233 protein-coding genes, 2 tRNA genes, 1 other RNA gene and 2 pseudogenes (2 of these 238 only partly in view) are annotated in these 220,065 nt (G+C 64.9%); 87 read left to right on the plus strand and 151 right to left on the minus strand.

Features of this window, described 5'->3' with window-relative positions; translation table 11 throughout:
- The 4 genes from BW970_RS03175 to BW970_RS03190 form a co-directional block, all read left to right on the plus strand.
- A protein-coding gene (locus tag BW970_RS03175; protein WP_076528567.1) for an enoyl-CoA hydratase/isomerase family protein crosses the window boundary here: on the plus strand, positions 1-944 show its 3' portion. The gene continues 103 nt to the left of window position 1, outside the view; only the last 944 of its 1,047 coding nucleotides appear in the window; its start codon lies beyond the left edge, outside the window; its stop codon occupies positions 942-944.
- A gap of 34 nt (positions 945-978) precedes the next feature.
- Positions 979-1,851, plus strand: coding sequence for a 3-hydroxyisobutyrate dehydrogenase (gene mmsB / locus BW970_RS03180; RefSeq protein WP_076528569.1), 873 nt, complete (start codon positions 979-981; stop codon positions 1,849-1,851).
- Entirely contained in the window at positions 1,852-2,496 is a 645-nt protein-coding gene (locus tag BW970_RS03185) for a Crp/Fnr family transcriptional regulator (protein ID WP_076528571.1), read from the plus strand. It abuts the gene before it with no gap.
- A gap of 82 nt (positions 2,497-2,578) precedes the next feature.
- Complete coding sequence (locus tag BW970_RS03190) at positions 2,579-2,785, plus strand: YgaP family membrane protein (protein WP_076528573.1); 207 nt, start codon at positions 2,579-2,581, stop codon at positions 2,783-2,785.
- A 120-nt stretch (positions 2,786-2,905) separates the two neighbouring features.
- Here the strand turns inward: BW970_RS03190 and BW970_RS03195 are convergent, their stop codons facing one another.
- The gene (locus BW970_RS03195; protein WP_076528574.1) at positions 2,906-4,099 is read right to left on the minus strand and encodes an NAD(P)/FAD-dependent oxidoreductase; all 1,194 of its coding nucleotides are present in this window, start codon (positions 4,097-4,099) and stop codon (positions 2,906-2,908) included.
- A gap of 167 nt (positions 4,100-4,266) precedes the next feature.
- Here BW970_RS03195 and BW970_RS03200 point away from each other — a divergent pair, with 167 nt between their 5' ends.
- Complete coding sequence (locus BW970_RS03200) at positions 4,267-5,076, plus strand: helix-turn-helix transcriptional regulator (RefSeq protein ID WP_229740430.1); 810 nt, start codon at positions 4,267-4,269, stop codon at positions 5,074-5,076.
- 496 nt (positions 5,077-5,572) lie between these two features.
- On the opposite strand, the gene tsf is transcribed toward BW970_RS03200, so the two are convergent.
- From tsf to BW970_RS03215, 3 genes are all read right to left on the minus strand, one after another.
- Positions 5,573-6,481: a translation elongation factor Ts gene (gene tsf / locus BW970_RS03205; protein ID WP_076528578.1), complete on the minus strand. Its 909-nt coding sequence runs from the start codon at positions 6,479-6,481 to the stop codon at positions 5,573-5,575.
- A gap of 81 nt (positions 6,482-6,562) precedes the next feature.
- Positions 6,563-7,318: a 30S ribosomal protein S2 gene (rpsB, locus tag BW970_RS03210; protein WP_076528580.1), complete on the minus strand. Its 756-nt coding sequence runs from the start codon at positions 7,316-7,318 to the stop codon at positions 6,563-6,565.
- Positions 7,319-7,513: 195 nt separating this feature from the next.
- Positions 7,514-8,758: a calcium-binding protein gene (locus BW970_RS03215; protein ID WP_076528582.1), complete on the minus strand. Its 1,245-nt coding sequence runs from the start codon at positions 8,756-8,758 to the stop codon at positions 7,514-7,516.
- A 141-nt stretch (positions 8,759-8,899) separates the two neighbouring features.
- Between BW970_RS03215 and BW970_RS03220 the strand changes: the two genes are divergently transcribed.
- Positions 8,900-9,505: a nucleotidyltransferase family protein gene (locus BW970_RS03220; RefSeq protein ID WP_076528584.1), complete on the plus strand. Its 606-nt coding sequence runs from the start codon at positions 8,900-8,902 to the stop codon at positions 9,503-9,505.
- A gap of 52 nt (positions 9,506-9,557) precedes the next feature.
- Here BW970_RS03220 and BW970_RS21285 read toward each other — a convergent pair whose 3' ends face one another.
- From BW970_RS21285 to BW970_RS03240, 4 genes are all read right to left on the minus strand, one after another.
- On the minus strand, positions 9,558-11,426 hold the full coding sequence (locus BW970_RS21285; RefSeq protein ID WP_076528586.1) for a Hint domain-containing protein: 1,869 nt from the start codon (positions 11,424-11,426) through the stop codon (positions 9,558-9,560).
- 719 nt (positions 11,427-12,145) lie between these two features.
- Positions 12,146-13,135 carry a quinone oxidoreductase family protein gene (locus tag BW970_RS03230; protein ID WP_083701104.1) on the minus strand — a complete coding sequence of 330 codons (990 nt, stop codon included), beginning with the start codon at positions 13,133-13,135 and terminating at the stop codon, positions 12,146-12,148.
- 12 nt (positions 13,136-13,147) lie between these two features.
- On the minus strand, positions 13,148-13,969 hold the full coding sequence (locus BW970_RS03235) for a 2-keto-4-pentenoate hydratase (RefSeq protein ID WP_200799267.1): 822 nt from the start codon (positions 13,967-13,969) through the stop codon (positions 13,148-13,150).
- Between the two features lie 61 nt (positions 13,970-14,030).
- Positions 14,031-14,711 (minus strand): NnrU family protein, encoded by a 681-nt coding sequence (locus BW970_RS03240; protein WP_076528592.1) that lies wholly within the window; start codon positions 14,709-14,711, stop codon positions 14,031-14,033.
- A 227-nt stretch (positions 14,712-14,938) separates the two neighbouring features.
- Here BW970_RS03240 and BW970_RS03245 point away from each other — a divergent pair, with 227 nt between their 5' ends.
- Together BW970_RS03245 and rpe are read left to right on the plus strand one after the other, a co-directional pair.
- Complete coding sequence (locus tag BW970_RS03245; protein ID WP_076528594.1) at positions 14,939-15,538, plus strand: superoxide dismutase; 600 nt, start codon at positions 14,939-14,941, stop codon at positions 15,536-15,538.
- Positions 15,539-15,647: 109 nt separating this feature from the next.
- A complete protein-coding gene (gene rpe / locus BW970_RS03250; RefSeq protein ID WP_076528596.1) occupies positions 15,648-16,337 on the plus strand; it encodes a ribulose-phosphate 3-epimerase in 690 nt (229 codons plus the stop codon).
- 50 nt (positions 16,338-16,387) lie between these two features.
- Here the strand turns inward: rpe and BW970_RS03255 are convergent, their stop codons facing one another.
- Positions 16,388-17,110, minus strand: coding sequence for a rhomboid family intramembrane serine protease (locus tag BW970_RS03255; RefSeq protein WP_076528598.1), 723 nt, complete (start codon positions 17,108-17,110; stop codon positions 16,388-16,390).
- A 76-nt stretch (positions 17,111-17,186) separates the two neighbouring features.
- On the opposite strand from BW970_RS03255, the gene trpS reads away from it, so the two are divergent.
- The 5 genes from trpS to BW970_RS03280 all read left to right on the plus strand — a co-directional run bounded on the left by trpS (position 17,187) and on the right by BW970_RS03280 (position 22,894).
- Positions 17,187-18,227 (plus strand): tryptophan--tRNA ligase, encoded by a 1,041-nt coding sequence (gene trpS, locus BW970_RS03260; RefSeq protein ID WP_076528601.1) that lies wholly within the window; start codon positions 17,187-17,189, stop codon positions 18,225-18,227.
- A 131-nt stretch (positions 18,228-18,358) separates the two neighbouring features.
- Positions 18,359-19,453, plus strand: coding sequence for an ABC transporter ATP-binding protein (locus tag BW970_RS03265; protein WP_076528603.1), 1,095 nt, complete (start codon positions 18,359-18,361; stop codon positions 19,451-19,453).
- 31 nt (positions 19,454-19,484) lie between these two features.
- Complete coding sequence (locus tag BW970_RS03270; RefSeq protein WP_076528605.1) at positions 19,485-20,564, plus strand: ABC transporter substrate-binding protein; 1,080 nt, start codon at positions 19,485-19,487, stop codon at positions 20,562-20,564.
- A gap of 45 nt (positions 20,565-20,609) precedes the next feature.
- Positions 20,610-21,857, plus strand: coding sequence for an ABC transporter permease (locus BW970_RS03275; RefSeq protein ID WP_076528607.1), 1,248 nt, complete (start codon positions 20,610-20,612; stop codon positions 21,855-21,857).
- A gap of 125 nt (positions 21,858-21,982) precedes the next feature.
- Complete coding sequence (locus BW970_RS03280) at positions 21,983-22,894, plus strand: ABC transporter permease (protein WP_076528609.1); 912 nt, start codon at positions 21,983-21,985, stop codon at positions 22,892-22,894.
- 76 nt (positions 22,895-22,970) lie between these two features.
- Here BW970_RS03280 and BW970_RS03285 read toward each other — a convergent pair whose 3' ends face one another.
- Both BW970_RS03285 and BW970_RS03290 read right to left on the minus strand, forming a co-directional pair.
- Complete coding sequence (locus tag BW970_RS03285) at positions 22,971-23,681, minus strand: response regulator (protein ID WP_076528611.1); 711 nt, start codon at positions 23,679-23,681, stop codon at positions 22,971-22,973.
- Positions 23,678-24,190: a MarR family winged helix-turn-helix transcriptional regulator gene (locus tag BW970_RS03290; RefSeq protein ID WP_076528614.1), complete on the minus strand. Its 513-nt coding sequence runs from the start codon at positions 24,188-24,190 to the stop codon at positions 23,678-23,680. Before BW970_RS03290 ends, BW970_RS03285 begins: the two co-directional genes overlap by 4 nt.
- A 154-nt stretch (positions 24,191-24,344) precedes the next feature.
- Between BW970_RS03290 and BW970_RS03295 the strand changes: the two genes are divergently transcribed.
- From BW970_RS03295 to BW970_RS03305, 3 genes are all read left to right on the plus strand, one after another.
- Positions 24,345-25,214, plus strand: coding sequence for a branched-chain amino acid aminotransferase (locus BW970_RS03295; RefSeq protein WP_076528617.1), 870 nt, complete (start codon positions 24,345-24,347; stop codon positions 25,212-25,214).
- A 541-nt stretch (positions 25,215-25,755) separates the two neighbouring features.
- Positions 25,756-26,013 (plus strand): YjhX family toxin, encoded by a 258-nt coding sequence (locus BW970_RS03300; protein WP_076529208.1) that lies wholly within the window; start codon positions 25,756-25,758, stop codon positions 26,011-26,013.
- 11 nt (positions 26,014-26,024) lie between these two features.
- Positions 26,025-26,519, plus strand: a complete 495-nt coding sequence (locus BW970_RS03305; protein ID WP_076528619.1) for a GNAT family N-acetyltransferase — start codon at positions 26,025-26,027, stop codon at positions 26,517-26,519.
- Between the two features lie 19 nt (positions 26,520-26,538).
- Here the strand turns inward: BW970_RS03305 and BW970_RS03310 are convergent, their stop codons facing one another.
- From BW970_RS03310 to BW970_RS03320, 3 genes are all read right to left on the minus strand, one after another.
- The gene (locus BW970_RS03310; protein ID WP_076528621.1) at positions 26,539-26,721 is read right to left on the minus strand and encodes a hypothetical protein; all 183 of its coding nucleotides are present in this window, start codon (positions 26,719-26,721) and stop codon (positions 26,539-26,541) included.
- A gap of 58 nt (positions 26,722-26,779) precedes the next feature.
- A complete protein-coding gene (locus tag BW970_RS03315) occupies positions 26,780-26,965 on the minus strand; it encodes a hypothetical protein (RefSeq protein WP_076528623.1) in 186 nt (61 codons plus the stop codon).
- A 100-nt stretch (positions 26,966-27,065) separates the two neighbouring features.
- Positions 27,066-27,494 carry an organic hydroperoxide resistance protein gene (locus BW970_RS03320; RefSeq protein ID WP_076528625.1) on the minus strand — a complete coding sequence of 143 codons (429 nt, stop codon included), beginning with the start codon at positions 27,492-27,494 and terminating at the stop codon, positions 27,066-27,068.
- A 103-nt stretch (positions 27,495-27,597) separates the two neighbouring features.
- On the opposite strand from BW970_RS03320, the gene BW970_RS03325 reads away from it, so the two are divergent.
- Positions 27,598-28,029: a MarR family winged helix-turn-helix transcriptional regulator gene (locus BW970_RS03325; protein ID WP_076528627.1), complete on the plus strand. Its 432-nt coding sequence runs from the start codon at positions 27,598-27,600 to the stop codon at positions 28,027-28,029.
- Here the strand turns inward: BW970_RS03325 and queG are convergent.
- The 4 genes from queG to BW970_RS03345 all read right to left on the minus strand — a co-directional run bounded on the left by queG (position 27,970) and on the right by BW970_RS03345 (position 32,465).
- Positions 27,970-29,040, minus strand: a complete 1,071-nt coding sequence (gene queG / locus BW970_RS03330; RefSeq protein ID WP_076528629.1) for a tRNA epoxyqueuosine(34) reductase QueG — start codon at positions 29,038-29,040, stop codon at positions 27,970-27,972. The genes BW970_RS03325 and queG overlap by 60 nt on opposite strands.
- Positions 29,041-29,128: 88 nt before the next feature.
- Positions 29,129-29,794, minus strand: coding sequence for an FtsZ-binding protein FzlA (fzlA, locus tag BW970_RS03335; RefSeq protein WP_076528631.1), 666 nt, complete (start codon positions 29,792-29,794; stop codon positions 29,129-29,131).
- Between the two features lie 53 nt (positions 29,795-29,847).
- Positions 29,848-30,600, minus strand: a complete 753-nt coding sequence (gene mtgA, locus BW970_RS03340; RefSeq protein WP_076528633.1) for a monofunctional biosynthetic peptidoglycan transglycosylase — start codon at positions 30,598-30,600, stop codon at positions 29,848-29,850.
- Positions 30,601-30,785: 185 nt separating this feature from the next.
- Positions 30,786-32,465: an acyl-CoA dehydrogenase family protein gene (locus BW970_RS03345; RefSeq protein ID WP_076528635.1), complete on the minus strand. Its 1,680-nt coding sequence runs from the start codon at positions 32,463-32,465 to the stop codon at positions 30,786-30,788.
- A gap of 166 nt (positions 32,466-32,631) precedes the next feature.
- Here BW970_RS03345 and BW970_RS03350 point away from each other — a divergent pair, with 166 nt between their 5' ends.
- Both BW970_RS03350 and BW970_RS03355 read left to right on the plus strand, forming a co-directional pair.
- Positions 32,632-33,402, plus strand: a complete 771-nt coding sequence (locus BW970_RS03350) for a sulfite exporter TauE/SafE family protein (RefSeq protein ID WP_076528637.1) — start codon at positions 32,632-32,634, stop codon at positions 33,400-33,402.
- A 10-nt stretch (positions 33,403-33,412) separates the two neighbouring features.
- Complete coding sequence (locus tag BW970_RS03355) at positions 33,413-34,186, plus strand: alpha/beta fold hydrolase (RefSeq protein ID WP_076528639.1); 774 nt, start codon at positions 33,413-33,415, stop codon at positions 34,184-34,186.
- A 21-nt stretch (positions 34,187-34,207) separates the two neighbouring features.
- Here BW970_RS03355 and BW970_RS03360 read toward each other — a convergent pair whose 3' ends face one another.
- On the minus strand, positions 34,208-35,008 hold the full coding sequence (locus tag BW970_RS03360; protein ID WP_076528641.1) for a ChaN family lipoprotein: 801 nt from the start codon (positions 35,006-35,008) through the stop codon (positions 34,208-34,210).
- Positions 35,009-35,078: 70 nt separating this feature from the next.
- On the opposite strand from BW970_RS03360, the gene cobU reads away from it, so the two are divergent.
- The gene (gene cobU, locus BW970_RS03365; protein ID WP_076528643.1) at positions 35,079-35,609 is read left to right on the plus strand and encodes a bifunctional adenosylcobinamide kinase/adenosylcobinamide-phosphate guanylyltransferase; all 531 of its coding nucleotides are present in this window, start codon (positions 35,079-35,081) and stop codon (positions 35,607-35,609) included.
- Positions 35,606-36,184, plus strand: coding sequence for a histidine phosphatase family protein (locus BW970_RS03370; protein ID WP_076528644.1), 579 nt, complete (start codon positions 35,606-35,608; stop codon positions 36,182-36,184). Before cobU ends, BW970_RS03370 begins: the two co-directional genes overlap by 4 nt.
- A gap of 21 nt (positions 36,185-36,205) precedes the next feature.
- On the opposite strand, the gene BW970_RS03375 is transcribed toward BW970_RS03370, so the two are convergent.
- The 11 genes from BW970_RS03375 to BW970_RS20700 all read right to left on the minus strand — a co-directional run bounded on the left by BW970_RS03375 (position 36,206) and on the right by BW970_RS20700 (position 46,936).
- Entirely contained in the window at positions 36,206-37,048 is an 843-nt protein-coding gene (locus BW970_RS03375) for an SDR family oxidoreductase (protein ID WP_076528646.1), read from the minus strand.
- A 122-nt stretch (positions 37,049-37,170) separates the two neighbouring features.
- The gene (locus tag BW970_RS03380; RefSeq protein WP_076528649.1) at positions 37,171-37,815 is read right to left on the minus strand and encodes a 5'-methylthioadenosine/S-adenosylhomocysteine nucleosidase; all 645 of its coding nucleotides are present in this window, start codon (positions 37,813-37,815) and stop codon (positions 37,171-37,173) included.
- Positions 37,812-39,725 carry a 1-deoxy-D-xylulose-5-phosphate synthase gene (dxs, locus tag BW970_RS03385; protein WP_076528652.1) on the minus strand — a complete coding sequence of 638 codons (1,914 nt, stop codon included), beginning with the start codon at positions 39,723-39,725 and terminating at the stop codon, positions 37,812-37,814. Before dxs ends, BW970_RS03380 begins: the two co-directional genes overlap by 4 nt.
- Positions 39,726-39,836: 111 nt before the next feature.
- The gene (locus BW970_RS03390) at positions 39,837-40,703 is read right to left on the minus strand and encodes a polyprenyl synthetase family protein (RefSeq protein WP_076528654.1); all 867 of its coding nucleotides are present in this window, start codon (positions 40,701-40,703) and stop codon (positions 39,837-39,839) included.
- Positions 40,703-40,936 (minus strand): exodeoxyribonuclease VII small subunit, encoded by a 234-nt coding sequence (locus BW970_RS03395; RefSeq protein WP_076528656.1) that lies wholly within the window; start codon positions 40,934-40,936, stop codon positions 40,703-40,705. The genes BW970_RS03390 and BW970_RS03395 overlap by 1 nt, the downstream gene beginning before the upstream one ends.
- Positions 40,933-41,868 (minus strand): histone deacetylase family protein, encoded by a 936-nt coding sequence (locus BW970_RS03400; RefSeq protein ID WP_076528658.1) that lies wholly within the window; start codon positions 41,866-41,868, stop codon positions 40,933-40,935. Before BW970_RS03400 ends, BW970_RS03395 begins: the two co-directional genes overlap by 4 nt.
- Positions 41,868-42,842 (minus strand): complex I NDUFA9 subunit family protein, encoded by a 975-nt coding sequence (locus tag BW970_RS03405; RefSeq protein WP_076528660.1) that lies wholly within the window; start codon positions 42,840-42,842, stop codon positions 41,868-41,870. The genes BW970_RS03400 and BW970_RS03405 overlap by 1 nt, the downstream gene beginning before the upstream one ends.
- A gap of 111 nt (positions 42,843-42,953) precedes the next feature.
- The gene (locus BW970_RS03410) at positions 42,954-44,255 is read right to left on the minus strand and encodes an HlyC/CorC family transporter (protein ID WP_076528662.1); all 1,302 of its coding nucleotides are present in this window, start codon (positions 44,253-44,255) and stop codon (positions 42,954-42,956) included.
- 67 nt (positions 44,256-44,322) lie between these two features.
- Entirely contained in the window at positions 44,323-45,234 is a 912-nt protein-coding gene (locus BW970_RS03415) for a tyrosine recombinase (protein ID WP_076528665.1), read from the minus strand.
- Positions 45,235-45,252: 18 nt separating this feature from the next.
- Entirely contained in the window at positions 45,253-46,803 is a 1,551-nt protein-coding gene (locus tag BW970_RS03420) for a hypothetical protein (protein WP_076528667.1), read from the minus strand.
- Positions 46,793-46,936: a hypothetical protein gene (locus BW970_RS20700; RefSeq protein ID WP_159441414.1), complete on the minus strand. Its 144-nt coding sequence runs from the start codon at positions 46,934-46,936 to the stop codon at positions 46,793-46,795. The genes BW970_RS03420 and BW970_RS20700 overlap by 11 nt, the downstream gene beginning before the upstream one ends.
- A 126-nt stretch (positions 46,937-47,062) precedes the next feature.
- Between BW970_RS20700 and BW970_RS03425 the strand changes: the two genes are divergently transcribed.
- From BW970_RS03425 to BW970_RS03440, 4 genes are all read left to right on the plus strand, one after another.
- Positions 47,063-47,608: a shikimate kinase gene (locus tag BW970_RS03425; protein WP_144038876.1), complete on the plus strand. Its 546-nt coding sequence runs from the start codon at positions 47,063-47,065 to the stop codon at positions 47,606-47,608.
- Position 47,609: 1 nt separating this feature from the next.
- Positions 47,610-48,725, plus strand: coding sequence for a 3-dehydroquinate synthase (gene aroB, locus BW970_RS03430; protein ID WP_076528669.1), 1,116 nt, complete (start codon positions 47,610-47,612; stop codon positions 48,723-48,725).
- Between the two features lie 19 nt (positions 48,726-48,744).
- Complete coding sequence (locus BW970_RS03435; RefSeq protein ID WP_076528671.1) at positions 48,745-49,848, plus strand: CaiB/BaiF CoA transferase family protein; 1,104 nt, start codon at positions 48,745-48,747, stop codon at positions 49,846-49,848.
- A 133-nt stretch (positions 49,849-49,981) separates the two neighbouring features.
- Positions 49,982-51,472 carry a DEAD/DEAH box helicase gene (locus BW970_RS03440; protein ID WP_076528673.1) on the plus strand — a complete coding sequence of 497 codons (1,491 nt, stop codon included), beginning with the start codon at positions 49,982-49,984 and terminating at the stop codon, positions 51,470-51,472.
- 120 nt (positions 51,473-51,592) lie between these two features.
- Here BW970_RS03440 and BW970_RS03445 read toward each other — a convergent pair whose 3' ends face one another.
- The 30 genes from BW970_RS03445 to BW970_RS03595 all read right to left on the minus strand — a co-directional run bounded on the left by BW970_RS03445 (position 51,593) and on the right by BW970_RS03595 (position 79,325).
- On the minus strand, positions 51,593-53,260 hold the full coding sequence (locus tag BW970_RS03445) for a ribonuclease J (protein ID WP_076528675.1): 1,668 nt from the start codon (positions 53,258-53,260) through the stop codon (positions 51,593-51,595).
- Entirely contained in the window at positions 53,257-54,036 is a 780-nt protein-coding gene (locus BW970_RS03450; RefSeq protein ID WP_076528677.1) for a type III pantothenate kinase, read from the minus strand. Before BW970_RS03450 ends, BW970_RS03445 begins: the two co-directional genes overlap by 4 nt.
- 81 nt (positions 54,037-54,117) lie before the next feature.
- Positions 54,118-54,873, minus strand: coding sequence for a biotin--[acetyl-CoA-carboxylase] ligase (locus tag BW970_RS03455; RefSeq protein WP_076528679.1), 756 nt, complete (start codon positions 54,871-54,873; stop codon positions 54,118-54,120).
- Positions 54,863-56,296: an NADH-quinone oxidoreductase subunit NuoN gene (nuoN, locus tag BW970_RS03460; protein WP_144038859.1), complete on the minus strand. Its 1,434-nt coding sequence runs from the start codon at positions 56,294-56,296 to the stop codon at positions 54,863-54,865. The genes BW970_RS03455 and nuoN overlap by 11 nt, the downstream gene beginning before the upstream one ends.
- A 10-nt stretch (positions 56,297-56,306) precedes the next feature.
- Entirely contained in the window at positions 56,307-57,845 is a 1,539-nt protein-coding gene (locus BW970_RS03465; RefSeq protein WP_076528682.1) for an NADH-quinone oxidoreductase subunit M, read from the minus strand.
- 13 nt (positions 57,846-57,858) lie between these two features.
- Positions 57,859-59,868: an NADH-quinone oxidoreductase subunit L gene (nuoL, locus tag BW970_RS03470; protein ID WP_076528684.1), complete on the minus strand. Its 2,010-nt coding sequence runs from the start codon at positions 59,866-59,868 to the stop codon at positions 57,859-57,861.
- Between the two features lie 4 nt (positions 59,869-59,872).
- Positions 59,873-60,184: an NADH-quinone oxidoreductase subunit NuoK gene (gene nuoK / locus BW970_RS03475; RefSeq protein ID WP_076528686.1), complete on the minus strand. Its 312-nt coding sequence runs from the start codon at positions 60,182-60,184 to the stop codon at positions 59,873-59,875.
- Positions 60,185-60,261: 77 nt separating this feature from the next.
- The gene (locus BW970_RS03480) at positions 60,262-60,876 is read right to left on the minus strand and encodes an NADH-quinone oxidoreductase subunit J (RefSeq protein ID WP_076528688.1); all 615 of its coding nucleotides are present in this window, start codon (positions 60,874-60,876) and stop codon (positions 60,262-60,264) included.
- Positions 60,876-61,283 (minus strand): carboxymuconolactone decarboxylase family protein, encoded by a 408-nt coding sequence (locus tag BW970_RS03485; RefSeq protein ID WP_076528690.1) that lies wholly within the window; start codon positions 61,281-61,283, stop codon positions 60,876-60,878. The genes BW970_RS03480 and BW970_RS03485 overlap by 1 nt, the downstream gene beginning before the upstream one ends.
- A gap of 181 nt (positions 61,284-61,464) precedes the next feature.
- Positions 61,465-61,956, minus strand: coding sequence for an NADH-quinone oxidoreductase subunit NuoI (gene nuoI, locus BW970_RS03495; RefSeq protein WP_076528692.1), 492 nt, complete (start codon positions 61,954-61,956; stop codon positions 61,465-61,467).
- 1 nt (position 61,957) lies between these two features.
- Positions 61,958-62,995 (minus strand): NADH-quinone oxidoreductase subunit NuoH, encoded by a 1,038-nt coding sequence (gene nuoH / locus BW970_RS03500; RefSeq protein WP_076528694.1) that lies wholly within the window; start codon positions 62,993-62,995, stop codon positions 61,958-61,960.
- A gap of 31 nt (positions 62,996-63,026) precedes the next feature.
- Entirely contained in the window at positions 63,027-63,422 is a 396-nt protein-coding gene (locus BW970_RS03505; protein WP_076528697.1) for a hypothetical protein, read from the minus strand.
- A gap of 4 nt (positions 63,423-63,426) precedes the next feature.
- Entirely contained in the window at positions 63,427-65,436 is a 2,010-nt protein-coding gene (gene nuoG / locus BW970_RS03510) for an NADH-quinone oxidoreductase subunit NuoG (RefSeq protein ID WP_076528699.1), read from the minus strand.
- 4 nt (positions 65,437-65,440) lie between these two features.
- A complete protein-coding gene (locus BW970_RS03515) occupies positions 65,441-65,935 on the minus strand; it encodes a DUF3291 domain-containing protein (protein WP_076528702.1) in 495 nt (164 codons plus the stop codon).
- A complete protein-coding gene (locus BW970_RS03520; protein ID WP_076528705.1) occupies positions 65,932-66,255 on the minus strand; it encodes a hypothetical protein in 324 nt (107 codons plus the stop codon). The genes BW970_RS03515 and BW970_RS03520 overlap by 4 nt, the downstream gene beginning before the upstream one ends.
- Positions 66,256-66,260: 5 nt before the next feature.
- Positions 66,261-67,556 (minus strand): NADH-quinone oxidoreductase subunit NuoF, encoded by a 1,296-nt coding sequence (nuoF, locus tag BW970_RS03525; RefSeq protein WP_076528707.1) that lies wholly within the window; start codon positions 67,554-67,556, stop codon positions 66,261-66,263.
- Between the two features lie 10 nt (positions 67,557-67,566).
- On the minus strand, positions 67,567-67,794 hold the full coding sequence (locus BW970_RS03530) for a DUF5337 family protein (protein WP_076528709.1): 228 nt from the start codon (positions 67,792-67,794) through the stop codon (positions 67,567-67,569).
- Between the two features lie 9 nt (positions 67,795-67,803).
- Entirely contained in the window at positions 67,804-68,970 is a 1,167-nt protein-coding gene (locus tag BW970_RS03535) for an NADH-quinone oxidoreductase subunit E (RefSeq protein ID WP_076528711.1), read from the minus strand.
- Positions 68,970-69,236 carry a hypothetical protein gene (locus tag BW970_RS03540; protein ID WP_076528713.1) on the minus strand — a complete coding sequence of 89 codons (267 nt, stop codon included), beginning with the start codon at positions 69,234-69,236 and terminating at the stop codon, positions 68,970-68,972. Before BW970_RS03540 ends, BW970_RS03535 begins: the two co-directional genes overlap by 1 nt.
- A gap of 82 nt (positions 69,237-69,318) precedes the next feature.
- The gene (locus tag BW970_RS03545) at positions 69,319-70,527 is read right to left on the minus strand and encodes an NADH-quinone oxidoreductase subunit D (RefSeq protein WP_076528715.1); all 1,209 of its coding nucleotides are present in this window, start codon (positions 70,525-70,527) and stop codon (positions 69,319-69,321) included.
- 47 nt (positions 70,528-70,574) lie between these two features.
- A complete protein-coding gene (locus BW970_RS03550; protein WP_076528717.1) occupies positions 70,575-71,180 on the minus strand; it encodes an NADH-quinone oxidoreductase subunit C in 606 nt (201 codons plus the stop codon).
- A 12-nt stretch (positions 71,181-71,192) separates the two neighbouring features.
- Entirely contained in the window at positions 71,193-71,726 is a 534-nt protein-coding gene (locus tag BW970_RS03555; RefSeq protein WP_188475518.1) for a NuoB/complex I 20 kDa subunit family protein, read from the minus strand.
- Positions 71,717-72,082 (minus strand): NADH-quinone oxidoreductase subunit A, encoded by a 366-nt coding sequence (locus BW970_RS03560; RefSeq protein WP_076528719.1) that lies wholly within the window; start codon positions 72,080-72,082, stop codon positions 71,717-71,719. The genes BW970_RS03555 and BW970_RS03560 overlap by 10 nt, the downstream gene beginning before the upstream one ends.
- A gap of 255 nt (positions 72,083-72,337) precedes the next feature.
- Positions 72,338-73,117: a crotonase/enoyl-CoA hydratase family protein gene (locus BW970_RS03565; RefSeq protein WP_076528721.1), complete on the minus strand. Its 780-nt coding sequence runs from the start codon at positions 73,115-73,117 to the stop codon at positions 72,338-72,340.
- A gap of 63 nt (positions 73,118-73,180) precedes the next feature.
- Positions 73,181-73,558 carry a DUF2237 family protein gene (locus BW970_RS03570; protein ID WP_076528723.1) on the minus strand — a complete coding sequence of 126 codons (378 nt, stop codon included), beginning with the start codon at positions 73,556-73,558 and terminating at the stop codon, positions 73,181-73,183.
- 57 nt (positions 73,559-73,615) lie between these two features.
- A complete protein-coding gene (locus tag BW970_RS03575) occupies positions 73,616-74,170 on the minus strand; it encodes a sarcosine oxidase subunit gamma (protein ID WP_076528725.1) in 555 nt (184 codons plus the stop codon).
- Positions 74,163-77,144: a sarcosine oxidase subunit alpha family protein gene (locus tag BW970_RS03580; RefSeq protein ID WP_076528727.1), complete on the minus strand. Its 2,982-nt coding sequence runs from the start codon at positions 77,142-77,144 to the stop codon at positions 74,163-74,165. Before BW970_RS03580 ends, BW970_RS03575 begins: the two co-directional genes overlap by 8 nt.
- Complete coding sequence (locus BW970_RS03585) at positions 77,141-77,461, minus strand: sarcosine oxidase subunit delta (protein WP_076528729.1); 321 nt, start codon at positions 77,459-77,461, stop codon at positions 77,141-77,143. Before BW970_RS03585 ends, BW970_RS03580 begins: the two co-directional genes overlap by 4 nt.
- Before the next feature lie 84 nt (positions 77,462-77,545).
- A complete protein-coding gene (locus BW970_RS03590) occupies positions 77,546-77,842 on the minus strand; it encodes a hypothetical protein (RefSeq protein WP_076528731.1) in 297 nt (98 codons plus the stop codon).
- A gap of 235 nt (positions 77,843-78,077) precedes the next feature.
- Positions 78,078-79,325 carry a sarcosine oxidase subunit beta family protein gene (locus BW970_RS03595; protein ID WP_076528733.1) on the minus strand — a complete coding sequence of 416 codons (1,248 nt, stop codon included), beginning with the start codon at positions 79,323-79,325 and terminating at the stop codon, positions 78,078-78,080.
- 163 nt (positions 79,326-79,488) lie between these two features.
- Here BW970_RS03595 and ccmI point away from each other — a divergent pair, with 163 nt between their 5' ends.
- From ccmI to trpB, 8 genes are all read left to right on the plus strand, one after another.
- A complete protein-coding gene (gene ccmI, locus BW970_RS03600; protein ID WP_076528735.1) occupies positions 79,489-80,739 on the plus strand; it encodes a c-type cytochrome biogenesis protein CcmI in 1,251 nt (416 codons plus the stop codon).
- Positions 80,736-81,221: a Holliday junction resolvase RuvX gene (gene ruvX / locus BW970_RS03605; protein WP_076528737.1), complete on the plus strand. Its 486-nt coding sequence runs from the start codon at positions 80,736-80,738 to the stop codon at positions 81,219-81,221. Before ccmI ends, ruvX begins: the two co-directional genes overlap by 4 nt.
- Positions 81,218-81,403, plus strand: a complete 186-nt coding sequence (locus BW970_RS03610; RefSeq protein ID WP_076528739.1) for a DUF1289 domain-containing protein — start codon at positions 81,218-81,220, stop codon at positions 81,401-81,403. Before ruvX ends, BW970_RS03610 begins: the two co-directional genes overlap by 4 nt.
- Before the next feature lie 75 nt (positions 81,404-81,478).
- Complete coding sequence (serS, locus tag BW970_RS03615) at positions 81,479-82,771, plus strand: serine--tRNA ligase (RefSeq protein ID WP_076528741.1); 1,293 nt, start codon at positions 81,479-81,481, stop codon at positions 82,769-82,771.
- 55 nt (positions 82,772-82,826) lie between these two features.
- On the plus strand, positions 82,827-84,065 hold the full coding sequence (locus tag BW970_RS03620) for an MFS transporter (RefSeq protein ID WP_076528743.1): 1,239 nt from the start codon (positions 82,827-82,829) through the stop codon (positions 84,063-84,065).
- Positions 84,066-84,075: 10 nt separating this feature from the next.
- A complete protein-coding gene (locus tag BW970_RS03625) occupies positions 84,076-84,750 on the plus strand; it encodes an orotate phosphoribosyltransferase (RefSeq protein WP_076528745.1) in 675 nt (224 codons plus the stop codon).
- A 228-nt stretch (positions 84,751-84,978) separates the two neighbouring features.
- Positions 84,979-86,472 (plus strand): replicative DNA helicase, encoded by a 1,494-nt coding sequence (locus BW970_RS03630; protein WP_076528747.1) that lies wholly within the window; start codon positions 84,979-84,981, stop codon positions 86,470-86,472.
- Positions 86,473-86,586: 114 nt separating this feature from the next.
- Positions 86,587-87,819 carry a tryptophan synthase subunit beta gene (trpB, locus tag BW970_RS03635; RefSeq protein ID WP_076528750.1) on the plus strand — a complete coding sequence of 411 codons (1,233 nt, stop codon included), beginning with the start codon at positions 86,587-86,589 and terminating at the stop codon, positions 87,817-87,819.
- A 136-nt stretch (positions 87,820-87,955) separates the two neighbouring features.
- On the opposite strand, the gene der is transcribed toward trpB, so the two are convergent.
- The 5 genes from der to BW970_RS03660 all read right to left on the minus strand — a co-directional run bounded on the left by der (position 87,956) and on the right by BW970_RS03660 (position 95,278).
- Positions 87,956-89,443 carry a ribosome biogenesis GTPase Der gene (gene der / locus BW970_RS03640; protein WP_076528752.1) on the minus strand — a complete coding sequence of 496 codons (1,488 nt, stop codon included), beginning with the start codon at positions 89,441-89,443 and terminating at the stop codon, positions 87,956-87,958.
- Positions 89,444-89,513: 70 nt separating this feature from the next.
- The gene (locus BW970_RS03645) at positions 89,514-90,860 is read right to left on the minus strand and encodes an outer membrane protein assembly factor BamB family protein (RefSeq protein ID WP_229740431.1); all 1,347 of its coding nucleotides are present in this window, start codon (positions 90,858-90,860) and stop codon (positions 89,514-89,516) included.
- Between the two features lie 59 nt (positions 90,861-90,919).
- Positions 90,920-91,588, minus strand: a complete 669-nt coding sequence (locus BW970_RS03650; protein ID WP_076528754.1) for a hypothetical protein — start codon at positions 91,586-91,588, stop codon at positions 90,920-90,922.
- Between the two features lie 160 nt (positions 91,589-91,748).
- Complete coding sequence (locus tag BW970_RS03655) at positions 91,749-93,599, minus strand: ABCB family ABC transporter ATP-binding protein/permease (RefSeq protein WP_076528756.1); 1,851 nt, start codon at positions 93,597-93,599, stop codon at positions 91,749-91,751.
- Positions 93,600-93,706: 107 nt separating this feature from the next.
- Positions 93,707-95,278, minus strand: a complete 1,572-nt coding sequence (locus tag BW970_RS03660; protein WP_076528758.1) for a LysM peptidoglycan-binding domain-containing protein — start codon at positions 95,276-95,278, stop codon at positions 93,707-93,709.
- A gap of 104 nt (positions 95,279-95,382) precedes the next feature.
- Between BW970_RS03660 and BW970_RS03665 the strand changes: the two genes are divergently transcribed.
- Entirely contained in the window at positions 95,383-95,934 is a 552-nt protein-coding gene (locus tag BW970_RS03665) for an LOG family protein (protein WP_076529218.1), read from the plus strand.
- A gap of 31 nt (positions 95,935-95,965) precedes the next feature.
- Here the strand turns inward: BW970_RS03665 and recG are convergent, their stop codons facing one another.
- From recG to sciP, 4 genes are all read right to left on the minus strand, one after another.
- Positions 95,966-98,053, minus strand: coding sequence for an ATP-dependent DNA helicase RecG (recG, locus tag BW970_RS03670; protein WP_076528760.1), 2,088 nt, complete (start codon positions 98,051-98,053; stop codon positions 95,966-95,968).
- Positions 98,050-100,455: an NAD-dependent DNA ligase LigA gene (gene ligA, locus BW970_RS03675; protein ID WP_076528762.1), complete on the minus strand. Its 2,406-nt coding sequence runs from the start codon at positions 100,453-100,455 to the stop codon at positions 98,050-98,052. Before ligA ends, recG begins: the two co-directional genes overlap by 4 nt.
- 57 nt (positions 100,456-100,512) lie before the next feature.
- A complete protein-coding gene (gene ctrA / locus BW970_RS03680) occupies positions 100,513-101,223 on the minus strand; it encodes a response regulator transcription factor CtrA (RefSeq protein WP_076528764.1) in 711 nt (236 codons plus the stop codon).
- 95 nt (positions 101,224-101,318) lie between these two features.
- Positions 101,319-101,597, minus strand: a complete 279-nt coding sequence (sciP, locus tag BW970_RS03685) for a CtrA inhibitor SciP (protein WP_076528766.1) — start codon at positions 101,595-101,597, stop codon at positions 101,319-101,321.
- Between the two features lie 120 nt (positions 101,598-101,717).
- Here sciP and mnmA point away from each other — a divergent pair, with 120 nt between their 5' ends.
- Together mnmA and BW970_RS03695 are read left to right on the plus strand one after the other, a co-directional pair.
- The gene (gene mnmA, locus BW970_RS03690; protein ID WP_076528768.1) at positions 101,718-102,857 is read left to right on the plus strand and encodes a tRNA 2-thiouridine(34) synthase MnmA; all 1,140 of its coding nucleotides are present in this window, start codon (positions 101,718-101,720) and stop codon (positions 102,855-102,857) included.
- Positions 102,858-102,897: 40 nt separating this feature from the next.
- Positions 102,898-104,082 (plus strand): cytochrome P450, encoded by a 1,185-nt coding sequence (locus BW970_RS03695; RefSeq protein WP_076528770.1) that lies wholly within the window; start codon positions 102,898-102,900, stop codon positions 104,080-104,082.
- 5 nt (positions 104,083-104,087) lie between these two features.
- On the opposite strand, the gene BW970_RS03700 is transcribed toward BW970_RS03695, so the two are convergent.
- From BW970_RS03700 to BW970_RS03735, 7 genes are all read right to left on the minus strand, one after another.
- Positions 104,088-105,155 (minus strand): ornithine cyclodeaminase, encoded by a 1,068-nt coding sequence (locus BW970_RS03700; protein ID WP_076528772.1) that lies wholly within the window; start codon positions 105,153-105,155, stop codon positions 104,088-104,090.
- A gap of 344 nt (positions 105,156-105,499) precedes the next feature.
- Positions 105,500-105,892: a F0F1 ATP synthase subunit epsilon gene (locus BW970_RS03705; protein ID WP_076528774.1), complete on the minus strand. Its 393-nt coding sequence runs from the start codon at positions 105,890-105,892 to the stop codon at positions 105,500-105,502.
- A 9-nt stretch (positions 105,893-105,901) separates the two neighbouring features.
- Positions 105,902-107,329 (minus strand): F0F1 ATP synthase subunit beta, encoded by a 1,428-nt coding sequence (gene atpD, locus BW970_RS03710; RefSeq protein ID WP_076528777.1) that lies wholly within the window; start codon positions 107,327-107,329, stop codon positions 105,902-105,904.
- Between the two features lie 21 nt (positions 107,330-107,350).
- Positions 107,351-108,220: a F0F1 ATP synthase subunit gamma gene (locus tag BW970_RS03715; RefSeq protein WP_076528779.1), complete on the minus strand. Its 870-nt coding sequence runs from the start codon at positions 108,218-108,220 to the stop codon at positions 107,351-107,353.
- Between the two features lie 21 nt (positions 108,221-108,241).
- The gene (atpA, locus tag BW970_RS03720) at positions 108,242-109,780 is read right to left on the minus strand and encodes a F0F1 ATP synthase subunit alpha (RefSeq protein ID WP_076528781.1); all 1,539 of its coding nucleotides are present in this window, start codon (positions 109,778-109,780) and stop codon (positions 108,242-108,244) included.
- The gene (locus BW970_RS03725) at positions 109,780-110,340 is read right to left on the minus strand and encodes a F0F1 ATP synthase subunit delta (RefSeq protein ID WP_076528784.1); all 561 of its coding nucleotides are present in this window, start codon (positions 110,338-110,340) and stop codon (positions 109,780-109,782) included. Before BW970_RS03725 ends, atpA begins: the two co-directional genes overlap by 1 nt.
- A 312-nt stretch (positions 110,341-110,652) precedes the next feature.
- Complete coding sequence (locus tag BW970_RS03735) at positions 110,653-111,414, minus strand: class I SAM-dependent methyltransferase (protein ID WP_076528788.1); 762 nt, start codon at positions 111,412-111,414, stop codon at positions 110,653-110,655.
- Positions 111,415-111,475: 61 nt separating this feature from the next.
- Between BW970_RS03735 and gloB the strand changes: the two genes are divergently transcribed.
- The 3 genes from gloB to BW970_RS03750 all read left to right on the plus strand — a co-directional run bounded on the left by gloB (position 111,476) and on the right by BW970_RS03750 (position 115,669).
- On the plus strand, positions 111,476-112,237 hold the full coding sequence (gloB, locus tag BW970_RS03740) for a hydroxyacylglutathione hydrolase (protein ID WP_076528790.1): 762 nt from the start codon (positions 111,476-111,478) through the stop codon (positions 112,235-112,237).
- A 157-nt stretch (positions 112,238-112,394) separates the two neighbouring features.
- Positions 112,395-114,713, plus strand: a complete 2,319-nt coding sequence (gene clpA / locus BW970_RS03745; RefSeq protein ID WP_076528792.1) for an ATP-dependent Clp protease ATP-binding subunit ClpA — start codon at positions 112,395-112,397, stop codon at positions 114,711-114,713.
- Between the two features lie 8 nt (positions 114,714-114,721).
- Entirely contained in the window at positions 114,722-115,669 is a 948-nt protein-coding gene (locus BW970_RS03750; protein WP_229740433.1) for a M23 family metallopeptidase, read from the plus strand.
- A 55-nt stretch (positions 115,670-115,724) separates the two neighbouring features.
- Here the strand turns inward: BW970_RS03750 and BW970_RS03755 are convergent, their stop codons facing one another.
- Complete coding sequence (locus tag BW970_RS03755) at positions 115,725-116,609, minus strand: sigma-70 family RNA polymerase sigma factor (protein WP_076528796.1); 885 nt, start codon at positions 116,607-116,609, stop codon at positions 115,725-115,727.
- Between the two features lie 83 nt (positions 116,610-116,692).
- Between BW970_RS03755 and BW970_RS03760 the strand changes: the two genes are divergently transcribed.
- From BW970_RS03760 to BW970_RS03770, 3 genes are read left to right on the plus strand one after another with little or no spacing between them, the layout of a single operon-like run.
- Positions 116,693-117,262, plus strand: a complete 570-nt coding sequence (locus BW970_RS03760; protein ID WP_076528798.1) for a MarR family winged helix-turn-helix transcriptional regulator — start codon at positions 116,693-116,695, stop codon at positions 117,260-117,262.
- Between the two features lie 54 nt (positions 117,263-117,316).
- Complete coding sequence (locus BW970_RS03765) at positions 117,317-117,697, plus strand: MbcA/ParS/Xre antitoxin family protein (RefSeq protein ID WP_076528800.1); 381 nt, start codon at positions 117,317-117,319, stop codon at positions 117,695-117,697.
- The gene (locus BW970_RS03770) at positions 117,657-118,430 is read left to right on the plus strand and encodes an RES family NAD+ phosphorylase (RefSeq protein ID WP_076528802.1); all 774 of its coding nucleotides are present in this window, start codon (positions 117,657-117,659) and stop codon (positions 118,428-118,430) included. The genes BW970_RS03765 and BW970_RS03770 overlap by 41 nt, the downstream gene beginning before the upstream one ends.
- On the opposite strand, the gene purS is transcribed toward BW970_RS03770, so the two are convergent.
- Both purS and BW970_RS03780 read right to left on the minus strand, forming a co-directional pair.
- Complete coding sequence (gene purS, locus BW970_RS03775) at positions 118,431-118,670, minus strand: phosphoribosylformylglycinamidine synthase subunit PurS (RefSeq protein ID WP_076529220.1); 240 nt, start codon at positions 118,668-118,670, stop codon at positions 118,431-118,433.
- 18 nt (positions 118,671-118,688) lie between these two features.
- Positions 118,689-119,450: a phosphoribosylaminoimidazolesuccinocarboxamide synthase gene (locus BW970_RS03780; RefSeq protein WP_076528804.1), complete on the minus strand. Its 762-nt coding sequence runs from the start codon at positions 119,448-119,450 to the stop codon at positions 118,689-118,691.
- A gap of 146 nt (positions 119,451-119,596) precedes the next feature.
- Here BW970_RS03780 and BW970_RS03785 point away from each other — a divergent pair, with 146 nt between their 5' ends.
- Positions 119,597-119,911: a DUF1476 domain-containing protein gene (locus BW970_RS03785; RefSeq protein WP_076528806.1), complete on the plus strand. Its 315-nt coding sequence runs from the start codon at positions 119,597-119,599 to the stop codon at positions 119,909-119,911.
- A gap of 252 nt (positions 119,912-120,163) precedes the next feature.
- Here BW970_RS03785 and BW970_RS03790 read toward each other — a convergent pair whose 3' ends face one another.
- Complete coding sequence (locus tag BW970_RS03790) at positions 120,164-120,622, minus strand: GatB/YqeY domain-containing protein (protein ID WP_076528808.1); 459 nt, start codon at positions 120,620-120,622, stop codon at positions 120,164-120,166.
- A gap of 168 nt (positions 120,623-120,790) precedes the next feature.
- On the opposite strand from BW970_RS03790, the gene carA reads away from it, so the two are divergent.
- Together carA and BW970_RS03800 are read left to right on the plus strand one after the other, a co-directional pair.
- Entirely contained in the window at positions 120,791-121,948 is a 1,158-nt protein-coding gene (carA, locus tag BW970_RS03795; protein ID WP_076528810.1) for a glutamine-hydrolyzing carbamoyl-phosphate synthase small subunit, read from the plus strand.
- 90 nt (positions 121,949-122,038) lie between these two features.
- A complete protein-coding gene (locus BW970_RS03800; protein ID WP_076528812.1) occupies positions 122,039-124,198 on the plus strand; it encodes a glycosyltransferase in 2,160 nt (719 codons plus the stop codon).
- Here the strand turns inward: BW970_RS03800 and BW970_RS03805 are convergent.
- Positions 124,102-124,782 carry a GntR family transcriptional regulator gene (locus BW970_RS03805; protein ID WP_076528814.1) on the minus strand — a complete coding sequence of 227 codons (681 nt, stop codon included), beginning with the start codon at positions 124,780-124,782 and terminating at the stop codon, positions 124,102-124,104. The two genes, BW970_RS03800 and BW970_RS03805, sit on opposite strands and share 97 nt — an antisense overlap.
- Positions 124,783-124,863: 81 nt before the next feature.
- On the opposite strand from BW970_RS03805, the gene BW970_RS03810 reads away from it, so the two are divergent.
- The 3 genes from BW970_RS03810 (at position 124,864) to BW970_RS03820 (ending at position 127,108) form a co-directional block, all read left to right on the plus strand.
- On the plus strand, positions 124,864-125,520 hold the full coding sequence (locus BW970_RS03810) for a pyrimidine 5'-nucleotidase (protein WP_076528816.1): 657 nt from the start codon (positions 124,864-124,866) through the stop codon (positions 125,518-125,520).
- Positions 125,521-125,600: 80 nt separating this feature from the next.
- The gene (locus tag BW970_RS03815) at positions 125,601-125,834 is read left to right on the plus strand and encodes a hypothetical protein (protein WP_083701106.1); all 234 of its coding nucleotides are present in this window, start codon (positions 125,601-125,603) and stop codon (positions 125,832-125,834) included.
- Positions 125,835-125,908: 74 nt separating this feature from the next.
- Positions 125,909-127,108 carry a UbiH/UbiF family hydroxylase gene (locus BW970_RS03820; RefSeq protein ID WP_076528820.1) on the plus strand — a complete coding sequence of 400 codons (1,200 nt, stop codon included), beginning with the start codon at positions 125,909-125,911 and terminating at the stop codon, positions 127,106-127,108.
- Here BW970_RS03820 and BW970_RS03825 read toward each other — a convergent pair.
- Both BW970_RS03825 and BW970_RS03830 read right to left on the minus strand, forming a co-directional pair.
- Positions 127,105-128,010 (minus strand): DMT family transporter, encoded by a 906-nt coding sequence (locus BW970_RS03825; RefSeq protein ID WP_076528821.1) that lies wholly within the window; start codon positions 128,008-128,010, stop codon positions 127,105-127,107. The two genes, BW970_RS03820 and BW970_RS03825, sit on opposite strands and share 4 nt — an antisense overlap.
- A 50-nt stretch (positions 128,011-128,060) precedes the next feature.
- Positions 128,061-129,053 carry an asparaginase gene (locus tag BW970_RS03830; RefSeq protein ID WP_076528823.1) on the minus strand — a complete coding sequence of 331 codons (993 nt, stop codon included), beginning with the start codon at positions 129,051-129,053 and terminating at the stop codon, positions 128,061-128,063.
- Between the two features lie 194 nt (positions 129,054-129,247).
- On the opposite strand from BW970_RS03830, the gene BW970_RS03835 reads away from it, so the two are divergent.
- Positions 129,248-129,778 (plus strand): invasion associated locus B family protein, encoded by a 531-nt coding sequence (locus BW970_RS03835; protein WP_144038860.1) that lies wholly within the window; start codon positions 129,248-129,250, stop codon positions 129,776-129,778.
- 133 nt (positions 129,779-129,911) lie between these two features.
- On the opposite strand, the gene BW970_RS21025 is transcribed toward BW970_RS03835, so the two are convergent.
- Genes BW970_RS21025 through exbB form a run of 3 tightly spaced genes read right to left on the minus strand, consistent with a single transcriptional unit; the run spans position 129,912 to position 132,349 of the window.
- Positions 129,912-130,871 (minus strand): TonB C-terminal domain-containing protein, encoded by a 960-nt coding sequence (locus tag BW970_RS21025; protein WP_076528825.1) that lies wholly within the window; start codon positions 130,869-130,871, stop codon positions 129,912-129,914.
- Entirely contained in the window at positions 130,868-131,293 is a 426-nt protein-coding gene (exbD, locus tag BW970_RS03845) for a TonB system transport protein ExbD (RefSeq protein ID WP_076528828.1), read from the minus strand. The genes BW970_RS21025 and exbD overlap by 4 nt, the downstream gene beginning before the upstream one ends.
- Positions 131,294-131,296: 3 nt before the next feature.
- Positions 131,297-132,349, minus strand: a complete 1,053-nt coding sequence (gene exbB / locus BW970_RS03850; RefSeq protein WP_144038861.1) for a tonB-system energizer ExbB — start codon at positions 132,347-132,349, stop codon at positions 131,297-131,299.
- Positions 132,350-132,501: 152 nt separating this feature from the next.
- On the opposite strand from exbB, the gene rlmN reads away from it, so the two are divergent.
- The gene (rlmN, locus tag BW970_RS03855; protein WP_076528831.1) at positions 132,502-133,683 is read left to right on the plus strand and encodes a dual-specificity RNA methyltransferase RlmN; all 1,182 of its coding nucleotides are present in this window, start codon (positions 132,502-132,504) and stop codon (positions 133,681-133,683) included.
- 66 nt (positions 133,684-133,749) lie between these two features.
- On the opposite strand, the gene htpX is transcribed toward rlmN, so the two are convergent.
- From htpX to ruvC, 3 genes are all read right to left on the minus strand, one after another.
- Positions 133,750-134,652, minus strand: coding sequence for a zinc metalloprotease HtpX (gene htpX, locus BW970_RS03860; protein ID WP_076528833.1), 903 nt, complete (start codon positions 134,650-134,652; stop codon positions 133,750-133,752).
- A gap of 98 nt (positions 134,653-134,750) precedes the next feature.
- A complete protein-coding gene (gene ruvA / locus BW970_RS03865) occupies positions 134,751-135,434 on the minus strand; it encodes a Holliday junction branch migration protein RuvA (RefSeq protein ID WP_076528835.1) in 684 nt (227 codons plus the stop codon).
- Positions 135,431-135,937, minus strand: a complete 507-nt coding sequence (gene ruvC, locus BW970_RS03870) for a crossover junction endodeoxyribonuclease RuvC (protein ID WP_076528837.1) — start codon at positions 135,935-135,937, stop codon at positions 135,431-135,433. The genes ruvA and ruvC overlap by 4 nt, the downstream gene beginning before the upstream one ends.
- Before the next feature lie 300 nt (positions 135,938-136,237).
- Between ruvC and BW970_RS03875 the strand changes: the two genes are divergently transcribed.
- Entirely contained in the window at positions 136,238-136,444 is a 207-nt protein-coding gene (locus BW970_RS03875; RefSeq protein ID WP_076528840.1) for a DUF1127 domain-containing protein, read from the plus strand.
- Between the two features lie 100 nt (positions 136,445-136,544).
- Here BW970_RS03875 and BW970_RS03880 read toward each other — a convergent pair whose 3' ends face one another.
- The 7 genes from BW970_RS03880 to BW970_RS03910 form a co-directional block, all read right to left on the minus strand.
- A complete protein-coding gene (locus BW970_RS03880; protein WP_076528842.1) occupies positions 136,545-136,883 on the minus strand; it encodes a hypothetical protein in 339 nt (112 codons plus the stop codon).
- Positions 136,884-137,027: 144 nt separating this feature from the next.
- Positions 137,028-137,900 carry a 50S ribosomal protein L11 methyltransferase gene (locus BW970_RS03885; RefSeq protein WP_076528844.1) on the minus strand — a complete coding sequence of 291 codons (873 nt, stop codon included), beginning with the start codon at positions 137,898-137,900 and terminating at the stop codon, positions 137,028-137,030.
- A 103-nt stretch (positions 137,901-138,003) separates the two neighbouring features.
- The gene (locus BW970_RS03890) at positions 138,004-139,173 is read right to left on the minus strand and encodes a geranylgeranyl reductase family protein (RefSeq protein WP_076528847.1); all 1,170 of its coding nucleotides are present in this window, start codon (positions 139,171-139,173) and stop codon (positions 138,004-138,006) included.
- 8 nt (positions 139,174-139,181) lie between these two features.
- A complete protein-coding gene (msrA, locus tag BW970_RS03895; protein ID WP_076528849.1) occupies positions 139,182-139,832 on the minus strand; it encodes a peptide-methionine (S)-S-oxide reductase MsrA in 651 nt (216 codons plus the stop codon).
- A 45-nt stretch (positions 139,833-139,877) separates the two neighbouring features.
- Positions 139,878-140,498: a dTMP kinase gene (tmk, locus tag BW970_RS03900; RefSeq protein ID WP_076528851.1), complete on the minus strand. Its 621-nt coding sequence runs from the start codon at positions 140,496-140,498 to the stop codon at positions 139,878-139,880.
- Positions 140,499-140,589: 91 nt separating this feature from the next.
- Complete coding sequence (locus BW970_RS03905; protein WP_076528854.1) at positions 140,590-141,750, minus strand: D-alanyl-D-alanine carboxypeptidase family protein; 1,161 nt, start codon at positions 141,748-141,750, stop codon at positions 140,590-140,592.
- A 37-nt stretch (positions 141,751-141,787) separates the two neighbouring features.
- Positions 141,788-142,639, minus strand: a complete 852-nt coding sequence (locus BW970_RS03910; protein WP_076528856.1) for an SPOR domain-containing protein — start codon at positions 142,637-142,639, stop codon at positions 141,788-141,790.
- A gap of 332 nt (positions 142,640-142,971) precedes the next feature.
- On the opposite strand from BW970_RS03910, the gene BW970_RS03915 reads away from it, so the two are divergent.
- Positions 142,972-143,409 (plus strand): cytochrome c, encoded by a 438-nt coding sequence (locus BW970_RS03915; protein WP_076528858.1) that lies wholly within the window; start codon positions 142,972-142,974, stop codon positions 143,407-143,409.
- Between the two features lie 3 nt (positions 143,410-143,412).
- Here BW970_RS03915 and BW970_RS03920 read toward each other — a convergent pair whose 3' ends face one another.
- Complete coding sequence (locus BW970_RS03920) at positions 143,413-144,588, minus strand: BaiN/RdsA family NAD(P)/FAD-dependent oxidoreductase (RefSeq protein ID WP_076528860.1); 1,176 nt, start codon at positions 144,586-144,588, stop codon at positions 143,413-143,415.
- 123 nt (positions 144,589-144,711) lie between these two features.
- Between BW970_RS03920 and BW970_RS03925 the strand changes: the two genes are divergently transcribed.
- Both BW970_RS03925 and ssrA read left to right on the plus strand, forming a co-directional pair.
- Positions 144,712-144,786, plus strand: a tRNA-Gln gene (locus BW970_RS03925).
- 215 nt (positions 144,787-145,001) lie between these two features.
- Positions 145,002-145,364, plus strand: a transfer-messenger RNA (tmRNA) gene (gene ssrA / locus BW970_RS03930).
- Positions 145,365-145,418: 54 nt separating this feature from the next.
- Here the strand turns inward: ssrA and BW970_RS20275 are convergent.
- The 10 genes from BW970_RS20275 to BW970_RS20500 form a co-directional block, all read right to left on the minus strand.
- Positions 145,419-146,504, minus strand: coding sequence for a tyrosine-type recombinase/integrase (locus BW970_RS20275; RefSeq protein ID WP_083701109.1), 1,086 nt, complete (start codon positions 146,502-146,504; stop codon positions 145,419-145,421).
- On the minus strand, positions 146,467-146,733 hold the full coding sequence (locus tag BW970_RS03940; protein WP_076528862.1) for a helix-turn-helix transcriptional regulator: 267 nt from the start codon (positions 146,731-146,733) through the stop codon (positions 146,467-146,469). Before BW970_RS03940 ends, BW970_RS20275 begins: the two co-directional genes overlap by 38 nt.
- A gap of 1 nt (position 146,734) precedes the next feature.
- On the minus strand, positions 146,735-146,950 hold the full coding sequence (locus BW970_RS03945) for a phage head-tail joining protein (protein WP_076528864.1): 216 nt from the start codon (positions 146,948-146,950) through the stop codon (positions 146,735-146,737).
- Positions 146,950-148,686: a prohead protease/major capsid protein fusion protein gene (locus tag BW970_RS03950; RefSeq protein WP_076528866.1), complete on the minus strand. Its 1,737-nt coding sequence runs from the start codon at positions 148,684-148,686 to the stop codon at positions 146,950-146,952. Before BW970_RS03950 ends, BW970_RS03945 begins: the two co-directional genes overlap by 1 nt.
- Positions 148,683-149,999 carry a phage portal protein gene (locus tag BW970_RS03955; protein ID WP_076528868.1) on the minus strand — a complete coding sequence of 439 codons (1,317 nt, stop codon included), beginning with the start codon at positions 149,997-149,999 and terminating at the stop codon, positions 148,683-148,685. Before BW970_RS03955 ends, BW970_RS03950 begins: the two co-directional genes overlap by 4 nt.
- Entirely contained in the window at positions 149,996-150,253 is a 258-nt protein-coding gene (locus tag BW970_RS03960; RefSeq protein ID WP_076528870.1) for a hypothetical protein, read from the minus strand. The genes BW970_RS03955 and BW970_RS03960 overlap by 4 nt, the downstream gene beginning before the upstream one ends.
- The gene (locus BW970_RS03965) at positions 150,250-150,744 is read right to left on the minus strand and encodes a MerR family transcriptional regulator (RefSeq protein WP_076528871.1); all 495 of its coding nucleotides are present in this window, start codon (positions 150,742-150,744) and stop codon (positions 150,250-150,252) included. Before BW970_RS03965 ends, BW970_RS03960 begins: the two co-directional genes overlap by 4 nt.
- Before the next feature lie 89 nt (positions 150,745-150,833).
- Positions 150,834-151,316, minus strand: a complete 483-nt coding sequence (locus tag BW970_RS03970) for a hypothetical protein (RefSeq protein WP_076528873.1) — start codon at positions 151,314-151,316, stop codon at positions 150,834-150,836.
- 66 nt (positions 151,317-151,382) lie between these two features.
- The gene (locus tag BW970_RS03975; RefSeq protein WP_076528875.1) at positions 151,383-151,595 is read right to left on the minus strand and encodes a hypothetical protein; all 213 of its coding nucleotides are present in this window, start codon (positions 151,593-151,595) and stop codon (positions 151,383-151,385) included.
- Between the two features lie 15 nt (positions 151,596-151,610).
- Positions 151,611-151,769, minus strand: coding sequence for an Arc domain-containing protein (locus BW970_RS20500; RefSeq protein WP_144038862.1), 159 nt, complete (start codon positions 151,767-151,769; stop codon positions 151,611-151,613).
- Between the two features lie 71 nt (positions 151,770-151,840).
- Between BW970_RS20500 and BW970_RS03980 the strand changes: the two genes are divergently transcribed.
- Positions 151,841-152,206 carry a hypothetical protein gene (locus BW970_RS03980; protein WP_144038863.1) on the plus strand — a complete coding sequence of 122 codons (366 nt, stop codon included), beginning with the start codon at positions 151,841-151,843 and terminating at the stop codon, positions 152,204-152,206.
- Here the strand turns inward: BW970_RS03980 and BW970_RS03985 are convergent.
- The 7 genes from BW970_RS03985 to BW970_RS04010 form a co-directional block, all read right to left on the minus strand.
- Positions 152,203-153,984, minus strand: a complete 1,782-nt coding sequence (locus BW970_RS03985; RefSeq protein WP_076528879.1) for a phage terminase large subunit family protein — start codon at positions 153,982-153,984, stop codon at positions 152,203-152,205. The two genes, BW970_RS03980 and BW970_RS03985, sit on opposite strands and share 4 nt — an antisense overlap.
- Positions 153,971-154,465, minus strand: coding sequence for a DNA packaging protein (locus BW970_RS03990; protein WP_076528882.1), 495 nt, complete (start codon positions 154,463-154,465; stop codon positions 153,971-153,973). The genes BW970_RS03985 and BW970_RS03990 overlap by 14 nt, the downstream gene beginning before the upstream one ends.
- Before the next feature lie 92 nt (positions 154,466-154,557).
- Positions 154,558-154,857 (minus strand): hypothetical protein, encoded by a 300-nt coding sequence (locus BW970_RS03995; protein WP_076528884.1) that lies wholly within the window; start codon positions 154,855-154,857, stop codon positions 154,558-154,560.
- Positions 154,854-155,027 carry a hypothetical protein gene (locus tag BW970_RS20705; protein WP_159441415.1) on the minus strand — a complete coding sequence of 58 codons (174 nt, stop codon included), beginning with the start codon at positions 155,025-155,027 and terminating at the stop codon, positions 154,854-154,856. The genes BW970_RS03995 and BW970_RS20705 overlap by 4 nt, the downstream gene beginning before the upstream one ends.
- Positions 155,028-155,170: 143 nt before the next feature.
- Entirely contained in the window at positions 155,171-156,346 is a 1,176-nt protein-coding gene (locus BW970_RS04000; protein ID WP_076528886.1) for an AAA family ATPase, read from the minus strand.
- Entirely contained in the window at positions 156,343-156,783 is a 441-nt protein-coding gene (locus tag BW970_RS21030) for a hypothetical protein (RefSeq protein ID WP_229740434.1), read from the minus strand. Before BW970_RS21030 ends, BW970_RS04000 begins: the two co-directional genes overlap by 4 nt.
- Before the next feature lie 326 nt (positions 156,784-157,109).
- A tRNA-Leu gene (locus BW970_RS04010) sits at positions 157,110-157,193 on the minus strand.
- Positions 157,194-157,438: 245 nt separating this feature from the next.
- On the opposite strand from BW970_RS04010, the gene BW970_RS04015 reads away from it, so the two are divergent.
- A complete protein-coding gene (locus BW970_RS04015; RefSeq protein ID WP_076528888.1) occupies positions 157,439-157,903 on the plus strand; it encodes a disulfide bond formation protein B in 465 nt (154 codons plus the stop codon).
- A gap of 107 nt (positions 157,904-158,010) precedes the next feature.
- On the opposite strand, the gene BW970_RS04020 is transcribed toward BW970_RS04015, so the two are convergent.
- Entirely contained in the window at positions 158,011-158,889 is an 879-nt protein-coding gene (locus BW970_RS04020) for an NAD(P)-dependent oxidoreductase (RefSeq protein WP_076528890.1), read from the minus strand.
- 75 nt (positions 158,890-158,964) lie between these two features.
- Between BW970_RS04020 and BW970_RS04025 the strand changes: the two genes are divergently transcribed.
- From BW970_RS04025 to BW970_RS04040, 4 genes are all read left to right on the plus strand, one after another.
- Positions 158,965-161,424 carry a penicillin acylase family protein gene (locus BW970_RS04025; RefSeq protein ID WP_076528893.1) on the plus strand — a complete coding sequence of 820 codons (2,460 nt, stop codon included), beginning with the start codon at positions 158,965-158,967 and terminating at the stop codon, positions 161,422-161,424.
- A gap of 269 nt (positions 161,425-161,693) precedes the next feature.
- The gene (locus BW970_RS04030; protein WP_076528895.1) at positions 161,694-162,146 is read left to right on the plus strand and encodes a DUF2852 domain-containing protein; all 453 of its coding nucleotides are present in this window, start codon (positions 161,694-161,696) and stop codon (positions 162,144-162,146) included.
- Between the two features lie 72 nt (positions 162,147-162,218).
- A complete protein-coding gene (locus tag BW970_RS04035; protein WP_229740435.1) occupies positions 162,219-162,677 on the plus strand; it encodes an RDD family protein in 459 nt (152 codons plus the stop codon).
- Between the two features lie 99 nt (positions 162,678-162,776).
- Positions 162,777-163,610: an arginyltransferase gene (locus BW970_RS04040; protein WP_076528898.1), complete on the plus strand. Its 834-nt coding sequence runs from the start codon at positions 162,777-162,779 to the stop codon at positions 163,608-163,610.
- Positions 163,611-163,801: 191 nt separating this feature from the next.
- On the opposite strand, the gene BW970_RS04045 is transcribed toward BW970_RS04040, so the two are convergent.
- Together BW970_RS04045 and BW970_RS04050 are read right to left on the minus strand one after the other, a co-directional pair.
- Entirely contained in the window at positions 163,802-164,227 is a 426-nt protein-coding gene (locus tag BW970_RS04045) for a cell division protein ZapA (RefSeq protein ID WP_076528902.1), read from the minus strand.
- Positions 164,220-164,771: a hypothetical protein gene (locus tag BW970_RS04050; RefSeq protein WP_076528904.1), complete on the minus strand. Its 552-nt coding sequence runs from the start codon at positions 164,769-164,771 to the stop codon at positions 164,220-164,222. Before BW970_RS04050 ends, BW970_RS04045 begins: the two co-directional genes overlap by 8 nt.
- Positions 164,772-164,959: 188 nt before the next feature.
- Between BW970_RS04050 and tkt the strand changes: the two genes are divergently transcribed.
- Positions 164,960-166,981, plus strand: a complete 2,022-nt coding sequence (tkt, locus tag BW970_RS04055) for a transketolase (RefSeq protein WP_076528906.1) — start codon at positions 164,960-164,962, stop codon at positions 166,979-166,981.
- 107 nt (positions 166,982-167,088) lie between these two features.
- Here tkt and BW970_RS04060 read toward each other — a convergent pair whose 3' ends face one another.
- From BW970_RS04060 to BW970_RS20710, 14 genes are all read right to left on the minus strand, one after another.
- Complete coding sequence (locus BW970_RS04060) at positions 167,089-167,547, minus strand: carboxymuconolactone decarboxylase family protein (protein WP_076528908.1); 459 nt, start codon at positions 167,545-167,547, stop codon at positions 167,089-167,091.
- 74 nt (positions 167,548-167,621) lie between these two features.
- Entirely contained in the window at positions 167,622-168,680 is a 1,059-nt protein-coding gene (locus BW970_RS04065; protein ID WP_076528910.1) for a dipeptidase, read from the minus strand.
- 64 nt (positions 168,681-168,744) lie between these two features.
- Positions 168,745-169,698, minus strand: a complete 954-nt coding sequence (locus BW970_RS04070) for a DUF808 domain-containing protein (protein ID WP_076528912.1) — start codon at positions 169,696-169,698, stop codon at positions 168,745-168,747.
- A 158-nt stretch (positions 169,699-169,856) separates the two neighbouring features.
- Complete coding sequence (locus tag BW970_RS04075; RefSeq protein ID WP_229740437.1) at positions 169,857-170,417, minus strand: DsbE family thiol:disulfide interchange protein; 561 nt, start codon at positions 170,415-170,417, stop codon at positions 169,857-169,859.
- Positions 170,410-170,574, minus strand: coding sequence for a heme exporter protein CcmD (ccmD, locus tag BW970_RS04080; protein ID WP_076528913.1), 165 nt, complete (start codon positions 170,572-170,574; stop codon positions 170,410-170,412). Before ccmD ends, BW970_RS04075 begins: the two co-directional genes overlap by 8 nt.
- Positions 170,571-171,302, minus strand: coding sequence for a heme ABC transporter permease (locus tag BW970_RS04085; RefSeq protein ID WP_076528916.1), 732 nt, complete (start codon positions 171,300-171,302; stop codon positions 170,571-170,573). The genes ccmD and BW970_RS04085 overlap by 4 nt, the downstream gene beginning before the upstream one ends.
- 52 nt (positions 171,303-171,354) lie before the next feature.
- A complete protein-coding gene (gene ccmB, locus BW970_RS04090; protein WP_076529234.1) occupies positions 171,355-172,011 on the minus strand; it encodes a heme exporter protein CcmB in 657 nt (218 codons plus the stop codon).
- Positions 172,012-172,117: 106 nt separating this feature from the next.
- Positions 172,118-172,750, minus strand: coding sequence for a heme ABC exporter ATP-binding protein CcmA (gene ccmA / locus BW970_RS04095; RefSeq protein WP_076528919.1), 633 nt, complete (start codon positions 172,748-172,750; stop codon positions 172,118-172,120).
- Between the two features lie 2 nt (positions 172,751-172,752).
- Positions 172,753-173,106, minus strand: coding sequence for an Mth938-like domain-containing protein (locus BW970_RS04100; protein WP_076528921.1), 354 nt, complete (start codon positions 173,104-173,106; stop codon positions 172,753-172,755).
- A gap of 4 nt (positions 173,107-173,110) precedes the next feature.
- Complete coding sequence (locus BW970_RS04105; RefSeq protein WP_083701111.1) at positions 173,111-173,875, minus strand: sulfite exporter TauE/SafE family protein; 765 nt, start codon at positions 173,873-173,875, stop codon at positions 173,111-173,113.
- Positions 173,876-173,879: 4 nt separating this feature from the next.
- Positions 173,880-174,206 (minus strand): preprotein translocase subunit YajC, encoded by a 327-nt coding sequence (gene yajC, locus BW970_RS04110; protein WP_076528924.1) that lies wholly within the window; start codon positions 174,204-174,206, stop codon positions 173,880-173,882.
- A gap of 400 nt (positions 174,207-174,606) precedes the next feature.
- Positions 174,607-175,806, minus strand: coding sequence for an RSP_2647 family RNA methyltransferase (locus tag BW970_RS04115; RefSeq protein WP_076528925.1), 1,200 nt, complete (start codon positions 175,804-175,806; stop codon positions 174,607-174,609).
- A 38-nt stretch (positions 175,807-175,844) separates the two neighbouring features.
- Positions 175,845-176,099: a hypothetical protein gene (locus BW970_RS04120; RefSeq protein WP_076528928.1), complete on the minus strand. Its 255-nt coding sequence runs from the start codon at positions 176,097-176,099 to the stop codon at positions 175,845-175,847.
- A 173-nt stretch (positions 176,100-176,272) separates the two neighbouring features.
- A complete protein-coding gene (locus BW970_RS20710) occupies positions 176,273-176,419 on the minus strand; it encodes an RSP_7527 family protein (RefSeq protein ID WP_159441416.1) in 147 nt (48 codons plus the stop codon).
- A gap of 232 nt (positions 176,420-176,651) precedes the next feature.
- Between BW970_RS20710 and edd the strand changes: the two genes are divergently transcribed.
- On the plus strand, positions 176,652-178,457 hold the full coding sequence (gene edd, locus BW970_RS04125) for a phosphogluconate dehydratase (RefSeq protein WP_076528931.1): 1,806 nt from the start codon (positions 176,652-176,654) through the stop codon (positions 178,455-178,457).
- A 164-nt stretch (positions 178,458-178,621) separates the two neighbouring features.
- Here edd and BW970_RS04130 read toward each other — a convergent pair whose 3' ends face one another.
- Complete coding sequence (locus BW970_RS04130; protein ID WP_076528933.1) at positions 178,622-179,008, minus strand: 5-carboxymethyl-2-hydroxymuconate Delta-isomerase; 387 nt, start codon at positions 179,006-179,008, stop codon at positions 178,622-178,624.
- A gap of 121 nt (positions 179,009-179,129) precedes the next feature.
- Here BW970_RS04130 and BW970_RS04135 point away from each other — a divergent pair, with 121 nt between their 5' ends.
- From BW970_RS04135 to BW970_RS04155, 5 genes are all read left to right on the plus strand, one after another.
- Positions 179,130-180,299 (plus strand): M20 aminoacylase family protein, encoded by a 1,170-nt coding sequence (locus BW970_RS04135; RefSeq protein ID WP_076528935.1) that lies wholly within the window; start codon positions 179,130-179,132, stop codon positions 180,297-180,299.
- Between the two features lie 11 nt (positions 180,300-180,310).
- Positions 180,311-181,477 (plus strand): M20 aminoacylase family protein, encoded by a 1,167-nt coding sequence (locus BW970_RS04140; RefSeq protein WP_076528937.1) that lies wholly within the window; start codon positions 180,311-180,313, stop codon positions 181,475-181,477.
- Positions 181,478-181,555: 78 nt separating this feature from the next.
- On the plus strand, positions 181,556-182,668 hold the full coding sequence (locus BW970_RS04145) for a UDP-3-O-(3-hydroxymyristoyl)glucosamine N-acyltransferase (protein ID WP_076528939.1): 1,113 nt from the start codon (positions 181,556-181,558) through the stop codon (positions 182,666-182,668).
- Positions 182,665-182,925, plus strand: a complete 261-nt coding sequence (locus BW970_RS04150) for an acyl carrier protein (protein WP_076528941.1) — start codon at positions 182,665-182,667, stop codon at positions 182,923-182,925. The genes BW970_RS04145 and BW970_RS04150 overlap by 4 nt, the downstream gene beginning before the upstream one ends.
- Positions 182,922-184,130 (plus strand): beta-ketoacyl-[acyl-carrier-protein] synthase family protein, encoded by a 1,209-nt coding sequence (locus BW970_RS04155; protein ID WP_076528943.1) that lies wholly within the window; start codon positions 182,922-182,924, stop codon positions 184,128-184,130. The genes BW970_RS04150 and BW970_RS04155 overlap by 4 nt, the downstream gene beginning before the upstream one ends.
- A gap of 48 nt (positions 184,131-184,178) precedes the next feature.
- Here BW970_RS04155 and BW970_RS04160 read toward each other — a convergent pair whose 3' ends face one another.
- Positions 184,179-185,201, minus strand: coding sequence for an LLM class flavin-dependent oxidoreductase (locus tag BW970_RS04160; protein ID WP_076528945.1), 1,023 nt, complete (start codon positions 185,199-185,201; stop codon positions 184,179-184,181).
- Positions 185,202-185,425: 224 nt separating this feature from the next.
- On the opposite strand from BW970_RS04160, the gene BW970_RS04165 reads away from it, so the two are divergent.
- Positions 185,426-185,788, plus strand: a complete 363-nt coding sequence (locus tag BW970_RS04165) for a hypothetical protein (RefSeq protein ID WP_076528947.1) — start codon at positions 185,426-185,428, stop codon at positions 185,786-185,788.
- Between the two features lie 58 nt (positions 185,789-185,846).
- Here BW970_RS04165 and BW970_RS04170 read toward each other — a convergent pair whose 3' ends face one another.
- The gene (locus tag BW970_RS04170) at positions 185,847-186,512 is read right to left on the minus strand and encodes an invasion associated locus B family protein (RefSeq protein WP_076528949.1); all 666 of its coding nucleotides are present in this window, start codon (positions 186,510-186,512) and stop codon (positions 185,847-185,849) included.
- Positions 186,513-186,948: 436 nt separating this feature from the next.
- On the opposite strand from BW970_RS04170, the gene BW970_RS04175 reads away from it, so the two are divergent.
- The gene (locus BW970_RS04175; RefSeq protein WP_076528951.1) at positions 186,949-188,508 is read left to right on the plus strand and encodes a helicase HerA-like domain-containing protein; all 1,560 of its coding nucleotides are present in this window, start codon (positions 186,949-186,951) and stop codon (positions 188,506-188,508) included.
- A 106-nt stretch (positions 188,509-188,614) separates the two neighbouring features.
- Here the strand turns inward: BW970_RS04175 and ribD are convergent, their stop codons facing one another.
- From ribD to BW970_RS04190, 3 genes are all read right to left on the minus strand, one after another.
- On the minus strand, positions 188,615-189,709 hold the full coding sequence (ribD, locus tag BW970_RS04180; protein WP_076528953.1) for a bifunctional diaminohydroxyphosphoribosylaminopyrimidine deaminase/5-amino-6-(5-phosphoribosylamino)uracil reductase RibD: 1,095 nt from the start codon (positions 189,707-189,709) through the stop codon (positions 188,615-188,617).
- Entirely contained in the window at positions 189,706-190,173 is a 468-nt protein-coding gene (gene nrdR / locus BW970_RS04185; RefSeq protein ID WP_076528955.1) for a transcriptional regulator NrdR, read from the minus strand. Before nrdR ends, ribD begins: the two co-directional genes overlap by 4 nt.
- 119 nt (positions 190,174-190,292) lie before the next feature.
- Positions 190,293-191,024: a GNAT family N-acetyltransferase gene (locus tag BW970_RS04190; RefSeq protein ID WP_076529236.1), complete on the minus strand. Its 732-nt coding sequence runs from the start codon at positions 191,022-191,024 to the stop codon at positions 190,293-190,295.
- Between the two features lie 93 nt (positions 191,025-191,117).
- Here BW970_RS04190 and msrB point away from each other — a divergent pair, with 93 nt between their 5' ends.
- The 5 genes from msrB (at position 191,118) to BW970_RS04215 (ending at position 194,496) form a co-directional block, all read left to right on the plus strand.
- On the plus strand, positions 191,118-191,510 hold the full coding sequence (msrB, locus tag BW970_RS04195) for a peptide-methionine (R)-S-oxide reductase MsrB (protein WP_076529237.1): 393 nt from the start codon (positions 191,118-191,120) through the stop codon (positions 191,508-191,510).
- 78 nt (positions 191,511-191,588) lie between these two features.
- Positions 191,589-192,143: a sigma-70 family RNA polymerase sigma factor gene (locus tag BW970_RS04200; RefSeq protein WP_076528957.1), complete on the plus strand. Its 555-nt coding sequence runs from the start codon at positions 191,589-191,591 to the stop codon at positions 192,141-192,143.
- Positions 192,140-192,856, plus strand: a complete 717-nt coding sequence (locus tag BW970_RS04205) for an anti-sigma factor (RefSeq protein WP_188475520.1) — start codon at positions 192,140-192,142, stop codon at positions 192,854-192,856. Before BW970_RS04200 ends, BW970_RS04205 begins: the two co-directional genes overlap by 4 nt.
- Positions 192,857-193,051: 195 nt before the next feature.
- A complete protein-coding gene (locus BW970_RS04210) occupies positions 193,052-193,645 on the plus strand; it encodes a fasciclin domain-containing protein (protein ID WP_144038864.1) in 594 nt (197 codons plus the stop codon).
- A gap of 89 nt (positions 193,646-193,734) precedes the next feature.
- Positions 193,735-194,496 carry a DUF4394 domain-containing protein gene (locus tag BW970_RS04215; protein ID WP_076528962.1) on the plus strand — a complete coding sequence of 254 codons (762 nt, stop codon included), beginning with the start codon at positions 193,735-193,737 and terminating at the stop codon, positions 194,494-194,496.
- 117 nt (positions 194,497-194,613) lie between these two features.
- On the opposite strand, the gene BW970_RS04220 is transcribed toward BW970_RS04215, so the two are convergent.
- The 4 genes from BW970_RS04220 to BW970_RS20510 all read right to left on the minus strand — a co-directional run bounded on the left by BW970_RS04220 (position 194,614) and on the right by BW970_RS20510 (position 199,132).
- Positions 194,614-195,645, minus strand: coding sequence for an ABC transporter ATP-binding protein (locus tag BW970_RS04220; RefSeq protein WP_083701130.1), 1,032 nt, complete (start codon positions 195,643-195,645; stop codon positions 194,614-194,616).
- Positions 195,646-195,796: 151 nt separating this feature from the next.
- Positions 195,797-197,587 (minus strand): calcium-binding protein, encoded by a 1,791-nt coding sequence (locus tag BW970_RS04225; RefSeq protein ID WP_076528967.1) that lies wholly within the window; start codon positions 197,585-197,587, stop codon positions 195,797-195,799.
- Positions 197,588-197,721: 134 nt separating this feature from the next.
- Positions 197,722-198,444 (minus strand): DUF1223 domain-containing protein, encoded by a 723-nt coding sequence (locus BW970_RS04230; protein ID WP_076528969.1) that lies wholly within the window; start codon positions 198,442-198,444, stop codon positions 197,722-197,724.
- A gap of 265 nt (positions 198,445-198,709) precedes the next feature.
- Positions 198,710-199,132 carry a hypothetical protein gene (locus BW970_RS20510; RefSeq protein WP_144038865.1) on the minus strand — a complete coding sequence of 141 codons (423 nt, stop codon included), beginning with the start codon at positions 199,130-199,132 and terminating at the stop codon, positions 198,710-198,712.
- Positions 199,133-200,117: 985 nt separating this feature from the next.
- Between BW970_RS20510 and BW970_RS04245 the strand changes: the two genes are divergently transcribed.
- From BW970_RS04245 to BW970_RS04255, 3 genes are all read left to right on the plus strand, one after another.
- The gene (locus tag BW970_RS04245) at positions 200,118-200,420 is read left to right on the plus strand and encodes a helix-turn-helix domain-containing protein (protein WP_076528975.1); all 303 of its coding nucleotides are present in this window, start codon (positions 200,118-200,120) and stop codon (positions 200,418-200,420) included.
- Complete coding sequence (locus BW970_RS04250; RefSeq protein WP_076528977.1) at positions 200,417-201,655, plus strand: type II toxin-antitoxin system HipA family toxin; 1,239 nt, start codon at positions 200,417-200,419, stop codon at positions 201,653-201,655. Before BW970_RS04245 ends, BW970_RS04250 begins: the two co-directional genes overlap by 4 nt.
- 327 nt (positions 201,656-201,982) lie before the next feature.
- Positions 201,983-204,415 carry an ATP-dependent nuclease gene (locus BW970_RS04255; RefSeq protein ID WP_159441417.1) on the plus strand — a complete coding sequence of 811 codons (2,433 nt, stop codon included), beginning with the start codon at positions 201,983-201,985 and terminating at the stop codon, positions 204,413-204,415.
- Between the two features lie 181 nt (positions 204,416-204,596).
- On the opposite strand, the pseudogene BW970_RS04260 reads toward BW970_RS04255, so the two are convergent.
- Positions 204,597-204,764, minus strand: a pseudogene (locus BW970_RS04260) (IS5/IS1182 family transposase); the annotation flags it as partial.
- Here BW970_RS04260 and BW970_RS21035 point away from each other — a divergent pair.
- Complete coding sequence (locus BW970_RS21035) at positions 204,760-205,332, plus strand: hypothetical protein (protein WP_234978501.1); 573 nt, start codon at positions 204,760-204,762, stop codon at positions 205,330-205,332. The pseudogene BW970_RS04260 and the gene BW970_RS21035 overlap by 5 nt on opposite strands.
- Before the next feature lie 255 nt (positions 205,333-205,587).
- Here BW970_RS21035 and BW970_RS04270 read toward each other — a convergent pair whose 3' ends face one another.
- Positions 205,588-206,400 carry an abortive infection family protein gene (locus BW970_RS04270; protein WP_229740438.1) on the minus strand — a complete coding sequence of 271 codons (813 nt, stop codon included), beginning with the start codon at positions 206,398-206,400 and terminating at the stop codon, positions 205,588-205,590.
- Positions 206,401-206,465: 65 nt separating this feature from the next.
- On the minus strand, positions 206,466-206,939 hold the full coding sequence (locus BW970_RS04275) for a hypothetical protein (RefSeq protein ID WP_076528983.1): 474 nt from the start codon (positions 206,937-206,939) through the stop codon (positions 206,466-206,468).
- 87 nt (positions 206,940-207,026) lie between these two features.
- Between BW970_RS04275 and BW970_RS04280 the strand changes: the two genes are divergently transcribed.
- The gene (locus BW970_RS04280) at positions 207,027-207,506 is read left to right on the plus strand and encodes a Pycsar system effector family protein (RefSeq protein ID WP_144038866.1); all 480 of its coding nucleotides are present in this window, start codon (positions 207,027-207,029) and stop codon (positions 207,504-207,506) included.
- A 4-nt stretch (positions 207,507-207,510) separates the two neighbouring features.
- Entirely contained in the window at positions 207,511-208,221 is a 711-nt protein-coding gene (locus BW970_RS04285; protein WP_076528987.1) for an adenylate/guanylate cyclase domain-containing protein, read from the plus strand.
- On the opposite strand, the gene BW970_RS21325 is transcribed toward BW970_RS04285, so the two are convergent.
- On the minus strand, positions 208,222-208,407 hold the full coding sequence (locus tag BW970_RS21325; protein ID WP_083701131.1) for an HNH endonuclease signature motif containing protein: 186 nt from the start codon (positions 208,405-208,407) through the stop codon (positions 208,222-208,224).
- A 34-nt stretch (positions 208,408-208,441) separates the two neighbouring features.
- Between BW970_RS21325 and BW970_RS20900 the strand changes: the two are divergent.
- Positions 208,442-209,235, plus strand: a pseudogene (locus BW970_RS20900) (IS5 family transposase); the annotation flags it as partial.
- Positions 209,215-209,925, plus strand: a complete 711-nt coding sequence (locus tag BW970_RS20905; protein WP_188475532.1) for a phage major capsid protein — start codon at positions 209,215-209,217, stop codon at positions 209,923-209,925. The pseudogene BW970_RS20900 and the gene BW970_RS20905, both read left to right, overlap by 21 nt.
- Positions 209,926-210,008: 83 nt before the next feature.
- Here BW970_RS20905 and BW970_RS04310 read toward each other — a convergent pair whose 3' ends face one another.
- Complete coding sequence (locus BW970_RS04310; protein WP_076528993.1) at positions 210,009-210,632, minus strand: hypothetical protein; 624 nt, start codon at positions 210,630-210,632, stop codon at positions 210,009-210,011.
- A gap of 337 nt (positions 210,633-210,969) precedes the next feature.
- Positions 210,970-211,416: a hypothetical protein gene (locus tag BW970_RS04315; protein WP_076528995.1), complete on the minus strand. Its 447-nt coding sequence runs from the start codon at positions 211,414-211,416 to the stop codon at positions 210,970-210,972.
- 115 nt (positions 211,417-211,531) lie between these two features.
- Between BW970_RS04315 and BW970_RS04320 the strand changes: the two genes are divergently transcribed.
- The 3 genes from BW970_RS04320 to BW970_RS04325 all read left to right on the plus strand — a co-directional run bounded on the left by BW970_RS04320 (position 211,532) and on the right by BW970_RS04325 (position 214,799).
- Positions 211,532-211,777, plus strand: a complete 246-nt coding sequence (locus tag BW970_RS04320; protein ID WP_076528997.1) for a helix-turn-helix transcriptional regulator — start codon at positions 211,532-211,534, stop codon at positions 211,775-211,777.
- Complete coding sequence (locus tag BW970_RS20520) at positions 211,774-212,316, plus strand: HEPN domain-containing protein (protein ID WP_144038867.1); 543 nt, start codon at positions 211,774-211,776, stop codon at positions 212,314-212,316. Before BW970_RS04320 ends, BW970_RS20520 begins: the two co-directional genes overlap by 4 nt.
- 554 nt (positions 212,317-212,870) lie before the next feature.
- Entirely contained in the window at positions 212,871-214,799 is a 1,929-nt protein-coding gene (locus BW970_RS04325) for a DUF262 domain-containing protein (RefSeq protein WP_076528999.1), read from the plus strand.
- A gap of 54 nt (positions 214,800-214,853) precedes the next feature.
- On the opposite strand, the gene BW970_RS04330 is transcribed toward BW970_RS04325, so the two are convergent.
- From BW970_RS04330 to BW970_RS04345, 4 genes are all read right to left on the minus strand, one after another.
- Positions 214,854-215,690, minus strand: a complete 837-nt coding sequence (locus BW970_RS04330; RefSeq protein WP_076529001.1) for a GIY-YIG nuclease family protein — start codon at positions 215,688-215,690, stop codon at positions 214,854-214,856.
- The gene (locus BW970_RS04335; protein ID WP_076529002.1) at positions 215,690-216,697 is read right to left on the minus strand and encodes an ADP-ribosylglycohydrolase family protein; all 1,008 of its coding nucleotides are present in this window, start codon (positions 216,695-216,697) and stop codon (positions 215,690-215,692) included. The genes BW970_RS04330 and BW970_RS04335 overlap by 1 nt, the downstream gene beginning before the upstream one ends.
- Positions 216,698-216,801: 104 nt before the next feature.
- Entirely contained in the window at positions 216,802-217,203 is a 402-nt protein-coding gene (locus tag BW970_RS04340) for a type II toxin-antitoxin system VapC family toxin (RefSeq protein WP_076529004.1), read from the minus strand.
- Positions 217,200-217,436 (minus strand): type II toxin-antitoxin system Phd/YefM family antitoxin, encoded by a 237-nt coding sequence (locus tag BW970_RS04345; protein ID WP_188475522.1) that lies wholly within the window; start codon positions 217,434-217,436, stop codon positions 217,200-217,202. Before BW970_RS04345 ends, BW970_RS04340 begins: the two co-directional genes overlap by 4 nt.
- Before the next feature lie 828 nt (positions 217,437-218,264).
- On the opposite strand from BW970_RS04345, the gene BW970_RS04350 reads away from it, so the two are divergent.
- On the plus strand, positions 218,265-219,818 hold the full coding sequence (locus BW970_RS04350; RefSeq protein ID WP_076529006.1) for a type I restriction-modification system subunit M: 1,554 nt from the start codon (positions 218,265-218,267) through the stop codon (positions 219,816-219,818).
- A protein-coding gene (locus BW970_RS04355; RefSeq protein ID WP_076529008.1) for a restriction endonuclease subunit S crosses the window boundary here: on the plus strand, positions 219,815-220,065 show its start. Its footprint extends 394 nt past the window's final position; 251 of the gene's 645 nt are visible here — the first part of the coding sequence; the start codon lies at positions 219,815-219,817; the stop codon falls past the right edge of the window. Before BW970_RS04350 ends, BW970_RS04355 begins: the two co-directional genes overlap by 4 nt.

Here is a 220,065-nt window from a genome sequence, read left to right on the forward strand (position 1 = left end):
TGGTGCTGGAGCGCGCGCTGGACGACTGGCGGGATGACCCGGCTGTCAAGCTGGTGATCATTGATGCCACGGGTGAGCGCGCCTTTTGCGCCGGTGGCGACATTGCCGCGATCTATCACGCGGGCCGCGCGGGCAATTTCAGCGCCGGGCCGGATTTCTGGCGTGACGAATACCGCATGAATGCCAAGATCAAGGAATACCCCAAGCCGATCGTCGCCTTCATGCAGGGCTTTGTCATGGGCGGCGGCGTGGGCGTCGGCGGGCTGACCAGCCACAGGGTGGTGGGTGACAGCACGCAGATCGCCATGCCCGAAACCGGGATCGGCCTGATCCCCGACGTGGGCGGCACGCTGCTGCTGTCGCAGGCGCCGGGGCGGCTGGGGGAATATCTCGGTGTGACCGGCACCCGCTTTGGCGCCGCCGATGCGCTGCTGACCCGCTTTGCCGATGCCTATGTCCCGGAGGCCGACTGGCCGGTGCTGAAGGACCGGCTGGCTGAAACCGGCGATGTCGGCGTGATCCCGCAGGGCCTTGTGCCGCAGGCGCCGTCGCGCCTTGCCCCGCTGCGGGCCGAGATCGACGCGGCCTTTTCCGGGGGCAGCGTGCAGGCGATTGCCGCCGCGCTGGAGGCCAGCGGCAGCGACTTTGCGGCCGAAACGCTCAAGGTGATCCGGCGCAATTCCGCGCTGTCCGAGGAATGCACCCTGCAACTGGTGCGCATGACGCGCGAGACGCCCGACATCCGCTCGGCCCTGTCGAACGAATTCCGCTTTACCGCGCGGGCGCTGGAACATGCCGAGTTTCTGGAAGGCGTGCGGGCGCAGATCATCGACAAGGATCGCACTCCGCAATGGCGCTATACGCTCGAGTCGCTGCCCAAGGCCGTGGTGGCGGCCCTTTTGGCCCCCCTGCCCGAGGGTCAGGGCCTGAACTTCGCGCAATAGATTATATTTGCACCTCAAGGTGCTGGGAGGAAACATGAAAATAGGATTCATCGGACTGGGAAACATGGGTGGGCCCATGGCGCTTAACCTGGTCAATGCCGGACATGAGGTGACAGGGTTCGACCTTGCGGCGCCAATGCCCGCAGGCGTGGCCAAGGCCGCGACAGCGGCGGCGGCGGCCACGGGCGCCGATGTCGTGATCACGATGCTGCCCAACGGCGCCATCCTGCGCGCGGTGGCCGCCGAAGTGATCCCGGCCATGGCAGTGGGGGCGGTGCTGTGTGATTGTTCGACGGTGGACGTGGACAGCGCCCGCGCGGTGGCCGATCAGGCCGCGGCCGCCGGCATCGGCGCGCTGGACGCCCCGGTCTCGGGCGGGGTCGGCGGGGCTGCGGCGGGTACGCTGACCTTCATGGTCGGCGGCACCGAGGATGCCTTTGCCAAGGTCAAGCCGCTGTTCGACATCATGGGCCAGAAGGCCGTGCATTGCGGCGCGGCCGGTGCCGGACAGGCCGCCAAGATCTGCAACAACATGATCCTTGGCGTCACCATGATCGCCACCTGCGAAGCCTTTGCGCTGGCCGACAAGCTGGGGCTGGACCGGCAGAAGATGTTCGATGTCGTCTCGACCTCGTCGGGCTACAGCTGGACAATGAATGCCTATTGCCCGGCACCGGGCGTCGGGCCGAAAAGCCCGGCGGACAATGGCTACAAGCCCGGCTTTGCGGCGGAACTGATGCTCAAGGATCTGCGCCTGTCGCAACAGGCCGCCGACTCGGCAGATGCCGACACGCCGATGGGCCAGTTGGCCGCAGACCTCTACCGCCGCTTTGTCGAGGACGAGGACGGCAAGGGCATGGACTTTTCCGCCATGCTGCCCCGTTTCGAAAAGCGCGGACGCGCCTGAATGGGCTGGACCGGCACGGCCCTTGCCGATCTGGACGCGGCCGACCGCGGCCGGCTCGACGCCCTGCCGGTCCTCGACATCCCGCGCGGCACGCGGCTGTTCGGCCCCGGAGACCATGCCCAGGGCTTTGCGGTCATTCTGGACGGGCGGGTGGATGTGCATCTGACCGGGCCTTCGGGGCGCGAGATCCTGCTCTATGCGGTGGAACCGGGGCAAAGCTGCGTGCAGACCACGCTGGGCCTGCTGGGCGACGCCCCCTATACGGCCGAAGCCCATGCCGCTACCGATTGCCGAGTGATCCACATTCCTGCCGCCCGGTTCCACGACCTGCTGGACCGCTCCCGCCCGTTTCGCCGCTATGTCTTTGCGGCCTTCGCGGCGCGCATGGCCGATATGACGGGTCTTTTGGAGCGTGTGGCCTTTACCAGGGTCGATGCGCGGTTGGCCACCGCCCTGCTGGGGCTGGCGCAGGATGGCATGGTGCAGATCACCCAGGCCGATCTGGCCATCCGCATCGGCACCGCGCGCGAGGTGGTGTCGCGCCAACTGGATGCGCTGGCCCGCAAGGGGCTGGTGGAAACCGACCGGGGCCGCATCCGCCTGACCGACCCCGACGGGCTGGCAAGGCTTGCGGCGCCGCTGTGACCAGATCACAGACAGGCGCCCCTGGCTGCGCTACTGTAGGTCCATCCCTGCCATCCTGGCAGCAAATGGGAAAGGACACTTCATGTTCAAGACCAATGTCGGCGGCCTCGACCGTATCCTGCGCATCGTCGTGGGACTTGCCCTGATCGCAGGATTTTTCCTGAACCCCGACGCCTCGCTGCGCTGGCTGTATCTGATCGGCATCGTGCCGCTGGCCACCGGGCTGATGTCCACCTGCCCGCTCTATTCGATCCTGGGCCTCAATACCTGCCCGATGAAACGGCCCTGATCCTGCCGCCCTGATCCGGGTATCCTCGGACGGACCAGAGGGCAGGCAGCCCTCTGGCAAGGCGCGGACCTGGCCCGCCGCAAACGCCGGCGCCTTGGATGAACCGGCGCTCGCGCCGGATCAGACGATGGCACGCTCCAGAAAGGGCCGCCCGTCCAGCACGCGCTCCACCCCCAGTTCCGACAGATCCAGCGCACGATAGGCCCCATGCACCACCAATTCGGCCATGCCACGGCCGATCGCGGGCGCCTGCTGCAACCCGTGGCCGGAAAAGCCGTTCAGCACATACAGGTTGTCGCGGCGCGGGTCGCGGCCAACGATCGCATTCTGGTCAAGCGTGTTGTAATCGTAATGACCAACCCACAACCGCTGAACCTTGCAGGCGTCGAACCCTTCGGAGCGTTGATACAGCATCGGCCATATCACATCCTCGAACAGATGGGCCTCGGGTTCGAAATCCTCCACATCGCAGGCAGCATCGCCGTCCGGCACGGTGGCGCAAATCCAGCCCTCGTGCTCGGGACGCATGTAATAGCCCAGATGGTCGATGATCAGCGGTGCCGTCGGGTGGCGCGCGTTCGGTGCGTCGATGACAAAGACCGTGCGCTTGCGCGGCTCGACCGGAATCGGGGCGCCTGCCCATTCCATCACCTGGGCGCCGCGTGTTCCGGCGGCGTTGATCACCGCGCCACAGGCCAGCACCTTGCCCGACGCCAGCTTGACGGCCGTGATCCGGCTGCCCGCCATTTCCAGCCCTATGGCCTCGTCATGCAGGAACTCTACCCCCTGCCGCCGCGCCGCCTGGCGAAAGCCGCCCAGCAGCCCCATGTTGTCGAACCACCCTTCATCCCGCGGCCCATAGCTGCCAGCGGTCAGATCCTCGACGTTCATCCACGGGAACAACCCGGCCAGCCCTTCGGGGCTCAGCACCTCGGTTGCGGCCCCCTTGGCGCGCTGCATCTCGGCGATTTCGGCCATGATCTGCGGCGCATCCGGCGTGCCGCCCAGAAACAGATAGCCGTTTTCCTTCAGCCCCAGATCGCCCTGGCCCGATTCCAGCCCCAGTTCCATGCCAAAGTTGCGGATGAATTCCACCCCGAATCGGGAGACCTCCACATTCACCGGATTGGAAAACTGGCTGCGAACCGATGCGACCGACAGGGCCGTCGCCGCCTTTGCGTAGGTGGGATCACGTTCAATCACGGTAATCCGCAACTCTGGCGCGAATTTCGTCAACCACCACGCGACCGACGCACCATGCGCGGCGCCTCCGATCACGATCACATCACGGCTGTTCTGCAAAGCTCTCTCCATCACGACGGTCCGGCCGCCAAACCTGACCGCCACGGCATGGACAGGGGCAGTCTGGCCCCTGTATTAGGGGAAATGGGATGAGAACGACAAGCCTTGTGCGCATCGAGCAAAGTCAGGACGGCTATGCCGACCTTTCGCGCGCCCTGGCGTCAAGGGGAGGTTCCGACTTGAGCAACGCCTTGGCCCATATGCAACGGATCGCCGCTGCCACCACCCCCGAAGACCTCTGGACCCATTTGCTGGATGCCTTGGCCGATTACGGCTTTGACCGCGTGAATTATGGCGCGACACGGCAAGGGCGGCCGGGGTCGCTGGGCAATATGCAGGATGCGATCTTTCTGTCCAATCACCCGCGCGGCGTGATGTCGGAGTACTTCGATATGGGGTTCTTCATGCGCACCCCGATGTTTCGTTGGGTGATGACCCATACCGGCGCCTGTTCCTGGCGGTGGGCCGAGGACGAGCGTCGCGCGGGCCGTCTGTCGGCAGAGGAACTGGCGGCCCAGGACATGGCGCGGCGTGCGGGCATGATCGCAGGCTATTCGATCAGCTTTGCAGACCCATCGCCGCGCAATCGCGCCGCCATGGGCCTGTCGGCGCGCGCCGGGCTGACGCAGGACAATGTCGATGCGCTTTGGGCCGAGCGCGGCAACGAGGTGCTGACCATTTGCCAGATGATGCATCTGAAAATGCAGGTCATGCCCTTTCCGGTCCAGCGTCGCCCACTGTCGCCCCGCCAACGCGAGGCGCTGGAATGGGTTGCCGAAGGCAAGACCACCCAGGACATTGCCACCATCATGGGCATATCGCCGGCGATGGTCGAAAAGCATCTGCGGCTGGCGCGGGAAGTGCTGGATGTGGACACCACGGCCCATGCCGTGGCCAAGGCGGCGCTGCTCAATCATCTGTTTGCCGGAGAGCATGTCCCGTTTCGCAACCTGTCCTTCGGGCCGGAAACTGACCAATTGGACAGGTAGGGATTCCCTGACTGTCTTGACCCAAGGTTAAGTGGCAAGGTCGGCACGTTCCAAGAGTGGTGGCGAAAGCCAGGAACAGCGCAAGGGCAGCATTTTTCAGGTTGTCTGATCGCAAACCGGGAAACCGGCGACCGGGTCGCCAAGTGCATTCACATTTGGTGGCCCGGTTTTCAAATTCAAATTACAATATATACTTCATATACTTGTGACGCCATCTTCATGTATTGGGTAAGGTTTTCCAGACTAGGCGACGCAGGCCCGTTCCGTCAAACTCTCCATATTGAAGCTGTGGTGGTGTTGACAGAAAACATAGTTCACCCCCCGCGCATATTTCAGGCGGGCTCCCCAGCCGGGCGACCGGTACCCGCACGCGCCCCGCTCATCCCCAGACAGGGGCGCAAACGGAAACGGAGCGGCCTTTGCGGGCCGCTCCGTTTTCTTTGGTCGCATAGGGTGCCGAAGGTGGCAGGGGCCTTGACCCCTGCCAGTCCGCACCTCAGCCCTGAACCATCTTCGCCACTTCGGCAGCGAAGTCTTCTTCCTTTTTCTCGACGCCTTCGCCGACAGCCACGCGGGCATAGCCGGTGATTTCAACGCCAGCCTCTTTGGCGGCCAGTTCGACCGTCAGATCGGGGTTGATCACGAACGCCTGACCCAGCAGGGTGTTTTCTGCCAGGAACTTCTTCATCCGGCCAGGGATGATGTTGTTATGAATCACCTGCTCGGGCTTGGGCTTGGCCGACGAGGCATTCTCTTCCAGCGCCTTGGCGGTCTGCACTTGCAGCTCGCGCTCGACCACGATCGGGTCCATCGTCGCCTCGGACAGCGACAGCGGCGCGGTTGCCGCGATGTGCATTGCGAACTGCTTGCCGATTTCGCGGGCCTTGTCTTCCGGCCCGTTCAGCGCCACCAGAACACCGATCTTGCCCATGCCATCGGACACCGAGTTGTGGACATAAGAGACCACGGTGGTGCCTTCCAGCACGTGCATACGGCGGAAGTTCAGGTTCTCGCCGATGCGGGCGATGGCTTCGGTCACAACGGTTTCCACCGTCTTGCCGTTCAGGTCGGCGGCCTTGACCACCTCGACCGAGTCGCCGGTTTCCAGCGCAACCTTGGCCACTTCACGCACCAGCGCCTGGAAGTCGGCGTTCTTGGCCACGAAGTCGGTTTCCGAGTTGATCTCGACCGCGACGCCCTTGCCATTCGACACCGCAACGCCGACCAGCCCCTCGGCCGCCACGCGATCTGCCTTCTTGGCAGCCTTGGCCAGGCCTTTGGTCCGCAGCCAGTCGATGGCCGCCTCGAAATCGCCTGCGACTTCGGTCAACGCCTTCTTGGCGTCCATCATGCCTGCGCCGGTGGCCTCGCGCAGTTCTTTCACCATCTGAGCCGTGATCGTCATTCGGCTTCTCCCTTGTATGTATGACGGAGTCGGGCGGGGATTAACCCCGCCCGGCAACAATCCGGTGACAGGCGAACCCGATCAGCCTTCGACGGCTTCTTCCACGGGCGCCTCGTCCAGCGCGCCAAGGTCGATCCCGGCGGCGCCCATCTGGGCGGTCATCCCGTCCAGCGCGGCACGGGCGACCAGATCGCAGTAGAGGCCGATCGCGCGGGCGGCGTCATCGTTGCCCGGAATGATGTGGCTCACGCCCTTGGGCGAGCAGTTGGTATCGACCACGGCCACGACCGGAATGCCCAGCTTGTTGGCTTCCAGAACGGCCAGGTCTTCCTTGCCGACATCGATCACGAACAGCAGGTCCGGCACGCCGCCCATGTCGCGGATCCCGCCCAGCGACGCGGTCAGCTTGGACTGCTCGCGTTCCATGTTCAGACGCTCTTTCTTGGTCAGGCCCTCGGCCCCCGAAGCGAGCTGCTCGTCAATGGCTTTCAGGCGCTGGATCGACAGCGACACCGTTTTCCAGTTGGTCAGCGTGCCACCCAGCCAGCGGTGGTTCATGTAATACTGCGCGCATTTCTCGGCGGCATCTGCGACGGGCTTTTGCGCCTGACGCTTGGTGCCGACGAACAGGATGCGGCCGCCGCGTGCCACGGTATCGCGCACGATTTTCAGCGCCTGGTCCAGCATCGGAACAGTCTGCGTCAGATCGAGGATGTGAATGCCGTTGCGGTCACCATAGATATACTCGGCCATGCGCGGGTTCCAGCGCTGGGTCTGGTGGCCGTAGTGCACGCCAGCTTCAAGCAGCTGACGCATGGAGAATTCGGGAAGCGCCATGTTCGTTCCTTTCCGGTTTACACCTCGGCAAGGGTTTCAGGGCACATGCCCCAACCGGTGGACCTGCAGGGATGTCTCCCCTGCAAGGCCCGCCCCTGCCTGCGAAGTGCCGCGCGAATAGCCCGGATACCGGCGCGATGCAAGCACGAAACGCCGGGCGCCCCACGGGGCGCCCGCAATCCGGCCATGGCGGAGTTAAAAGATGAAGTCGGCGGCGCGGAAATCGTCGATATGATAGTTCAGCACACGAATCTCGCTGTCGGGGTTCAACCGGATGACGGCGGTCGTGCCCTCTTGCGAGAAGCTCAGGTCGCTCATGCGGTTGGCGGCCTGCACCTCGATCCGGTCGCGGTCGATGCGCGAAAAATCCTCGATAATATCCGAGCCAAAGTTCGTGCCCACAAAGACGAACTGGTCGCGCCCTTCGCCTCCGCGCAGGGTGTCATTGCCCCCGGACGCCCGCAGCACGTCATTCCCGCCTTCGCCACGCAGGCGGTTGTTGCCGCTGTCGTCATAGATCTTGTCGCGCTGGTTGGTGCCCCGGATCGCCTCGATGTTGAGGATGCGGTCGGTATTGCCAAAGCCGTCGCGGACCTTGCCCTTGGCCATGTTCGCCTGGATGCCATCGAAGCCGAAGAAGCGGTCATCGCGGTCATAGCGCACTTCATCGAAACCGCCTCGACCGTCTATGCGGTCGTTTCCGCCCAGCCCCATGAACTGGTTGCTTCCGTCGTCGCCCAGCAAGGTATCATTCAGATGGGTGCCACGAATCGACTCGATGCCCGAGACGGTATCGGTCAGCTTGTCCGGCCCGCGCACGGTTCCTGCGGCCAGATCGGCGCGGATCCCGGTCAGCGCGCCTGCCGGATCGTCCCAGAACCAATAATCCGCATAGCTGAGCGCATCCCAGCCATCGCCACCGAAATAGGCGTCCCTCCCGCCGCCGTCCCGGATGAAGTCATCGCCCCCGTTGCCATTCACCGTGTCATTGCCCCTGGTGGTCACGATCTCGTCGCCCTGCCACGACACGCCGCTGGCATCCGAACCGTTGAACACATGGTTGCCTTGCATCATCACCGCCCAGGCATCCTTGCCGCGGTCGAGGTCGAACAGCGCCGCGATCATCGGGACCGATCCTTCCAGCCCTGCGCCACGCAACAGCAGATTGTCCTGATCGTCGTAATAGCGGATGCGCGTGATCGTGCCTGCGATGGGAACCCTTTCGCCCGCCATCGGCCCTTCGGTCACCTTGTGGGATTTCAGCCCCGACACATCCAGTTCGATCCGCCAGGGAGTCGCAAAGGGATCATAGCTGGACTGGCCATATTTGAACTGGAGCACCAGCAGCGAATTGCTGCTGGCCGCCTCATCTACTGCAAAGTCGCGGAAATCCACGCGATAGAAGGCACGGTTGCCATTGAAATATGTGAAAGTTGCCATGGACTCCTCCGGGATATGGCGGGAATGAACGCAGTATATCTGCTCAGATTGGTCAGAAGCGGCTGAGTCTGACAAGAAAAATGCTTGCCCCGCCCTTATGCCGCGCCCAGATTTCCCCAAGCCCCGCGACAGGATGCCAGCATGACAAAGCCGCCCGACATTGCCATCTTGCTGACCGCCGCAGGCAGCAGCCGGCGGATGCGCGGCGGTGACAAGTTGCTGGAACGGATCGGCGCCCAGAGCTGCCTGCGCCGCCAGGCCGTCATGTCGCTGGCGGTGCTGCCACGGGTGATCGTCACCTTGCCGCCCGACCGCCCTGCCCGGCTGGCGGAACTGGCGGGATTGCCGCTGGAAATCGCGATCCTGCCGGATGCTGCCGAGGGGATGGCCGCCTCGATCCGCCATGGCGCGCGGGCGGCAGAAACGGCCCCGGCGCTGATGGTTCTGCCCGCCGACATGCCAGACATCGACGCCGAGGATTTGCGGCGCCTGCTGGGCGCCCACGCCAAGGCACCGCAGGCCATCCTGCGCGGGGCTGCGGCAGATGGAACGCCGGGCCATCCGGTGGTGTTTCCCCGCGATCTGTTCGCGGACCTGGCGGATCTGCACGGAGACGAAGGGGCACGATCCGTGCTGGCCCGGCATTCCGCGCGGATCCGCCTTGTGCCGCTGCCCGACCGTCATGCCGTCACCGATCTGGACACCCCGGAAGACTGGGCGCGCTGGCGCGCAGCGCGCGGCATATAGAAACGGGGCCGGCCCCCAAGGACCGACCCCGCCTCCGCTGCATAACCTTGGCTCAGCGCGCCAGCAACACCGCCTCGTGGCGCTTCAGAGTGCGGCGGGCTGATGTATAGGCATCGACGCCTTCGGGTTGCTTCAACTCTGGGAACAACTCGAAGATCTCGTTGCGCTGCGCATTGCCCATGCCCTTGAGGGTCTGATCACCGGGCTGGAAGGTTTCCGTCCAGGCGCCATCCGACAGCACGACCTCGTGCCGGTCGCACATGAAGTGGATGTAGGACGTGCCCGACGACATGATCGACTTGATGCCATCCCCCACCAGATGCTTGGCCGCGACCAGCACCTCGTGTTCGTCGAAATAAAGCGCCGTGCGGTCATTGGCGACCAGAAGGCGGTGGTTCGGGCTGACCATCATGTCACGTTCGGGCAATCCGTTCCCCAGGCTGCCCTTGCGGATCAGCACCGGGCGCAGATGCGGCGCCACGGCGAAATCGCCCGCCGACATGTCGCGCCGCCCGGTCCAGCGGATCTGCTGGATGCCGTTGTCGCGGGTGATCACACGATCCCCTTCGCGCAGATCTTCCACCGGGATCTCGCCGCGCGGGGTGGCAATCAGCGTGCCGGGGGTAAAGCAGGGAATGACATGCTCGATGTTGACGAACCGCGACGTGCCGATGACATTGCGGTCGGCATCCAGAAAGGTGACGGTGCCGTTCTCGGGGTTGTCATCGTCATAGGTCACGCGCAACGGGCCCGCGCCGGACAGATCCAGCACGTCATAATCGTCGCCACCCTCGCCGCCGTCGATGTAGTCGCCTGGCGTCACGGTGACGAACGTATCCCGGTCATCGCCCCCCAGCAGGGTGTTCGACCCGGCGCCACCGCCCAGCGTGTCATTGCCCGCACCGCCGCTGAGCAGATCGTCGCCCTCGCCGCCATACAGCGCATCGTCGCCCGCACCGCCCAGCAAGGTGTCGTTGCCGGCATCGCCATGCAGGGCGTCGTCACCGTCATCACCGACCAGCAGATCGTCGCCCATGCCACCATAGACCAGATCGTCGCCGGTGCCGCCAAAGACAACATCGTCGCCCAGACCGGCAAAGACCGTATCGCTTCCGGCCCCTGCAATGACGAAATCGTCATTCGGCGCGGCACCTGCCAGCAGCGCATCTTCGGTGTCGATACGGTCGCCGTCATTGTCGCCGGTGTAGTTGATGTCGATCAGATCACCGCCATCGGTACCCCAGACAATCCCGTCACGTCCGCCGCCACCGCCACCGCCGTTGTCCACCGTATCGGAAAACGACAGGTATTCGGCATTGCCGCTGAAATGCTGGTCGATCCCGGCCAGCGTGCCATCGGCGGAATTCGCCTGTCCGGCGCCGACGATCCAGTTGGCATTCTGGCTGCCCATGTCCATGGTCAGCGTATTGGGAACATCGTCGATATGCCACGTGCCCTGGCTGTGGTTGATGATCACCAGCTTGCCCGGCTCTGCCCCGCCATGATCCCAGGAATAGGAGAGTTCGATCCGGTCTCCGGGCGACATGAATCCCGGCTCGGTGGTATAGGTCACGGTGTCGGTCGCGGTCTCGTGGCTGACCAGAATCGAACCGTCCGGCATCACCTCGACCCGGAATCCGCCGCCCTCGGCCAGACCTTCGCTGTCGCGCGACAAGACGGTGTTCGGCCCGGTCCCGAGATGCTCGGCCTGGGTGAACTTGATCGCCAGCGTGCCACGATCCATCTGGAAATCGTCGGAGCGGAAGATCTTTGCAATGTCGTTGATGCCGTCAAGCGTGACGATCCCGCCCGATGCCGTGGCACCATTCAGGTACACGCCATCCTGCGCGCCATTTCCAAGCGCGGAATCCCGGATGGTGGTGTCCGTGTCGTTGAAATCGTATCGCGCGAAAACCGGCATCGCTCGTCCCTCTGTTCCGGTTCCGGCCACATGCCGGGAACCGCCCGTTTCCCAAACGGATGCCCGAACGGACAACCGCGCGGGTGCATGGCTTCGCGGTGCGAAGACTGCGCCCAACAGGCTGACGTGAGGTATGGAGCGTCAGGGCAACAGAAAACCAAAGGGCCAAAAAGACCCCATGCGTTACAGAACTATGCCAACTCCGGCGGGGCGCAGACCTGCCCCAATTCACCACCACGACCGCCCCCACGGCCCACTCGTTCGCCCCAGCAAGGCTAACGAATTACTAAGCCGACCAGGGCAGGCGCAAAAGCAAAAAATGTCCGGATCCGGGCGGCAGTGCAGCGCAGACAAGGCATCGCACAACCCAGGCGCGCAAGATTCCGCCCGCCCTCTCGTCACCTGTTTCCCGTTTGGAAATTCTGCTGCCAGCAGCCTTTGCCAGGAATCCCACGGATTCACGCGGTTCTGTGCTGCATGCGCGCGCAGCACGGGTTGGTTAGGTCTGTTTTGTGAAACAATTCGGGCAGTCCGCGGCAAAGGGGGGAAATTCGCCGAATTTCCATCATTTTGCCACAGTCCGAGAAATGGCGTTTCCAGACTGGATTGAATCCGTGGAAATCTGATCGTTTGTTGCCATGCGGCGCGGGCGGCCAATCCGGCCCCTGCCGAATCAGCACCCCAAGGGGTCGCAGCCGGGGCATCCGCCCCGGACCCGCTCAGGGCAAGAGCACGACGCCGCCGGGGCTGCGCTGCGACTCCAGCACCTCGTGGGCTGCGGCGGCCTCTGCCAGTGGCAGGCGCAACGGCGCGATCGGGCGGATGACCCCCGCCGCAAACGCATCGAACACGCGAGAAGACAGATCGGCCAGCCGGTCCGCATCACGCAGGTAGTGGAACACGATGGGCCGCACGAGTGTCAGCGACCGCACCGCCAGATCTGCGGGCGTCAGCGCGGCGACCGGGCCCGACGCCTGACCGTAGTTCACCAGCGTGCCCTCGAACGCCAGCGAGGCGAGCGAACCGGCAAAGGTATCCTTGCCCACCGCATCATAGACCGCCGCCACACCGGCACCGCCGGTGATCTGCTGGACGCGTGCGACAAAATCCTCCTCGCGGTAGAGGATGATGTGATGCGCGCCCGCCGCCTCGGCCACCGCTGCCTTGGCGCGGGTGCCGACCGTGCCGATGACCGTTGCACCAAGATGGCGACACCAGTTGCACAGCAACTGCCCGACGCCCCCGGCCGCCGCATGAACAAGCACGGTTTGTCCCGGCTGCACGACATGGGCGCGCGAAACAAGGACGCTGACCGTCAGCGCCTTCATCAGCGTCGCCGCAAGATCCGCGTCGTCAAGGCTGTCGGGCAGACGGATTGCCTCTGCCGCAGGCATCACGCGGTGGGTTGCATACCCGCCGTAGCGCCCGCTGACCCAGCCGACGCGCTGCCCGACCGCCAGGCCAGCGACGCCGGACCCCAATGCCTCGACCACGCCCGTCGCCTCGATCCCCGGAATGCCGGGCAAAGGCAGGGTGCGATACAGGCCCGAGCGCACATAGCAGTCGTGGAAATTCACCCCGATGGCAGTATGACGTACCAGCACCTCGCCGGCACCGGGCGCGGGTCTGGGCGTTTCGCACAGCCGCAACACCTGCGGCCCGCCGAAGGTGTCAAGCACGATGGCCTGCATGGTGCGGTGTGATGGCATGATGGCCCCTTCTCAGATACAGCGCAGCGTCAGCCCCCGCAGCGGCACCCCGTCGATCTGGCTGGTCCAGATCTGGCCAGGCGCGACCGGAAAGGCCCGCGTCACAGTGCCGGTGGTAACGATGTCGCCCGGCGCGATCCCGCGCCCGTGCGGGCAATCGGCCAACCCTTGCACAAAGTGGCGCAGCGCAGACAGCGGCCCGCCCAGCACATTGGCAGCCGTGCCCTGATCGGCAATCCCGTGGTCCGAGTGCAGCGCCATGGTGAAGTGCTGCAACTCCGGCAGCCGCTGCGCGTGATCGGCCGCCGGAAGTGCCAGCCAAGGACCAAGCACGAAACCGCCATGCAAGGCGCCCGCCGCCATCGTATCGACCGGACGGAACCGCCAGCCGGGAAACGGCGACTGCACGATTTCGAACCCGTGCGCCATCGCATCGATGCAGCCCAGCAAGGCGGCCTCGGTCATCCCGGCATCCGGCGTCCGGCTGATGCGAAAGGCGATCTCGGGCTCGATCCTCGGTTCGTGCAGATGCGAGACGTGCATCTCGGCCTTGCCCGCCGCGTCGGCGCGGATCAGCCCGCTGTCGTACATGCAGCCCCAGATCGGGGCGTGCACATCATACTCGTCCCAGATCGTGCGGTTAGTAAACCCGATCTTCCAGCCCACAACCCGCTCGCCCCGCGCGGCACGGCGGCGCATCACCTCCGCCGCGATGGCATAGGCGCGCGGAACGCTCAAATCGGGCTCCGCATCCGTCAGCGGCGCAAGCGGCGCAACTGTGTCATAGGCGGCCAGCAATGCGGTGGCCCGGTCGTGGATGGTGTTGTTTGTCATCATGCCCCCCTGTCGTCCCCGCCCCGCGGTGATAGGCCCGCAGGGTCGGGGCGGCAAGGGCTCAGGGCAGTGCAGAAACCCCGATCACCGCCCCATGCAGATGCCAGACCGCTGCCCACACTGCCGCCGCCAGCACCAGCCGCGCGACAGGCGGGCGCCCGCCGGGGCGCCACCGGCCGGTGGCCAGCGCCGCGAACGGCACCAGCCCCGTATGCGCGGCCAGCCTGTCCCAGCCCCCTGCCATGGCCGTGCGGCGGCGACGCTCGACCAATGGCATACCCAGCAACGCCATCAGAAGGAACGGCCCGAACAGCAGGACATGCGCCAGATCGCCATTGGCCAGCAGATGCGCCCCCGACCACAGCGCCAACGCCCACAGCAAGGGCTGGCGCGTCAGCCCGGCGATACCGGGTCGATCAGGATCGAACCCGGCGGACCGCCCTTCAAAGGCAAAAGGATTTGGCGCCCCCGTCCCCAATACCGCCAGCACAATGGCGACCGGCATCGCGATATTCACCGCCCAGCGATGCCATGGCACCTGATCCCACAGCGGGACAAAGGGCGCCCGCCCCGCCGCAACGATCAACCAGACCAGCAGGCCAACGGATAGCGCCGAAAACAGCGCAACATAGCCGCGCAGCCCGATCCGCCGCACAAGCCCGCTCCGCAATCCCGGCACCGCGGGAATCCGGTGCGACAGCGCAAAGGCGGTCATGGCAAGGGCGAATTCGATCCAGTCCATACCCCGTTCCTGCGCCGGGAACCTTTCGACCGCAAGCGCGTTGTCCCCCCGAGTCCCCGATTTCGCGCCGTCATACGGGATGCCGCGCCCCGTCCGCATCTGGACGAGGCACAGCCCGTCCCGACGGGCCACTGCATCGGATCACAGCCGGTCCGGCGTCGCGCCCTTGACCTCGGGCGGCGGAAAGCCCTTATTCGGGGCAGCAGATCAACCGAAAGGAATGCGCCATGGCCTTCACCCTTCCCGACCTTCCCTACAAGTACAACGCGCTCGAACCGCTTGGCATGTCGATGGAAACGCTGGAGTTTCACCATGACCTGCACCACAAGGCCTATGTCGACAACGGCAACAAGCTGATTGCGGGCACCGAATGGGACTCGAAGTCGCTGGAAGAGATCGTCGTCGGCACCTATCAGGCCGGTGCCGTGGCCCAGAACGGCATCTTCAACAATGCCAGCCAGCACTGGAACCACAACCTGTTCTGGGAAATCATGGGGCCCGATCAGGTCGGTATTCCCGGATCGCTGGAAAAGGCGCTGGTCGAGTCGTTCGGTTCGGTCGCCAAGTTCAAGGAAGATTTCGCCGCCGCCGGTGCCGGACAGTTCGGTTCGGGCTGGGCCTGGCTGGTCAAGGACAAGGACGGATCGCTGAAGGTCACCAAGACCGAAAACGGCGTCAACCCGCTGTGCTTTGGCCAGACCGCGCTGCTGGGCTGCGATGTGTGGGAACATTCCTACTACATCGACTTCCGCAACAAGCGCCCGGCCTATCTGTCGAACTTCCTGGAAAAGCTGGTGAACTGGGAAGCGGTCGCCGCAAAGCTCTGATCCCCTGGTGGAGTCAGATGAAAGGCCCGCCGGACGGCGGGCCTTTTTGCTTTCCCACCGCCGCAAACCTTGGGAAAAGCGCCGCAGGGAATCATCCGGGGGTGCCGCCATGGCCTTTGACCGTTCCATCAAGATCGCGCCGTCGATCCTGTCTGCCGATTTCGCCGATTTCGGGCGCGAGATCCGCGCGATCGAGGATCAGGGGGCCGACTGGGTGCATGTGGATGTGATGGACGGGCATTTCGTGCCCAACCTGACCTTTGGCCCGCCGGCCGTGGCCGCATTCCGGCGGCATGTGAAGACGGTGATGGACGTGCATCTGATGATCGCGCCGGTCGATCCCTATATCGAGGCGTTCGCCACCGCTGGCGCCGATATCATCACCGCCCATGTCGAGGCAGGAGCGCACATTCACCGCACGCTGCAAGCCATTCGGGCAACAGGGAAAAAGGCCGGTGTCGCCTTGAACCCCGGCACCCCTGCCGATGCGGTGGCGCATCTGCTGGACCTGGCCGACCTGATCTGTGTGATGACGGTGAACCCCGGATTCGGCGGCCAGAAATACATCGACATGACCGGCAAGGTCCGCCAGTTGCGCGCCATGATCGGGGATCGTCCCGTGCATATCGAAATTGACGGCGGGGTCGATCCGGCCACCGCGCCGGGGCTGGTTGCGGCTGGCGCCGATGTGCTGGTCGCCGGATCGGCGGTGTTCAAGGGCGGTTCGGTGCACAAGCCCGAGGTCTACGGTGCCAATATCGCCGCGATCCGTGCGGCGGCAACAGCAGCGCAGATCTAGGCCCGCGCCGGCATCGGCGCCCGCTGCATGGGCGCCGATGCCGGTTGGTTCTAGCGTTCCCGCAAATGCGCCAACAACCGCGCAGGCCCGCCCGGCACCACCAGGAACGACAGCCCGAAGCCGACGCCAAAGCCCGCCAGATCCGCCACCCAATCCGGCCCGCCGCCGAACAGGATGCCAAACAGCAGCCGCACCGCCATCATCATCCCGATCAGCGTGAACGCCCGCCAGCTTGGCCCGCCCGTGCCCCCCAGCCGCAGCCACAGCACAAAGGTGAAGGCGCCGATCATGCCGAATGCCGCCGGATAGCCCCCCACCAGCGGCAACATCTGCCCGGTGTTCAGTCGCAGGGCCGGAACCAGCGCCAGCACCAGCGTATACAGCACCGCCGCGCCAATCGCAGAGCCCAGGAACAGCACGGCAACCGCCCAGGGCCGAAACACCTCGGACACGAACTTGCCAAGCGCCAGGACAAAGACCACGACAAAGGCCGCGTGCGTCAGGCTGACATGGGCAAAGGAATAGGCCAGCAGCCGCGACAGATCGGCCATCGGAAACTGCCGGGTTTCGATCATCCAGGCCAGTTGATCAGGCACAAAGGCCATGCGGCTGAGCACCGTCAACCGCCAGCCCACGCCGTTCTGCCCGCCGATCAGCCCGGCCTCGGCCAGTTGCAGCACCGCCTCGAGCACGATCATCGGCAAGGCAAGCGCCCAGACCACCGGAGGCAGCGGGTTCAGCGGGGGTTCCATATGGTCGGGCCGTTGGCTCATGTCATCCTCGTCGTTGACGCGCCGGAGCCTGAGCGATAAGCCCCCCGCGATGCCTTTTCCAGCCCCGGAGGCCAGAATGACCGAAACCAATGCCGCCAAATTCCCCACCCGTGTCTTTTCGGGCATCCAGCCTTCGGGCGGGTTGACGCTGGGCAACTACCTGGGCGCGCTGAAGCGGTTCGCCGAAAAACAGGACGAAGGGATCGAGACGATCTATTGCATCGTCGACATGCACGCGATCACGGTCTGGCAGGATCCCGACAAGCTGCGCAATGCCACGCGGGAACTGGCGGCGGCCTATATCGCCTGCGGAATCGATCCCGAACGCTCGATCCTGTTCAACCAGAGCCAGGTCAGCGCCCATGCGGAACTGGCCTGGGTGTTCAACTGCGTCGCGCGGATGGGCTGGATGGGCCGCATGACCCAGTGGAAGGACAAGACCGCCGGCAAGGATGCCGAAGCCGCCTCGCTGGGATTGTTTGCCTATCCGTCGCTGATGGCAGCCGACATTCTGGCCTACAAGGCCACGCATGTGCCGGTGGGCGAGGATCAGAAACAGCATCTGGAGCTGACGCGCGACATCGCCACCAAGTTCAACCATGATTACCGGGTGAACTTCTTCCCGATTACCGAGCCGGTGATCGAAGGGGCGGCCACACGGGTGATGAGCTTGCGCGACGGCAGCAAGAAGATGTCGAAATCCGACCCGTCGGATGCCAGCCGCATCAATCTGACGGACGATGCCGATACCATCGCCAAAAAGCTGAAGCGCGCCGTCACCGACCCCGCGCCGCTGCCGGAAACCGTCGAAGGGCTGGAAGGCCGCGCCGAGGCGCGCAATCTGGTCAACATCTATGCGGGGCTGTCCGGCAGGGCACAGGCGGACGTGCTGGGCGAATTCGGCGGCAAGGGCTTTGGCGTGTTCAAGCCTGCGCTGGCAGAGCTGGCGGTATCGGTCCTGTCGCCGATCTCGGGCGAAATGTCGCGCCTGATGCAGGATCCGGCCGAGATCGACCGCCTGCTGGGCCGCGGCGCCGATCGCGCCGATGCCATTGCCCAGCCGATCCTGGAACAGGTTTACGACATCGTGGGCATGGTCCGGTCGCGTCGGCGCTGAAAAGCCGGGCAGTTGCCCTGTCTGCGGCAGGGTGCGGCATCTGACGGGTTGCTTTGACGGCGCGACCGCCGTTTACTCGACCCTAACGAGTGCCGGAATCGGCCGCTGACAGGGAGACTTCCGTGGCAAGCATGAGCCGCGACGCCGCGTTCGTGGAATTCGAGCGCGTGCAGAAAAGCTATGATGGCGAAACGCTGGTGGTCAAGGATCTGAACCTTGCCATCGGCCAAGGCGAATTCCTGACCATGCTGGGGCCTTCGGGCAGCGGCAAGACCACCTGCCTGATGATGCTGGCCGGGTTCGAAACCGCGACCCATGGCGAAATCCGGCTGGGTGGTCGGCCGATCACCCAGGTGCCGCCCCACAAGCGCGGCATCGGGATGGTGTTCCAGAATTACGCGCTGTTTCCGCATATGACCGTGGGCGAGAACCTGGCCTTTCCGCTGGAAGTGCGCGGCATCGGCAAGTCCGAGCGCGAGGCCAAGGTCGCCCGCGCGCTGGACATGGTGCAGATGGGCGCCTTTGGCAACCGTCGTCCCGCGCAACTGTCAGGCGGTCAGCAGCAACGCATCGCGCTGGCCCGCGCGCTGGTCTTCGACCCCGAACTGGTGCTGATGGACGAACCGCTGGGCGCGCTGGACAAGCAGTTGCGCGAACACATGCAGTTCGAGATCAAGCATCTGCACCAGTCGCTGGGCATTACCGTGGTCTATGTCACCCATGATCAGGGCGAGGCGCTGACCATGTCCGACAGGGTGGCCGTGTTCAACGATGGCCGCATCCAGCAACTGGCGGCGCCCGACGATCTGTATGAACGGCCTGCCAACAGTTTTGTCGCAGGCTTCATCGGCGAGAACAACAAACTGCCCGGCATCATCGAGGATATCGGCGCCGATCATGTGCTTGTCCGGCTGTCCACGGGCGAGTTGATCGACGCGACCCCCGTCAATGTCACCCGGAAAGGGCAGAAAACCCTGGTGTCGATCCGCCCGGAGCGGGTCGAGTTCAAACCCGAGATGATGCCGGATGGCGCCCACAGCATTGACGCCGAAGTGCTGGAATTCATCTACATGGGCGATCTGTTCCGCACGCGGCTGCGCGTCGCCGGAACCGACGATTTCGTGATAAAGTCGCGCAACACCCAGGGCCAGCGGCGGCTGGAACCGGGCGAGCGTATCCGCATCGGCTGGGCCCCGCAGGATGCCCGCGCCCTCGACCCCGTTTGATCAAATGCCTACCAACAAGGGAGACTGACCAATGAAGAAACTTCTGGTCCTGACGACGGCCATGGCGGGCCTTGCCCTGCCCGGCCTTGCGCAGGAAGTCACCGTGATGGGCTGGGGCGGCGCCTATACCGCCAGCCAGATCGAGGCCTATCACAAACCCTTCACCGCCAAGACCGGCATCAAGGTCAATTCCGTCGATGCCGACAACCCCGCCACCCCGATCAAGGCGCAGGTCGAGGCCAGGAACGTCTCGATCGACGTCGCCTCGGTAGAGATCGCCGATGCGGTCCGGCTGTGTGACGAAGGGCTGGTGGAAATCATCGACGCCGCCTCGCTGCCCGCCGCGCCGGATGGCACACCGGCCATGGAGGATTTCATCGAAGGCACCTTGTCGGAATGCATGGTGCCGACCGATGTGTTCTCGACCGTCGTCGCCTATGATGCGTCCAAGTTCCCGAACGGCGGACCGACGACGATTGCCGACTTTTTCGACACAGCGAAGTTCCCCGGCAAGCGCGGCGTGAAAAAGGGCGCCAAGGTGATGCTGGAAATGGCCCTGATGGCCGACGGCGTGCCCGCAGCCGAGGTCTATGAGGTTCTGGGCACCGCCGAAGGCGTCGATCGCGCCTTTGCCAAACTAAGCAGCATCAAGAACGATGCCGTATTCTGGGAGGCCGGATCGCAGCCGCCGCAACTGCTGGCGGATGGCGAGGTCAGCATGACCATCGCGTGGAACGGCCGGATCTTCAATGCGGCCATGGCCGACAACAAGCCGTTCGAGATCATGTGGGACGGGCAGGTCTTTGAATGGGAGGGCTGGGTCATCCCCAAGGGTGCGCCGAACATGGAGGCGGCGCTGGAGTTCGTGAAATTCTCTACCTCGACCGAACCGCTGGCGGCTGCCGCAAACTGGATCAGCTATGGCCCGCCGCGCAAATCCTCGGCTCCGCTGGTCGGCACGTTCAAGAACGAAGGCAAGGTGCCGATGTCGCCGCATCTGCCGACCTCGCCGGAAAACCTGACCAACGCGCTGGCCTCGTCGCTGGAGTTCTGGGCGGATCACGATACCGAACTGAACGAACGCTTCAACGCCTGGCTGGCCGCGAACTGACCTCTGCGGGGCGGCGTCCTGCCGCCCCCTTCCACAGGACCGGGCATGAGCGCGACAGATCCCCTGACCACCGCCGATGGCTTGCCGCTGAAACGCGCGTTGATGCGCGCGCAGCGCAGCGCGCGCTGGCGGGCCTTTGTGCTGGTGGCGCCGCTGCTGCTGTTCGTGGTCGTGACATTTCTGGTGCCCATCGGCCAGATGTTGCACAGATCGGTCCACAACCCGGCGTTTCCGGCCAACATGCCTGCGCTGACCGAATGGTTCCGCGCGACGCCAGCCGGCACGAGCCCGGATGACAGGGCCTTTGCGGCGCTTGCCGCCGATCTCAAACAGGCGGCGGCCAACCGCACCGTGGCCATTGTCGGCACGCGCATCAACTATGACCTGCCAGGCACCCGATCCTTGTTCACCGCGACAGGCCGCCGCGCGGCCGCGCTGGCGCCGCCCTTTCGCACCGCCTTGCTGGAGGCAGATGCCCGATGGGGCGACCCGGCGCTGTGGGCGGCGATGCGCAACGCCTCGTCGGCCTATACGCCCGGCTTCTACCTGTCCGCGCTGGATCTGACCCGTGGCAACGACGGAACGATCGAACGGGTGCCAGAGCAGCGCCGGGTCTATGTTCCGCTGTTCCTGCGGACCTTCGGCTTGTCTGCGGCGATCACCGGCCTGTGCCTGCTGCTGGCCTTTCCCATTGCCCATATGCTGGCCACGCTGCCGCTGCGGTGGTCCAACCTGTTGATGATCCTGGTCCTGCTGCCGTTCTGGACCTCGCTTCTGGTGCGGACGACATCCTGGATCGTGCTGTTGCAACAGCAGGGCGTGATCAACAGCACACTGGTCGCCCTGGGGATATTGGGAGACGATGGCCGGCTGACGATGATCTACAACCAGACCGGCACCGTCATCGCCATGACACATGTCCTGCTGCCCTTCATGGTGCTGCCCCTGTATTCGGTGATGCGCACGATCAACCCGGCCTATGTGCGCGCCGCCCGCAGTCTGGGCGCAACATCCTGGACCGCCTTTCGCCGCATCTATCTGCCACAGACGGTTCCCGGCATTGGTGCGGGGGCGCTTCTCGTGTTCATCCTGGCGGTGGGCTATTACATCACCCCGGCGCTTGTCGGGGGGGCCAGCGGGCAGTTGATTTCCAACCTGATCGCCTTCCACATGCAGGATTCGCTGAACTGGTCGCTGGCCGCCGCGCTGTCGGCGCTTTTGCTGGGTGCCGTGGTGATCCTGTATTGGCTGTATGACCGGCTCATAGGCATCGACAACATGAAGCTGGGCTGAGGACCCGGCGCTCTGGCACCAGATCACGCCAGGAACCGCGGCGGGTTGCGCCGCAAGACTACGACCCGTCCGGCCCCAGGAGGCCCGCAGACCAGCCGCCCGCCCTGACCCCGAGGATCACGCCCATGCCCATTCCCAGCTATGCCACCCCACTCGAGCGGTTCTGGCAATATACCTATCGGGTGATCTGCGGGCTGGTGTTCCTGTTCCTGATCGCGCCGATCCTGATCGTCATCCCGCTGTCCTTCAACGTCGAGCCGTATTTCACCTTCACGGAACGGATGCTCGCGTTTGACCCCGAGGGCTACAGCCTGCGCTGGTACGACACCTTGCTGACCTTCGGAATGCAGGCGCCAGAGGCGCCGCGCGACGCCGCCTGGTGGGGGGATGCCTGGCGCAATGCGCACTGGATCAAGGCCACCAAGAACTCGATCATCATCGGAGCCTTCTCGACGCTTCTTGCCACGGTCCTCGGCACGCTTGCGGCACTTGGCCTGTCGCGGCCGGAAATGCCGTTCCGCAGCACGATCATGGCCATCCTGATCTCGCCCATGATCGTGCCGCTGATCATCACGGCAACGGGGTTGTTCTTTTTCTATTCGATGACGGGACTTGCGGGCAGCTATCTGGGGATCATCCTTGCCCATGCCACCTTGGGGATCCCCTTTGTCATCATCACCGTCACGGCGACGCTGGTCGGGTTCGACCATTCGCTTACACGCGCGGCGGCCAGCCTGGGGGCTGCGCCCTCGACCACGTTTTTCCGCATCACCATGCCGCTGATCCTGCCCGGCGTGATCTCGGGTGCGCTGTTCGCCTTTGTCACCTCGTTTGACGAGGTGGTGGTGGTGCTGTTCGTGGCCGGCCACGAACAACAGACGATCCCGCGGCAGATGTGGAACGGCATCCGTGAACAGATCAGCCCGGCCATTCTGGCCGTGGCGACGATTCTGGTGCTGGTCTCGATCGCGCTTCTGAGCACGGTCGAATTGCTGCGGCGGCGCTCTGAACGGCTGCGCGGGGTCACGCCCCGTTAAGCGAGATGCGCCAAGGCGCGGCACGCGCAACGCCAGCCGCATGGGGTGGATCTCGCGCCGCGCCGTTTACCGCACGTCAGTCGGGCGCAAGCCGATAGCCCTCGCCCCGGATGGTCTGGAGATAGCGGGGCTGCTTGGGATCGGGCTCGATCTTGCGGCGCAGGCGTGTGATCTGGACATCGACGGCGCGCTCACTGGCCTGCGCCTCGTCGCCACCCAGTTCGGCAACCAGCTTTTCCCGCCCCACAACCTCGCCCGCACGCGCCGCAAAGATGCGCATCAGGGCGATTTCCGTGGTGGTCAGGCGGATCGGCTGGTCGCCCAACCACAGTTCGGCGCGGTCCACGTCATAGCGCAACGGGCCAAGCGTCAGATTGCGCGCGGTGATGGCGGCAGGCTTCAGCGGTTGGGGAATGCGGCGCAGGATGGCGTTGATCCGCAACAGCAATTCGCGCGGCTCGAACGGCTTGACAAGGTAGTCGTCCGCCCCGGCCTCCAGCCCGTCGATCCGGCTTTCGGCCTCGCCCCGTGCCGTCAGCAAAAGAATGGGGATCATCACGCCCTGGTCGCGCAAGGCGCGGGTCAGGCTGACGCCATCCTCGCCGGGCATCATGACATCCATCACGATCAGATCGAAATCCAGCCCGCCCAGCAATCTGCGCGCCCGCGCCGCATCGGTGGCGACCGAGACGAGGTAGTTGTGCCGGATCAGAAATTTCTGCAAAAGCCCCCGGATACGGTCGTCATCATCGACCACCAGAAGATGCAGCGGTGCGCTATCGGTCATCCGTTCCCCCCGCCTTCCCGCAGCGAAAGATACTGGCTGCGCTGTTCGGGATCCATCATAGCCTCCAGCACCTGACGAAAGCCGGCCACCGCCGCCGGACCCGCCGCGCGATAGGCGGCGCGCATCCGTGCCCGCTGGGCATCCGACAGCGCGCGTTCCAGATCCTCGCCGCGCTGCGTCAGATACAGGTGACGCTCGCGCTTGTCCTCGCGCCCGATGCGGCTTTCAACAAGGCCATCCTCGATCAGCGCGCGCAGCACGCGGTTCAGGCTTTGCTTGGTCACGCCCAGGATCGACAGCAGGTTGTTCACCGTCGTCCCCGGTGCACGATGAATGAAATGCACCGCGCGGTGATGTGCCCGCCCATATCCCTTGGCCTCGAGAATGCGATCAGGATCGGCGGTAAAGCCGCGATAGGCGAAAAACACCGCCTCGATCCCCTGGCGCAACTGTTCGTCCGTCAGGAACAGCAGCGTTTCGCCCCCGCCAGCGCCTGCCCCCTTGTCCATCGGTTCCGCCTTTCGTTTCTTTCCGGCGTTTTATGTCAGCCTTGTTGACTTTCCAAGTCCGAATCGGTAACCCGGTTTCGATTTCGCGCAATTTCCTGTCTTGTGAACGTGGAAATTGCGCAACTTTCGAAATACTCAGGCGCAGGAGGAACCCATGGCCGGGGCTTATGATGACCGCGACGGCAAGATCTGGATGGATGGCACTCTGGTAGAGTGGCGCGATGCCAAGGTCCACATTCTGACCCATGCCATGCATTATGCGTCATCGGTATTCGAGGGCGAGCGCTGCTACAATGGCAAGATCTTCAAAAGCCGCGAACATTCGGAACGCCTGATCGAATCGGCGCGTCTGCTGGACATGGAACTGCCCTATACGGTCGATCAGATCGAAGAGGCGAAATACGCCACGCTTCACGCCAACGGCTTCAACGATGCCTATGTGCGCGTGCTGGCCTGGCGCGGGTCGGGCCCCGACATGGGCGTCGCGGCCAATCAGAACCCGGTGCGCATGGCCGTCACCACCTGGGAATGGGGTGCCTATTACGGCGATGCGAAATGGCAGGGCGCCAAGCTCGACATCGCCAAGTGGAAGCGTCCGTCGCCGGAAACCATCCCGACCGCGGCCAAGGCATCCGGCCTCTACATGATCTGCACCATGTCCAAGCACGCCGCGATGGCCAAGGGCTGTTCCGATGCGCTGTTCTATGACTATCGCGGCTATGTGGCCGAAGCGACCGGGGCGAACATCTTTTTCGTCAAGGATGGCGAGGTGCACACCCCCCTGCCCGATTGCATCCTGAACGGCATCACCCGCCAGACCGTCATCGCCATGATGAAGGACATGGGCATCACCGTGCACGAGCGTCACATCATGCCAGAGGAACTGCCCGGCTTCCAGCAATGCTGGCTGACCGGCACCGCTGCAGAGGTCACGCCCGTCGGCCAGATCGGCGACCACCATTTCCAGGTCGGCCAACTGACGCGCGATGTGTCGGATGCCTATGAAAAGCTGGTGCGTACCTGACGCGCACCTTCAGGCCGCCCCGCGCGGGGTGGCCTGAAGCCGGCAGCCACCGGCAACCGTCAGAACCTTGCCCGCGATGAAAACGGCCGCATCGCGGGCCAGTGACATGGCGGCGCGCACTGCCGTTGGACATTGCCAGTGCGTCGCGGAGCGGTGTTATTGCCCCCCCTGGCAAACGCGGTGTTTCGGACAACGGGTTGCGCGCGGACCTCAGCCAGACAGGCGCCGCCCGATGAGCGCGGCATATCTGCGCGATGCAGCCCCCCACGCGGCACAAGCTGCGCCATGCGTCGCGCCTCGGGGCCACCATGTGGCATCTTGGGCAAATACACCTACCAATGGCAAGCCGGGGGGTTGACGCGGGCCTGCCGCGCCGCCAAATCTCGGACGTTCCAGCATGTTGGCCGGGAATTGTCGATGTCAGAGCTTGTTCGCCACCACTGACTGCCCCTGACCGGGCAGATCGCCGCATAGGCCAGACCCGGTATCAGACCGGCTGATGCCCTGTGCGCCTGGTGAATTTGCAAATCTGGCGTCTTCCATGAACATTTCAAGGATCGAACAGCGCGTGTTGCACGCGCTGGCCCAAGGCGGTTGCATCCGCCATACCCGCGGCCCCAACGGTCGCGTCATCGAAACCCTCTGCGTCACCCGCGAAGGGTTCATCCTGGCCGATTGTACCCCGGCCATCTTCTCCGCCCTGCGGCGCAAGCGGCTGATCGAATCGCGCGCGTCCCAGCCCTACCGCATCTCTGACCTCGGCCGTCGTTCGGTACGGGCACAGGCGAACAACCGATGAGAGGAAACCCCATGCACATCCGCCCCGAACAGGAGACGGATATCTCGGCACTCCGCGCGCTGATCAGCGCCGCCTTTGCCACAGCCCGCCATGCCAGCGGGACCGAGGCGCAAATCGTCGATGCGCTGCGCACCACTGGCCAGTTGCACCTGTCGCTTGTGGCACAGGCAGAGGGCGCGGTTGTCGGCCATGTCGCCTTTTCCCCGGTCTGGATCGAGGGGCACGCCCCTGGCTGGTTCGGGCTTGGTCCTGTGGCGGTCCTGCCAACGCATCAAGGCCGCGGGATTGGCAGCGCCCTGATCCGCCAAGGCGTGTCAATGCTGCGCAACCAGGGGGCTGCGGGCTGTGTGGTGCTGGGCGATCCGGCCTATTACCGCCGCTTCGGCTTTGTCCAAGGCGCGCTTTGGTACCCCGGAGCCCCCGAGGGTTGCTTCATGCAGCAGCCATTCCGCACAACCGCGCCTGATGGGCGCGTCACCTATGCACCGGCCTTCGGCAGCGCATAGCAGACAAGGGCGCGGGTCGTCAGGCCCGCGCCTGCTGTCGCGCCAGGCGCATGAACTGAACCCGTGCACGCACCTCCTGCCGTTCCACCGGCACCACCCGCAACGAGGCCAGCGGTGCGACATCCGCACGGGCATAGCCCCAGAACGCCTTCAATCCGGCGGGGGCCTTGGGTCTTGGCATCTTGATCTTTTCGCGTCGCATCACATCCACTCCGCTCCGCCGCATCCCATAGCGGCGGAACGCGGCGGAACCATGACACTCAGGCCAGTCGCCCGCGCGCGATGCGCAGGAATTGAACGATCCGGCTTTGCCCCGCCGCCGGGCGCGCAACATGGAACGTCTCGCGCGGGGTGCGGTCAAGGCGCAGGAATTCCGCCGCGCGGGCTTTGCCAGCAGGGGCGCGACGGTCGGCGATATGGCGGCCTTCTTGGGTCGGTCGTTGCATCGGTCTTCCTCCTCCTCCTCGGAACGGGCAGCCACCATACCGCACAACCGGGCCGCACCCAAGCCCCCCGCATGCGGCGCAGCAGGGACTTGCCGATCCGTCAGACCACGACCGTCTCGACCGCGATATTGCCCTTGGTGGCATGGGAATAGGGGCAGATGAAATGGCCGCGCTCGGCGATCTTTTCGGCAACCGCACGATCGACACCCGGCATGGAGACCTCCAGCGTCACGCTCAGACCAAAGCCGCCTTCAGTTCTCGGGCCAATGCCGACACTGGCGCGCACCGTAGCATCCGCAGGCACGGCCCCCAGCTTTTCCGCCCCCGCAACAAACCGCATCGCCCCCAGATAGCAGGCCGCATATCCCAGCGCAAAGAGCTGTTCGGGGTTGTTGCCCTGCCCGCTGCCCCCCAGTTCCTTGGGTGGCGCCAGCTTGACCGCCAGCCCGCCATCGTCCAGCGCGCTGCTGCCATCGCGCCCCCCACCGGTAGCCGTGGCCGACGCTGTGTATTTTACCGATATGGCCATAGATTCCTCCATTGCGATTAAATCGTATACGATACAACTACGGCCTGCCTGGCCACCTGTCAACCCGCTTGCGATTAACTCGCGTGCGATATATCTGCATGGTATGACCCCTGACCTGCCTCACATGATCTGCTTTGCGCTCTATTCCGCCAGCCATGCGATGCAGGCGGCCTACAAGCCGCTGCTGGATCCGCTGGGCCTGACCTATCCCCAATATCTCGTCCTGACAGACCTCTGGGGGCAGAACGACCAGACCGTCGGCGCGCTTGGCCGCGCGCTGCGGCTGGAATCCAACACGCTCACCCCGCTGCTGAAGCGGATGGAAGCCCAGGGCCTGATCAGCCGCAGCCGCGACAAGGCCGACGAGCGTCAGGTCCGCATCAGGCTGACGCAAGAGGGTCAGGCGATGCAGGCACGCGCGGCCCATGTGCCGGGCTGCCTGCTGGAACGCACAGGGCTGACGCTGGACCAGGCCTCAGATCTGCGCGACGCCATCACCGCCCTGCGCGACAGGCTGCTCGCCAGCCGCGACTAGCCGCGCCACTGCCCACCGGGCCGCATCGGCCACTGCGGGATCGGCATCCTCGACCAGGGCTGCCGCCAAGGGGCGCAGACGCGCCAGCCCGGAATTTCCGATCGCATACAGCACATTGCGGACCATGCGGTCCCGCCCGATCCGCTTGATCGGGCTGCCAGAGAACATCGCGCGGAATCCGGCATCATCCAGCACCACCAGCTCCTCCAGCCGCGGCGCGCCGACACGATGGGCATAGCCGATCTCGCGCGCCGCGACCGCGAACTTGTTCCAGGGACAGACCGCCAGACAATCGTCACACCCATAGATCCGGTTGCCCAGCAACCCGCGCAACGCCTCGTCCACCGGCCCCCTGTGCTCGATGGTCAGATAGGACACACAGCGCCGTGCATCCAACTGGAAGGGCGCCGGAAAGGCACGGGTCGGGCAGGCATCCAGACAGGCGGTGCAACTGCCGCAATGCGGAAGCTGGGGCGCATCGGGTTCCAGCTCCAGCGTGGTAAAGATCGCTCCCAGAAAGAACCAGTTGCCCAGATCGCGCGACAAAAGGTTGGTATGCTTGCCCTGCCAGCCAAGACCCGCCGCCTCGGCCAGCGGCTTTTCCATCACCGGGGCAGTATCGACAAAAACCTTGATCTCGCCCCCGGCCTGCTCCAGCAACCAGCGCCCCAAGCGCTTGAGCCGCCGCTTCACCAGATCGTGATAATCCTTGCCCTGCGCATAGGCGGCGACAGCCCCCAGGGCAGGCTCCTTCAGGATGGCAAGCGGGTCGGTGGCAGGCTGATACGGCTCTGCCAGCATGATCACCGATTTCGCCTCGGCCCACAGCGCCACCGGATCACCGCGCCACTGCATCCGCTCGGCCATCCAGCCCATCTGCCCATGATGCCCGCGGGCGACATATTCCGCCAGCCGCGCGGCAGCCTGTGGAACTGCATCGGGACGACAGATGCCCATCGCAGCAAAGCCCTCGGCCTGCGCCTGCGCCAGCAGTCGGTCCTTAAGGTTCATCTTGCCGGAAATACCCTCGGGGTTTCCAAAGGGGGGCGAGCCCCCCTTTGGGCGGGGGTGCGGGGGCGTCAGCCCCCGCCCGTCCTGATCAGAAGTCGAGGTTGGCATAATCGGCATGAGGCGGGCTGCCCGGCACCTGATCGGCCAGCAGGGACCGGAACGAGGGGCGCGACTTGATCTTGGCATACCAGTCCTTGACCGCCGATTGCCGGTGCCAGTCCACATCCGCACCGTAATCCAGACAGCTCAGATGCGCGGCGGCGGCAAAATCGGCCAGCGTCATCTGGTCGCCTGCCAGCCAGCGGCGCTGCTCCAGCAGCCAGGCCATGTAGTCCAGATGATACTTGAACCGCGCCACCCCCTCGCGGATCGCCTTGCCATCGGGATAGCCGGATTTGGTGACCTTTTTCATCAGCCGCTCGTAATGCAACTTGGCCGTCACCTCGTGGTGGAACTTGTCGTCGAACCAGGCACACAGACGCCGCACTTCATAGCGCTTCATCGGATCGCGCGGGATCAGCTGCGGCTCGGGGACCGTCTCGTCCAGATATTCACAGATCGCCTGGCTTTCGCTTAGCACCCGGTCGCCCAGACGCAGCACCGGCACCTTGCCTGCCGGATTTCGGCGCAGGAATTCCGCGCCCTGTTCCCAGTAACGTTCCTCGACCAGTTCCACCTCGATGCGTTTTTCACCCAGCGTCAGGCGGACCTTGCGGCAAAAGGGCGACAGCGGAAAATGGAACAGGCGGTTCATGGCACTCGGTTGTGGGGACGGACGCCCCTCCTTGCACCGCCCGGCGGCGGAATTCAACCCGCCGTACCTTCGAAACAGGCCGCGCGGCCATCGGCGGCAATGGTTTGCGCACCGTCCATGATGCTGGCTGTGCGGCGGCGTTGCCAGTCGGTGGGGCGGGCGGCACTGCGCCGCTTGGGATCGGGCAGCACCATGGCCAGCCGCGCGGCCTGGGTCGGCGTCAGCTTGTCCGGCGTGACCTTGAAGTAATGCGCCGCCGCCGCCCTGACCCCGAAAACTCCCTCGTCGAATTCTGCGATGTTCATGTAGACTTCGAGGATCCGGCGCTTGGACCAGAAGGTTTCCACCACCGGGGTCAGCGTCGCCTCCAGCGCCTTGCGGGTCCAGCTGCGATCCTGCCAGAGGAACACGTTCTTGACCACCTGCTGGCTGAGCGTCGAGGCGCCGCGATTGCCACCCTGATCCAGCGCCTGGCGGATCGCGGCCATGTCAAAGCCCCAGTGCAGGCAATAGTTCGCATCTTCCGCCGCGACGATCGAACGGGCCATGACCGGCGCGATCTCGTCCCAGCCGGCCCAGTCGTAGCTGATGCCCCCCAGCCGCGCCGCTTCAGAGCGCATGTAGAGATTGCGCGGCGGCGTCACCAGCGAAAGGATCGCGATCCAGGCCAGGACCAGCGCCAATGACAGCGCAAGGCCGCGCATGGCCCAACGCAGCCCTTGCCGCAGGCGGCGGCGCAAGGCGGACGGCGGCGCTTTGGCGGCCTTGCGGGAGCGGCGTTTCTTTGCGGGCGTCTCGTCGGTCATCGCGCTTCCAGATCATGGCGGGGCGCCCGGCGTCAAGCGCCCCCCCCGCTGGCCCGTCCGGATCGACCGTCGGGGGAAAGGGGGCCGTCGGCCCCCTCTGGCCCGTTCCGGGCCATTCACCCCCGAGGGTATTTGGCGCAAGATGAACCGGCAAGACGTTCCGTGCCTTGCGGTCCGGCGCAGGATCAGTCCAGCAGGCGGCGCGCGATGACCTGGGCCTGGATTTCGCCCGCGCCCTCGAAGATGTTCAGGATCCGGGCGTCGCACAGGATGCGGCTGATCTGGTATTCCAGCGCAAAGCCGTTGCCGCCGTGGATCTGGAGCGCATTGTCGGCCGCGGCCCAGGCGACACGGGCGCCCAGCAGCTTGGCCATGCCGGCCTCCAGATCGCAGCGTTTGTCGTGGTCTTTCTGCCAGGCGCTGAAATAGGTCAGTTGGCGGGCCATCATGATTTCCACCGCCATCATGGCCAGCTTGTCGGCCACGCGGGGGAAGGCGATCAGCGGCTTGCCGAACTGGATGCGATCCTCGGCGTATTTCATGCCGACTTCGAGCGCATTCTGCGCCACACCGATGGCACGGGCCGCGGTCTGGATGCGCGCGGATTCGAACGTCTGCATCAGTTGCTTGAAGCCCTGCCCTTCGACGCCGCCCAGCAGGTTCTCGCCCTTGACGGTGAAGCCGTCGAAGTTGACGGTATATTCCTTCATGCCGCGGTAGCCCAGCACCTCGATCTCGCCGCCCGACAGGCCGGGATCGACAAAGGGGGTGTCGTCGGTGCCGGGGGTCTTTTCAGCCAGAAACATCGACAGGCCGCGATAGTCGGTCGTGCCGTCGACCGAGCGGGCCAGAACCGTCATCACATGGGTGCGGGCGGCATGGGTGATCCAGGTCTTGTTGCCGGTGATCTGCCAGTCATCGCCCGCACGTCTGGCGCGGGTGCGCAGAGCGCCCAGATCGGACCCGGTGTTGGGTTCGGTGAACACCGCCGTCGACAGGATCTCGCCCGAGGCGAGGCCCGGCAGCCATTTCGTCTTTTGTTCGTCGGTCCCGCCGCACAGGATGAGTTCGGCCGCGATTTCCGAGCGGGTGCCCAGCGAGCCGACGCCGATATAGCCGCGCGACAGCTCCTCGGTGACGACGACCATGCTGGCCTTGGACAGCCCCAGACCGCCCAGGTTTTCCGGGATGGTCAGGCCGAACACGCCCATTTCGGCCAGTTCGTCGATCACCTCCATCGGGATCAACTCGTCCTTTAGGTGCCAGTCATGGGCGCGCGGCGCGATCTTGTCGTCGGCATAGCGGCGGAACTGGTCGCGGATCATTTCCAGTTCTTCGTCCAGGCCGGTGGCGCCAAAGGTGGCGCGGCCATGATTCTCGCGCATCAGGGCAACCAGGCGGGCGCGGGCGGCCGTGGTATTGCCGCCCATCAGCGCCGTGACCGCAGGGGCGGCCAGACCCGCCAGATCCTCGGCCGTCAGCCCCAGATCGGCCGGGCGCACCACCTCGCCCTGGTTCATCGGGATGCCACCGGCGATCTGGCACAGATATTCCGCGCAGCCGATCTGAAGGATCAGCCCTTCCATTTCGCCAAAGGCGCCTGCCTCGGACAGGCGCCCGGCCCAGCCCTGCATCTGGCGCAGCGATTCCACATAGGTCGCCAGCCATGCCAGGCCATGGGCCGCGCGCTGTTCGGCTTCGAGAGCGCGGGCGCTGATCTTGCCCTCGACCGTGACCAAGGCCCGCAGGCATTCGGTCGCACGGGCCAGCAGCGCCTCGACGGGCGGCAGCGCCTCGGCGACGAGAGCGGTCAGACCGGGCATCAGGGCGGTGGCAGGGGACAGGTCCTGGCCATCATGGGGCATGGGAAGACTCCTTGATCCTTTGGGTGCGGGATAATCCTTTCGCAGATGCAGCGCAACAATAATTCGCCTATACCCGCCATTCCGCAGGATTATGTCGCATCAATTTTTGGCAGTGCAGCGCCGCGCCAGCGGGTGTAGGACAACGCCCGGAACAAGGAGACATGCGATGGAAGTCATCTATGGCGGTCTGCCCGCCTGGGCCTTCTGGGCCGCCTGCGGCGTGACGCTGGTTGCGGGGTTTGTCAAAGGGGCGATCGGTTTTGCGATGCCGCTGATCATGATGTCGGCTTTCGGGTCGATCATGCCGCCGACCACGGCCCTTGCCGGGCTTATCCTTGCGACGCTGACGACCAACATCCACCAGACCTTTCGCTTTGGCTGGCGCGCGGCTGCGCAGAGCGCCTGGCAATACCGGCGCATGATCGTGACCACGGTGGCTGGCATTGTGATCACAGCACCCTTTGCCACCATGTTGCCGCAACAGGTGTTGCTGGGCCTGCTGGGGTTTCCGATTGCGGCCTTTGCGCTGATCCAGTTGTCGGGGCGCAGCCTGGCGCTGCGGCTGGAACACCGGCGGCGGGCCGAATACATGACCGGGATGATCGGCGGGCTGTATGGCGGGGTTTCGGGCATCTGGGGGCCGCCCATCGTGGTCTATCTGCTGTCCATCGGGGCGGCAAAGGCGGAATCGGTGCGCGTGCAAGGCGTGCTGTTCCTGATCGGCTCGGTGGTCCTGCTGGGCGCGCATCTCAACTCGGGAGTGCTGAATGCCCAGACGCTGCCGTTTTCGGCGGCGCTGATCGTGCCTGCGGCACTTGGCATGGCCATCGGTTTTCGCTTGCAGGACCGGCTGGATCCGGTTGTGTTTCGCCGCTGGACGCTGATCTTGCTGGCAATCACCGCGCTGAACCTGTTGCGCAAGGCCATTTTTGGGTAAGGACACCTACATGCTGAGCATCATCCGCCATGGCGAGGAACACCCCGGCGTGCCGCTGCTGATCGTGCACGGGCTGTTTGGCACGGGGCGCAACTGGGGTGTCATTGCGCGGCGGATCGGGGCCAGCCGGCCCGTGATCGCCGTCGATATGCGCAACCATGGCGACAGCCCGCGCTTTGCGACGCAAAGCTATGCCGACATGGCGGGCGATCTGGCCGAGGTGATCGCGGCCCATGGCGGGCAGGCCGATGTGCTGGGGCATTCCATGGGCGGCAAGGCGGCCATGGTGCTGGCGCTGACCCGGCCCGATCTGGTGCGCCGCCTGATCGTCGCAGACATTGCCCCGGTGGCCTATGGGCATACCCAATCGCACCATATCGCCGCGATGAAGGCGATGGATCTGACCGATCTGTCCACACGGGCCGAGGCCGACCGGAGGCTGTCCGCCACCGTGGCGGATGCGGGGCTGCGGGCGTTTTTCCTGCAATCGCTGGATCTCAAGGCGCAGCCGCCGCGCTGGAAGCTGAACCTTGATGTGCTGGAGGCAGAGATGCCCAGGATCATCGGCTTTCCCGAGATGTCCGGGCAATATGACGGCCCGGCCCTGTTCCTGACCGGGGCAGACTCGGATTACGTGCGCCGCGAGCATCGGCCCCGCATTCAGGCGATGTTTCCCAAGGCGCGCTTTGCCCGGCTGGCCGGGGCCGGACACTGGCTGCACGCCGACAAGCCACGCGAGTTCGAAGCGGCCATCAGCACCTGGCTGGAGGCAACGGGCGGCTGACCCCCGCAAGGGACGGCGCCGCTAGCCCAAGCTGGCACAGGGGTCGTCGCGCGGATGGGGCTCGGTGACGATCCACAGATCAAAAGGCGCATCGGGGCCGGGATCGGCCTCCATCTGCCCGACGGACAGCACCCGCGCCCCCGGCGCCGCAAGGGACAGGGCCGCAGGAACACCCTGATCGCGCCGCGCATGTCCGGTGCCGGTGATCACCACAACCGGCCCGCCGGTCGCCTCCAGTGCCGCGACGGCAGCCCGTGCAAGCGCCGCGTCCCGCAGCCGTTGAGCCTCGACCATGCCAGGCAACAGCGCGGCTGGCAATTTGCCGCAATGGGCGTCGTGCTGCAACGCCTCGCGCGCGGCCTGATCCGCAGGGTCAAGCGGCAGGTCCAGGCCATAGGCCGCTGCATCCGGCCCGAAAACGGCCGAGGCCCCGTCGCTGACCGCCCGCCGCACCTGAGATCGCGGGAGTGCGGCGCCCGCCACCTGCGCCTCGGGCGCCGCCGCAAAGATCGGGAAATACATCGCAAAATCCGGCCAGCCCGAGGCCGTCCAGTCCAGCGCCGCCTCCAGCCCGACAGGATCGGCACGCAGGGCGGGCGTGATACGGGCCGCCTGTTCGGCCGTCAGCATTTCGAACACCAGCGCCCTGGGGCGCAGCGCGGCGACCGCCTGCGTCTGATGGACGTGATGGAGCGGGTTGTCATGCACCTCGCCCAGGATGATCACATCGGCGCCCTGCATCGCATCGGGCAGGGCCTCGGGCGGGATGGGCCCGGACAGCGCAGGCAGCGCGCTCAGGATCAGGGCAAGCCATGGCTTCATCCCCCCACCCTGCCCGCTTGCCGGGTGGCGCGCAACGGGCCTATATCGGGTTTCAACCATGGAGCCTGCGATGCCCCTGCCCCCTCTCGCCCTTGTGACCGGCGGTGCCCGTTCCGGCAAATCCGCGCTGGCCGAACGGCTGGTCCGACTGGGCGCCGCGCCGCACAGCTACATCGCCACAGCCGAAGCCTGGGACGACGAGATGCGCGACCGCATCACACGTCATCGCCAGGACCGGGGCACAGGCTGGGTGACGGTCGAGGCGCCGCTGGACCTGCCCGCCGCGCTGGTCGAGGCGCGGGGCAGCGTGCTGATCGACTGCGCCACGCTGTGGCTGACCAACCACATGCTGGCCGGGAATGACCCCGAAGCGGAAACCGCGCGCCTGCTGGCTGCCCTTGCCGCCGCCCCTGTTCCGGTCGTGATCGTCTCGAACGAGGTGGGCTGGGGCATCGTGCCGGAAAACGCCCTTGCCCGCCGTTTCCGGGATGCGCAGGGCCGGCTGAATCAGCGGCTCGCCGCGATGGCCGATCTTGCCGTTCTGGTCGTCGCCGGCCTGCCCATGGTCCTGAAAGGCACATTGCCGGAGGAGCGCGCATGACCCGGTTTTACTGGCTGCGCCATGGTCCGACGCATCAGAAAGTGTTCACCGGCTGGCGCGACGTGCCTGCCGATCTGTCCGATACCGCGCTGATTGCGCGCATGGCCGCACAGTTGCCGCAGGACGCGCCGGTCGTCTCCTCGGACCTGCGCCGCGCAAGGGACACGGCCGATGCGCTGTGCGGCCCGCGTATGCGGCTGCCTGACATGCCGGGGCTGCGCGAATTGCACTTTGGCGACTGGGACGGGCTGGCGTTTTCCCAGATCGAGGCCCGCGACCCAGAGCTGTCCCGCGCCTATTGGGAAACGCCCGGCGACATCGCGCCCCCCGGTGGCGAAAGCTGGAACGAAACCTCGGACCGGGTGGAACGTTGCGTCCAGGCCCTCGCCGCCGCCAATCCGGGCCGACCCGTGATCATCGTGGCGCATCTGGGCGTGATCCTGACCCAGATCGCCCGCACCAGCGGCCACACCATTGCCAGCGCGATCGGCCTGTATGTCGAGCCGCTGTCGCTGACAGAGATCCAGTTCGATGGGTCAGACCGCCATCTGATCCGCACCAATCACCTTGCCTGAGGCGCGGCCCCGCCTGCCCCCCTAGCCGCCCTGCGCCAACAGCGCAGCCAGACCGCTGCGATAATCGGGATAGAGCAGGCGCACCCCCAGATCCGCCTTGATGCGATCATTGCGCACCCGCTTGGATTCGGCATAGAAGCTGCGCGCCATCGGCGTCATCTCCGCCTGATCCCAATCCTCGGCGGGGGGCGGCGGCAGACCCAGCAGGGCCGCCGCATGGGCCAGAACATCCTCTGGCGGCGCCGGATCATCGTCGCACAGGTTATAGACCGCGCCGGGATGAGGCTGCTTGATCGACGCCTCCAGCACCTGCGCGACATCCTCGACATGAATGCGCGAAAAGACCTGCCCCGGCTTGAGGATCCGCCGCGCCGTGCCGTTGCGCACCTTTTCGAACGGGCCGCGTCCGGGGCCATAGATGCCCGCCAGACGAAACACATGCAGCGGCTGCCCCAAGGCGGCCCATTCGGCTTCGGCGGCCACACGCTGATGGCCACGCCGGGTTGTCGGGGTCAGTGGCGTGTGCTCATCGACCCAACCGCCCTGATGGTCGCCATAGACCCCGGTGGTCGACAGATACCCCAGCCAGTCAAGGCGCGCGGCACCCAGTTCCGCCCGATAACGCGCCAGAACCGGATCTCCCTCCGGCCCCGGCGCAACCGATGCCAGCACATGCGAGACCTGGGCCAGAACCGGCCCCAGATCCTCGACCGGCCAGATCAGCGGCTCGACCCCGTCGGCGCGCAGGGCGCAGGCCCGCTCCGGGTCGCGGGTCGTCCCGATCACCCGCCACCCCTGCGGGATCAGGCGCCGGGCCAGTGCCTGCGCACAATACCCATGTCCAAGCGAAAGCAATGTGGTCATGGCCAGAGTCTCCCCCTCATGCAGGCCGGGGGCAAGGCCCGGTCCCGTGGCATCGCCCGCGGCGCCCCTGTGGACCATGGCAGCCCGCACCCCAGACTGGTCGGATCAAGACGCATCAGGCGTCAGAGCGCGATATCGCCATCGGCAAGCGCCGCGTCCAGCAGGTCGAGCGCATCGGCCAGGGCACGGTCGATCTGCCCCAGAAGCGCGGTCCAGTCCGCATAGCCGCGCAGATCCTCGGCCCCGTCCGAAATGCCGCGCAGCCCGATCAGCGGAATGCCGAACCTGTCCGCCGCGCGCAGCAGGGCAAAGGTCTCCATATCCACCATATCGGCGTCAATCCTGTCATATCCGGCGCCCGAAACGATATTGGCGCCGGTGGACAGCCGCGCAACGGCAAGGCCGGGGATCCGATGCGGCAACGGCACTTCGGCCGGCCAGTCGAGAAAGGGGGTCCGCCCCGGCTCGAACCCCAGCGGCGACGCATCCATGTCGCGCCACGAGACCGAGCCCACCTGGAACACCGCCGCCTGCGGCAGCCGCCGCGACCCCGCCGACCCAAGCGACACGATCAGCTGCGGCAAGGCCTGCCGCGCGCCCAGCACAGACAGCGCCGCCGTCAGGCTGACCGCCGCCTCGACAGGGCCAACGCCGGTCATCAGGGGCCGGATACGCGACCGCAACGCCGGGCCATATTCCGCCTCGGCCGCCATGACGAACAGCACCGGCACCCCGGCCACCAGCAGCGGCGAAGGAGTCAGGCTCATGCCCGGCGCCCGATCTGCTCGATTCCCAGCACCGTCAACACCTTGGCCTCGATCTGCCCGGCGTCCATCCCGGCAATGCGGTACATCGCCTCGGGGCTGGCCTGATCGATGAAGATATCCGGCAACACCATGGAGCGGTACTTCAACCCGCGGTCGAACGCGCCCTCCTCGGCCAGCAACTGGGCCACATGGCTGCCAAAGCCGCCGATGGCACCTTCCTCGATGGTGATCAGCGCCTCGTGATGACGGGCAAGTTGCAGGATCAGCGCGCGGTCCAGCGGTTTGGCAAAGCGGGCATCGGCCACCGTGGGCGCAAGGCCGCGCGCGGCCAGGGCCTCGGCCGCCTTCTGCACCTCGGCCAGACGGGTGCCAAAGGACAACAGCGCGACCCGGCTGCCCTCGCGCATCACGCGGCCCTTGCCGATCTCCAGCGGACGGCCGCGTTCGGGCAAGTCCACTCCCACACCATCGCCGCGCGGAAAACGGAAGGCGCTGGGGCCATCGTCCAGCGCCGCCGCCGTGGCCACCATATGCACCAGTTCCGCCTCATCGGCCGCCGCCATCACCACCATGCCCGGCAGATTGGCCAGAAACGCCACGTCAAAGGCGCCGGCATGGGTTGCCCCGTCGGCCCCCACCAACCCCGCCCGGTCTATGGCAAACCGCACGGGCAGACGCTGAATGGCAACATCATGCACAACCTGATCATAGCCACGTTGCAGAAAGGTGGAATACAGCGCGCAGAACGGCTTCATCCCGCCCGCGGCAAGACCGGCGGCAAAGGTGACGGCATGTTGTTCGGCAATCCCGACATCGAAACACCGCGCCGGGAAACGTTCGGCAAACAGGTTCAGGCCGGTGCCATCAGGCATGGCCGCCGTAATGGCGACGATCCGGCCATCCGCCTCGGCCTCCTTGAGCAGGGACCGGGCGAACACCTTGGTATAGCTGGGCGCATTCGACGGCGCCTTGTGCTGTTCGCCGGTCAGGACATCGAACTTCCCCGTCGCATGACCCTTGTCGCGGGCCCGTTCGGCCGGGGCATAGCCTTTGCCCTTTCTGGTCAGCACATGAATCAGAACCGGCCCCGTGGCGCGCGCCTTGGCCGTGCGCAGAACCGGCAGAAGCTGCTCCAGATCATGCCCGTCGATGGGGCCGACATAGGAAATGCCAAGGGCCTCGAACAACGTGCCGCCGACAGCCATGCCCTTGAGCATCTCCTTGGCGCGTTTCGCCCCCTCCTGGAACGGTTCGGGCAGGAATTTCACCGCGCCCTTGGCGGCTTCCTTCAAGTCCTGGAACGGCGCCCCGGCATACAGCCGCGACAGATAGGCCGACAGCGCCCCCACCGGCGGCGCAATCGACATTTCATTGTCGTTCAGAATGATGAACAGCCGCTTCTTCAACGCTCCGGCATTGTTCATCGCCTCGAAGGCCATGCCCGCGCTCATCGAACCATCGCCGATCACCGCCACCGCATCGCCGGGATCGCCGCCCAGATCGCGCGCAGCGGCAAAGCCCAGAGCGGCAGAGATCGAGGTGGAACTATGCGCCGCCCCGAACGGATCAAAGGGCGATTCCGCGCGTTTGGTAAACCCCGACAGCCCCCCCTCCTGCCGCAGGGTGCGGATGCGGTCGCGCCGTCCGGTCAGAATCTTGTGCGGATAGCACTGATGCCCGACATCCCAGACAAGCTTGTCGCGCGGCGCATCGAACACGGCATGAAGCGCCACGGTCAGCTCCACCACACCAAGGCCGGCACCCAGATGCCCCCCCGTCACCGAAACGGCGGAAATCGTCTCGGCACGCAGCTCGTCGGCCAGCGTCTTCAATTCGCGGTCGCTCAGCGCCTTGAGATCGGCGGGCACCGTCACACGGTCAAGCGTCGGGGTCTGGGGCCGTTGGGTCATGCGTTCCGCCTTGCCTTGCGCAGTCCTGGCTGCTTCATCTTGCCACAAATACCCTCGGGGGGTGAATTGGCCAACGGCCAAGAGGGGGCCGACAGCCCCCTTTTTCCGGTCTCAGCTCTCGCGCGCTATGACATATCGCGCCAAGGCCCGCAGCCCCTCTGCCCGCGCGCCATAAGGGGCAAGCGCCGCCTCTGCCTCGGCCACCAGCGCCGCGGCGCGGCTCTTGGCCCCTTCCAGCCCCAACAGGGAGACAAAGGTCGCCTTGCCTGCGGCCGCATCCTTGCGCAGCGCCTTGCCGGCCTTGGCTGCATCCCCTTCGACATCCAGCACGTCATCGGCGATCTGGAACGCCAGCCCCAGCGCACGGGCATAGCCTCCCAGCGGCGCGGGATCGGCGCCCGCCAGCACCGCACCGACCATCGCAGACCAGCCGATCAGCGCGCCGGTCTTGCCCGCCTGCAACCGGGTGATCTGGTCCAGTGTCAGGGGGGCGGGCGCGGTTTCGGCAGCGATGTCCAGCGCCTGGCCCAGCACCATGCCTTCGGCCCCCGAGGCGCGTGCAAGCTGCGCCACCAGCGCCAGCCGACGCTCGGCCGTGCCCAGGGCGGGCTCGGTCAGAAGCTGGAAGGCGAGGGTCTGAAGCGCATCGCCAGCCAGAATCGCCGTCGCCTCGTCCCATTTCACATGCACAGTCGGCTGGCCGCGACGCAAGGCATCGTCATCCATCGCAGGCAGGTCGTCATGCACCAGCGAATAGGCGTGCAGGCATTCGACCGCCGCTGCCGCGTCAATCGCCGCCGCGGTGCCAATCCCGTGCAGCGCCGCCGATTCCAGCACCAGAAACCCGCGCAGCCGCTTGCCGCCCGTCACCGCATAGCGCATGGCATGGGCAACCTGCTGATCGGGCAGCGCCGTCATGGCAGCGTCAAGATGGGTCGCGATCGCCGCCTGCGCGGCGGCCAGACGTTCGGGAAACATCACATACCTTCGGCGGGCACCGTTCCCACTGCTGCCCCGTCGCGGGCGCGGATCAGTTCCACCTTTTCCTCGGCGGCGCGCAGCTTGGCATCGCAATGCGCCTTCAGGGTCGCACCACGTTCATACAGCGCGATCGATTCCTCCAGCGGCACCGAGCCGGATTCCAGCTTGCGCACCACGTCTTCCAGTTCGGCCATCGCGGCCTCGAAGCTCAGGGCGGACAGTTCGGTCATCGGGAATGCTCCATCAGTTCGGCGACATGCGCGGCGACCGAAGCCCCCAGCGCGTCCAGATCATAGCCGCCTTCAAGGGCGGATACCAACCGCCCGCCACACTGATCCTGTGCAATCTCACACAGGCGGCGGGTCAGCCAGGCAAAATCGCTTTCATCCCAGTCCAGATTGGCCAGCGGATCGGCCTCATGCGCATCGAATCCGGCAGAGACGAGGATCAGTTCGGGCTCGAATTCCTCCAACTCGGGCCAGACCTGGGTATCGTAGGCTGCGCGCATCGCCGCGCCATCGGTGCCGGGGCGCAGGGGGACGTTCAGCACATTGCCATGTGCCCCCGTCTCCGTGGCCCGCCCGGTGCCGGGATACAGCGGCCATTGATGCGACGAGATGAACAGAACGCGCGGATCGTCCCACAGGATGTCCTGCGTGCCATTGCCATGGTGGACATCGAAATCCACGATCGCCACCCGGTGCAACCCGTGCAGATCAAGCGCCCGCTTGGCCGCGATGGCGACATTCCCGAACAGACAGAACCCCATCGCGCGCTGGCGTTCGGCATGGTGGCCGGGCGGCCGGCAGGCGACAAAGGCGTTGGTCGCCTTGCCGGTCAGCACATCATCCACCGCCGCACCGACACCCCCGACCGCGCGCAACGCAGCTTCCAGCGAGCCCGGCGACAGGAAGGTATCGCCATCAAGGGTGTTGAACCCGGTCAGCGGGATATTGGCGCGGATCGCCGCCAACCGGCCAGCCGGATGGGCGCGCAGCACCTCGGCCTCGTCCGCCATCGGGGACTCTCGCCGTGCCAGCGCATCGAACCGCGCAGGTGCCAGCGCCCGCGCCACTGCCGCCATCCGCTCGACCCGCTCGGGGTGCCCTTCGGGGGTCAGGTGCCGCAGGCTGTCCGCGTGGGAATATAGCGCCGTGGCCATCAGGCCTTCATGTTCCTGGCCGAATCCTTGATGGCCGCATATTGCCCTGCCGGACGAAAGCGCCACAGATATTCCGGCAGCACGGTATCGACGCCCGTTGGCTGGATGCCCAGATCCGCCAATCCGCGCGCGCCGTCGGAGACCACCGTATCGTGCCGCAGGCTGCGCAGCTGGTCGCGGGTCACAAGCGTATTCTCCACCAGCCCCATCGTGACCGCCTGCACCATATCCGCCGCAAAGGCCATCGGCACGCTAAGCCCGATGGGCAACGGCAGGATCACCCGCTTGCGCTGGATCACGGTCAGGATGCGCTCCATCACCTCACGCAGGGTCATCACCTCGGGGCCGCCGAGTTCGTAGATGCCCGGCGCGGCCTGCCCGGTTGCGCCCAGGACGGCAGCCTGGGCGACATCCTCGACATAGACCGGCTGGAACCGGGTCGCGGCGCCGGGCAACGGGATCAGCGGCATCATGCGCGCCATGGAGGCGAAACGGTTGAAGAAGGAATCGTCCGCACCAAAGATCACCGAAGGGCGCAGGATCACGGCGCCGGGATAGGCGGCCAGAACCGCCGCCTCGCCCGCGGCCTTGGTGCGGGCATAGTCCGACTCGCCCCCGGCGATCGCCGAGACATGGACAAGATGCGGAACGCCCAGTTCGGTGGCAATGCCGGCCACGCGGCCCGCGCCCTCGTCCTGAACCGCGTCAAAGGTGTTCTTGCCCAGACCGTTCAGGATGCCGACGCAATTCACCACCGCATCGGCACCGTTCATCGCGGCGCGCACCGATGCGTCGTCACGGATGTTGCACAGCACCGGCACCACCTGCCCCGGCGCACCATAAGGACGGACGAACCCGGCCTCACCCGGACGGCGCACGGCCACGCGTACCCGCCAGCCTGCCCGCGCCATGCGCCGCGCGACATACCGGCCGACAAACCCCGATCCGCCGTAGATGGTCACAAGCCTGGACATGCGGTTCACTCCTTGACGCTTTGGAATGTCTTTAGCGCCATGATGCGGTTGCGGCAAGGTATCGGGCGGGTCGGTGCGTCATGTTGTGGCAAGACGCACCCCCCGCCGGGATCACAGCGGCCGCACCTTCAGGCGGGTGATACGGTTTTCCCGCCGGGTCAGCACCTCGAACCGGAAGCCATGAAAGCTGAAGACCTGGCCTTCGGCGGGGATGGTCTGCGCCTCGTGGATCACCAGACCGGCGACGGTATTCGCCTCGGCATCGGGCAGCGACCAGTCCAGCGCGCGGTTGAGATCGCGGATCGTCATGGCGCCATCGACGATATAGTCGCCCGCCTCGGTCGCCTTGAAGGTATGATCGCGCGTCACGTCGAATTCGTCGGTGATGTCGCCGACGATTTCCTCGATGATGTCTTCCAGCGTGATCAGGCCGCGCAGCGCGCCATATTCATCCACCACGAGCGCAAAATGCGTGCGGCGTTTCAGAAACTGGCGCATCTGATCGTCGAGATCGGTGGTTTCCGGCACGAAATACGGCTTGCGCGCCACCTTGAGGACATCCAGGTCGGTGAGTGTCAGGGCGTCGTCCCCTTCGGGCGTGATGATGCGCCCCACCTCGCGCAGCAGATCCTTGGCATGGACGACCCCGAGGATGTTTTCGGTATCGCCGCGATAAACCGGCAGGCGCGTATGCGGCGAGGCAAGCAACTGCGCCAGGATTTTCTCGGGCGGGTCGTCGGCATTGATCATCTCGACTTCCGAGCGGTGCTTCATCACCTCCTCGACCGTGCGGTCGGACAGATCCAGCGTGGCCAGCAGGCGGTCGCGGTCTTCCTTTTCCACCGCGCCTTCGGAATGTCCCAGCGAGATCGCGCCCATGATTTCCTCGCGGATCGCAAGGATGCGGCTGTCGGGGTCGGTGCGCACGCCGAACAACCGCAGGATGCCGCGCACCAGGGTCCGCACAATCGTCACCAACGGCGCAAAGATCAGGATCAGCGCCCGGATCACCGGCGCCACCCGCAGCGCCACGGTTTCCGGGTTGGCGATGGCATAGGTCTTGGGCAGCACCTCGCCAAAGATCAGGACCAGCAGGGTCATGCCCAGGGTCGCAAGCGCAACCCCGCTGTCACCGAACACCCGCGTCAGCAAGGCCGTTGCCAGCGAGGCCGAAAGGATGTTCACCACGTTGTTGCCCAGCAGGATGGCGCCGATCATGCGCTCGCTGTCCTCGGTCACCTTCATGGCGGTTTCGGCACGGGCATCGCCCTTGTCGGCCTGCGACTTCATCTTGGCGCGGGAGGCTGCCGTCAGGGCGGTTTCCGAGCCGGAAAAGAAGCCCGACAAGACAAGCAGGAAAAGAATGGCCCCGGTCGTGAGCCAGAATCCGGTATCGAGAGATGAAGGGTCCATTGGTCTTTCTTGAAACGCTGTCAGTTCGTTATGCCCGCCCGGCAATGTCACGACAAGGAAAATGGCCTCAGTCGTGCTGTGCGAGCGGATGGCGGGTCAGCACCAGATCGCGCAGGCGATCTTCGAGAACATGGGTATAGATCTCGGTGGTTGCCAGATCGGCATGGCCCAGCAAGGTCTGGATGGCGCGCAGATCCGCGCCATGGGCCAGCAGATGCGTGGCAAAGGCGTGGCGCAGGGTATGGGGCGTCACGCGGGCCGGATCCAGCCCTGCCACCAGCGCCAGTTCCTTGACCAGCGCATAGAAGCGCAGCCGCGTCAGATGCCCCTCTGCGCTGCGGGACGGGAACAGGAACTTGCTCGGGGCCCGCAATCCTGCGCCCTCCGCATCGCGCAGCGCCAGCCAATCGGCCAGTGCGGCACGCGCGGGGCTGGACAGCGGGACCAGCCGCTCCTTGTCCCCCTTGCCGCGGATCAGGATCATCGCGGGATTGCCCCGCACGGTCGCAACCGGCAACGCCACCAGTTCCGACACCCGCATCCCGGTGGCATACAGCACTTCCATCAGGCAGGTGTTGCGCAGGCGGTCCTCGGGCGCGCGCCCATGATGGCGGGCCGCCTCCAGCAGTGCCGTCACCTCGGTTTCCGAAAGGGTCTTTGGCAGGCGGGCGGCCCGGCCCGGCCCTTTCAGGCGCAAGGCGGGATCCGTGCTGCGCCACCCTTCCTCCTGGGCGAACAGGAACATCTGGCGGATGGCCGACAAACGGCGTGCCCGCGTTGCGGTGGCCAGCCCCTGCGCATCGCAGAACACCAGATAATCTTCGACATCGGCCTGCGATATCTGCGAAAAATGCAGCCCGCGCCGCCCGAGCCAGTCGGCAAAATCCTTCAGATCCCGCCCATAGGCCAACCGGGTGTTGCGCGCGGCATCCTTGCCCGCCGCCTGCGCCTCGAGAAAGGTCGAGATCCATCGCTGCATCGGAACACCGTTCACCGCCTACCCATCCCTTTCGAGCAGCATCAACTGCAACGCCGCCTTGCGGGCCGGCGCCTCCAACCCCAGATGGCGCAACACCACAAGACCGTCGGTCACGCCCCGCCGGTCGCCCATGGCCCCATGGGTCACACGGTCGATCGCGGCCAGCGCAGCCTCGCCCATCCGCCCGGCCTTGACCAGCGGTTCCGCCGGACCTGTCAGCGGCGGGATCGCCCCCGATGCCGGAAACGCCAGCGCAATCGCCCGCGCCAGCCCGTCCGGCGGAGGCGGCGCCGTGACCGCACCTCGGGCAAGCCCGATCAGGAAGGTCTCCATCTCGGTCTCGGGCGTTCGCCCGATTGCCGCCACCTCATAGCCCGGCGCCAGCAAGGCAATGCGAAAGGCCAGTTGCCCCGCCTCGCCCTCCATCGGAACCCGTGACAAGGCGGCCCCGTAGGTTTCGGCAAAGGGAACTTCCAGTTCCATCTCGGACAGCGCCGCCCAGACACGGGGCAGACTGCTGGCCAGGGCCGCGGCATTGCCGGTGGCCAGATCGGTTTCGAACCGCTGCACCGCCGAAACCCGCGTCCAGACCCCTCCCGACGCGGCTGGCGTACGTTCGGCATAGATTTCCAGCAGTTCCCCCGGCGTGATGGCCCCGACCCGCGCCAGACGCTCGGCCGCTTCCAGCCGCGCCTTCCAGCCGGTCGCGGGCGTCAGATCGCCATGCGCAAAGGCCAGCGGCAGCGATGTGGACGACACCGGCTCGCCAATCGCCTCGTGGATACGCAGCACCAGCGGCGAAATGCGTTCGGGCACCGGCAAGGGATCGGCATCCTCGAACAATTCGGGGGCCAGAAAGCGTTCCAGCAGGGCATCTTCCGCCGCCGTGATCTGGCCAAGCGCCTGCGCCGTGCGCAAGGTCAGTTCCGCCGCCTGCCAATCCCCCCCGCGTGCCAGACAGAAGATGCGGGCGGCAAAGGTCGGCGCAATCCCCGGTGCGGCACGCAGATCGGCGCAGGCCGCGTCTTCGGTGCCCAGCAGAAGCGCGATGTCAAAGGCGCGGCGGAACAGATCGGGTGTCGGATCCCCCGCCGCATCGACCAGCGCGGCCGCCGCATCCAGCGCGCCCATCTCCAGCAGCTTGTCGATCCGCGCCAACAGGAATGTGCCGGTGCCATCGGCATCGGCAGGCGCGTCGATTTCGGCCAGCATCAGGATTTGCATCAGATCGCGCAGCGCGGGCAGCGGCTCCGGGTGGTCGCCCTGAATCATCTGGCCCAGGGTCGCCACGGACGACCTTGCCCAGAACCGCCGGTCGATTCCCGTGACCTGCGGCGGCAGCACGCCCACGGCATCCAGATTGCGGTCGGCCAGCGGGGTTGTGGTGATCGCCTCGATCTCGCCCGGCGGGCTGGTCGGTGGCTCTGCAACCGGCGGTGCGATGACCGGACGCGCGACCGTATCCGACAGCCAGTCGATGGCCGACAGCGGCGTGCCTTCGGCCTGCGCCTGCCCCGCCGCGATCAGCAGCAGGGCCGCGGCCAGGATCGTCTTGTGATCAGTTGCCATTGCCGCTGCCGGGAACCGCAAGCGGTTGGCTGACCTGGTTTGTCTCGGGGCTCAGATCTCCGACATAGGCATAGACGGTCAGCCCCGCCACGCCCACCACCGCCAGTATGAGGATCGCCTTGATCAGCCGCATGGTTCTGCCCTTCGTGCCTGTTCTTTCGTTGCCGCCCCTGGGGCGGTGCCGGTCGATTATATATGGCCTTTTGTCGAAGATCACGCCATTCAGGGCGCCAATGTTGAACTTGGGGGGCCAGCCGGGGTGAAGTGGCGGCTGAAGAAACCAGTGGTGCTGGTGGGCATGATGGGCGCGGGAAAAACCGCGGTCGGAACCCATCTTGCACGCACACTCGGGGTGCCCTTTCTCGATTCCGATGACGAGATCGTGAAAGCCGCCAACATGACCATCGCCGAGATATTCGCGCGCGACGGCGAGGCGTTCTTCCGCCAAAAGGAATCGCAGGTGATCGCGCGTCTGCTGGCCGGAGCGCCGGGGGTGCTGTCCACCGGCGGCGGCGCCTATCTGGCCGAAGCGAACCGGATGGCAATCTCGCAGCTGGGCGTCGCGGTCTGGCTGCGGGCGGATCTGGATCTGCTCTGGCAGCGCGTGCGCCACAAGAACACCCGCCCCCTGCTGCGGACCCCGGACCCTTATGGCACGCTGAAATCCCTGCTGGACGCCCGCGCGCCGGTCTATGCGCTGGCCGATCTGGTGGTGGACAGCAAGCCCGGCCTGTCCATCGACGCCATGGCAGAGCGTGTCATTGCAACGCTCGAAACCCGACCCGATGTTCTGGAGAGGAAATGACATGGCAGCGGATGTGATTCCGGTCCGGCTGGGCGCGCGGTCCTATGAGGTGCGCATCGGACCGGGATTGATCGACCGGGCAGGCACCGAACTGGCCCCGCTGCTGCGCCGCAAGCGCGTGGCGATCCTGACCGAAGATCGCGTCGCCGCCCATCATCTGCCCCGCTTGCAGGCTGCACTGGATGCCGCCGGCATCGCGCATTCCGCCCTGAGCCTGCCCGCGGGCGAGGCGACCAAGGGCTGGGATGGGCTGCGCGCGGCCACCGAATTCCTGCTGGACGAAAAGGTCGAGCGCCGCGATCTGGTTCTGGCCTTTGGCGGCGGGGTGATCGGCGATCTGGCGGGCTTTGCCGCCGCCATCCTGCGGCGCGGGGTGCGCTTTGCCCAGATGCCCACCACGCTGCTGGCGCAGGTGGACAGTTCGGTCGGCGGCAAGACCGGCATCAACACCCGCCACGGCAAGAATCTTGTGGGCGCGTTCCACCAGCCTGCGCTGGTCCTGGCGGATACCGGCGTGCTGGACACCCTGCCCCCCCGCGACCTGTTGGCCGGCTATGGCGAGGTGGTGAAATACGGCTTGCTGGGGGATGCGGCCTTTTTCGACTGGCTCGAAGCGAACGGTCCGGCCCTGGCCAAGGGCGATCCGGCCGCGCGTCAATATGCCGTCGGCCGCTCTGTCGAGATGAAGGCGGGGATCGTCGAACGCGACGAAACCGAGGAAGGCGAGCGGGCGCTGCTGAATCTGGGCCATACCTTCTGCCATGCGCTGGAGGCGGCGACCGGCTACAGCGACCGTCTGCTGCATGGCGAAGGCGTCGCGATCGGCTGTGCGCTGGCGTTCGAGCTTTCGGCGCGCATGGGGCTTTGCCCGCAGGAAGACCCGTCGCGCGTGCGCGCCCATCTGCGCGCCATGGGCATGAAGGTGGATCTGGCCGATATTCCGGGCTCGCTGCCCGATGCCGCCGCGCTGGTGCGGCTGATGGGACAGGACAAGAAGGTGGTGGACGGCAGGTTGCGGTTCATTCTGGCACGGGGCATCGGCACGGCCTTTGTGGCCGACGACGTGCCGCCCGCCACGGTCGAGGCGCTGCTGGCCGAGGCTCTGGCGCGCAGATGACGACAGACAGGGGGACGATATGCTGAACGGTGTGCGTGTGGTGGAACTGGAAGGCATTGGCCCCGGCCCGTTCTGCGGAATGCTGCTGGCCGATCTGGGGGCGGATGTCATCGTCATCCACCGCCCCACCGGGAACGATGTGCCCGGCATGGATGGTGCCAACCTGCTGGATCGCGGCAAACGCTCGATCACGCTGGATCTCAAGACCCCCGATGGCAAGGCGACGGCGATGGCGCTGATTGCCACCGCCGATGCGCTGATCGAAGGCAATCGCCCCGGCGTGACCGAACGTCTGGGCCTTGGCCCTGCGGACTGTCACGCGATCAACCCGAAGCTGGTCTATGGCCGCATGACGGGCTGGGGCCAGACCGGCCCGCTGGCCCAGGTGGCCGGGCATGATCTGAACTATATCGGGCGCTCGGGCGCGCTGTGGTACGCGGGCGCACCGGGCACCCCGCCGATCAGCCCGCCGACGCTGGTGGGCGATATTGGCGGCGGGGCGATGTATCTGGCGGTCGGCCTGCTGGCCGGCGTGCTGAACGCCCGCACGACCGGCAAAGGCACGGTGGTCGATGCCGCCATTGTCGATGGATCGGCGCATATGATGGCGCTGCTGATGGCCTTGCGCGCCGGGGGCGGGCTGGAGACCGCACGCGGCCAGAGCCTGCTGGATGGCCCGCATTGGAGCCGCAGCTACCCCTGCGCCTGCGGCAACTGGGTTGTGGTCCAGGCGCTGGAACCGAAATTCTACCGGCTGTTCCTGACCGGGCTTGGCCTAGGCACCGACGCGGCGATGATCGCCGGGCATTTCGACCGCAGCGCCTGGCCCGCGCTGACCGACCGCGTTGCCGCGATCTTTGCCAGCCAGCCGCGCAGCCACTGGGACGAGGTATTTGCCGCATCCGATGCCTGCGTGGCCCCGGTATTGTCCCCGGACGAGGCCGCCGCAGATCCGCATATCGCAGCGCGGGGCATCTGGCAGGCGGATCCGGTGCAGCCCGCGCCGGCCCCCCGATTCGACGGACAGCGGCGTATCCCCGGCCCGATTGCCATTCGTGGGGCGCATTCGACGGAAATCCGCGATGAACTGGCGAAAATGACCGGATCAGGGCAGGTTTCTTGACCTTAGGCGCCATTTCGGATAACGCCCGCAGGGTGAGGCGTGGGTTTTGTCCCGTGCCCCCTAGCCGCCGGGGCGCCCGGAACGAATGCGTCCCATACCCATTGCGGTCCGATACCGCAAATCAAGGACGCCAATGACAAAGTTTTCCGATCTGCAACTGGACGCACGGGTACTGCAAGCCGTCGCCGACGCCGGCTATGAAACGCCGACCCCCATTCAGGCCCAGGCTATTCCCTCGGCGCTCGAAGGGCGCGACGTGCTGGGAATCGCCCAGACCGGCACCGGCAAGACGGCAAGTTTCACCTTGCCGATGATCACGCGGCTGGCCAATGGCCGCGCCCGTGCGCGGATGCCGCGTTCGCTTGTGCTGGCCCCCACGCGGGAGCTGGCCGCCCAGGTGGCCGAGAACTTCGACACCTATACCAAGCACCTCAAGCTGACCAAGGCCCTGCTGATCGGCGGCGTATCCTTCAAGGAACAGGATCTGCTGATCGACCGTGGCGTCGATGTGCTGATCGCGACGCCCGGCCGCCTGCTGGACCATTTCGAACGCGGCAAGCTGCTGCTGACCGGCGTCCAGATCATGGTGGTGGACGAGGCCGACCGGATGCTCGACATGGGGTTCATCCCCGACATCGAACGCATCTTCCAGTTGACGCCATTCACCCGCCAGACCCTGTTCTTCTCGGCCACCATGGCGCCCGAGATCGAGCGGATCACCAACACCTTCCTGTCGAACCCGGTGCGTGTCGAAGTGGCGCGTCAGGCCACCACCTCGGAAACCATCGAACAGCGGCTGATGAGCTTTGCGCCCTCGCGGCGCGACCGGGCCTTTGCCGAAAAGCGGGCGCTGCTGCGCGAGGTGATCAAGACCGAAGGCGATGCCTGCACCAACGCGATCATCTTCTGCAACCGCAAGATGGATGTGGATGTGGTCGCCAAATCGCTCAAGGCGCATGGCTTCGATGCGGCCCCGATCCATGGCGATCTGGACCAGTCGCAGCGCACCAAGACGCTGGACGCCTTTCGCGATGGATCGTTGCGGTTCCTTGTCGCGTCGGATGTCGCGGCGCGTGGACTGGACATTCCGGCGGTGAGCCATGTGTTCAACTTCGACATGCCCAGCCATGCCGAAGACTATGTGCATCGCATCGGCCGCACCGGTCGGGCCGGACGTCTGGGCAAGGCGATCACCCTCGCAACCCCGGCGGATGACAAATATCTCGCCGCCATCGAATCGCTGATCAAGCAACCGATTCCGCGCGGCGAAACGCCGACGGTCGAATTTGACGACAGCCCCGACCGCGGTGAACATCGCCAGCCGCGCTCGCGCCACTCGTCGCGGGACCGCGGACCGCGCATCGAACGCGCCCCGCGTGCCGATGCTGCTGCGGCGCCGGCGGAGGCCGCCGCCCCCGCCCCCGCCCCGCGCCGCGAGGATCCCCGCCGCGACGATCCCCGCCGCGACGACACCCGTCGCGAGCCGCGCCGCGATGATCGCCGTGATCGCCGCCGCGACGACAGTGCATCGGTCGCAGGCATGGGCGACCATGTGCCGGACTTCATCCTGCGCAGCTTCGCGCGGGTTGCCGCCCTGGAAACCGCCGAAGACGTCGCAGAGTAACGACGCCCCGGCCACGACGCCAAAAGCCCGCGCCGGTGTTCCGGCGCGGGCTTTTGTTTTGGTCTTGCATTGCCGACGATCAGGCATCTGCGGCGCGGGGGGCGACCCCCCGCTGTCCGCTCAGGCCAGCCGCGAAACGACGACCGTAACCTCGGGTTTCTTGCCGATCTCTTCCATCGACACCTGCCGCACCACGCGGCGCACACCATCGTCGAGCTTTTCGTCGTCGCGCAGAACCCGCGCCCCGGCGCGGCCCAGAAACTCTGCAAGGTCGCTTTCGATCGTCTCGGCCAGCGCGCGCCCGCTCTTGCCGGTTTCAGGCAGGCCCATCAACTCGGCCCAGGGATCCCCCAGCGCGGTATCATCCTCGTCCATGATCAGTGTCACGATGACATGCCCGTTCAGCGCCATGCGGATACGGTCGCGGATCACACCATCCATCGCCCCGATCAGCACCGACCCATCCAGATAGACGCGGCCGGTCTCGATGTATTCGGCCAGTTGCGGGGTATCTCCGCTCAGATCCAGCATCATGCCGTTCGGCGCGATCTCGGATGCGATGCCCTGCGCTGCGGCCAGTTTGGAATGTTCGCGCAGATGGCGATGTTCGCCATGCAGCGGGATCACCACAGCAGGCCGGACCAGCCGGTGCAACGTTTCCAGATCCGGGCGGTTGGCATGGCCGGACACGTGATACAGCCCGTCCTGATCATCGACGACATCGACGCCCATCTCGGAAAAGGCGTTGACCACGCGCAGAACGCCACGCTCGTTCCCCGGAATCGTGCGCGACGAGAACAGGAAGGTATCGCCTTCCTTCATCTGCAAGCCCAGATACTTGCCGCGCGACAATTGCGCACTGGCGGCGCGGCGTTCGCCTTGGGTGCCCGTCACGATCAGCATCAGGTTGTGCCGCGGTACATCCGCCGCATCCTCGGGGCTGATCGTCGCGGGAAAATCGGTCAGCACGCCGGTTTCCTGCGCCACCGTCACCATCTTGCGCATCGCCCGGCCCATCAGACAGACAGAGCGGCCCGCCGCCTGCCCCGCCTGCGCCAGCGCCTTGACCCGCGCCAGGTTCGAGGCGAAGGTGGTTGCCGCGACCATGCCCTTGGCCCCGGCGATGAATGACTGCAACGGCGCGTGAAGCGTGCTTTCGGAACGGCCGGGATGCAGGCTGAACACATTGGTGGAATCGCAGGTCATCACCTTGACGCCTTCGGCACCGATCTGGGCAAAGACCTCTGGATCCCACGGCTCTCCCACACCGGGAGTCGGATCCAGCTTGAAGTCGCCCGAATGGAGGATGCGCCCCGCCGGCGTTTCGATCAGCAAGGCCGAGCTTTCGGGAATCGAATGGGCAATCGGCACGAACTGCACGCGGAATGGCCCTGCCTGCACCCAGGCCGGGCGCGGCGCATGGATCTGTACGACAGATCCGTCCTGTCCCTGATCTTCCAGCTTCAGCTTGGCCAACGCGCCGGTGAACTTGCGCGCATGGACAGGCGCACGCAAGCGGGGCCACAGATGGCCAAGCGCGCCGACGTGATCCTCGTGGCCATGAGTGATGAAAATTCCCTCGATCCGGTCGGCCCGTTCAGCCAGCCAGTCCACCGATGGCATGATCAGATCCACCCCCGGCGTCGTGTCCATATCGGAAAATGTGACACCAAGATCGACGACGATCAGCCGCTCGCGCCCTGCCGGCCCATAGCCGTAGACGTAGCAGTTCATCCCGATCTCCCCGGCACCGCCGAGGGGAAGGTAGATCAGGCGGTTGGCACTCATGCGGACTCCAGTCTGCGGTTGTGGTCGTGGATCAGGACCAGACCGTGCATCGTCAGATCCTCCTCGATCGCATCAAAAATTTCAGTGCCCTGTTCGAACAGCGGCGCAAGACCACCCGTGCCGATCACCCGCATGGGGCGGTCCCGTTCTGCACGGATCTGACGCACGATGCCTTCGACAAGGCCGATATATCCCCAATACACGCCCGACTGCATACAGGCCACCGTATTTGTTCCGATCACCCTGTCCGGGCGGGAAACATCCACATGAGGCAAGGCCGCCGCCGCCATGTGCAGCGCCTCCAGGCTGAGGTTGACGCCCGGCGCGATGACACCACCGATATAGGCGCCATCGGTATCCACCACGTCAAAGGTCGTTGCGGTGCCGAAATCGACTACAACAAGGTTCCCGCCGTGGCGGTCAAAGGCGCTTGTCGCATTCACCAGGCGATCCGGCCCGACCGTCGTCCCCTGATCCACCCGCGGCGCCACCGGCAGCACGCAACCCGGCCGTCCGACGACATAGGGCCGGCAACCATAGTAGCGGTCGCACAGAACCCGAAGGTTGAACACAACCCGTGGCGCCGTCGAGGAGATGATCGCGCTGTCGATCTTCACGTCCAGCTTGTTGAGCATCATCAGCGTGGAGAGCCAGACGAAATACTCATCTGCCGTGCGCTTGTGATCGGTGGCGATGCGCCAGGTGGCGAGGAAGTCGTCCCCTTCACGAATGGAAAAGACGGTATTGGTATTTCCGCAGTCGATGGCAAGCAGCATGGCAGGCTCCGGTTCAGATCCTGGTGCCGGGGCAAAGCCCCCCGGCGCCCTGATGAGTCTTTGGTCAGAACGAGATAGCGGTCAGAAATAGATGTCGGCTGCCGGCAGATTGAGCGTACCGGCCTGGGTGCGCAAGACCAATGCTCCGGTTGAATCTATCCCCTCGAAGATTCCCTCATGGGTGTGCGCACCGATCCGCGCCACGATGCGTTCGCCCAGCCGTGCAGCGTGGTCCAGCCAAAGCGCCCGGATCGGTGCAAACCCCTCGGCCTCCAACACGGACTCGAGCCGGGCGAAGCTGGCCGCGATCGACGTCAACAGGGTTTCCGGGGCGATCCGCATCCCGGTTTCCGCCAGGACAGACACCGGCAGCACCGCGCCCGCCTCGACCTCTGTCGGGGCCGGTGCCGCAATCAGGTTTACGCCGATGCCGATGGCCAGATGATCGACCCCGCCCTGCGCGCCCAGGCTTTCCAGCAGAATGCCCGACACCTTGCCGCCGTTCAGCAGCACATCATTGGGCCATTTCAGCCGGAACGCCTGCGGGGTTCCGGTCAGCCCCGCCAGGGCCTCATGCAGCGCCAGGGCCGCCATGAAGCTGCGCAGCGCCGCCTGGCCTGCACCGCCTGCCGGGCGCATCAGCAATGTGGCGTGAAAGTTCCCGCGCGGGCTGACCCAGGGCCGCGCCCGCCGCCCGCGCCCGCCGGTCTGGAACCCAGCCAGGATCCATGTGGGCGCGATGCAAGAAGCCGCGCGTCGCGCGGCTTCTGCATTGGTGGACTCGACCGTTTCCAGAATGACGCGGCCGACGCCCTCGGGCCAGACCTCAGCGGACAAGCGCCTGCGCCGCCGCCAGGGCCGGACCCTCGATCCCGAACAGGTTGACGATACCGGCCACCATCGCCACCGCTGACAACATCATCAGCGCCCATTGCGCGGGTGCCATCCGGCTTTCCAGAACTTCGCCCTCTTTGCCGAAATACATGAAGTAGACGATGCGCAGATAGTAGAAGGCCCCGATCACCGACGCGACCGCCCCCGCCACTGCCAGCCAGACCATATCGGCGTCGACAGCGGCCTTGAGCACCGAAAGCTTGGCAAAGAAACCCAGCATCGGCGGCACACCGGCAAGGCTGAACATCAGCACCAGCAGCGCCAGTGCCTTGCCCGGCTCGGTCTTGCCAAACTGGTTCAGGGCGCCAATGTCCGAAACCGGGCGGCCATCGCGCTCCATCGACAGGATGAAGGCAAAGGTTCCGACGTTCATCGTGACATAGATCGCCATATAGACCAGCATCGCCTGCACGCCGCCAGCGGTTCCGACCGCCAGGCCGATCATCGCATAGCCCATATGCGCGATCGAGGAATAGGCCATCAGGCGCTTGATGTCGGTCTGTCCGATAGCGGCAATCGCGCCCAGGAACATCGACAGAACCGCCAGAACCGCAATCACCTGGCCCCAGTCACCCGGAATGGCGCCAAAGGCATCATGGACCACGCGCGCGAACAGCGCCATCGCCGCCACCTTGGGCGCAGTGGCAAAGAAGGCGGTGACAGGCGTCGGCGAGCCTTCGTAGACATCCGGCGTCCACATGTGGAAGGGCGCCGCCGACACCTTGAAGGCCAGGCCGGACAGCAGCAGGACCATGCCGAACAGCACGCCCAGCGGCACCTCGCCCTCCAGCGTGCCAAGAATGCCCGCAAACTGGGTCGTCCCGGCAAAGCCATAGATCAGCGAGGCCCCGAACAGCAACAGGCCAGACGACATCGACCCCAGCACAAAATACTTCAGGCCCGCCTCGGTCGAGCGCGCGCTGTCACGGCGCAGCGAGGCGATGACATAAAGCGCCAGCGATTGCAGCTCCAGCCCGACATAGAGCGCAATCAGATCGCCCGCCGACACCATCAGCATCATGCCGACAACCGACAGCGCCACAAGAACCGGATATTCGAAACGATCCAGCCCGCGCCGCTGGACATAGTCCTGACCGATCACTAGCACCGCCGCCGCGCCGACCAGCACCACGACCTTGGCAAAGCGTGCAAAGGCATCGGCAACGAACATGCCGCCAAAGGCTGTGGCGTCGGTCCCTGCCGTGCCGATCCAGAACGCCAGCACCAGGAACAACGCCACCATCGCCCAGGTCAGAACCGGCGTAAGCCGGTCCTTGGCGGTGTAGACCGCGCCCATCAGCGCCACGATGGCAGCACCAGCCAGCACGAGCTCGGGCAGAACGACGGAAATATCCGCAGAGATCATGGCAAGCTCCTTAGTGGCTGGCCAGCTGCGTGCCCGCATCGGCGGGAATCGCGGCATGGTAGTCGGTGATCAGGGCGCCGACGCTGGGCCCGATGATATCGGTCACCAGCGACGGATAGACGCCCAGCAGCAGGGTCATCGCAACCAGCGGGGCAAAGATCGCCCGCTCGCGCGCGGTCATGTCGGTGATGGTCTTCAGGCTGCCCTTGATCAGCGCGCCCCAGACCACCCGGCGATACAGCCACAACGCATAGGCCGCCGACAGGATCACGCCGGTCGCCGCAAAGAACGCCACCCAGGTGTTGACCTGGAAAATCCCCATGATGGTCAGGAACTCACCGATGAACCCCGAGGTGCCCGGCAGGCCCACGTTCGCCATGGTAAAGAACAGGAACACCAGCGCATAGGCGGGCATCCGGTTCACAAGGCCGCCATAGGCGTCGATCTCGCGGGTGTGCATCCGGTCGTAGATCACGCCCACGCACAGGAACAGCGCACCCGAGATGAAGCCATGGCTGATCATCTGGAAAATCGCGCCGTCGATCCCCTGCTGGTTGGCGGTAAAGATCCCCATGGTGACATAGCCCATATGGGCAACCGACGAATAGGCGATCAGCTTTTTCATGTCGCTTTGCGCGATGGCAACAAGGCTGGTGTAGACCACCGCAATGGCCGACATCCAGAATACCAACGGCGCCAGCAGGTCGGATGCGACCGGGAACATCGGCAGCGAAAAACGCAGGAACCCGTAGCCGCCCATCTTCAACAGCACCGCCGCCAGGATCACCGAACCCGCGGTCGGCGCCTGAACGTGCGCATCGGGCAGCCAGGTGTGCACCGGCCACATCGGCATTTTCACCGCGAAGCTGGCAAAGAAGGCCAGCCACAGCAGCGTCTGCATCCCGCCGACGACCTGGATGCCCAGCACCGGGAATGTCTCAGAGGCGAAGTTGTGGTTCAGCAGCGCCGCGATATCGGTCGTGCCCGCATCCACATACATCGCGATCATCGCCACCAGCATCAGCACCGAGCCAAGGAAGGTGTAGAGGAAGAACTTGAAGCTGGCATAGATCCGGTCCTTGCCGCCCCAGATGCCGATGATCAGGAACATCGGGATCAGCCCTGCCTCGAAGAACAGGTAGAACAGCACCAGATCCAGCGCCACGAACACGCCGATCATCAGCGTTTCCAGCATCAGGAAGGCGATCATGTATTCCTTCACGCGATGCGTCACATCCCAGCAGGCCGCAATGGTCAGCGGCATCAGGAAGGTGGTCAGCATCACGAACAGGATGGAAATCCCGTCAACGCCGACCCGGTATTTCAGCCCCATGATCCAGTCATGGGATTCGGTGAACTGAAAGCCGGTATCCGCCGGATCGAACCCGGCGATCAGGAAGATGGAGATCAGGAAGGTCGCCGTCGTGGCGGCCAGCGCCAGCCATTTGGCATTGCGCTGCGCCGCGGCATCGTCGCCGCGCAGAAACACCGCCAGGATCAGCGCGCCGATCGCCGGGGTGAAGGTGATGATGGAGATCAGATTGTCCATGGTTCCCTGTCCCTCAGTGGCCGCTGTACGCCAGCGTCATCCAGGTGACCAGCACCACGATGCCCAGCACCATCGCAAAGGCATAGTGGAACACATAGCCCGACTGCATCCGGCCCGCGAGCCGGGTGAAGAAGGGCACGATCCCCATGGCCAGCCCGTTGATGGTGCCGTCGATCACGTTGCCGTCGCCCCGTTTCCACAGCGCGGCCCCCAGCCACTTTGCCGGACGGACGAAGATTGCGTCATAAAGCTCGTCGAAATACCACTTGTTCAGCAGGAAATCATAGAGCGGCTTCTGTTCCGCCGCGATCTTGCCCGGCAGATCCGGGCGGCGGATATACATGAACCAGGCAAGACCAAGACCCAGCAGCATGGCGACAAAGGGCGCGACCTTGACCCATTTGGGCACGTAATGCGCCGCGTCGAGCACCAGCTTTTCAGCGCCGTGCGACTCGACCATCGCGGTCATGGAGATGGAGCCCGCGAACCAGTCCAGCACCTGACGACCAGAGCCAAAGAACGGCCCGTACCACAGCATCCCGGCAAACACCGCCCCCAGCGCCAGCACGGCCAGCGGGATCAGCATCACGCGCGGGCTTTCGTGCGGTTCATGGTGGTGATCGTCATGGCCGTGCCCGTTGTGGTGACCATGCGCCCGGCTTTCGCCATAGAAGGTCATGAACATCAGCCGCCAGCTATAGAAGCTGGTCATCAGCGCGCCCAGCACCAGCAGCCAGAAGATGATGGCCGGGCCACCGGCATAGGCGCTCTCGATTACCGCATCCTTCGAGATGAAGCCGGCAAAGCCGATGTGGGTCAGCGGGATCCCGACGCCGGTGATGGCCAGCGTGCCGATCATCATCGCCCAGAAGGTCAGCGGGATCTTTTTGCGCAGGCCGCCATAGTTGCGCATGTCCTGTTCGTGATGCGTGGCATGGATCACGGAACCCGCCCCAAGGAACAGCATCGCCTTGAAGAACGCATGGGTGAACAGGTGGAACATCGCCACCGAATAGACACCGACGCCCGCCGCCACGAACATGTAGCCAAGCTGCGAACAGGTGGAATAGGCGATTACCCGCTTGATGTCGTTCTGCACCAGGCCGACCGTGGCCGCAAAGAAGGCCGTGAACCCGCCGATATAGACGATCATCAGCTTGGCTTCCGGCGCGACTTCATACAGCGGCGACATGCGCGATACCAGGAACACGCCTGCCGTCACCATGGTCGCGGCGTGGATCAGCGCCGACACCGGGGTCGGCCCCTCCATCGCGTCGGGCAGCCAGGTGTGCAGGAACAGTTGCGCCGATTTGCCCATGGCCCCGATGAACAGCAGCACGCCGATCAGGTTGGCCGCGTTCCAGTCGGTCCACAGGAAGGTGATGTTTTGCTCTGCCAGTGCGGGCGCCTGCGCAAAGATCTCGTCCAGCCGCACGCTGTCGGTCAGGAAGTAAAGCGCGGCGATCCCGAGCAGAAAACCGAAGTCGCCGACACGGTTGACGATAAAGGCCTTCATCGCCGCCGCGCTTGCCGACTGCTTTTTCCAGTAGAAACCGATCAGCAGATACGAGGCGACGCCCACACCTTCCCAGCCAAAGAACATCTGGATCAGGTTGTCAGAGGTCACCAGCATCAGCATGGCAAAGGTAAAGAACGACAGATAGGCGAAGAAACGTGCCCGATACGGCTCATCCTCGGACCAGTTCTCGTCATGCGCCATGTAGCCGAAGCTGTAGAGGTGGACCAGCGCCGACACCGAGTTGACCACGACCAGCATGATCGCCGTCATGCGATCCAGCCGGATGCCCCATTCGGCCCCCAGCGTGCCGCTGTCGACCCAGCGGAACAGCATGATCTGCTGCGTGCCACCATCGAAGGTCAGGAAGATGACCCAGGACAGCAGCGCCGACAGGAATACCAGCGCGGTGGTCAGAATCTGGGCAGGTTTCTCGCCGATGTATTTCCAGCCGAAGCCACACAGAATGGCCCCGACCAGCGGCGCGAACAGGATGATGGTTTCCATCGCCTCAGCCCTTCATCACGTTGACGTCTTCGACGTCGATGCTGCCCTTGTTGCGGAAGAAGCAGACCAGGATCGCAAGCCCGATCGCCGCCTCGGCCGCCGCGACGGTCAGGACGAACATGGTGAACACCTGCCCCGCCAGATCCCCCAGAAAACTGGAAAAGGCGACAAGGTTGATATTGACCGACAGCAGCATCAACTCGATCGACATCAGGATGACGATCACGTTCTTGCGGTTGAGAAAGATGCCGAAGATCCCGATGACGAACAGCGCCGCCGCCACCGTCAGGTAATGTTCCAGTCCCACTGTCACCATCGTCGTTCCCTCGTGGGCCGACAGGCGGCCCCTTGTCATTCATTGCACCGGCCGGACCCGCAGGCCCGGCCCGCGTATCAGAGACCCTGCCCCGGTTTCACGTCTTTCATTTCCATCGTCTTGGCCGGATCGCGCCACATCTGTTCCAGCACGTTCTGGCGCTTGACGTTGGTGCGATGGCGCAGGGTCAGGGCGATGGCCCCGATCATTGCCACCAGCAGGATCAGACCCGACACCTGGAAGGGCAGGATATACTGGTCATACATCAGCAGACCCAGCGCCTTGGTGTTGTGGATCTCGGACAGATCCGGCGTCACCGCCTGACGCAGCCCCAGCGCCCCTTCGGATTGTTGCCAGGCGCTGAACGCAAGCACGAACTGCATGATCAGGATCAGGCCGACCAGCAGCGCAAGCGGCATCGTGCGCGCCATTTCGCCCTTCAGCTCGGCAAAATCGACATCCAGCATCATCACGACGAACAGGAACAGCACCGCCACCGCGCCGACATAGACGATGACAAGCAGCATGGCCACGAACTCTGCCCCCAGCATGACAAACAGCCCGGCGGCAGAGAAGAAGGCCAGGATCAGCCACAGCACCGAATGCACGGGGTTGCGCGACACGGTGACCAGCAGCCCCGCCGTCACGGTGACGATGGCAAACGCATAAAAAGCCAGATCGGCGACGCTCATCACTTGTTCTCCTCGATCTCGGCAAAGACGCTCTGGGCGATTACCAGGGCCTTCTGCATGGCGGGCAGGCCGCCGAATACGCTCATCTGCCAGATCACCTCGGCGATCTCGCGTTCGGTTGCCCCGGCCTCAAGCGCGTGGCGCACCGTCATCTTCATCTGCGGCTCGGCCTGCGCCCCCAGCACGGTCAGCGCGCCGATGGTGACAAGCAGCCGCGTCTTGGCATCCAGCCCGTCGCGGTTGAAGGTCTTGCCGAACCACATTTCCATCATGTCCTTGGACATGGTGGGGAACATGCGGTCGATCCCGGCCACCTTCATCTGTTCCAGCGCGGGGTTGAAGGAACGCAGCATCTCCTGCCCGCTTTCCATCATCTGCTGGATCATCTTGGTGTAGGTCTCGTTCATGTCCGGCCCCCCTTGCGCGATCTGATCGTCACCATTCCGCAGGCGCCTGGCCGCGTGTTCAGCCGGACCGCCGCCATCGGTGCCGCGCCCCCGGCCGCCTGCATCCGCGGCAACCGGAACGCATGCAGGCCGAACATGGCAAAGGCCGGCGGCGCGGGAAAACGGAGGGCGGCTTGGCGGCTCATCTGTAGGGCGCGTCCAGTTCCAGGTTGCGGGCAATCTCGGCTTCCCAGCGTTCGCCATTCTCCAGCAGTTTCGCCTTGTCATAGAACAGCTCTTCGCGCGTCTCGGTGGCGAACTCGAAATTCGGCCCCTCGACAATGGCATCCACCGGGCAAGCCTCTTGGCAGAAGCCGCAATAGATGCATTTCGTCATGTCGATGTCATAGCGCGTGGTGCGGCGGCTGCCATCCTCGCGGGGCTCCGCGTCGATGGTGATCGCCTGCGCCGGGCAGATCGCCTCGCACAGCTTGCAGGCGATGCAGCGTTCCTCGCCGTTGGGATAGCGACGCAGCGCATGTTCACCGCGGAACCGGGGCGACAGCGGCCCCTTTTCATGCGGATAGTTCACCGTATCCTTGGGGGCGAAGAAATACTTCATCCCAAGGCCAAAGCCTTTGATGAAGTCCACCAGGAAGAAGTATTTGACGGCGCGGTTGATGTCGATGCCCATATCAGCCCCCGATGGTCCAGCGTGCCCAGGCACCGCCCAGCACTTCGAATTTCGCAAGGAACGCCACGATCACGACCCAGGCCAGCGACAGCGGCAGGAACACCTTCCAGCCGATCCGCATCAGCTGGTCATAGCGGTAGCGGGGCACGATGGCCTTGACCATGGCGAAGAGGAAGAAGAAGAACGCCATCTTGCCGAACATCCACAGGAACCCGTCCGGGATACCGGGGATGGGCGACAGCCAGCCGCCCAGGAACAGCAGCGACATCAGCGCGCACATCAGCCAGATGGCGATGTATTCGCCCGCCATGAACAGCAGATAGGGCGTCGAGGAATATTCGACCATGAAGCCCGCGACCAGTTCCGATTCCGCCTCTGGCAGGTCAAAGGGCGGGCGGTTCGTTTCGGCCAGGGCCGAGATGAAGAACAGCACGAACATCGGCAGGTGCGGCAGCCAGTACCAGTTGAAGAAGCCGAAGTCGCCGCGCTGCGCCTCGACGATGGCCGTCAGGTTCATCGAGCCGGTCGAAATGATGATGCCGATGATGATCAGGCCCAGCGACACCTCATAGCTGATCATCTGCGCCGCCGACCGCAGGCCGCCCAGGAACGGATATTTCGAGTTCGAGGCCCAGCCGCCCATGATCACGCCGTAAACCTCCAGCGAGGAGACGGCAAAGACGAACAGGATGGCAACGTTGATATCCGCCAGCACCCATCCCGCATTGAACGGCACGACGGCAAAGGCCGCCATGGCCAGCACGAACGACGCCATCGGCGCAAGAAAGAACACCGGACGGTCGGCGCCCGCAGGCACGATGATTTCCTTCAGCACATATTTCAGCGCATCGGCAAAGGTTTGCAGCAGGCCCCAGGGGCCCACGACGTTCGGTCCGCGCCGCAACTGCACCGCCGCCCAGATCTTGCGGTCGCCATAGACGAGGAAGATCAGCGAGATCATCGCAAAGCCGATCACCAGCAGGCTCTGCCCTGCGATGATGACCGCGATCCCGGCCGGTGTCTGGAAGAATTCAGCCATTTTTCCTCACGTCCCCAAAACTGTCCCGGCGTCAGACCGTCGGAATCCCGCGTGCGCCGCAATCGCGCACCGTGACCTCGGCGTCAATGGTCGCCACCCCTTTTGGCAGCGCGGGCGAGATGAGATAGACCGCATCCGCCCTTGCCACGGCGCCGCTCTGGTCCACGGTCGTGCGCACATGGCGCGCAAAGCCGTAGCCCCGGATCAACGCATATTGCGCGGCCGCGCAGGCCGCATAGTCCTCGACCATCCGGCGTTCCTCTGCATGGCGGATGGCCACGCGGAAGTTCACCAGATCGCCATCCAGAAGCCGCGTCTCGATACCCAGAAACGCGGGCGGCAAGGCGTGCTGCCCCGTCTGCGCCCCGTTGGCGCAGGCACCCAGCCCGATCAGGGCCAGCGCAAGGGGGGCAACGGCTTTGCCCATCGTGTCACTCTGCCGCCAGCGGCGTGTTGGCCCGCGCAGCGGCATTGGCCGACAGTTCCGCCATCAGCGGCGATGCGCGCGCAATGGGGTTTGTCAGCCAGAAATCCTTGATCGCGGCGCGGAACGTCGCCTTGGCCGGTTCGCGCAACGGGATGCGGTTCCAGTCATTGGCCGCAACCTCGCCCACCTGCGCCAGATGCGGATAGACCAGCACCATCGCGCGGCGCAGACCCGCCAGATCGTCCCAGGGCAGTTGCTGGCCGACCATGGCAGACACCGCGCGCAGGATCGCCCAGTTCTCCTTGGCCTCGCCCGGCGGGAAACCGGCGCGCAGTGCCAGTTGCGGGCGGCCTTCGGTGTTGACGAACAGCCCCGCTTCCTCGGTATAGCAGGCGCCCGGCAGGATGATGTCGGCGCGATGCGCCCCGCGGTCGCCATGGCTGCCCTGATAGATCACCACCGGACCGGCAGCGAGTTCCACCTCGTCGGCGCCCAGGTTCCAGATCACCTCTGCCCCGTCCAGCGCGGCGGTCATCCCGCCATCGGTCACGGCACCCACATCCATCGCGCCCACACGGGCCGCGGCAGTGTGCAGCACCAGAAGCTTGGCCCCTGCCCCTTCGGTGTATTTCATCACCTGGCTGAGAACCGCTTCGCCATCGGCCTCGTTCAGCGCGCCCTGCCCCACGATGACAACGGTGTCAGGCTTGGCCTGAACCTTGCCGACCAGATCGACCAGCGCATCGCGGCTGTTGCCGAAATGGTGGTAGTCATAGGTCAGGTCCACCGCCGCGCCGATCAGCCCCACGCGCGCGCCTGCCAGCCAGGCCTTGCGGATACGGGCGTTCAGCACCGGCGCTTCGGTGCGGGGGTTGGTGCCGACCAGAAGGATGGTCTTTGCCGTGTCGATATCGGCAATCTGTGCCGTCCCGACATAGGCCGACCGATTGTCCGCAGGCAGCTTGGCGCCATCGACCCGCGATTCCACCTTGCCGCCCAGCGACTCGACCAGCATCTTCAACGACCAGGCCGCCTCGACCGGCACCAGATCCCCGACCAGACCGGCAACCTTCTTGCCCTTGATCGCCGTGGCCGCAGCCTCCAGTGCCTCGGGCCAGCTTGCCTTGCGCAGCTTGCCGTTCACCCGGATATACGGCGTGTCCAGCCGCTGGCGGCGCAACCCGTCCCAGACAAAGCGGGTCTTGTCGCTGATCCACTCTTCGTTCACGCCGTCATGGTTGCGCGGCAGGATGCGCATGACTTCGCGGCCCTTGGTATCCACGCGGATGTTCGACCCCAGCGCGTCCATCACGTCGATGGTCTCGGTCTTGGTCAGTTCCCAGGGCCGCGCGGTAAAGGCATAGGGCTTGCTGGTCAGCGCGCCCACCGGACACAGGTCGATGATGTTGCCTTGCAGGTTGCTGTCCAGCGTCTGGTTCAGATAGCTGGTGATCTCGCTGTCCTCGCCGCGCCCGGTCTGGCCCATCTGGGTGATGCCCGCCACCTCGGTGGTAAAGCGCACGCAGCGGGTGCAGGAAATGCAGCGCGTCATCGTGGTGGCGACCAGCGGGCCAAGGTTCAGATCCTCGGAGGCGCGCTTCGGCTCGCGGTAGCGGCTGAAATCGACGCCATAGGCCATGGCCTGATCCTGAAGGTCGCACTCGCCGCCCTGGTCGCAGATCGGGCAATCCAGCGGGTGGTTGATCAACAGGAATTCCATCACCCCTTCGCGGGCCTTCTTGACCATGGGGGAATTGGTTTTCACCACCGGCGGCTCGCCATTCGGGCCGGGCCGCAGATCGCGGACCTGCATCGCGCAGGATGCGGCCGGTTTCGGCGGGCCGCCCACGACCTCGACCAGACACATCCGGCAGTTGCCGGCGATCGACAGCCGCTCGTGATAGCAGAAGCGCGGGATCTCGACCCCGGCGACCTCGGCCGCCTGGATGATGGTCATGGCCGCATCGACTTCGACCTCGATCCCATCAATGACGATCTTCTTGAGCGTGCTCATCCGCTTACTCCGCAGCCACTGGGTCGCACCGGCGGGATTGCCACAGATGCGCATCTTTCAGATAGGACCAGCCAAAGGCGTGATCCGTGTCGCCGTGTTCTTGCTGGTGGGTCCAGCGGGCCATGCCCTCTGCCACAGAGGGGCGGTGCCCTTCGGGGATCCACCACAGCACCAGATTGCCGTTTCCGGCCACATCATACCATTCCGCCTTGCGGCCATAGAACTGGCGATGGACCGTGTTCCAGACGAACTGTTCCAGACTTGGGGCATCGCGCCAGACCGACAGGGTCGAGGCGATGCGAGGCTTGCCGCCGAACGGACCTTGAGGGTCGCGCTGTGCGGCATCCATATCCTCGTCCGATACACGCCAGACAAAGCCAGGCGACCGCGCGGCAATGCCGTTCACCAAGTCCAGCCCGTCGACGAACCCCTTGATACGGGGATCGTCCCAGTCGTGCCGCAGCGTGCCGAAATTGAACTCGGCCAGATGGTGCGTCATGCCCGGCACCTCGCACGCAAGGTCATGTCGCCCGACGCATCGACCGCATGGGCCCAGTCGCCGGTTGCCGGATCGGTCTCCCAATCGGCGGCCGAACTGCCCCGGTTGGTCAGGCAATACAAAGTCACCGGATAGCGGGCGCTTTCGCGGGCCATGTCCAGCGTGGCGCCCGGAGCCTTGACCGTGACGACCAACAGACCGTCGTTCTGGGCCTTGACGCTGCCACGATAGGGCAAGCCCGCCTCGGCCGCCTGACGACGGTTACATGCGGCGGTGGTGGCCACCGCGCCGATCAGCATGAGGACCAGGGCTGCCCGCATCGCCCTTACTCCGCCGCCAGGGCGCCGGTGCGCCCGGTGCGTTTGGCCTTGATACGGTCCTCGATCTCCTCGCGGAAATTGCGGATCAGGCCCTGGATCGGCCAGGCCGCTGCATCCCCGAGTGCGCAGATCGTATGGCCTTCGACCTGTTTCGTCACGTCATAGAGCATGTCGATTTCCTCGACCTCTGCCTCGCCGGTGACCAGACGTTCCATCACCCGCATCATCCAGCCGGTGCCTTCGCGGCAGGGCGTGCACTGGCCGCAGCTTTCGTGCTTGAAGAACTTGGACAACCGCCAGATCGCCTTGATGACATCGGTGTTCTGATCCATCACGATCATGCAGGCGGTGCCAAAGCTGGATTTCAGCCCGCGCATCCCGTCATAATCCATGATCGCATCTTCGCACTGTTCCGCCGTCAGCACCGGGCACGAGGCGCCGCCGGGGATCACCGCCTTGAGGTTCTTCCAGCCACCGCGGACGCCGCCGCCGTGCTTGTCGATCAGCTCGCGCAGCGGGATCGACATGGATTCCTCGATCACGCAGGGCGTCATCACATGGCCCGACATGGCATAGAGTTTGACGCCCGCATTGTTCGGGCGGCCAAAACCGGCAAACCATTCCGGCCCACGGCGCAGGATGGTGGGAACCACCGCGATGGATTCCACATTGTTCACCGTGGTCGGGCATCCGTACAGCCCCGCCCCCGCCGGGAACGGCGGTTTCATGCGCGGCATCCCCTTCTTGCCTTCAAGGCTTTCCAGCAGCGCGGTTTCCTCGCCGCAGATATAGGCCCCGGCGCCATGGTGCAGGAACAGGTCGAAATCCCAGCCCGACCCGGCTGCGTTGCGGCCCAGAAGGCCCGCGTCATAGCATTCGTCGATGGCGGTCTGAAGCGCCTCACGCTCGCGGATATATTCACCGCGGATGTAGATATAGGCGGTATTGGCATTCATCGCAAAGCTGGCGATCAGCGCACCTTCGATCAGCGTATGCGGATCGTGGCGCATGATCTCGCGGTCCTTGCAGGTCGCAGGTTCCGATTCATCGGCGTTGATCACCAGATAGGCGGGCCGCCCGTCGGACTGCTTGGGCATGAACGACCATTTCATGCCGGTCGGGAACCCTGCGCCGCCCCGGCCACGCAGGCCCGAGGCCTTCATCTCGTCGATGATCTTGTCACGGCCGCGCGCGATGATTGCGGCGGTGCCATCCCAATGGCCGCGCTTTCGCGCCCCTGCCAGGCTGCGGTCATGCATCCCGTAGAGGTTCGTAAAGATCCGGTCCTGATCCTTCAGCATCCGCCTTCCCTCATATTTCCCGGCGCTTGCGCCAGAGTTGCCAGGCCACGAACATCGCCCAGACATAGGCGGCCAGCGCCGCCAGATCGATCAACAGGGCATAGCGCCCGTCCCACCCATATTGCCGCCCGATCTCGCCCAGCACCAGCCAGAGGACCGTTGTCGCGGCGATCACCGCGCCCACCACCCGCATCTGGCGGGCAAAGGCGGCGGCATCGGTCGGGGGACGGGCTGCCATCTGCCCGACTCAGTAGTCGTTCGTCTTGGCGCGTTCGAGGAATACGGGGATCCCCACGTCGCCGATCAGTTTTGCCTGCGCCACCCATTTGTCACGGGTCACCCGGCCCTTGAAGCCTTTCAGATTGGCATCCATCCACGCAATCTCTGACGGCCCCCAGGCCGCGATCTGATCGAAATGGAAGATGCCCAGCGAATGGCACAGCTTTTCCAGCACCGGGCCGATACCTTCGATGATCTTCAGATCATCGGCGGCGCCACTGCGGGGCGCATCAAGCCCAGCGGGCTGCGTCCCTTCGGCATCCGGGCCGGCAACGGTCTGGGCAGGCTCGGCTTCGGCGACGCCTGCGGGCTTGGCCACGTCCAGTTCGGGCTTGCCCTTGGCCAGAGCCTGCGCCGCCTTGGGCGCAATCCCGGAGGCCGCTTTCGCAGGCTCGTCCGCCGCGCGCGACGGCACATCCTCGGCCTCCTTGCGGCGCCATGACACGATCAGCGGCACTTCGGTGCCGTCGATGCGCCGGACCGTATCGCCGATGTCCACAGCGGCCTGAACGCTGGCATTGTACTGCGTGCGACCGGAGTCGAACTCCTTCAGCGAGGTCAGGCCCGACAGCGGTTCCGACGAATAGCGCCCGTTCTGCGGCCCAGGGACCGGAACCCGGCCAGCCGACAGTTCATCCAGCAGCCAGTCCAGCTTTTCGGCACTCAGATCCTCGTAGTAATCCTTGCCGATCTGGGCCATCGGCGCATTGGCGCAGGCGCCAAGGCATTCGACCTCTTCCCAGCTGAACTTGCCATCGGCCGACAGCGTATGCGGCTTGGGCGAGATGCGGCGCTTGCAGACCTCCATCAGATCCTCGGCCCCGCAGATCATGCAGGACGTGGTGCCACAAATCTGAATATTCGCAACAGCACCAACCGGATGAAGCTGGAACATGAAGTAGAACGTCGCCACTTCCAGCGCGCGGATATAGGCCATGCCAAGCATATCGGCGACGGCCTCGATGGCGGGCTTGGACAGCCAGCCTTCCTGTTCCTGCGCCCGCCACAACAGCGGAATGATCGCGCTGGCCTGACGGCCCTCGGGATATTTGGTGATCTGCGCTTCGGCCCATGCCTGGTTGGCAGGGGTAAAGGCAAAACCTTCGGGTTGGTGATGGGCAAGCCTGCGCAGCATCAGTTGCACTCCGCCGTTTTCAGCCGCAAATCGCCGTCAACGATTTCCGCCTGGCCCAGCCCCAGCAAGGCGTTGACCACGACAGAGGCCGATTCCTGATTCAATCCAGCCTCGGACAGGATTGTCGCGTTGTTGTCAGGCGTGACGACACAGCCTGCCGCGACAATGGCCTGCACCAGCTTTTCCACCTGCTCGGGGGTTGCCTGCGCATGGGCGGCAGCAGCGCCAAGGCTCAGCAACGCGACAATGCCAAGAGAACGGAACATGGACGTACTCCTCACCGGCAGGGGCCCTGCCGCTTTGCGGGTTCCGACAGGACGAACCACATGTTGGACCGGGGCGCGGCGATCAACGGTCGACCTCCCCGAACACAAGATCCATCGTGGCGATGATCGCCGACACATCGGCCAACTGGTGGCCCCGCGTCATGTGATCGGTGGCCTGAAGATGGGCAAAGCCCGGTGCCCGCAGCTTTGCGCGCCACGGCTTGTTCGTGCCATCGGCCACCATATACACCCCGAACTCGCCCTTGGGCGCCTCGACGGCGGCATAGACCTCGCCCGCCGGAACGTGGAACCCTTCGGTATAAAGCTTGAAGTGGTGGATCAACGCTTCCATCGAGCGTTTCATCTCTGCGCGCTTGGGCGGCGCCAGCTTGCCGCGCGCCAGCACCTCGCCCGGTTCGACCCGCAGCTTGGCGATGGCCTGACGGATGATGCGGGTCGACTCCCGCATTTCCTGCATCCGGATCAGATAGCGGTCGAAACAGTCGCCATTCTTGCCGACGGGGATCTGGAAATCGAATTCATCATAGCATTCATAGGGCTGCGCACGGCGCAAATCCCAGGCCAGCCCGGAGCCGCGCACCATCACGCCGGAAAAGCCCCAGGCGATGGCATCCTCTGCCGACACAACGCCGATATCGACCGTGCGCTGCTTGAAGATGCGGTTCTCGGTCAGCAGGCCGTCGATGTCGTCCAGCAGCTTGGGGAAACGTTCCGCCCAGGCGTCGATGTCGTCCAGCAACTGCGGGGTCAGATCCTGATGCACCCCGCCCGGCCGGAAATAGGCCGCGTGAAGACGCGCACCGCAGGCGCGTTCGTAGAACACCATCAGCTCTTCGCGCGCGGTAAAGCCCCACAAGGGCGGGGTCAGCGCGCCGATGTCGAGCGCGCCGGTGGTCACGTTGAGCAGGTGGTTCAGCACCCGGCCGATTTCCGAGAACAGCACACGGATCAGGCTGGCGCGGCGCGGGATCGCCGTGCCCGTCAGCTTTTCGATGGCCAGACACCAGGCATGTTCCTGGTTCATCGGCGCCACGTAATCCAGCCGGTCAAGATATGGCAGGTTCTGCAGATAGGTCCGCGACTCCATCAGCTTTTCGGTGCCGCGATGCAGCAGGCCGACATGGGGGTCGGCCCGTTCCACGATCTCGCCGTCCAGCTCCAGCACAAGACGCAGAACGCCGTGGGCCGCCGGGTGCTGCGGTCCGAAGTTGATGTTGAAGTTGCGGATCTTCTGCTCGCCGGTCAGCGGGCTGTCGAACTTGCCGTCCATCTCTCGCTCTCCTTACGCCGCAGTGCCGACTGGGGTGGCCAGATGCATCACTTCGCCTCCGCCTTGTCGTCGCCGGGCAGGATGTACTGCGCCCCTTCCCACGGGCTGAGGAAGTCGAACTGCCGGTATTCCTGCACCAGCTTGACGGGCTCATAGACAACCCGTTTCTGCACCTCGTCATACCGCACTTCGGTGTAGCCGGTGGTGGGAAAATCCTTGCGCAGCGGATGGCCGCGGAAACCATAATCGGTCAGCAGGCGGCGCAGATCGGGGTGGCCCGAGAACAGGATCCCGAACATGTCGAACACCTCGCGCTCGAACCAGTTCGCCGCGGGCCAGACCGATACTGACGAGGGGACCATCTGATCCTCCTCGATGGCGGTCTTGATGCGGATACGCTGGTTGCGGTGCATCGACAGCAGATGCCAGACCACATCGAAACGCTTGGCGCGCTCTGGCCAGTCGATGGCCGTGATGTCGACCAGCGTGCCAAAGCGGCAGGTCGGATCGGATTTCAGGAAGTCCATGAACGGCACGACCCGCCCTGGCAGGATTTCCACCATCAACTCGCCAAAGGCGATGGACCAACCGGCCACATCCTCGCCGCGCTTGGCCTCGATATAGGTGCCGAGTTCGTTCAGGGCGTCCGTCATTTCCGCCTCCTCTCAGCGCACAAGGGTGCCGGTGCGGCGGATTTTCCGCTGCAACTGCAAGATGCCGTACAGCAGCGCCTCGGCCGTGGGGGGGCAGCCGGGAACATAGATGTCCACCGGAACCACGCGGTCGCAGCCGCGCACGACGGAATAGCTGTAATGATAGTAGCCGCCACCATTGGCACAGCTACCCATCGAGATCACATAGCGCGGCTCCGGCATCTGGTCATAGACCTTGCGCAGGGCCGGGGCCATCTTGTTGGTCAGCGTGCCCGCAACGATCATCAGGTCCGACTGGCGCGGCGAGGCGCGCGGCGCGGTGCCAAAGCGTTCCACGTCATAGCGCGGCATCGACATCTGGATCATCTCGACCGCGCAGCAGGCCAGGCCGAAGGTCATCCAGTGCAGCGAGCCGTTGCGCGCCCAGTTGATGATGTCTTCGGTCGAGGTCAGCAGAAAGCCCTTGTCCTGCAACTCGCGGTTCAGCGCCTGGGTGGCGACCTCGCGGTCTGCTCCGGCGGTGTTCGCCCCGGTCATCACTCCCATTCCAGCGCCCCTTTCTTCCATTCATAGGCGAAGCCGACAGTCAGCACGCCAAGGAACACCATCATCGACCAGAAGGCCGTCATCGACAGATCCCCGAAGGCCACGGCCCAGGGGAACAGGAAGGCCACTTCCAGATCGAAGATGATGAACAGGATCGACACGAGGTAGAACCGCACGTCGAACTTCATCCGGGCATCGTCAAAGGCGTTGAACCCGCATTCATAGGCCGAAACCTTTTCCGGGTCCGGTCGGCGCACGGCCAGAACGGCAGCCGCCAGAATGAGGATCAGGCCAAGCGCGATCGTCAGTGCCAACAGCATTAGGATGGGCAGATATTCTCTGAGAAGCGCGTCCAAGGCTTGCTCCTTCGGCTTGCGGACCCTGCGGCGCAGCGAGGCGCCCGGCTCCCGTTTACTCCTGACCCCCGCGACGGTCAACCAAAGCCGGTCGTCCGATACCGCTGACACAAGGGCTAAATTCGCCCCTGCATACCATGGCGTGCAGGGATTGGCGGCCCGTGATGCAAAGATGCCGCATCGCGGAAATTTTCCCGGTCACAAGGATGACCGGGGGGCATTCCAGACAGAATCGATCCGGCTTTCCCGCCGGGTTCAGCTTGCCCAGCCCGGCTTGCGCTTGTCGAAAAAGGCGGCGATTCCTTCGGCTGCCTCGGCACTCTCCCACCGCTCGACCAGCGCGGCGATGGTCTCGGCGATCACGGCCTCGTCAATCGGCGGGCCCAGGCGGCGGACCAGTTGCTTGGCCTCGGCCACGGCACCGGGCGCGCAGGACAGATAGGGGGCGACTTCGGCCTCTACCGCAGCCTCCAGATCGGCCGGCGCGACCGCGCGGGCCAGCAGGCCCAGACGCACCGCCTCTTCGGCATCGAACAGACGGGCGGAAAAGAACACGCGACGCGCCATCGCCTCGCCCATCCGTGCCACGACATAGGGCCCGATGGTGGCGGGGATCAGCCCCAGCCGGGTTTCCGTCAGGCCAAAGCGGGCCGTATCGGCGCCGATCGCCACATCGCAGACCGCCATCATCCCGATGCCACCGCCAAAGGCATTGCCCTGCACACAGCCGACCAGCGGCTTTGGCAGCCGGTTCAGCGCCCCCAGCATATCGGCCAGTCTGGTCGCCTCACGCGCCCGCGTCGCGCCATCGGCGCGCATCTGGTCCTGCATCCAGCCCAGATCGCCCCCGGCGCAGAAGCTCTGGCCATCCGCCGACAGCACGACCACCCGCACCGCCGGATCGCGCGCCAGGCGGCCCACGGCCTCGGTCAGTTCCGCAATCATGCGCGACGACAGCGCATTGTGCTTGTCGGCCCGCGCCAGAACCAGACGCGCGACGCCGCGCCCGTCCACCTCGATCCGGATCGTTTCCATCGACAGCCTCCCTGCTTTCGGTTGGGCGCCTTCTGACATTCCGGGCGACGCGACGCAATCGGGCTAGTTGCCCGCCTCGACGGCATAGCGGCGCAGGATCTCCAGCGGCACCACATCCAGCGTGCGCCGATGCGTGGCAGCCAGATGCAGATCGGGGGCCGCCCCCTCTTCGTGCGCTTGCAGGAACCGCGCAGCGCACAGGCACCAACGGTCGCCCGGCTTCAGCCCGGCAAAGCCGAACTCGGGGCGTGGCGTCGACAGATCGTTCCCCAGATATTTCGACATGGCCAGAAATTCAGCCGTCATCACGGCGCAAACCGTATGCAGGCCCCGGTCGGCCGGTCCGGTGTCGCAACATCCATTGCGGAAAAACCCTGTGACCGGGGCGGTGGAACAGGGTTCCAGCCTGCCACCCAGAACGTTGATCGACGCGTCGCGCATTGCCACCCCCTGCTCTGGCCCTAGCCTAGCCCAGACGCAGGCCCCGGCCAAGCCGCCCTAGTCGAACAGCCCCACTTCGGATCCGGGTCGCGCCAGCATGGCGAAAAGATCAAAGGCATAGCGGGCGACGGATCGATAGCACAGCACCGTGGCCGTCCGGTCATCCTCCAGCCAGAATGCGGCGGCGATCTGGCCTGCGCGGCTGCGGCGCATTTCGCCCGGCGTCATGCGGCCCAGATCGACCGGACAGGCCTTGGCCAACACCTCGCGCACCCGCGGCCCGTGCAGATGCAGAACCGCGCGGGCATCCGAAACATCGGCGCACAGATGCGGCTGCCCGGCCAGCGCCGCCGTCAGCGCGGCGGTCGCGCGCGCCACGTCTGCGGGCGGCAAGAGGATCAGCCATTCATCGGGCGACATCCACGCAACCCGCCGCGCGCCTGCCCCGACGATGCGGCGCTGCCCCGGCACCGGCAGATTCAGCGCGGCCAGTGCAGGTGCAACGTCGGCGCGGCAGCGCAGGGTGATCATGCCGACGGGCCCGGCCTCCTCGATGGTGACATATCCGACATGACGCGCACCGGCGAGTGCCGTGGAAACCGGATCAGACATTCTGACGCGCCCCTTCCTTGTCATAGACCACCGGATCGACGATGCGCGCCCGTATCCTCGTACCCTCCGTGGTGGGAAACTCCAGCACCTCGCCCAGCCGCTCCGGCCCGTGCCGCACCAGTCCCAGCGCGATCCCCCGCTTCAGCGTGGGGGAATAATAGGTCGAGGTCACGCGCCCTTGCGTGTTGCGCTGGCCATTGGCGTTCAGCCCGTCGGCCACGGCATAGGCACCCTCGGGCAGCACCGCGCCATCCAGCGTCTCCAGCCCCACCAGACGCCAGCGGTCGGCGGCAGACAGCGCCACCCGCTCCAGCCCCCGCTTGCCGATGAAATCGGCCTTCTTGCGGGAAACGGCCCAGCCCATGTTCAGATCATGGGGCGTGACGGTGCCATCCGTCTCGTCTCCGACAATGATGAACCCCTTTTCCGCGCGCAGCACATGCAGCGCCCCGGTGCCATGCGGCTGCGCACCCAAGGCCGCGCCTTCGGCCACCAGCCGGTCCCACAGGGCGCGGACGCGGTTTGCAGGCACGGCCAGTTCAAAGGACAACTCGCCCGTGAACGAGATACGATAGACACGCACCGGAACGCCCGCCAACTCGCCCTCAGCCCAGGCCATGCAGGGCAGCGCCCCGGACGACAGATCCATCCCGCCCAACGTTTCCAGCAGATCGCGCGCCCGTGGACCGGCAATGGTGATCTGGCCGAACTGCTCCGTCAGGTTGAGCGCAAAGACCTGCCACTCCGGCCATTCGCATTGCAGCCAGTCCTCCATCCAGGCATGGATGCGGTCAGATCCGCCGCTGGTCGTGTGGCACAGCCAACTGTCCTCGGACAGCCGGGCCACGACGCCATCATCCATCACGAAGCCCTGTTCGTTCAGCATCAGACCGTAGCGGCAGCGCCCGATCGGAAGGCCAGACATGACATTGCTGTACATCATGTCAAGAAACCGTCCCGCATCAGGCCCTTGCACAAGGATCTTGCCAAGAGTCGAGGCATCGAGCATCCCGACCGCCTGCCGCACGGCAAGCACCTCGCGCCGGATCGCCTGTTCGGTGGTCTCCCCGCCCAGGGGATAGGCATGGGGGCGACGCCACAGACCCACCGGCTCCCATACGGCGCCATGCGCCTCGTGCCAGTCGTGAAGCGGGGTACGGCGGAGCGGCTGGAACAGACCGTCCCGCGCCTCGCCCGCCAGCGCGCCGAAGGTCACAGGCGTGTAGGGGGGGCGGAAGGTGGTGGTTCCCACCTGCGGAATCGCCTCATCCAATGCCTGAGAAAGAACAGCAATTCCATTGATATTGCTCATCTTTCCCTGATCCGTCGCCATGCCCAGCGTGGTGTACCGCTTGGCATGTTCGACCGATGTGAACCCCTCGCGCGCGGCAAGCTGGATGTCAGAGACCTTGACGTCATTCTGGAAATCCAGCCACATCTTGTCGCGCAGCGCGACCGGCGCCCCCTGCGGCATGATCCAGACCGGCTCTGTCGCCGCCTCGTCGGGGGTCACGCCCACAGGCGCGGGGCCGGTGCCACCGGCACTGGCATGGCCACCCGCCAGACACTCCGCCAGCCCCAACGCACCCGAAGCCGCCCCGGCGCACGCCACCATCGGCGCCCCATCGGCGCCGGTCGGCGGGCGCGCCGGATCGGGGCGGAACATGGTCGCCGCCTCATCCCACAGCAGTTTGCCGCCGCAATGGCTCCACAGATGGACAACGGGGGACCAACCGCCCGACATGGCGACGGCATCGCAGTCAACCGTTTCCAGCACAGCGCCCTCACCCGCCTGCAAACAGATCTGCACGCCTGTGACCCGGTTGCGACCGAGCACCCCGGCAATCCCCTTGCCCGTCTCGATCCGAAGACCAAGGGCACGGGCCTGTTGCGGCAAGGCGCCATCGGCCCGCTCGCGCAGGTCCAGAACCACCGGCACCGACAGCCCCGCCTCGTGCAGGGCAATGGCCGTGCGATAGGCATCGTCCGTGTTGGTCACGACCACCGTGCGATCACCGGGGCTGACCGCCCAGTTCACCAGATAATCACGCACGGCACTGGCCAGCAGGACGCCGGGGCGATCATTCCCGGCAAAGGCCAAGGGCCGCTCCAGCGCCCCGGTGGCCGCGATCACACGTCCGGCGCGAATCCGCCACAGACGCCGCCGCGGGCGCCCGTCTCCGGGGGTGTGATCGGCGATGCGTTCTTCGGCCAGAACGTAGCCATGATCGTGCACACCTGCCACCATGCAGCGCACCCGCATCGTGACATTCTCCAGTGACTCAAGGGCCTGAACGGCATTCCTGATCCACGTCTCGACAGGCTCTCCGTCGATGGTGCCGCCATCGACCGGCGCGCGTCCGCCCCAACCGGCCCCCTGTTCCAGCAGCATCACGCGCAGCCCCCTGCGCGCCGCCGCCAAGGCCGCAGACAGCCCGGCCACGCCGCCGCCCGCCACAAGAACATCGCAAAAGGCATGGATCTGTTCATAGCGGTCGGCGTCCCGGTCTCTGGGCGGGCGGCCCAGCCCGGCAGAGTGACGGATCACCGGCTCGAACAGGTGTTTCCAGAACTGGCGCGGGAACATGAAGGTCTTGTAGTAGAATCCCGCAGGCAGCAAACGCGACATGGCGCCGTTCACCGCCCCCAGATCAAAGGCCAGACTTGGCCAGCGGTTCTGGCTGGTGGCGGTCAGCCCGTCGAACAGTTCGGTCGTCGTCGCTCTGACATTGGGTTCGGATCGCGCGCCAAGCCCCAGATTTACCAGCGCATTCGGCTCTTCGACACCCGAGGCGACAGGGCCGCGCGGGCGATGGTACTTGAAACTGCGCCCCATCAGCATCCGGCCATTCGCCAACAAGGCCGAGGCCAGGGTATCCCCCTCGTAGCCGCGCAACTTCGCGCCGTCGAAGGTGAAGTCCAGCGGCGCGCTGCGGTCGATCAGGCGCCCGCCCCTTGCCAGGCGGGTGCTCATGCCCGGCCCTCCCGGTCGGGTCGGCGGGCCTGAAGCCGCGCGATCAGATCGGGCGGCGGCGCGCTGCCCATGGGATAGGTTCCGAACACCTCCAGCGTCGCGGTACAGCGCGCGGCATGGAACCACTTGCCGCAGCCATAGGCATGGCGCCAGCGTTCGAAATGCACGCCCTTCGGGTTCTTGCGCGCAAAGAGATAGCCTTCGAATGCAGCCTCCCCGGAGCCCGGCCCCTGACGGGTCAGATGCGCCTCGCCGCCGGGGGCGAATTCGGTTTCTTCGGCGGTGACGCCACAGGCGGGGCAGGTCAGCATCAGCATGGCAGGGCTCTTGACAGCAAACAGGCCGGGGAGCGGACACGCTCCCCGGCCATCGGGTTCGGATCGGTCATGGTCTGGCGGCCGTCAGTCGACGGGCGCAGGCGCAGGCTGCTCTGCCGGGGGCAGCACGACCTCGGGCTGGGTCGGGGCTGTGGCTTCGGGCGCGGCCGGTGCCGTGGTCTGCGGCTGGGCAGGCACAACGGGCTGGTCTGTGACCGAGGGCTGTTCGCCGCCACCACCAAGCAGGAACATGGCAAGGATGACGGCAAGGACAGCCCCCCCCAGAACCAGCAGCACCCCGCCACTTCCCTCCGATCCCTCGCGATACGGACGGCGCGGGTCCATCTGGTTTCCGGTGATGCGGTCATGTTCATAGGCCATGGCGATGTCTCCTTTTTCTCCTGTGTTGCGGACACAGCAGAAACGCGGCCAGAGTCGGCGTGGTTCCGGCTCCCCTGATCGCTGGCGGAAACGGGCCGATTTCCGGCCGCGGCATGGGCTGGTTCCCGCGCAGGACGCGGACGCGGCAGGCGTCGACGGGCGCAGGCGCCCGGATCGGCAACGCCACTGCGGGCATGGCCTGCCGGGACCGTTGCCATGACGGGAAACACCGCCCTCAATGCGCCACTCCCGCTGCCACGCTTTCATCAATGAACCGGCCCTCGCGGAAGCGGAACATGCTGAAATCGGCGGCCAGCGGGCCGGGCGTGCCCCGCGCCATCAGATCGGCCATCGCCCAGCCAGAGCCCGGAATCGCCTTGAACCCGCCGGTCCCCCAGCCACAGTTGACGAAACATCCCCCGAGCGGTGTTGTCGAAATGATCGGAGAGCGGTCCCCGGTCATGTCCACGATACCGCCCCATTGCCGCAGCATCTTCATGCGCGAAATGGCCGGAAAGGTCTCGATCAGCGCGCGCAGGGTTTCCTCGATGTGATGGAAGCTGCCGCGCTGGGTGTAGTTGTTGAACCCGTCGCTGCCGCCGCCGATCACCAGTTCGCCCTTGTCGGACTGGCTGATGTAGCCATGCACGGTGTTGGCCATGACCACGACATCCAGCATCGGCTTGACCGGCTCGGACACCAGCGCCTGCAAGGCCACCGATTCAATAGGCAGGCGGAACCCGGCCATGCCCGCAAGCACGCCGGAATGGCCCGCCACCACCAGCCCCAGCCGGTCGCAGCCGATATCGCCGCGCGTTGTGCGCACCCCCGTGACACGCCCGTCGCGCTGATCGATCCCCGTGACCTCGCAGTTCTGGATGATGTCCACGCCCATCGCCGAACAGGCGCGGGCATAGCCCCAGGCGACGGCATCATGCCGCGCCGTACCGCCGCGCGGCTGATACAGCGCGCCCAGAACCGGGTAGCGCGGCCCCTCGATCCGGATCATCGGCACCAGGTCCTTGACGCGCTGCGGGCCGATCCATTCCGTCTGGACCCCCTGCAACAGATTGGCGTGGACGGTGCGCCGATAGGCTTTCATCTCGTGCTCGGTCTGAGCCAGCATCAGCAGGCCGCGCGGGCTGAACATCACATTGTAGTTCAGATCCTGGCTCAGCGTCTCGTACAGGCTGCGGGACTTTTCATAGATCGCCGCCGAGGCATCCTGAAGATAGTTCGACCGGATGATCGTCGTGTTGCGCCCGGTATTGCCGCCGCCCAGCCAGCCCTTTTCCAGAACGGCGACATTGGTGATGCCGTGGTTTCTGGCCAGGTAATGGGCCGTTGCAAGCCCATGGCCCCCGGCGCCGACGATCACCACGTCATAGCGTGTCTTTGGTGCGGCATCGCGCCACGCCCGGCCCCATCCCTGGTGCCGGTCCAACGCCGCGCGGGCAAGGGCAAAGACGGAATAACGGTTCATGGCGCGGCCCGATGTCTGACTGTTGCCCCAGTCCTACCGCGTGCAGCGGGCCTCGCAAAGGGGGGCATCACGCGGCATTGCACCGGATGCGACATCACGGCGCGCGTTCGGGCTTTTTCCGGCGGCCCGCAACCGCTACATGGGGACAAGCAAAGGGGAAGGTATGCACAGCATTCTGTTCTGGGCAGTCACGGTGGCGATGACGCTTGCGGTGGCGGGACTGATGGTTGCGGCGCTGATCCGCGGACGGATGGCCGGGGCCAGCCCTGCCGCCGCATTTGACCTCAAGGTCTACCGCGACCAGTTGGCCGAGGTGGAGCGCGATCTGGCGCGGGGCGTCATCGCAGAGGAGGAGGCAGCCCGCCTGCGGACCGAGATCGGTCGCCGGGTTCTGGCGGCGGATCAGGCCATGCAGGTCAAGGGCACGGCGCAGACCGGGGGGCCGGCCCGCGCACTGGCCGCAGTCGGCCTGATGGGCGCCATCGCGGCAATCGGATTTGGCGCCTATGCCTGGCTGGGTCATCCCGGCCTGGGCGATATGCCGCTGTCCGCGCGCCTTGCCAGCGCCGAAGCGATGCGCGCGGACCGTCCTCGCCAGCCCGAAGCCGAAGTGCGTGCCGCAGCCGCATTGCCGCCCGCGCCGCAGGCGGCCGATCCACGCCATGCCGAGCTGATGGTGCAGTTGCGCAAAGCCATGACAGAGCGTCCGAACGATCTGCGCGGGCAGGAACTGCTGGCCCGGAACGAGGCGATGCTGGGCAATTATGGGGCCGCCGCCCGTGCGCAGGGCATGGTCGTCGCCTTGAAGGGCCCGGTGGCCACGGCCGACGATCTGGCCGTGCAGGCCGAGTTGATGGTGGCGGCCGCTGGCGGGCTTGTCACGCCCGAGGCCGAATCCGTGCTGGCGGCCGCCCTGGAAAAGGACGCCGCGAACGGCATGGCACGGTATTATTCCGGCCTGATGTTCACCCAGACCGGACGGTTCGATCTGGCGTTCCGGTTCTGGGCGCCCCTGTGGCAATCCAGCACCGAGGCAGACCCATGGGTGGCAGCCCTGCGCGCGGAACTGCCCGATGTCGCCTGGCTGGCGGGCCAGCACCGCTACGAAATGCCGCCCTTGCGCAGCGCGCCCCTGCCCGGCCCCGATGCCGATGCGATTGCGGCCTCGCGCGACATGTCGCCCGAGGATCGCCAGCAGATGATCCGGGGCATGGTGGACGGGCTGATGAACCGCCTGGCAACCGAAGGCGGCACTGCGCCGGAATGGGCGCGGCTGATCCGCGCGCTGGGGGTGCTGGGCGATACCGATCGCGCCAAGGCCATCTGGGGCGAGGCACAAGAGCGGTTTCAGGGCCGCGAGGCCGATCTGGCAGAGGTGACAGCCGCCGCCCGCGAGGCAGGGTTGATCAAATGACCACGATCCACGAGGATATCGCGGGCTTTGCCGCCGCCCTGCCCCGCATCGGCGCGCTGGCGGGCCTTGATCTGGGCACCAAGACCATTGGCGTCGCCATTTCCGACAGCCTGCGCAATGTGGCAACCCCCGTTCTGACCATCCGGCGCGAGAAGTTCACGCTGGATGCCGAAACCTTGCTGAAACTGGTGGCCGAGCGCGAGATCAAGGGGCTCGTCCTCGGTCTGCCGCGCAACATGGACGGCTCCGAAGGGCCGCGCGCGCAATCGACCCGCGCCTTTGCTCGCAACCTGACCCGGCTAACCCCGCTGCCGCTGACCTTCTGGGACGAACGGCTGTCCACCGTGGCCGCCGAACGCGCGCTGCTGGAGGCCGATACCTCCCGCGCACGCCGGGCGCAGTTGATCGACCATGTGGCCGCCGGATATATCCTGCAAGGTGCGCTGGACCGGCTGGGCCATCTGGGGCGGACCGGCACATGACGATCGAGTCGCCCTGCATCAATATCTGCCAGTTGGACGCATCGGGCGAGATCTGCACCGGCTGCCACCGCACGCTGGACGAGATTGTCGCCTGGTCGGGCCTGTCGCCAGAGGTTCGCCGCCGGATCATGGCCGATTTGCCCGCCCGTGGCACCCGCGCCGCAGCCGCGCCGTCGCGCTAGCATCTGCCTTACATCGCGCGCCGAATTCCGCCATAAGGCCGCCAATCCACCGGAATCCCTGACAGGAGCCAGCCCATGCACGACATCCGCCTGATCCGCGAAGCGCCCGAAGCCTTTGACCGCGCCCTCTCGCGCCGGGGTGCCGCGCCGATGTCGTCGCAGATTCTGGCGCTGGACAATGACCGGCGGGCCAAGATCCTGGCCGCCGAAACCGCGCAGGCGGATCAGAACAAGGCCAGCAAGGACGTGGGCGCCGCCAAGGCACGCGGCGATGATGCCGAATTCGAACGCCTGCGCGCCCTGGTGGCCGAGAAAAAGGCCGAGGTTGCCCGGTTGCAGACCGAGGCCACGGCCCAGGATGCCGCGCTACGCGATCTGTTGATGACCCTGCCCAACATCGTGCTGGACGAGATCCCCGATGGCGCCGACGAAGACGCCAATATGGAGCTGCGCCGCTGGGGCACCCCGCGCGAGATGAACTTTGCCCCGGTCGAGCATTTCGAGATCCCGGCCGTGAAACCCGGCATGGACTTTGAAACAGCCGCCAAATTGTCGGGCAGCCGCTTTGTCGTGCTCAAGGGGGCCGTGACCCGCGTGCATCGCGCGCTGGCGCAGTTCATGGTCGACACCCATGTCGAAGAGCATGGCCTGACCGAGACCTGGACCCCCGTCCTGGTCAAGGAAGATGCGATGTACGGCACCAATCAACTGCCGAAATTCGCCGAGGACAGCTATCAGACCACGAATGGCTGGTGGCTGATACCGACGTCGGAAGTCACCATGACCAACTTTGCGGCCGGCGAGATCTACGACGAATCGCAGTTGCCCATCCGCATGACCGCCGCCACCCACTGTTTCCGCTCCGAGGCCGGGTCGGCGGGCAAGGACACCACGGGAATGCTGCGTCAGCACCAGTTCGAAAAGGTCGAGATGGTGACGCTGTGCACGCCGGAAGCCGCGCTGGCGGAGCACGAGCGGATGACGGGCTGCGCCGAGGCGATCCTGCAAAAGCTGGGGCTGCCCTACCGCGTCGTCGTGCTCTGCGCCGGGGACATCGGCTTTGGCGCGCAAAAGACGCATGATCTGGAGGTCTGGTTGCCCGGCCAGAACCGCTACCGCGAGATTTCCTCGGTCTCGACCTGCGGACAGTTCCAGGCCCGCCGGATGAACGGGCGCTATCGCCCTGCGGGCGGCGGCAAGCCCGATTTCATCGCCACGCTGAACGGCTCGGGCCTGGCGGTGGGGCGCACGCTGATTGCCGTGCTGGAAAACGGTCAGCAGGCCGATGGCTCGGTCGAGCTGCCCGAGGTGCTGCACCCCTACCTGCGCGGCCGCACGCGGATCACGGCACAGGGCGATCTGGCCTGACTTGCACTTGCCTGATGCGGCGTCCAGAGTGGCGCCGGATCAGGGAGGGCACTGCATGACACCCACAACCGTGCTGGACAGCCGCAGATCGTGGCTGCGCCTTGGCGTGACCATGCTGGTCGGCATTTTCGTCAATGCAGGCATGTGGACGATCATCGTCATCATGCCGCAGATGGAACGGGCCTTTGGCCTGACCCGTGCCGATGCCTCGCTGATCTTTGTCATCACGATGCTGGGCTTTGCGCTTGGGAATGTGGTCACGGGCCGCATGGTGGACCGCGCGGGCGTCGTGCCCACCTTGTTGGGCGCGGCGGCGCTGGTGGGCACCGGGCATCTGGCGGCGGCCTTTGCACCGACCGTCTGGCTGGTGGCGCTGGCACAGTTCGTCGTGGGCCTTGGCAGCGCGGGCGGGCTGGCGCCCCTGATGGCCGATATCTCGCACTGGTTTCTCAAGCGGCGCGGCATTGCGATGTCGGTGGCGGCCTCTGCCAATTACATGGCCGGGGTGACTTGGCCGCTGCTGCTGAATGTCTGGATCGCGGCCTGGGGCTGGCAATGGGCCTATGCCATGGTCGGGGCGGTGCTGATCGTGGTGGTGCCGCCGCTGGCCTGGGCCCTGCGCGCCCGCGCCCCGGCCGAGGCCAGGGCGGCGTCCGACCGTGCCGCCGCCAGCCGGGCCATGAATGCGGGCATGTCGGCCAATACCCTGACGCTGTTGTTGCTGGTCGCGGGGATTGCCTGCTGTGTCGCCATGGCGATGCCGCAGGTGCATATCGTCGCCTATTGCATGGATCTGGGCTATGGCCCCGCCGTGGGCGCCGAGATGCTGTCGCTGATGCTGATGGGCGGGGTGGTGTCGCGGCTTGCGGGCGGCGTGATCTCGGACCGTATCGGCGGGGTGGCCACGCTGCTGCTGTTCGGCTCGATGCAGATGGTGGCGCTGTTCCTGTATATCCCGTTCGACGGTCTGGTGCCGCTCTATGTCGTCAGCCTGATCTTTGGCCTGTCGCAAGGTGGCCTGCTGCCCTCCTACGCGCTGATCGTGCGGGAATACATGCCGGCCTCGGTCGCAGGGGCGCGGGTGGGGCTGATCATGATGGCCACCATCCTGGGCATGGCGATCGGCGGCTGGATGTCGGGCTGGATTCACGATGTGACGCAAAGCTATGCACTGGCCTTCATCAACGGCATCCTGTGGAACGGGCTGAACGTCGGCATCGCCATCTGGATCATGTGGCGCGCAGGCCGGTTGCGAATCCCGCCCCAAGCTGGCAAAGCCGCGGCGTCAGCCTGAAGGAGCGCCCATGATCCCGTCCAGCTTTCCGCCCAAGGAAGAAATCGCCCGCCTGGCCGCAGGCATGTTGCTGGACATCAAGGCGGTGCATTTCTGCGCCGACCCGCCCTATACCTATGCCTCGGGCCTCAAGGGCCCGACCTATATCGACTGCCGCAAGCTGATCAGCTTTCCGCGCATCCGCTCGGTGCTGATGGATTTCCTGACCGTCACGGTCATGCGCGACGCGGGGCTGGAGGCGTTCGACAACATCGCCGGGGGCGAAACCGCCGGCATCCCCTTTGCCGCGCTGGTGGCCGAGCGGATGGCGCTGCCAATGACCTATGTGCGCAAGAAACCCAAGGGATACGGTCGCAACGCCCGCATCGAAGGCGCCATGACCGAGGGGCAGCGCGTGCTGTTGGTCGAGGATCTGACCACCGATGGCGGCAGCAAGCTGTCCTTTGTCGATGCGATCCGCGAAACCGGCGCGACCTGCGGCCATACGGCGGTGATCTTTTACTACGGCATCTTTGACGAAACCGTGCCGCGCCTGCGCGCGCATGGGGTCGAACTGTCGTGGCTGTGCACCTGGTGGGATGTGCTGGCCGTCGCCAAAGAGCGCAAGGCATTCGACGCCCGCACCCTGGCCGAGGTCGAGGCCTTCCTGACCAGCCCCGAGGCATGGCGCGCCGCCAACCCGTAAAAAACCGGGGGATAACCCTGTGGGCAGGATGTGCAGACCATCGCGCCCCGACAGATCCGAATCGGCGATCTCGTGCCGGTCCTGTGTCGGTCCACAATAGGTGGTGGCGCAGACTCGGCATTCGCGTTATCCTTGGGCTTATACCGGACTTGTCCCCAGTTTCCTCCACTTGCCCCTTGGCCGGTGGATCGGATAGGGGTCTGGTCTTGCAAAAACCGGCAGGCAGGCATGAACGACATTGCAAAGATCGCGCCCGTGCCATCGGCACAGGTCGAACCCGACGCGTTGCCCCATAATATCGAGGCAGAGCAGCAGCTTCTTGGCGCTATCCTGACGAACAACGATGTCTATGACCGCATCGCCGCGCTGGTGAAGGCCGAACATTTCTACGACCCCGTACATCAGCGCATCTTCGAGATTGCCGCCGCCCGCATCCAGAAGAACGCCCTTGCCTCTCCGGTGACGCTCAAGGCCTTTCTGGACGATGACGCCGGGTTGAAGGAACTGGGCGGCCCCGCCTATCTGGTGCGTCTGGCCGGGGCGGCCATTTCGGCCTTTGCCGCGCGCGATTATGCCCAGATGATCTATGACCTTGCCGTGCGACGCGAACTGATCGCGCTGGGGCGCGACATCGCGGACCGCGCAGCCAAGGTCGAGGTCAGCTCGGAGCCCCGCGACCAGATCACCGAGGCCGAACAACGCCTGTACAAGCTGGGCGAACAGGGCGTTGCCGAACGCGGGTTCCAGTCGTTCCTGCGCGCGGTGACAGCGGCGGTCGATGTGGCCAATGCCGCCTATCAACGTGGCGGCGGCCTGTCGGGCATTCCCACCGCGCTGATCGACCTCGACAAGAAGCTGGGCGGCCTGCATCCGTCGGATCTGATCATTCTGGCCGGGCGCCCCTCGATGGGGAAAACCTCGCTGGCCACCAACATCGCCTTCAACGTCGCCAAGGCCTACAAACGCGGGCGCAAACCCGATGGCAGCGATGGGGCCGTCGAAGGCGGGGTCGTCGGTTTCTTCAGCCTGGAAATGTCGGCCGAACAGCTTGCCGCACGGATCCTGTCCGAAGCGTCAGAGGTGCCCAGCGAACAAATCCGCCGCGGCGACATGACAGAGCATGAGTTCCGCCGTTTTGTCGAAGCGGCCAAGGCGCTGGAATCCTGCCCGCTCTATATCGACGATACGCCGGCCCTGCCCATCAGCCAGGTCGCGGCCCGTGCCCGGCGGCTCAAGCGGACCCATGGCCTCGATGTGCTGATGGTGGACTATCTGCAACTGCTCAAGGGCTCGTCCAAGGACAACCGCGTGCAGGAGGTCTCCGAGATCACCCAAGGCCTCAAGGCGATTGCCAAGGAACTGAACATCCCGGTCATCGCCCTGTCGCAGTTGTCGCGCGCCGTCGAAAGCCGCGAGGACAAGCGCCCCCAACTGTCCGACCTGCGGGAATCAGGCTCGATCGAACAGGATGCCGATGTGGTGATGTTCGTGTTCCGCGAAGAATACTACAAGGAACGCGAAAAGCCGTCGGATCACGAGCTGGAAAAGATGGCCGCCTGGCAACAGGTGATGGAAAACTGCCATGGCAAGGCCGAGGTGATCATCGGCAAACAGCGCCACGGCCCCATCGGCACGGTGGAACTGTCGTTCGAAGGCCGCTTTACCCGCTTTGGCAACCTGGCCCGCGAATGGCAGTCCGACCGGGGCGGCGACGCCTACTAGGGCGCGCAACGCCGCGCATCCGCCCGTGCTGCACCGCACAGCCCCGCCAGCGGCGCCCTGTTCCCATTCCTGCTGCGCCTGCTATATGAAGGGCGACAGCTCAAGGGGGACGACATGGCGGATACTGCGCTCAACAGCTACAAGACCGGGCCGGACGAGTCGGGGCGCTTTGGCATCTTTGGCGGTCGGTTTGTCTCGGAAACCCTGATGCCGCTGATCCTCGAACTGGAACGGCAATATGACATCGCCAAGACCGATCCGACCTTCTGGGCCGAGATGGAGGATCTGTGGAAGAACTTCGTCGGCCGCCCCTCGCCGCTGTATTTCGCGGAACGGCTGACCAATCACCTTGGCGGCGCCAAGGTCTATTTCAAACGCGAAGAACTGAACCACACCGGCGCGCACAAGATCAACAACGTGCTGGGCCAGATCATCCTCGCCCGGCGCATGGGCAAACAGCGCATCATCGCCGAAACCGGGGCCGGACAGCACGGCGTGGCCACCGCCACCGTCTGCGCCAAGTTCGGCCTGAAATGCATCGTCTACATGGGCGCGCATGATGTCGAGCGTCAGGCGCCCAATGTGTTCCGGATGCGGCTGCTCGGGGCCGAGGTGGTGCCCGTCACCTCGGGACGTGGCACGCTGAAGGATGCCATGAACGATGCGCTGCGCGACTGGGTGACCAATGTGCGCGACACCTTCTATTGCATCGGCACCGTGGCCGGCCCCCACCCCTATCCGGCCATGGTGCGCGATTTCCAGTCGGTGATCGGCAAGGAAACCCGCTGGCAACTGGAAGAGCATGAAGGCACGGGCCGCCTGCCCGATGTGCTGGTCGCCGCCGTGGGCGGCGGATCGAACGCCATGGGGCTGTTCCATCCCTTCCTCGATGACAGCTCGGTCCGCATCGTCGGCGTCGAGGCGGGCGGCAAGGGCGTCGATGACCGGATGGAACATTGCGCCAGCCTGACCGGCGGCCGCCCCGGCGTGCTGCATGGCAACCGCACCTATCTGCTACAGGATGCCGATGGCCAGATCCTCGAAGGCTATTCCATCTCGGCCGGGCTCGATTATCCCGGCATCGGTCCGGAACATTCCTGGCTGCACGACATCGGCCGCGTCGAATATGTCAGCATCACCGATGCCGAGGCGCTGGAGGCGTTCCAGCTGTGCTGCGAACAGGAAGGCATCATCCCGGCGCTGGAATCCTCCCATGCCCTGGCCCAGGTCACAAAACTGGCGCCGACCCTGCCCAAGGACCAGATCATCGTGATCAACCTTTCGGGCCGCGGCGACAAGGACATCTTCACGGTGGCCAAACATCTTGGCTTTGACATGAAGATCTAGGGACCGCGTCCCTTCATCTTGCCAAAAATACCCACAGGGGGTTTTCAAGGGGGCGCGTGTGCCCCCTTGAGACATCTCCGCCCATGCAACGCCGGTGGTCCAGGCCCCAGGGACGGCATCCGCCGCCCCGGACCCGTCACTCCCGGCCCGAACGTTCCTTGCCGCTCTTTCCGGCCTTGCCGTCCATGTGCTTGCGCAGGCGCGAGGGCGTGTGGAACTTCTTCTCGCGGTAGGGGTTCTGGTCGCCCTGTCCGCGCAGGAAAATACGGATCGGCGTGCCCGGCATGTCAAAGTCGGCCCGCAACCCGTTGACGAGATAGCGTTTATAGCTCTCCGGCAGTTCATCGGGACGCGAACATTTCACCACGAAGCCCGGCGGGCGGGTCTTGGCCTGGGTGATGTAGCGCAGTTTGATCCGGTGGCCGCCCGGTGCAGGCGGCGGGTGCGCTTCGGTCATGGCGCCCAGCCACTGGTTCAGCTTGGCGGTCGGAATGCGGCGGTTCCAGACCTCATGCGCCTTCAGGATCGCGGTATGCAGCCGGTCCATGCCCCGGCCCGTCTTGGCCGAAATCGTCACCAGCGGCGCACCGCGCAACTGCGGCAGCAGGCGCTCGAACATCTCTTTCAGCTCGGCGAGCTTTTCCTGCTTGTCCTCTTCCAGATCCCATTTGTTGACCGCCACCACCACGGCGCGGCCTTCGGTTTCGGCAAAGTCCGCGATCCGCAAATCCTGGGTCTCGAACGGAATATCCGCATCCAGCAGCACCACGACCACCTCGGCAAAGCGCACCGCGCGCAACCCGTCGGCCACCGACAGCTTTTCCAGCTTTTCGACGACCTTGGCCTTTTTCCGCATCCCTGCGGTGTCCCAGATGCGCACATGGGTACCCATCCATTCGGACTTGACCGAGATGGCATCGCGGGTGATGCCGGCCTCGGGGCCGGTCAACATGCGGTCTTCGCCCAGGATCTTGTTCACCAGCGTCGATTTGCCCGCATTCGGGCGCCCGATGATGGCAATCTGCAACGGCTTGGCCGCGGTGATCAGCGGGGCCGCGCCCTCGTCCTCGCTATCCTCGGGGATATCGACATCGACTTCGGGCGCATCCAGCGCCGCGCGTTCGGCGAATTGCTCGGCGATCGGGCGCAGCACATGATAGATGTCCTCCATCCCCTCGCCATGCTCGGCCGAAATCCGCAACGGCTCGCCAAGCCCAAGCTCCCAGGCTTCCAGCGCCCCGGCCTCGCCGGCCTTGCCTTCGGCCTTGTTCACACCAAGAATCACCTGCGCACGCTTGCGACGCAAAATGTCGGCAAAAACCTTGTCGGTCGGCGTCACGCCCACCCGTCCGTCGATCAGGAACAGGCACACATCGGCCATGTCCACCGCGCGTTCGGTCAGGCGGCGCATCCGGCCCTGAAGGCTGTCATCGGTGACTTCCTCCAGCCCGGCCGTGTCGATCACGGTGAATCGCATATCCATCAACCGGGCGTCGCCCTCGCGCAGGTCGCGGGTCACGCCGGGCTGGTCATCCACCAGCGCCAGACGCTTGCCCACCAGACGGTTGAACAGCGTGGACTTGCCCACATTGGGGCGGCCGACGATGGCAAGGGTAAAGGTCATGGCGTCAGTCTCCGGTCGGGCGCGGGATCAGACACCCGCGCCAAGCCCTGCGCCATACACGCTTTCGCCGTCAGCGAAAAGCCTGAACCTGACCGTTGGAGGTGACGACGAACAGCGTGCCCCCCGCAACTGCCGGAGGGGCCGTGGCCCCGGCAGGCATCTGGATCACCCCCAGTGGTGCCCCGCTTTCGGGCGAGAAGAATCGCACCAGCCCGTCGGACGACGCGACGACCAGCCGCCCCCCGGCCAGAACAGGCCCGAAATGCGCGACAGTCGCGCCCTGGCGCCGCACGCGATCACGGGTGAAATGCCCCATCGGGACCGACCACACCGTCTCGCCGGTGGCCGCATCCAGCCGCACCAGCGACCCGATGTCCGACACCAGGAACACCGCGTTGCCCACGGGCCAGACTGGCCCCATCGCCCCTTCGCGGGCCTCCCACAGCATGGCGCCGGTATCGGCGGCAAACGCCGCCGTCCGCCCCGCGGCAGAGCCGACATAGACCTTGCCACCCGCCACCACCGGATCGCCGGTCAGTTCGACGACAAAGGCGGCGGCACGACCGGCCCGCTGCCCGACTACCGCGCCCTGCCACCGGGGTTCGCCCTTGGCACGGTCCAGCGCAATCACCTGCCCCGACGAGAAGGGCATGATGACCAGCCGGTCCGCGACCGCCGGAGCCGTGCCACCGGCCATCCCTGCACCATCACGCACGCCGGACTGCACCCAGACGATCTTGCCATCGGCGGCATTCACCGCCCAGCTTGCCCCGTCGCGCCCGACCACATAGACCGTGCCGCCGACAACGGCCGGGGCCCCGGCCACCGGGCCATCGAATTTCTGCCGCCAGATCACAGCGCCCGAGGCAGGGTCGAGCGCCAGCAGCTCGCCAAAGCCGGTGCTCACGAACAGCTTGCCATCGGCAAATGCCAGACCGCCGCCGCCCGCCGCCTCGGAGCTTTCCCCTGCGGGTGTCACATCCACCGACCAAACAGTGCCGCCCGACGCCGCCGACAACGCCGTCAGCCGGTTACGGGCATCCATGGCATAGACAGTGCCGCCAGCCACGATCGGCGCGGTCACGATCCGGTTGCGCCGGTTGTCGCCGGTTCCGATGGCTGCGCTCCAGATCCGCTGCGGGGCCGATGACAGCGCCAGATGCGGCATCGACCGCGATGCGCTGCCCGCACGATGGGTCCAGTCGGCAATGCCAACCGCCGCCCCGAGCGCTACCGGCACGGACCTGTTTTCGGGCGCCGCCGGATCGGCAACACGCGCACCTTCTGCCGCAGGCAGGGTCTCGTCCAGCGGCGTGCGGGTGTCGAACCGCTGTCCGGCCAGATAGGTCGGACGTTCGCACCCGGCCAGCACGCCAACCAGCGCCACCGCCCCCACCAGACCAAGGATCTTTGCCACGATACGCTTTCCCCTGCCCTTTGCCGGTTTCCGCTGCCCCAAGGGACGCGGCCTGCGGCCTAGTTCTGCGCAGCCCCGGAGCCGCCGCCCAGCACCACAATCATCTGCCCCGCCCGCGCACGCAAGGCCGAAGGCGCCTGCGTATCGCCTGCCAGCGTGCGGAAATCCGCCAAGGCCCCGTCGCGGTCGCCTGCCGACAGCTTGTCCAGCGCGATCTGTTCCAGCGCCAGCGGGCGGAACGGGCGGCCCGGCTCTGCCAAGGCGGCCAGTCCGGCCGCACGCTCTTGCAGATCGACGCCTGCACCGGGTGCGGCCAGACGGCGCAACGCCGCCAGATCGCGCCAGATCGGCGAAACCGAACCATCCGCCGCCACACCGGCAAGATCCGCCAGCGCCTTGTCCCGCGCCACACCCTCGGGCCCTGCCAGCGCCTCGCCAGCGGCCAGCAGGCGCAACATGGCGGCATTGTCGCCGGTCGCGGCAATGGCGGCCAGCGCCTCGGCACGCGCCGGAGCATCGGGTGCATCCAGAGCGGCCAGGATAGAATCGCCAAATGCCTCGGCAGTCTGCCGGGCCTGATGGGCCTGCCATTCGTACCATGCGGCCCCGGCGACCAGCGCCACAACGCCTGCCACGCCGATCCAGCCATACCGGCGGAGATAGCCGAACAGACGGTCGCGGCGGACCTCGTCGGTCACTTCGTCAATGAAGCTGTCGGTGTTCGACAAGGTCGCCTCCGTTGCAGGTCGGCCCGTCTTACACGCAAGCGCGCGGCCTTGCCAACCCCCGGACCGGCACCGGGCGACCGCCGGGCCATTCTTTCACGCTCCAGCAAGCCCTTGGCCTCTGGCCCGAATGGCTGGTGGCCGGCAACCCGGCCCGCCACGATCACGCAGGCGGTTGCGACACTTCGGCGGATTGCCGCGCCCACATGGCCGCATAGCGCCCGTCGCGCGCCAGAAGTTCGTCGTGGCGGCCGCGCTCGACCACTTCGCCTTGCTCCAGCACGACGATCTCGTCGGCATCGGCAACGGTGGACAGCCGGTGCGCGATCATGATCACCGTGCGGCCTTCGCCCATCTCGCGCAGCGAATCCTGGATGTCGCGTTCCGTCTGGGTGTCGAGCGCGCTTGTCGCCTCGTCCAGCAAGAGGATCGGCGGGTTCTTCAACAATGTCCTGGCAATACCGACGCGCTGCTTTTCCCCGCCGGACAGTTTCAGGCCACGCTCCCCGACCTTGGTGTCATACCCTTCGGGCAGCGACATGATGAAATCGTGAATCCGTGCCGCGCGCGCGGCGCCCTCGACCTCGGCCCGGCTGGCATCGGGGCGGCCATAGGCGATGTTGTAGAACACGGTATCGTTGAACAGCACCGTATCCTGCGGCACCACGCCGATGGCGCCATGCAGACTGTCCTGCGTGACCTCGCGCAGATCCTGCCCGTCGATGCGCACGGCGCCTGCCGTCACATCATAGAACCGGAACAGCAGCCGCCCGATGGTTGACTTGCCGGATCCCGACGACCCCACCAGCGCCAGAGTATGGCCCGCAGGTATCCGCACAGAGACCCCTTTCAGGATCGGACGCGACGGGTCATAGGCGAAATGCACATCGTCCAGCACCACCTCGCCGCCCGTGACCTTCAGATCCGGCGCACCGGGCCGGTCCACGATCTCGGCGGGCTGGCCCAGCAGGCCGAACATCTCGCCCATATCGACCAGCGCCTGCCGGATCTCGCGGTACACCGACCCAAGGAAGTTCAGCGGCATGGTGATCTGGATCATATAGGCATTGACCATCACGAAATCGCCCACCGTCAGGGTGCCCGCCTGTACCCCACGGGCCGCCATGACCATCACCGCCACCAGACCAAAGGTCAGCAGCAGGGTCTGGCCGATGTTGAGAAAGTTCAGCGACTGCCCGGTCTGGACGGCGAATTTCTCATACCCCTCCATCGCGGCATCATAGCGCTCGGCCTCGCGCTTTTCGGCGCCGAAATACTTGACGGTTTCAAAGTTCAGAAGGCTGTCGATGGCCTTCTGGTTCGCGTCGGTGTCCAGTTCGTTCATCTTGCGGCGAATCTGCACCCGCCATTCGGTGACCCGAAAGGTGAAGACGATATAGGCCGTGATCACCCCGACGACCGTCAGCATGTAGGACAGCCCGAAATAGCTGGCGAAAATGGCAGAAACGAGGATCAGCTCCAGGATCAGCGGCCCGATGGAAAACAGCAGGAACCGCAGCAGGAAGTCCACGCCCTTGACCCCCCGCTCGATGATCCGGCTGAGCCCTCCGGTCTTGCGGGTAATGTGATATCGCAACGAAAGCTGGTGGATATGTGTGAAGGTTTCCAGCGCCAGCCGCCGCAAGGCCCGCTGGCCGACCCGGACAAACACGAAGTCGCGCAATTCCGCAAAGGCCGTGTTCAGCAGGCGCGCCAGCCCGTAGGCCACCGTCAAACCGACCGCCCCAAGGCCAAGGGCCGCAGCCAGCCCCTGGGGCGTTGCCGTGCTCAGGCCATCGACCGCCGCCTTGAAGAACCACGGGGTGGAGACCGAGATGATCTTGCCGACGAACAGCGCGATCAGCGCCAGAACGACGCGGCGTTTGACCCAGCCTTCGCCGTCCGGCCACAGATAGGGCACGACACGGCGCAGCGTCTGGCGTGCCGGGGCACGCGGAACATCCTGCGGCGCGGGATTGCGGGAGGGCGAGGGATCAGGGCGGGAAGCGGGCATGTCATACCTTCCAGGAGACACGCGCCGCACCGGCCCGCGCTCCGGTGGGGAGTTCAGGCCCATGATCTAGGCCCGGCGTCAGGTCTGGTAAACCCCCAAGCGGGGGTTCAGTCCGGATCGGGCAGCGAAAACACCTGACCGGGATAGATCAGATGCGGATTGCGGATCTGCGTGCGGTTGGCCTCGAACACCTTGACGTATTCGATGCCCCGCCCATAGCGCTGCCGCGCGATACCCCACAATGTAAAGCCCGGCTGAACTGTCACAAGCTGCGCGGCCGTATCGCCCGTGCCGCCCTCGGTGGCCAGCGCGGCAGCCGCAGCCAGCGCCTCGGGCGCCTCGCGCAGGAAGGGGGTTTCCGAACGCGCCTCGACCTTGCCCTCGACAGTCACCTGATCTGCGCGCAGGGTATACAGGCCCGGATCCACTGGCGGCAGCGTGCCGTGCCAGGCGCCTGTTTCATCAACCAATGTATCAAGTTGCGGGGCGTTGTTCAGGTAAACCCTGATGACGGATCCCACGCCCCCCCTGCCTGCGACCCGCACCGCCCCGGCGTCCGAATAGGAAATCGTCTCGATCGCCAGCTTCACATCCGTCGCGGGGCGCAACACCCTGACCCCCTGGTCCGACACCAGCAGGCTGGCCGGTTGTGTTGGCGCCGCTTCGGGCTGTGGCTGCGGTGTCGGGTCGGCGGCGACGGGCGCGGCTTCGCCGCTGGCGGCCTGCTGCGGCGATGGTGCGGTGGCGACAGCAGGGGGGTGCGGGGCCGGTGCCGGCAAGGTCGCGGCGGCTGAGCCTGCGGCAGCAGGCGGTTCCGGCGCCCCGGCAACCGCGGCTGGGGGTTCCGGCACAGCGGGTTGCGACGTGGTGATTTTCGGCACAGCGGGTTCCGGCACCGGGGGTGCCGCATCGCCCGATACGTCGGCTGTCAGCTCGGTCTCCGCCTCGGGCGGTGCTGCTGGCGGTTCGGCGCCGTCGGGTGCGGAACCTGCCGGCGCTTCCGCCGCCGGTGCGCCCGCTGCCGTGTCGGCGGCCATGGCCTGCGGCGGCTCCGCTGGCCCGGACTCTGCCATCCCGGCACCGGCAGCCGTCGGCGCGGCGGCGGGTGCTACGGGGTCCGCCGCCGGTTCGGGTTCGGGGGGCGGCGCCAGTTCGGCCACCGCAGGCACCGGAATGACCGGCGCGATCACGACGCTTTCCACAGAGGCCAGGCTGCGTCCATCGGCCAGGTCCAGCCGCAGGGTCAACATGCGCGGCACCGATGCCGGGTCCAGCGAGAAGATCGCGGCAAAGCGGCCAGCGGAATCGACCCTCGCCTGCGCCACCTCGGCGCCGTCGATCAGGATCCCCACCCCGGCCCCGCCAATGCCGAGTCCCGCGACAATCGCGCTGCCGTCCGCGCCCAGACGGAACGTGTCGAACCGTGGCGGGGCTGGCTGCTGCACGCCGACCTCACCAGGCGGCGGCGCGGCAGGGTCGGGCACCGGCGCCACTGCGACCGGAGCGGGCGCAGGCGCCGCCGGAACGGGTGCAGGCGCAACCGGGGCCGCCACAGGTTGCACGGCCGGGGCTTCCGTCGTTCGTATCCAGAATTGCCAGCCCAGCACGGCCAGACTCACGACCACGCCACCGGCAACCGCCCCCAGCACCACACCGGACAGACCCGTCTTTTCCGTCATTCCCATCCCCTTGCCGCCCCTTTCCCCCGAGGCGTGCTTGAAGCGACCATAGGAACCCTTGTAACAGAGGTCAAAGCCTCTGTGCAGGAGCAGCAATCGTGACTCTGTCCCCCCGTTCCGTCTGTGTCTTTTGTGGTTCGCGCCCCGGCCTGCGCGACATCTATGCGGAGTGCGCCCGCGCCACAGGCCGCATCATCGCCGAAGGCGGCTGGCGTCTGGTTTATGGCGCAGGTGATGTCGGGCTGATGGGCATCGTGGCCGAGGCCGCGCAATCCGCCGGGGCGCAAGCCATGGGCGTCATCCCGCAGCACCTGATGGCGCGCGAAAAGGGCCGCAAGCGCCTGACCACGATGGTGGTTACCGAAGACATGCACGAACGCAAGAAGGTCATGTTCATGAACTCGGACGCCATCGTGGTCTTGCCGGGCGGCGCGGGATCCCTGGACGAATTCTTCGAAGTGCTGACATGGCGGCAGATCGGTCTGCATGAAAAGCCGATCTTTCTGCTGAATGTGAATGGCTACTGGGATCCGCTGCTGAAACTGCTGGATCACGTGATTGCCGAAGGATTCGCGGAATCCGCCCTGGCCAATTACGCCGCCGTCGTGCCCGATACCGACACGCTGTCCCAACGGCTTAAGGCTGCGCTGAGCTAGGCTGACCGCGCGGGCCGATCAAGGCGGGCCCTCAGCCCACCCCGATCAGGCGGATCGCCTTGTCCTGATCCAGCAACCACAGCAGGAATCGCGCGGCCTGCCCGCGCGGGCTGCCCAGCCCCGGATCTGTGGCCAACAGCGCGCGCGCATCGGATTGTGCCGTTTCCATCAGCCCCGCCTGACGTTCGGGATCGGCGGTGCGAAAGCGCGGCAGACCCGATTGCGCGGTCCCGATCAGATCCCCCGCCCCGCGGATCGCCAGATCCTCCTCGGCGATGCGAAAGCCATCCTCGGTATCGCGCAGGATTTGCAGGCGCCGCCGTGCGGTTTCCCCCAAAGGCCCCTGATACAGCATCAGACAGGTCGAGTCCGCCGCGCCCCGGCCCACACGCCCGCGCAACTGGTGCAACTGTGCCAGCCCGAAACTCTCGGCCCGCTCGATCACCATGATCGAGGCATTGGGCACGTTCACCCCCACCTCGATGACCGTTGTCGCCACCAGAACCCGCGCCTCGCCTGCAACGAACCGCGCCATGGCCGCATCCTTGTCGGCCGCGGGCATCTGGCCATGAACCATCGCGACCACCCCCTCGCCCAAGGCGGCGCGCAGATGGACAAAGCGATCTTCGGCCGCCGTCAGATCGACCGATTCCGATTCCTCGACCAGCGGGCAGACCCAATAGGCCTGACGCCCCTCGGCCACCGCACGGCGCAGATGCGCGACAACCTCGTCCATCCGGGCGCCGGGAATCAGCACCGTCTTGACCGGCGTGCGCCCCGGCGGCTTTTCATCGAGAACCGAAATGTCCATGTCGCCGAACTGCGCCAGCGCCAGGCTGCGCGGGATCGGCGTGGCCGTCATCACCAGCACATCGACCGCCTGCCCCTTGGCGCCCAGTTCCATCCGCTGGGCCACGCCAAAGCGGTGCTGCTCGTCGATCACCGCAAGGCGCAGGTCGGCAAAGACCACATCCTTCTGAAACACGGCATGGGTTCCGACCAGAATCCCGATCTCGCCCCGAGCCAGCGCGGCCAGCTTGGCGGCCCGTTCGGCGCCCTTGTCGCGCCCGGTCAACAGGTCCAGCCGTACACCCGCCAGTTCCGCCAGCGGGCGCAGACCCTCCCAGTGCTGGCGGGCCAGAATCTCGGTCGGGGCCATCATCACCCCCTGCCCCCCTGCCTCGACCGCGATCACCAGCGCAAGAAAGGCGACAAGGGTTTTCCCCGCCCCGACATCGCCCTGCAACAGCCGGTTCATACGGTGCGGCGCCGCCATGTCGCCAGCGATTTCCGAAACGGCGCGGGTCTGGGCATGTGTCGGACGATACGGCAGCCCGGCCAGCACCTTCGACTGCAACCGCTGATGCCCGGCCGTCACCCGCCCCGGCTTGCGCCGCTGCTGCGCGCGGGCAAGCGCAAGGGTAAGCTGATGCGCGAACAACTCGTCATAGGCCAGACGCTGCCGGGCGGGCGCGGTCGGCGCCAGATCGGCGGCGCCTTGCGGGGCGTGAACTGCGGCGATGGCCTCGGCCCAGGCAGGCCAGCCTTCGCGCGCCAGAAGATGCGGGTCGATCCATTCGGGCGGCTGCGGCAGGCGCGTCACGGCGCCCTGCACCGCCTTGTGGATCAGGCGTTGGGTCAAACCTGCGGCAGCGGGATAGACCGGCTCGAACCCAGGCAGATCCGCAGCATCCTCGGGCCGCAGGATCAGGTCGGGATGGACCATCTGGGCAATGCCGTCAAACAGCTCGACCTTGCCAGAGACGACCCGGCGCTGCCCCGAGGGCAGTTGTTTTTGCACCCAGTCCCCGCGCGGATGAAAAAAGACCAGCGGAAATTCCGTCAGCGCATCGCGCACCATGACCCGCGTCGGCCCCCCCTTGCGGCGCGCGGGAAAATGGGCGCCGATCTCGACCTCGACCGTCAGGATCGCGGGCGGCGTCACATCGCGGATCGAGTCACGGCGGCGCCGGTCCACCACCGAATGCGGCAGCAGGAACAACAGGTCGCGCGGGCGCACCACATCCAGCGCCGCAAAGGCGCGGGCCGATTTCTCGCCCACGCCTGGCAGCGTTTCCAGCTCGGCGAACAGCGGGAACAGGGCCTCGGGCCGGCTCATCCGCCGATCAACTCCAGCCATTCCGCCTCGGTCAGGACGGTGACGCCCAGTTCGGCGGCCTTGGTCGCCTTGGACCCTGCCCCCGGCCCAGCCACCAGATAGGTCGTCTTGGCCGAGACGGAGCCCGCCACCTTGGCCCCCAGCGATTCCGCCCGTGCCTTGGCCTCGGACCGCGTCATACGCTCCAGCGTGCCGGTGAACACGACAGTGCTGCCCGCGACCGGGCTGGCGGTGGCGCGAGCCTCGGGCGGCTCGATCTCGGTCAGTTGCGCGATCAGCCGGTCCACGGCGGCCCGTTCGGGGCCATCGCGTTCCAATGTGGTGACAAGCGATGCGGCCAGCACGGCGCCCAGGCCCTCGATGGCCAGCAGATCGTCCCAGGCCGCGCGCGCCTCGGGGGGAACGGGCGGATCGGCCCAGACCTTTTCGCGGGTACGGGTGATTTCGGCCCGGCGGCCAGCGGCGGCCGCCGCCGCGCGCTCGGCCGCCTCGGCCTCATCGGCCAGCAGATGGCGGCGGGCGGCGGGCAAGGCCATATCCACCGCATCGGCCAGCGCAGACCAACTGCCGAAATGCCGCGCCAGATCCTTGGCCGCCACTTCGCCGACATGGCGGATGCCAAGCGCAAAGATCAGCCGCGACAAAGCGATGCTCCGCCGCTCCTCGATCGCGGCAAACAGGTTCTGGGTGCTTTTCTCGCCAAAACCCTTGACCCGCGACAGCGGCTTGCCCGCCAGATGCCGCAACCCCGCGATCAGCGCCTCGGTGTTGTGATCCTCGACCGGAACGCCCGAAGCGCGCAAGATCTCGACCAGTTGATCGTGCAAGGGCCCCCAGGGCTCCGGCACATCATCGTGGTTCGACAGGCGGCGGCGGGGATCCACCACCATCGCAGCATCGCCGCCATCCCGTTCCGCCAGGGTAAAGATGTCGGCTGGCAGGTCGATCTTGCCCAGGTAGTAAAAGAACTCCACCTGCCGCGCGCCCAGACCTTCGATGTCAAAGGCGGCGCGGCTGACAAAATGGCGCAGCCGTTCCACCGCCTGCGCCGGGCACACAAGCCCCCCGGTGCAGCGCCGCGCCGAATCGCCCGCCTCGCGGATCGCCGGGCTGCCGCATTCCGGGCAGGTGTCGGGAAAGACATAGGGGGTGGCCTCGGGCGGGCGGCGCGACAGATCGACATCGGCCACCTTGGGAATCACATCACCCGCACGGTAGATCTGCACCCAGTCGCCGATCCGGATGTCCTTGCCGCCCCGGATCGTCGCGCCCCGGCTGTCGCGTCCGGCGATATAATCCTCGTTGTGCAGGGTGGCATTCGACACCACGACGCCGCCCACCGTGACCGGCGACAACCGGGCAACCGGCGACATGGCACCCGTGCGGCCGACCTGAATGTCGATCCCTTCCAGCCGCGTCCAGGCGAGTTCGGCGGGAAATTTATGCGCGATGGCCCAGCGGGGGGTATTGGCGCGAAAGCCCAGCCGCTGTTGCAAGGCCAGATCGTTCACCTTGTAGACCACGCCGTCGATGTCATAGCCCAGCGTTGCGCGCTGCGCCTCGATCCGGGCGTAATGGGCCAGAAGCTCGGCAGGGGTTGTGCAAAGCGCGGTCAGCGGATTGGTCTGAAACCCCAGCGCCGCAAGCCGCTTTATCGCGCCGAACTGCGTCGGGGCCAACGGCGCGCTGAGCGCGCCCCAGGCATAGGCGAAGAACCGCAGCGGCCGGGCGGCGGTGATGGTTGCATCCAACTGGCGCAAGCTGCCCGCAGCGGCGTTGCGCGGATTGGCGAAAATCTTGCCGCCACGCTGCGATTGCGCCGCGTTGAGCGCGGCGAAATCCGCGTGCGACATATAGACCTCGCCCCGCACCTCCAGTTCCTCGGGGGCATCGGCAAGCTGTTGCGGTATGTCCGCAATTGTGCGGGCATTCGCTGTCACATTCTCGCCGATCTCGCCATCTCCGCGGGTGGCCGCCTGTACCAGAACGCCCTTTTCATACCGCAAGGACAGGCTGAGGCCGTCGATCTTGGGTTCGGCGGTGAAGGCGATGCCGTCCTCAATCCCCAGAAATCGACGCACGCGGTCGGCGAAATCGGCGACATCTGCATCCTCGAACGCATTTTCGAGGCTGAGCATGGGCACCTGGTGGCGCAGTTTGCCGAACCCTTCGGCCAGCGGCCCCCCCACAGCCTGGGTCGGGCTGGTCGAATCGGCCAGGTCGGGAAAGGCGGCCTCCAGCTCCTGAAGGCGCCGTTTCAACCCGTCGTAGGCGGCATCGCTGATCGTCGGGGCATCGTCACGGTGATACTCCGTGTTCGCCTGCGCGATCTTGGTGGCCAGTTCCCCCCATTCGGCCGCAGCTTCGGCCCTGGTCATCTGTTCGGCAGGTCGTTCGCCCATGACACCCTCTGCGGCTGTTGTCCCCTTGGTTTAGGGGGCCGCGTCGACAAAGGGAAGTCAGGCAGAGGCGGCAAGCCGATCGCCTGCGCCCGGCACCGGATCGCGTAGGACATAGCCACGCCCCCAGACCGTTTCGATATGGTTGTCGCCGCCGGTGGCGATGGCCAGTTTCTTGCGCAACTTGCAGATGAAGACATCTATGATCTTCAATTCGGGTTCATCCATGCCGCCATAGAGATGATTCAGGAACATTTCCTTGGTCAGCGTGGTGCCCTTGCGCAAGGACAGCAGCTCCAGCATCTGATATTCCTTGCCGGTCAGATGCACGGTCTTGCCTTCGACATCCACCGTCTTGGCATCAAGATTGACATTCACCCGCCCGGTCCGGATGACCGACTGGGAATGCCCTTTGGAGCGGCGGATGATTGCGTGAATACGGGCGACCAGTTCCTCGCGGTGGAACGGTTTTGTCAGATAGTCGTCCGCGCCGAAACCGAACCCCTTGATCTTGCTGTCCGTATCATCCGCGCCTGACAGGATCAGGATCGGGGTATCAACCCGCGCGATACGCAACTGACGCAGCACCTCGTGCCCGTTCATATCCGGCAGGTTCAGATCCAGAAGGATCAGATCGTAGTCATACAGCTTTGCTAGATCGATCCCCTCTTCGCCCAGATCGGTGCAATAGACATTGAGGTTGGCGTGGGTCAGCATCAATTCGATGCTGCGCGAGGTGGTTGGGTCGTCTTCGACCAGCAGGATTCGCATCTGTTGTCTCCGCTCTGGCAGCCCTTGCTACTGACAACTTTCACGTGCAATGGTTAATCGCTGGTTACCTTGGCAGAACAATCCGGGAATACAACTTAAAGTTGTCTGTATTTCTGAATTGCCGTCACCTTGAGTGCGTTTTCGCCATGGGCTTCGACGGCGGCGCACCACAGATCGAACTCTTCGTCCGACAGGGCGTAACGCTCCAGCGCCTCTGCCCGCAGGATCAGGCCGTGGCTGACCGCCTTGACCACCACCGCCTTGCGGCTGGCAACCCAGCGACGGGTGTCCGGCGGCGGCAGATCGGCACGCGACAGGATGCTGCCATCCGGCAAGGTAATCTGGCGCGGCCCTTCGACACGTTTGAGATACATCGGCATTTCCTCGTCCATCGGGGGCGATGGTGCGCCGACAGGCTTAATTGACGGTGAAGCAGGGGGTTGGAGAATGCGCAGCATTTTCCTATATCCTTTCACATTCCCAGGAGACGACCCATGCCGCGTGATATGCCCCTGAATTCGCTCGGCCTTCCAAAGGCCCCTGCCGACACCCGCGTTGTGGTGGCGATGTCGGGCGGCGTGGATTCGTCGGTCGTCGCCGCGATGCTGGCGGAACAAGGCTACGACGTTGTGGGCGTCACCCTGCAACTCTATGATCACGGCGCCGCACTGGCGAAAAAGGGCGCCTGCTGCGCAGGCCGCGACATCCACGACGCCCGCCGCGTGGCCGAGACGATGGGCTTTCCGCATTATGTGCTGGATTACGAAAACACCTTCCGCGAAGCGGTGATCGAGGAATTCGCCGATGCCTATCTGGCCGGTGCCACCCCCGTCCCCTGCATTCGCTGCAACGAACGGGTCAAGTTCAAGGATTTGCTGAACACCGCGCGCGAACTCGACGCCGATTGCATGGCAACGGGCCACTATATCCAGCGCAAGATGGGCCTGCACGGACCCGAACTGCATTCGGCAGCCGACTCCAACCGCGACCAGAGCTATTTCCTGTTCTCGACCACGCCCGAGCAACTGAGCTATCTGCGCTTTCCGCTGGGGCATCTGCAATCCAAGGCAGAGACACGGGCGCTCGCGGCAAAATATGGCCTGCCCGTCGCCGACAAGCCCGACAGCCAGGACATCTGCTTCGTGCCGAACGGAAATTACGCCAGCGTCATCGAAAAGCTGCGCCCCGGAGCCGCCGACCCTGGCGAGATCGTGGACATGCAGGGCCGCGTGCTGGGCGACCACCGCGGGGTGATTCACTACACCATCGGCCAGCGCAAGGGTCTGGGCATCGGCGGCCTGGCCGATCCGCTTTACGTGGTGCGGCTGGACCCGGACACGCGCCGCGTGATCGTCGGCCCCAAGGACGCGCTGTCGACCCGCACCATCCCGGTGCGCGAAGTGAACTGGCTGGGCGATGCCCCGCTGTCCTCGCGCCCGGAATGGGAGGTGATGGTCAAGGTCCGCTCTACCCGTCCGCCCCGGCCCGCCGTCATCCGCCCGCTGTCGGACACCGAGGCCGAGGTCGAGCTGTTCACCCCCGAAGACGGGGTCAGTGCCGGGCAGGCCTGCGTGTTCTACGCGCTCGAAGGCTCGCGCGTGCTGGGCGGCGGTTGGATCTGGCGGGGGCGGTGACGCGCGCCTATCCTGTGGATCGACCGATCCGCAGGATACCATGCAACACCTGACCCAATCCCCCACCGACCCCGCCTTCGTGCAGGCTCCCTACACGTTTTATGACCGCGCCCGCGCCCATGGGCCGATCTTCTGGTGGGACGACTACGGCATGGCGGCCGCTGTCAGCCACGCGGCCGTGAACAGCATCCTGCGCGACCGCCGCTTTGGCCGGGAAGAGCCGGCAGAACTGCGCCAGCCTGTCCCGGACCATCTGGCCCCGTTCTATGCGGTGGAAAACCATTCCATGCTGGAACTGGAGCCGCCGCGGCACACGCGCTTGCGCGGCCTGGTGCTGCGCGCCTTCACCTCGCGCCGGATCGCGGCACTGGGGCCCGAGATTGCCGCGCTGGCGCAGGATCTGGCCAGCCGCCTGCCCCGCGATACACCCTTCGACCTGCTGACCAGCTTTGCCCAGCCGCTGCCGGTCCGCATCATCGCCCGTCTGCTGGGCGTGCCCGAAACCATGGCGCCCGAACTGCTGCGCTGGTCGAATGCGATGGTCGGCATGTATCAGGCCAGTCGCAGCCTTCAGATGGAACACGAGGCGGCCACCGCAGCGGCGGACTTTGCCGGCTTCCTGCGGGACTATGTGGCCAAGCGCCGGGCCCGTCCGGGCGACGATCTGATCACCCACCTGATCGCCGCCGAATCCGAAGGCGATCGGCTGTCCACCGACGAGTTGATCACCACCTGCATCCTGCTGCTGAATGCCGGGCACGAAGCAACGGTCCACAGCATCGGCAACGGGGTCAAGGCCCTGCTGGAGCACCGCTGCGGCCCCGAAACACTTGGGCCAGAGCGGATCGCCGCAACGGTCGAGGAGATCCTGCGCTGGGATCCGCCACTGCATCTGTTCACCCGCTGGGCCTATGAGGAGGTGCAGGTGATGGGCCACACCTTCCAGCGTGGCGACCGGGTGGCCTGCCTGCTGGGCGCGGCGAACCGCGATCCGCACATGTACGATGCCCCCCAGCGGTTCAAGCCGAACCGGCCTGCACAAGGCAACCTGGCCTTTGGCGGGGGCTTGCATTTCTGCGTCGGCGCCCCGCTTGCCCGGCTGGAATTGCAGATCGCCCTGCCGATCCTGTTCGCGACGCGGCCCGCGCTGAAACTGGTGGGACAGCCGCAATATGCCAATGCCTACCACTTCCACGGGCTGGAACGGCTGATGGTGCGCGGCTAGGCCCCCTAGGCGCCCGCCCGGCGCAACATGCCATACAGATCGCGCGGTTCGTCCGGGTCGGCGATCATGTCCAGCATCTGCGCCAGCCCCGTGCCCCCGATGCGCCTATGCAACCACATCAATGCGCTGAAATCCTCGATGGCAAAACCGACACCGTCGAACAACGTGATCTGGGCGTCATCCGTCCGGCCCACGGCCGCCCCGGTGATCACCTCCCACAACTCGGTGACCGGATGATCAGGCGCCAGTTGCTGGATCTCGCCTTCGATCCGTGTCTGCGGCGGATATTCCACAAAGATCGTGGATCGGTGCAGGATCGCAGCCGCTAGCTCGGTCTTGCCCGGACAATCCCCGCCAATGGCATTCAGATGCACGCCGGCACCGACCATATTGTCGGTCAGAATCGTCGCATGGGCCTTGTCGGCGGTACAGGTGGTGATGATCTGCGCGCCCTCTATGGCAGACTCGGCACTGCGGCAGGGCGTGACACTCAACCCGCTGCCCGCAAGATTGCCCGCACAGCGCGCCGTGGCGGCAGGGTCGATATCCCACAACCGAACCTCGGTGATGCCACATACCGCCTTGAACGCCAGCGCCTGAAACTCCGACTGGGCACCATTGCCGATCATCGCCATGACCCGCGCGCCCTTGGGGGCCAGATGCCGCGCTGCCATGGCCGACGTCGCCGCAGTGCGCAGCGCGGTCAACAGCGTCATTTCCGACAGGAGAACCGGATAGCCCGTCGCCACTTCGGCCAGCACGCCAAAGGCGGTCACCGTCTGCAACCCGCTGATCGGGTTGCCCGGATGGCCGTTCACATATTTGAAACCATAGAAATCACCGTCCGAGGCCGGCATCAGTTCGATCACGCCGACATCGGAATGCGACGCCACACGGGGCGTCTTGTCAAAGGCTGGCCAGCGCCGGAAATCCGCCTCGATCGTCTCGGCCAACTCGGACAGCACCTGCTCAACCCCCACCCTGTTCACCAACCGCATCATCGAATCGACGCTGACAAAGGGGATCATCGCGCGCGGCGAGGGCGCGGGGGATGGGACGGGGACGATGGTCATGGGCGACTCCTGCTTCGGCACTCTGACCAGTATGCCGGGCGATCCGACCGATAATCAGCGACGATATGGAGTATTTTCGGGCAGATCGTCACCAGCGCCCGGTTTTCTATCGGCAGGTTGGCGGCACTGCCGGATGCCTCCGGCGGGGGTATTTCAGGCAAGATGAATGGGCGTCGCGCGCACGTCATCTTTCATCTTGCACCAAATACCCCGGGGGGAGTCCGGCCCCAGCCGGACGGGGGGTTGGCCCCCCTGCACCGCTGCCGGTGGGGATGATCGCAGCCAATCAAAAAAACCCCCGCGCCGGGGTTCCGACACGGGGGCTTTGGGGTCTGCTATCGCGATCAGGCGCCGACAGCCGCCTTCAGCGCAACCATATCGGCTGCGAATTTATCGGCGGCGGCCTTGTCAGTCGCAGTTTCGGCGCGCTGTCTTGCGTCCGAGATCAGCGCGTCCAGCACGGCGGCCGTTGCTTCGGCCACCGGAATGGCCTGTTCTGCCAGCACCGACACCGAACCCGCCGTGATCTCGGCAAAGCCACCCGTCACCGCATAGGCCTGGGTGCCCGCGGCGGATACCGCCTTGAGCACACCGGGGCGCAGCGTGGTGATGAGGGGCGAATGCCCCTGCATCGCCGTCAGGTCGCCTTCGGCGCCGGGGATCTGAACCTCGGTCGCGGCAACGGAAGACAGCTTCCGCTCCGGCGAGACCAGGTCGAATTGCACCGTGTTGGCCATTGTGCCCCCTTACGCCGCAGCGGCGAGACGTTCGGCTTTCGCGATCACCTCGTCGATGTCGCCCACCATGTAAAAGGCGGCTTCGGGGAGATGGTCGTATTCACCGGCAACCACGGCCTTGAACGAGGCGATGGTCTTTTCCAGCGGAACCTGCACACCATCCGAGCCGGTGAACACCTTGGCCACGTCGAAGGGCTGCGACAGGAAACGTTCCAGTTTCCGGGCGCGGGCCACGGCCAGTTTGTCGTCCTCGGACAGTTCGTCCATCCCGAGGATGGCGATGATGTCCTGCAGCGACTTGTAGCGTTGCAACACCTTCTGCACGTCGGTCGCCACCTTGTAATGCTCTTCGCCGATGATCAGCGGGTCGAGCAGGCGCGAGGTCGAGCCGAGCGGGTCCACGGCCGGGTAGATACCCTTTTCCGAGATCGCGCGGTCAAGCACGGTGGTCGCATCGAGGTGAGCGAACGAGGTCGCAGGCGCCGGGTCGGTAAGGTCGTCGGCCGGAACGTAGACGGCCTGCACCGAGGTGATCGAGCCGTTCTTGGTCGAGGTGATGCGTTCCTGCATCGCGCCCATGTCGGTGGCCAGCGTCGGCTGATAGCCCACGGCGGACGGGATGCGGCCCAGCAGAGCCGACACTTCGGACCCGGCCTGGGTAAAGCGGAAGATGTTGTCCACGAAGAACAGCACGTCCGAGCCGGTTTCATCACGGAACTGCTCGGCCAGGGTCAGACCCGACAGCGCGATCCGCATCCGGGCGCCCGGAGGTTCGTTCATCTGGCCGTAGACCAGGGCGATCTTCGACTTGGTCAGGTCTTCGATGTCGATAACGCCCGATTCGATCATCTCGTGATAGAGGTCGTTGCCTTCGCGGGTCCGTTCGCCCACGCCGGCGAACACCGACACGCCCGAGTGCACCTTGGCGATGTTGTTGATCAGTTCCATGATCAGAACCGTCTTGCCCACGCCGGCGCCGCCGAACAGGCCGATCTTGCCGCCCTTGGTATAGGGGGCCAGCAGGTCGATCACCTTGATCCCGGTCACGAGGATCTGGCTTTCGGTTGCCTGGTCGGCAAAGGCGGGTGCGGGCTGGTGGATGGCGCGGGTCGTGGTCGCGTTGACCGGGCCCTTTTCATCCACCGGCTCGCCGATGACGTTCAGGATGCGGCCCAGCGTGGCCGAGCCTACCGGCACCGAGATCGGGGCGCCAAGGTCGGTCACGGCGGCGCCACGCACCAGACCTTCGGTTGCATCCATCGCCACGGCGCGCACAGTGCTTTCGCCGAGGTGCTGCGCCACTTCGAGCACCAGACGCTTGCCGTTGTTGTCGGTTTCCAGCGCGTTCAGAATCGCGGGCAGTGCGCCATCGAACTGCACGTCGACGACGGCGCCGATGACCTGCGTCACCTTGCCGGTAGCCTTCGCTTGAGCCATTGTCTATCTCCGTTCAGGTCGTCAGAGCGCCTCGGCGCCCGAGATGATTTCGATGAGTTCCTTGGTGATCGCGGCCTGACGGCTCCGGTTGTACTGGATCGTCAGTTTGTTGATCATGTCGCCCGCGTTGCGCGTCGCATTGTCCATCGCGGACATGCGCGCGCCCTGTTCCGATGCGGCATTCTCCAGCAGAGCCGTAAAGATCTGCGTGGCAATGCTGCGCGGCAGCAGGTCTGCCAGGATCGATTCCTCGGAGGGCTCATAGTCATAGAGCGCATTGGCCTGCGCGCCTGCCTCGAACTGGGCCGGGATGATCTGCTGCGCGGTCGGAATCTGGCTGATCACCGACTGGAAGCGGTTGTAGAAGATGGTGGCAACGTCGAACTCGCCAGCCTCGAAACGCGCGAGGACATTCTGTGCGATGCTGTTCGCATCGACATATCCCAGACGTTTCACTTCGCTCAGATCGACATGGCCGACGAAATGGTTGCCCAGATCGCGGCGCAGTTGCTCGCGGCCCTTCTTGCCGACGGTGAGAATTTTCACCGTCTTGCCCGCCAGCAGAAGCCGTTGGGCATGGGCGCGGGCCAGACGCACGATGGTCGAGTTGAAACCACCGCACAGACCACGCTCGGCCGTCATCACCACCAGGAGGTGGACTTTGTCCGCACCCGTCCCGGCCAGAAGGCGCGGTGCGCCTTCCGCGTTGCCGACCGAGGCCGCAAGACCGGCCATCACGGCGGTCATGCGTTCGGCATAGGGGCGCGCGGCTTCCGCCGCGTCCTGCGCACGGCGCAGCTTCGCGGCGGCGACCATCTGCATCGCCTTGGTGATCTTCCGCGTGTTCTTGACGCTTCCGATCCGGTTCTTCAGGTCCTTAAGGCTGGGCATATCCCTGTCCTTTCAGGCCGCTTACGCGAAATCTTTGGCGAATTCGGCGATTGCGTCTTTCAGCTTCTGCTCGTCGGCGCCCTTGATCTTGGGGTCGCTGTTCGAGATCCAGTCCAGCACGTCCTTGCGCTTGGTGCGCAGGAAGTTCAGCAGACCGGCTTCGAAACGGCCGACGTCCTTGACGGCAACCTTGTCGAGGAAGCCCGCGGTGCCCGCATAGATCACGCAGACGATTTCCGCGTTGGTCAGCGGCGAATACTGCGGCTGCTTCATCAACTCGGTCAGGCGCGCGCCACGGTTCAGCAGTGCCTGGGTCGAGGCATCGAGGTCCGAGCCGAACTGGGCGAAGGCCGCCATCTCGCGGTACTGGGCCAGCGACAGTTTCACCGGGCCGGCCACCGTCTTCATCGAGTTGGTCTGGGCCGACGACCCGACGCGCGACACCGACAGACCCGTGTTCACGGCGGGGCGGATGCCCTGGTAGAACAGTTCGGTTTCCAGGAAGATCTGGCCGTCGGTGATCGAGATCACGTTGGTCGGAATAAAGGCCGACACGTCGCCGCCCTGGGTTTCGATCACCGGCAGCGCGGTCAGCGAGCCCGAACCGAAATCCTCGTTCAGCTTGGCCGAACGTTCCAGCAGGCGGGAGTGCAGATAGAACACGTCGCCCGGATAGGCTTCGCGGCCCGGCGGGCGGCGCAGCAGCAGCGACATCTGGCGGTAGGACACGGCCTGTTTCGACAGGTCATCATAGATGATCAGCGCGTGACGGCCGTTGTCGCGGAAGTATTCCGCCATGGCGGTGGCCGAATAGGGGGCCAGATACTGCAAAGGTGCCGGGTCCGAGGCGGTCGCGGCCACGACGATGGTATAGGCCATCGCGCCGGTTTCCTCGAGCTTCTTCACCAGCTGTGCCACGGTCGAACGCTTTTGACCGATGGCGACATAGATGCAGTACAGCTTTTTCGATTCGTCGTCGCCAGCCGCCTCGTTGTAGGACTTCTGGTTCAGAATCGTGTCCAGCGCCACAGCGGTCTTGCCGGTCTGACGGTCGCCGATGATCAGTTCGCGCTGGCCGCGGCCGATCGGGATCATGGCGTCGATGGCCTTGATGCCGGTGGCCATCGGCTCGTGCACCGATTTGCGCGGGATGATGCCCGGTGCCTTGACGTCAGCGACGCGGCGCTCGGTGGCTGCGATCGGGCCCTTGCCGTCGATCGGGTTGCCCAGACCGTCCACAACGCGGCCCAGCAGGGCATCGCCCGCAGGCACGTCCACGATGGACTTGGTGCGCTTGACGGTGTCGCCTTCCTTGATGTCGCGGTCGTCGCCGAAGATCACGATACCGACGTTGTCGGTTTCGAGGTTCAGCACCATGCCACGGACGCCGCCGGGGAATTCCACCATTTCACCGGCTTGCACGTTGTCGAGGCCATAGACGCGGGCAATCCCGTCGCCGACCGACAACACGCGGCCGACTTCGGCCACTTCGGCGTCCTTGCCGAAGTTCTTGATCTGCTCCTTGAGGATCGCAGAGATCTCAGCAGCCTGGATTCCCATCACCCAACCTCTTTCATGGCATTCTGGAGAGAAGCGAGCTTGGCGCGGATCGACGTGTCGATCATCTTCGAGCCCACTTTTACGACGAGACCACCGATGAGCGATTCATCGACGGTCGTGTTCAACTTGACGGTCTTGCCGATGCTGGCCTTCAGCGTTTCCGCAAGGGCGGCAGCCTGTTCGGCGGTCAGTTCCACGGCAGAGGCGACCTCGGCGGTCACTTCGCCCTTTTCTGCCGCGATGCGCGCACGCAGGTCCGCCACCAGATGCGGCAGCACGAACAGGCGGCGTTTTGCGGCCATCAGCGCCAGCGTGTTGCTGGTCAGCGTGGACAGCCCCATCTTGGCGGCGACGGCAGCGATCACGCGGCCCTGGTCATCGCGGCTCAGCACCGGCGAGGTGATCGCATCGCGCAGGTCGGCACTGACCGTCAGGGCGGCATCCAGCGCATCCGTGTCTGCCTCCAGCGCCGACAGCGCGGCGCCTTCCTTGCTCAGGTCGAACAATGCCAGCGCATAGCGCGCTGCGATGCCCTGGGAAATCGAAGCTGGTTCGGACACGTCAGCCCTTCCGTTGTCTCTAGCCTTGCAGACGCACGGCGTGACTGCCGAACGCCCGGTCAAGGTCCACCCGTGGCGCAGACCGATGGCCTGCGTCTCAAATTCGGGTTGCGTCTAGCAGAGGACTTTACGTGCCGCAACCGCGAAGGCATCAAGCAGCGGGCATGTTGGTCGCAAACATTTGACATGGTGCGATCCTGCGGGCGAATTGCGCGCCCCCCGGCCATTGTGCCCGACCGGACCGTCACCCGTGAGACAGGCGGCGAATCTGCGCGCGCGTAGCCGCAGGCATGGCAGCCCCCCTGCCCCGACCTAGCCGCCGCGCGCCGTGCCGGGTTCGGCAACCGGACGGGTGGCGCCTTCCAGCACCTTCAGCGGCGCGCGCACCACCGCGCCCAGCCCGCCCTTGCGCGGCGACCAGACCTGGCGGCTGGCCTCGACCATGATCACCCCGCCCGCGCGCCAGGGCATGAGCCGCCACATGTTGCGCTCCCAGAACTCTGCCGTGCGTAACCAGAACCGTCCGCCGTTGGGAGGCAGATACAGCGCGGAAATCGTCCGCTCGGGAAGAAAGCCGTTGCGCTTCAACTGGCTCTCCAGTTGTCCGGACGAATAGGGCCGCCCGAATCCGAACGGCGTGCCATCCCCGCGCGACCACAGCCCCGCCCGGTTCGGCACGATCACCAGCAGGCGCCCCTCGGGCGCCAGCACGCGGGCGCATTCTTCCAGAACGGCCGTCGGATTGTCAGAGGTTTCAAGACCATGCATCAGCACCAGACGGTCAAGGCAGCCATTGGGCAACGGCCAGTGCGTTTCTTCGCACAACACACTGACATTGGGCAGCCCCGCGGGCCAGGGCATGACGCCCTGAGGTCCGGGCATCAGCCCGATGACGCGCCGCGCCTCGGCCAGGTAGGGCCGCAGCAGCGGCACGGCAAAGCCGAAACCCGCCACGCTGTCCCCGGCGCGCGGCGGCCACATCGTGACCAACTGGTCGCGGATCGCCTTCTGCGCCGCACGGCCAAGGCGCGTGCGGTAATAGAAGTTGCGCAGATCGAGCACGTCGAGGTGCATTGCGTTACCGGCCCTCACAGGGGATGCTGGCCCCACCATAGCCTCGACAGGGAAAATTACCATGCCGCTCGAACTCGTCACGATCCCCTGCCTCAAGGACAATTATGCCTTTCTGGCCCGTGACCCGCAAACCGGCGCCATCGCCTGCGTGGACGTGCCCGAGGCCGGGCCCATCCTTTCGGCGCTGGCGGACCGGGGCTGGCGGCTGACCGACATTCTGCTGACCCATCATCATCCCGACCATATCGACGGCGTGGCCGATCTGGTCGCCGCGACCGGCGCCAGGGTGGTCGGGGCGGCAGCGGATTCGCATCGCCTGCCGCCGCTGGATGTCGCGGCAACGCCGGGGGACGAGATCAGGATCGGCGCGCAAACGGGCCGGGTGATTGACGTTTCCGGGCATACGGTCGGCCATGTGGCCTATGCCTTTGCCGACCATGCCTTTACCGGCGACAGCCTCATGGCGCTTGGCTGCGGGCGGTTGTTCGAAGGATCGCCCGCGATGATGTGGGCCAGCCTGCAACGTCTTGCCGCCCTTGATCCCGGCACGATCATCTGTTCGGGCCACGAATATACCGAAAGCAATGCCCGCTTTGCCTTGACGATCGAGCCGGGCAATCCCAGATTGGTCGAGCGCGCCGCAGCCGTGGGCGCCGCCCGCAGTGCCGGGCGCCCGACCGTACCCTCCACCCTGGCCGAGGAACTGGCGACCAACCCGTTCCTGCGCGCCTCCCAGCCCGAAATCAAGGCAGTGCTCGGCCTGTCCGGTGCCAGCGATGCCGATGTTTTCGCCGAGATCCGTGCTCGCAAGGATCGGTTCTGACGCCACGCCCCCGCGCTCCGATCACTTTTGTCGCTTTTGCCCGAATAAAGCGCGCGTTGCCCGAATTAGGCCTTGAACAGTGCCGGAGAAAACCGAAGTTTAATCTTATGAGGCGAGGGTAGGCCACTGGCCCGCCCGCAGGACAAGGAGCACCGAAGTGCCGTCGTTCACAACCACCCTCGAGCAAGCCATCCATGGCGCCTTGGCCCAGGCCAACGCGCGCCGCCATGAACTCGCCACCCTCGAACATCTGCTACTGGCCCTGATCGAAGAACCCGATGCCGCGCGGGTGATGAAGGCCTGTTCGGTCGATCTCGACGCCCTGCGCAAGACACTGGTCGATTTCATCGACGATGACCTGTCGAATCTGATCACCGATGTCGAAGGATCGGAGGCGGTGCCGACCGCCGCCTTTCAGCGCGTGATCCAGCGCGCGGCCATCCACGTGCAATCCTCCGGCCGGTCCGAGGTGACGGGCGCCAATGTGCTGGTCGCCATCTTTGCCGAACGCGAATCGAACGCCGCCTATTTCCTGCAAGAACAGGACATGACGCGCTATGATGCGGTGAACTTCATCGCCCATGGCGTGGCCAAGAACCCCGCCTATGGCGAACCGCGTCCGGTGCAAGGCGCCGAAGAACATCAGGAAACCCCCAAGGCCGAGGCTGGCGAGGCCAAGGAATCGGCGCTGTCGAAATACTGCGTCGATCTGAACGTCAAGGCCCGCAAGGGCGATGTGGACCCGCTGATCGGCCGCGAATCCGAGGTGGAACGCTGCATCCAGGTGCTGTGCCGCCGCCGCAAGAACAACCCCCTGCTGGTCGGCGACCCCGGCGTCGGCAAGACCGCCATCGCCGAAGGGCTGGCGCTCAAGATCACCCGCGGCGAAACCCCGGATATCCTGTCGGGCGCCACGATCTTCAGCCTCGACATGGGCGCGCTGCTGGCCGGAACCCGCTATCGCGGCGATTTCGAGGAACGGCTGAAGGCCGTCGTCAAGGAACTGGAGGATCACCCCGACGCGATCCTGTTCATCGACGAGATTCACACCGTGATCGGCGCCGGCGCCACCTCGGGCGGCGCCATGGATGCCTCCAACCTGCTCAAGCCTGCGTTGCAGGGCGGCAAGCTGCGCTGCATGGGCTCCACGACCTACAAGGAGTTCCGCCAGCACTTCGAAAAGGACCGCGCCCTGTCGCGCCGGTTCCAGAAGATCGACGTGAACGAACCGACGGTCGAGGATTCGGTGAAAATCCTGATGGGGCTCAAGCCACATTTCGAGGATCACCACGGACTGAACTATACCAAGGATGCCATCCGCCTGGCGGTGGAACTGTCCTCGCGCTATATCCATGACCGCAAATTGCCCGACAAGGCCATCGACGTCATCGACGAGGCAGGGGCCGCCCAGCATCTGCTGAGCGAGAGCAAGCGGCGCAAGACCATCGGCCCCAAGGAGATCGAGGCCGTGGTGGCCAAGATCGCCCGCATTCCGCCCAAGACCGTCTCCAAGGGCGATGCCGAAGTGCTGCGGGAGCTGGAAACCACGCTCAAGCGCATGGTCTTTGGTCAGGATCCGGCGATTGATGCGCTGGCCTCTGCGATCAAGCTGGCGCGGGCGGGTCTGCGCGAACCGGAAAAACCCATCGGGAACTATCTGTTCGCCGGGCCGACAGGTGTGGGCAAGACCGAGGTCGCCAAACAGCTTGCCGCCTCGCTTGGTGTGGAACTGCTCCGCTTCGACATGTCGGAATATATGGAGAAGCACGCCGTATCCCGCCTGATCGGCGCGCCTCCTGGATATGTCGGGTTTGATCAGGGCGGCCTGCTGACGGATGGAATCGATCAGCATCCGCATTGTGTGCTGTTGCTGGACGAGATCGAAAAGGCGCATCCGGATGTCTACAACATCCTGCTGCAAGTCATGGACCACGGGAAACTGACCGACCACAACGGGCGGCAAGTGGATTTCCGCAACGTGATCCTGATCATGACCTCGAACGCAGGCGCGTCGGAACTGGCGAAAACCGCCATCGGCTTTGGCCGCACGACCCGGACGGGCGAGGATACGGCGGCGATCGAGCGGACGTTCACGCCCGAGTTCCGCAACCGTCTGGATGCGGTGATCAGCTTTGCCCCGTTGCAGCGCAGCACCATTCACAAGGTTGTCGAGAAGTTCGTCATGCAGCTCGAAGCACAGTTGATCGACCGTGGCGTGCATATCGAACTGACCACCGAAGCGGCCGACTGGCTGGGCGAGAAGGGATATGACGAGAAAATGGGCGCGCGTCCGCTTGGCCGCGTGATCCAGGAACATATCAAGAAGCCCTTGGCCGAAGAACTGCTGTTCGGGCGTCTGACCAAGGGCGGCACGGTGCGCGTGGCAGTCAAGGACGGACAGATCGACCTTCAGATCGAAGAGCCGCAGAAACCTCGGATCACCGGTGCCAAGCCACCTTTGCTGACCGCAGACTGATGCGCTGGATGGCGGCCCTGGCCATGGCGGCAACGCCCGCCTGGGCCGACATCACCCTGGTTCCCCCGGTGGACTGCGCATTGGGGGACACCTGTTTCATCCAGAACTACGTCGATATCGACCCTGGCCCCGGACATCGGGATTTCGCCTGCGGCCATCTCAGCTATGACGGCCATGACGGAACCGATTTTGCCGTTCCGACGCTTGCCGACATGGAATCCGGGGTAAACGTTCTGGCCCCCGCCGATGGCCGGGTCATCGGCATCCGTGACGGGATGCCGGACATTGCGATCAATGCCCCAGGGGCGCCGCCGCTGGAAGGGCGGGATTGCGGCAACGGAGTCGCCATCGACCATGGCAACGGCTGGAACACGCAGCTATGCCATCTGGCCAATGGGTCGGTGCGGGTCCGCTCGGGCGACATGGTGACGGCAGGGCAGCCGATCGGGCAGATCGGCCTGTCCGGCCGGACAGAATTTCCCCATGTGCATCTGTCCGTCCGCCATAATGGCCAGGCGGTGGATCCCTTCCGGCCGGTCCCTGCGGGCAGTTGCGATGCCGCTGCCAGCCCCGGCCTGTGGGCCAAGCCGCTGGCCTATCTGCCGGCCGCCATTACCGGCGTCGGCCTTGCGCCAAGCCCGCCAGATTTTGCAACGCTGCTTGCAGGGCTGCCAACGCCGGATCCCTTGCCGCGCCAGTCCCCTGCCCTGGTGCTCTGGGCGGTGCTCATGGGCCCCGCCGCCGATGACCGGGTGATCCTGCGCCTGACCGGCCCCTCCGGCGTGGTTCTGGACCAGACCATCACGCTGGAGCGTAATCAGGCCCGTGCGTTCCGCTATATCGGCCGCCGCACACCCGCAGGCGGTTGGCCGCCCGGCCCCTACAGCGGCGAGGCCACGCTGATCCGTGGCAATACGGTGATGGACCGCGCCACCATCGCCGTCACCCTGCGCTGAACGCAAGGCGGCGCCCCGTGGGGCGCCGATGCGTGAGGGTCACTTTCGGGCGCGACTAGACCGCGACACCATCCTCGGCCAGCAAGTCCCGCGCCGCCGGATCCTCGGCCAGCGCCTTTCGCAACACCCCCAACGCCCGTTCGCGCAACTGGCGCACCCGTTCGCGCGAGATCTGGAACTCCTCGCCCAGATCGGCCAGGGTGCGGTGATCTTCCTCCATCACCGATCCTTCGAGGATCTGGCGGTCCCGCGCAGGCAGGCGCGCAAGATGCTCGGCCATCAGGGCGGCAAGCCGCGCTTTTGCCCTGGCGGCGCCGACCCGCACCTCGGCATCGGCCTCGGGATCGGGGTCGGCCAGCATGTCCTGCCAGTCTGCGCCCCCCTCATCGCCAGATGAAATCGGCTGGTTCAATGACATGTCGCGCCCGGCCAGCCGTTCCCGCACAAGTGCGATCTTGTCGGCATCCACACCGAACCGCAGGCCAATGGCGGCATCCAGATCCTCGGGGGCCACACCTTCGGCCTGCAACTCTGCCTCGGCCTTGCGCAGCCCAAAGAACACCCGGCGCAACGAGGACGACCCCGGCAGCCGGATCAGCGACCAGTCGCCATAGGTATAATCCTGGATCTCTGCCCGCACCCACCATGTGGCATAGGTGGAAAAGCGGAACCCCATGTCAGGATCAAAGCGGTCAGCCGCCTTCAGCAGGCCCAGATTCGCCTGCTGGATCAAATCCTCGTCCGGGCGTCCGCCGCGCGTGATGCGGGCCGCCGCAGACCAGGCCAGCGCCCGATGGGCCAGCACCAGCCGGTCACGCGCCTTTTCGTCGCCCTTGTCGCGCCAGGCGCGGGCCAGGCCCGCTTCGGTCGGGGCATCAAGAAATTCAGAGCTGAAGGCGGTACCGCGGCGGCGCTGCGGCGGGCGAAAGGGCTTGTTCATGGCATCACCGCTGATGATTTCGATTCGAAACTATCATTCCGTGACGGATTGTCAAACAGGTTTCGAAACGCTATTATCTTTCCATGACAACAGCCGATGAAATCGCCGAACTTCTGATCCACCTTGGCCGCGCCGCGCGGGCCGAGGATCAGGACGCGCAACTGACGCCCGCGCAATGGACTGCCCTGCGCTTTCTGTCGCGGGCCAATGTTGCCAGCCGCACGCCGTCGGCCTTTGCCAGTTTTCATGCCACGACGCGCGGCACGGCAACCCAGACCCTGAAGGCGCTGGAAACCAAGGGGCTGATCTGCCGGGGTGAAACCCAGCGCGATGGCCGGAAGGTTTGCTACGACGTCACGACCGATGGCCGCGCCTTGTTGTCGCAGGATCCCTTGCGCGACCTGACTGCCGCCGTCGCGGCACTGCCCACGCGGCTATACAGTGCGCTGTCCGAGGCCATGCCGCTGCTGGTGGCAGAACTTGCACGACGACGCGAGATGCCCGGTTTCGGCACCTGCCACGATTGCCGCCATTTCGAAGGCGGCCCACAAGAGGCGTTTTGTGGCTGCATGGCGCGGATCATTGCCGCGCCCGAGGTCAACCTGCTGTGCGTCAACTTCGATTGCAACACACCCCCACGTTTGCGCGACTGACCCCTTTCCACAGCAAGAAATGCATCCTATATTCCCTCAGGAAAGGAGCATGTCATGCTGAACCTGCATCCACAGGCGCCGGTGGCCAATCGCGGCGCGATCCTGACCAAGGCTGCGGTACGGGCCGCCGAGCGGCTGGATATGTCGGGCCGCCTGCTGGCCGATGTGCTGGGCGTTTCCGAGGCGCAGATCTCGCGCTTTCGCAACGGCGAGGCGGCGCTGGCCGAAAATTCGAAACCCTTTGAACTGGCTGCCCTGCTGGTCCGTGCGTTCCGCTCGCTCGATGCGATCACCGGGGGCGATGAGCGGGTGGCCCGCGCCTGGCTTGGCGCGCAGAACACCGCCCTGGGCGCCCGCCCCGCCGACCGGATCACCAGCGTACAAGGCCTTGTCGATGTCGTCAGCTATCTGGACGCCCGCCGCGCTCCGGTCTGAGCTGCGGCCCTATGACGGCTTTGCCTGGCGACTGGTCGAGGCGCAGCACCGGGTCTCGACCCTCAAGCTTGTGGACTCGCTGTCCGAACAACAGGCCCTGGAAGACATACTGGAGGACACAAAGCCCCCGGTTCCGCCGGAGTGCCGCGATCTGGACTATCTGCTCGCAACGCCGTTCCGCTATCGCCCCTATCCGCACGGATCGCGGTTTCGCCGCGCTGGTCTGACGCCCGGCGTGTGGTACGGGGCAGAGCAACCGGGAACGGCCGTCGCAGAAATGGTGTTCTATCGGTTTCTGTTCTATGCCGAAAGCCCTGCGACCCCGTTCCCCGACGATGCCGCGGATTACACCGCGTTCTGCGTCAGATTGGGCAGCCCCGCGACGCTGGATCTGACCGCTCCCGCACTGGCCCGCAGCAGCGCGCTGTGGACCCATCCGTCAGATTACACCGCGTGCCAGGCGCTTGCCGACGCCGCGCGCGAGACGGGGGCAGAGATCCTGCGCTATGCCTCGGTCCGCGACCCTGATCAGGGGGCGAATGTCGCAGTTCTGACCTGCCGCGCCTTTCGTGACAAGGCGCCCTCCGACCGGCAAACCTGGCGCATCCGCATCACTCGCCTTGGGGCGCAGGCCCTGCGTGAACACCCGCGGCTGGGACTGGAGTTTGCCACCGACGCCTTTGACGATCCGCGGCTGGCGGCCATGGTCTGGGACCGGCCGCGCGCGCGCTGATCAGGCGATGGTCACGGTGAATTTCTCGATCACCGTATTGGCCAGCAGCTTGTCGCACATCGCGCGCACCTCTGCCTCGGCAGCAACCTTGTCGGTCGCGGCCAGATCCAGCTCGATCACCTTGCCCTGCCGCACAGCCTGGACGCCCTCGAACCCCAGCGTGCCAAGCGCGTGGCGCACAGCCTCGCCTTGCGGATCAAGCACGCCATCTTTCAACATGACATGAACGGTTGCCTTCAGCGCCATGAGAGCGGCCTTTCAGTTGATAAGCGTCGGCTTGGTGGCATGGGTGACGTTCGAGGGCATAACCCCCAACCGCCGCGCAAGTTCGGTATAAACATCGTCCAGCGGTCCGGGCTCGCGGGTCTGGCCTTCGCGGTCGGGCGTTTCCGCCGCGCGCAGATCCCACAAGCGGCAGCTGTCGGGGCTGATCTCGTCGGCCACGATCAGGCGCATGTAATCGCCTTCCCAGGTGCGGCCCACTTCGATCTGGAAGTCGGCCAGGCGGATCCCGGCGCCCAGCATGGCCCCCGACAGAAAGTCGTTCACCCGCAGCGCCAGGGCCACCATGTCATCCAGATCCTGCTGGCTGGCCCAGCCAAAGGCGATGACATGTTCTTCTGTGACCAGCGGGTTCCCCAGCTTGTCATCCTTGAAGTAGAATTCCACGATCGGACGCGGCAGCGGCGTGCCTTCGGGAATGCCCAACCGGGCCGACAGATCGCCTGCGGCAAAATTGCGCACCGTCACGGTGACCGGAATGATCTCGACCATGCGGATCAGCTGTTCGCGCATGTTCAGCCGCCGGATGAAATGCGTCGGAACGCCGATGAGGTTCAGCCCCGACATGAAGAATTCCGACAAGCGGTTGTTCAGCACACCGCGCCCGTCCGCAGGCCCCGCCTTCTGGGTGGGCTGCGTGGCGGCATCATCCTTGAAATACTGGATGAGCGTGCCGGGCTCCGGCCCTTCATACAGGATCTTCGCCTTGCCTTCGTAGACTTTCTTGCGCCGTGCCATCGGACCTCGGTTCCCGGGCGGCGAGCGCCCTTTCTGCCTGCCTATTAGTGCAGATGATGCGATGCCGCAAGCGCGCGCCTCTTGCGGGACGGGGCTGCGGCAGGCATATGGAACGGAACCGCAAGGAACAGCCATAGGGGATTCCCATGACCACCTTCGACGACCGCCAGCGCGCCTTCGAATCGAAATTCGCCCATGATGCCGAAATGCAGTTCCGTGCCACGGCCCGGCGCAACAAGCTGCTGGGTCTCTGGGCGGCGGGCCTTCTGGGCAAGACCGGCGCCGACGCCGATGCCTATGCCGTAGAGGTGGTGAAATCCGATTTCGAAGAGGCCGGGGACGATGACGTCCTGCGCAAGGTCGCTGCGGATCTGTCCGGCAAGGCCACCCCGGAAGACATCCGCGCGAAAATGGATGCGCTGCTGGCCGAAGCCAAGGCGCAACTCGCCTCCGACATCTGAGGCGCCGGTCACGCCGCGCCGGCCCGTCCGGCACGGCCTCTAGGCGGGCCATCAGGCCGGCCTCCCCGTGCCGACCTCGCGCCTCTGCCAAGGGCCAGACCTGCGCAAGAACGGCCGCATCCAGTCGCGGCCGGGCCGCTGCAAACGGCATTCCGAATTGCTCTGACCGAAATATCCCTGGGGGCTTAATGCAGCCCCTGCCGCAACGCAGGGCAGACAGCCGCCATCAGGCAAGGGCCAGGGCCGGGCCCTTCAGCCCAGCCGATCCTTCACCATCGGACCGGCAGCGCCGAAATCCATCTGCCCGGTATACTTGCCCTTCAGCACGGCCATCACCCGTCCCATATCCCGGATCCCGGTGGCGCCCGTTTCCGCGATGGCCTCTGCAATCGCCTGCCCCACCTCGGCCTCCGACAACTGCCGTGGCAGGAATTCCTCGATCACCTTGATTTCGGACAGCTCTTTCTCTGCCAGTTCCAGCCGCCCGCCTTCCTCATAGACACGGGCGCTTTCCTGGCGCTGCTTCACCATCTTGCCCAGAATGGCCAGAATATCTGCATCACTCACCCCATCTGCGGCGCTTTCGGTCCGCGCGGCGATGTCCCGGTCCTTGATGGCCGCGTTGATCAGGCGCAGGGTCGAGGTACGATCAGCCTCGCGCGCCTTCATGGCCTCTTTCAGGGCAGTGCTCAGGCGCTCGCGCAGGCTCATGGGGGCTCTCCTTGGGTGTGCGCGCGCAGCATAACCCGGCAGGCGCGCACGGGCAACCCACAGCAAATGCGCCAAGTCCTTGCTTTCAAAAGAAAACGCATTTGGCACAAGGGCTTGACCGCCACCGTCGCCGGGACTAGGTTGCGCCCGTTTATGCCGGAGTGTCCCATGCCAAACGCTGCCCCCCGCCCCACTGCCTGCCTTGCGCTGGCCGATGGAACGCTGTTCTTCGGACAGGGGTTCGGAGCCGCTGGCGAAACAGTGGCCGAACTGGTGTTCAACACCGCCATGACCGGCTATCAGGAAATCATGACCGACCCCTCCTATGCCGGTCAGGTCGTCACCTTCACCTTCCCGCATATCGGCAATGTCGGCGTCACCCCCGAGGATGACGAAACGGTCGAGCCGGTCGCGGCCGGAATGGTGGTCAAATGGGATCCGACAGAGCCGTCGAACTGGCGCTCGGTCGGCAATCTGCACGACTGGATGACCCGCAAGGGCCGGATCGGGATCGGCGGTATCGACACCCGCCGCCTGACCCGCGCCATCCGCCAGCAAGGTGCGCCGCATGTCGCGCTGGCCCATGATCCCGACGGAAATTTCGACATCGAGGCGCTGGTCGCCCGCGCGCGGTCGTGGAAAGGGCTGGTCGGCCTTGATCTGGCCAAGGACGTGACCTGTGCCCAATCCTACAAATGGGATGAAATGCGGTGGGCCTGGCCCGAAGGGTACAAGCGCCTCGAAGGTCCGGGCCTGCGGGTGGTCGCCATCGACTATGGTGCAAAACGCAACATCCTGCGCTGCCTCGCCTCGGCCGGTTGCGAGGTGACGGTTCTGCCCGCCACCGCAACCGCAGAGGATGTGCTTGCCCTGAACCCCGAAGGGGTCTTTCTGTCGAACGGTCCGGGCGACCCGGCTGCAACCGGCGAATATGCCGTGCCGATGATTCAGGGGGTTCTGGCCAAGGATCTGCCGGTCTTCGGCATCTGCCTTGGGCATCAGATGCTGGCGCTCGCGCTTGGTGCGCGCACGGTCAAGATGAATCACGGGCATCATGGCGCCAACCATCCGGTCAAGGATCTGACCACCGGCAAGGTGGAGATCACCAGCATGAACCATGGGTTCACCGTGGACAGCCAGACCTTGCCCGCAGGGGTCAGCGAAACCCATGTCTCGCTGTTCGACGGGTCGAACTGCGGTATCGCGGTGGATGGCAAGCCGGTGTTCTCGGTGCAATATCACCCCGAGGCCAGCCCCGGCCCCCAGGACAGCTACTACCTGTTCGACCGTTTCGCCGCCGCGCTGCGCGCCCGTCGCGCCGCCTGATCGCGGCCCGAGCGGCGCCCCTGGGGTGCTGCGTGGCATTAACGCCCTGTTAACCCTGACCTTGCAACCTGCACGGGTCAGGAGGGGCATATGCATATCCAGGCCGGGCGATTCGTCGCCGATTGCCAGATTGGTGCGGAGCGCGACAGCCACGACGACCGGCTGGCCGAGCGGCTCTTTGCCATGCGCGCCATACGGGCCGGGGATCTGCGCCACGCCCGCGCAGAGGCCGAGCATCTGCACCTGCCGCTGGCAGAGGCGCTGGCGGGGTCGGGCATGGTCCTGCAAGACGATCTGGCCTGTGCAACCGCCTGGCTTGCCGGGCTGCCCCTGACAGACCCACTGGCCGATCCACCGGACCCGCGCCTGGTGGAACGGTTGGGTCCGCAACGATGCCTGGCAATGGGCCTGGTGCCATTGCGGGTTCTGGGCGGCGAAGTCCTGATTGCCCTCGCCCAGCCGTCGGAATGGCCGCGCCACGCCGCCGAGGTTGTGGCGGCGCTTGGGCCTGTCCGCCTGTCCCATGCCCCCCTGCCCGCCATCCAGCAGGCGGTTGCCGCCGCCGCTAGCCTGCGCCTGCGTCTTCAGGCCGAAGCGCGGGTGCCTGCGCCGGTCAGTGCACGGGCCTGGCGCGGTCTTGCCGGATGGCGTCTCGCCAGCATGGCGATCCTGCTGGGCCTTGCCCTGGCGATCATGCCAATGGTGGCGCTGACGGTGGTTCTGGCATGGCTGGTGGTGTCGATCGCCGCCACCAGCCTGCTGCGCGCGACCGCCCTGATCCTGGCCTTACGCCGCCCCCGCACGGCGGCCCCGGCGCCCCCCCTTGCACGTCCGCTCCGATGGCCGGTGATCTCGATTCTCGTCCCGCTCTATGGCGAGCCCGACATCGCGCCGCGCCTGCTGCAACGGCTGGGGCGGCTCGACTACCCCCGCGCCCTGATGGATGTGGTCATCGTGCTGGAGGCGAAAGACACCGAGACCCGCGCCGCCCTTGCCGGCTGCCCCCTTCCGGGCTGGATGCGCATCGTGACGGTGCCGGACGGGCCGATCACCACCAAGCCACGGGCGATGAACTATGCCCTGGACTTCTGCCGCGGCAGCATCATCGGCATCTATGACGCCGAGGATGCGCCAGACCCGGACCAACTGCAAAAGGTCGTTCAGAGGTTTGCGGAACGCGGGCCCGATGTGGCCTGCCTGCAAGGCTGCCTGGATTATTACAACCCCCGGACCAATCTGTTGGCCAGGCTGTTCACGGCGGAATATGCCAGTTGGTTCCGCGTCGTCATGCCCGCATTGCAACGGTTGCGCCTGCCGATGCCGCTTGGCGGAACCACGCTGTTCCTGCGCCGCGAGGCGCTGGACAGGGTGGGCGCCTGGGATGCCCATAACGTGACCGAGGATGCCGACCTTGGCGTCCGCCTTGCCCGGCATGGCCTGCGCACCGAAATGCTGCCCACCACCACCCATGAAGAGGCGAACTGCCGCCTGCGTCCCTGGATCCGGCAGCGATCACGCTGGATCAAGGGGCATATCCTGACATGGGCCATCCACATGCGCGACCCTGTCGGCCTGTGGCGCGATTTGGGCTGGCGCGGGTTCCTTGGGTATCAGGTGGTCTTTCTGGGCGCGCAAAGCCAGGTTCTGCTCGCCCCGCTGATGTGGACGATGTGGGCAATTTCCGTTGGCCTGCCACACCCCATGCAGACCTTGCTGCCTGCCGGAGGCGTGCAGGTCTTGATTGCGATGTTCCTGCTGTCCGAGGCGCTTGTGATGGCAACGGCTGTCGTGGGGCTGGCCCGCACCCGTCACCATGGCCTATGGCCCGTGGTGCCGATGCTGCACCTCTACCATCCGCTGGGGGCCATCGCCGGCTGGCGCGCGGTCTGGGAAGCGTTCTGCAACCCGTTCTACTGGGCCAAGACCAGCCATGGCCATTTCGATCACGCTGTCGGCGACGGCCAGGCCCTGTGGCAGGCGCCCAACCCCGCCCCGGCGGATGGAACTGCCTTGCACAGGCCGCCCAATTCGCCATTCCGCGCCGCTCCCGATGCCATCGCCGCGGTGCCTGTGGGCGGGGAAACCGCCGCCGACCGCATTGCCCGCGCCCTGCGGCAGGGTCTTCCGCTGGCCGATCTGCCAGAGATCCGCGCTCAGCCCTCCTTGCCCGGTCGAGTGCGCACCTCGCCTGCGTCGATTTTCAGGCGCGTCTCGAAGGCCCGCGAGATATGCGTGCGCAGCGCCTCATAGGCGGCGTCGCCATCCCGCGCCCCGATCGCGCGGATGATCGCATCATGTTCGGCCAGCGCCGCCGCATCACGGCCCTCGGCCGCAAGCGATGTCGACGCCAGCAGCGCCATGGACCGATGCACCAGATCCAGTTGCTGCACCAGATAGCGGTTGTGCGAGGCCAGATGAATCTGCTTGTGGAACCGCCGGTTGGCACGCGCCAGCGCAGCGGGGTCGCCCAGCAGACGGCGATCATCCTCGACCATCCCGCGCAGAACACGGATTTCCTCGTCGCTGGCGTGCTGCGCGGCCAGCCGGGCGGCCAGCCCCTCCAGCTCGGATCGCACGACATAGAGCTCTGCCAACTGGTTGTGATCGAGCGAGGCGACAATCATGCTGCGCCCGTCGCGCGCCAACATCGACTGGGTTTCCAGCCGCTGCAACGCCTCGCGCACGGGGGTGCGCGACACGCCGAAACGGTCGGCCAGTTCGGATTCGACCAGCCGGTCGCCGGGCCTGTAGACGCCACGGTCGATCGCCTCCAGGATCAGGGTATAGGCATCCTTCTGGGCACCGGGCGGGGATTTGCGGTCTTGTGCGGTCATGGGCGCGCACGCTATCCCCAGCCGCGCCGCCATTCAAGGCAAAGCATTGCCTTTGCCGACACCAGCGCCTAGCGTGCGGCCATGGTCGCGCAATCCTTCTCTCATGTCTCCGCCTGGGTCTTTGACCTGGACAATACACTCTATCCCCCCTCGGCCCGCCTGTTCGATCAGATCGAGGCGCGGATGACCGCTTGGGTGGCCGAGGCGCTCAAGGTGGATCGGGCCGAGGCGGACCGCCTGCGCGCGCAGTATTGGGCGCAATACGGGACCACGCTGGCCGGGCTGATGGCCGAGCATGGGATCGACCCTGCCCCCTATCTGAACGAGGTGCACGAGATAGAGCTGCACGCCCTGCAACCCGATCCGTTGCTGGCCGCACGGATCGCCGCCTTGCCGGGGCGGCGGATCGTCTACACCAACGCCACCGTGCCCTATGCCGAAAAGGTGCTGGAGGCGCGGGGGCTGTCGAACCTGTTCGCGGCGGTCTATGGCGTGGTCGAGGCGGGTTTCCGCCCCAAGCCGGAACGCGCCGCCTTTGAAACGATCTTTGCCCGCGACGGTCTGGACCCGGCCCGCGGCGCGATGTTCGAGGATGATGCGCGCAACCTCGCCGCCCCTCATGCCATGGGAATGCAGACAGTGCACGTCGCGCCGCTGGCCGCCCCGGCCAGCCATATCCACCACCATACCGACGACCTGACGGAGTTTCTGGGCCGCCTGATGCCTGCGGCGGCCTGACGCAGCGCGTCAAACTGCCCGATGGGCAGACGGCACGGCAAAAGCCACATCCATGCCAAACCTATTGCATGGAGACGCGCATGGCCCTGTCCGACACCCCCGCCCCCGGCGGCATCCTGTTCCGCCTGCCGATCATCGGCCGCATCGCCCGCGATATCGAGCGCGAGCCGGATTCGGTATTCTACCTGATCGTCGGCATTCTGAGCCTGCTGATCATCGGCACGGTGCAATGGGGCCTGCCGGTGCTGGCCATGGCCGCACTTGCCGCAGTGCCGGTCATGTTCGTCGTGCTGATCCTGATCACGCTGGGGTGACGGCTGCGGCACCGCAACCCATTTCCCTTGCCATCCGGGCGGCCTAGACTGGCGGCGAAACGAGGGGGTGCCAGATGGAACGGCAGCAGGTGGATGTTCTGGTCTCGGGCGGTGGTGTCGCCGGTCTGACGGCGGCGGCGGCCTTTGGCGCGGCAGGGTTCAGCGTGATCTGCGTGGATCCCGCGCCGCCTGTCACCGAGGAAACGGCCAGGGATGCCGACATCCGCACCACTGCTTTTCTGCAACCCTCTGTCGCGGTGCTGGAGGCTGCGGGCCTGTGGTCGCGGCTGCGCCCTCATGCCGCGCCCTTGCAGGTGATGCGCATCATAGACGCAGGCGGGGCAGAGCCGGTGGCGCGGCTGACCCGCGATTTCGATGCCGCCGATGTCTCGGACCAGCCCTTTGGCTGGAACCTGCCCAACTGGCTCTTGCGGCGCGAGATGGTGGCGCGGTTGGGCGAACTGCCGACTGTCACGTTTTGCCCCGGCGTCGGCACGGCGGGCGTGACCGCGCGGGGCGACGCGGCGCTGGTGCGGCTGTCGGATGGCCGCCAGGTGGCAGCGCGGTTGCTGGTGGCGGCGGACGGGCGCAATTCGGCCGTGCGGCAGGCGCTCGGGATCGGCGCGCGCACCATCCGCTATGGCCAGAAGGCGGTGGTGCTTGCCGTCACCCACCCCGAGCCGCATCGCAATGTCTCGACAGAAATTCATCGTTCGGGCGGGCCGTTCACGCTGGTCCCGCTGCCGGACCGGGAGGGACTGCCCGCCTCTGCCATCGTCTGGATGGAGCGCGGCGCCGAGGCCGAGCGGCTTGCCGCCCTGCCCGTGCCAGAGTTCGAGGCGGCGATGACAGAACGGTCCTGCGGGATTCTGGGCCCGCTGACGCTGGCCAGCCGTCGCGCCGTCTGGCCCATCATCGGACAGATCGCCGATCGCCTGACCGCGCCGCATACCGCGCTGATCGCCGAGGCGGCCCATGTTGTCCCGCCGATCGGGGCGCAGGGGCTGAACATGTCGCTGGCCGATCTGCGCGCGCTGATTGATCTGGCCACCGAAACGCCAGAGGCGCTTGGCAGCGCCGCGATGCTGGCCGCCTATGACAAACGGCGCCATCTGGATGTTCAGATGCGGGTGCGCGGCATCGACCTATTGAACCGCGCCTCGATGCTGGCGCCGCAACCGCTGCGTGATCTGCGGGCGGGGCTGCTGGGCGCGCTCTATGGGGTGGCGCCGGTGCGCCGGGCCTTGATGCGCGCGGGGCTTGGGCTGCGCTAAAGCTTGCCTGCGCCAGAGGCCGGCGTGACGCCCGCGTGTTTCAACTGCGCCTCGCGCAGCGCCATGTAGCTGATCGCGGCAATGATGATGCCCCCGCCCAGCAGGACGTAAGGGTCCACCGGCTCGTCAAAGGCCACGACACCCAGGATCGTCGCCCAGACGAGTTGCAGGAACACCACGGGCTGCGAGACGGATACCGGGGCCGCGGCAAAGGCCCGCGTCATCATGTAATGCCCCAGCGTGGCAAACAGCGCCACCAACCCCAGCCATGCCACCTGCTGCCATGTGACCGGCACCCAGACCGCCAACGCAAGCGGCAGCAGGCCAATCGTCACCGTTGCAGACATCAGCGCCACGATGGCCCCGGCGGACAGCATATCGCTCAGCCGCTTGGCGAACAGATAGCTGCCTGCAAAACAGATCGCGGCGGCGACCTGCGCCAGTTGGCCCGATCCGATCTCGCGCAGGCCGGGGCGCAGCACCACCAGCGCCCCGATCACCGCAAAGCCGATGGCGGTCAGGCGGCGAAAGGCAAGCTTTTCCCCCAGGAACAGCACCGCACCCAGCGTCACCACGATCGGGTTGATAAAACCGATGGCGGTCACTTCGGCCACCGGAATGCGCGCCATGGCATAGAACCAAAGCAGCACCGCCATGGTGTGGATGATGCCGCGCCCGGCCACCATCGGCCAGGCGCCCTGCGGCAATCCGGCCCGCACCAGCGGAACAAGCGTCGGCATCAGGAACAGGAAAGCCCAGCCAAAACGCAGAAACGCCGATTGCGCAGAGGGAAGGTCGGTCCCCAGATAGCGGATCACCCCGGTGACGGCCACAAAGCACAGCCCCGCCAGGGCCATCCACATCACGCCCGCAAGGGGCCGGTTTGCACTTGATTCGCTCATGGGGCCACAAGGCCCCATGGCGCCTCGGGGTTCAAGGGCACATGGCCCGTTCAGCCAGCCGGAAAGCCCGGCGCCAGTTGCACCATGCCCGTCTCGACGCCGCGCCAGTTGCTTTGCACCGCATTCAGCCGCTTGCGGGTGGCGGGCGCTTCGGCCTCCAGCACCCCGTGGCGCACCAGCAGGGCGCAGATCGCGGCTTCGGAGGCGCGCGTCGCGCCATCGACGATCTTGAGCGCGATCCCAAGCTGCTTTTCCGGCACGATGGCGATGAACACCGCCTCGGCGCCGGTCTTGATGGCAACCCTGCCCTGCATCTCGCGCATCAGTTCGGTGCAGGCGCGGGTTTCGCCCGCCACATGGGCCGGGTTCGCCGCCATGGCGCGGGTCAGGGCAAACATCGCACGGTCGCGGGCATCACCATCGCCGGTGGCCCCGGCAAAGGCCGCCATGGCGCGTGCAAGACCCGTGACCGAACAGGCGTGGTTCGGCGCGGAACAGCCGTCGATGCCAAAACCTGGGCTGGTTTCGCCTGTCACCTCCTCGAATGCCTGTTTCACAGCCATCTGCACCGGATGGTCGGGCAGGACATATTCGGCATCCGCCCCCAGATGGCGGTTCAGCATCAGAAAGCCGGTATGCTTGCCCGAACAGTTGTTGTGGATCTGGCACGGGGCCTCATGCGCGCGGATCAGGCGGTCGCGTTCATCCCGGTCGCCCGGCTCATGGCAGCCACAGCGCAGATCGGCCTCGGACATGCCCATATCGTGAAGCCACCGCCCGACAGCATCGACATGCAGCGCCGCACCCTGATGGCTGGCACAGGCCAGCGCCAGTTGCTCGGGGCGCAGCCCCGCGCCGGCACCGCTTTCCAGCAACGGAAGGGCCTGAAGCATCTTGCACGACGAGCGGGGAAAGATCACCTCTTCGGCGTTGCCCCAGCTTTCGACCAGCCCGCCGGTCGCGTGCCAGACCACCGCATGGCCCAGATGGCGGCTTTCCATCCGCCCGCCGCGCCACAGTTCCACCATCGGCACTGCACCCATTCGCCCCTCCTGCCCGTCTGAATCGTATAACAGATGCGCGATTTGGCGCCCAAAGGGGTTTCACCGCCCGGCGGTTTCGCGCTATTAGACCACATATCGAGTTGCAATGACCCCTGCCACAGGAAAAGGTCCGGCGCGTAGGGACACGCGGTCAAACCGACCACAGGCAGGGAACGGCTGGAGGCTCTGAACACATGACGATACGGATTGCGGGCGCGCTGGTAGGTGCGGTTTTGGCAATGGGCCTTTCGGCCGCCGAGGCGCAAACGGCACAGCAGACGAAATGCGTATCGGCAAAGACCGACTGGAGCGTTTGTGTCTGGGACAGCCCCAAGGAATGCTGGGGCGTTTCTGCGCCCAAGGAATCGCTGAACACCCGCGGCGGCAGACCTGCGCAGGTGCGCCGGGGCGATACCATGATGTTCGTGACCTTCCGCCCCGGACAGGGCGCCAAGGGCGAAATCTCGTTCACGCCCGGCTATGGCTATGCCAAGGGCGCGCAGGTGACGGTGGAAATCGGCACCGACAAGTTCACCCTGTTCACCGATGGCGAATGGGCATGGCCCGCCAATGCGAATGACGACGCCGCGCTGCTTGCCGCCATGAAACGCGGCAGCGAAGCGGTGGTCACCGGCACCTCCTCGCGCGGGACCGATACCAAGGACACCTTCTCGCTCATGGGGTTCAGCGCGGCCATGCAGGAAGCGGAAACCCGCTGCAAGTGATGCGACCCCCGGCATGACATCCAAAGGCCGCCCGTTCGGGCGGCCTTTTGCATGGCACCATCGGATCATTGGGCACCGGGGCGCTGTTGGCCAGCAGGGGCGCCCCAGCCATCCCCGCACGCGGGCAGCCCGCTCAGCGTTGCAACCGGACAGGCAACAGCAATGTATTCGCCTGTCCGTCCGGGGGCGCCGACACGCTGCCGCGCATCCGCAGATGGGCGACAAGCTGTTGGTCCACCGCGCCGTTCCCTGTGCCGTTGCGCAACGAAACCCCCGTGAGCCGCCCCGCACCGTCGATGCTGATCGCAATCGTCGCCTGCGCCCCGCGCAGATTGAAGCTGCGCCGCTGCATATGCTGGGCCAGTTGCCCCTGGATCGTGCGCTTCCAGCGCGCCATCGCATCTGCCGATTGCGCCCCGCGGGCAGAGGCGGCCGCCCCTCCCGCACTGGCCGCCGTGGATGTCACGTTCCGGGTGCTTTCGGGGGTTTTCTTCGGCGCGGCGGCTTTCTTGACCGGGGCGGGCCGCTCTGCCTTCTGCGGCTCCGGCTTGGGCGCGGGGCGGGGCATGGGGCGCTGGTCGGGAACGGCGGCCACCTCCTCGAACTCCGGTTCGGGGTCGGGCACTGGCTCTGGCTCCGGTTCTGGCGGTGCTTCCGCCACCGGCTCCGGTTCTGGTTCTGGTTCTGATGGCACCTCTGCCACGGGTTCCGGCTCAGGCAATGGCTCCGGCTCCGGCTCCGGCAGAGCCTCTGCCACGGGGTCGGGGGCGGGCAACGGTTCCGGCTCTGGCGGCGCCTCTGCCACAGGGTCGGGGTCGGCCTCGGTCTGTGGCGCGGTCTCGGCCATCTGGGCAACCGACGGGGGCGCGGGGGGGGCCGGTTCCTCGGCCATCACCTCTTGGACGGGCAGTTCCGTAAGGTCGATGATCATCGCATCGGACGGGGCCACATCGCGCCCCATCCGGTCGCTCATCCAGGCCGAAAACGCGACGGCAACCGACATCGCCAATGCGATGATCGCGGCGGCCACGGCCCAGAACAGGGTTTCCAGCCAGGCCCGGCCACGGGCCACCTGTTCGGCCCAGTCGGTCATTGACTTGCCTCCAGCCCGATCAGCGCCACCTTGGTAAAGCCGGCCCGGCGCAGCAGGTTCATCACCTGCATCAGTTCGCCATAGGGCACGGTGGCGTCGGCCCGCAGGAACAGCCGCTTTTCCACATCCCCGCCGGTGGCCGCCATCACCCTTGGGCCAAGCTGATCGCGGGCCACCGGATCCTCGCCCAGCGATACCGTCAGATCGGGTTGCAGGGTGATATAGACCGGATCGTCGATCGGTTCCGCAGGGGCCGCGTTCGAGCGTGGCAGGTTGACGGGCACACCCACTGTCGAAAGCGGCGCCGCCACCATGAAGATGATCAGCAGCACCAGCATCACATCAATGAACGGCGTGACGTTGATGTCGTGGCTTTCCGCCAGATCATCGTCGTCGCCGCTGTCGCGGATGCCTCCGGCCATGGCTCAGACCCCCTTGATCTTGCGAAAGTCGATGTCCCGGCTCAGCAGCCGCTGCACCGCCGCCCCGGCATCGCCAAGCGCCTGCTTGTAGCTGGCAATCGCGCGGGTGAAGTGGTTGTAGATGACCACGGCAGGAATAGCCGCGACAAGGCCGATGGCGGTGGCCAGCAGCGCCTCGGCAATACCCGGTGCGACAACGGCAAGGTTGGTTGTCTGCGTCTCGGCGATGCCGATAAAGGCATTCATGATGCCCCAGACCGTGCCGAACAGCCCGACAAAGGGTGCAACCGATCCCACGGTGGCCAGCAACCCCATGCCACGCCGCAACCGCGCCAGGGCCTGCACCTCGACCCGCCCCACCAGCGAGGCCGCACGTTCCTTCACCCCGTCCGGGCCCGCCGGGTCGATGGCGGGATCGGACAGCTTGTATTCCTCCAGCACCGCATGGGCCATGAAGGCGCCCGGATCCCGTCGGCCGACAAGGCTTCGGGTGGCCTCGGCCAGGTTGGCAGCGCGGCTCAGGATGCGCGCGGCCCGACGGGCGCGGCCACGGGCGACAAAGGTTTCAACCATCTTGAACAGCCAGACCGTCCAGGTCAGAAAACAGGCAGCCAGCAAGGACAGGATCACGCCTTTCACCACCCAATCCGCCTGATTGTACATGCCCATCGGCGACAGGTCATGGGGCGAGGGCAGCGGCTGCACCGCTAGCCCGTCTGGCATGGGCACGGGGGCGGGCGGGACGTATACCGGCGGCGTTTCGGTGGCCTGGGGAACCGGCGCTTCGGGCGGCGTGGTCAGCGGCGCCGGTCCGGGGACGGCAGGCGGTGGCTCTTGCGGGGCAGCCGCAGCGCCGCCTCCTTCGGGTGTCGCCACAGGCGGCGATGCCTCGGTCGCCGCCCCCCCCTGCACCGGGGCAGGAGCCACCGGCGCCGTCTGGCCCGCCTCTGGCCCGCTGTCGGCCCCACCAGGGGCAGGCGTCGTCTGCGCCGGTACGGCCAGGGACAATGCCAGCAGGGCCGCGGCACAGGTCGGGATCAGGGCAATTCGGGACATCGGTCTTCCGGTCGTTCGTGCGATTCGGGGAATATATACTAAAATAGTCAGATATTAGCACCCCATCCCGGGACCAATCCTCTTTGCGTTTGGGGGCTTTATCATGGTCCCCATTCCGGTGTATCAGGTCTGCTTAGCCACAGGATACTGCCATGACTGCCCCAACTGCCCCGATCACGCAGGATGTTCTGACGATTCCGCGCAAGCTGCCCGAGGGCGGCCGCACGAATATCGTCGGTCTGACGCGCGACCAACTGCGCGCCGCGCTGATAGCGGCGGGCACGCCGGAAAAACAGGCCAAGATGCGTCTGGGGCAGATCTGGCAATGGGTCTATCATTGGGGTGTGCGCGACTTTTCCGCAATGACCAACCTGTCCAAGGACTACCGCACCCTGCTGGCCGAGCATTTCGAGATTGCGGTGCCGGAGATCGTCACCCGGCAGATCAGCGCCGACGGCACGCGCAAATACCTGCTGCGCATCGCAGGTGGGCACGAGGTCGAGGCGGTCTATATCCCCGAGGAAGGCCGCGGCACGCTGTGCGTGTCCAGTCAGGTGGGCTGCACGCTGACCTGTTCGTTCTGCCATACCGGCACGCAGAAACTGGTGCGCAACCTGACGGCAGGTGAAATCGTCGGTCAGGTCATGCTGGCACGCGACGATCTGGACGAATGGCCCGAACCGGGCGAAGGCTCTACCGGGGAACGGCTGGTCAGCAATATCGTGCTGATGGGCATGGGCGAGCCGCTGTATAATTTCGACAATGTGCGCGATGCCATGCGCGTGGTGATGGATGGCGAAGGCATCGCCCTTGGCCGCCGCCGCATCACCCTGTCCACCAGCGGCGTGGTGCCCGAAATCGCCCGCTGCGCGGAGGAAATCGGCTGCCAGCTTGCGATCAGCTTTCACGCCACCACCGATGCGGTGCGCGACCGTCTGGTGCCGATCAACAAGAAATGGAATATCCAGACGCTGCTGGACACGCTGCGCGACTATCCCAAACTGTCCAACAGCGAACGGATCACCTTTGAGTATGTGATGCTCAAGGATGTGAACGACAGCGATGCCGATGCCCGCCGCCTGGTCCGGCTGATCGCGGGCATTCCGGCCAAGATCAACCTGATCCCGTTCAACGAATGGCCTGGCGCCCCGTATGAGCGGTCGGATTGGGAACGGATCGAGGCCTTTGCCGATATCGTCTACAAGGCCGGGTATGCCAGCCCCATCCGCACCCCGCGCGGCGAGGATATCATGGCCGCCTGCGGCCAGTTGAAATCGGCAACCGAACGCGCGCGCAAACCTGCGCGCGAGATTGCCGCCGACGCCGGACTTTAGCGCCGCCTGCCACACACGTATCAGCCCCGCCACATCCATGGCGGGGCTTTCTTGTTCAATGCGGTCTTACCGGCGCCGATCCACCCGTGGGATGGACGACCGGGCGGCGACAGGCGCAGCGGGCCGCCCCGCGCCCACCATCGCCTCCAGCGCCGCCACACGGTTTGCCGTGCTGGGATGGGTGGCGAACAGCTTGTCGCGCGCATGAACATGCAACGGATTGATGATATACATATGCGCCACCGCCGGGTTGCGTTCGGCAGCATGGTTGTCGATGCGCTGCGCCATTGCCTCGATGCGTCTGAGCGCCGAAGCAAGCCACAGCGGATTGCCGCAGATCTCGGCGCCGACACGATCGGCCTCGTATTCACGCGACCGCGAAATGGCCATCTGCACCAGACCAGCCGCCAATGGTGCCAGGATCATCATCAGGATCGCCCCGATCATGCCGCCGGGCCGGTCGCGGTCATTCCCGCCAAAGAAAAAGGCAAAGTTTGCCAGCATCGAAATCGCACCCGCCATGGTGGCCGTGATCGTCATGATCAACGTGTCACGGTTGCGGATATGGGCCAGCTCATGCGCCATCACCGCCGCGATCTCCTCACGGGTCATGGCGCGCAGCAGGCCGGTGGTGGCGGCCACAGCGGCATTTTCGGGGTTGCGGCCGGTGGCAAATGCATTGGGCTGGTCGGTCTCGATGACATAGACCTTCGGGCGCGGCATCCCGGCACCGTCGGCCAGATCATGGACCAGCCGCACGAAATCGGGCGCCGAGCGTTCATCCACCGGCCGGGCCCCGGCCATCGACAGGACCGCCCGGTCCGAATTCCAATAGGCGAACAGGTTCATCGCCGCCGCCACCGCAAGCGCGATCATGGCCCCCTGCCCGCCCCCGATCAGCGACCCAAGCCCCATGAACAGGGCCGTCATCGCCGCCATCAGCAGTGCTGTCTTTGCGTATCCGCCCATGGGCACCTCCATTCCCGCATCGATATGGGCAAGCCGGGCGACCGGGGCAAGAGGGGGGTCGCGGGGGGCCGCCCCCGCGCATCGCCACGGGCGAGAGGTCAGGACTTGGGTTGCAACAGTTTCAACGCAGCACGGATCAGCGTGGGCGCATCGGTGGCCGCCCCTTCGCCTGCGGCCTGAGCCACGGCGGCGGCGGCATCGCCTTGGGCATAGCCCAGGTTAGTCAGCGCCGACAATGCATCCGAACTGGCCATGGCCGCAGGATCGGGCGCTGGCGGCGCCTTGGCCTTGCGCGGCGTGGGCGGGGCGGCAGGCACCGGCTCGACCAAACCCTCGCCGATATCGGCAACGCTGGCCATGCGCCCGCCCTGCGCCATCAGCATCGGCGCCTTGGACTTCAGCTCCATCGTCACCCGCTGGGCGATCTTGGGGCCGACGCCGGGCGCCGCCTGGATCGACCGCGCATCACCCAGCGCGATGGCCCGCGCCACGCCCTCTGCCCCCAGGGTGCCAAGGATGGCCAGCGCCGCCTTGGCCCCGACCCCCTGCACGGTGGTCAGCAGCCGGTGCCATTCGCGGTCCAGCAAGGAGGGAAAGCCAATCAGTTGCAACAGATCTTCGCGGACCACCATCTCGGTATAGAGCGCCGCAGCCTGGCCGGGCGGCGGCAAGGCGGCAAGGGTGCGGTCCGAAACCATCACCTCGTAGCCGACCCCGCGCACATCCAGAATGACGAGGCCGTCCCCCTTCCAGTCGACGATGCCCGACAGTTTTCCGATCATCCCGCCGCCCTTTTCACTGCGGCCTGCAACCGGCCGGCAGATTGCACATGATGCGCATGGCAGATCGCCACCGCCAGCGCATCGGCCGCATCCGGCCCCGCGATCTGTACGCCGGGCAAATGCAGGCGCACCATGTGATCCACCTGGACCTTGGCGGCATGACCCACACCGACAACGGTTTTCTTGACCGCATTCGGGGCGTATTCGCCCACGACCAGCCCGGCCTGCGCAGGAACCAGCAAGGCGATGCCGCGCGCCTGCCCCAGTTTCAGCGTGGCGACCGCATCCTTGTTGACAAAGGTATGTTCAACGGCCGCAGCCTCGGGGCGGAACCGCAGGATCACTTCTGTCAACTGGCCATGAAGGGACAAGAGCCGGTCGGCCAGATCGCCTGTCGTGGAATGGCAAATCCCGTTGGCGACATGGGTCAGGCGGCTGCCCTCCACGTCGATCACCCCCCAGCCAAGGTTCCGCAGCCCAGGGTCGATTCCGACCACCCGCATTCTTTCGCCTCGCCTGTCCGTGGATCCCGCCTGTTTTTCCGCCACTAGCACGAAAAGGGAACACGCGCCAGCCGCTTTGCGATGCGCCATGTTCATTCTGCAACGCAGCATTCACCGGGACGTTACCAGAGCAACACGATTATGCCTTGTTTGAAAGGCCGAATCGCGCTGCGCCAGCCATGCGATAGACGCAAGACGGAGTTGCCCTTATGCAGGTTGTTTTGCACCCGCAGCACAGCTATCTGACTGCTCAGGAAGCGCAATGCTTTTCAAACAGGCAGAATGTGAAGGAACCTCACCATGGCCACTTTCGAAACCACCCGCCCCGCTCTGGGCCTCTTCGGCGGCCGGCTGAGCACCCTCGTTGTCTCCCTCGTGGCCGCAGTGGCTGCGTGGAATGATGCCCGCGTGACGCGCAACGCCCTGTCGAAGCTCTCGGACCGCGAGCTGGACGACATCGGCCTGTGCCGCGGCGACATCGAGGCGATCTCGGCCGGCACCCGCTAAGCCGGAGTTCTGGTCCCGGACCGGAAATGGACAGGCCGCACGGGGCATCCCGCGCGGCCTTTGTCTTTGCAGCGTGGCGGTTCGGGCCGCCGCATCTGCCCTACGTCATCCAGCCCAGATGCGATGCGACCCAGGTGCTGACCGGCTCGGCCTGCATCAGCACGGCGCCCAGTTGTTCCAGCAGGCTGCCTTGCCACAAAAGATCGACCTTGGCCTGATACAGGTCCGGGCCAAGCTGGGCCTGAATCGCGCCCTTCATCACCACGACCAACCCGAACAGCATCAGCACCGGCCCCATGACCGGCAGTCTCAGCCGCCGGGGCGCCCGGTAATGCGATCGGCCCAATGTGCCGATCGCCTCGAACCCGTAGCCGTCCAGATGCGCCTTTTCCAGGCGACGGACGCGACGGTTGAAGTCCAACAGATTTTCATCGGCCATGATACGAAACCTCTTGTCATGGCCCCCACACACCGGGGCATTTTTCGGCCCCAAATGTGGCAATATCTGGGCAGGTCGCGCGAGTTTTAGGAAACGGATCGTTGCCGAAACACGATCCTGCCACAATCCGCGGCGCCTGCGGCCTCAGCCGTGACGCAGCACCAGCGTGGCCCATTCGCCAATATCCTCGCGGTCGACCAGCCCGAACCCATTGGCGACATAGGCCGCCAGCACTGCCTCGGCCTGCACGACCAGCAGGCCCGACAGGATCAGATGGCCGCCTTGCGCGATATGGGCCGCCATGTCAGGCGCCAGGTCGATCAGCGGGCCTTTCAGGATATTGGCAAAGATCAGCTCATACGGTGCCCGCGCGGCCAGGTCGGGGTGGTCGAATCCCGCCGCCTCGACGCAAGGCACCCGGTCCGCCATGCCGTTGATCTCGGCATTGGCGACGGCGACCTCGACGGCGACCTGATCAATGTCCGATGCGATGACCGCCGCATCCGGCCAGATCCGCGCAGCCGCCAGAGCCAGCACGCCCGTGCCCGAGCCGATATCGGCCACATTTCCCGCGCGCAGCCCCCCGGCATCCAGACGATCAAGCGCGCGCAGGCATCCCAGCGTGGTGCCATGATGCCCGGTGCCAAAGGCCACCGTCGCCTCGATCTGCAAGGGCACGACGCCAGCGGGAACCTTGTCGGCATCATGGCTGCCATACAGCCAGAACCGCCCGGCCTCGACCGGCGCAAGATCGCGGCGCACCTTGGCCACCCAGTCGATATCGGGGATTTCCGACACGACAAAGGGCTTGGCCCCGAAAGCCATGGACAACAGCAGCAGAACCGCCTGATCGGGCTGTTCCAGGAAATATCCGCCCACTTCCCACAGGCCGGACCCATCCTCGATCTCGAATACACCCACGCCCGTCGGCTCTGGGGTCATCTCCTCCATCGCCTCGGCAAGCGCCTCGGCGGCATCCTGGTCCGGCAAAGTGGTCAGGGCGGAATAGGTCGACATGAAGTGTCCTTCCGGAATCGCGGGAGTGTCGGGGCAGCGGGCCTTGCGGCCCGGTCCCCGGCCCAGGCAAGAGGTCTTGGGGCAACGCGGCTTGGCTGCGGGATTAGCGGGGGGGAAACCAGCGGTCAAGTGCAGGAAGGGCCAGCCGCCGCACCAGACGCAGGAAGCTGCGCGCCTCCAGGTCGGCATAGTCCAGTTGTCCTTCCAGCAGTTGGACATACCGGGCCTGAACGCCCGGATGCGCCAGCACCCTGCGGGCCACCGCGCCGCGCAAGGGCCGCGCATACAGCACCCCCCGGCACAGCCGCGCGCGGCGCAATTCGCCGTGCACAGGGGCGAGCGCCGCCGTATAATGGCGCAGTGCGGCACCCGGCGCCTCCTGGGCCAGGGCCCGGATCGCCGCCTGTGCGGCAAGCGCGCCAGAGTGAATCGCCCAGGCGATCCCTTCTCCCGTCAACGGATCGACCAGCCCGGCGGCATCGCCTGCCAACAGGACGCGGCCCTCGCCCGGCACCGCCGGAAACGCACCGAACGGCAGGTGATGCCCCTTGACCCGAACCGTTCCCGCCGCCCCGTGCCTGACCAGCCAGTCCTCCATGACAGCGCGCAATGCAGGATTGCGGGACACCAGCCCCCCAACCCCCAGCGTCAGCCCGTTCCGCTTGGGAAAGGCCCAGCCATAGCCCCAGTTGGCAGCGCCAAGATCAACCTCCATCGCCGCCCTGCCGCAGGGGCGCCTGACCTCGACCTCCAACGCCAGCGCCAGACGCGACGGATCCTGCGCGCGTCCCCACAGCCGCCGCGCGACGACGGAATTGACACCATCGGCCCCGATGATCAGCGGGGCGCCAAGCGTTGTGCCATCCGACAGGCTCAGCAGGCCGTTCTCAAGATCCATCCGGGCAATGCGGCGCCCGGAATAATCGACCGCCCCGGCCTGTAACGCGCGGTCGTGCAGTGCGGCATCAAAATCCTGCCGCATCGTCATGCCGAACGGGCGATCAAAGGACAGCGCGGCAATATGATGCCCCTGATGCAGCAGGTTGGCCCGCCCGACCCAACGCATCAGATCATCGGGGAGCCTGCCGAACACCTGCGCCAGTTGTTGCTGCGCCCGGCCCGAGACCGCCCCGCCGCACAGCTTGTCGCGCGGAAAGGGTGCACGGTCGATCAGCGCCACCGACAGCCCGGCCCGGCCCGCAGTGACCGCCGCCGCAGAACCAGCCGGACCAGCGCCGACGACGATCAGATCAAATCTCGCGGCGCCGGACATCGCGCCGGTCAGACTCCGAGGCCGATCGGACAACTGACCCCTGTGCCCGCCAACCCGCAATATCCGCCGGGATTCTTGGCAAGATACTGCTGATGGTAGTCTTCGGCGAAATAGAATTCAGGCGCAGGCAGGATCTCGGTCGTCACCACACCGCGCCCGGCCCGCATCAGCCGATGCTGGAACAGGGCCCGGCTGGCTTCGGCGACCTCCTGCTGACTGTCGCCAAACGTATAGATCCCGCTGCGATATTGCGTGCCGACGTCATTGCCCTGCCGCATTCCCTGCGTCGGGTCGTGGGATTCCCAGAATGCGCGCAAAAGCCGCTCGTACGGGATTACCGCCGGATCAAAGATCACCCGGACAACCTCGTTGTGGCCGGTCATGCCGGTGCAAACCTCCTGATAGGTCGGGTTCGGCGTATGACCGGCGGCATAGCCCACCATGGTCAGCCACACACCGGGCAAGTCCCAGAACAGCCGCTCCACCCCCCAGAAACAGCCCATGCCAAAGACGGCCTCGGCCATGCCCTCGGGCACGGGGGATTTCAGCGGAATATCCGACAGGAAATGCCGCTCTGCCGTCGGAATCGGCTGGGCGCGGCCGGGCAAGGCATCGGCCTTGGAAATCATCGTGACAGGTTTTCGGGCGAACAGCGACATCGGGGCCTCCCATGGCGTTTGCCGCAATATAGGAGGCCGCCCGCCCTAGCGCCAGTCCGCCGCCAGCGCGCTGCGCACCCGCGCCGCCACCACATCCGGTTGCCCGGCACCGTCGATCACCCGAAACCGGCCGGGCGCGGCGGCGGCAATCTCCAGAAAGGCGGCGCGCATCCGTTCCTGCATCGCAAGACCCATATCCTCGAACCGCTGCTCGGTGCCTGCGCGGGCGCGGGCGCGGCCCAGCCCCTCGGCAGGGTCGATGTCGATCAGCAGGGTCAGGTCGGGCTCGACCCCGATCGCAAGGTCGTGCAAGGCATCGACCAGGGCGCGCAGATCCCCGCGCGTCACCCCCTGATAGACGCGGGTGGAATCGGCAAAGCGGTCACAGATCACCACGGCCCCACGGGCCAGCGCCGGGCGGATGGTGCGCTCCAGATGGTCGCGCCGCGCCGCCGTGAACAGCAGCGCCTCGGTTTCGGCCGACCAGCGGGCCGGATCCCCTTCCAGCACCAGCCGGCGGATTTCCTCGGCCCCCGCACTGCCACCCGGCTCGCGCGTCAGCACCACCTCGTGGCCCGCCGCGCGCAAGGCTTCGGCCAGATGCCGCGCCTGGGTCGATTTTCCCGACCCGTCGATCCCTTCGAAACTCAGGAAACGCCCCTGCACCGGCCTGCCCTTTGCATTGATCCAATATTTCTCGGGGTCGAAGCGCCCCGCGACGCAGGAGGGCGGCAGACCGCCCCCTGCCCGGTCGCCGTCAGAACGCCAGCGCCGAGGATGCCCGGCTGGCCAGCACACGCGCCGCCGTACCGACCCGCCGCAGGAACCCCGCAGGCAACACATCGCTTTCCACCAGGACCGGCACCCGCACCTCGGGCCGTTCCGGGATGGTCACGACCAGCTCGCCCACGACCTGACCGGCGGCCAGAGGGGCCTGCAACGGCCCTTGCCATTCCACCCGCGCCTCGACGGCATCGGATTGCAAGGCGGGCACCAGAACCGTGACCTCGCGTTCGGGCACCAGGCCAACGCTTGTCGCCTCGCCCATCCAGACCGGCGCTTCGGCCACCCGGCGACTGGCCGGGGCGACGGTGCGCAGACTGAACTGGCGAAACGCCCAGTTGACGATGCGCTCGGATTCCTGTGCACGCGCGGCATCCTGCTCCAGTCCGGTGATCACAAAGATCACCCGCCTGTCGCCCTGGGCCGCGGACCCGACCAGACCATATCCGGCCTCCTGGGTATGGCCGGTCTTGAGACCGTCGGCACCGACGTTCAGGCTGAGCAAGGGGTTGCGGTTGCGCGCATTGGCCGGGGCCCGGTTCTTGTAGTCGAACTCTGTCGCGCTGAAATACCCGTAATGTTCGGGGAAATCCTCGATCAGATGGCGGGCCAGAATCCCCAGATCGCGCACCGACATGCGGTGCCCCGGATCGGGCCAGCCGGAGGCGTTCGTCAGCGTGGTTCCCGTCATTCCCAGCGCATGGGCGCGCTGGGTGGCCAGCCGCGAAAACGCCTCCTCGCTGCCTGCCAGCCCTTCGGCCACCACAACGCAGGCATCGTTCCCCGAATTGACGATGATCCCCATGATCAGGTCACGCACCGTCGGGCGATCCCCCTCGTTGAGGAACATGGTCGATCCGCCCATCGCCTTGGCGCGGGACGAGACGGTGAATTCCGTCTCCATCGTCACCCGGCCATCGCGCAATGCCTCGAACAGCATCAGCAGCGTCATCAGCTTGGACATGGACGCAGGCGGCAGCGGCAGGTCGGCATCCTTTTCCAGCAGGACCGACCCGGTGGTCATATCATAGATCCAGGCCGCGCGGGCCTGGGTGTCAAAGGCCCTGGCAGGCATGGCCACCAGAATGGCCAGCCCGGCGGCCAGCAGATTTCGGGTGATCGCGCTGTTACGCATCGCGGCCCCTCCTTGATTGACTGTCATCCGAACCGCCTCAGCGCGAGACGAAATAGGCATCCTTGAAACCCGCGCCCTTGACCTTGGCCATCAGCGCCTCGCGCGCGGCGGCATCGGCGGCAGGGCCCACCAGAACGCGCCAGAACGGCTTGCCCTGGGTTTCCTCTTTCTTGATCTGGGTCTGGGCGCCGGCCTTGCTCAGTTGTGCCGCCGCGCCCTTGGCATTGGCTTCCACACTGAAGATGCCGATCTGGATCAGATTACGCCCGCCCGCCGCCGGTTTGGCGGCCGCCGCGGGTTTCGGAGCGGGCACTGGCGCAGCCGCCACAGCGGCCGGAGCGGTCGGCGATGCCCCCGCGCCGGGGGTCGGGGGGGCCAGCGTTTCGGTCGCGATGGTTTCCTGACCATCCAGCACCGGGGTCGCGGGGGGAAGCGACGGTTCGGCCGCCACTTCCTCGCGGCGCAGCGCCGTCACATCCAGCTTGCCCGGTTGTCCGGCCAGCAAGCCAAGCGCCGCCGCCGCATCGGACGAAACCTGCAAGCGCGGGCCGGGCATGTCACGTTCGCGCCGGAACAGCGCACCGATCACGAACTTGCCATTGTCGGGATTGCGGATGATGACGCGCTCTGGATCCTTGACCGTGGGATAGGCCACCCAGACGCCGCCCAGCGAGGGACGACCATCCCACAGCCCCTGCTCTGACACGTTGAACACATCCGGCGCCTCGATATCGCGCTCGACCAGCCGCGTTGTGCCCGCCGGATCCGCAGTGGCGGCCGCTCCGTCGTCCCTCGCGCCAAACAAGGGCTGTCCGCCCTCGCACGCCGCAAGCGTCAGCATCGCACCCGCCACAAGCACCCATGTCAGGGTTGTGCGCCCGTTCGTCATCCTGCCCCCTTGGCCGGGCCATGCCCTGACCGACGTTTCGGGTCAGCCCTGCCCGGCCGCCCGCTGCCCCATTATTGGCGCGGTCCGCGCAGGACCGCATCGCGCGCATCATAGCGTCGGATGCCTGACGAGGAAAGTCTGCCAAGGCAGGCAATCCCACTCCCCTACACACAATTTCGCCAACGCCCTGCCCTCGCCAAGACCCTGCCCCGCCTTGCCGCCGTCAATCCCCCTCTTCCGCGCCCGACGCGGGCACGCCGCCAGCCCGTCCGGTTGCAACCGGCGCGCGCTACAGGCAAAGTAAGCGCAGATTCAGGGGATCGGAGGCAGCCATGGCCCAGGCCACCCACAAGACCGCAATCGCAGCCGGATTGACCCTTGCCGCAGTCACCTTGGCGGCATGTCTGCCTGGCCTGCCCCAGCGCGACCCGGAGGCCAACGGGGCGCGGCTTTATGCCGACTATTGCGCGGCCTGCCATGGCTCCGGCGGCAAGGGCGACGGCCCGGCCGCCGAAGGGTTGCGCCCGGCACCGGCGGATCTGACGCAACTGACCGCACAGGCCGGGGGCAGCTTTCCCAAGGTCAAGGTCATGGCCAAGGTCTATGGCTATCATCAGGGCAAGGGCGGCGGCGGCGGTGCAATGCCGGAATTCGGGCCGCTGCTGGAAGGCCCGGTCGTGCTGGTCGAAACGGCGCCGGGGGTGATGACCCCGACGCCGGAAAAGCTGGTGGCCCTGGCCGAACATGTCGAGCGTCTGGGCCGCAACTAGGGGTCAGGCCACCTGCCCCGCCGCCCAGCCCGACGACCAGGCCCATTGAAAATTGTAGCCACCCAGCCAGCCGGTGACATCGACCACCTCGCCGATGAAATACATCCCCGGCACCGCCCGCGCCTCCATGCTGCGCGAGTCCAGATCGCGGGTGTCCACGCCACCAAGCGTGACCTCTGCGGTGCGCCAGCCTTCGGTGCCCATCGGCAGCACCTCCCACCCGCCCAGCACATCGACGAGCCGCCGCATCTCGGCCCCCGTCAGATCCGCCAGCCGCCCCGGCGTCCCGGCCCAGACCGCCGCCTGCCGGGCCATCCGCTCCGGCATCAGCGCCGCAAGCGAATTGCCCGCCAGTTGCGCCCCCGCGCTGCGCCGCAGCCCGGCAAGGGCCGCTGCCACATCACGGTCGGGCATCAGGTTCACCCGGATCGGCGCCCCTTCGCGCCAATAGCTGGAGATTTGCAGGATCGACGGCCCCGACAGCCCGCGATGCGTGAACAGCAACCCCTCGCGGAACCGGGTCTTGCCGAATGACACCACCGCCTCGATCGACAGGCCCGCCAGTGTCGCCATACTGTCGCGCAAGGCATCGGAAAAGGTCAGCGGGACAAGCCCCGCACGGGGCTCTATCAGGCGCAGGCCAAACTGCCGCGCCAGATCATAGCCAAAACCCGACGCCCCCATCTTGGGGATGGACTTCCCCCCGGTCGCCACCACAAGCGATTGCGCGACAACCGGCCCGCGCGCGGTTTCCAGCCGAAAGGCCCCGTCGTGGCTGACCTGGCCGACCGTACACCCCAGCCACAACCGCCCCCCCGCCTGCACCAGATCGCGGCAGAGCGCATCGACAACCTGAGTCGCCGGGCCGTCGCAGAACAACTGGCCCAGCGTCTTTTCATGCCAGGCAATGCCCCAGCCATTCATCCTGGCAATGAAATCCGATTGCGTGTAGCGCCGCAGCGCAGACATGGCAAATCGCGGATTTTCCGACAGGAATCGCTCGGGCGCGATACCGAGGTTGGTGAAATTGCACCGCCCCCCGCCCGAGATGCGAATCTTCTCGGCCGGTTTGGCCGCATGGTCGATCACCAGCACACGCCGCCCCCGCCGCGCGGCCTCGATGCCCGCGAACAGCCCTGCGGCGCCTGCGCCTAGGATGGCAACATCCACCTTTTCCATCTGCACTTCCTGCCTGACCTGGCCTTTGGTCCTGTCAGAAACCGGCCCCGCAAGCAACGCGAAGAAACGTCGATTTTGCCTCTTGCGGCCCCCCGCAGCCTTCGCTAAACACCGCCGCACGGTTGGGGCGTCGCCAAGTGGTAAGGCAGCGGTTTTTGGTACCGCCATTCCCAGGTTCGAATCCTGGCGCCCCAGCCAATCTCATAATGATGTAAATTCAATATGCTGCGCAAAACACTTCGCGCGGTGATCGTGCTGTTTCGCAGCGCGATATCCTGACCTGCCTGCGCGGCACCCCTCGTCCGGCATTGGCCGCGCCGCCGACCGTGTTCGCCGGTGTATTTCCGTGCCTTGCCCGGAGGATCCGCAGTGATGTGCCCTCTGCCGCCCCGGCCCGTCTCCATGTCCGCAGGGCCCTTGCAGAGCCGGGCGCATCGCCCTATGTAGATAGTGTTCGCAGGCGGCAACGCTTGGGGACTATGGGCATAAACGCGCACGTAATAAGCGGATCGGACCCGGGGGCGGTACCCGGCGGCTCCACCAATCACCCGTTCGTTGCGGGGGCATGGGGCCGAAACAGGATCGACGAACGTCCAAAGGTGTTTGCTTTGTCTCGGTGAGCTACCACCGTTATCGGTGCAAAAGTACAGTTGCCAACGACAACCGTGCTCCGGTCGCTCTGGCTGCGTAAGCAGCTCGGGTAACCGAAACTTAAGCCCTTGCGCTTAGCCGCGTAAGGCGGGGTTCGCAGGTACCTGGCAACAGAAACCTGCACTCTACCCCCATAGCCTTAGCCATTTGTTTTTCCTCGTCTTTCCCTTTACAGTTTTTCATTCTTTTACAGTTTTGATCTGGTTGCGTTCTTTGATCTGCCGCAGCACTGCCTGCCCGCCTGCCTTTCGGTCAGCATGGCGGCAGTAGCGTTCGACGGTTTCGACGGACATTCCCACCATGTCAGAGATCTGCAATGCACTGTAACCATTCTGCCGCAGATGGATTGAAGCGTTCGCGCGCAAGCCGTGCCAGACCACACCGGAAAGTTCGGCATGTTGGCTGCGCAGCTTATCCAGTTCTTTCCACAGCTGATTGGGGGTGAAGGGCTTGCCAGCATTCTTGCCGGTTTCCTGCAACAGATACGGGCCGGGGCGCTTTTCCCAAGTCGCCATTTCCGCTTCAAGCTCGGGAAAGATCGGGCACCACGGGCGAACGCCGGTCTTTTTCTGGGGAAGGCTAAAGCCGCCATCATCAATATCGGTCGGGCCAAGACGCACAAGGTCACTGGCGCGCTGACCAGTGAACCGGCCTAGGAAATATGCGCGGCGGATCATCCCTTGGAAATTGTCGTCGGCATACTGCAACTGCGCGGCGCTCCAAGGCAGGTGCCCTGCCCCTGCCCCATACCGCGCCACCCCTTGCGTCGGATCGCGCAACAGCAGTTCGCGGGGCCCTATCGCCCACCTGCACATGGCACGAAGGGAATCGAGAACATTATTGGCGCGGCCGGGCTTTTCGGCCCCGATCTTTTCGATAAGTGCCAGGACATGCGACGGCCGCAGATCGTTGGCGGGCAGATTACCCCAGGCATCACGCACCACCCGAAGGTAGCGAGTGTATTGGGCCTTGGTTCCATCAGAAAGCTTGCGCGGCAGCGACGGCCACGCGATCATGTAAGCGTCAATAAGTGCCCCAACTGTATCGGTTGGAATAGGGCCTACAATGCCCTGAGCCTGACGAACAGCCACCCAGAATTCGGGCGACTGCGGGTCGCCGGGCAACTTGATGCGCGGCCCGGCATGGGGCGTGTTCCGCCCCTTCTGGTAATAGAAATAATCTCGGCCCCCGGCCTTCACACGATGAACCGCAGGGGGGAGGGAAAACTTAGCGCACATCACGCAGCCCGACCATGAACGGGTCATCAGCGGCTTGCGAGGCACGGGTCAGGACTGCCTGAACCTCGGCCCAAGACCAGCGGGGAGTTCTGCCGCAGCGGATCGGCTGCGGCAGGATCCCGCGTTCAACCCAGCTGTCCACAGTGTCTTCGCTAATTTCCAGTTCTGCCGCCAGGGTGGCCTTGGAAGGGAAGGATGGCGGGCGGTCGCCCACCACGCCTTGGCCCTTGCGCCCGATACGTTCGGCTTTGGTCATGTCAGAAGCCCTTAGATGCCCGGAACCTGACGATGCCGGGGGTGTGGGAAGAGGCGCGCTTGATACGCGCCTCAAGGTCGGCAATGGCCGCTGCCATTTCGGCGTCGGTCTTGTATTCCACCCGCTCCCCGTTGATCTGGAGCGTTCGGACGCCCTTTGCGCGGGCCTTCAACAGCTCGTCGCGCAGGGCTTCCAGCGTATCGGCCCCGAGTGCCATCAGCCCACCCGGTGCCAAGCGCGATGGTCGGTCCAGCCTGCGCCGAAGTCGAGACGGACGCGGATCTGCACCCCATCCACCTCGAAGCCCGCGCGGGTCTCGATCTGCGGGCCGGGGGCGCCTTCAAGATAGGCATATTCCAGCCCTTGGGCGCTGGCCGGATCGGCCACGACATACCACTGTTCATCGTCGGTCAGGCGGGGTTCCACCAGCAGCGTGAGCTTGCCGAAGGGGTTCACATCGTCGGTGCGGGTCGCGGCAATCTCGGTCAGCACCTTTTCCGCCACGGTTTCCAACTCGGGCGGCACCACCACGAAACGCGGCGTGACGTCGATCAGCATTCCACCGAGGCCACGCATCTTGCGCATGGCCAGCCGGGCGACGGACAGCGACGTCAGGTTGGGCGCGGCATAGGTCGCGGTCAGGTTGCCATGATCGGCATGGAATACGCCCTGGCCGTCCGACATTTCCGGGTTGCTGGTGACCATGTTGGCCAGAAAGTCATTCTCGAAAGCACGGGCGGCAATGCCCAAGCCGTTGGCAATGCCGGTGAACGCGCCCAGATCGTCGTTGACAATCGCCTGCCGCGAAATGCCGAAGATCTTGCCATAGGTAGCGATGCGGTAGATCTCTTCCGACTCGTCAATCGTGCCGCTCTGGAATTCGCCGCCTTCGTTGACCTTTTCCAGCGACGGCGCATTGCCAAGGGTCAGCTTGCGCTTGGCGCGGAAGTCGCGCGCCGTGGTCTGGCGGGCCACCTGGCGGATGCCCGAGGGGGCGGCATTGTAGGCGCCGCGCAGTTCGCGGTTGACCGCATCGCCCAGGATCAGCGGAAAGTCGGACGTGGTGTGCAGAGCGCGGGTAATCGTCGCCTCGATCGCCATGCCAGAGACGGACACGCCAGACCGCCGCAGGCTGTCGCGGGCCAGTTCGGCAAAGGTCATGTAGGCGTAGGGGCGGGCCGCATCGGACAGCTGGTGTTCGGGGTGCGAGCGGGCATAGACGGCTTCGCCCGCACGGGTGGCGATAACGGCGGGGTCGGTATGGTCTACCGTGATTTCCACCCGCGTGGTGCGGGTCGATGTTTCGGCGCTGCGCTGGCGCATGGCTGCAAAGGCGGCGGTGCGCGCAGCCTCGGGCGTGGCGTCTGCGTCGATCTGCGCATCGGCCCATTCGCGGGTCAGGCCCGCGGTCTGCGCGATGCCGCGGATCTCCACGTTCATTTCGGCGCGGGTCTGCACCGTGGTTTCGGTTTCCGGCATGGTCGTTTCTCCGTTGCGGAAATGTGCCCCGGCATCTGCCGGGACCGGGACAATGGACACTTCAAGCGGCGTCCAGCGCTTTGCGGTGCGGATGCGCTGCGCGCCTTCCCGCCCGTCTTCCCACTCGGCCACGCTGTAGCCGATGGACAGGCCGCGCAGGGTGCCGTCGCCAATATCGGCCAGCACCGCCTTTGCGGCGTCGTTGCTGCGGAACCGCATCCGCACCCACAGCCCTTCGGGGCGCAGCTCTGCCGCCTCGACCACCCCCAGCTGATCGCGGGTCGAGGCGTTGCGGTGTGCGTCCAGGACGGGCGCACCGATCAGGCGCGACAGGTCCGCGCCGGGCAACAGCAGGCGTTCAATGAAGCCGCCCCGCTGCACAGGTGCGCCAGTCGAAACGATAGCTTCGACCGTGCGGTCCTCGGGGTTGACAGAAGAGGCGCGCGGCATCGCCGCGCGCAGGTGAATGGTCATTGCTGATTGCCTCCGTTCGGCATGGTGGCGCGGTCGCGGGCGCGCTCTTCGTCCACCTCGTCAATGTCGCGGCCCCGCGCGGCCACAACCTCTTCGCGGGATTTCAGGCCCGCATTGATCGCCGCAATATCGGCGTCCACATCGTTCTTGGGGTCCACCCAGGCCCAGCCCGGCGGCACGAAGCGCACGGCGCGCAGCTCGGCCTGCGCGGCGGGTCCGGCGGGCAGTTCCCCGGCCAGCGTCCGAACCTCGATCCAGCGCCGCCACAGCGGGCGCAGGAACTGACCTTCGATCAGGTTGCGTTGCAGCATTTCCGCGCGGCGGCGGAACTCCAGAAGGCCCACCCGTTCCGACGAATAATTCGCCTCGCCCAGATCGCCGGTCAGCATGGCAAAGGTCAGGCTCAACCCGGCTGCGATTTCCCGGTCTATCGCCTTGAGAAAGGCGTCGATCTGCGCCAGCCCGTCGCCCGGCTTGGAAAAGGTCACGCTCGCGCCCGGCGGCAAGATCCGCATCATGGCGGGTTCAAGCGCCAGGTTCAGGGCACCTTCGCTTGTCGTCCCCAACAACTCTGCAACGCTGCCGTCTGGGTCGCTGATATAGCCGGTCATAAGCGCCGCGACCTTGAGCTGCATCAGCAGCGCGTCGGACGCCTCGTCCCGGTCGCGCAGTTTCAGCAGAACCGGGGTCAACCAAGTGATGCCGCGCACCTGGCCGGGGAACAGCGGGTCGAAGATATGCAGCATGTCCACCGCAGGCACCCGCACCGTTTCGTTCGTCAGGGTGAAGGTGGAGCCGGGCGGTTCGCGCAGGACGTGATAGGCAACAATCTGGTCTTCGGCGTCATATTCCACCCCGGCCATGATACGGGCGCCGCCGCCCAGGTCGCGGGTCAGGCTGGGGTCGATCTGGTCGGCGGCCAGATGTTTCAGGCGCAACTGCCCCGCTGACGTCACGACCAGCTGCACAAAGGCTTCGCCATCGCGCACCAGGGCGCGGGCCAGCGGCAGCATGAACGGGCGGATCAGGTCTTCGAAGGCGTCATTGGCCGCCCGGTCGTAGGACCGCACCTGCCAGCCCTTACCCAAGGTGCTGCCCCAGACTTCGATAGCCCGGTTCGCAATCGGGTTGTTCAGATACGCGGCGTTTGCGCGGGCCTTGGCGGCCCCACGGGCGGCAAGCGTCTGGGTCTGCGGGGCATGGAGCATCCCCGCACCTTCCCAGCGACGCCCGCCGCCCCCCGCCTCGATCTGGCGTTTCTGTGCCGGGCGGAAGAACCGCCCGAGTGGTCCGAAGCCGAACGGGAAGCTCAACGCAGTTTGCTCCGGTCGGGATGCAGCGCGATTTCACGCTGCATGGCAGACCACTGGTCCTTGAAGCCTTCCAGTTTGGCCATCTTTTCGGGCGTCCAGTTCCCGTTCGGGCCGTTGCCGCGCGGGCCGGAGTTCACCCGCTTTACAAAGCGCTCGATCTTGTCGGCCAGCGCGTTACTTTCACGGGCAAGGGTGAAAATGTCCTTCGTCGGGTTGACGATGCTTGCGATGGAGTCGGGAAGGTTTCCGGTCACGTTTTCGCCTCCTTGCGCCGTGCCAGAACGGCATTCATCCGATCCAGAAAAGCGCGCTCGATTTGCTTGAGGTTGAAGATCCGCAGTTCTGCGGGGCTTTCGTCGTGAGCGATGCCGCCCAAAACTTCCTGTGCAAAACGAAGCGCAAGGGTCAGGTCTGCAAAGACCTCGACTTGAAGCTGCCCGGTCTCGGGGGCGCGATAGGCCAGACAGATGCCGTCTGCCTCTGCATTTCCCGCAAGCCTGGCGATGTTGTGAAACCGGGCGAAGGTCTGGGAACTGACGCTGCCCAGCAACTCGTAATCCTTCGTCCCCTTGGCCAGTTCAGCGAAGGTCGCGGCATAGAACACTTCCGCCCAGGTCCAACGCTTCTGGCCGCTTCCACGCTCAACTTGCAGGTGCCCACGGCTCAACCACTGCCGCAGCGTGTCGCGCTCGACACCGGCAATGTCCGCCGCCTCTTGCAAGCTGAATGTGGATTGCTCCGTCATGGTTCGCCTCACACAGTGTGACGAACCGTAGCACCTTGCCATGTTCCCGGCAAGGTGTATCGCAACGTCCCACTTTGAGACGTGGCCCATCATCGCCCCAAAGTCTGCCCGCGCACCGACCCCAAAGCCCTTGACTGAGCCTCGCGCTTGATCCGATCCGGGTTGCCCAGAAGATCGCTGATCCGGTCGAGCTTGGCGACCGACCGTTCCAGCCCCAAGCGCACCCGGTCTGCGATGAACAGCAGGGCATCGCGCTCGATGCCTGGGTCGTCGGTGTCCAGATGCTTGATCATGGGTTCCAGCGCGAAGGACAGATACAGCGCCTCCTCGAAGCCCTCGGGGTAGCATTCTCCAGCGGGGTGCAGCAGGCGCATCGCGGCCTCTCCACATGCCTCTACCGTGGTCGGCAGGCTGTCGAGATAGTCTGCCTGTTGCTTTCGCAACTGGGAGATCTCGGCCATGCTGCGGTTGAAGTTGCCTTCGGACAGAAGCGGCATGTTATGGTTGGCCTCGTTCTCATACATGCTGACAGGGTGAACGGGAGCGGTCCCGGAAGTCGGGGTGTTGGTCATGGCACTCTCTGTTGGTTGGGTTTGTTATCGTTGTGTTGTCAGTGCGCGGCCATCAGGCGCGGCGGGTCACTTCCGTTTCCCCGTGGTGCTGAGGGCGACGGTCGAGACATGCGCGGCGAGGCGTTGCAGGCGCATGGATTCCTTGAGGGCTGCGGCATCGCAGGCGGCGGGCGTGTCGCCCAGGGCGGCAAGAGCGGCGGTCAGAATGTCGCGCAGGACGGTCCAATCGACAGCAGGCAAGCCGGGGGCGTTCCCCGAAGCGGGGTTATCTTGGATCATTGCTGGCTCCTCGGGTCAGGTGGAGGGGTTCAGGTCTTCGGCGCGGGCCATGGCGGCGCGCAAACAAGCGACAACTTCAGCGCCTTGGGAGCGGATGTTCTTCTTCGCCTCGCACTCAAGCCATATCTTCACATCAGGCGGCAGGTTCAGCTTGAATTGGATCGCTTCTTGCATGGCGTCTGACCTTGGACATTTTATGTCCGTCATTTATGGACAATAAATGTCCGTAGCGTCAAGGACAATTTTTGTCCATTCTGACCTCCATGAAGGAAGATTCGCTAGTCCAGTTCAAACTCATGCTTCCCGCAGCTCTAAAGGCGCGGGTCGAAACCGCTGCTAAGGAAAATCGTCGCAGTCTCTCTCAGGAAATCGTCGGCACGCTGGAAGAGAAGTATCCCAGCCGCGACACCATGATCGCGGAAATTGAGGCAAAGCTCAAAGATCTGCGGCAGATGGAAGCGGAGGGTCGTATGCAGTTCCGCGATGCAGAAGGCAACCTCTTGTCTACCGACGAAGTTGTGCAAGCCCTGTTCAATGGGTTGGCCTCTGCAAAAGATGCGAATGTCCCGTTCCCGAAGCCATGGTTCACCATCGAGAAGCCTTCGCGCTAACGCCGCTGCATCCAGCTTGACGCAAGCACCGGCTTTTTCGCCACCACCAGCGGCTCTGCCCGCGACAGGGCATCGCGGCGGCTTTCGGGGTTGATCGTCACCACCTGGCGCGCGGCAAAGGCATAGACGGTGCAGTCCAGCGCCTCGGCCCGCCGCCCAGGGATGCGCACAAAGCTGCGCACCGGCTGGCCCCTGGCATAGCGCACCACCGCCCGCTCGGACGCTGCCTGTTCAAACCAGACAGCGGGCAGCGTGTCGGAAAACCGCATCAGCGCCGGGCGGGGGAAGCGGGCGAAGAGCTGCCCTTTCACCGTGTCAACGCCCACGATCCACAGCCGCGCGCCGGTCTTGGTCGTGGACCCTGCCCGCTCGATCATCGGGCGGTTGCCGGGCGCCCCCTTGATCGCCAGCACCTTGCGCCGGGTGCGCGGGGTGCAGAAGGCGGTGACGCGGTGCATGGACGTGCCGTCGCCCGCATCCACCGCCGCCGCGTCAATCGCCATGCGCCCGCCCAGCAGGTGCGGGAAGCGTTCCTGCAACAGCTCGTCCAGGGCCGCCCAGGTTTCCTCGGCATCGTATGGCCCCCAGATGACACGATGCCCCAGAATCAGCGCGCAGCCCGATTCCGTCCAGCCGCAATAGGTCAGTTCCAGTCGGTCGTGCTGGACGTCGCAGCCCACGGTCAGCACCAGCACCTCTGCCGGGATCAGGTCGAGGTTGAAGGATTCGGCCCGCGCCGCCATTCCGGTTTCGTCCAGCTCTTCGCCATCGTTGCGCCAGCCCTGGCCAAGGATGGTGTTGACGAAGGTTTGCAGGGTGCTGGGATCATCCTTGGCGGCGACGAATTCCACCGCCAGCTTGGCCCATGCGGCGTTGGCATGAAGCGACACCAGGGCATTGAGGCGAAAGCCCGCATGGCCCGCAACCTCGGGGCGGGTGGCCCGCCACTGGCCCGCCGCGACCATGGCAGGCTTGTGCCGTTCCTCGATCTCGGCTGCGCAATGCGGGCAGCGCCAGCGGGCGGTTTCGGGGGCGCCTTCGTCCCAGGTGATCGCGTCCCAGGTGATTTCCTCGAAGGTGCCGCAGTTGGGGCAAGGCACCTCGAACACCCGCATGTCGGACTGTGCATAGGCGCGCAGCACATGGCTGGTTTCCTCGTGAACCGGGGTGCTGCCCAGCACGATCTTGCGGTCCGGGAACGACAGGGTGCGGCGTTCGGCAAGCAGGATGGGCGAACCTTCGGACGTGGCTTCCATGCCGTCTGCCTCGTCAATGAACAGCAGCCGCACGTTGTGGCGCCGCAGGTTCCGGGGCGCCTTGGCAGCCACCACCTTGAGCGACCCGCCGGGGAAGCGGCGTGACAGCAGGGTGTTGCGTCCGGCTTCGTCCAGGTCACCAGACAGGGCCGCCGCGACGGCAGGCGATGCCCCGAAGATCGGTTCAACGTCGCTGACCACATAGTCCCGGCAATCGGCCTCAGCAGGCAGCAAGCACAGAATCGGGGCGGGGTCATTGGCAACGAAGCTGGCGACAGCGGACGTCAGAAGGGTTGTGAAGCCCACCCGCACCGGCTTGACCAGGGTAACGCGCTCGATCAGCGGATCGCCAATGGCATCGGCAATTTCGCGCTGGAAGGGCCACAGCCGCACAAGGCCGGGTTGGCTGGACACGCCATCGGGCAGGTGAACTTCGCGCTCGATCCATTCCGACAGGCGCAGCCGGGGCGGCGGCAGAAGGGCGCGCAGGGCCTCGGCCCGGATCGTCTCAATGGTCGCCATGGGCCAGCCCTTCCAGCGTTGCGCGGATCTCGGCATCCAGCACCGCCACTTCGGCGGCAGTCAGTTGCGGCAGCGCGGCCCGCACCCGCGACGGCACCGCCAGCACCCCGGCCCGCACCTTGCGCAGCACCTCGAACCATTCGCGGCTGACGTCAGCGGCGGGCACCAGCTCGCCCCGCAGCGCGGCGTTTTTCAAGGCCACGGCGTCGGCTTGTTCCCGCGCCAGCCGCGCCCGTTCGGCGGTCAGGTTCACGGTCTGCTCTTCCCCGCCCCGGCCCGAGGCAACGCCGCGAAGATGCTGGACATAGGCCCGCACCGTCGCAGCAAGGTCGTAGGCGTCGTGCCCGAGGTGAACCGCGATGCCGCGCTTCTTGAGGTCGGTCAGCGCGCCCGAGGTCAGCGCCAGCAGGTCGCACAGGTCTTTCCCGCCGACCCGGTGAACCCTCTCGCCTTCCAATCCCAATTCGTCCAGGATGCGCACTGTTCTTATCCCCTTGATTTTCTTTGCATAGCTTCAAATGCCGGGGTGCGAATTACCCGCACCGCAGGCTTGCCGGAAGGACCCGCGCCCGGTCACGCCCGCCCCGCAGGCGGGCGCATGGCCAGTGAAGCAGCGTGCAACGAGGGCAGGTTCTCGACCCGCTCCGCCGCCTGGCGAAACATGACAGCCGCCTGCGGCCCACCCAGAAGCAAGGTCACCGTTGCGACGATCTGCCCATGTGCCCCAGCGGCGATGCATTCGGGCGGATAGCCGGTGATTGCCTGGAAGTCGGCCAGCATCCGGGCCACCATGTCTGCCGCCTCGTTCGCCATGTCCTGTCTGGTCTTGTCCGTCATCGTCTTGGCCTTTCCTTGGTCCGGTCGGTTGATCATCCTTGCGCCACCTTCGCCAGCTTGCGCAGTTCCCAAGCAATCTCGCTGCGCTCCTCGAAGAACCGTTCGGGGTTGCTGTGAGACACCATCAGCCGCAGCACCCGCGCCGCTAGCGCTTCGATCCGGTCGGGCACCGGAATAGGCTTGTGCCGCACGCCCAAGGGCGGCACGCAATAATCCCTTTCTTTAGAAAGGGAGGGGGTTTGCGCACCGGAGTTCGCGGGGAGTTCGCGGGGGTTTGCGCGCATAGGTCGCGGGGGTTTGCGCAGCCCATTTTTGGAGTTCGCGGGGAGTTCGCGGGGGTTTGCGCACATCACTTCGCCTCCTGAATGACAGTGGTTTTCTTCCGGTGCCGATCAACTTCAACGTCCCGGATCATGCCTTGTGTGAACAGGCGTTCCATCGCATCAGCGAAAGCGGGCTTGGTAATTCCCTCGGCTTCTGGGTGTGCTGCGAAGATCGTAGGCGCGAAGTATCGGCCCGCACGGCTGTTCACATCGCGGCCTTGTTCCGTGTAAATGCGCAGCAACTCTAGGAATTTCCGCATGGCCTTGCTGCGCTGCGCGCTGCGGTCCAGTCCGGTTTCCGCCTCGTCGGCAACGAACACGCCATCGCGCCACCTCAGAGCGATCTCCGTGCCCTTGCGGCCAAAGTTCGCCTTCATGGTGGACAGGACGCGGAAGTCCGGGTCTGGCTCTTCCTCCCCCTGGAACACGCGGTGCAGGAATAGCCGGGAACGCACCTTGCTATTCCATGCCGTCGATCCGCCATCACCGCTGCCTGAGGCAAGGCCGCTGCGCGATGGGTGCGCAAGCAACAGGACAGCGCAGTCATGCCGGATCGCCAGCCCGATCAGGATGCCCACGAATTGGGTAACATGTGCCCGGTCGTTCTCATTGCCGGGGAACAGGTCGGCAAGTGTGTCCAGCACCAGAAGCGCCGGGTGCTGTTCGGCTATGACTGCATCTAGTTCGCTGTAAAGGGCCGATCTGCGCAGGACTCCAGAGCGAGGGTTCAGCGTTGCCAGCAAGGCGTCCTCGCCCGCAAGGCTGCGGAATGTCAGCCGGTCGAGATCCGCGAAAGTCCTGCCCTCGGCATCCAGAATGGCGGCAAAGCGGCGGTGCAATTCGTCGTCGTCATCCTCGGCACTCAGGAACACCACAGGCCCGCTGGTGACATCGCGGCCAAGCCATTTTCCGCCCGTCACGACTGCCACGGCCAGTTGCTTTGCCAGCAAGGATTTGCCTGTGCCTCCGTCGCCATAGAGGGCTGTAACAACATGCTGCGGGATCAGGTCGGGCACCAACCAGCACCGGGGCGGGATGGGCTTGCCGTCCAGCTCGGCGGCAGACCGAAACCGGCTCTTGCGCCCGCCTGGCGAAGCCGGGGGCTGTGCTCTTGCATCGCGCGGTCGGTTCCTGAATTCCGCAAGATCGGTCACATTCGGCGGAACCGGGATCAGATCATCAAAGGGGTCTTTGTCGCTCATTGCGCGGCCCCCTGAATTGCCCCGCTCGGATCCACCCGCCGCAGGAACGCCCGTTGATCAGCAACCGGCAGCGCCCGCCACAGACGCACCAGCAGGGCCTTGCGGGCGTTCACTTTCAAGGCATCATCGCCCAGGCGGTCGAGGCAGGCGCGCAGATAGGCCAGCAACTCGAAGGGCGCGGCAAAGCTTGCCCAGGATGCCGCCTCGGCCTCAATGGCCAGCAGATGCGGCACAGGGCTGCCCGCGCGCAGGTCTGCCAGCGCAGCAGACATGATGAATACCGCATCGTCGCGGTCACATTCTGCAATCGCAGCGCAAAGCCGTGTTGCCGAAGCGGCGCGATTCCGGTAGGTTTCCGTCTTGAAGATCGCTTTTCCGAAAGCTGCCCCGGTTGCGCCCGCCAGCGCGCCGGGGTTTTTCTTTTTCAGCCCGTCCACGGGGTGATTTTTGTCTTTACAAGAACCGGCATTGTTCCCGCCATGTTCGCCATTTGATCCATAGCGATTGGAAAACCCATCATATTGATTAGAAAGGGAAATGTCTGTTTCCGGCAGAAACCTGCACTTCATTCCCGAACATGATCATCCGGCCTGCGCGCCCGTCCCTGCATCGGTTTTCGGTGTGCAGAGATCGTTCTGCATCTGGCAGGGCGGTGTGCGGCAGGTTTTGCAGCTTGTGCCACAGCCCTGCCCGAGAATCGCTATGGACCCGGCGTCTTAGGGGTGGGAACAAGCCGACGGTATCGGTCACACTGGCAGGGTGATGGTGCGGGCGGTCGGATTCGAACCGACACTCCTTGCGGAAGCAGAGTTTGAGTCTGCCGCGTCTACCGTTCCGCCACGCCCGCACATTCCGCAATCCATGGTAGACACGGGAACCCCCGCTGGACTGACGGCACATCTTCGGCAAGGGCACCTTGCCTGACGATCCCGCACCGAGGCGCGATCTGATGCCTCCTCTAGCGTTGCGCGGGGGCGTCGTCAATCGCCCTTGCGCGTGCACCGTTCCGTGATGGGCCATGCGGTGCGGTCGGGCTTGATGTTCTGCCGCACCACGCCCATTACTGCCGCAGATCATCACCTGGGGCCACGCATGACACGCCAACGCCTGATACTTGCCGCTGCGGGCGGCTCTGCGGCCCTGCTGCTCGGGGCGGTCTGGTTCCAGTATGTCCTGGGCCTGTTCCCCTGCGCGCTGTGCATCTGGCAGCGCTGGCCGCATCTGGCCGCCGTGGTGCTGGGCGCGCTGGGGCTGAAGGTGCCGGGGCGCGTCATTCCGGCACTCGGGATGCTGGCGGTGCTGATCTCGGCCGGGATCGGCGGCTTTCACGTCGGGGTCGAACAGGGCTGGTGGGCCGGTCTGGAAAGCTGCTCGGGACAGGGACTGGCAGGCATGTCCGCCGCAACACTGCTCGACCCGCTGGCCGACGCGCCCGAACCCGTGCGCTGTGATCAGGTGGCCTGGAGCCTGCTGGGACTTTCCATGGCCGGGTGGAACGTTCTGGCCAGCCTGGCGCTGGCGGCGATCTGGTGGAGGGCGGCGCGCAAACCGGCCTGACGAGGCATTTCGGCACGGCACGTTTCACGGGATCCAAAGCCCCGTTGGCTGACAGCGCGCAAGGGGCGCGAGGGGCGTAGCGGCCCCTCGCATCCCCCAGGCAGGAGTCAGCCCCGATCCATCGCACGGAGCCGCGCGATCAGGCTTGATGTATCCCAGCGCCCGCCGCCCATGCGCTGCACATCCTTGTAATACTGGTCGATCAGCGCAGTTCCCGGCAGGCTGGCCCCGATCTGGTCAGCGGTGTCCAGACAGATGCCCAGATCCTTGCGCATCCAGTCAACGGCAAAGCCGAAATCGAAACGGTCCTCCAGCATGGTCTTGTGGCGGTTGACCATCTGCCAGCTTCCGGCCGCGCCCCCCTGGATGACATCGACCACCGCCGCACCGTCAAGCCCGGCTTTCTCGGCGAAATGCAGCGCCTCGGCCAGCCCTTGCACCAGCCCGGCGATGCAGATCTGGTTGACCATCTTGGTCAACTGCCCTGCCCCGCTGTCGCCCAACCGGCGCACGGTGCGCCCATAGGCCATCATCACCGGCTCTGCGGCGGCATACTGTGCTTCGCCCCCGCCGCACATGATGGACAGCACGCCATTCTCGGCCCCGGCCTGACCGCCCGACACCGGCGCATCGACAAAGCCGATGCCCTGCCCCTTTGCCAAATCATACATCTCGCGCGTGACCTGCGCCGATACCGTCGTGTGATCCACAAAGATCGCGCCCTGTGCCATACCGGCAAAGGCGCCGTCCGGCCCGGTGCACACCTGCCGCAAATCGTCGTCATTGCCGACACAGGCCATCACGAATTCGGCACCTGTCGCGGCCTCGCGCGCGGTCAATGCGGCGGCGCCGCCATGCCGCTCCACCCAGGTTGCGGCCTTGGCGGCCGTGCGATTCCACACCGTCACCTGATGCCCCTTGGCCACCAGATGCCCCGCCATCGGAAAGCCCATTACCCCCAGACCCAGAAATGCGACCCGTGCCATGCCTTCCCCCTGCTTTCGCTTTCGTCTACCTTCCCGCAATCCGTTACCCTGCCCCGACGCCGGAGCAAAGCCCCAATGCCCACCACCTTCCGCTGGCTTCTTCGCATCTTCACCGCCCTGGTGGTCGTGATGCTGCTTGTTCTGGTCTTTCTGTGGACGGTGCTCAGCCGTTCGATCCCGGATTACAGCGCCACCTGGCGGGTGCAGGGTATTTCCGGCCCGATGGAGATCGTGCGCAACAATGCCAATGTGCCGCATATCTTCGGCCCGACGGACGAGGATGTGTTCTTCGGTCTTGGCTTTGCCCATGCGCAGGACCGGCTGTGGCAGATGACGCTGATGCGGCGCACGGCACAGGGCCGGTTGTCCGAGATTTTCGGCGCCCGCACCGCCCGTATCGACGAATTGCTACGGCGGCTCGATCTTTACACGCTGGCCACCCAGTCCGTTGCCGCGCAAGACCCCGAGACACTTGCCGCGCTGGAAGCCTATGCGCGCGGCGTCAACGCCTGGCTTTCGCAGGTCAACGAAGGTGCACTGGGGCGCGGCGCGCCGGAGTTCTTTCTGTTCGATCCGCAGATCGCGGTGTGGCAACCGGCCGATTCCATTGCCATCATGAAGCTGATGGGGCTGCAACTGTCGGCCCATCTGGAATCCGAGGTGCTGCGCGCCCGCGTCTCGATGCTGCTGCGGCAGGACCGTCTGCGCGATCTGTTGCCCGACGATCCGGGCCAGGGGGTCGCGGCGGTGCCGGATTTCGCCAGCCTGTTCCCCGGTGTGGTGCCCAGCCAGGCGCCGTTGCGGATTGCCGAGGACCGGCTCAGCCCCTTCCCGCGCCTGCCCTTTGCCGGGGCCTCGAACGCCTGGGCTGCGGCACCGGGGCGAGCGGCGGCGGGCGGGTCGCTGCTGGCCAACGACCCCCATCTTGGCCTCAGCGCGCCGACCATCTGGTACCTGGCGCGGCTTGAGTTGCAATCGGGCGGCATCATCGGCGGCACCATTCCGGGAATGCCCGTCCTGCTGGCCGGGCGGTCCGAAGGCTTCGGCTGGGCGCTGACCTCCAGCTATCTCGACGATCAGGATGTGTTCATCGAAAAGCTCAATCCCGATGCGGCAGAGGAATATTTGACCCCAGAGGGCTGGAAACGGTTCGAGACCCGCCGCTCCATCGTCACGATCAAGGATGCCGAACCGCTGACCCTGACCCTGCGCTGGACCGAGAATGGCCCGGTTCTGCCCGGTGCCCACTACGATCTGGCAAGTGTCACACCGCCCGGCCATGTCACCTCGCTGGGCTGGACCGTGCTGGACCCCGCCGACCGTTCGATGACCGCCGCGCTGCGCCTGATGCGGGCGCAAACCGTCGCCGAAGGGATCACCGCCGGGGGCGATTTCACCGCGCCATCTCAGAATGTCACGCTGGCCGATCGCGACGGGATCGCCATGGTCACCATCGGCAAGATGCCGCGCCGCGACCCGCGCCACCAGACCCAGGGGCGGATGCCGTCGCCCGGCTGGCTGGCCGAAAACCGCTGGCAGGGGATGCTGCCCTACGAGTCGAATCCGCGCTTTGTCGCGCCGACCAGCGGGATTCTGGGCAATACCAACAACAAGACAACCGAACGGCCCTTTCCCGAACATGTCAGCTTTGAATGGGGCGACACCCAGCGCATCCAGCGCTGGCTGCGCCTGATGCGGATGCGCGATGTGCACACCCGCGAAAGCTTTATCGAGGCGCAACTGGACACCGTCAGCCCGGTGGCCCGCACGCTGCTGCCGCTGATCGGGGCCGAACTGTGGTTCACCGGCGAACCCGCGCCCACCGGCACACCGGACCATCGCCGCCAGCGCGCGCTGGCCATGCTGGCCGAATGGAACGGCGAGATGAACGAGCATCTGCCCGAACCCCTGATCGCCATGACATGGCTGCGCGTGTTGCAGGACAAGCTGATCCGCGACGAACTGGGCCCGCTGGCCGACGACTTCAGCCATATTCAGCCCGTCTTTCTGGAGCGCGTCTATCAAAACACCGACGGCGCCGCGAAATGGTGCGACATCATCCAGTCGTCGCCCGTGGAAACTTGCGCCGACATTGCCCGCATCGCGCTGGACGAAGCCTTGCTGCGCCTGACCGAGCGCTATGGCAGCACCATCGAAAGCTGGCGCTGGGGTGACGCGCATCAGGCGATCCATGACCATGCGACGCTGGGTGAGGTGCCGGTGCTGAAATACCTGGTCAACATCCGCCAATCCACCTCGGGCGGCGACTTCACGCTGCTGCGCGGGCGGACCTCAGGCAAGGATCCCGACCCGTTCCAGAACGTTCATGGCGCAGGGTATCGCGGCGTCTATGATTTCGCCGATCCCGACAGTTCGGTCTTCATCACCTCGACCGGGCAATCGGGCCATCCGTTCAGCCGGTTCTACGACAACCTTGGCGAACTCTGGCGGCGCGGCGAATATATTCCGATGTCCCTGGACACCGGACTGGCCAAAGCGGCGGCCGTCGGCATCACCAGGCTGAACCCCCGCTGACCCGGCGGCACGATCCGCCCGATACGTGCCGGATACCCCCTGCGAGCGCCGCCAAAGGCGCTTTCGCAGCACGCAGCATGGGCGCGCGATGCCGCCCAGTCGCAGGAAAATCGGCAAAATTACAGGAATTTCCAAATACTATCAGTATGTTGCAAATAATTCTTCCCCGATGTGAATTTCATTAACATGCCCTCTTGAATCCTGCCGCCATCATGACAATCTTGGGAATGTGAAAGACATTCACATATGCCGAACCAAGGGAGATCCGCATGACCGACTACACCCTGCCCGCCCCGCGCCGCTCTTGGATCGGTCGCGCAGAAGACTGGCTCGACAGCAAGGGCCGTGGCGCCTGGATCGCTGCGATGGTCCTGGGCTTTGTCTTCTTCTGGCCCGTCGGGCTGGCGCTCGTCGCCTATATCACCTACACCAACCGCTGGAGTGGAAAGATGTTCAAGATGTCCCGCAGCCACGGCGGCTGCCGTATGGCCCGCCACGGCATGAACGCCATGCGCCCCTCGGGCAACAGCGCCTTTGACGCTTACAAGGCCGAAACGCTGCGCCGTCTGGAAGAAGAACAGGAAGCCTTTGAATCCTTCCTCCAGCGTCTGCGCGAAGCCAAGGACAAGCAGGAATTCGACGCCTTCATGGATGACCGCGCCAAAGCCGCCCGCAGCGCCCCCAAAGAGCCTGAAACCGCCGATGGCTCGGGCAGCTACTAAGCACGCCGCACACGGCCCCACATGGTCCGGGCATATCGCCCGGACCTTTCCTTGCCAGACGGACCCCCTGCGATGACCAACATGTTCGAACCCTCGCCCGGCCTGCCCGATCCCGACCGCCAGCCCGGTTTCTATTCTGGCATCGTGGCCAAGAGGTTTTTTGCCTGGATCGTGGATCTGGTCGTGGTGTTCCTGATCACCGGCGCGATTTCCCTGGTCACCATTGTGGGACTGTTCGTCTTTCCCGCAATCTGGCTGGTTGTCGATTTCTGTTACCGCACCATCACGCTGACCAACCGCTCGGCCACCTGGGGCCACCGGCTGATGGGCATCCAGTTCCGCGACAGCACCGGGCGCAAGTTCGATCTGGGCACAGCGGGACTTCATACGCTGGGATACCTGCTGTCGATGTCGTTCCTTTTGCCGCAGATCGCCTCTGTCGTGCTGATGCTGACCGGCGCCCGCGGGCAAAGCCTGACCGATGTCGTGCTGGGATCCGCCGCGATCAACCGGCCGGCAGACACCCTGTGACACGACCGCCGGGCCTTTGTCCGCGCCCGGCCTGCACATGCCCCCTTGGCGCCACGCGCCAAGGTTGCTAGCTTCTGGCGCAAACAGAATTCCGGTCCCATGCGCCACACCCTTCCCATCGCGCCGCAGTTCTATGTGACGGCACCGCAACCCTGCCCGTACCTTGACGGGCGGATGGAGCGGAAGCTGTTCACCGCCTTGCAGGGCGAGCAATCCGAGCGGTTGAACGACACTCTGTCCAAACAGGGCTTTCGCCGCAGTCAGAATGTGCTGTACCGCCCCTCCTGCGCCGAATGTTCGGCCTGCCTGTCCGCGCGCATCAGGGTGGCCGATTTCGAACCCACCCGCACCCAGCGCCGCACGATGAAGCGCAATGCCGACCTGCGCCGCAATGCGACCAGCCCCTGGGCGACCGAGGACCAGTATGCGCTGTTCCGCCGTTACCTCGACAGCCGCCACGCCGATGGCGGCATGGCCGACATGGATGTGTTCGAATTCGCGGCCATGATCGAGGAAACCCCGATCCGCACCCGAGTCGTGGAATATTCCCGCCCGGCAGAGCCCGGCGAACAGGGGCGCCCGTTGACCGCCGTCTGCCTGACCGATGTGCTGGATGACGGGCTCAGCATGGTCTATTCGTTCTACGATCCCGACCGCCTGCACCAAAGCCTGGGCACCTGGGTGATCCTCGACCATATCCAGATCGCGCGCGAGGCTGGGCTGCCCTTCGTCTATCTGGGCTATTGGGTGCCCGGCAGCCGCAAGATGGGCTACAAGGCGCAGTTCTCGGCGCTGGAGATCTACAAGGGCGGGCGCTGGCACCCGATCGGCGACCCGAACAGCCACGAATCCACCCTGCACCCGCTGTCGGTGGATCCTATCGCGGAACAGGTCGCCCGCATCCAGTTGCCCGATGGGTTGAGCGGTCGCTGATCCGCATCCGTCCCGACGGCGCGGCCCACGTGATCTGAGCCAGATACCCTCGGGGGGGGAAACGCCCGGAAGGCGCCGGCGGCGGCAGAAATCCCCCCTATGCCGGCCTGTCCGATCCATATCCCGCAATCGTTGCCGATGCCCTGTCGCGCCGTCAGGGCCAGCCGGATCAGACCGGCCCCGAAGCCCGGTCAGCCCTGCGCCTGCGCACCATCGGACAGGGCCCCGGCGCGTTCCTCCAGCACCTGTGCCAGGGCCTCGGCCTCGGCCGCCATGCTGGCCAGACGGTCGAGCACCGCCTGCGGCACCACGGGAATCTCGACCCGCACCTCGACCGGCACCTCAACGCGCTCGGGGACCGGCGCGGGGCGCGATTCCAGATCGTGCAGCCGGGCCTCTGCGCGACGCAGTTGGTCTTCGACCCCTGCGAAACGGTCGGCCAGCATCAGCCCCGCCATCAGCAACAGCCGCGATTCGGGCATCCGCCCCGCCTGGGAAATCAGCGGCGCCGCCTCGTTGTCGAGCAAGGCCGCCGCAGCGCGCAGGAATGGCTCCTCTCCGGGCTGGCAGGCAACCTGAAAGTTCCGGCCACCGATGGAGATGTCGAGTTCAGGCATCATCCGGCTCCGTCATTGGGCTGGCAGAAAGGTCTGCGGGATCCGGGTCGTCCAGCAGCGGATCAAGCGCGGCAAGCAACAGATCCAGATCCGCCACCTCGGCCCGGCGCACCGCACGCAAGCCGTCGAGTTCGGCCTGAAGCGCGCGGTTGATCTGGCCGGCATCGGCCACCCCGCCCTCCAGCGCCTCACGCAGCGACCGCAGGGCCTCGCGCATCTGGACATTGACCATGCGCATCCGCTGCAACGCGACGGCCTGGGCGTCGATCCGGGTGGCCTGCTCGGCCAGCCGCGACTCCAGCGTCCCGTTGCTTGCCGCACGCCGTTCCCGCGCGCTGGCCAGTTCCCCGGACAGCGCGGCGTTCTGTTCCAGCGCCTCGTCCAGTGCGCGGGAAAGGCGGGCAATCTCGACTTCGGCGGCGGTATCGTTCTCGGCTTCCGGCTGACTTGCGGCGGGCGGCGGCTCCATCAGCCGGTCGCTGGCCGCGATGATGCGTGCCATGGCGGCCGAAAGGCGCCGTTCGTGGTCGTCCAGATTCTGCATGGCCTGCCCCGCCGGTTCCGTTGCTGCTCGGCTATGGGCCCATTGTGCCCGCCCCCGTCGCCCGTCGCAAGGGCCGCCGCTGCGGTTGGACCGGATTCCGCCGTTCTGCCCCCCGGAACGCTTGCAAAGGCAGGTCAGGGTGCTATCAGACGCCCAAGCCGCCCCGGCCCCAAAGACAGGAGAGCCCCGTGGACATCGCCACCCTGCGCGCCACCCACCCCGACCACTGGCAAAAGGCCACCGCGATCCGCGCCCTTGCGATGGATGCCGTGCAAGCCGCCAATTCCGGCCATCCCGGTATGCCGATGGGCATGGCCGATGTCGCCAGCGTATTGTTCGAGAACCACCTGAAATTCGATGCCAGCGCCCCACGCTGGGCCGACCGCGACCGCTTCATCCTGTCGGCGGGCCATGGGTCGATGCTGATCTATGCCCTGCTGCATCTGACCGGCTATGCCGACATGACGCTGGAGCAGATCCGCAATTTCCGCCAATGGGGCGCGATCACGGCGGGCCACCCGGAATACGGCCATGTCGCGGGGGTGGAAACCACCACCGGACCGCTGGGCCAAGGCATCTCCAACGCCGTGGGTTTTGCCATGGCCGAGGAATCGCTGCGCGCCCGCTTTGGCGCCAAGATCGTCAACCACCGCACCTGGGTGATTGCCGGGGACGGCTGCCTGATGGAGGGCATCAGCCAAGAGGCCATCGGCCTTGCCGGGATGCAGCGCCTGAAGAATCTGATCGTCCTGTGGGACAACAATGACATTTCCATCGACGGGCGCATCTCGCTGTCGGACATCACCGACCAGAAGGCCCGCTTTGCGGCCTCGGGCTGGATGGTGCTGGAGTGCGACGGCCATGATCCCGCCGATATCGACCGTGCGCTGAGCGCCGCGAAATCCTCGGACCGTCCGGTTCTGGTGGATTGCAAGACGCATATCGGCTTTGGCTCGCCCAAGAAACAGGACAGCGCCGCCGCCCATGGCTCGCCCCTTGGCGATGCAGAGATCGCGGCCACCAAGGAGATCTATGGCTGGCCGCATGGCGCCTTCGAGATCCCGGCCGATGTGAAAGCCGCCTGGGAGGCGATCGGGCGCCGCGGTGCCGCCGATCGCGCCGAATGGGAGACTCGATTCGCGGCCCTGTCGGCCGCCCGTCAGGCAGAATTCACCCGCGTGATGGCCGGTGAAGCCCCCAAAAAGCTGGGGGCTGCCGTCAAGGCGCTCAAGAAGGATCTGGCGGAAAAGCTGCCCAAGGTGGCCACCCGCAAGGCCAGCGAAATGGCGCTGGCGGTGATCAACCCCGTCATGCCCGAAACCATCGGGGGGTCGGCCGACCTGTCGGGATCGAACCTGACCAAGACCGGCGATCTGGATGTGTTCAACGCCGAGAACCGCAAGGGGCGCTACGTCCATTACGGCATCCGCGAACATGGCATGGCGGCGGCGATGAACGGCATGGCGCTGCACGGCGGGGTGCGGCCCTATGGCGGGACATTCCTGTGCTTTACCGACTACGCCCGCGGCGCGATGCGGCTGTCGGCGCTGATGGGGGTGCCGGCGATCTATGTGATGACGCATGACAGCATCGGCCTGGGCGAGGATGGCCCGACCCACCAGCCGGTGGAACATCTGGCGATCTGCCGCGCCACGCCCAACACGCTGACCTTCCGCCCTGCCGATGCGGTGGAAACCGCCGAGGCCTGGGAAATCGCGCTGAGCGAAACCGCGCGCCCGTCGGTTCTGGCGCTGAGCCGCCAAAACCTGCCGACGCTGCGCAAAGACTTTGTGGCCAAGAACCTGACGGCACAGGGCGGCTATGTGCTGGTCGAGGCGTCGGCCAAGGCGCAGGTGGTGCTGATGGCCACCGGCTCCGAAGTCGAGATCGCGGTCAAGGCCCGCGACCTGCTGGAGGCCGGTGGCGTGCCGACCCGCGTTGTCTCGATGCCGTCGATGGAACTGTTCGCGGCACAACCCGAAAGCTATCGCCGCAAGGTGCTGCCCGCCGGAACCGTGCGCATCGCCATCGAGGCGGCGCTGCGGGCCGGCGGCTGGGACCGCTGGCTGCTGGGCGAACGCGGACGTGAGGCGAAATCGGCCTTTGTCGGGATGCAGGGCTTTGGCGCCTCTGCCCCGGCGGAACGGCTTTACGCCGAATTCGGCATCACCGCCGAAGCTGTGGCGGAAAAGGCCAAGGCGCTGCTGTGATACGGCGAGCGATGAAACAAGAAAGGCCCCCCGGAAACGGGGGGCCTTTTCGTATTGGGCGCCGGGAATGTCCGCGATGCGGGGCAAGGCGGACGGTCATCGCCTTTCTATGGCTGTGCCACTTGAGCGATGGGATGTTGGGACCTGAAGCCAACGGCAAAGCGGTTCCAGGCGTTTATGGTCGTGATGATGAGCGTCAGTTCGACCCTTTCGCGATCATCGAACGCATCCGCCAGCATCTGGTAATCGGCATCAGGGGCATTCGTCGTTTCCAGCCGTGTCAGCGCCTCGGACCATGCGAGCGCCGCACGCTCTTTTGCATCAAAGACCGGGCTTTCCCGCCAGGCAGGCAAAACATCCAGTTTTTGCTGGGAAACCCCAGCCGCGCGCGCCTCGGGTGCATGTAGGTTCAGGCAATAGGCACACCCATTGATCTGCGAGACGCGCATTTTCACCAATTCTCGAATTGGCGCCGTGATGGAGAGCTTCTTGGTCGCTTCCTCCAGATCCATCATGGCCTTCATTGCGCCTGGAGCCGCGCGATAATAATTCATCCTGCCGGACAAGGTTCGTCCTCCGTGTGGTGCTCGTGACCTGGCTTACGCTGCCGCTCACTGTCCGCTGTGGACTCGATCTCGCCCTAGCCCCAGGTCCGCCCCAGCACGCCGACCCAGTTGTCGCAGGTGAGCTTTTTCATCAGCGCCGCGCCATAGCCATGCGCCTCCATCGCGGCGGTCAGCCGCGGCAGGCCGGTCGCATCGCCAATGCCTTCCGGCACGGTCGCGCCATCGAAATCCGACCCCAGGCCGACGTGATCCTCGCCCAGCTTGTCGATCAGATGATCAAGATGCCGCAGAACCGGATCCCAGCCCATGGCAGGGTTCTGGCGCCCGTCCTCGCGCAGAAAGACGGTGGCAAAGTTCAGGCCGACCATGCCACGGCTGTCCCGGATCATGGCCAGTTGCCGGTCGGTCAGATTGCGGGTCGATGGCGTGATGGCCCAGGCATTCGAATGGGTGGCCACCAGCGGTGCATCGGACAGCGCGGCGACATCGTTGAAACCTGCCTCGTTCAGATGGCTGAGGTCGATCATGATCCCCAGCCGGTTGCATTCCCGCACCAGGCGCTTGCCCGCATCGGTCAGGCCGGGGCCGGTGTCGGGCTGGCCGGGAAACTGGAACGGCACGCCATGGCCGAAAATGGTCGGGCGCGACCAGACCGGGCCCAGGCTGCGCAGCCCCAGCGCATGAAACGCGTGCAGCGCATCCAGCCCTTCGTCGATCGCTTCGGCACCTTCCATGTGCATGATCCCGGCGATGGTGCCGGTGGCTAGGCACTCGCGCAGCGCCGCCATGTCGCGCACCACCCGAAAGCCGCCTTGGGACGACCGCTCCATCCACAGCAGATGCGCCGCCATCGCCAATGCGACCGGCTGCGCCGATGCATGGTCGATCAACTCGGGCAAGGGCAGCGCATAGGGCGGCGCATCCATCAGCGCCATGGTATCGGGCGCATCATGGGCAGAGGGCGAGGGAATGTAGATCGCAAAGAACCCGGCGGCGAATCCGCCCTGCTTCATCCGCGGCAGGTCCAGATGGCCCTTGCCTTCGCCGGTCAGCCAGATCGCCTCGCGCCGTTCGGGCGCTTGCAGCAGACGCAACAGCAGATCGTTGTGACCGTCGAATACCTGCCAGACCATTGCGTGCAACCTCCATCTTGTGCGGCGCCACTGTGGCGGCCCGATCCGGCAGCCGCAAGGCCCATCAGCGCCGGAGCGCCGCCCACACCGGCGCGATGACCCCGGTTGCCAGGGGAACCAGCGCAAGACCAAGGACCAGACCAAAGATCCCGTCCAGCGCCGCCGTGACACTCCAGTCCAGCGCCGCCCCGGCCTGTGGCAGCGCCATGGCGGCGCTTCCGGCCAAGGCGCCGATGGTATGGCCAAGCCAGGGCAGCCCCAGAACCTCCACCCCATGCACAACGATGGACCCGCCCACCCACAGCATGGCCGCCGTGCCCACCGTGGACAAAAGCCACATCACCCCCGGCATCCCCTTGACCAACCCACGCCCCAGCGCCCGTGTCGCCCCCAGCCGCCCGCCAACCGCCAGATGCAGCCCGATGTCATCCATTTTCACGATCAGGGCCACCGCTCCATAGACAAGAGCCGTGATCGCGATCCCCACAAGGGCCAGTGCCGCCGCCTCTTGCCACAGCGGCCCGTCCGGAAGGGCGGCCAGCGCGATCGTCATGATCTCGGCAGACAGGATGAAATCGGTCTTGATCGCCCCTGCAACCTTCTCCTCCTCCAGCCGCGCGGGATCCTTCGTCTCATGCGCCTCGACAATCGCATCGGGCGGATGCGGCAGCAGGGCATGGAGCACCTTCTCGGCCCCTTCGAAACACAGGTAGGCCCCGCCCAGCATCAACAGCGGCGTGATCACCCAAGGGGCATAGACATTCAACAGCATCAGGCCCGGCAGCAGGACGATCAGCTTGTTGCGCATCGACCCCAGCGCGATGCGCCAGATGATCGGCAATTCGCGCCGGGCCTCGAATCCATGCACATATTTCGGCGTGACCGCGGCATCGTCGATGACAACGCCCGCCGCCTTGGCCCCGGCCTTCGCCGCCGCCCCCGCGATATCATCCACCGAGGCTGCCGCCACCTTGGCAATCGCCGCCACATCGTCCAGCAAGGCCAGCAAACCGCTCATCGTCACCTCCGTACCCGTCCCGCAAGCCGTAGCGCACGCCAGAGCGAACACAAGAGGCAACATGGCCCCTTTCAGCTTGCCGGAAATACCCTCGGGGGGTCTCCAGGGGGGCAGACAGCCCCCCTGGACGGGGAGCGCGAGGGGCCGGCCCCTCGCCCCTACCGCGCCGCGTCGAGCGCGGGCCGGATCGTGCGGTCGTATTCCTGCCGGGTGATCGGCCCGGCGTGCCGCAAAAGCACCCTGCCCGCACTGTCGAGCACATAGGTTTCGGGCACGCCATAGACCCCCCATTCGATGGCCGTCCGTCCGGTCGGATCGGCGCCCATCGTGGCATAGGGATTGCCCAGCTCGTCCAGAAACCCGAGCGCCTGGTCCGGCTTGTCCTTGTAGTTGATCCCGTGGATCGGAACACCGGCCTGGGCCAGCTCGGTCAGGAACGGGTGCTCTGCCCGGCAGGGCGCGCACCAGCTGGCCCAGAAATTCACCAGCTTCACCCCTGGTGCGGCCAGCACCTCGGGCGTGGTCAAGGGGGCCCCGCCCAGGTCGCCGACCTGAAGCGCGGGTGCCATGCGACCGACCATGGTCGAGGGCAGCGACTCGGGATCGTCCCGATACATTCCGAACAGGAACAGGCCGACCAGCACCCCGAACACCGCCGGAGGCACAAAGATCAGCCAGCGCATCGGCGAGCGGCGTTTCTGGTCCCCTGCCTCAGACATCGCCCACCTTCCCCTGCCGTGCCTCGATCTCGCGCAGCGCCGCCTTGACGCGCGCCGCGCGCCACAGCGTCAGCCCCACAAGGACCGCCAGAAATCCCAAAGACACGGCATAGGACGACAGCACCACAGTGGCGTATTTCCCCAGTTCCGGCATCATTCGGCCAACCTTTCACGCGATTCCAGCGCCTTGATACGGCGCAGGCGGATTTCGGTGCGCGTGCGGGCCAGCACCAGCGCCACGAACAGCAGAACAAAGCCCGCAATACAGACCAGCAGCGGAAACCAGTACACGTCCGAGACATTCTCCTGCTTGTCGAGGCTGAGAGACGCCCCCTGGTGCAGGCCCTGGTTCCAGAAATTCACCGCATAGCGCGACAACAGCGCGAAAACAGAACCGACAAGGCACAGAACCCCGGTCAGATCCGCCGCCGTATCGGGGTTGTCCAAAGCCTCCCAGAACGCGATGTAGCCAAGGTAGAACAGGAACAGGATCAGGAACGAGGTCAGCCGCGGATCCCATTCCCACCACGTGCCCCACATCGGCTGGCCCCACAGCGCCCCGGTTGCCAGCGCGATCAGGGTAAAGGTCATGCCCACCGGCGCCGCCGCCTTGGCCGCCAGCGCCGACACATGGTGGCGCCGCACGATCCAGATCAGCGAGGCGACCAGCATCATCACCCAGGCGTTGATCGCCATCATGGCCGCAGGCACATGGATGTAGATGATCTTGACGGTCGAGCCCTGCTTGTAGTCGTCAGGCGTGAAGAAAAAGCCCCAGACCAGGCCCACCAGCAGGCACGACACCGTCATCCCCCAAAGCCAGGGCAGAACCCTGGCAGAGGTTTCCATGAACTTCCGGGGGTTGGCATATTCCCACAGTGACATATGGCTTCCTTAGCGGGTTGCGGGGTTGCACTCAACGGGATCGGTTGACGCATCACCTCAGGTTGATGCGCAAGGCGGCGGCGGCGGCAAAGGGCAACAGCGCGACACTGCCCAGGGTGATGCCCGCCAACAGCAACAGCGGCGTCGCGGGTGCCATCCCGTCGGCGCCCCGCCGCACGATTTCGGCGCCAAAGATCAGCGTGGGAACATACAGCGGCAGAACCAGCAGCGACAGCAGCAATCCGCCGCGCCGCAGGCCCACGGTCAGCGCCGCGCCAAAGGCACCGATCATCGACAGCGCAGGCGTCCCCACCGCAAGCGAAACCACCAGCCAGCCCTGTGCGCCACCCGGCAGGTGCAGCAGCACGCCCAGCACCGGCGCCGCGATCACCAGCGGCAACCCGGTCACGATCCAATGCGCCAGCGCCTTCATCGCCACGACCGCCTCCAGCGGCAGCGGCGCTGTCGCCAGCAGGTCCAGCGATCCGTCGTCCCAGTCCAGCGCAAAGATGCGGTCCAGCGACAACAGACAGGCCAGCAAGGCGCCCACCCACAGAATCCCCGGCGCGATCGAGGCAAGGCGCCCGGCCTCTGGCCCGACCCCGAGCGGGATCAGCACGCACAAGATCAGGAAAAACCCCAGGCCAAGGCCAAACCCGCCGCCCGCGCGTATGGCCAGCCGAAGGTCGCGGATCAGCAGCGCGCCCATGGCATCCTCCCCGCCACCGGGACCAGGGCCCACAGAGGGCCGCACGGTCCTGCGCCGCTGGGCGCGGCGTGCCGCCGGGGCCATCCTGTGACGCGCACGGCCCGCCTCATGCAAAGGCCTCGTCGAACGCATCCCTGCGGCCGCCCTGATCGGGCGCGCGCGCCCGGAACGGCGCCAGATCCAGTACGGTGGCCTCGGACAGCCCAAGGTCGATATGGGTTGCAATCACGGCGGCCCCGCCGCCATGCAGATGCGCGCGCACCATATCGGCGAACAGCCTGACCGATGCGGCATCCAGCGATACGGTCGGCTCGTCCAGCGCCCAGACCGGCCGCCCCGTCAGCAGCATCCGGGCAAGGCCCAGACGCCGCTTTTGCCCCGCCGAAAGGTTCTGTGCCGGACGGGCCGCAAGCGGGGCAAGGTTCATCCGGTCCAGGGCCGCGGCAACCGCCGCCGCGCCGGTGCCGAACACCGCCGCCCAAAAGGCCAGATTCTCGGTAACGGTCAGCATGGGCTTCAGCCCATCGGCATGGCTGGCATAGGCAAGGGAATCCTGCGGCACAGAAATGGTGCCCGCCAGCGGCGGTTGCAGCCCTGCCAGCGTGCGCAGCAGCGTCGTCTTGCCGCAGCCGTTCGGGCCCCGCAGCACCAGCGCCTGCCCCGGCTCCAGCGCGAACTCCACCCCCTCCAGCACCGCGATGCCCCCCCGCGCGACGCAAAGGCCCTGCACGCGCAACATGGTCAGACCGGCAACAGGGCAGCGGCCACCCGGCGGCCTTCGGCCAGACAGACGTTATAGGTGCGGCAGGCGGCAGGCGTCGCCATCACCTCGGCGCCGATCCCTGCGGCCTCCAGCGCCTCGCGCAAGTCGCGCGGCAAAGGCGCAATCTCGGCCCCCATGCCGAAAAAGATCACATCGACGGTGCCGGCCAGCGCCAGCAAGGCGGCGCCATCCGGCAATCCAGCCCAGGGGCCTGCGCCATCGGGCCGTACCAAAGCGGCGCCTTCGATCACACCGCCACCCACGCGGAAAAACCCCGGCCCATAGCCATCGACCGGCAGCAGGGATCCAAACTGCACCTCGGACAGCTTCATGGCATCAGCCTTTCCACAAGGGCAGCCCCGCAAGGGCGGAGGCAGCGATCAGCACCCAGGCCAGCACCTTGTAAAGCCTGGCCCGGTCTGGACGGAATAGGGCGGAACCCACGGCATTGGCAAGGATGAAGGGCACCAGCAGCATGAGCGATACTGTCGCAAGCCACCAGGACAACTGCCCGGCAAGGCCAAGCGCGGCCACCATGCCCAGATCGACCATGACCAGAAACATCGACAGATTGGCGCGCACCTGCGCCACCGGCATCGGGCTGGCCATATAATACAGCACAACCGGCGGGCCAGGCAGCGCCGTCGCGCCCCCGACGATGCCCGACAGAAAGCCGGTGGCAACCGTCGTGCGGCGACCGCGCGAACCGCGCCATTGCCAGCCTGCGACCAACGCCACCACGGTCAGCAACGCCAGGCCACTGACTGTCCAGCGGAACATGTCGGGGTCGATCCAGATCAGCGCGGCCAGACCAAGCGGCAAGCCAGGCAGCATTCCCAGCACCAGAAGGCCGATTTCGCGCGGGGCGCCGGTGCGCAAGGCCCCCGGCATGTTCACCAGCGGCCCCAGCAAATCCATCATCGCCAGAACCGCCACGGCCTGGGCGGGCGGCAGAACCGCCCCCGCCACGGGCATGAAGACGAGGCCGGAGCCAAATCCCGAAAAGCCGCGCACCAGCCCGGCCATCGCCGCTGCCAGACCCAGCAGCCAAAGCCCCGGCACTGCCAGCGCCTCTGCAACCGGGCCAGGCAACAGCCACACGATGTCAGGCCGCCGCCGGTTCGGTCTTGGTCAACACCTGGGCAATGGTGGCCTTGAGGATGCGCACCTTGACGCCATCGGCGATCTCGACCTCGACCTCGCCATCTTCCTTGACCTTCACGACCTTGCCGATGATCCCGCCCTGGGTCAGCACGGTGTCGCCGCGACGCAGCGCCTCGACCATGGCGCGGTGTTCCTTGACCTTCTTCTGCTGGGGGCGGATCAGCAGGAAATACATGATCCCGAAAATCAGGATCAGCGGGACAAAGCTGGTAAAGGCACCTGCGGCACCACCACCGGCGGCCTGGGCGAATGCGGGGGTTGCGAACATTGTCGTCCTTTCTGGCGGCCGGATCCGGCCGTGGCTCGGGGCCCGGCGTCGAAACGTCGGGCGATTGCGGCGCGCACCCTAGCCCCGAGCCGGGCCATTGGCAAGGCAGGCCGCTTCGCCGGGCAGACACGCGATATCGTCCTCCGGCAGCGGTGCGGGCCAACACCAAGGCGCGGCCACATCGACATGGACAGGCTGCGCCACGGCACGCGCCCGGCCCCCGGCGCCGCGGAGAAGCCCCGCGTCAGAACGCGCCCTTGCGCCTCGGCATCATGGTGCGGGTCACCCATCGGACAATCCGGACCGGCATCCGAACCCACAGAGGCCCGGACCATCGCGGTGAAAGACATGTGCTCGGGTCGCGCCTCAGATGCCGCGCGGCTGAGACGCCCCTGCCCGCTCAGCCGTCCAGACGGAACGCCAGCGTCTTGAGATACCCGCCCTCTGCCAGTTGTGGCAGCACCGGATGATCCGGCCCGGCAAATCCGGTATGCAGGATCTGCGACCGACGGCCGCCACGGCCGATCCCGCGCGCACTGGCGTTGCGGAACGCAGACAAATCCACGGCATGGGAACAGGAACACAGCACCAGAAAGCCCCCCGGCGCGACCAGCGGCGCGGCCAGACGGGCGACCCGCTCATAGGCGCGCAACCCGGCCTCCAGCGCAGGCTTGGCCGGGGCAAAGGCCGGCGGATCGCAGACCACGAGGCCGAATCGCGCCTCTTCCTCCGCCAGCGCCTCCAGCACCGCAAAGGCGTCGCCCTGCCGGGTGGAAAAGCGGTCGGACGCGCCCATCAGGCCCGCCCCCTGCACCGCAAGATCCAGCGCCGCCGCAGAGGCGTCGACAGCCAGCGCAGTCCGCGCTCCGGCCGCCAGCGCGGCAAGGCCGAACCCGCCGACATGACTGAACACATCCAGCACCGATTGGCCGCGCCCCAGCCGGGCGGCAAAGGCGTGGTTCGGCCGCTGGTCGAAAAACAGCCCGGTCTTTTGCCCCCCCAGCAGATCCGCCATATATGTGGCACCGTTCATCGGCACCGGCACCGGCCCCGACACTGCGCCGCGCAGCACGAGGGTTTCCTCTGCCAACCCCTCCAATCCCCGCGCCCGGCCCGACCCGTTCTTGACCACGGTCGTCACGCCCGTCACAGCCACAAGCGCCGCGACCAGCGGCTCCAGATGCGCCTCGGCCCAGGCCGCGTTGGGCTGGACAACCGCCACATCCCCGAAGCGGTCGATCACCACGCCCGGCAGGCCATCGGCCTCTGCATGGACGAGGCGGTAGAAGGGGGCATCGTACAAGGTGTCGCGCAAGGCCAGCGCACGGATCAGACGCTCGGAGAACCAGCGTTCGTCCAGCACCGCCTCCGGGTCGCGGTCCAGCATCCGGGCGATGATCCGCGACCTGAGATTGACCGTCACCAGCCCCAGCGGGCGGCGATCGGCATCCTCCAGCACGGCAAGTGCGCCGGGGTCCAGCGCCTGGGTGCGGCGGTCTGTCACCAGTTCATCGGAATAGATCCAGGGAAACCCGTGGCGAATGGCACGGGCTTCGGCCTTGGGGCGCAAGCGGACGGTGGGGTATGTGGGTGCGGTCATGCCTTCCTCTACCCTGCCCGGAGGCGCCGCAAAAGGGGTCAGTTGGCGTAGGCTGCAATCATCTGTCTGGCGCGGTCGGAGATCACCAGCGTCTCACTTGGGTCAAGCCCGTCCTTCATCGACACCGCAGCCAGAGACTGCTGAAGATCCCGGTCTTCGCGGGTGGCAGACATCGCATAGGGGGAAACAAGGAAAAGATCACCGCTGTCGAGGCGGTTCGTCGTTTCCGGCGCCTTGCACGCACCGAGAAACGCGAGGCCGAATACGGCCACGGTCACCTGAATGGCTTTCATCTCATGTCTTTCCGGGGTCTGACGCCCCATTCTGCTCGATGGTTCGAAGTCTAGCAGAATATGTCAGGAATGAGAAGCCCTTGTGGCGACATCAGGGCGGCGGCAGGCTGCCCCGGCAAACAAACCCCTCTGGCAGGCAGTGCCGGAGGGATCTGCTGGATCGGACCGCAAGCTCAGGCCGAACGGACCTGGGCATTGCGACCAAAGGCGCGGCGCACCCAGCCGGCGAAGCCGACCACGAGGCGGCGGAATTCACGGGCGCGCAGGGCGCGGGCTTCGGCTTCGATTTCGAAGATCCGTTGGGGGGAAAGGTTGGTCATCTGTCGAGCTCCATCTGCTAGGCTCCCTGCGGATCAAGATGGACCATATGCTGCGACTGCACAACATGCTGCACCGCAGAACCGCCATGCCCTGAGCGCATGACGGGCCGCCCTGCACCCCGCCAGCCCCCGGCCCCTGCCCCCCGCGCCCCCGGCACCTGCCTTGCAAGGTTAGCGCTAGCGGCGTATGTCTTGGCGATCCCCGCTGCCAGCAGACCGGCCAGGAGGCGCCATGCCGCTCGATCCCCGCATCCGTGCTGTTACCGATCGCATCCGCGACCGTTCGTCAGACACGCGCGCCGCCTATCTTGACCGCATGGCCCGCGCGGCAGAGGCGGGACCGGCGCGGGCGCATCTGTCCTGCTCGAACGCGGCCCATGCCTGGGCGGCCACCGGGCCGGACAAGGCCGATCTGGCGCAGGGGCGCGCGCCGCATATCGGCATCGTGACCGCCTACAACGACATGCTTTCCGCCCACCAGCCCTATGAACAGTATCCAGACCGGATCCGGGCCGCCGCACGCAGCGTGGGGGCCACGGCGCAGGTGGCAGGCGGCGTGCCCGCCATGTGCGATGGCGTGACCCAGGGCCGCGCCGGGATGGAATTGTCGCTGTTTTCGCGGGATGTGATCGCCTTGTCGGCCGGGGTGGCCCTGAGCCATGATTGCTTTGATGCCACGCTTTGGCTGGGGATCTGCGACAAGATCGTGCCGGGGCTGATCATCGCGGCGGCCACCTTTGGCCATCTGCCTGCGGTCTTTGTGCCCTCGGGCCCGATGCCCTCGGGCCTGCCGAACGACGAAAAGGCCAAGGTCCGCCAGCGGTTCGCCACCGGGGAGGCCAGCCGCGAGGAACTGCTGGCCGCCGAGATGGCCAGCTATCACGGGCCGGGCACCTGCACATTTTACGGCACCGCCAATTCCAACCAGATGCTGATGGAACTGATGGGGCTGCACTTGCCGGGGGCTGCCTTCGTCAATCCCGGCACCGGCCTGCGCGAGGCATTGACGGAGGCCGCCGTGGCGCGTGCGGCGGCGATCACCGCGCTTGGGCCGGACTACCGCCCGGTCGCGCGGATCCTGGATGAACGGGCCTTCGTCAACGGCATGGTCGGACTGATGGCAACCGGCGGATCGACCAACCTGGTGCTGCATCTGCCCGCCATGGCAAGATCGGCGGGTATCTTGCTGGATTTGCAGGATTTTGCCGATATTTCCGCAGCCGTTCCGCTGGTGGCGCGGGTCTATCCCAACGGGCTTGCGGATGTGAACCATTTCCACGCCGCAGGCGGCATGGGCTGGCTGGTGGGCGAATTGCTGGCCGCCGGGCTGGTGCATGACGATGTGGTGACCGTGGCAGGCGATGGCCTGCGTCCCTATGCGCGCGAGCCAAAGCTGATCGACGGGGCGCTGGTCTGGCAGGACGCCCCGCGCAGCAGCCTGAACCCGCGCATCCTGCGCCCGCACACGGATCCCTTTGCCGGGACCGGCGGGCTTGTGCAACTGACCGGAAACCTGGGGCGCGGCGTGATCAAGGTGTCGTCTGTCCCCGCAGACCGCCATGTGATCGAGGCGCCTGCGCGGGTGTTCGAGAACCAGGGCGCCGTCAAGGCCGCCTTTCAGAACGGCGAGTTCACCAGCGATGTCGTGGTCGTCGTGCGGTTCCAGGGGCCACGCGCGAATGGAATGCCCGAACTTCATGCCCTGACGCCCGTATTGGCGGTCTTGCAGGACCGCGGCCTGCGCGTTGCCCTTGTCACCGATGGCCGGATGTCCGGCGCCAGCGGCAAGGTGCCCGCCGCAATCCATGTCAGCCCCGAAGCCGAAGCGGGCGGCACCCTGGCCAAACTGCGGGACGGCGATCTGCTGCGCCTGGACAGTCTGGCGGGAACGCTCGATGTGCTGACCCCCGGCGTGCTGGAGCGCGCGCCCGTCGTGGCGGATCTGGCGGGCAATGCCCATGGCACCGGGCGCGAGCTGTTTGCCCGCCTGCGTGCGGGTGCCACGCCTGCGACCGAGGGCGCCTCGATCATTCTGTAGCCGCTCCCGCAGGCCGATCCCCGCGCCCGGCGCGGGGACGTCCTTTGGGCCGGGCGCCGGGACGCCCTGTCGGGCGCCCCGGCGTTGCCTCCGGCGGGGGTATTTCAGGCAAGATGAAAGCGCCTTGCGCCCAGCAGGTTCCGGCCCCGGAGTGCGGGGGGGCCTCAGCCCTTGAGGGCGGCGTGAACCGTATTCCAGGATTTCGCGCTGAAGCGCGGGTCGATCTCGCGCAGTTCGAGCGACAGGGCAAAGGGGCGGTCGCCCAGGCAGGGTTCCAGAAACGCCCTGGCCGCCGCATAGAGTGCCTGGGTGACGCGGGTCTTCTCGGCCTCGCTGCGGCCCTGGCCGATGCGGACCTGCATGTCGAGCCATAGCCAGCCCGGCGCGCCGTCGGCCACGGATTCGGAACTGGCGGCATGGCCGCGCACCCGGATGCCCCCCAGCGGAAACAGTCCGGTGTCCAGCATGGCCCGGCGCATGTGGTCGGCAAATCCGGGCATGTCCGCCAGGGCGGACAGTCCGGCGGCGTGATCATAGCTCAGATGCGGCATCGGCGGCTCCTTTCGCGGCAGGATGCGGCGGCGGGCGGGGGCTTGCAACCCCCCGGCGGTTGCGCCACGCTTTGACCCATGCCGCCGGGGCCGAACCTGGCGCCGACAGGGACGATGCCAGATGCCGATCAAGAACCGCTTTGCCGAACTGCTGCCCGAAATCACCGCCTGGCGGCGCGATTTCCATGAAAACCCCGAGTTGATGTATGACGTGCATCGCACTGCCGGGATCGTGGCCGCCCGCCTGCGCGAGTTTGGCTGTGACGAGGTGGTCGAGGGCATCGGCAAGACCGGCGTCGTGGGGGTGATCCGAGGCCGCCAGAGCGGGTCGGGCAAGGTGGTGGGGCTGCGCGCCGATATGGATGCGCTGCCGATCACCGAACAGACGGGGGCGGCCCATGCCTCGAAAACGCCGGGGCTGATGCACGCCTGCGGACATGACGGCCATACCGCCATGCTGCTGGGCGCGGCGAAATATCTGGCCGAGACGCGGAATTTCGACGGCACGGTCGTGCTGGCCTTTCAGCCTGCCGAAGAAGGCGGCGCCGGGGGGCTGGCGATGGTGCAGGACGGGCTGATGGACCGCTGGGGCATCCAGGAGGTCTATGGGATGCACAATTCCCCTGGCCTTGCCGTCGGGGAATTTGCCATCAAGCCCGGCGCGCTTTTGGCCTCGGCCGACGAGATCGAGATCACGGTGACCGGCAAGGGCGGCCATGCCGCCATGCCGCACAAGGCGGTGGATACCACGCTGGTGGCCAGCCATATCGTGGTGGCGCTGCAATCTATCGTGTCGCGCAATGCCGATCCGCTGCAGTCCATGGTGATTTCGGTGTGCACGTTCCAGACCGACAGCCCGGCGCATAACGTGATCCCGCAGACGGTGGTGATGAAGGGCACGGTGCGCACGCTGGACCCGGCCTTGCGCGATCTGGCCGAGGCGCGGATCCCCGCGCTGGCCGCCTCGGTGGCCGAGGCGTTCGGCGCCAGCGCAACGGTCGAGTACCGGCGCGGCTATCCGGTGACGATGAACACGCCGGAAAATACCGCCTTTGCCGCCGCCATCGCAGAAGAGGTGACAGGCCGCCCGACCAATGATGTCACCCCGCAGATGCCGGCCGAGGATTTCGCCTATATGCTGGAGGCGCGGCCCGGTGCCTATATGCTGATCGGCAATGGCGACAGCGCCTTTTGTCATCACCCCGCCTATGATTTTGCCGACGAGGCCATTCCCTATGGCTGTAGCTGGTTCGCCACCCTGGTCGAACGTCGTATGCCCGTGTCGGCCTGAGGAGATCGAAGATGCCCGTCAAGAACCGTATCGCCGAAATGCAGCCCGAGATTGCCGCGTGGCGCCGCGATTTTCACGAGAACCCCGAGCTGCTTTACGAGGTGCATCGCACCGCCGGGATCGTGGCGGACAAGCTGCGCGCCTTTGGCTGTGACGAGGTGGTGCCGGGAATTGGCCGCACCGGGGTTGTGGGGGTGATCCGGGGCCGCCAGACCGGATCGGGCCGGGTGGTCGGGTTGCGCGCCGATATGGACGCGCTGCCGATCCTGGAGGAAACCGGCCTGCCCCATGCGTCGAAGACGCCGGGCGTGATGCACGCCTGCGGGCATGACGGCCACACCGCCATGCTGCTGGGCGCGGCGCAATATCTGGCCGAGACGCGCAACTTCGATGGCACGGTGGTGGTGATGTTCCAGCCCGCCGAAGAAGGTGGCGCGGGCGCCCGTGCCATGTGCGATGACGGCATGATGGAGCGTTGGGGCGTGCAGGAGGTCTATGGGATGCACAACTGGCCGGGGATTCCCGCAGGCCAGTTTGCCATCCGCCCCGGCCCGTTCTTTGCCGCGACCAACACGTTCACCATCGACATCATGGGGCGCGGCGGCCATGCCGCGAAACCGAATGATACCGTGGATCCGACGGTTGTCGCCTCTCAGATCGTGCTGGCACTGCAATCCATCGCCTCGCGCAGCACCGATCCGCTGGACTCGGTGGTGGTGTCTGTGACCTCCTTTGTCACCAGTTCCCAAGCTTACAATGTGATCCCGCAATCGGTGCAGCTCAAGGGCACGGTGCGCACGCTGACCAATGCAACGCGGGCCTTGGCCGAACAGCGGCTGCGCGCCATTGTCACGAATACGGCTGGGGCCTTTGGCGCAACCGCGAGCATCGACTATATCGAGGGCTACCCGGTGATGGCCAACCACCCTGCGGAAACCGATCATGCCCGCGCGGTGGCAGCCGGCATCTCGGGCCAGCCGGTGCTGGAGGTGCCGCCGACCATGGGGGGCGAGGATTTCGCCTATATGCTGGAGGCGCGTCCGGGGGCCTATATCCTGGTCGGCAATGGCGATACCGCCAATGTCCATCATCCGGCCTATGACTTTGACGACAACATCATTCCCGCCGGATCGTCCTGGTATGTCGGGATGGTGGAAACGCGGATGCCGGTGGCCTGACCGGCCACGGCCCTTTCCTTGCGGCGGGGCCTGCCCTACATCGGGGACAGGCCCCTGCCGGGCCACAAGGGGAAGACGATGGGCCAAACGATCCGCCAGATTGCCGCAGCCTTGGGCGTTCGTGCCGAAGGCGATCTGGATCTGATGGTCCTGCGGGCGGCCGAGCCTGCGCAGGCCGGGCCGGACGATCTGGCACTGGCGATGGACCAGAAATACGCAGGCGGGCTGGCGCAGGGCAAGGCGCGCGCAGCCGTGTTGTGGGAAGATGCCGATTGGCAGGGGTTGGGCTTGCAGGCCGCGATCTTTGTCGGGCGCCCGCGTCTGGCCATGTCGGGGATCACCCGCAGCTTTGATGCCGGGCCGGAGCTTGCCCCCGGCGTGCATCCGTTGGCGGTGGTCGATTCATCGGCCCATATCGGCGCAGGCGCGGCCATCGGGCCCTTTGTGGTCATCGGGCGGGATGTGCGGATCGGCACACGGGCCCGGATCGCCAGCCATGCCAGCATCGCCGAAGGCGCGGTGATTGGCGAGGATGCGCTGATCCATGCCGGGGTGCGCATCTGCCATCATGTCACCATCGGCGACCGGCTGATCGCCCAGCCCGGTGCCATCATCGGCTCGGACGGGTTTTCCTTTGTCACCCCGGAAAAATCCGGGGTCGAGGTCGTGCGGTCCACCCTTGGCGAACGCGACGAAATCCGGGCGCAAAGCTGGATCCGCATCCATTCGGTGGGCGGGGTCGAGATTGGCGACGATGTGGAAATCGGCGCCAATGCCACCATAGACCGCGGGACCATCCGCGCCACGCGCATAGGGCGCGGCACCAAGCTGGATAACCTCGTGCATGTCGGTCACAATGTTCAGGTCGGGCAGGATTGCCTGTTGTGCGGACAGGTGGGCATTGCGGGATCGTCCCGGATTGGCGACCGTGTCGTGCTGGGCGGGCAATGCGGCGTGTCGGACAATATCATCGTCGGCAATGACGTCATCGCAGGCGGCGCCAGCAAGATTTTCACCAATGTTCCCGCAGGGCGAGTCATTCTTGGCAGCCCCGCCGTCAGGATGGAAACACAGATCGAGATCAACAAGGCGCTGCGCCGCCTGCCGCGGCTGATGCAGACGGTGGCAGAGCTTCGGAAAATTGTTACAGGATCCGTGCAAAAGGACGGTGCCGATCAGGAGGGGACATGACCATCAAGGACAGGGTGATCGCCATCATCGCCGAACAGGCGGTTCTGGATGTGGCGGATGTGACGATGGACAGCACGCTGGAAAGCCTGGGGATCGACAGCCTCGGGCTGGTCGAGTCGATCTTTGCCATCGAAGAGGCATTCGATGTGTCCGTGCCCTTCAACGCCAATGACCCGTCGCAAAGCGACTTCGACATTTCCTCGGTGGCCTCGATCATCGCGGCGGTGGAAAAGCTGGTGGCGGAACAGCACGCATGAGGCGGGTGGTCATCACGGGCGCGGGCACGGTGAACGCGCTGGCCCAGGATGTGCCGGGAACCCTGGCCGCCATGCGCGAAGGGCGCTGCGGCATTGGCCCGCTGGAGATCCGCGACCGAGAGCGGCTGTCGGTTTCGATCGGCGGTCAGGTCAAGGGCTGGGACGCCGAAGCCCATTTCAACCGCCAGCAGATCGCGCTCTACGACCGCTTTACCCAGTTCACCCTGCACGCCGCGCGCGAGGCGATCACCCAGTCCGGGCTGGTGTTCGAGGATCAGCTCTCGCTGACCTCGGGTGCGGTGCTGGGCACGGCAGGCGGCGGTGTGAACACCTGGGACGACAATTACCGCACGGTCTATGAGGAAGGCAAAAACCGCGTCCACCCCTTTGTCGTGCCAAAACTGATGAACAATGCCGCTGCCAGCCATGTCAGCATGGAATGGAACCTGCGCGGCCCCAGCTTTACCGTGGCCACCGCCTGCGCCAGTTCCAACCACGCCATGGGGCTGGCGTTCCAGATGGTGCGCTCGGGGGCGGCGACGGCGATGATCACCGGCGGATCCGAGGCGATGCTGTGTTTTGGCGGCATCAAGGCCTGGGAAGGGCTGCGCGTCATGTCCCGGACCGCCTGTCGCCCGTTCAGCATGAACCGCGACGGCATGGTCCAGGGCGAAGGCGCCGGGGTCTTCGTGTTCGAGGAGTACGACCATGCCCGCGCCCGTGGCGCGCATATCCTGGCCGAAGTGGCCGGCTTTGCCATGTCCTCGGATGCCGGTGATATCGTGATGCCTTCGGCCCAGGGGGCGGAACGTGCCATCACCGGCGCACTGCGCGACGCCCGGCTGAACCCCGAAGATGTCGGCTACATCAACGCGCATGGCACCGGGACAGCGGCGAATGACAAGACCGAATGCGCCGCCGTCGCCCATGCCTTTGGCCATCATGCCGACCGCCTGCTCATCTCCTCGACCAAGGCGATGCACGGCCATTGCATTGGCGGCACCGGCGCGGTGGAACTGCTGGCCTGCCTGATGGCCCTGAACGACGGGGTGATCGCCCCGACCATCGGCTATGAAGACCCCGATCCCGAATGTGCGCTGGACGTGGTGCCGAATGTGGCGCGCAAGGCCAGGGTGGATGCTGTGCTGTCGAATGCCTTTGCCTTTGGCGGGCTGAACGCGGTCGTCGCGCTGCGTCGGCTTTAGCCTGGCCCCCCCGGCGGGCGGAGGGGCGTTGCCTGCAAGCCAGGCCGTTCAGCGCCAGCCCAAGGCAGGTGCCACATGGGTAAGGATCGCCTCGATGACATGGGCATTGTACTCCACGCCCAACTGGTTCGGCACCGTCAGCAACAGCGTATCGGCCTCGGCAATCGCCTCGTCCTGGCGCAGTTGATCGACCAGCCGGTCGGGCTCATCGGCATAGCTGCGGCCAAAGATCGCGCGGGTCTGGGCGTCGATGTAGCCGACCGAGTCCTGCTCCTTGCCGCCCCTGCCGAAATAGGCGCGGTCCCTATCGTTCAGCAGTGCAAAGATCGACCGGCTGACCGACACGCGCGGGGTGCGGGCATGACCTGCCGCCGCCCATGCGTCGCGATACTTGCGGATCTGTCTGGCCTGCTGAACGTGGAACGGCTCTCCGGTTTCGTCGTCCTTCAGGGTCGAGCTTTGCAGGTTCATGCCCATCTGTGCGGCCCAGATGGCCGTGGCATCTGATCCCGACCCCCACCAGATGCGGTCGCGCAACCCTTCGGAATGCGGCTCCAGACGCAACAGGCCCGGCGGATTTGGAAACATGGGGCGCGGATTGGGCTGGGCAAATCCCTCGCCCTTCAGCACATCCAGCAAGACCTGCGTATGTCGGCGGCCCATATCGGCATCGGTCTGCCCGTCCTCGGGGGCATAGCCGAAGTACCGCCAACCGTCGATCACCTGTTCGGGGCTGCCCCGCGACAGGCCCAGTTGCAGGCGCCCGCCCGAAATCAGGTCGGCGGCACCGGCATCCTCGGCCATATACAGCGGGTTCTCATACCGCATGTCGATCACGGCGGTGCCGATCTCGATCTTTCTGGTGCGCGCGCCGACGGCCGCCAGCAGCGGAAACGGCGATGCGAGTTGCCGTGCAAAGTGATGCACCCGGAAATAGGCCCCATCTGCGCCCAGGTCCTCGGCCGCAACGGCAAGGTCGATGGATTGCAACAGCGCGTCGCCCGCGCTGCGGGTGCCCGACTGCGACGAAGGCGCCCAATGGCCAAAAGAGAGAAAACCGATATTTTTCATGGGTCTGGTCCTGTCCACCACGATCACCCTGCCATGCCGGATCTGGCACGCGAGGCCGGGCGGGTTGCAGCCAATCTAGGCAGGCACCCGGCCCGGAACCAGCCCCTGTCGCGGGCCGGTCTGCACAGTCACTGTGCCCGGAGCCACGCTGGCCCGCTCCGGAACGGGCTGGACAATCGGGCCAGCCGCAGCATTCTGATCTGCCATCACGGAGCAAGGACGGCATGAACCAGACCCCGAACGGATTTCAGGCGCAGGTACGTGACTGGATGCACGACTGCTTTGGGCAGGCGCTGTCCGACGACCGCACCGAGCGCAACCGCCGCTACCTGGAGGAATCGCTGGAGCTGGTGCAGTCCCTTGGCGGCAGCCGTGAACAGGCCCATGCCCTTGTAGATTATGTGTTCTCCCGCCCCGCAGGCCAACCCGCGCAAGAGGTCGGCGGCGCGATGGTGACGCTGGCAGCCCTGTGCGAGGCGAACGGGCTGGACATGCAGGCCGCGGCAGAGCAAGAGCTTGCGCGCATTCTGGACCCCCGGATCATGGCGCAAATCCGTGAACGCCAGACGCGCAAGCCGCAGCTCTAGCGCATGGAAAAGGCCGCCCGGACAGGGCGGCCTTGCGCATGTTCTTGCGTGAACCGGATCAGTTCCCCGACGGCTCGGCCTCTGCCGCGGCCTTGTCCGCGGCGTCATTCGCCTTGACCACCGCCTCATATCCGGCCGTGAAACCCTTGAGCGACATGGTGATTTCCACCTGCTCATCCGGCAGCATCGCAGGCACGATGATGAACGTGGCCTTGTTCCCCCGGCGGAAGGCCGCCAGTTCAGCCGAGGTGAACCCCACCCGCGCAACACAGCCCATCGAGGCACACAGCGTGAAGGGATAGCGCTTCGCCTGGCCGTTATCGACGCGCATCGTGACCTGCGCGGTCAGCAGCGTTTCCAGCGGCGTCACGATCGACGCGCCGGCCGCGGCCTGTCCGCCGGGCGGCAGGTTGAACAGGTTGATCTCGGCCACCGAATTCCCCTGATCGTCCTGCATCAGCTGATACAGCTGGCAAGGGTCGATCCCGGTCTCGGTACGCACGCAAGTGACCTGCCAGTCGTCGAAGGTCTCCTTGACATAGGTGGTGCCAAGGCCCTCGATGTCTTCGCCCATCGAGATACCCGCCCGTGCGGCGGCATCGTCGGCAGCGCCAGCCGCTGCGGCGGGGGCCTCGGTCGCAGGCGCGGTCGTGGTCTGCGCCAGCGCGGGGGCGGCCAGCAACGCCGAAAGGGCCAGGGCGAACAGCGGATGGGTAGATTTCATGACAGTCCCGTCTTCGTTGTTTCGGCGCCGGAATACCATGGGGTGCCAACCGAGTCAGGCCCCAAAACGGGGGGCGGGCACAATACCGCCGCCCAGGCGCAAAGATGTGAACACCGGATCTGGGTGGCTAGAAAAGGAAAAGGGCCCAAGGGCCCTTTTCCGCCATTCTTTGCTCCCTGTCGGACCGGCCGACTTATGGGTTGGACGCTAGGGCCTGTTCAAGCTTGCGTCAACAGGGATTCTGGCAGTTCTGTAACGAAAAGGACCGCGCCCGCGATGGGCGCGGCCAGTCTGACAGGGAGGACCATCGGCCCGCTCTGGTGCTGCTTGGCACCCTTGCCGGCCGGAACCAGACTGGCACAATGCCCTTAACGATGTATGTTGACTGGGCGCAGCCACAAGGGGCCGCGACACGGGCAGCAAAGGCAAGGTGGCAATGACGACAGACCGGATTTTCGTGGGCGGCGGCGGTGAAGGGTATGGCACGCCACAGCATCTGCTGCTGGGCTTCGGCAACCGCCACGGGCTGATCGCGGGCGCCACCGGAACCGGAAAAACCGTTACCCTGCAAATCCTTGCCGAAGGGTTCTCGGCGGCGGGCGTCCCTGTCTTTCTATCGGATGTCAAGGGTGACCTGTCGGGCCTCGCCCTGCCCGGCACGCCGGATGGCAAGCTGCACGAGGCCTTTGCACGACGCGCGGCGACCATCGGGCTGGATCTGCACTATGACAGCTTTCCCGTCACGTTCTGGGACATCTGGGGCCAGCAAGGCCATCCGGTCCGGGCGACCGTCGCAGAGATGGGGCCATTGCTGCTCAGCCGGATGCTCGAACTGACAGAGGCACAAGAGGGCGTGATGAACATCGCCTTCCGTCTGGCCGACGACCAGGCCATGCCGCTGCTGGATTTCAAGGATCTGACGGCGATGCTGGCCTTCGTGGCCGAGAATGCAAAAGAGCTTTCGCGCAGTTGGGGCCATGTGTCGCCGGCCTCGGTGGGCGCCATCCAGCGCCGCCTGCTGGTACTGGAAAACCAGGGCGGCGCGGCGCTGTTCGGCGAACCCGCGCTGGATCTGCACGATTTCATGCTGACCGATGCCGCTGGGCGGGGCCGGATCAACATCCTGGCCGCCGACCGCCTGATGAACGCCCCCCGCCTCTATGCGACCTTCCTGCTCTGGTTGCTGTCCGAACTGTTCGAGGAACTGCCCGAGGTCGGCAATCCCGACAAACCCCGGCTGGTGTTCTTTTTCGACGAGGCGCATCTTCTGTTCAACGGGGCGCCCAAGGCGCTGGTCGACAAGGTGGAACAGGTCGCCCGGCTGATCCGCTCGAAAGGGGTCGGGGTCTATTTTGTCACCCAGAATCCGACCGATATTCCCGACGCGGTGCTGGGACAACTGGGCAACCGTGTGCAGCACGCCCTGCGGGCCTTTACCGCCAGAGACCAGAAGGATCTGCGCCTTGCGGCACAGAACTATCGCCCGAACCCGGCATTCTCGACCGAAGACGCCATCCGCGACGTCGGCACCGGAGAGGCGGTGACATCCTTCCTCGAAGCCAAGGGCATTCCAGGCATGGTGCAACGCACCCTGGTGCGCCCACCCGCCTCGATGCTGGGGCCGATCGACCCCGCCACCCGCGCCACCCTCCTCGCCGCCTCACCGCTCGCGGGGAAATATGACACGGCGCTGGACCGCGACTCGGCCTATGAGATGCTGGCCCGCCGCGCCGCAACCGCCGCAGACCAGGCGGCGAGCGCGGAAACAGCGCCGGACCCGGCGGAAACCGCGCGGGAATACAGCCGCGCGCGCCGCTATGATCCAACCCCGCGCCACCAGACACCGCGCCCGGCCCCTGCACCAAAGCGCAGCCCGTCGCGCCAGTCGGACTCGGTCGCCGAAGCCTTCGCCAAGTCATTTGCCCGGCAGCTTGGCACCAGATCCGGACAGGCCATGGTGCGCGGTATCCTTGGCACGCTGTTCAAATTCCGCTGAGGCGCGCGTTCATCTTGCCCCAAATACCCTCGGGGGGTGAATGCGCGCCTTGCGCGCAGAGGGGGGCAGACGCCCCCCTGCCCGGCCAGCCTCGGGGTGTACCGCCTCAGACCCGCCTGTGGCTGTGCCAGACATCCCGCCCGACACTCCGGCTGTCCACCAACTCGAATCTTGGCGCAGCCGCCAACGGCCCGTATCGCAGAGCGCCAAGGCCCGCCCGCCCGCCGTCTCCCAGCAGCAGCCCGGCGCCAAAGACCTCCAGCCGGTCCACACAGCCGGCCTGCACCAGCGCCGCGGCGAAGGCGCCGCCACCTTCGCAGAACACCCGCGTCAGCCCCGCATCGCCCAGCGCCTGCATCATGGCGTCCGGATCCAGCCCCCCCACCGTTTCAGCGCATGGAACAAGCCGCGCCCCGCGCCCGGCCCAGTAGGCCCGCGCCTCGGCGGGCGCAGCGGGACCGTGCGGCAACCACACCGGCCCTTGCGGCATGGCGGCCTCGAACCGCCCCCCGCGCGGCAAATCCAGCCCGGTCGACGCCACGATGCGCACCGGCTGATGCGCGATGCCAAGGCCGCGCACCGTCAGTTCCGGGTCATCCGCCCGCGCGGTACCGCCACCGACAAGCACGGCATCATGGCTGGCCCGCATCAGATGCACCCGCGCCCGCGCCTCTGGTCCGGTGATCCAGCGGCTTTCGCCATCCGCCGTGGCGATCCGCCCATCGACCGACAGCGCCAGTTTCAGTGTCAGCAGGGGCCGCCCCGTGGTGATGCGTGACAGGAACCCCTGCTGCACCGACCGCGCTTCGGCCTCCATCACCCCCGTGGTGACAGCAATCCCCGCCGCCCGCAGGATCGCATGCCCCCCACCAGAGACACGGGGGTCCGGGTCTTCCAGCGCGGACACCACCCGCGCGACACCTGCCGCCACGAGTGCATTGGCGCAGGGCGGCGTCTTGCCGTGATGGGCGCAAGGCTCCAGCGTGACATAGGCGGTGGCGCCCCGCGCCGCTGCCCCGGCCATGGCCAGGGCCTGCGGTTCTGCATGGGGCCGCCCGCCGGGCGCGGTGAATCCCCGCCCGACGACCACCCCATCCTTGACGATCACGCAGCCCACCGACGGATTGGGCCACACCCGCCCAAGCCCCCGGCGCGACAGCGCCACTGCATGGGCCATATGGCGCCGGTCGTCGGGGGTCATTCGTCTTCGCGCACCTTGGGGCGAAGCTCGGCGACAAAGCGGTCAAAATCGCCTGCTTCCTGGAAGTTCTTGTAGACGCTTGCGAACCGCACATAGCCGACCGTGTCGATCCGGGCCAGCGTCTCCATCACGATTTCGCCGATCACCTTTGACGGGATATCCGTCTCGCCCATCGATTCCAGCCGCCGCACGATACCCGAAATCATCTGGTCGATACGTTCGGGTTCGATCGGACGTTTCTGCATGGCGATGCGGATCGACCGTTCCATCTTGGACCGATCGAAGTCCTCGCGCTTGCCAGAGGATTTCACGACCACCAGATCGCGCAACTGCACGCGCTCGTAGGTGGTGAAGCGTCCCCCGCAAGCGGGGCAGAAACGGCGACGACGGATCGAGACGTGATCTTCCGCAGGGCGGGAATCCTTCACCTGCGTGTCGATATTGCCGCAGAACGGGCAACGCATGGGGGTTTTCCTTGTTGTTGTCTACTGCTCTGCCCCAGAGGATAGCGCACAATCGCATCCATGCCAGCCGTTGCGCCTGCGGCTACCAGATATTGCTTGCAACCTGTGGCCTTGGGGACTCAACCCGCAACCAGCCTCAGGGCGCGGGCACGGGCGGGCGGGATCGCCCCGATCTCCAGTCCGGTGAACACATGCAGGGTGTTCATGTCATCATCCACCACCGCATGATCCGACACCCACCCCCCCATCAGCAGATAGGTCCGCAACAGCGGCGGCATCGACAGCGCAGCCCGTTTGGCATCGGGCTCGCGCTGCGCCAGACGGTGGGCAAATCGGTAGACACGTGGCGCCTTGATCCGCGGCCCCCAGCGATGCGGGGCCAGATGGTCCGCCTTCAACTTGGCAAAGGCATCAAGATAGGGCGCGGCCTTGACGCCCTTGAAGGACGAGCAGCCGAACAGCATTCCGACCCCCGTGTCATCGACATAGCGGGTCAGTGCCCCCCAGGCGATCCGCAGGATGTCCGGGTCGCCATGTCCGGGATGGATGCAGAAGCGCCCCAGTTCAGCCATCGGCTTGTCAAAGCACTCCAGCGCGGTCAGGTCGTAATATTGCGCGGAATAGCTGCGCCCGATCTCGCCGCCGGAACGCAGCGGCAGCAGACGGAAACAGCAGACGGGGCTGCCTCCGGCATCCTCGATCAGCACATGACGGCAATCGGTGTCGAAGTCATCGACGTCCAGCCCCGGCCCGCCACGAAAGCACAGGTGACGCAAGGACTGCGCCGCCATGACATCGCCGGGGGTCTCGGCAAAGCGTGCCGTGTAGCGACCTTTGGTCATTGTCAGCATCATCGGCTCCAGCCCAGTGCCCGCCCCTTGCCTAAGCGCAGGATATGTCCATCTTATGGCGTGGGCATGACCAGGGGCAAGGAGGCTGCGCGCATGGACAAGGTGACCAAGTCAGAGACCGAATGGCAGGCGCAACTGTCGCCTCTCGCCTTTGAGGTGACGCGCCGGCACGGCACCGAGCGCGCCGGCACTCACGAGGATTTTCCCAAGGTTCCCGGCACCTATCATTGCGTGTGCTGCGATGCCCCGCTGTTTGATCAGGACACCAAGTTCGAAAGCTATTGCGGCTGGCCCTCCTTCACCGCCCCAAAGGAAAGCGGCCCCGTCGGGTATACCGAGGACATGCGCTACAACATGCGACGGACCGAGGTGCATTGTACCCGCTGTGATGCGCATCTGGGCCATGTGTTTCCCGATGGGCCGCCCCCGACGGGGCTGCGCTACTGCATCAACGGCGTTGCGCTGCGGTTCGTGCCGGACAGCTAGGAGATGCGGGCCAAGCCGCAGGGGCTTGTCCGGCACGACAAACACTGAAACCCTTGCTGCACCGACCGAGAGGTAAGTATGCCCCCCAGCCTGGCCGCAGATGACATCACCGCGCTGATCCTGAGGGTCTCGTTGAAGGATCGCGCCGCGTTCGACCGGCTGTATTCTGCGACATCCGCGAAACTTTTCGGTGTCTGCCTCCGTGTCTTGAAGAACAGGGCCGAAGCCGAGGAGGCGGTGCAGGAAGTGTTCGTCAAGATATGGCTCAGGGCAGACAGGTTCGCGGTGACCGGGCAAAGCCCGATGTCGTGGCTGATCGCCATTGCCCGCTATCACGCCATCGACCGGCTGCGCGGTCGCCACGCCCCGGCCGAAACGATCGACGACACCGCGCTGGAACTGCGCGACCCGGCCCCCGGCCCCGAGGCTGCCGCCATCGCTGCGGGCGAACAGCGCCAACTGGACAACTGCCTGAATGAGCTGGAGCTTGACCGCGCCGCCGCCGTGCGCGGTGCCTATCTGGACGGCGACAGCTACGCGGATCTGGCAGAGCGGCACGGCGTACCGCTGAACACCATGCGAACCTGGCTGCGACGCAGCCTGATGCGGCTGAAGGAGTGCCTGGAAAGATGAGCATCGCAGAGCCCGACCGGCCCGATGACGGAGGCGACGATATTTTCGCTGCCGAATTCGTACTGGGTGTGCTGCCGGTGCCTCAACAGGCCGCCGCCGCCCGCCTTGCCGAAACCGACCCCGCCTTTGCCCGCCTTGTAATCGCCTGGGAGGATCGCCTGTTCCCGTTGGCGGATGGCTACGATCCGGCTGCCCTGCCGCCTGCGGTCAAGGCGGCGCTGGACCGTCGGCTGTTTGGCGCCCCGGTTCAGGCCGCACGGCCACGGTGGTGGCAAAGCCTGGGCCTGTGGCGCGCGACGACGGGGCTTGCAACGGCTGCGCTGCTTGTGGTGCTGGCCCTGCCCTATGCCGCGCCTCCGCCACCTGCTGCCGATCTGCCGCGCCTGATGGCCTCGTTGGCGGCGGATGCCAGCGACGTGCGGTACATGGCCCTGTTCGAGCCAGAGCGGAACCGGGTGGGGCTGGCCCGTGTTTCGGGCACGCCGGGCGCCGGACAGGATTTCGAACTGTGGCTGATCCGCGGATCCGACGCGCCGGTGTCGCTTGGGGTGCTGCCATCCGAGGCGCAGGCCTATCTCTCCGTGACGGCCGAGACACGCGCGCTGATCGAAGCCGGTGCATTGCTGGCGATTTCGCTGGAGCCGACAGGCGGCTCGCCGACCGGGCAACCCACCGGCGCCGTCGTGGCCGCAGGCGATCTGCGCGGGATCTGAGCCAGGTGACTTGGGCAGATGACGGGGGGCTGCGGCCCCCCGCAATGCTGTGCCCGATGCCGAAATATCCGCCAGATCCGGGCCTTCGGAAAAAAATCTGAAAAAATGCATCTTGCCTGAAACTTTTGTCGCCTGCCCCTCGTGACTGCTTGTGTCCCTCGAAATCGAGGAGGCCGCTACAGGAGGAAATGGTAGATGACGATTGCAAGAATGTTCATGTCGGGCTGCGTTGTTCTGGTTACGGCCGGTGGGGCGTTTGCCCAGGGAAATCCGATTGTCGGTGGCGCACCCGCGTTTGTCCAGGACAACCCCATGGTCGGCGGCGCGCCGATGTTTGCGGACAAGAACATCGTGGAAAACGCCGTAAACTCTGCGGATCACACCACGTTGGTGGCCGCGGTTCAGGCTGCCGGTCTGGTCGAAACGCTTCAGGGGCCCGGCCCCTTCACCGTTTTCGCACCTGTCAACGCCGCTTTCGCAGCCTTGCCCGCCGGGACTGTCGAGACCCTGCTGAAGCCTGAAAACAAGGATACCCTGACCAAGGTGCTGACCTGCCATGTGGTCGGCGCGAACGCCATGTCGGACATGATCGCCAAGATGATCTCGGACGACGGTGGCAAGCATGTGGTCGAAACGCTGGGCGGCTGCAAGCTGACGGCGCAGGCCATGAACGGAATGATCACCCTCACCGATGAAACCGGCGGCACCGCCACCGTGACCATCGCCGATGTCGTGCAATCGAACGGCGTCATTCATGTGATCGACAAGGTACTGATGCCCGCCATGTGACCCGGCGGGCTCGGTCCAGGACCGCGCGGGATGGAATGTCCCCCCGGCTCGCGCGGTCCGCTCAAACATTTCATCGCAAAGGAACTGACATGACCCCGATCAAACTTGCAACCGCCGCGCTTCTTGCGTCTGCCATCGCTGTGCCTGCCATGGCTGCCAATGTCGTCGGCCTCAGCGGCGACAAGACCCTGCATTGGCTCGATACCAGCTCCTGGTCGGAAACCGGAAAGGTAGACGTCTCGGGCGCAGAGGGCCAGTTGCTGGGCATCGACGTGCGGCCGGCCGATGGAAAACTGTATGGTGTGTTCTCTGACGGTACCATCGCCACGATCGACCCGATGAGCGGTGCGGCAACCCGGATCAGCACGATGTCCACCAGGCTTGCCGATGGCGTGGCCGCGACTGTCGATTTCAACCCGGTGGCCGACCGTCTGCGCGTGATGGGCAGCGACGGGACCAGCCTGCGGGTGAACGTCGAGACCGGCGAGGTGATCACCGATGGCAGCCACACCTATGCCGATGGCAAGTCCCCCAACGTGATCGCCGGTGCCTACACCAATTCCTTTGCTGGTACCGAAAAGACCCAGTTGTTCAACATCGACGGCGCGGCAGGGTGGCTGGTGCTGCAGGATCCGCCGAACGATGGTAATCTGAACCCCATGGGCGAAATTGGCGTCATGCCGACAATGGCAGGGTTCGACATCCTGTCCGACGGCAAGGGTGGCAACGAGGCTTGGCTGGTCGTGGATGGAACCTTCCATTCGGTTGACCTGACCAACGGCGCGACCACAGAGGCCGGCAAGATCGAGGGCGCGATGGTCCGCGACATCGCCATCCTGCCCGCGATGTAAGTCACGAGTGCACGAGTAGGATGCGAGTTCTCGTTGAGTACGAGTCTCACAAGTGACGTGCGAGTGATCTGTTCTTCACAAGTGCCGGGCCCGCCCTGTCCCCCAGGCGGGCCCATTTTATGTCCGGGCCGGAAAGACGAAACAACGGTCGCGGCGGATCATCAGCCACAGAACCGTGCCGGGATTCGGCAAAAACACCCCCGGAACCGCTGCGGTCAGCGTGGAGCCATCGAATTCCATACGGAATTCGACAAGGCTTTCACGCCCGAGAAACCGCGACCGCGCCACTGTGCCGCGCGCGGCGGTGCCATCCTGTGCGGTCGGGTTCGGGCCCCGGCCATTGCGGTCGAAGTCAATCTTCAGATGCTGGGGCCGGATCACGATTTCCACCGCCGCGCCATCGGTATGACCGGGGGTCAGAAAGGCCCCAAAGGGCGTTTCCGTCAACGCCCCCCTGGAAACGCCCCGGATGACGTTGATATCGCTGAAAAACGCCGCCGCCGCCTTGTCTACGGGGGCATTGTAGATGTTGTAGGGCGCGCCGCGCTGCACGATGCGTCCGTCGCGCATCAGGGCAATTTCATCGGCCATGCGCATCGCCTCGTCCGGCTCGTGCGTGACCAGCAGCACCGCCGTACCCGTCTCTTTCAACAGATCCAGGGTCGCATCGCGAATCCCGTCGCGCAACCGATTGTCGAGACCAGAGAACGGCTCGTCCATCAACATCACGCGCGGCTCTGGCGCCAGCGCACGGGCCAATGCGACACGCTGTTGTTCCCCGCCCGACAACTCGTGCGGATACTTGCGGGCAAAGCCCGGCAGGTTCACCCGCTCCAACAAGGCGGCGACCCGCCTGGCGCGTTCCGCAGCAGGCAGATGCACCAGCCCGAACCCCACATTGTCTGCAACACACAGATGGGGGAACAGCGCAAAATCCTGAAACATCAGGCCGACAGAGCGCTGTTCCGGCGGGATCTGCGCACCATCGCCGCACACAACCTGCCCGTCGATCCGGACAAGCCCACGGTCAGGCATCTCGACGCCCGCAATCATGCGCAGCGTGGTCGACTTGCCGCAACCCGACGGTCCCAGCAGGCAGGTCACCTGCCCCGCCGCGATCGAAAGCGACACGTCATCGACCACAGGCATCGCGCCGAACCGGCGCACGAGGTTGCGAACCTCCAGTCGTGGTGTTTCGGGCACTGTGGGCCCCCATTTCCGAGAGAAAGTCACAGGATTGACGGGGAAGTATCAGCGCACAGCAGCCGGGACAAGGCCGGATCCGGCCTTGTCCCCTGACTCAGATCAGGAAGGAATCCAGGTTGAAGTTCACAGTCCCGCCAAATCGCAGCACGAAATCCGCAAAGCCATCGCCATCGGTATCGGCATGAACCTCGCGCACGTTCAACGCGAACTGAAAGCGCAACTGCCCGGCCTGCCCCGTGAACGGCGCCGTCCCGACAAAGGTGAACGCCTGCTTGCCATCCAGCGCACTGTTGGCGTCGATCCCGCGCAGATCGACCCGATCAAGGCCCGGATCGAATCCGGCAATGGTGTCAATGCCCTGACCACCGCTTTCCTCGGCCGCCAGATAGACAAAGGTATCGGCCCCCGCGCCACCATCCAGCAGATCGGCGCCAAAGCCGCCCGTGATGATGTCATCGCCATCACCGCCGATAATCGTATCGTCGCCCGCGCCGCCGTTCAGCACGTCATTGCCGTTGCCACCGTCGAGCAGGTCGTCGCCAGCCCCCCCGGACACTGTGTCAAAGCCCGACCCACCATACAGCGCGTCGTCGTCGCCGCCGCCGTCCAGCCGGTCGCGGCCGGATCCGCCGAAAAGGGTATCGTCCCCCGCATTGCCGAACAGCGTATCATTTCCGGTCCCGCCGGTCAGCGCATCCTCGCCCGAGCCGCCGTCGATCTGATCGTTGCCTGCGCCCCCAAAGATCTGATCGTCATCGGCACCGCCAAAGATGCTGTCCGTGCCCTCGCCGCCCCAGATGCGGTCGTCTCCTGCGCCGCCATCCAGGCTGTCATTCCCGGCACCGCCTTTCAGAACGTCATCATCGTCCTGCGCCAACAGCGTATCATTGCCTGCGCCACCGCGCAGCACGTCCTCGCCCTCACCCCCGAACAACAGATCGGCACCGCTTCCGCCCGACAGGGTATCGTCGCCCAGATCGCCGAACAGGGTATCCTTGCCACCAAGCCCGGAGATCACGTTGTCCCCGGCATTGCCCAGCACCATGTTGTCCTGACGGTTGCCCGTACCCCGCAGCGCCTGCCCCTTGAGCTCCAGCGTCTCGATATGTTCGGGCAACAGGACATCGACCCAGGCCTCCAGCGTATCCCGGCCTTGCCCGCTCGATTCCACGATCAACGCGCCTGCATCGTCGATGATATAGAGGTCATTCCCGGCACCGCCCCGCACAATGCCGTCCACGCGCCCGCCACGGCCGTCGAACACATCGGCGCCGCTGCCCAGCGTCACATCCCCGACGATCAACCCACTGTTGACCAACGTATCCTTCTGGCTTCCGGTGCGCACTGCACCGTCGCGGCCGGTGCCGATCAATGTGCCGGAATTGTGAATCAGATTGCCGGTCAGCCCCGCGATATTGCGATCGTCCGCGTCGATGCGAATTGCCAACAGGCCCACGGCCTCGATACGGCCGGTGTTTACGATCTTGTTGCCATCCCCCCAAAGACCGATGGCCGCCGTGGGCGATTGTTCCAGTGACGATGTGATCCGGCCCGTGTTCAGGATATTCGCCCGCAGACCGGGAAATCCGGCCTGCTCGGCCGCGATCAATGTGCCCAGAGAAATGATATCGCCAGAGATCGTTCCATTGTTGGTGATCATGGGCCGGTAGGAACTGCCCTCGATACGGACATGGCCAATATATCCATCGTTCAGAATCTGCGAGAATCTGCCTTCGATGTCGATGCGGCCCAGCAACATACTGGCCCCTGCGCCCCTGCCGACAATGGCGCCCCCCGGAACGACCATCAGGGTCGAACTGTCCCGAAGCTCGAATGTGTCATTGGTCACATCCGCAATCACAAAACTTCCTACGCGCAACGCCATGCAAACACCTGTGGATCAAATAAGGGGGGCTGACGACAAATCGCCAGCTAGCCTGAAATCTTGCAGCGCATTCCGGCTGCGTCAATCTGGCTCGTCACGCCCCGACCTTGGACAGGCAACATTTCAGCAGGCGTTCAGCGCTCCAGCCGCACGGCGGCCAGGATCGGGCCTGGCCCTGCCTCCTGCACGATCACCACCAGAGGCTCAGGGCCCATGGCATCCGCGCTCAGCATCAGGGCGGCCTTGCCTGACCATTCGCCAATGGCGGACCAGTCGGTCACGATGTTGTGGTAGGTGATGGTCTGCCCCGCATTCTCGCCCCGCTCGATCAGCACCGTTTCTTCGGGGTCATAGCGGACCAGATGCACGACAGCCGGCTTGCCCAGCGGCGGGTCGGCCTCTGCCTCGATTGTCAGTCGCTCGCCTTGCCAGCGCACGCCAAGGGTGACGCGGGGCGCCATTGCCGCATGGGCTGCGATGCTGTCGCGGATCTCTTGCGGGCGCGTGCCTTCAACCCGATCCAGGCCACCCACGATCACCTGCGGCGTATAGATCATCCGCGCACCGGCTGCCTTGGCATAGCGTTTCTGCCGCTGCGTGAAGGCCGCCGAACCGAAGCTGTCCTTCCAGCCCAGGTAGTCCCAGTAGTCGACATGCAGCGCCAGCGCGATCAGATCCGTCTGCGCTGCCAGTTCGGCAAAATAGGCATCGGCAGGCGGACAGGCCACGCAGCCCTGCGAGGTGAACAACTCCACCACAACCGGCGTCTGCTGGGCATGTGCTGGGCCAGAGATCCCTACGGCGCCGACAACCAGACCCGCAAGCCCTGCCCTGTGCAGCCATGCTCCTGCGTTCATGCCGTTTCCCCTGACTTGTCCCCTTTGCGTGCTTAACCCGACACGAGGGGGCTCGCCAATCAAGGATTTGCGAGTGCCCCCCGCCAGACCGACCGACGCCACGTCCAGATCGCCGATGGGGCGCCTGTGCCGACGGCAACGGGTGCGCCTGGGTGGACTATGTCACCTCTGACCAGGCCAAGCGCGTTGAGGACGAAATGGCTCGGCGCCGGCGCGGTGTTGCTGCGATTGGTCAGAGCAGTATGCGCACTTACAAGCTCTGTGATCAGGTCGGCGAGGGCCGGTTCAACTGCTCGGTCACGATCTGCAAAGTTTCGTCAAGGATTCGATCAAACTCGGTCACTTGTTCGGACGTGGCCCCCAGTTTCGCCAGCCCCGGTCCGCAGCCGCGCAATCCATCGATATAGATCGCGACCCGTTCGACGGGGCTGCCCGATACGAAGGCATCGTAATCCAGTTGCGGGCAACAGTTGTAGATGCGGTTCTTGCGTTCGACGCGCGAACGGGCGGGGTAACGATCCCGCCGGTCTGCCGTCATGATGATTGGAATATATCTGACTTTTGCAGAAAACGACTTTAGCTCGCTCAACGAAATAAGGGCATTAATTTGGCTTTCAATTAAATGACGCACTTCATGCAATCTATCTATCGCCACTCCATTACCCTCGGCTGCTGACCAGAACTCCATTCTTCACCTCATCTTAAGAGTCTAGCTTGCGTTTACCACCTGAATGTATGGCTGGGAAACTGAATCGCTCCGGGTTTTCCGGAGGCTGAATTTTGTTAGGGTCAGGACTTCGGTAACGGGGTCGTTCCAGTCAAGCGTTTTTCCGCATGCGGGATTCACCGCCGGACCGCGGTTTTGTCCTTTGAACACTTGATCTGCTTCCCTTCTCGGCAGCCTTCGCCTGAGGTCGACCCGGGTGAATGCTTCGGTCCGTGGTCAGCGCTGTGGCCGCCAACATGATGCTGGTTCAATGCAATTCCGATGTGCCCATCTCATTGGCGTACTCGATACGACCGGCATCAGTCCTGAGCACGGCATCACCGGAACCGCGTCCCGTGGGTTTCGTGCCCAAACCAGATCGACCGCGACCCGTTTCAGCAATCTGTCAGAGTTGCATTTGGCGCCGGATGAACGTTCAACCAACCGCCCCGCACCGCCTTATGACAAGACGGACGGTTAGGTTTTGCTTCTATGCGTTCCCCCAGCGTTCCCCATAGCGGAAACGAGAAAAGCCCCCTTGCGGGGGCTTGCTCGTAAATCCTTGGCATTTCAGGGATTTTTGGCTCCGGCGGTAGGGGGCGCAGCCGGAGCTAAATTCGCAACCAAGTATTTGATATGTATAGTGATATTCACCAACGCTCCTGCGTCGTGTATGGCAGTTTTGTATGGCACTTGTATGGCAGTCGTTGTCGGCCCGTTCATGACGACCTGGGCGGTCATCGTGCTGCGGCCTGCGCGGCCTCTCCTGTCTGATTTGCTGGTTTTCCGGAGGATGATCGCCGAGCCTTGGCTCGTCAAGACGCTGGAGCCGGGCCGAGGGAGGCAGGTGTGGCCCGGCTTGGAGGGGACAGGGTCACGGCATGGATGAATAGGGATCACATCTTATCCGTTCTTGGCTATTCTTTTGGGTTTGGGATAACATGTGGTTCCTGAAAGGTGTTTCTCAATGATTCCGTCCTTCGACACAGCCCTTGATCTGCGTGAGACTATCCGGCTTGCTGCGCGCAACCGGCGCATTGCGCTTGGCCTGACGCAATCTGATCTGGCCGGACGATCCGGCGTGCCGCTCGGCACGCTGAAGCGGTTCGAACGGCTGGGAGAGGTGTCGCTGACGACGCTGCTGGCACTTGCCGAGGCCCTGGACGCGCTGGACGGGTTTCACGGGCTTTTCCCTCTGCCAGAAGCGCGCAGCCTTGACGATCTGGAGCGCCAGTCCACCATGCCGCAGCGGGCGAGGAGGCGCGGATGAACGCCCGCAGGCTGCATGTTGCGCTCGATTTCGGCGATGGGGCCGATGTGCCTGTGGGGCAGTTGGGTTGGGATGGTGGCGCACGGCAGGTGGTGGCGGAATGGGATGCGGGTTTTGCCGCCAGCCCTTTTCCGCTGAGCCCGCTGCTGGTCCGGGCCCCGTCCGGGCTGATGCGCCCGAAGGGGCGTTCTTTCGGGGATCTGCCCGGCCTTTTCGGCGACAGCCTTCCCGACGGCTGGGGGCGACTCCTGATCGACCGGGAGCTTGCGGCGCGGGGGCGGTCCTCCATCGACATCACCGATCTGGATCGCCTTTCCATGATCGGCCGCGATGGGATGGGGGCCTTGACCTATCGCCCGGCGGATGAGCCGGAGCGGCAGGAGGACATCAGCCTCGACTGGTTTGACCGTCTGGTGCCCGAGGTCGGCGGCGGCGCAACGGCAGAAGACCTTGAGCGGTTGCGGCATATGGCGGGCGGCTCGCAGGGGGCAAGGCCGAAATTCGTGGCGCAGATCTCGGCAGATGGCGCGCGTCTTCGCGGGCACCGCCAGGCATGGGAACAGGGCTGGCGGCATGTCCTGGTCAAGCGGCGCGCCCTTACGGACGCCGCCGGCGCCATCGAAGCCGAAGCCGCCTATGCCGCAATGGCGAAGGCGGCCGGTATCAGCATGATGCCGGTTGAGGTCTTGCGGGCAGTGGCCGGAGAGCCGTTCTTCGTGACCAAGCGTTTCGACCGTGATGGCGGAGCGCGGCTGCATACGCAGACGGTGGCGGCGTTGCTGGATGTCGATTTTCGCGCCGCAACGCTCGATTATCTCGAGCTTTTGAAGCTCGTGCGGATGATGACGCGAGATCAGCGTGCGGTTGAGGAGATGTTCCGCCGGATGGTGTTCAACGTGCGTGCGCTAAATCGTGACGACCACTTGAAGAACCACGCTTTTCTGATGGACGCCACCGGCGCCTGGTCTTTGGCTCCGGCCTATGACCTCAGCTTCAGCCGCGGACCGGGCGGCGAGCATACGCTTCTGGTCGGCGGCGAGGGCCGCAGGCCAGGACACAGGCAATTCGAGCATGTGGCCGAGAAATCGGGGATCAGGCCGCGACAGGCACGGGCGATTGTCGATGAGGTGGATGCGGCCGTCGCGGATTGGTCCCAGCATGCAGAGGCGGCAGCGGTTCCCGGGCAGATGACGGACGAGATTTCAGGTGCATTGCTCTTGGCGCGCGAATGGTGAACGCCCGTTTCTATCTCGCTACATTCACAGAGCGGAGGCTTGGCGTGAGGCTCAGGGCCGAGGTGGCGTTATGACTGAAGCGGGGACGGTTGCTGACTGACAGCATGTGGACAAAAGGGCGGCCCAAAAAGACGTTCGGCCTTGTATCTACGTAAGGCTGTATTGGGCCAGTCGGTGGATCTGAATCTCTAAGATATCCGGTGCTGGCACTCCGACTATTTTGATGAAAGAGTGTGAGGAAGAGCGGACGTCACGCGCATCAGACGAAGCTTTGAATACATGACGCCCCGCGCGATAAAGTGCGCAATGGCGTGGATGGAGACCCAAATGAAGTTGAGCCAAGCATTTGCGCGCTTCTACAAGTCGTTTAATTTCGACCATGTGCGCAAACTCGACGCGAAGGATCATATGCCATGGGACTCATTCCGCGGCCAATGTTTCCCGTTCGTCCGGGTGCCGATCGACACGCGCATCACCACCGTTGTCGGTGCCAACGAATCCGGCAAGAGTCATCTGCTCGGCGCGATTAAAAGCGCCATCACTGGCCGTGACATCGAACGCCGTGATCTCTGCCGCTACTCGCCCTATTTTGGCGTGGCCCGGGGCCAGCGCTGCTGGCCGCATGTCGGTGTCGGCTGGGACCAACTCTCGCCTGAAGAGGTCGAGGTGATCGGCACGATCGCACAAGTCGCCGATACCGGATTCGATCGCTTCGTGCTGATCCGTGAATCGCCCGATGACACGCATCTGTGGATTCCTGGGAGCGACGGCAACTGGACCAAAGCGGAACTCGATGCCGATGATTGCCAAACCCTTGAGGCGTTGCTTCCACAACCGTTCCTGATCAAGCCTGAGGTTGCGCTCCCCAACGCCATCCCTTTCGGCTATATACTGAACGGCGCAGCGGCCCCGTGCTCCGAGGTCAGTCGGTCGGCCGCGCGCGGGATTCTCGACGCCGCGCCTTCGCTCAAGTCATGGCTCGGCAACAACCCTGAGCATGCGCAAAACTATGCCGGCCAGATATTCTCCCTGCTGCACCCCTTGGTGCAGCCGGCAGAGGAGGCCCTGTCGGCGAACGAGCTGGCCTCCTACGAGCTGGGCCGCCGACTGTTGGTCGAACTCGGCGAGATCGATCCAGAAGGTCTCGAGGATCTCGCCCGCGCCGTCGACAAGTGCGACGAGGGCTATGCCAACGGCCTGTTGCGCAGCGTCAACCAGCAGCTCGAGCGCAAGCTCAACTTCCGGCGCTATTGGGTCCAGGACCGCGACTTTACCCTGCGCACCGTGCTACGCCACCGCGAGCTCGCCTTCACGATCAGCGATCGGACGGGCACCGAATACACCTTCTCCGAGCGCAGCAGCGGCCTGCGCTACTTCCTCTCCTATTTGATCCAGGCGCAAGTCCACCGCCCGGCATCCGCACGCGAGTCGATCCTACTGATGGACGAGCCCGACACCTATTTGTCGGCCGAGGCGCAGCAGGACCTCATGCGCGTGTTCCAGGATCTCGCCGAACCAAACTCAGACCGTGATCCTATCCAAGTCGTCTACGTCACCCACTCGCCGTTCCTGCTCGACAAGAATCATGGCGAGCGCATCCGCGTCCTCGAAAAGGGGACGATCAGCGACGGCACGCGCGTCGTGCCCAATGTGACGCGCAACCACTATGAGCCGTTGCGCTCGGCCTTTGGCGCCTTTGTCGGCGAGACCGCCTTTGTCGGGGCGGTCAATCTGCTCGTCGAAGGACCGGCCGACCAAATCGTCCTAGCCGCCGCCGCCACCGCGATCCGCAAGGTCTCGCCGCATATCGATGACGATTCGCTCGATCTCAACCGCATCGTCATCGTGCCCTGCGGCTCGGCCGGCGAGGTTCCCCATACCTTGTTCCGCATCCGCGGCCAGGGCGCAGACAAGCCGCCGACCGTGATCCTACTCGATTCCGATACCTCGGGGCTGGACGCCAAGAAGCTGCTCACCACCGACAAGATGCTCAAGCGCAATATCTCTCCGGTGCTCGTGCTGGACCTGGCGACAATCGGCAGCGCCGTGCCGGATTGGCCGACCACGCTTGAACTCGAGGATCTGGTCCCGCCCGGCCTCGCCCATGCGGCGGTCGGCGTGTTCATCGACGAGGTGATGAAGTTTCGCGAGGGCGCCAAGCCCAAGATCCCCCTGGCCGCGATCACCAAAGCGATCGCCGAGGGCGGGCCGCTGCTCGACGCGGTCAACAAGGTCGTCAAGCAGACCAATGGCCGCATCGAGAAGGTCGGCTTCGCCAAGGCCATCGCCCGGCTGTGCGCGCAGCCGCTCGAACCCGAACTCGCCGCCGACATGGCGCTGTTCCTCGATCGCATGCGCGTCCTGTTCCGTGCGATCAACAAGGCAAGGCGAATCGCCGAGCGCGATGCCGGCACCCAGCGCCTGGAAACGCTGGTCGACCAGCGCGCACGGCTGTTCGTTATGGACAATCCCCATCACGCCACCCGCGAGCGGGCGCGGATCGTGCTCGACGACATCGAGGACAATCTCGATTTGTCGGTCGAAGCCGACGCGATACGCAACGACATCCTCGCGCTGCGCCGCGACTTCGCGCTCGACGGCGATCCCGACGAGGCGGTCGACCCCTATGCGGCGTTCCACGCCGCCTTGGCCGGCCTCAAGCACGCCCATCGCCGTTCGCTGCAGGCGGCGGCGCCTGTGGCCGCCGTCCCCGCGGCGCCGGCGCCGACACCTGCGGAAGGCGCGGGCACGCCGGCATGACCGATTGGACAGTCGCCCAGCTCGACCGCGAGACCATGCTCGCGCTCGGCAAGGCGCTTGAGCCGTTGCCGGCCGCGACGCTGGCCACGCTCGCCGAGATCGAAGGGCTGTCCGGACTAGACGGCTATGTCGAACAGGATGTGCGCGAGGAGATCATCGCGCCGATCCTGCGCGCGCTCGGCTACCGCAAGGAAAGCATGTTCTGGACTTCGGCTGTCTGGCGGTCCGGGTCGCGTGATGCAATGCGTTCCCCGAACGCCTTGAGGCACCTCATCCTGGCCTCGATCCTGCTTCGGGCGTGATATCCTGACCAGCGTTTCCATGCTGCCCGCCCCAGGCGTTGTGTGGCCATATACCTCGACAACATACTTGACAGATGGTTATCTGACTTTTGTGTTCGGCCCGAGGCAATTTCTCCGAAAGAAAAGAAACTCGCCTATATTGATAAAGCAAACCTCCTATACGCTGTCGGAATTTTGCAAATAAAGCCGTGGGATGTTCTAAAAAGGTTAAACAAAATTCGAAATAGATTTGCACATACCCTTTCGCTGGATGTCCCTGAGCCGATAATGAGAGACTTCGACATCCTCGTTGATAAAAATATATCTGACTGGAAGGCAAAGCTTCGCACGACAGAATCCGGGATGCCGGCGAACCCCACATTCAAAGACAATCTGTCAATCGTAATTTCATATGCCATCTTTCACCATCAGGTTTTCCTTAAATTTGGCTTTCACAACGCAAGGACGACTGAGTTCAGTGCGTATGCGTTGAAATGCGGAAAACTTGAAAAATCGAAAGAATATTGGAAAGATATGAGGCAGAGTTACGCGGCGATGAATTTTCCCATACCGACATTCATCGATCAGGGACTTGAAGGTTTTTCACGGTCAGAGAGCAATTCTGACCGCGCTTAACTTTGATCTGCAGTCTGCGTGGGCTTCGTGAGCGGCGGCGAAGACAATCGACGTTTCGAGGGCTTCGTCGATAGTAGCGGGCCCGCCGGAGCGGCCGTGCGAGATACCAAAGTAGGAGGCGAAGCCGCTTGTGCCGCTGAAAAGAGTCGCCTTCTTCTTGCTGAACAGTCCAAACATCCGCCAAACCCCGTAGTTATTCGTGGGGTTATTGCCGTGCAGCGGGTCCAGATCGTCGCAGGACGAGCGGTTTCTTTGTCAGTCCTCGAACAAGCGGCCGTCGATAGCCTTCGAGAACCGGAGGAACGCAGTCACGCTGTCGAAGATGAACCGAGCCTCGTCCATGCTCACGAGCGTCTCATTGTCGTGGGCAAACGAACGGTCGTTCCTGATCGGGTTCATCTCCTGAAAAACGGCGATGTGCGTTTTCACGATGCGGTCCGAAACTGGCGTCAGGTTGTGCTTCTGTTGCAGGATTTTGACGTATTTCCCGACACGGGAGTGGAGCGGGTCATCCTTGCCGCAGTCTGGGCCGCCGTGTTTCCGGATGAGGGCCGCGAAACGCTTCATGCAATACGTGTGCAGCCGGTCGAGGGCCGCGTGCGGCTTCTTCGCGTCGAGGTCCCGGCGGATGGAAGCGACCAGTTCCTCGAGCGTCTCGTTCGGCTCGAACGCCTCGATTGCCGTCGTGTCTATGTCATCCGACCGACCCTCGAACCGTGCAACCGCGGCGAAGAACAGCTTCTTCGTCTCGTCATTCACCTCTGGAATGCCGTAAGACACACCTGGTGTGAGGCTCTCCCGATATTCCCAGAACCCGCGAAGGAGCTTCGCGACAAGCCTCGGCTCGGCATTCTCGACGAATGCCCGCAGCCGCTTCGCTTTTGACGTGCCGCGACCGCTCAGAAGGTGCGACTGTGCGGACGCGTCGATACTGACCGTTTCGAACAGAAAATCGTCGAATGTCCTGTCACTGAAGTCCAGGACATACCCGGCGTCCATCGCGAGACATTTCTCGACAGCGTGCCGCTCGGCACGGGGCATAAGCTGTTCGTAAGGCTTCTCAAACACGTGTTAGCCACCTTGCATCACGGGGGTTCACACGTTCTACGCAATGCCCGCGACCCTTTCCACACTTACTGCTTAGAAGGACCTTCCGCTTGCACATGGGGCCGCATAGACAGTGTCGAGAGAAAGCAAACCGGAGCATTCATTTTGGAATATTTTACCGAGATTTCGGTCTGGGCGAAGGAAAATCCGACCATTGTCGTCGCGATTATAGCCCTGTGCGGCGTGTTGATTTCTGCTTCCGTCCCTGCCGGGTCCTTGACGACAACGGAGTTCGCCACGCACATCGTCAGCGGCGGGTGAGCACCGTGCCTCAGCTCATTTTTGAGCAGCATGCTTTCCAAGGTGCGGACGGCCGGGGACATGTCTTTGAAGCCCTGCCCGAAGGGGGCAAAGACGTCCTCAATCACCTTTTCCGAGAAGCCAGCCCGAAGCAACGCCGCCTTGAAATGAGCGAAGCCCCAGCCGGGCCGCCAAAGATCCGACGACCCCCGGTTCGCTTGTCTATTGCTGTGCGGCAGGGCCAGATCGTCACGGCCCATCGGAATTTTCCTCCCTACCGCGTGCTTCCGCTGGCCTGAGCTAACCTGATGGGATAGGAATGCGCGGCATTTCAAATGAGGTTAATCGTGGCATTAGATGGCAAGGTGGCGAGCGACCAACTCAACCGCATACTCACGTTCTTTCCGCGTGTGGACAGCCGCGCATCTATGCTGTTCGCGGCTAACTCCGCGATACTTGGCGTCCTCGCCGCACGCGTCCGCGTGGAGCATTTGCAAAACTGGCAGGTCTACGTGCCTGCGGGGCTCGCCCTGGCCGCCTTGGTCTACTCGTTCGCCAACCTCTACATGTGCGCTTTCCCGAATACGAAGGGCGGCAACGGGTCTAACGTGTTCTTCGGGTCCATCGCCCAAAAGACCGAGAGTTCGTATGTTGACGGGTTCCGCAAGCTTGAGGAAGATGAATGGTTTCGGGACCTCGCGGCCCAGGTGTGGCGAAACTCTGAGATACTGTGCCTTAAATACAAATACCTTAAACACTCTATGAGCAGCACAATGCTTGGGTTGATCCCTTGGGCGCTATTTATTTCACTTACAAGGTTTGGTTAATCAAATGGCGGTAGATGAAGCGTTCTTGAAGGATCGTGTAGATGCAATCCTCGGGACAGCATTCGACGAACGCAACGGCAAGGTCGTCCCTACGACGGATGATGTCGCCCTTAAGGATGGCGCGGTGAAGATTGACGCGACATTCCTTTATGCGGACCTCGCAGGATCTGCAAAGCTGTCTGAGGTTTGCCCTTGGGAGACGACAGCCAAAGTCATTAGAGCCTTCCTCGATATATCAACAAGGCTGATAATAGCTTACGGCGGTCAGATACGTAGCTTCGACGGCGACCGCGTAATGGGCGTTTTCATGGGCGACACGAAGAATAGTAATGCGTCAAAGTGTGGGAGAGAAATACACTGGACCGTCAGGAAGATCCTTCACGAGAAAGCCAAGGCGAAATTTGCATCCATTAAGAACAACGATATTGAGATACGCCACTGCGTCGGGATTGACACCGGAGAAGTTAGGGCGGTCCGCTCCGGAATCCGCAACAACAATGATCTAATTTGGATTGGTAAAGCCGCCAGCTTTTCAGCAAAACTATCTGACATCAGGGAAGTAGGATACCATACATTTATTTCTGAACGTGTCTTCAAAAAGCTATCCGTCGACGCAAAGAAGGATGGCGACACGGAGCTCTGGACGAAAGACACTTTTACTTTCGCCGGAAAGCAAGAAACTGTTTACAAGTCTAACCACTGGAAAAAGCCCTGATTAAACTGGCCAGCCGTCCAACCCCACTGGACGCCGACCAGTCTTGTTGCTCTCCTGTGCCGTCTTCCAAGCGTGGCAATCAGCACATATGCACTGGAGATTGCTGAGGGCGTCAGTGCCGCCCTCACCCCCTCGGCGTGATGTGGTCCACCGGGCGTTGTTGCAGAAGTCGGCAGCGAGCAGGATTCACACGAGGAATCCATGGGGTTAATGGTCTGAGATGACGAGACCTGACCCTACCCGCTATCGGACGAATAACTGGAAGAGTTACAACGAGGCCCTGAAGCGGCGCGGTTCCCTGCTGATCTGGTTGGACAAGGATATGACGTGGCTTGCACCGAAGGCCGGAGGCAGCGGCCGCCCGCCGGTATTCAGCGATGCATCTGTCCAGTTTTGTTTGATGGTGAAGGTTCTGTTCGGGCTACCACTTCGCCAGACGACCGGGATGGTGGCAAGCATTCTGTCGATGGCCGGTCTCGACTGGCCGGTCTCGACTGGCCGGTGCCGGACTTTTCTACCCTGAGCCGCCGGCAGAAGCGGATCACGGTGCAGATATCGAGCCGCCGTGCGCCCGGTCCGCTCAACCTGCTTGTGGACAGCACCGGAATAAAGTTCCTCGGGGTGAGGAGGAACCGTGGCTGCAGTGCAGCCGCGTAAGTCCGACGCAAGGAGTGGCTTGCGCGTAAGCACGGCACGCAGCGTCGGCGCCAATATCGCAAGGTTCATTTGGCGATGGATACGGCCACCGGCGACATCCGTGCCGTGGAGTTCACCTCGAGCGACAAGGGCGACAGCCCCGTTCTGCCCCACCTGCTGGACCAGATCCCTCCTGATGAACAGATCGGCACCGTGACCGGCGATGGCGCTTTTGACACAAGGCGATGCCATAGCGCGATCCTCGAGCGCGGTGGAACGGCGATCATACCCATCCGCAAGAACGGGCGGCGATGGCGCGAGGACTGCCCCGCCGCAAAAGCCCGCAACGAGATCCTCATGGCAGACGAAAATCAGGGTCTTGTGGCTCTGGAAACCAAGGTGAGCGACCTTGAAAAGAAGCAAGGCGACTTCGACGCGCTGACCGCCCGGCTCGACAAGCTGGAGACGAAACCGGCTCGCCCCGATGCTGGCGAGAAGAAGGACGAGGTGACGCCCGAGCGCAAAGCCTTCGCGGCCTATCTGGTGCGCGGCGACGGGATCAGCGACGACGACAAGAAAGCGCTGAATCAGTCCATCGACCTGCAAGGCGGCTTCCTCGCCCCGGCTGAACTGTCCACCGAGGTCATCCGCGCGCTGGTCGAATACAACCCGATGCGCAGCCTGGCCGATGTGCGCCCGACCACCTCGCCCTCGACCATCTATCAGACCCGCTCGGACCTGACGAACGCGAAATGGGTGGGCGAAACCCAGACCCGCGAGGAAAGCGAAATCACCTTCGGCCAGACCGAAATCGCGGTAAAAGAGCTGGCCACCTTTGTCGATATCTCGAACCGCCTTCTGGCCGATGCGCCCCAGGCTGAAACCGAAGTTCGCCTCGCGCCGGCCGAGGACTTCGGAGGGAAGGAGGCTCACGGCTTCCTCTGGGGGCAGGGTGTTCTTGAGCCGAACGGCCTTATGGTTGATCCGGCAATTGCCAGCACGGCGAACGGCCACGCCACCGCACTCTCGCCCGACGCCCTTATCATCTTTGACTGTGGCTGGCAGTGAGGTGCCGGCTGGGACTGCGCTCGGGACACTCACAAAAATGCCATGTCACTTTCGATGTCAGTTGTGGCGTATGAGTCGCAGAATTATCCACTAATGAGTGGGACATCCGGCATACTACATTCAGTATCTCCGTCGAAGGTGTTGCGACCAATTAAATCTGATCCTTTGGGGTTTTCCCAGAAATACTGAACGTAAACTACACTGAATCCATTAGCGAGATGATCTGGAATGTCCCCATCATATGATCCGGCCAGCTCATCCCAGTTGCAGATACCCTGATTGACCCGGATGTTTCCGCCAATGACACCGGTGCGGTTTTCTGCGTCGTTGGTAAAGGAAAGCCTTTTGCAGAGCTGATTCGACATGTAATTATTGGGAAATATCATATCCATAACCATGAACTCAGGACCTACGCAAGTAATCCCAAGTTCACCATTATAAGGGAGTCTGATGGCTTTTTCTCGAACATTTACAAAATCGCTGGTTCCAACCAGGGGGAATCCGCTTCCGAAAATCAGGTCATCACTTTCAAATTCAGCTCTTGCCCTGTCTGAGGCCCGGTTGTTCTGAACCAATCCCTGAACTGATGCGGCCAGCCCATGGGAAATCCTCGTGGTTTCCTGGGTAGCCGAGGCGAGAGATGCCTGCTGATAGATAAAGATGCCGCCGATGATCAGCCCCATCGTCACGGCGATGCCAAGGATCACCTCGATCAGGCCGAAACCCCGGATTCTTGTTGCGGCGCTATTTTTTGGGGTGTGTCATCGAAGTCTCTCCCGATGATGAGTTCTATACGGGAGTAGGTCTGGCCACCTTCGCAATCAAGGCGTTCGCGTCAGAAGTGACAAAAATGATGTGGAAAACCGCCGCATGATAATGTTGGGAAATATTAAATGTTTTATTGTGACCTGCGGTCAGATCTCGGACCGCAGGTTATATTTTCGCAACGCGTAATATTTTATCATTCAGAATGAGCTGGGCGAATCATAGGAAGGCTGGTGCGGGCATAGTGTTTATGACCTTAGCGCCCGCCGGAACGTAAATTCAGCAGGGTCGTGCGCCCATTGCCACCGCGCGCTCATAGCTCAGGGCCTTCACCATGGGATTGGCGAACCTGGCATCGTTCATGAACCATCCCGCAATCTCTGTCGGATAATATTTCGCAATCTGAGCTGACATCCGGTCAAAAATTTCATCGGTGTATGGGGTGGATGATGCGGATCTGGGTCCGTGGAACAGCAGTTTCGCTCGCGGCGTAAGGCAGGCATTCTCAAGACCAAGATACATTGTGCATGCCGAGGCGCAGGTGCCGTCGATTACGACCTTCTTTCCCGTATACCGCAGGCTCGCAATTTCGACCTCCCGCTCCGAGAGGCTTCCGCCCATATCACTACGGACGATCATGTCGTTCCCCTGATGCGTGATGCTGGTTCCACATCCAGAAAGCAGCATCGCGACCGAAGCGAGGGCCGCCGCGTAGATCATATTCATATTGTATCCTTTTTCCGGAAGCCGGTATCGGCTGCCGGAACGTGAGCGTTCGGCATTGTCAGAACTCCCGACTGGGGTTATCAATACCAAAAGTATCAACACAGTGGATGGCCTCATGTCAATACTAAAAGTATCAATAGAGCAGGTAAAGGCGGCTCGTGCCCTGTTGCGTTGGTCACAGCTCGATCTTGCAGAGGCTTCGGGTGTGTCTCTTCCGACGATCAAGCGCCTTGAGGCGGTAGCTGGTGAAATCGGGGGGCGTGAAGAAACGGCAAATGCCATCCGGGCCGCCCTTGAGGTTGCCGGTGTCGTGTTTATTCCCAAGAACGGTGGCGGGGCTGGGGTGAGGCTGAAAAAGTGACAGACGAACGCGCCCATCCAGGCCAAACCGTGAAAATAAGTCCCGAACAGCAGCGTGAATCTGGATTACTGTTTTTCAGGTCAGGCAATCAGTATCGCAAGGCGGCCATAGACGGTGCAGAAAAATACCGTGACCCCTTGGCAGCGTTCAAGGAGGCTGAGGGCTGGGCCACCATTCATGATCCGGTGTGCAATCTTCTTGGTCACGCAGCAGAACTATACTTGAAGGCATTTCTGATTGCTAAAGGCGTGCCAGTAACCGACTTGGCGAAAAAGCCTTTCGGACACGATCTCGGAAACTTGTGCAAAGAAGCGGTCAGTCGAGGGCTTGTGCTTGATGCTGAGTATGCGGAAGGGCTTACGGAGTTCGCAAGAGATTATGGCATGGCGCCCTACACCTTCCGATACCCGGATATAGGCCGCCGAAAGCTCAACTTCCCCGATCTCCTGATTGAGATGATCGACGCATTGCGCGACGCGGCGTTCGACACTGTGAACCAGAAGGCGAGGTCATTAGGCACGCCCATTGGCCCTTCATGATTGACTACACCGGCGGCCAGCGCCAACCTTTGGAAAAAGGAACGGGGAGCAATGTCTTTTTTGTCAGGCTTTGCAGTATGCCTTGAGCCTCTTCCTCATGATTGGGAGGTCTTGCCGGTATACCCCTTCGATACTGCGGCGGAAAAGCCGGTCATGATACGGCCCCAACGCACGCGGATAGCCTGGCGCGCTGACCTGGCAACGGCGGGATCTAGAGGCGCGGCTGACTAAGGCAAGGCGAAGGCATGCGGAACTGGAGCCGGGGCTGGCAGAACTGCCCTAAGTTGCGGAATAGTTGCAGCACGAGCACCGGCTGGCGGCGAGTTATCTTGTTCCGCTTCTTCCTCCACGATATGCTGGAGCGAGCACGCTCAGAGACTTACGGGCACGGTGCGAACTATCGGTGCCCTTCGGTATTCCATTCTGAAAAAAACAAGCAGCCGCAGACAAGTTCATCCCCCAAGACCCCACCTACGAATCCGCCCCCACCATTTTGTCCCACATCAAGGTCGAGCCGGCAAAGGTCGCAAAGGTCTCGAACAGAAAGGCCGCCCATGCAGGCTGATGACCACGCCATCGAGGTTATCCTCGCCGAAGCCCGCCGTTTCATGGTCCCGCTGTATCAGCGGAAATACCAGTGGCATGACTTTCAACTCCTCCCGTTCTGGCAGGACGTGGAGGCGAAGGCGATCGAGGTGTTGGAAGGCGAGAGCAAGTTCCAGCATTACATGGGCGCGCTGATCCTTGCCCCTATCGGCGAGGCGGCGCAGATTGGCGTGACGCCAAAGGTGCAGATCGTTGACGGCCAGCAGCGGCTGACCACGTTCCAACTGTTCCTCGCCGCGTTGCGCGAGGTAGCAAAGACCCATGGGCATGATGACATCGCGGCCCATGTCGGCGGCTATCTGTTCAACAACCTGAAAACCAAAGACACCGACAAGTTGACTCGGTTCAAGCTGACGCCGACCCCTTCGGACCAGAAGGTGTTCCACGACATCATGGAAAAGGATTACCGCGAGATCCGGACGCAGTATTCCACAAATTACTGGGGGCACAGCGTGCCAAAGAACACGCCGTTCCGGGCGCTGCGGGCTTATGATGAGTTTTACAATCTGATCAACCGCTTTGCCCAGTTCGGATCCGCCGAGATGATGGTGGAAGATGATGCCGCCGATCCCGTGGATACCATCGCAGATGAGACCGACACGGCCGAGGCCATCGGCACCCGGCTGGAGGCTATGCTGACCGCTGTGCTGAACCGGATGAAGCTGGTGGTAATCACGCTGGGCGAGGGCGACGATGCGCAGGTGATCTTCGAGACGCTGAATTCCAAGGGCGAGCCACTACTCGCGATGGACCTGGTGCGCAACAACATCTTTTATCGCGCCGAGAAGGAACAAGCTGAGGTCGAGGATCTGTATAAGACACTCTGGGACCCGTTCGACCACGCGTGGTGGCGGGAGGCTGCTCCCTTTGCGCGCCCCACACGGCCTCGCATCGACCATTTTCTTGCCCATGTTTTGGCTGCCGAGACGGGAGACAAGATCTCGATGCGCGAGCTTTATGCGGAATATCGAGCTTTTGCGGTGCCAAAGGGCCGACCCCGTTTTAAGCAGGTCGAGGACGAATTGCGCGTGCTGGGGCAATATGCTCCGATGTATGAAACGCTTGAAGGCAGGATCAGTGAGGATGCAGACCTGCACTGGTTCGGGCGCAAGTTGTCGGCTTGGCAAGTGACGACCGCCTATCCTATCGCCATGCAGATCTGTGCGAGTGAAGTCGCGGATTCCGAAAAGCGCACCATGTATGGCCTGATCTATTCATATGTCGTGCGCCGTGCATTGTCTGGGTTGACCGCAAAAAACCTGAACCGTGTTTTCCAGAGTTTATCGCAGGCGTTTGCCGAAAATGGTGCTAGCGTCGACGCTTTAGTGGAGTTTTTTGCGAAGCGGCTTGGAGACAGCACCAGATTCCCGGATGACAAAGAGTTTCGCGACGGATTGTTGTCCAAGTCTGCCTACACATTGGCACCGGGCACCCGCATCAAGGACGTGCTTTGGGAGTTGGAACTCGCCAGTCGGTCGAGGTTCGCCGAAGATATGCCGATGCCTGCCGGGCTGTGGACGGAGCATGTCCTTCCTCAATCATGGACCGAAGTCTGGCCTTTCGAGGACGGGGTGTTCGTAGAGCGATTCTCCGGTGACCCGAAAGCGAAAGCCCGTGATGCGCTCGTGCAAACTCTGGGCAACCTCACACTTGTGACCGGCGGTTTGAACATCTCGGCCGGGAACAAGGGCTTCGTGGAAAAGCGTGCAAAGCTGGAAGAGCATACCGGGCTTTTCCTGAATAAATGGTTCCTTAAACAGAAGAACTGGAATGAATCCACGATTGCCGGCCGCGGAGAGGCGCTGACAGATATGGCGGTGAGGATTTGGTCGGCACTGCCTGTGAAAGTTGACCAAATTGCAGAAGGCCCATCCTGATGAACACCGCTTTCATGGTTTCCAAAGTAGGGAGTTTTTGCCTGTAGGACCACATCATAGCTGATTGTTCACCAGCTCAATCAGCTCCGGCCCAAGGATACGCGCCACAACAACCTCGCTTGGTTTGAAATGGGTTTGAAACCACGCCGCGATTGCCTGATTGCTGCCGATAAGGCGAACAGAACCATTGCGGTTGGCGCGCCGATCGATCCTTGTCGTGACTGCGGGTGTCCCATCGGAAAAGCGGATGGTCAGGAGGTCATCGTCGGCACCGAACAGGTCACTGACCTCACGGCCGGGGTTGATGATGCCTTTGTTGTAGTATGTCGGGGCAAGCAGGATCGTAAAGCGGCCGATATCAGGCTCCCTTCCGGCGTCGTCTGGATCGGCGCCCACCGCCATATCACCGGCCATCTGTTCGACCTCGCGCAGGGCGCTTTCGGTGAGGGCGGCCCCCTTTGCGCCCCCGTTCCATGGTGGAGCAAAGCTGCGGATCAGAATATCTTCGAGCCCGGCAGCAAGGTTGATCGCAAAGCCCCGGAACTGGAGATCATCCGGTGGCGCGAAGGCAAGAATATCAATGGCCTGACCGCCTGCGAGCGCCGCCTTGATGCGGGCATGGCACTTCTGGTTGGTGCTTTGGGTGCTGCCGGGCTTGCAGTATCCCTTGAACCTCTTTCTCAATGACTGGGAAGTCTTGCCGATATAGGCCACCTCAGCCCCGATGCAGAAGGCATAGAGCGCGTTCCCGGCGGCCAGGAGGGGCTGCGCCTTCGACGTCTCTTCTGGCGGAACCTGATAATCGAGCCATGCGCCCACCATTTCCCAGGCCGCGATACGCCGAAAACCAAGCGCGACGAGATCTTTCCTGCCCAAGTTTTGTTGCGCCATCAGAAACCTGGATACTCCCGCCGAAACCCGGCGACCTGGCCCGAGATTGCGAGCGCCAGATCGTGGGAAATGTCTCGGATGAGATCACCGCATTCGACTTGTGCGGCCCAGCGATGGCTCTGGACCTGATCGGGGAACAAGAGGCCGAGCGCGTTGCCGGCAATCGCCCCGGTGGAATCGCTGTCGCCGCCATGCGTTACTGCAATCTGCAGCCCGTGCTGGAAATCCCGGGCGCACAGGCAGGCATAGAGGGCAATTGCCAGAGCCTCCTCGGCAACCCAGCCGCCACCGAGGCTTTCAACCGTTTCGAGTTTTGCATCGCGCGGCGCGGTCAACGCCGCCCTTATCGAATTAGCCGTTTCAGCGCCGAAACTGTCGACCACACGGATGGCCGCGCTTTCAGGATCCATGTCGCGCGCGAGATCTGCAAGGATCAGAGCCCAGGCGGCCGCAGCCTCCTGTCCTGTCCTGTGGCCATGTGTCAGCGCAGATGTTTCAAGCCCAAGATCGCGAATGTGCTCCGGCGCAACGAATGCGACAGGCGCCACGCGCATGATCGTGCCGCACCCCTTGGACTCATTGCGGGCGGGAGCGCCAAACTGGCGGGTCGCCCTTAGGGCAGACAGGCAGGTATTCCCCGGTGCCCTTTGGGCATGTAGGCGCTGATCCTGGATGAGCCCCGTGTTGTCGATATCCATGCCGGGTTGCACGCCCTGTGTCACCAGCCAGCGGAGCAGGGCATGATGGACAACCGAGGCGGGATGGCAGATGCCGCGCTCATCTTGACGGACGGCCGCGCGAATAAGCCCTTCGGCGCTGAAAAGGGTCATCTGCGTATCGTCGGTGATCGCTCCGACCTGACCGGCATGCGGGGGTAGTTCCTGCAACCCGTCAGGGAAACGGTCCTGAATTCTGGCAAGGGGCCAGAATTCGATCTCAGCGCCCAACGCGTCGCCAACCGCACCGCCAAGAAGACAACTGAAGATCTGATACTCAGAAGCGGTCATTGAAAATTCCGTTGTTTATCCTGCACCACTTACGAGAGGTGCCGACCATGCCAGGGACCGAACATCAGATGCGACATCGCACAATCGTTGCGCATTTCTGCGGTCTACCAGATTCTGCCTTTCCATCCCCCAAACTCGCCCAGCCCGTTGAAAGCGGTATCCTTTGAGACCAGCGGGCACGCCATTTCGATGGCCGTCGCGGCAATCATGCGATCAAACGGATCCGGGTGATCCCATTCCATCGACCCCGACAACATGGCCATCCGCGCCGTGTATGGGGCGATGCGGAACCCCTGGGTCGAGCATAGGCTGTCGAGGCTGCCCGCATAGGGCAACATCTCGTCCCACTTGCCCTTCCGCACCATGAGCGCGATCTCGTGGAGGGCACAGGGCGGGACATGGATCGTGGCGCCGCTCTCGAGCAGGCTGCGCACCTCGACCGACAGGAGCGAGGGTGCGACCAGTGACCAGGCCAGCACATGTGTATCGATGACGGCGTGGCTCAAGCACCCCACTCCGCGAGTTCGTCCTCGCTCATCGGTTCGAGAAAATCGGGGACCGAAGCCGGGCTCACAACACCCTCCAGAATGCCCAGCCGCACGCCCGTTCTGGCGACCGGCACCAGCCGTGCAGCGGGAACTCCGCCCCGGGCGATAATGACCTCTTCGCCGGCGTCGACCGCCGCAAGCAGCTCAGACAGCTTGGCCTTCGCTTCGGCGACATTCATTTGCACCGTCATGGCGAACCTCGGAAAGTCATGTTGGACCAACATTGGTCCATTCTGGCGTGAAAGTCAACCGGAGACACCTCCCGGATGATGGGCTATATGGGGCGGGTGGGCAAAAGACAGGGCGAAACGGGCCACGCGCCTTATGCGATGTTGGGATAGCAGCTCAGGGGTAGCCGCTCTGGACCTAAGACAGCTGATCGGCCGTGTAACCCAAAACGATATTGCGGCGCGATCCTCCGATCATCGGGCGCAGTTCGCTGCGGTCGGCAGGGAGCCACCCCGGTATCTGGATCTGGGTCGGATACAGGTCTATTCCGGCATTTTTAGCGATTGCGTTACTATTCCGGCCGCTAACGAAACGGCTGAAGTTACACGCAAGCATTTGATTTATTTGAAATATGCTGCGTTGTAACCGTGTAACCGCTGTAACCGCCCGCGAATATGTAAATGTGTGCGTGAGCGTGCGTGCGTGAGCGTGCGTGCGTATATATATCTATCTATTTATCGGTAACATATATATAATAATATAAAATAAGTTAGCTTAATCAAGTGGTTAGACTGTAACCGGGGGCGTTACGAATCCGTAACTCATTGCGGAAACAGGTAACAGACCTGCTGGAAGCCACTAATTCCATCCCGCTATGCAGTTGATTTATGTATGTTTTTTATAGATACCGCCTTCCGCCGGGGGCTGTAACAGCGGCGCATGACCCGCATTCTCCACATAAATCGCAGCCGCATGCGTTGTCAGAGGCCCGGCCGGTGCATAAGAATACGGGTAACCCCGGCGCGGGCCAGTTTTCCGCGCAAAATCCGTATTTTACCGCAAGGCCCCAGATGACTGACGAACAGAAACGCAAGCTCGAGCAGAAGCTCTGGGACATCGCCAACACCTTGCGCGGCAAGATGGGGGCCGATGAGTTCCGCGATTACATCCTGGGCTTCATCTTCTACAAATACCTGTCCGAGCGGATGCACGGCTATGCCGACCGGATCCTCGGCGACGACGGCATGGCCTATACCGACATCCCCGAGGGCACGCCGCAGGGCGAGGAGTTTCTGTCCGCCGTGCGTGACGCCTCACTTGAGGCGCTTGGCTATTTTCTGCGTCCGTCGGAGCTGTTCACCGCCATCGCTCGCCGGGGTGCTGAGGGCGCGTTCATCCTGGGCGATCTCAAGACCATCCTCAACAATATCGAACGCTCGACCATGGGCACCGAATCCGAGGAGGATTTCGACCATCTGTTCGAGGATCTTGACCTGTCCTCGACCAAGCTCGGTCGCACCGAAGACGCCAAGAACGAACTGATCGCCAAGGTTCTGACCCATCTCGACGCCATCGATTTCGCGCTGGACGATGCCGACAGCGATGTTCTGGGTGATGCTTACGAATATCTCATCGGCCAGTTCGCTTCCGGCGCAGGCAAGAAAGCGGGTGAATTCTACACCCCGCAAGAGGTCTCGACGATCCTTGCGCGCATCGTCACCACCGGCAAGACGCGGCTGCGGTCGGTCTATGACCCGACCTGTGGGTCCGGCTCGCTGCTGCTGCGCGTCGCGCGGGAGGTTTCCCAGGTCGATGATTTCTATGGCCAGGAGATGAACCGCACCACCTACAACCTCGCGCGGATGAACATGATCCTGCACGGGGTCAGCTATCGCAACTTCAACCTGCGGCAGGAGGACACGCTGGAACACCCCCAGCATGAGGGGCAGCTGTTCGAGGCCATCGTCGCCAACCCGCCGTTTTCGGCCAAATGGTCGGCGCGGCCATTGTTCCTGACCGATGATCGTTTCGCGCAATATGGGCGGCTGGCACCCGCCTCCAAGGCCGACTTCGCATTTGTCCAGCACATGCTGGCGCATCTGGATGATAATGGCGCCATGGCGGTGGTGCTGCCGCATGGCGCACTGTTCCGGGGCGGGGCCGAGGGCGCGATCCGCGAATTCATCATCCGCGAGAAGAACTGGCTCGATGCGGTGATCGGCCTGCCGGCGAACATCTTCTACGGCACCGGCATTCCGACCTGCATCATGGTGTTCAAGAAATGCCGCGAGACCGAAGATGTGCTGTTTGTCGATGCCTCTGGCTGTTTCGAGAAGGCCAAGAACCAGAACTATCTGCGCCCCGCCGATATCGACCGGATCGTGACGGCGTTCCGCACCCGCAGCGAGGATCCGCGCTTTGCCCATAAGGCCAGCCGGGAGGAGATTGCGGGTAACGGTTGGAATCTTAACATCCCGCGCTATGTCGAAAGCTTCGAGGCGGAACCGGAAATCGACCTGGCCTCGGTGGTGGCGGATATCCGGCGCATTGATGCCGCAATGGTTGGAATCGACGCGCGCATCCGCGCCTTCTGTGCTGAATTGGGGTTGGAGGCGCCGGTATGAGCGCGGGTGGCCTGAATGCATTCAAGGCCGGGTTGGCGCAGAAATTGTTTTCGCAAAAGCTGCGCTTCAAACGCGATGACGGGACGGATTTTCCAGACTGGGAGGAAAAAGCGCTTGGGGACCTTGGCGGATTCACAAAGGGAAAGGGGATTTCCAAAGCTGACATTGACGAGGGTGGAAACCTTCCCTGTATCCGCTATGGCGAACTATACACGATTTACGGTGAGAGAATTACGAATGTGATGTC

Origin of the sequence: Gemmobacter megaterium (assembly GCF_900156815.1) — a bacterium.
Lineage (GTDB): Bacteria > Pseudomonadota > Alphaproteobacteria > Rhodobacterales > Rhodobacteraceae > Wagnerdoeblera > Wagnerdoeblera megaterium.

Excerpts from the sequence above, each read along its gene's own strand:
- BW970_RS20710 (WP_159441416.1), bottom strand. The coding sequence starts at position 176,419 with ATGACCAACCTTTCCCCCCAACGGATCTTCGAAATCGAAGCCGAAGCC.
- nuoH (WP_076528694.1), bottom strand. The coding sequence starts at position 62,995 with ATGGCTGAATTCTTCCAGACACCGGCCGGGATCGCGGTCATCATCGCA.
- BW970_RS03375 (WP_076528646.1), bottom strand. The coding sequence starts at position 37,048 with ATGACCACATTGCTTTCGCTTGGACATGGGTATTGTGCGCAGGCACTG.
- BW970_RS04330 (WP_076529001.1), bottom strand. The coding sequence starts at position 215,690 with ATGGCGCAACAAAACTTGGGCAGGAAAGATCTCGTCGCGCTTGGTTTT.
- BW970_RS03630 (WP_076528747.1), top strand. The coding sequence starts at position 84,979 with ATGAACGACATTGCAAAGATCGCGCCCGTGCCATCGGCACAGGTCGAA.
- BW970_RS03785 (WP_076528806.1), top strand. The coding sequence starts at position 119,597 with ATGACCACCTTCGACGACCGCCAGCGCGCCTTCGAATCGAAATTCGCC.
- BW970_RS03830 (WP_076528823.1), bottom strand. The coding sequence starts at position 129,053 with ATGGGTGCAGTGCCGATGGTGGAACTGTGGCGCGGCGGGCGGATGGAA.
- atpA (WP_076528781.1), bottom strand. The coding sequence starts at position 109,780 with ATGGGAATCCAGGCTGCTGAGATCTCTGCGATCCTCAAGGAGCAGATC.
- BW970_RS03390 (WP_076528654.1), bottom strand. The coding sequence starts at position 40,703 with ATGTTTCCCGAACGTCTGGCCGCCGCGCAGGCGGCGATCGCGACCCAT.
- BW970_RS03315 (WP_076528623.1), bottom strand. The coding sequence starts at position 26,965 with ATGCAACGACCGACCCAAGAAGGCCGCCATATCGCCGACCGTCGCGCC.
- BW970_RS03545 (WP_076528715.1), bottom strand. The coding sequence starts at position 70,527 with ATGGACGGCAAGTTCGACAGCCCGCTGACCGGCGAGCAGAAGATCCGC.
- BW970_RS03465 (WP_076528682.1), bottom strand. The coding sequence starts at position 57,845 with ATGGACAATCTGATCTCCATCATCACCTTCACCCCGGCGATCGGCGCG.
- BW970_RS03410 (WP_076528662.1), bottom strand. The coding sequence starts at position 44,255 with ATGGACCCTTCATCTCTCGATACCGGATTCTGGCTCACGACCGGGGCC.
- sciP (WP_076528766.1), bottom strand. The coding sequence starts at position 101,597 with ATGTATCTCAAACGTGTCGAAGGGCCGCGCCAGATTACCTTGCCGGAT.
- BW970_RS04035 (WP_229740435.1), top strand. The coding sequence starts at position 162,219 with ATGACCAACATGTTCGAACCCTCGCCCGGCCTGCCCGATCCCGACCGC.
- BW970_RS03480 (WP_076528688.1), bottom strand. The coding sequence starts at position 60,876 with ATGAGCGTCGCCGATCTGGCTTTTTATGCGTTTGCCATCGTCACCGTG.
- BW970_RS03230 (WP_083701104.1), bottom strand. The coding sequence starts at position 13,135 with ATGCCATCACACCGCACCATGCAGGCCATCGTGCTTGACACCTTCGGC.
- BW970_RS03435 (WP_076528671.1), top strand. The coding sequence starts at position 48,745 with ATGCTGAACGGTGTGCGTGTGGTGGAACTGGAAGGCATTGGCCCCGGC.
- BW970_RS04320 (WP_076528997.1), top strand. The coding sequence starts at position 211,532 with ATGTCAATACTAAAAGTATCAATAGAGCAGGTAAAGGCGGCTCGTGCC.
- BW970_RS03880 (WP_076528842.1), bottom strand. The coding sequence starts at position 136,883 with ATGGCCGATGAAAATCTGTTGGACTTCAACCGTCGCGTCCGTCGCCTG.
- BW970_RS03610 (WP_076528739.1), top strand. The coding sequence starts at position 81,218 with ATGACGATCGAGTCGCCCTGCATCAATATCTGCCAGTTGGACGCATCG.
- BW970_RS04160 (WP_076528945.1), bottom strand. The coding sequence starts at position 185,201 with ATGAAAAATATCGGTTTTCTCTCTTTTGGCCATTGGGCGCCTTCGTCG.
- BW970_RS03235 (WP_200799267.1), bottom strand. The coding sequence starts at position 13,969 with ATGACAAACAACACCATCCACGACCGGGCCACCGCATTGCTGGCCGCC.
- BW970_RS03945 (WP_076528864.1), bottom strand. The coding sequence starts at position 146,950 with ATGGCACTCGGGGCCGATACGCTGGAAGCCCTGCGCGACGAGCTGTTG.
- BW970_RS03890 (WP_076528847.1), bottom strand. The coding sequence starts at position 139,173 with ATGTCCGGCGCCGCGAGATTTGATCTGATCGTCGTCGGCGCTGGTCCG.
- BW970_RS03695 (WP_076528770.1), top strand. The coding sequence starts at position 102,898 with ATGCAACACCTGACCCAATCCCCCACCGACCCCGCCTTCGTGCAGGCT.
- trpS (WP_076528601.1), top strand. The coding sequence starts at position 17,187 with ATGACCGAAACCAATGCCGCCAAATTCCCCACCCGTGTCTTTTCGGGC.
- dxs (WP_076528652.1), bottom strand. The coding sequence starts at position 39,725 with ATGACCCAACGGCCCCAGACCCCGACGCTTGACCGTGTGACGGTGCCC.
- aroB (WP_076528669.1), top strand. The coding sequence starts at position 47,610 with ATGGCAGCGGATGTGATTCCGGTCCGGCTGGGCGCGCGGTCCTATGAG.
- BW970_RS04075 (WP_229740437.1), bottom strand. The coding sequence starts at position 170,417 with ATGTCTGAGGCAGGGGACCAGAAACGCCGCTCGCCGATGCGCTGGCTG.
- BW970_RS03715 (WP_076528779.1), bottom strand. The coding sequence starts at position 108,220 with ATGCCCAGCCTTAAGGACCTGAAGAACCGGATCGGAAGCGTCAAGAAC.
- BW970_RS03555 (WP_188475518.1), bottom strand. The coding sequence starts at position 71,726 with ATGGGAGTGATGACCGGGGCGAACACCGCCGGAGCAGACCGCGAGGTC.
- BW970_RS03400 (WP_076528658.1), bottom strand. The coding sequence starts at position 41,868 with ATGGCCACGGCGCTATATTCCCACGCGGACAGCCTGCGGCACCTGACC.
- BW970_RS03265 (WP_076528603.1), top strand. The coding sequence starts at position 18,359 with ATGAGCCGCGACGCCGCGTTCGTGGAATTCGAGCGCGTGCAGAAAAGC.
- BW970_RS03590 (WP_076528731.1), bottom strand. The coding sequence starts at position 77,842 with ATGGCCTATGAACATGACCGCATCACCGGAAACCAGATGGACCCGCGC.
- BW970_RS03940 (WP_076528862.1), bottom strand. The coding sequence starts at position 146,733 with ATGACCAAAGCCGAACGTATCGGGCGCAAGGGCCAAGGCGTGGTGGGC.
- BW970_RS20500 (WP_144038862.1), bottom strand. The coding sequence starts at position 151,769 with ATGCAAGAAGCGATCCAATTCAAGCTGAACCTGCCGCCTGATGTGAAG.
- rpsB (WP_076528580.1), bottom strand. The coding sequence starts at position 7,318 with ATGGCGCTTCCCGAATTCTCCATGCGTCAGCTGCTTGAAGCTGGCGTG.
- BW970_RS04225 (WP_076528967.1), bottom strand. The coding sequence starts at position 197,587 with ATGGCGTTGCGCGTAGGAAGTTTTGTGATTGCGGATGTGACCAATGAC.
- mtgA (WP_076528633.1), bottom strand. The coding sequence starts at position 30,600 with ATGACCGACGAGACGCCCGCAAAGAAACGCCGCTCCCGCAAGGCCGCC.
- BW970_RS03875 (WP_076528840.1), top strand. The coding sequence starts at position 136,238 with ATGGCCACTTTCGAAACCACCCGCCCCGCTCTGGGCCTCTTCGGCGGC.
- BW970_RS03420 (WP_076528667.1), bottom strand. The coding sequence starts at position 46,803 with ATGGCAACTGATCACAAGACGATCCTGGCCGCGGCCCTGCTGCTGATC.
- BW970_RS03755 (WP_076528796.1), bottom strand. The coding sequence starts at position 116,609 with ATGAACAAGCCCTTTCGCCCGCCGCAGCGCCGCCGCGGTACCGCCTTC.
- ctrA (WP_076528764.1), bottom strand. The coding sequence starts at position 101,223 with ATGCGAATCCTGCTGGTCGAAGACGACCCAACCACCTCGCGCAGCATC.
- BW970_RS03255 (WP_076528598.1), bottom strand. The coding sequence starts at position 17,110 with ATGAGCCAACGGCCCGACCATATGGAACCCCCGCTGAACCCGCTGCCT.
- ruvA (WP_076528835.1), bottom strand. The coding sequence starts at position 135,434 with ATGATCGGAAAACTGTCGGGCATCGTCGACTGGAAGGGGGACGGCCTC.
- ccmI (WP_076528735.1), top strand. The coding sequence starts at position 79,489 with ATGCACAGCATTCTGTTCTGGGCAGTCACGGTGGCGATGACGCTTGCG.
- nuoK (WP_076528686.1), bottom strand. The coding sequence starts at position 60,184 with ATGGTGACAGTGGGACTGGAACATTACCTGACGGTGGCGGCGGCGCTG.
- BW970_RS03440 (WP_076528673.1), top strand. The coding sequence starts at position 49,982 with ATGACAAAGTTTTCCGATCTGCAACTGGACGCACGGGTACTGCAAGCC.
- BW970_RS04000 (WP_076528886.1), bottom strand. The coding sequence starts at position 156,346 with ATGAGCGACAAAGACCCCTTTGATGATCTGATCCCGGTTCCGCCGAAT.
- mnmA (WP_076528768.1), top strand. The coding sequence starts at position 101,718 with ATGCCGCGTGATATGCCCCTGAATTCGCTCGGCCTTCCAAAGGCCCCT.
- BW970_RS03520 (WP_076528705.1), bottom strand. The coding sequence starts at position 66,255 with ATGCGGGCAGCCCTGGTCCTCATGCTGATCGGCGCGGTGGCCACCACC.
- BW970_RS03585 (WP_076528729.1), bottom strand. The coding sequence starts at position 77,461 with ATGCTGATGCTGACCTGCCCCGCCTGTGGCGTCACCGCCGAAGAAACC.
- BW970_RS03240 (WP_076528592.1), bottom strand. The coding sequence starts at position 14,711 with ATGGACTGGATCGAATTCGCCCTTGCCATGACCGCCTTTGCGCTGTCG.
- BW970_RS03450 (WP_076528677.1), bottom strand. The coding sequence starts at position 54,036 with ATGCTGCTTGCCATCGACTGCGGAAATACCAATACCGTCTTTTCCATT.
- BW970_RS04100 (WP_076528921.1), bottom strand. The coding sequence starts at position 173,106 with ATGAAGCTGTCCGAGGTGCAGTTTGGATCCCTGCTGCCGGTCGATGGC.
- BW970_RS04345 (WP_188475522.1), bottom strand. The coding sequence starts at position 217,436 with ATGACGGTGCAAATGAATGTCGCCGAAGCGAAGGCCAAGCTGTCTGAG.
- BW970_RS03515 (WP_076528702.1), bottom strand. The coding sequence starts at position 65,935 with ATGACGCACCATCTGGCCGAGTTCAATTTCGGCACGCTGCGGCACGAC.
- BW970_RS04335 (WP_076529002.1), bottom strand. The coding sequence starts at position 216,697 with ATGACCGCTTCTGAGTATCAGATCTTCAGTTGTCTTCTTGGCGGTGCG.
- BW970_RS04230 (WP_076528969.1), bottom strand. The coding sequence starts at position 198,444 with ATGAACGCAGGAGCATGGCTGCACAGGGCAGGGCTTGCGGGTCTGGTT.
- BW970_RS03995 (WP_076528884.1), bottom strand. The coding sequence starts at position 154,857 with ATGATCAACCGACCGGACCAAGGAAAGGCCAAGACGATGACGGACAAG.
- ribD (WP_076528953.1), bottom strand. The coding sequence starts at position 189,709 with ATGACCCCCGACGACCGGCGCCATATGGCCCATGCAGTGGCGCTGTCG.
- trpB (WP_076528750.1), top strand. The coding sequence starts at position 86,587 with ATGGCGGATACTGCGCTCAACAGCTACAAGACCGGGCCGGACGAGTCG.
- BW970_RS03190 (WP_076528573.1), top strand. The coding sequence starts at position 2,579 with ATGTTCAAGACCAATGTCGGCGGCCTCGACCGTATCCTGCGCATCGTC.
- BW970_RS04130 (WP_076528933.1), bottom strand. The coding sequence starts at position 179,008 with ATGCCGCATCTGAGCTATGATCACGCCGCCGGACTGTCCGCCCTGGCG.
- BW970_RS03530 (WP_076528709.1), bottom strand. The coding sequence starts at position 67,794 with ATGGCAGCCCGTCCCCCGACCGATGCCGCCGCCTTTGCCCGCCAGATG.
- BW970_RS03905 (WP_076528854.1), bottom strand. The coding sequence starts at position 141,750 with ATGCGTAACAGCGCGATCACCCGAAATCTGCTGGCCGCCGGGCTGGCC.
- BW970_RS04245 (WP_076528975.1), top strand. The coding sequence starts at position 200,118 with ATGATTCCGTCCTTCGACACAGCCCTTGATCTGCGTGAGACTATCCGG.
- BW970_RS20510 (WP_144038865.1), bottom strand. The coding sequence starts at position 199,132 with ATGGAGTTCTGGTCAGCAGCCGAGGGTAATGGAGTGGCGATAGATAGA.
- BW970_RS03505 (WP_076528697.1), bottom strand. The coding sequence starts at position 63,422 with ATGGGCAAAGCCGTTGCCCCCCTTGCGCTGGCCCTGATCGGGCTGGGT.
- ccmD (WP_076528913.1), bottom strand. The coding sequence starts at position 170,574 with ATGATGCCGGAACTGGGGAAATACGCCACTGTGGTGCTGTCGTCCTAT.
- carA (WP_076528810.1), top strand. The coding sequence starts at position 120,791 with ATGCCAAACGCTGCCCCCCGCCCCACTGCCTGCCTTGCGCTGGCCGAT.
- BW970_RS04045 (WP_076528902.1), bottom strand. The coding sequence starts at position 164,227 with ATGCCTGAACTCGACATCTCCATCGGTGGCCGGAACTTTCAGGTTGCC.
- BW970_RS04165 (WP_076528947.1), top strand. The coding sequence starts at position 185,426 with ATGAACCAGACCCCGAACGGATTTCAGGCGCAGGTACGTGACTGGATG.
- BW970_RS03950 (WP_076528866.1), bottom strand. The coding sequence starts at position 148,686 with ATGACCATTCACCTGCGCGCGGCGATGCCGCGCGCCTCTTCTGTCAAC.
- BW970_RS03320 (WP_076528625.1), bottom strand. The coding sequence starts at position 27,494 with ATGGCCATATCGGTAAAATACACAGCGTCGGCCACGGCTACCGGTGGG.
- BW970_RS04050 (WP_076528904.1), bottom strand. The coding sequence starts at position 164,771 with ATGCAGAATCTGGACGACCACGAACGGCGCCTTTCGGCCGCCATGGCA.
- BW970_RS03220 (WP_076528584.1), top strand. The coding sequence starts at position 8,900 with ATGACAAAGCCGCCCGACATTGCCATCTTGCTGACCGCCGCAGGCAGC.
- exbB (WP_144038861.1), bottom strand. The coding sequence starts at position 132,349 with ATGTCCCGAATTGCCCTGATCCCGACCTGTGCCGCGGCCCTGCTGGCA.
- BW970_RS21285 (WP_076528586.1), bottom strand. The coding sequence starts at position 11,426 with ATGCCGGTTTTCGCGCGATACGATTTCAACGACACGGACACCACCATC.
- BW970_RS03350 (WP_076528637.1), top strand. The coding sequence starts at position 32,632 with ATGGAAGTCATCTATGGCGGTCTGCCCGCCTGGGCCTTCTGGGCCGCC.
- BW970_RS03355 (WP_076528639.1), top strand. The coding sequence starts at position 33,413 with ATGCTGAGCATCATCCGCCATGGCGAGGAACACCCCGGCGTGCCGCTG.
- fzlA (WP_076528631.1), bottom strand. The coding sequence starts at position 29,794 with ATGAACCGCCTGTTCCATTTTCCGCTGTCGCCCTTTTGCCGCAAGGTC.
- BW970_RS03580 (WP_076528727.1), bottom strand. The coding sequence starts at position 77,144 with ATGAGCACCCGCCTGGCAAGGGGCGGGCGCCTGATCGACCGCAGCGCG.
- atpD (WP_076528777.1), bottom strand. The coding sequence starts at position 107,329 with ATGGCTCAAGCGAAGGCTACCGGCAAGGTGACGCAGGTCATCGGCGCC.
- BW970_RS03285 (WP_076528611.1), bottom strand. The coding sequence starts at position 23,681 with ATGACCGATAGCGCACCGCTGCATCTTCTGGTGGTCGATGATGACGAC.
- BW970_RS04140 (WP_076528937.1), top strand. The coding sequence starts at position 180,311 with ATGCCCGTCAAGAACCGTATCGCCGAAATGCAGCCCGAGATTGCCGCG.
- BW970_RS03300 (WP_076529208.1), top strand. The coding sequence starts at position 25,756 with ATGAACATTTCAAGGATCGAACAGCGCGTGTTGCACGCGCTGGCCCAA.
- BW970_RS03275 (WP_076528607.1), top strand. The coding sequence starts at position 20,610 with ATGAGCGCGACAGATCCCCTGACCACCGCCGATGGCTTGCCGCTGAAA.
- rlmN (WP_076528831.1), top strand. The coding sequence starts at position 132,502 with ATGACTGCCCCAACTGCCCCGATCACGCAGGATGTTCTGACGATTCCG.
- edd (WP_076528931.1), top strand. The coding sequence starts at position 176,652 with ATGCCGCTCGATCCCCGCATCCGTGCTGTTACCGATCGCATCCGCGAC.
- gloB (WP_076528790.1), top strand. The coding sequence starts at position 111,476 with ATGCCGCTCGAACTCGTCACGATCCCCTGCCTCAAGGACAATTATGCC.
- BW970_RS03535 (WP_076528711.1), bottom strand. The coding sequence starts at position 68,970 with ATGCTGCGCAGGCTTGCCCATCACCAACCCGAAGGTTTTGCCTTTACC.
- BW970_RS04220 (WP_083701130.1), bottom strand. The coding sequence starts at position 195,645 with ATGCCTGTGGTCGATGACGTGTCGCTTTCGATCGCGGCGGGGCAGGTG.
- BW970_RS04020 (WP_076528890.1), bottom strand. The coding sequence starts at position 158,889 with ATGGCACGGGTCGCATTTCTGGGTCTGGGGGTAATGGGCTTTCCGATG.
- BW970_RS04350 (WP_076529006.1), top strand. The coding sequence starts at position 218,265 with ATGACTGACGAACAGAAACGCAAGCTCGAGCAGAAGCTCTGGGACATC.
- nrdR (WP_076528955.1), bottom strand. The coding sequence starts at position 190,173 with ATGCGTTGCCCGTTCTGCGGCAATATCGACACGCAGGTGAAGGATTCC.
- BW970_RS03485 (WP_076528690.1), bottom strand. The coding sequence starts at position 61,283 with ATGAACGAGACCTACACCAAGATGATCCAGCAGATGATGGAAAGCGGG.
- BW970_RS04255 (WP_159441417.1), top strand. The coding sequence starts at position 201,983 with ATGAAGTTGAGCCAAGCATTTGCGCGCTTCTACAAGTCGTTTAATTTC.
- BW970_RS03550 (WP_076528717.1), bottom strand. The coding sequence starts at position 71,180 with ATGACGGACGCCCTGAACGAACTCGGCACCTATATCGAGGCCAAGCGC.
- ruvC (WP_076528837.1), bottom strand. The coding sequence starts at position 135,937 with ATGCGGGTGGTCGGAATCGACCCTGGGCTGCGGAACCTTGGCTGGGGG.
- BW970_RS04085 (WP_076528916.1), bottom strand. The coding sequence starts at position 171,302 with ATGTCACTGTGGGAATATGCCAACCCCCGGAAGTTCATGGAAACCTCT.
- BW970_RS03700 (WP_076528772.1), bottom strand. The coding sequence starts at position 105,155 with ATGACCATCGTCCCCGTCCCATCCCCCGCGCCCTCGCCGCGCGCGATG.
- der (WP_076528752.1), bottom strand. The coding sequence starts at position 89,443 with ATGACCTTTACCCTTGCCATCGTCGGCCGCCCCAATGTGGGCAAGTCC.
- BW970_RS03780 (WP_076528804.1), bottom strand. The coding sequence starts at position 119,450 with ATGGCACGGCGCAAGAAAGTCTACGAAGGCAAGGCGAAGATCCTGTAT.
- BW970_RS04215 (WP_076528962.1), top strand. The coding sequence starts at position 193,735 with ATGACCCCGATCAAACTTGCAACCGCCGCGCTTCTTGCGTCTGCCATC.
- BW970_RS03415 (WP_076528665.1), bottom strand. The coding sequence starts at position 45,234 with ATGCAGCGATGGATCTCGACCTTTCTCGAGGCGCAGGCGGCGGGCAAG.
- BW970_RS03825 (WP_076528821.1), bottom strand. The coding sequence starts at position 128,010 with ATGAGCGAATCAAGTGCAAACCGGCCCCTTGCGGGCGTGATGTGGATG.
- nuoN (WP_144038859.1), bottom strand. The coding sequence starts at position 56,296 with ATGATCTCTGCGGATATTTCCGTCGTTCTGCCCGAGCTCGTGCTGGCT.
- BW970_RS03985 (WP_076528879.1), bottom strand. The coding sequence starts at position 153,984 with ATGGCGACCATTGAGACGATCCGGGCCGAGGCCCTGCGCGCCCTTCTG.
- cobU (WP_076528643.1), top strand. The coding sequence starts at position 35,079 with ATGCCCCTGCCCCCTCTCGCCCTTGTGACCGGCGGTGCCCGTTCCGGC.
- BW970_RS03770 (WP_076528802.1), top strand. The coding sequence starts at position 117,657 with ATGTCGTCAGCTATCTGGACGCCCGCCGCGCTCCGGTCTGAGCTGCGG.
- BW970_RS03970 (WP_076528873.1), bottom strand. The coding sequence starts at position 151,316 with ATGACCAACACCCCGACTTCCGGGACCGCTCCCGTTCACCCTGTCAGC.
- BW970_RS03750 (WP_229740433.1), top strand. The coding sequence starts at position 114,722 with ATGGCGGCCCTGGCCATGGCGGCAACGCCCGCCTGGGCCGACATCACC.
- BW970_RS03975 (WP_076528875.1), bottom strand. The coding sequence starts at position 151,595 with ATGATCCAAGATAACCCCGCTTCGGGGAACGCCCCCGGCTTGCCTGCT.
- BW970_RS04120 (WP_076528928.1), bottom strand. The coding sequence starts at position 176,099 with ATGAAAGCCATTCAGGTGACCGTGGCCGTATTCGGCCTCGCGTTTCTC.
- BW970_RS03655 (WP_076528756.1), bottom strand. The coding sequence starts at position 93,599 with ATGCCCGCTTCCCGCCCTGATCCCTCGCCCTCCCGCAATCCCGCGCCG.
- BW970_RS03270 (WP_076528605.1), top strand. The coding sequence starts at position 19,485 with ATGAAGAAACTTCTGGTCCTGACGACGGCCATGGCGGGCCTTGCCCTG.
- BW970_RS03620 (WP_076528743.1), top strand. The coding sequence starts at position 82,827 with ATGACACCCACAACCGTGCTGGACAGCCGCAGATCGTGGCTGCGCCTT.
- ligA (WP_076528762.1), bottom strand. The coding sequence starts at position 100,455 with ATGGGCGAACGACCTGCCGAACAGATGACCAGGGCCGAAGCTGCGGCC.
- BW970_RS03360 (WP_076528641.1), bottom strand. The coding sequence starts at position 35,008 with ATGAAGCCATGGCTTGCCCTGATCCTGAGCGCGCTGCCTGCGCTGTCC.
- recG (WP_076528760.1), bottom strand. The coding sequence starts at position 98,053 with ATGAGCCGGCCCGAGGCCCTGTTCCCGCTGTTCGCCGAGCTGGAAACG.
- BW970_RS03885 (WP_076528844.1), bottom strand. The coding sequence starts at position 137,900 with ATGTCGACCTATTCCGCCCTGACCACTTTGCCGGACCAGGATGCCGCC.
- BW970_RS03965 (WP_076528871.1), bottom strand. The coding sequence starts at position 150,744 with ATGACGGAGCAATCCACATTCAGCTTGCAAGAGGCGGCGGACATTGCC.
- BW970_RS04040 (WP_076528898.1), top strand. The coding sequence starts at position 162,777 with ATGCGCCACACCCTTCCCATCGCGCCGCAGTTCTATGTGACGGCACCG.
- BW970_RS03835 (WP_144038860.1), top strand. The coding sequence starts at position 129,248 with ATGACGATACGGATTGCGGGCGCGCTGGTAGGTGCGGTTTTGGCAATG.
- BW970_RS03405 (WP_076528660.1), bottom strand. The coding sequence starts at position 42,842 with ATGTCCAGGCTTGTGACCATCTACGGCGGATCGGGGTTTGTCGGCCGG.
- BW970_RS21025 (WP_076528825.1), bottom strand. The coding sequence starts at position 130,871 with ATGACCGACTGGGCCGAACAGGTGGCCCGTGGCCGGGCCTGGCTGGAA.
- BW970_RS03915 (WP_076528858.1), top strand. The coding sequence starts at position 142,972 with ATGGCCCAGGCCACCCACAAGACCGCAATCGCAGCCGGATTGACCCTT.
- mmsB (WP_076528569.1), top strand. The coding sequence starts at position 979 with ATGAAAATAGGATTCATCGGACTGGGAAACATGGGTGGGCCCATGGCG.
- BW970_RS04285 (WP_076528987.1), top strand. The coding sequence starts at position 207,511 with ATGGCGGTAGATGAAGCGTTCTTGAAGGATCGTGTAGATGCAATCCTC.
- BW970_RS03625 (WP_076528745.1), top strand. The coding sequence starts at position 84,076 with ATGATCCCGTCCAGCTTTCCGCCCAAGGAAGAAATCGCCCGCCTGGCC.
- BW970_RS04175 (WP_076528951.1), top strand. The coding sequence starts at position 186,949 with ATGACGACAGACCGGATTTTCGTGGGCGGCGGCGGTGAAGGGTATGGC.
- BW970_RS03815 (WP_083701106.1), top strand. The coding sequence starts at position 125,601 with ATGGCCCTGTCCGACACCCCCGCCCCCGGCGGCATCCTGTTCCGCCTG.
- yajC (WP_076528924.1), bottom strand. The coding sequence starts at position 174,206 with ATGTTCGCAACCCCCGCATTCGCCCAGGCCGCCGGTGGTGGTGCCGCA.
- BW970_RS04025 (WP_076528893.1), top strand. The coding sequence starts at position 158,965 with ATGCCCACCACCTTCCGCTGGCTTCTTCGCATCTTCACCGCCCTGGTG.
- BW970_RS03310 (WP_076528621.1), bottom strand. The coding sequence starts at position 26,721 with ATGCGACGCGAAAAGATCAAGATGCCAAGACCCAAGGCCCCCGCCGGA.
- BW970_RS04315 (WP_076528995.1), bottom strand. The coding sequence starts at position 211,416 with ATGAATATGATCTACGCGGCGGCCCTCGCTTCGGTCGCGATGCTGCTT.
- BW970_RS04190 (WP_076529236.1), bottom strand. The coding sequence starts at position 191,024 with ATGCTGACAATGACCAAAGGTCGCTACACGGCACGCTTTGCCGAGACC.
- BW970_RS04065 (WP_076528910.1), bottom strand. The coding sequence starts at position 168,680 with ATGGTCTGGCAGGTATTCGACGGTCACAACGATCTGCTGTTGCGTCTG.
- BW970_RS03380 (WP_076528649.1), bottom strand. The coding sequence starts at position 37,815 with ATGAGCCTGACTCCTTCGCCGCTGCTGGTGGCCGGGGTGCCGGTGCTG.
- BW970_RS03735 (WP_076528788.1), bottom strand. The coding sequence starts at position 111,414 with ATGCACCTCGACGTGCTCGATCTGCGCAACTTCTATTACCGCACGCGC.
- BW970_RS03705 (WP_076528774.1), bottom strand. The coding sequence starts at position 105,892 with ATGGCCAACACGGTGCAATTCGACCTGGTCTCGCCGGAGCGGAAGCTG.
- BW970_RS04275 (WP_076528983.1), bottom strand. The coding sequence starts at position 206,939 with ATGGGCCGTGACGATCTGGCCCTGCCGCACAGCAATAGACAAGCGAAC.
- BW970_RS03345 (WP_076528635.1), bottom strand. The coding sequence starts at position 32,465 with ATGCCCCATGATGGCCAGGACCTGTCCCCTGCCACCGCCCTGATGCCC.
- BW970_RS20275 (WP_083701109.1), bottom strand. The coding sequence starts at position 146,504 with ATGACCCGTTCATGGTCGGGCTGCGTGATGTGCGCTAAGTTTTCCCTC.
- BW970_RS04155 (WP_076528943.1), top strand. The coding sequence starts at position 182,922 with ATGAGGCGGGTGGTCATCACGGGCGCGGGCACGGTGAACGCGCTGGCC.
- BW970_RS04150 (WP_076528941.1), top strand. The coding sequence starts at position 182,665 with ATGACCATCAAGGACAGGGTGATCGCCATCATCGCCGAACAGGCGGTT.
- BW970_RS03540 (WP_076528713.1), bottom strand. The coding sequence starts at position 69,236 with ATGTTCCGTTCTCTTGGCATTGTCGCGTTGCTGAGCCTTGGCGCTGCT.
- rpe (WP_076528596.1), top strand. The coding sequence starts at position 15,648 with ATGGCCTTTGACCGTTCCATCAAGATCGCGCCGTCGATCCTGTCTGCC.
- BW970_RS03565 (WP_076528721.1), bottom strand. The coding sequence starts at position 73,117 with ATGGAAACGATCCGGATCGAGGTGGACGGGCGCGGCGTCGCGCGTCTG.
- BW970_RS04070 (WP_076528912.1), bottom strand. The coding sequence starts at position 169,698 with ATGAGCGGTTTGCTGGCCTTGCTGGACGATGTGGCGGCGATTGCCAAG.
- BW970_RS03575 (WP_076528725.1), bottom strand. The coding sequence starts at position 74,170 with ATGTCTGATCCGGTTTCCACGGCACTCGCCGGTGCGCGTCATGTCGGA.
- BW970_RS04210 (WP_144038864.1), top strand. The coding sequence starts at position 193,052 with ATGACGATTGCAAGAATGTTCATGTCGGGCTGCGTTGTTCTGGTTACG.
- BW970_RS03660 (WP_076528758.1), bottom strand. The coding sequence starts at position 95,278 with ATGACGGAAAAGACGGGTCTGTCCGGTGTGGTGCTGGGGGCGGTTGCC.
- BW970_RS03325 (WP_076528627.1), top strand. The coding sequence starts at position 27,598 with ATGACCCCTGACCTGCCTCACATGATCTGCTTTGCGCTCTATTCCGCC.
- BW970_RS03370 (WP_076528644.1), top strand. The coding sequence starts at position 35,606 with ATGACCCGGTTTTACTGGCTGCGCCATGGTCCGACGCATCAGAAAGTG.
- msrB (WP_076529237.1), top strand. The coding sequence starts at position 191,118 with ATGGACAAGGTGACCAAGTCAGAGACCGAATGGCAGGCGCAACTGTCG.
- BW970_RS03810 (WP_076528816.1), top strand. The coding sequence starts at position 124,864 with ATGGTCGCGCAATCCTTCTCTCATGTCTCCGCCTGGGTCTTTGACCTG.
- BW970_RS03790 (WP_076528808.1), bottom strand. The coding sequence starts at position 120,622 with ATGAGCCTGCGCGAGCGCCTGAGCACTGCCCTGAAAGAGGCCATGAAG.
- BW970_RS03280 (WP_076528609.1), top strand. The coding sequence starts at position 21,983 with ATGCCCATTCCCAGCTATGCCACCCCACTCGAGCGGTTCTGGCAATAT.
- BW970_RS04200 (WP_076528957.1), top strand. The coding sequence starts at position 191,589 with ATGCCCCCCAGCCTGGCCGCAGATGACATCACCGCGCTGATCCTGAGG.
- BW970_RS03185 (WP_076528571.1), top strand. The coding sequence starts at position 1,852 with ATGGGCTGGACCGGCACGGCCCTTGCCGATCTGGACGCGGCCGACCGC.
- BW970_RS04170 (WP_076528949.1), bottom strand. The coding sequence starts at position 186,512 with ATGAAATCTACCCATCCGCTGTTCGCCCTGGCCCTTTCGGCGTTGCTG.
- htpX (WP_076528833.1), bottom strand. The coding sequence starts at position 134,652 with ATGGGCGGATACGCAAAGACAGCACTGCTGATGGCGGCGATGACGGCC.
- queG (WP_076528629.1), bottom strand. The coding sequence starts at position 29,040 with ATGAACCTTAAGGACCGACTGCTGGCGCAGGCGCAGGCCGAGGGCTTT.
- BW970_RS04325 (WP_076528999.1), top strand. The coding sequence starts at position 212,871 with ATGCAGGCTGATGACCACGCCATCGAGGTTATCCTCGCCGAAGCCCGC.
- nuoF (WP_076528707.1), bottom strand. The coding sequence starts at position 67,556 with ATGCTGAAGGATCAGGACCGGATCTTTACGAACCTCTACGGGATGCAT.
- BW970_RS04030 (WP_076528895.1), top strand. The coding sequence starts at position 161,694 with ATGACCGACTACACCCTGCCCGCCCCGCGCCGCTCTTGGATCGGTCGC.
- nuoL (WP_076528684.1), bottom strand. The coding sequence starts at position 59,868 with ATGGAAACCATCATCCTGTTCGCGCCGCTGGTCGGGGCCATTCTGTGT.
- BW970_RS03820 (WP_076528820.1), top strand. The coding sequence starts at position 125,909 with ATGGAACGGCAGCAGGTGGATGTTCTGGTCTCGGGCGGTGGTGTCGCC.
- BW970_RS20905 (WP_188475532.1), top strand. The coding sequence starts at position 209,215 with ATGGCAGACGAAAATCAGGGTCTTGTGGCTCTGGAAACCAAGGTGAGC.
- BW970_RS03570 (WP_076528723.1), bottom strand. The coding sequence starts at position 73,558 with ATGCGCGACGCGTCGATCAACGTTCTGGGTGGCAGGCTGGAACCCTGT.
- ccmA (WP_076528919.1), bottom strand. The coding sequence starts at position 172,750 with ATGTTGCGCGTGCAGGGCCTTTGCGTCGCGCGGGGGGGCATCGCGGTG.
- BW970_RS03920 (WP_076528860.1), bottom strand. The coding sequence starts at position 144,588 with ATGGAAAAGGTGGATGTTGCCATCCTAGGCGCAGGCGCCGCAGGGCTG.
- BW970_RS03305 (WP_076528619.1), top strand. The coding sequence starts at position 26,025 with ATGCACATCCGCCCCGAACAGGAGACGGATATCTCGGCACTCCGCGCG.
- BW970_RS03195 (WP_076528574.1), bottom strand. The coding sequence starts at position 4,099 with ATGGAGAGAGCTTTGCAGAACAGCCGTGATGTGATCGTGATCGGAGGC.
- BW970_RS03910 (WP_076528856.1), bottom strand. The coding sequence starts at position 142,639 with ATGACGAACGGGCGCACAACCCTGACATGGGTGCTTGTGGCGGGTGCG.
- nuoG (WP_076528699.1), bottom strand. The coding sequence starts at position 65,436 with ATGAGCACGCTCAAGAAGATCGTCATTGATGGGATCGAGGTCGAAGTC.
- ruvX (WP_076528737.1), top strand. The coding sequence starts at position 80,736 with ATGACCACGATCCACGAGGATATCGCGGGCTTTGCCGCCGCCCTGCCC.
- BW970_RS03445 (WP_076528675.1), bottom strand. The coding sequence starts at position 53,260 with ATGAGTGCCAACCGCCTGATCTACCTTCCCCTCGGCGGTGCCGGGGAG.
- ccmB (WP_076529234.1), bottom strand. The coding sequence starts at position 172,011 with ATGGGCGCGCTGCTGATCCGCGACCTTCGGCTGGCCATACGCGCGGGC.
- BW970_RS04145 (WP_076528939.1), top strand. The coding sequence starts at position 181,556 with ATGGGCCAAACGATCCGCCAGATTGCCGCAGCCTTGGGCGTTCGTGCC.
- BW970_RS03395 (WP_076528656.1), bottom strand. The coding sequence starts at position 40,936 with ATGACCGAACTGTCCGCCCTGAGCTTCGAGGCCGCGATGGCCGAACTG.
- BW970_RS03805 (WP_076528814.1), bottom strand. The coding sequence starts at position 124,782 with ATGACCGCACAAGACCGCAAATCCCCGCCCGGTGCCCAGAAGGATGCC.
- BW970_RS20700 (WP_159441414.1), bottom strand. The coding sequence starts at position 46,936 with ATGCGGCTGATCAAGGCGATCCTCATACTGGCGGTGGTGGGCGTGGCG.
- BW970_RS04015 (WP_076528888.1), top strand. The coding sequence starts at position 157,439 with ATGACACGCCAACGCCTGATACTTGCCGCTGCGGGCGGCTCTGCGGCC.
- BW970_RS03760 (WP_076528798.1), top strand. The coding sequence starts at position 116,693 with ATGACAACAGCCGATGAAATCGCCGAACTTCTGATCCACCTTGGCCGC.
- serS (WP_076528741.1), top strand. The coding sequence starts at position 81,479 with ATGCACGACATCCGCCTGATCCGCGAAGCGCCCGAAGCCTTTGACCGC.
- BW970_RS03800 (WP_076528812.1), top strand. The coding sequence starts at position 122,039 with ATGCATATCCAGGCCGGGCGATTCGTCGCCGATTGCCAGATTGGTGCG.
- BW970_RS04115 (WP_076528925.1), bottom strand. The coding sequence starts at position 175,806 with ATGACCGCACCCACATACCCCACCGTCCGCTTGCGCCCCAAGGCCGAA.
- BW970_RS04250 (WP_076528977.1), top strand. The coding sequence starts at position 200,417 with ATGAACGCCCGCAGGCTGCATGTTGCGCTCGATTTCGGCGATGGGGCC.
- BW970_RS03290 (WP_076528614.1), bottom strand. The coding sequence starts at position 24,190 with ATGGACAAGGGGGCAGGCGCTGGCGGGGGCGAAACGCTGCTGTTCCTG.
- BW970_RS04135 (WP_076528935.1), top strand. The coding sequence starts at position 179,130 with ATGCCGATCAAGAACCGCTTTGCCGAACTGCTGCCCGAAATCACCGCC.
- BW970_RS03595 (WP_076528733.1), bottom strand. The coding sequence starts at position 79,325 with ATGAACCGTTATTCCGTCTTTGCCCTTGCCCGCGCGGCGTTGGACCGG.
- BW970_RS03765 (WP_076528800.1), top strand. The coding sequence starts at position 117,317 with ATGCTGAACCTGCATCCACAGGCGCCGGTGGCCAATCGCGGCGCGATC.
- BW970_RS04205 (WP_188475520.1), top strand. The coding sequence starts at position 192,140 with ATGAGCATCGCAGAGCCCGACCGGCCCGATGACGGAGGCGACGATATT.
- exbD (WP_076528828.1), bottom strand. The coding sequence starts at position 131,293 with ATGGCCGGAGGCATCCGCGACAGCGGCGACGACGATGATCTGGCGGAA.
- BW970_RS03215 (WP_076528582.1), bottom strand. The coding sequence starts at position 8,758 with ATGGCAACTTTCACATATTTCAATGGCAACCGTGCCTTCTATCGCGTG.
- msrA (WP_076528849.1), bottom strand. The coding sequence starts at position 139,832 with ATGTCGCTGTTCGCCCGAAAACCTGTCACGATGATTTCCAAGGCCGAT.
- nuoI (WP_076528692.1), bottom strand. The coding sequence starts at position 61,956 with ATGGGCATCGACATCAACCGCGCCGTCAAATACTTCTTCCTGGTGGAC.
- BW970_RS03295 (WP_076528617.1), top strand. The coding sequence starts at position 24,345 with ATGGCCGGGGCTTATGATGACCGCGACGGCAAGATCTGGATGGATGGC.
- tsf (WP_076528578.1), bottom strand. The coding sequence starts at position 6,481 with ATGACGATCACGGCTCAGATGGTGAAAGAACTGCGCGAGGCCACCGGC.
- BW970_RS03245 (WP_076528594.1), top strand. The coding sequence starts at position 14,939 with ATGGCCTTCACCCTTCCCGACCTTCCCTACAAGTACAACGCGCTCGAA.